Raw genomic sequence first — 230686 nt, 5'->3', positions numbered from 1 at the left:
GCATTACTGAAACCGTTGCCCGCTTCGACGGCTTTGTCGCGCGACATCATGGGGACGGCGCGATCGTATGCTTTGGCTATCCTCAGGCGCACGAAGACGACGCGGAGCGTGCCGTTCAAGCCAGCCTTGCACTGGTGCAGGCGATCGCCGCCTTGCCCGCGAAAGAGAAGTTGAGCGCGCGCGTCGGTGTTGCAACGGGCGTAGCGATTGTTGGCGATATGTCGGATAGCGCGATTTCCGAGGAGCATGGCATCCTCGGCGACACCCCGAACCTTGCCGCCCGACTGCAATCGCTCGCACAGCCCGGTGGCGTTGTTATCTCGGGGCGCACGAAGACGATCGCGGGACCGCAATTCGAGTATCTCGATCTCGGTAAGATCGAGATCAAGGGATTCGCAAAACCAGTCGCTGCCTGGCAAGTTGCCGGCAAGACAACCGTGACCAGCCGATCGCACGCTCTCCAGAGCTGCGATGTACTGCCGCTGATCGGTCGTGACAAAGAACTGGAGCACCTTCTGCGCCGATGGGAGCGGGCCAAGAGCGGCGAAGGTCAGGTGGTGCTGCTCTCTGGTGAAGCGGGGATCGGCAAATCACGACTCACCGTTGCGCTTCTGGAACAGCTTGCTCGCGAGCCGCACATTCGCCTGCAATACTTCTGCTCGCCGCAGCATACCGACAGCACGCTCTATCCAGTGATCGGCGAGATGTGGCGCGCCACCGGCTCCGCTCACGATGACAGCCAGCAAGCGAAAGCGGACAAGCTTGACGCGCTGCTGGCGCAAAGCTCGACGCCTTCAGAGGATGCAGCGCTATTTGCCGAAATGCTGTCACTACCCAACGATGGACGCTATCCTACGGTTGAAGTTGAACCACAGCTCCGCCGTCAGAAAACGCTGAAAGCTCTTGGTTCGAACGTCGAGGCGCTGGCGCGGATCAATCCCGTGCTGATGATTTTCGAAGATGCGCATTGGACCGATCCAACCAGCCTCGAATTCTTCGCCCGGGCGGTGGACCTGGCCGTGAGCCACCGGCTCTTGATACTTGTTACTTTCAGGCCGGAATTCAGTCCGCCCTGGATCGGACGGCCGCATGTGACTGGGCTTACGCTCAATCGGCTGGCGCCGTGCGACATCCATTCCCTCATCGAGGGCGTCGTCGGCAACCGATCGTTGCCGGCGGATATCCGCCAGGACATCATCGAGCGCACGGACGGCATTCCACTGTTCGCCGAGGAGATGACAAAGGCGGTGCTGGACGCAGAGGGTGAGAGTGATGTGCAGCGGGCCTGCGCAGCGGCACCGACGCCTGTCGTAGCGGTTCCGGCTAGCCTGCAGGCTTCGCTGATGTCGCGGCTCGACCGGCTCGGCCCAGCGAAACACGTCGCGCAGGTCGGCGCGGCGATCGGCCGGGAATTTCCTCACATGTTGCTGGCGGCGGTCGCGCGAAAGCCGGAAGCGGAATTGGATGACGACCTCCACCGGCTTATTGCGGCGGGTCTGTTGTTTCGAGAGGGTATCCCGCCGCATGCGAGCTACATGTTCAAGCATGCCCTTGTGCAGGACGCAGCCTACAGTACGCTGCTGCGAGAGCCGAGGCGCGCGCTGAACGCGCGTATCGCCGAAATCCTTGAAAGTCAGTTCCCGGAAATAGCCGAGAGCCAACCCGAGCTGCTGGCGCGTCACTACACAAAGGCCGACCTGATCGCGAAGTCAGCGCATCTGTGGGGCAAGGCGGGACTGCGGTCACAGGAGCGCTCGGCGCTGGTCGAAGCAGCAGAACAGCTTGGTCAGGCCTTAGCGCAACTAGCAACCTTGCCCAGCGCGCCCGACCTGCGGCGCGGACAGATCATCCTGCAAGTCGCGCTCGTGAACACGCTCATGCATGTCAAGGGATATGGCGCTCCCGAAACCAAGACGGCTGTGGCACAGGCGAGGGCGTTTATCGAACAAGCGGAACAGCTTGGAGAGTCTCCGGATGACCCTTCGTTGCTCCTCTCAGCCCTCTTTGGCCAGTGGATCGTCAATTTCATAAACTTCGATGGTGACGCTGCGCGCGAGCTCGCAAGCCGGTTTTTGCAGCTTGGCGAGAAGGAGGGAGCGGCGGTCCCGCTCCTGATCGGGCACCGTACCATGGCCAGTACGCTGGCGTTGAGGGGGGATCTCGTTGAAGCCAAGGCGCACTACGATGAAGCTCTCGCCCTCTATCGCCCCGCCGAGCACCGGCGATTGATGACGCGATTTGGCCAGGACCTCCGGGTAACGTGCCTGGCCTTTCGTTCAATGGCCTCGTGGTTGCTCGGTTATCCCCAAGCTGCGCTGAATGACGCAGAGTGCGCGCTAATGGAAGCGCGCCAGATTGAGCATGCTGCCACTTTGATGTTTACGCTGAATTTCCCGATTCTTGTGAACACCTACTGCGGGAATTACCACGCCGCAAATGAGCATCTCAAAGACCTTGTTGCGCTGGCGGAGGAGAAAGGCGCCCCGTTCCGGAAAGCGGAAGGCGTGTTACGGCGGGGCTATATCCTAACCCTCACGGGATCCGCGAAAGCCGTCGAGATCGTCACGACTGGCATTGATTTATGGCGGTCGGCCGGATCGACGATATTTACACCGGAGCAGGAGTTCATGTTGGCAATTGCGCACGCGGATTCGGGCCAGTTCGATGATGCCTGGCGCTGCATCGGCAACGCAATGGCAGCGATGCAAGCAACCAAGGAAAGATGGTGCTAGGCCGAGGTTCATCGCGTTGCCGGCGAAATCGCGCTCAAGTCGCCGCAGCGGGATGAGGCGAAGGCGCAAGCGTATTTCGAGCATTCCCTGGCCATTGCGCGAGCGCAGCATGCAAAGTCGTGGGAATTGCGTGCGGCCACCAGCTTGGCGCGGCTCTTGAACCGTCAGGGCAAGCGGAAAATGGCACGTGACCTTCTTGCGCCCGTCTACGACTGGTTCACCGAAGGACTTAACACAAGCGATCTGCGAAAGGCCAAGGCCTTGCTCAGTGAGCTTCGTTGACAGCGCCTGCCCGCCTAAGATGCGGCGGATGGGGCGCTGATCCAGCGCACCGCTAAACGCATTGCAGCGCCGCGTCCTCGCCGTCTGGACACGGTCCGTCCGCATCGTCCAAAATCGCTGGCAAAAAAGTGGAGGCGCACATGATCATTGTCGATTCCCAGGTTCATGCCTACGAGGCGAACAGTCCGAAGCGGCCCTGGCACAGTGTGCCGAACTGGCCCGATCACGTCACGGGTGACGAGATGGTAGCGGCGATGGATAGGGTTGGCGTCGACGGGGCGATCTTTATCTCGGCCTTTTCGCTGTACCGCTACGATGCCAGCTATGCGGTGGAAGTGCAGCGGGTTCATCCCGGCCGGTTCGCTATCGTCAAGCCGGTCGATCCCGATGATCCTGATGTGGCCGACGTCGTCGCGGAGTGGAAGAAGACACCGGGCGCGGTTGGAATCCGCATCATGCTGACGAAGGAGGCGAAGCGTGCGCCTGATGATCCCGGCCTCGACCGGATTGCGCGCGCGGCCGTGCGCCATGATTTTCCGGTCAACCTGCACTGCTGGGACAATCTGGACGCAGGGAGGGCGCTGATCGATCGCCATCCCGACACGCGGTTCATCATCGACCATCTCGGCATCCTGCAGCCACGCGTGCCGCCGGCGCCGCCCGAGCCTTTCGAGCCTTGGGCCGACCTTCCGAAGGTGCTGGATCTCGCCAAGCGAGCGAACGCCGTGATCAAGGTCAGCGGCGCCTGCACGCTGTCGCGCGAGCCGTATCCATTCCCTGATATCTGGGACCCGCTCGCCCGCGTGTTCGATGCCTGGGGTTTTGAGCGCTGCCTCTGGGGCACGGACTGGACGCGGGCGTTCGCGGTCGTCAATTACGAGCAGGCCATCGAGCCGTTCCTCAGGACCAGCCGCCTGAGCGAAACCGAGCGGGCCATGCTGATGGGCGGCGCCTGCATCAAGGCCTATGGCTGGTCGCCGAAGAAGGGTAGGGCGTAGGGCGGATTGGTTCTGCTGCGCCATAAGCCCCTCATGGTGAGGAGCGCCAACGGGTCCGCGCGTAGCGCGGCCCGATGACAGGCTCCGCGCGTCTCTAACCATGAGGCCCCGTCTGTGGCCTACATCCTTCGAGACGCCCGCTCAGCGGGCTCGTCAGGATGAGGGAGACCGACTGTGACGTAGTAGAAATAATTCGGCTACGATCTAATATCGACAAGCATCAACATTGAGCAACTGCCATTCGACATCGGATAATCTCGATCCACTCGGGAGGGAACGGCGATGGAATTTCGAACCTTTGGCCGCACGGGCATGCAGCTCTCGTTACTCGGCTTCGGCTGTGGCGCCGTCGGCGGTCTCATGGTGCGGGGCGATGCTGCCGATCAGGAGCGCGCCATCGCGCGGGCGATTGCCGCGGGCGTCAATTACTTCGACACGGCGGTGCAGTATGGCGATGGCGAGTCGGAAAAGAATCTTGGCCGCGTCCTGGAGAAGCTGAAACCGGCTGGCGTGGTCGTCGGGACCAAGGTGCGGTTGCCGCCTGACGATCGTGGCCGGATTGATGAGGCGGTGCGGCTGTCGCTGGAAGGCAGTCTGGCGCGGCTGCGGCTTGAGCGGGTGGACATCTTTCATCTGCACAATCCGATTACCGAGCAAGGCGGCGGGCCGGCGCTGAGCGCGCGGCAGGTGCTCGATGAGGTGGTGCCCGCGTTCGAGCGCCTGCGTGAGCAGGGCAAGATTCGTTTCCTCGGGATCACGGCGCTCGGCGACACGGCGGCGCTGCATCAGGTGATCGATGCGCGCGTGTTCGACAGCGCGCAGGTCGTCTACAACATGCTCAATCCATCTGCGGCCGGCGAATTGCCGCCGCGCTATCCGGCGCAGGATTATGGGCGGCTGTTCGACCACACGCAGGCCGCCGGCGTCGGCGTCGTCGGCATCCGCGTGCTGGCGGGCGGCGCGCTGTCGGGCTCGGCCGAGCGTCATCCGATTGCGGGTGCCGCACCGGAGCCGATCGGCTCTGCCATGAGCTACGATGCCGATGTCGCTCGCGCGCGCCGCCTGATGCCGCTGGTCGAGGAGGGGTTTGCCGCCAGCCTGACCGAGGCCGCCACGCGGTTTGCGATCTCGCATCCGGCGATGGGCACGATCCTGGTCGGCATGGCGACGCCGCAACAGTTTGAGGATGCACTCGCGGCGGTCGAGAAAGGCCCGCTGCCGCACGCAGCGCTCGAGCTGTTGTCGGTGTTGCGGCAGGCTTTTGCTGGCGAGGCGCGATGATTGCCGAGTTGCGGCACTTTCCCGGATGTCGCTTCGCTCACCGTTCTACTTCCCGTACGAAGTGTCAGGTGGCAGACGACTAAATCATCGCGATGGCCTGCATGGGGTGCCTTGGAACCTTGAGGGGCGCTCCAATGGCGCTACCCGAGGTATTGTGGACCCACGCCGGATCGCGGCACGTGACAACAGCCGCCTGCTCTTGTAAAAATATTTGGCCCAGATGCCGCGGGAAGGAGGTGCCCTGTGAAACGCAGGATGACAGCCGTCCTACTAGCGGATGTCGTTGGCTACAGTCGGCTCATGTCGACCGACGAGGAAGCCACACACGTAATGCTGGCCGAATATTTCGGCGCCTCGATCCAACCCAAAATTTCCGAACACAGCGGTCGTCTTATCCGATCCAGCGGCGATGGATTGCTTGTCGAATTCGACAGCGCGCTGGATGCCGTACGTTGCGGTATCGAAATTCAGCAGGAATTGGACAAGCGCAATGCCGGTGTTGCCCCGGAGCGTCGCTTTCAGATGCGTATCGGCGTAAATGCCGGTGACATCATTTTTGACGAGCGCGACATCTATGGAAACAGCATCAATATCGCAGCACGCCTGGAGACTCTCGCTGAGCCAGGCGAACTATTTGTTACTAATACTGTTCGGGATCACCTCCTAGGTCATCCGGACCTCGCATTTGAGGACAGGGGACGTCACCGGCTCAAGAACATTGACCCTCCGATTCAAGTCTTTCGGGTCAAATTGGCTCAGCAGCAAAAAGATTCTCTCTTGCGGCGACTGCGTCTTGCTGCGCGCCGATCCATCGCGCTTCCTGCAATACGTCGTCCGATCGTCACCGTATTGGCCGCTATATTGGCCATGGCGGCGGTTGTTGCTACGCTGCCGCTCTGGCGTGACCAAAACGCGCAGTCTGCTCAAGCTTCCATTATGGTCTTGCCGTTTCGCAGCATGAGCAATGATCCGCAGGAGGGCTATTTCGCGGACGCCGTCACCGATGATCTAACCACCCACCTTTCGCGCTTGGCTGATACTGTGGTCATTGCGCGTGCGACAGCTTTCACTTACAAAGGGAAAGCCGTCGATCCCAGACAGATCGGACAAGACTGCGATGTTCGATACCTCCTCGAAGGCAGCATCCTGAAAGTCGGTACCAGGGTGCAAGCTAACACGCATCTGGTAGATGCGCGTTCCGCCAGAGCTATTTGGGCGGATCAGTTTGATAGTGATGTTACAGACCTCTTCGAGTTGCAGGAAGCCGTAACGGGTCGAATCGCCTCGTCACTCGGTCTTCAACTGGTCAAGGCTGAGAGCCGTCGACGCGATCGATCGAAAGATTCGACAGCGATTGACATGAGGTTACGCGCCATGGCTATTCTCATTGACTCGGTTACGCCGCAGCACAACCTTATTGCACGCAAATATCTGCAGGAAGCGCTGCAGCTCAGCCCAGAATCAGCCATCGCCTGGAGCCAACTGGCTGACGTCTTGATGCGTGACTATTTGAATCGCTGGAACGAGGCTGCTAAAAACGACGACCTTGCACGCAACGACCTGCTGAAGCAGGCGGAGCAAGCGCTGCAGCAGGCGTTCAGTCTTGATCCGACTATTGCGCTGAACCACATGGACGATGGCTTTATTCGTCGCGCAAAGGGAGATCATCAAGGGGCCCTGGAGGCTTTTGAGCGAGCGCTCTCTCTCAATCCCAATCTTGCCCTCGGATATGCTCAGAAGGCCAATCAACTCGTCCTGACGGGACGTCCTCAAGAAGCGCCCCCGCTGGTGTTGAAGGCGATAAGACTCAGTCCTCGTGATCCTGCCAGGAGCGTATTTTCCTGGGTCCTGGGGCGCGCGAATTTCGCAATGGGAAACTACGACAACGCAATTATCTGGCTTCGAAGATCGGTTGAAGAGAGAGGCACGGTGTGGTTCAGCCGCGCGCATTTAATAGCCGCGTATGAGCTTGCCGGAAAGCACGATGAAGCAGTCGCTGCTTTGGATGATTTTAACAAGGCGCTGCCAGGTTACACTCTGGCGCGTATACAGTACATCTATCAACAGGAAATTCCAAACCAGAACCCGGCGTTTCAAAATACCTTGAATGAACTCTACAAGGGGTTGCAGCAGGCCGGAATGAAGTAATCAAGCCGGAGTTGATCGAGAAAGTCAGCCCGTGAATCTCATTCCGCTCGACGCGCTGCGAGCGCCGTCCTGCCGGACGTGATTGCCGATAGGCGGCAGTCTGATTGTGAGGATTTTGACCAGCTCATATCACGAGACATCCAATGCTTCAGTCGCGTCGGCAACTCTGCACTGTAGTGTCCGTTATCACCTTGTCGGGATTTTTCGCGGCTGCGCAACTAATGTCTTCGCCGATGCATGCGAAGACCCTTACTGCGGTGATGCACTCCGATTTGCGTATCCTCGATCCGGGTTTCACCGGCGCGTATATCACGCGCAATCACGGCTACATGATCTATGACACTTTGCTTGCCACCGACTCCAACTTCAAGATCCAGCCGCAGATGGCGAATTGGAAAGTCTCCGACGACAAGCTCATCTACACCTTTACGCTTCGCGACGGATTGAAGTGGCATGACGGTATCCCAGTCACGGCGGAGGATTGCGTCGCGTCGCTAAAGCGCTGGAGCAAGAACGAGACTATGGGCCAGACGCTCATGGACTTCACCAACAGCATCGAGGCCACTGACGACAGAACTATCACGCTGAGGCTGAAAGAGCCCTACGGGTTAGTGCTGGAATCGATTGGAAAGCCTTCATCGATTGTTCCGTTCATGATGCCCAAGCGCCTGGCCGAAACGCCGCCGGGCCAGCAAATAAAGGAGCAGGTCGGCTCCGGTCCCTTCAAGTTCGTTGAGTCTGAATTCCAGCCCGGCGTAAAGGCCGTTTATGAGAGGAACACGGATTACGTGCCGCGCAAGGAGCCGCCGAGCTGGACGTCGGGCGGCAAAGTGGTGAAGGTCGATCGCGTTGAATGGATTCGGATGCCAGATGCACAGACCGCCGTGAACGCGCTGCAATCCGGCGACATAGATTTCGTGGAAAGTATCCCCTTCGATCTCGTGACGATGTTGGCCCCCAACAAGGACTTGAAGCTTGAAACCCTGGATAAGCATGGTTTCCAGATCGTCGGACGCATGAATTTCCTTTATCCGCCCTTCGATAACGTCAAGGTGCGTCGCGCGGCGCTGCTTGCGCTGAACCAGAAAGATGTGCTGGACGCGCTCGTTGGAAATTCAGAATACTACCAACTATGCGGCGCGATTTTCGGTTGCGATACGCCGTTGGCCACCGACATTGGCTCGGAATCGCTGGTGAAAGGCAACGGTATCGCAGAAGCGAAGAAGCTGCTCGCCGAATCCGGTTACGACGGCACGCCCGTCGTGATCATGGCGCCTGGTGATGTCTTGGTATTCAAAGCGCAGCCGATCGTCGCGGCGCAGCTCCTGCGTAGGGCTGGTTTCAACGTAGACCTGCAGGCGACCGATTGGCAAACGGTGGTTTCGCGTCGCGCTAACCAGAAGCCGCCGAAAGAGGGCGGTTGGAACATGTTTTTCACCAACTTCATCATTGCCGATGTGGTGGACCCCGTCGTCAACATATTGGTCAACGGTAGAGGCAGGAAAGGCGGTTGGTTCGGCTGGCCGGAATCGAGCCAGCTCGAAGTGCTGAAAGACCATTTCGTGCGTGCATCCACGCCGGCCGAGCAGAAGAAGATCGCCTCAGATATCCAGACGGTCGTCTATGACCAAGTGATCTATGTTCCACTCGGGCAATGGCGCGGGGTCAGCGGGTGGCGGAAATCGCTTTCAGGCGTGCTCGACGGACCTGCTACGCCGATCTTCTGGAACATCGATAAGTCTGAGTGAGGCACGAATCTTGACGATGCTTCGCATCGCCGGGGAACGCTGCACCGCGTCCGGGAGACGCATCTACAGCACCACCACGATCTTGCCGAGGTGCCTGTTGGCTTCCATGTGCTCGAATGCTTTGCCGATCTCTGCGAAGGGGTAGACCTTGTCGATCGGCAGTTGCAGTTTTCGCGATTCCACGGCGCCCCAGATGTCCTTGCGGACCTCGTCAAAGATCTCGCGGATTTCCTCGATGCTGCGGGTGCGGAAGGTGACGCCGATATAGTGGATGCGGCGGGCGGCGTGGAGGTCGAAATTGAAATCGGCGTGGGTGCCGCCGAGCCGGCCGACATTGACGATGCGGCCCTTGACCTTGGTGGCGGCGAGATTCTGGTTAGCGACCTTGCCGGAGACCTGGTCGACGATCAGGTCGACGCCTTCGCCATCAGTTGCTTTCAGCACCTGATCGACCCAGCCGGGATCGCTGGAATCGATTGCGAGATCGGCGCCGAACTCCTTCAGGCGGCCGCGGCGCATCGCGTCCGTCGAGGAGCCGATCACGAGTTTGGCGCCCTTCAGTTTGGCGATCTGCATCGCCATCAGCCCGACGCCGGAGCTGGCGCCCTGGATCAAGACGCTCTGGCCCGGCTGCAGCGCGCCGTTGGTCACGACAGCATTGTGCATGGTGGTGATCGCCACGGGGAGGGTGGCGGCTTCCTCGAAATTCATGTTCGAGGGCGCGCGGAACAGCCGGCCGTGGTCGGCTAGCGTGTATTCGGCAAACGCGGCGCCGCCCGAGCCCATGATCTTGTCGCCGACCTTGACGCCCTTGGCATCAGGCCCGAGCTCGGCGACTTCGCCCGCCCATTCCATCCCGAGTACGGTGCCGACGCCGCCGGCCGCGCCATGCACATGGCCCTTGGTCATGCCGAGATCGGCGCGGTTGAGGCCGCAGGCATGGACCTTGACCAGCACCTGCGTGCCCTTCGGCGAGGGCTTTGCGACCTCGGTGATTTCGGCGCCGTTGGGGCCGTAGACATAGGCTTTCATGGGCTCTTCTCGTTGTTGGCGGAGACCGCGTTATTCTGCCGCCTGACGTTGCGCGCCCGACAACATGCCTTCGAACCGGCTGCGGATGATTGCTTCCGCCTTGCGCATGATGCGCGAGACCAGTTCGGCGCAGGTCGGAATGTCATGGATCAGGCCCTGGACCTGGCCGGCGGACCAGATGCCCTCGTCGGCGTCGCCTGACGCGTAGACCATCTTGCCGCGGGCGCCGGCGACGAGTTCGCGGACGTCCTCGAATTTCGCGCCTTCCTTCTCCATCTGCACCACCTTGGTCGAGATCGCGTTCTTCACGACGCGCGAAGTGTTGCGCATGGTGCGGAAGATCAATTCGGTCTCGCGCTCGTCATTGGCGACGATGCGCTCCTTCACGAGCTGATGGATCGGGCTTTCCTTGGTGCACATGAAGCGCGTGCCCATGTTGATGCCTTCGGCGCCGAGCGCCAGCGCCGCAACCAGGCCGCGGCCGTCGCCGAAACCGCCGGAGGCGATCAGCGGAATCTTGACCTTGTCGGCGGCGGCCGGGATCAGGATCAGGCCGGGCGTGTCGTCCTCGCCGGGATGGCCCGCGCATTCAAAACCGTCGATCGAGATGGCATCGACGCCCATCCGCTCTGCCGACAGTGCATGGCGGACGCTGGTGCATTTGTGGATGATCTTAATGCCGTGCTTCTTGAATTCGGTGACGTGTTCCTGCGGCTTATTGCCGGCGGTCTCGACGATCTTGATGCCGGCTTCGATGATGGCCTGGCGGTATTCGGCGTAAGGCGGCGGCTTGATCGCGGGGAGGATGGTGAGGTTGACGCCGAACGGCTTGTCGGTCATGCCGCGGCAGCGCGCGATTTCCTTTGTCAGGTCTTCCGGCGTCGGCTGCGTCAGCGCGGTGATCAGCCCGAGCGCACCGGCATTGGCGACGGCGGCGACCAGCTCGGCGCGGCCGACCCATTGCATGCCGCCCTGCACGATCGGGTGCTCGACGCCAACGAGCTCGGTGAATCGCGTCTTGATCATGTCTGCCCTCTGTGTTTCCCCGGTATGGCCACGAAGGCCGCACGTCATGTTGTGAGATTCGATGGGCAGGATGCCGTCACCCCCTGCAAAAGTCTACCGCGGCGGGCGATGCTCAGGGCAAAGCCATCATGCAAAAGTTGGTGGCTTGTTCCGCAGTGCGGATTATTCCGTAGGTATCAGGCATTTCCGGGGATCACCTGCTTACCGGACGTGCTGCGGACACGCCAAGATCGACGCTTTTGACCCGTACCGTCGTTGGGCTGAACGGAGATTGTGACGCAACACATTGCTGCTTTGGTTTTCATTCAAGGTGCTGTCCATGAATGATCCTCGCAACGTCGACATCTACTCAGCCGAACACAAGCGTGACCCGTTTCCGTTCTATGCATTTCTTCGCAGCGAAGCGCCGGTCTTCGAGGTTGGCGTACCGGTCCTAAAGCGGGCGTGGCTGATTACGCGCTACGATGACGTGGTCCTGTGTCTCCAGGACAGCGACAGGTTCGTCAAAAACGCGAGCAATGCCGGCTTGCGCTCGCCCAAGTCCATGCCGTGGTGGACACCAGCGAGCCTCCGGATACTTTCGGAGAACATGTTGGACCTGGACGATCCCGCACATCGAAGGCTGCGGGCCCTCATCAACAAGGCGTTTAGTCGTGCACGCATCGAGCAGTTACGAAATCGCACCGAAGTCCTGGCTGAGGATCTCGTCGACCGGATGCGCGCAAAGTCGAAGCCCGACCTTATCGAGGATTTCGCCCTTCCGCTTCCGTTGACCGTGATCTCAGAGCTGCTGGGCTTGCCCGAAGAGGCCCGGCCGCGCTTTCGGAAGTGGACCAATGTTTTTCTCGGAGCGCGGTCGGAATTTCGCATGGCGCTCTCGCTGCCCTCGATCTTTGCATTAATGCGATATTTGCGACGTCTCGTTGCCACGCGCCGGCGCACCCCGAAGGATGATCTCATCTCCGCGCTGATTGCCGTGGAAGAGGGGGGCGACCGGCTGAGCGAGAACGAGCTCATCGCCATGCTGGTACTCCTGATCATCGCCGGCCACGAGACGACCGTGAATCTCATTGGTTCGGGAATGCTGGCGCTGATGGAGAATCCGCGCGAGAAAGAGCGCCTGCTCGGAGATTTTTCGCTGCTTGGGCCTGCGGTCGAGGAGTTGTTGCGCTTCACGGCACCCGTTGAGACCGCAACGGAGCGATATGCGGCCCAGGACATCGACCTGCACGGCACTACGATCAGGCGCGGCGATGTCATTTTCCCCGTCATTGTCTCCGCCAACCGGGATGCGCAGAAATTCGCGGAGCCCGATCGGCTGGACGTAGCCCGCAAGCCCAATCCGCACCTTGCGTTTGGAGATGGCGTTCACTTTTGCGCCGGCTCGCATCTGGCTAAGATGGAGGCCGAGATTGCGTTCGGTTGCCTGCTGAGGCGCCTGCCCAAGTTGAGTCTCGCCTGTCCCGCTCACGAATTGCAATGGCGGGCCGCGCCGGTCGTTCGTGGCCTCAAGTCGTTGCCGGTCATCGCGTAGTCGTTGTTGCATCGGAAGACCCGCCGGGCTTTCACCGCTAAGAACCGGCACGGTTGCTCAACAGCGGGCAAAATTCGAACTGGCGATATAGGAATCAGCTGCGTTTGGGTGCTCGAAGTGCGTACAGCCTTTGGTAGATCATCGACTCCGGTATCCAATCAAGCAAGGTGTGTCCAAGGGGCAGCTTGATCAGGCCAGCGATAATTCTGGATGAGGGCGGATACCAATAAACCGACAGGTTATAAAATTTGAGGGGAGTGAACCCCAAAGTCGTAAACTCGTACATCAATCGCTTATGACTGAAGTGTCTTCTGTAGTCCACAATTGGACCCGAAAGCAAAAGTATCTTGCCAGGGTGTTCTTTGGCAACTTTCTCAAAAAATGCTCCCCGCTCTTCAAAGGACAGATAGTAGACGCATTCGAGGGCCGCGATCACGTCGTAACCTTCGAATGATGCTTGTAAGAAATCAGCGCTTTCGAATCTGGCATTTGGCAGGTTCAGCGATTTAGCGCGGGCAATGGCTACATCGCTTATGTCGATACCCACCACCGATCGTGCTTTGCTGAAAATTGCGCTGGTCAGGTGGCCTTCGCCACAACCGAGTTCAAGAACGGATTTGTTCCGGATGAATGGCTTCAGGCGTCGGCGCAAGACCCTGTCCCTGAATCGCGCGTGGGAAATGTGCCAGGGGTCAGGAGTCGTGTAGTAGAGATTGAAATCTGCGGCCGTTCGCATTGCAGGTTTCCGTATTGCGCCTGGTTAGAAAACAAGAGTTCTTCGCGATCTCCCAAAACTGATGGTCTGTACCGCACAGGAGCGATGCTGGCGCTTCGAGACTTTCCTTTGGGCGACGCCTATTGCATTTTCACCCTTTCGAGCCATCGCGCTTCGAAAGTATCAGAGTCTTTCAATGCCCGGGCTTGCGCGTCTAATGGATCGCCAGGCTTCCCTCTGACAACGCTTTGAACTTCTTCTCTGTTGGAAACGGGTTGCGCGAATGCCCCCTTGGGCCATTCCAACAACGATTTCGAAAGCATGGGCTTGCCTTCGTACCAGCACTTTCTTCCGTCGATAAGGCGATAGGACCACCAACGCCCGTGCGGATTTGATGGCGCTGCGGCGCTGCATTGTTGTTTGGCCTGCGCAACTGACGTCCCGACTGGTAAGAGCGCGGCAATCCACGCGGCCAAGACGATTGATGGCAGTTTCCTCATTTGCGCACGGAGAGATTGCTCTGTTGCTGCAAGCGGCTCACAGCAACTACCAGATCGGGGCGTTCGAGAACTTCCACCAGCTTGTCGAGGATATCTTCATTGTTCTGCGGCCGGGGCCGAAGGTATTCTTCCAGTATGAGTTGGGCTTCGTTAATTGCCTGAAGAGCCAATTGTTGATCAGTCATCTCTTCTTCCCCATCAAGAAATGCCGTCCAGCCGGGAAAAAGAAGCAAGAAATCAAGCCGCCTTTTAGGAGATATCCCCGCATTTTTGGGTTATCCGATCAATTTTTGTTTCAATACGGAGGCCCCCAGCGCCCGATCGCGACGCTTCCCGGTTCCACACCGCTTCCGAGCCCCCTTGGCACATTCGGCGGCTGCGCGCCTGAGCCGGCTTTGGGGGTCGGCTGCAAGAGGCAGCCCCCCGACTCACGCGCGGTTGAGAAAGATCGGCAGCCCTCGCTTATTGCCGTAGATGGGGCGGTAGCGCTCCGTGTTGTACGTGCTGGCGACGTCCAATTTGCGCGGCCCGAGCTTGGCGTCAGGGATGGGCACGAGGTCGTAGCGTCCCTCCACCAGCGCTGACATGAGGCCGGTCTTGCCTTCCAGGATGGCATCGTAGGCCATGTTACCGAAAGTCAGGGCCACGAGCTTGTCCATGAAGTCCGGATTGCCAGATCGCAGATCGTAGGTGAGGTCAGATGTGATCGTCTCCTCGCCGGCTCGCCGCTTGATCTCATCGGCGAACGATTCCGCCACGCTCGCCTTCTTGCGATGGCCGTAGGCATCGGGCTCGCCGTATTCCTGCACCTCGTAGCCTTCCCACGCGGCGCCCTCGCTGAGCACGACGAGGGCGTAGTTGCTCGGGTTGGCGCGCTTCTCCTCGACGAGCAACTGGATCAGCTTGTCGAGATCGAACTTGTACTCCGGTATGACGCACCGTATCGAGGTGGCGTATGCGGTGTAGAGCGCGGTAAATCCGGCATCGCGGCCAAAGACGCGGAAGATGCCGATTCGCTCGTGCGAACCGACAGTGGTGCGCTGCCGCTGGATGGCGTCGCTGGCACGGGTGATCGCGGTCGAGAAGCCGATGCAGTACTCGGTGTTGCGGACGTCGTTGTCCATGGTCTTCGGAATGGCGATGATCTTGACGCCGAGGTCATTGAGCTTGGCTGCGTAACTGAGGGTGTCGTCGCCGCCGATGGCGATCAGGTGCTCGATGCCGAGCCCCGAGAGATTAGCCAGCACCTGGCCGGTGACGTCCCACGTCCTGGTTGCGATGCCGCCCCTTGTGCTGAGCGAGACCGGAAAGTCGTTGCCGACGAGATGATCCGGCAGCTTCTTCATCTTGGACGGATTGGTGCGGCTTGAGTGCAGCACGGTGCCGCCGCTCCGGTCTATGGTGCGCGTGTTGTCACGGTTCAGCGGGATGATGTAGTGGGACCTGCTGGCCGGGTCGTCGAGGTTCACGTGCGTGAGCGCCTCCCAACCACGGCGGAGGCCGACGACCTCGATGTCGTTCTCGCTGCCGCGGTAGGTCACGCTCTTGATGACGGCGTTAAGGCCGGGAACGTCGCCGCCGCCCGTGAGAATGCCGATGCGCCTTTTTGCCATACCCACCTCGCAGGCGGTCCCTTACTCAGCCGCTTCCGGCTTGCGCTCCTTGCGCACCTGAAAGCGCTTCAGCAGTGAGGACACGGTGTCGCGGAAGCCACCATACTCCAGCTCGGAATAGGGGAGCATCGCGGCGCCGGACCAGCCCTGGCTGCGCATCTCGATGGCCTTGCGCTGGGCGCGTCGGCGGACCTCGTCCCACGCCGGGTTGTCGAAGAAATCGGTATAGGACTCCGAGAATCGGCCGTCCTTGTCGATCGAGAAGCCGGCGCAGGAAACGATCGGGAGGCAGTACATGCCTGTCACCGGTGTGTTAATTGGCACAGGCATGAGCGGCATCACGTGCGAGCCGCGCGCATCGCCGCCCACGAAATGCGCCTTCGCGAACGGCGAGACGATTTCTTCGGGCGCCGGGAAAATCCCCTGGTTCCTGACGATCGCGACCGGATCGTCCTTGCCGGTGTACTTGCCTGCGATCGCGTGAAGACGCTGCGCCGAAACGGCGACGGCGACCTCGCCATGGGTCCGCGAAACGATGCGATCAATGCCAAAGCGCTCGTTGTCGCGGAGCAGCGCGGCAATGTGGTAGCCATCCGCGGGCGCGTCGAGTTCGATCACGCTGTCGCCGGCCGTGTTGTCCATGTCGATGACATGGAAACGGAATCCCTTGATCATCGGGGGCAGCATCAGCCCGGCGCAATACATTGGATCGGCAAAGGCGAGGTAGAGCGGCAGGTTGTAGGCGCCGGGGCCGCATTTGTCGGCGGCGAACACCATGAAGGACTCCGCAGGTCTCGAGCCCGAGAGGCTGTGGTCGAAGCTGAGCTCGGCGACGCCCGGCCCGGCGCCACGAACGTTTCCGGACGGTGCGTCGACGAGAAGATCCTGGCCGGCGCCATAAAGCCCGGAGGTTTTCGCGACCGAGGTGGCCGCGAGGAACGCCTTCCAGGCAAGTTGATGCACCTCGGAGCTCCCTTCGCCCCGTGTGTGCGTCATGATGATCGCAATGTCGTCGCCGGTGTGGCAGACGAAAGCGTCGATCAGCAGGCCATCGCAGATCGCCTTCGCGACCTCGCCCTCGACAGCCGCCATCATGCGTGTAGATGGTTTCGTGTGACCGCCAACGGAGCCTATGTCGGCCTTGATAACCGAAAGTGTGAGTCTCATGAGCTTTCCCTCCGGCCAGCGCAGCGCAGCGCCTCGGCGTCTGCGCTTGCTGCGCCGGGGCGACGGCGCTGCTCATTTCCGCGAAACAGAACGTCTAATGTTCCGTTAGGTTCCACAAAGGCCGTTCTCGAAAAGCCCGGACTCATCCGGCAGCCGGATCATCGATCACCGTAAAGATCATGCCAGAAGTGATGGGATACCAGGTCATGCGACGACATTTGCTGCGGTGCACGAGTCCGACGTTGGGCCATAGCGGATATTGGGCTATCCACGGCGCATCCTTTCATATCCCGAGGCTGACATTACCCCTCCGGCAGGCCGGCCAAACGCATCCCCTCGTAGAAGCATTCGCGTTTGGCGAGATAGGCCGGGTTGTCGCCTTTGGCGTTGATGCGGTAGCGGCGGATCGTGAAGCTGGGATCGAGCGCGAGTCCGGCCGCGGCGACAGATCGCGCCTCTTTCAGGTCTCCCACCAGCGCCAACGCGGCTGCGAATTGAAAATGTGAGAGCGCGTGATTCCGGTTGGCCTGGAGGCTCCGGCGAAACCAGTCGATTGCCTCGTGCTCCGCGTTGCTGGTCAGCTTGCCCATCCCGACAAACATGAACCACAGGTAGGTGCGCGTATCACGCGGAGAAAGCCGAAGCGCCTCCTGGATATGTCCCTCGACTTCCTCGCCGTGACCCAATTGATATTTGCCAAGCCCGATGAATCCATGGGCATCGGCCAGATTCCTATCCAGCATCAGTGACTGCTGACATTCGGTGATACCTTGAGCCGTGCGGTTCGTCTGCAGCAGAACCGCACCAAGCAGCATGTGGGCCCTGGGATGATTGGGCGCAATGAATAGCGCGCTTTTCAACGCACTCTCTGCGGCATCAAAGTGTACGGATGCGTCATCGGTCAGGAAGGCTGAGCCCATGGACACGTCGATCTGGGCCGCGGCGACCGCGGCTTCGACATTGCCGGGATCAAGAGCAAGGGCACGCACGAAGAAGTCTCGCGCTTGCGCCATGAACGCCGGCGTAACGCCCTTGTTGATGAAAGCTCTGCCCTGAAAGTACAAATCCATCGCGTCCGGGCGTGGCGACCGTTCCGCGCGTCGCGCTTCGGCCTTGATGAGCTCCGCATTCAGGGTATTGGCGAGCCGGGATACGATCTCATCCTGCATGTCCAACAGGTCAGCGGCCGGTTTGTCGAAGCGCTCGGCCCAGACATGACTTCCGGTCTCGGTTTCGGTCAACTGAGCATTCAAGCGAAAACGATTGTCGCCGCGCTGCACCGACCCTTCCAGCACATAGCGTACATTAAGCTCGCGGCCGATCTGCCTGACGTCGATGGCTTTTCCCTTGAACGTGAACGCGGTGTTGCGCGCGATGACGAAGGAGCCGGCGATGCGCGAGAGGTCCGTAGTGAGGCTTTCGGTCACGCCATCGACGAAATAGTCCTGCGCGGGATCGCCGCCGAGACTCGTGAACGGCAGAACGACGATGGACAGATGCGGCACCGCGGATGAAGCTGATACGTCTCCAACGTCGGAGGGTGTCGAGGGCGCAACGGCCGATGGCAGCGTGCTGTCGACTGGCTCTCCATCCACGGCGAGCATGTAGCCGCGGCGGGGCAGGGTTCTCAGGGCTACTCGCCCCGCCATTCCCAGGGCGCGCCTGATGTCGCCAATGGCCTGGACGAGGGAGTCTTCCGTCACCTCACAGTCCGACCAGACCGCATCCAGGATCTCGTCCTTGCTGACCAGCCGTCCGGCCCGTGCGGCAAGCAGCTGGAGCACCAGCCAGGCGCGAGGGCGGAGCGGGACAACTTTGCCGTTTCTGTCGAGCAACAGTTCACGCGCCAAGTCCACCGTCCGGTCGCCGACAACAATCGAATGCTGTGATGACTTGAGCAAGGACACCTCGTGATGCTCGCGTTCGGAAAATTTCGGGGAAGTTTCGGGACGCAGCGCCGATTGTACAGCATCATCCTGCGATGCGGGATAGCGAAACGGTCGCAACGAGCGAACCGGCAAAAGCGAACCAAGAGGAGGCAGTCTCCATGATCCGTCCGGCGATCCTTGCTGCGCTAAGTCTCTCGGTCATCACCCTTTCACCGGTTGCCGGGGCTGACAAGAGATACGGCCCCGGCGTCACCGATACCGAGATCAGGATTGGCCAGACAGTTCCCTATAGCGGGCCGATCTCGTCGCTGAGCCGTTTCGGCCGGATTGAAGCCGCCTATCTCAGCATGATCAACGCGGCCGGCGGCATCAATGGCCGCCAAGTGAAGCTCATTTCGCTCGACGACGCCTTTGCGCCGCCGAAGACGGTGGAGCAGACGCGCAAGCTGGTGGAAGGCGAGGGCGTGCTTGCGATCGTTGGATCGGTCGGCACTCCGACCAATCTTGCCGTAGCGAGGTATCTCAACAGCAAGCAAGTTCCGCAGATCCTGCTGCTTGCCAGCACCCCGAAGCTCGACGACCCCGACAATCTGCCATGGACGACCACGTTCATGATGCCGCAGCCCGTCGAGACCCGGATCTATACGGAGTATCTGCTGCGAAGCAAGCCCGACGCGAAGATCGCGGTCATCTATCAGAATGACGACCTCGGAAAGGGCAATTTGGCGGGCTTCAAGGCGGCGCTCGGATCACACGCTGCGATGGTCGTAGGTGAGGCTGCCTACGACATCACGGACCCGACGATCGATTCACAAATTGTGGCGCTCAAGGCCTCCGGCGCCGACACGCTGTTTCATGCCTCCAACGCGCGGTTCGCCGCACAGGCCGTCCGCAAGGCGCACGAGCTCGGCTGGAAAGTCCAGCATGTCCTGCTGTCCGGCGTCAGCGGAATTTCGGCGGTCCTCGCGCCGGCGGGGCTTGCGGCCTCGACCGGCGCGGTCACGGCGGTCTGGCTGAAGTCGCCTGAAGATTCCATGTGGGACGCCGATGAAGGCATGAAGGCGTATCGCGCCTTCATGAAGGAGTGGGCGCCGAACGAACCGCTCGACGACGCCGTCTTCCCGTATGCGACCGCGCAGATCATCGTCGATATCTTGAAGAAATGCGGCGACGATCTTTCCCGCGAAAATCTGATCAGACAGGCCACCAACGTCCGCGACTTGCAGCTGTCGATGTTCCTGCCGGGCGTGACAATCAACATCACCCCCGCGCAGCGGATTGGATGGCGAAAGGCCAGGATGGCCCGCTTCGACGGGGCCAGATGGGTACTGCTCGATGAGGTCATCGGCGACTGACACCTCCCTGATTCAAACAGACGATGACGTTCGATGGTCGGACCATTGGCAATGAACGACAGGCTGGATGTTGCGATCGTTGGCGCGGGAATTGGTGGCCTGGCCGCTGCAATCGCATTGCGCGCGCGGGGCATGAACGTTTCGGTTTTCGAAGAGGCGGAGTCCCCGCGTGAGGCCGGCGCCGGCATATCCATTCCCCCGAATGCGGCGACCTTGCTGAAACGCACCGGGCTTTGCGACGCGCTCGGGAACATTACCACAACGAGCCAGGGACTGACGCTGCGAACGTCACGGGGAGAGCTCGTTCCGAGACCGCCCTCGGCGCCCGCGATGCAGAGCTATCAGTTTCACCGTGTCGAGCTTCTCGACATGCTGCTGGGTGTGGTGAAAGGGACGGTCAGATTTGGGTACCGGTGCATTGCCGTCGATGACACGGAAACCCGCGCCCGACTGACTTTTGCCAATGGTGCCGTTTGCGTAGCGGATCTGGTCATAGGGGCTGATGGCATTCATTCGATGGTCCAGCGCGAGATAGGCCTGACGGCGCGCCCGACCAGCGAAGGCATCGTGGCCTATAGAGGCCTCGTGCAGTCGCAGAAACTCTCATGGGCCGCAGAATTGCGTGGCCTGAACATGTGGATGGGGCACGGTCGCAGCTTCATCTGCTTCCCGGTGTCGCAGGGGCGCCTGATTAACGTCGTCGCGTTCGTTCCGAGCACGCGCGACATGGAGGAAACCTGGTTCGCGACGGGCGACATCAAAGCGCTCGCTGGCGCGTATGAGGGCTGGGATGCGCCCGTCCAAGATATGATCGCTGCGCTCGACCAGACGTTTCGCTGGGGCATCTATGATCGGCCGCCATTGCCATACTGGTCGCGCGGGTGCGTCACCCTTCTCGGTGATGCCGCTCATCCAATGGTGCCGCATTTCGGCCAAGGCGCCGGACAAGCCATCGAGGACGGCTTCGCGCTGGCTGTTTTGCTCGAGCACGCAAAACGAGACGAGATCCCGGCGCGATTGAAGGCTTACCAGGATCTGAGATTGGAGCGGACCAGCCGCGTGCAAGCCGCCTCGCGCCTGGCCGGCCGGTTCTATCGATCCGCAGACGACGATCCATCGAAGCAGGCCGAAAGGATGCGAGGCTGGATGTCGGCGGCGGCATGGATCTTTCCATACGATGCCGAGGAGGCAGCGGCGTCATTGCTGTAGTCCGACAGGGTCACGACGTCGCCTCCTTTGGGCCGTAGCGGAGCTAAGACAGCTTCGGTAGACGTCCGCTCGTGGCACTTTTCGGAAGCGGGGCGGTTTCCGGCTTGGGTCCGGCATGCGCGCCAAAGCGCACATCGGCCGATCAGTCCGAATTAATGGTTCACGCCCTAGGTTTCAGGTGACGTTCGATCACGGCGCCCGGTGCCAAGACACTGGTGGTGGCTCTAAGCAGATACGGTGGCGACGCTCTCATTCAGTTTCTGATTGACGATCTGGACCGTGCGGTCGATTTCGGCATTGGGTACGCCAAGCTGATGCGAAATCAGCTTCACCAGCAGGTCGACGCGCTCGATAGAAGGCGAGCCACCAGCGACCGCCCGGGCCGCCGACGAGGGCTTGAGAAGGCTTTCCGCAGCTTTGGCGTATTTCTCGAAAGGGACCTGATCCGTGGGATCGGCGCCCAGACGCTGGGCAATGGCATCGACATGGTCATAGATCGACTGCGAGAGATTGATATCGCCGTGCACCGCGTCGCGGATCGATTGCGGCTCCTGCGGCGTGATGCAGCGATAATTCCCCGTCAACAGCATCGACCATTTTGCCAGAGGGACGAACATCGAATTGAACACTTTGAGCTTCACCGGAACGTCCTGACCGTCCAGCTTCACTGCATCGATGTCGGCTTCGAGCTCCCGAAGCAGCAGGTTATGTTTCTCATCCGCAAATGACGCAGCCTTGAAGTTAGTGGGCAGGCCGACATGAAGCACGTTCGCCGCCTCTTCCGGCGGGCGGAAGGCCTGCGGATCGGGCGAGCAGAGCGTCACCAGCCCCGGCTGGAAGCGCTCCCACACCGCGGCGTTGGTATAGGCCTCCTCCAATTCCATTTTCGCGAGGGCCGGGATCCGTTTGAGGTAGGGCAAGGGCGGCATGTTCATGATCGAAAGACAAGGCAGCTTCGCCTCGGCGATTTTGATCATCAGAGCCTGGACCGCAGGGTTGGTATATTGCGGTTCCTGCATGGCAAGACCAACCAGATCGTAACGGGAAGGATCGACGTCGGCGGGCTCGACCGCGTCCAGGATCCCAGGCAGGTCGCGCGAGAAGATCGGCCGGTGGGCCGCCTCGTCGCGCAGCTTGATGCGAACTTCCGTGCCGTCGCGATTGATGAGTTCTGCCGTCTGCTTTCGGCAAACCAGGGTCACGTTGCGACCCGCCATCAAAAGCTTTGTCGCCAGCAATGAGCCGTACGAGGCTCCAAGGATCAGAATGTCACGCGCCATGCGCCCCCCACAGATGTTGCTTTCCGGCGCGCCACCACTCCGGCGCAGATTTGCGAGCGCCTGTTTTGCGACAGGAGTTAAGGCCGAGTTTTGCGGTGCGATACCGCCTTCCCTGGGAGTGCCCCAAGAATGCCGGCGAGGTTCGAAGCGACCTGTCAGGCCGACGCGGCCAACTTGAAGGGCGTTGCCTCGTCGTCAAACGCGGTCGTGATGTCGCGAATGCTGATCACGCCGATCAGGCTGTAATTGTCGATCACCGGGACGTGGCGGATGTGGTGCTTGCTCATGAGGTGACGGACATGCTCGAGCGTATCCGTCGAGGTGCAGGAGACAAGCTGCTGCACCGAAATGAATTGCGAAACGCGCATGTTCACGCCGGCTGCGCCGTATTCGGCTATCGCGCGAACCACGTCGCGTTCGGTGAACATGCCGACCGCCGTGTTGCCTTCGGTGCGGACGACATCCTTCACGACCAGCGCGCTGATATTGCCGGAGCGCATCAGTTGTGCGGCAATGGCGACGGTCTCGTTCATACGGACCGTTGCGACACGGGCGGCTTTCTTGCGCAGGATATCTTCGACTTGCATGGCAACCTCCTTGGGGTGAGTACTGCATCAAGTCTGGTATACATAATGCCAATTGTCAACACGCGGAACGTGGAATTCTCGCGCGTGAGATCGAGATAAATAGGCAATATTGTTGACGTTTCTGGAAGCGCCATGACATTCCAGAAGGAGGGGACCTCGGGTTTATCGGTCTCCGGTGGCGTCAGGTATGCCAGAACTCTCGGTCGCCAAAAGAAAACGCGCCCACCCGGAGGGTGAGCGCGCCTTGTTCCTGAGGTGTAGCAGTGAGGTCAGGCCGCAATCTGCGATTTGGCGACCACCGACTTGCGCCAAGGTTTTAGCACCGCGATCGCCAGCAGCGAGGCCAGGATATTCGCGCCGGCCGCGACGATGAACACGGTGTCCCAGGTGCCCGACGACTGCTGCATGTAGTTCGCCACCGGCACCAAAAGCGCCGCGGTGCCCTTTGCCGTGTAGAGCAGGCCGGCATTGGTCGCCGCGAACTTCGAGCCGAATGTGTCGGTGCAGGTCGATGGGAAGAGGGAATAGATCTCGCCCCAAGCAAAGAACACGAAGCCCGACAGCAGCACGAACCAGACCGGGTCGTGGCCCAGCATGTAGAGACCCCAGATGCCGATGCCCTCCATGCCGAAGGCGATGAACATGGTGTTCTCGCGGCCGATCATGTCGGAGATCCAGCCGAAGAACGGACGGGTCAGGCCGTTGAGGACGCGATCGATGGTGGCTGCGAACGTCACGGCTGTCATCGTCACCGCCATCAGCGTCACCGGTACGCTGTCGACTTTCCAGTCGACGGCGATCGGCTTGAGGTTGGCGGTCACCATCAATCCGCCGGCGCCGACGATCACGAACATGAAATACATCAGCCAGAAGATCGGCTGACGGATCACTTCCGTGGGTTGATAGTTGCGCCGGGTCTGGATCACGTTGCTGTTCTGAACCGTTGGCACCTGTCCCGCTTTCGGCGAGAACATCAGGAAGGCGAGAATGACGATGATGATGCCTTGGCCGAGACCGAAATAGAGGAAGGTGGTCTGGAAGCCGGAGTCCTTGATCATGGCCTGGATCGGCGCAACGGTCAGCGCCGAGCCTGCGCCGAATCCGGCGGCGGTGATGCCGGCAGCAAGGCCGCGCTTGTCGGGAAACCATTTCAGCGCGTTGCCGACGCAGGTGCCGTACACGCCACCCGCGCCGATGCCTGCGATGATCATGCCTAGATAGAAGCCGTTGAGCGTGGTCGCCTGGGCGTTGATCGCCCATCCGATGGCGCAGAGGATGCCGCCGATCAGGACGACGAGGCGCGGGCCGTATTTATCGACGAACCAGCCCTCGACCGGCACCAGCCAGGTCTCGAACAGCACGAACAGCGTAAATGCCCACTGGATTGAGGCGCGATCCCATCCGAATTTCTGCTGGATGTCGGGGACGAAGAACGTCCAACCATATTGGTAGTTCGCGATCATCACCATTGCGGCGACGCCTATGGCCAATTGAGTCCAGCGATAGGCATCGCTCACTCGAGCCTCCGCGACGGGGGCTGCTCCGTGCACTGTATCCGTCATTTTTCCTCCAAAGCGCTGCTGTTCTATCGTTGCCCGACAGCTCGGCGCGACTGTGGTATATGTTATGCCAGTAGACAAGAGAAAATTGCACGTGTTCTAAGAATTCCCCGCGTCGGTGAAAAGCTGCACAAACAAAAAGGGCCGCGCAGTTGCGCGGCCCTTTCGTCGAGAGTGATCTAAGGCTGTTGCTTCGTTTACAGCTTAATCATGCGGTCGCCGCAGATCGCAGGCGGCTATATCCTTCCTGAATGAGCGACCAGAACAGCGCGATCAATCCCAGGATCATGATCGTGCTGACCAGCGGATTGGAAAGGAATACCCCAAACGATCCCTGGGATCCCAGAAGCGATTGGCGGAAGGCCTCTTCGGCCTTGTCGCCGAGCACGATCGCCAGCACCAGCGGCGCGAGGGGATAGTTGCACTTCTTGAGCAGATAACCGATCACGCCGAACACCAGCATCAGCATGACGTCAAATGTGCTGCTATGGACTGAATAGGCGCCGATCGCGCAGAGCACCAGGATAAGCGGTGCAATGATGCTGAAGGGCACGCGCAGGATTGCCGCGAAGATCGGCACGCAGGTCAGCACGACAATCAGGCCGACAATGTTGCCGAGATACATCGAGGCGATCAGGCCCCAGACGAATTCCTTCTGTTCGACAAACAGCATCGGTCCGGGCTGCAGGCCCCAGATCAACAGGCCGCCGAGCAACACCGCAGCCGTCGGAGAGCCCGGCACGCCGAGCGAGAGCATCGGCAGCAGGGCGGAGGTGCCCGCGGCGTGGGCCGCGGTTTCCGGCGCGACCACGCCTTCGATCTCGCCCTTGCCGAAGTTCTTGCCGTTCTTCGCCATGCGCTTGGCGATGCCGTAGCTCATGAACGAGGCCGGAGTAGCGCCCGCCGGCGTAACGCCCATCCAGCAGCCGATGAAGCAGGAGCGCAACGAGGTCATCCAGTATTTGGGCAATTCCTTCCAGGTCTGCAGCACGACCCGCAGATTGATCTTGGCTTTTCCACCGCGGAAGGCGAGCCCTTCTTCCATCGTCAGCAGGATTTCGCCGATACCGAACAGTCCAATCACCGCGATGAGGAAGTCGAACCCGTTCAGCAATGGGGTGAAGCCGAATGTCAGCCGCAGCTGGCCGGTGATGGAATCGAGTCCAACAGCGGCAAGCGCAAAGCCGATCATCATGGCCGCGATGGTCTTGAACGGTGGCTCCTTACTGAGGCCGACGAAGCTGCAGAACGCCAGGAAATAGACCGCGAATTTCTCCGCAGGCCCGAATTGCAGTGCAAAACCTGCAACCAACGGCGCGACCAGCGTGATCATGACGACTGCGAACAGCGCGCCGACGAAGGAGGAGGTGAAGGCGGCCGTCAGTGCTTCGCCGGCCTTGCCCTGCTGCGCCATCGGATAGCCGTCGAACGTGGTGGCTACCGACCATGGTTCGCCGGGTATGTTGAAGAGAATCGAGGTGATCGCTCCGCCGAACAACGCGCCCCAGTAAATGCAGGACAGCATGATGATGGCCGAGGTCGGCGGCATCGAGAATGTCAGCGGCAACAGGATGGCAACGCCGTTGGCGCCGCCCAGTCCCGGGAGCACGCCGATGATGACGCCGAGCACGATGCCGAGGACCATCACCATGATATTGAACGGCTGCAGCGCGACTGCAAAGCCGTGAAAAAGATTGACGAGTTCTTCCATCCCGATAATCCAATCCTGACTGAGCGTCGAAGTTACAGATCGAGCCACTCTTCAACCGGCCCCTTGGGAAGCGGGACCATGAACCAGCGTTCGAAAATGAAGTAGGTGACAATGGGCATGCCGAACGCCACCGCCAGCACGGTAAGCCAGCGGTATTTGCCCAGCCATCGCATGAACCATGCGATGAAGATGATCGAAGCGACGTAGAGCCCAGTGAATGGCATAGCGCCGACATAGATGGCTGTCGGAATGACGACGCTCAGAACCTGACGAAGCTGTCCCCACTCCGCGAACAGTCCGTCATTGTCTTCGCGCAGCCCGTTCCACAGATTGATCCCGCTGGAAGCGACGATGAAAAGCCCGATATAGAATGGGAAGAACCCGGCGCGGGGGCCCTCAGCGCCCCAATTGATCCCCGCCTTGAGGCTGCCGGCGATCACGATCACTCCGAACAGGGCGATCAGTAGGGTGACGCCTGCTTCCACGAGCTTGTGGGTCGGGCCGGTGTTGCTCGAACTGCCTGTTGTCATCGAAACTCCATGCGCAATCAAGCCCGCGGAAACCGAGCCCGACGTCTGCGTTGCTACCCCAATCGATCAGTGCTTCTCGGTCAGTTGCTCGGAGCGAGGAAACCGGCCTCTTTCATCAGAACCTGATGACGCTTGTCCTCGGCCTCGACCCATTTGGCGTATTCTGCGCCGGTCAGGAAGGTCGTGTTGAAGGCGCCGCTCTTCATGAAGTCCTGCCACTCAGGAGTGGCGCGAATTTTCTTGAACAGATCGACATAATACTCGACTTGGTCCTTGGTGGCCCTGGGCGACATGAAGATGCCGCGCAGCATCAGATATTCCATGTCGAGACCTGCCGACTTGCAGGTCGGAATGTCCTTCCAGGCCTTGCCGTCCGCGATCGGCTCGTCGTAGGCCATCGGCTTTGAATCAAAAACGCAGAGGGGGCGCAGCTTGCCGCCGCGCCATTGCGCGACCGCCTCGATCGGATTGTTGACGGTCGAATCGACGTGGTTGCCGACGAGTTGAACGGCGACTTCGCCGCCGCCCTTGTAGGGAATGTAGGTGAACTTGGTGCCGACAGCTTTTTCCACGGCGACAGTGATGATCTGATCTTCCTGCTTCGAGCCGGTGCCGCCCATCTTGATCGAGCCGGCGGGTGCGGCCTTCACGGCGTCGATGTACTCCTTCGCCGTCTTGTACGGCTTGTCGGCGTTCACCCACAGCACGAATTCATCCAGTGCCAGCATCGCGACCGGCGTGAGATCTTTCCAGCTAAACGGTATTCCGGTGGCAAGCGGAGTGGTGAAGAGGTTGGAGAGCGTGATGATGATCTTGTGCGGATTTCCGCCCGATCCCTTGACGTCGAGGAAACCTTCGCCGCCGGCGCCGCCCGACTTGTTGATGACGACCAGCGGCTGCTTCATCAGATTGTGCTTGGTGACAATGCCCTGGATCGTGCGCGCCATCTGGTCGGCGCCGCCGCCTGTGCCGGCGGGAACGATAAATTCGACAGGCCGCACCGGTTCCCACGCCGCAATTGCAGGAGCCGTGGCGCTGCTTGCGCACAGCGCTGCAATCGTTCCTAACGCAAATTGTGTAGAACGCCTCATTTGCTTCACTCCCGTCGAACTGTGGTTACGCCGTTCTTTGCCGGCTTATTAAGTTCATTCCCGATCAAAAGATCAGGTCTTCATGCACCCATGATCGTCGCGCCGCAATGGTTGCCTCAACGCGACTCCCGCAGGTTCGAATTGTACGAGGGGCCTGATCGGGCGGCATCCGCTCTTTTCGGCCAATTGTGAATCTGAGAAGCGCAAGAAGAGGGGAAGGCACGCTCGCGCTGCCTGTTCCTTGCGATATCGCCTTCGCTGTCCCTTGCGGACTGCACGGCCTAGCTCCCCCTGGTATGCGCCCTTGTTCTGGTATGAGCGTTCTGAGCATTGTTGTATATGATATGCCACCATGCAAATGGTTTTTGGTTTCGATAGAAGACCCGGCCAATTTGTCGCAGGTGGCGCCCAAACAGGCAATCGGTGAGCGGAAAACGAAAACGGCCCCGGAAACCGGGGCCGTTGATGGAAATGCAACCTAAGATTGCCATGGGATTTCGCGGGGTCGCGCGAAAAAGCCCTTATTGGAGAAGCATCAGAGGCCGAAAGGGGGGAGGTCGCCGCTGCGAACCGCAACGCGGCTGCTCGCGATCAGAAGGCGGTCGATGGAAGCCATCAGGCGGCCGAACAGGGTACTGGAGGGCAGGAGGCCGATGGATGCAGTCTTGGACATGGATGTCCCCTTTCTGAAGTGGCGGAGGAGCCTCGCTTTCGCGGTACGAGGACAGCTTATGTATACCAGATACCAGCAGCAATGGCTTTGTTTGCATAGCAGCAATCAGATGGTTGCAATGCAGCAATGAGCTGAGCCGCTGGCACTCCAGAATGAAAAAGGCCGCCGGAAACCGGCGGCCTTTGTATTCCAGAATCCCAGACTGCTTATTCGGCCGCCTGCTTGCGCGGCGGGTCGAGTGCGCCGGAGTCGTGGATTTCGGCGACCTGGTGATCGCTGAAGCCGAGGACCTGGCGTAGGATTTCGTCGGTGTGCTCACCGAGCAGCGGCGAGCGGGTCACTTCGCTCGGTGAGTCCGACAGCTTGATCGGATTGCCGACCGAGATGTACTTGCCGCGGGTTGGGTGATCGACCTCGACCACGGTGCCGGTGGCACGCAGCGACTGGTCTTCCGCCAGTTCCTTCATCGACAGGATCGGGCCGCAGGGGATGTCGTCCTTGTTGAGGATCTCCATCGCCTCGAACTTGGTCTTGGTCATCGTCCACTGTTCGATGCGGGCGAAGATTTCGTTCAGCCGCGGCAGGCGAGCCGGGGGCTTGGCGTAGTTCGGATCGGTCTTCCAGCCGGGTTCGCCGATCACGTCGCAGATCTTCTCCCAGACCGGGGCCTGGGTGATGAAATAGATGTAGGCGTTCGGATCGGTCTCCCAGCCCTTGCACTTCAGGATACGGCCGGGCTGACCGCCGCCGGAATCGTTGCCGGCGCGCGGCACGGCATCGCCGAACGGAATGCCTTCGCCATACTGGCTGTATTCCTTCAGCGGCCCATGGGCGAGGCGCTGCTGGTCGCGCAGCTTTACGCGCGCAAGGTTCAACACGCCGTCCTGCATTGCCGCGGTAACGCGCTGGCCCTTGCCCGAGTGCGTGCGCTGATAGAGCGCGGTGACGATGCCGAGCGCCAGATGCAACCCGGTGCCGCTGTCGCCGATCTGCGCGCCGGTGACGAGCGGCAGTCCGTCGCGGAAGCCGGTGGTCGAGGCGGCGCCGCCGGTGCACTGCGCGACGTTTTCGTACACTTTGCAGTCTTCATACGGGCCGGGGCCAAAACCCTTGATCGAGGCCACGATCATCTTCGGGTTGATGCTGTGAATCTTCTCCCAGGGGAAGCCCATGCGGTCGAGCACGCCGGGGCCGAAGTTTTCCACCAGCACGTCGCAGCTCTTGATCAGCGCGGTGAGGACTTCCTTGCCCTTCGGGTTCTTGGTGTCGAGCGTGATCGAACGCTTGTTGTGGTTCAGCATGGTGAAATACAGGCTGTCCACGTTCGGGATATCCTGCAACTGACCGCGCGTGATGTCGCCGACGCCGGGGCGCTCGACCTTGATCACGTCGGCGCCGAACCACGCCAGCAATTGCGTGCAGGTCGGGCCCGACTGGACGTGGGTGAAATCGAGAATGCGAACGCCCGTGAGCGCCTTAGACATATGTTCTCTCCTCTTACTATCTTGTGCCGTCATGCCCGCGGAGGCGGGCATCCAGTAGTCACCGTCGGTTCAGTCGGACGCAGCCTTCGTCACACGATGGTTCGGCGGTTACTGGATCCCCGCCTGCGCGGGGAATGACGCCGATGGGTTGATCAATTCACTTCTTTTTCAGAACGCTCTGCGGATTGAGGTTGCCGATGCGGCCGCTCTCCGAGCCTGCCGCCGGATCGATCACGGCGTTGATCAGCGTCGGCTTGCCGGAATCCATCGCCGCGTTGACGGCGCGCTTCAATTCGTCGGGCGAGGTGGCGTTGATGCCGACGCCGCCGAAGGCTTCCATCATCTTGTCGTAGCGCGAGCCCTTGACGAACCCGTCGTCGCCGGATCCGAACCGCCGGTGTTGACGTCGGTGCCGCGATAGATGCCGTCATTGTTGAAGATGACGATGCAGACCGGAAGCTGGTAGCGGCAGATGGTCTCGATCTCCATGCCGGAGAAGCCGAACGCCGAGTCGCCTTCGACCGCGAGCACCGGCTTGCCGGTTTCGACTGCGGCTGCGATCGAATAGCCCATGCCGATGCCCATCACGCCCCAGGTGCCGACGTCGAGCCGCTTGCGCGGCTTGTACATGTCGATGACGCCGCGGGCGAGATCGAGCGTGTTGGCGCCTTCATTGACCAGGATGGCGTCCGGCCGTTCCTTGATGATGGTGCGCAGTGCGCCGAGCGCGCCGTGATAATCCATCGGGGAAGCGTTGCTCATCAGCTTCGGCGCCATCTTGGCGACGTTGTCGTCACGCTTCTTGTTGACGGTCGAGACCCAGTCGGCTGGCGCGGCCGGCCAGTTGCTGCCCATGCCCTCGAGCAGAGCGGACACGCAGGAGCCGATATCGCCGACCACGGGGGCCGCGATCTCGACGTTGGAATCCATCTCCTTCGGCTCGATGTCGACCTGGATGAATTTCTTCGGCGCATCGCCCCAGGTCTTGCCCTTGCCGTGCGACAACAGCCAGTTGAGGCGGGCGCCGATCAGCATGACGACGTCGGCGTCCTTCAGCACTGTCGAGCGCGCCGCACCGGCCGACTGCGCGTGCGTATCGGGCAGCAGGCCCTTGGCCATGCTCATCTGCAGGAACGGTGCGCCGGTCTTTTCGACGAAGGCGCGGATCTCGTCGTCGGCCTGCGCGTAAGCCGCGCCCTTACCGAGAATGATGAGGGGGCGCTTGGCGCCCTTGAACACGTCGAGCGCGCGCTTGACGGCTGAGGGGGCAGGGATCTGGGCGGGGGCTGCGTCGATCACCTTCACCAGCGACTTCGCGCCGGCGCCGGCATCCATCACCTGGCCGAAAAGCTTCGCCGGCAGGTCGAGATAGACGCCGCCCGGACGTCCCGACACCGCGGCGCGGATCGCGCGGGCAAGACCGATACCGATGTCGGCGGCATGCAGCACGCGGAACGCTGCCTTGCAGAGCGGCTTGGCGATCGCAAGCTGGTCCATCTCTTCATAGTCGCCCTGCTGCAGGTCAACGATCTCGCGCTCGGAGGAACCCGAGATCAGGATCATCGGGAAGCAATTGGTGGTGGCGTGGGCCAGCGCAGTGAGGCCGTTGAGGAAGCCGGGCGCCGAGACCGTGAGGCAGACGCCCGGTTTTTTGGTGAGAAAGCCGGCGATCGAAGCCGCGTAGCCGGCGTTCTGCTCGTGGCGGAACGACAATACGCGCATGCCCGCGGCCTGCATCATGCGTCCGAGGTCGGTGATCGGGATGCCCGGCACACCATAGATGGTACTGATGCCGTTGAGCTTGAGCGCGTCGATGACGAGATGAAAGCCATCCGTCAGTTCTTGCTCGGTGCCCGGTGCTTCGGACTTGGTCGCGGTATTCAGCATGGGCTTCATCTCCCTGATCGTTTTGGTTCGGACGATTTTTCGTCGTCTTCTGGTGCGAAGGTTCGTCTAGCTAAAAAGTTCCTGCCCGTGCGCTTCGACGTAGGCGGCTAGGCCCAGCGTGTGGTCGCGCGCGCGCTTCTCGGCGAGTTCGGTGTCGCGTGCTTCCAGCGCTTCGATGATGCCAAGATGTTCGGGCAGCGAGGTCGCGGTGCGGTCCTTCCGTCCGATGGTCAATTGCCGGTAGCCCCGCACATGCAGCAGGAGATCGTTGGTCAGATCGACCAGCACCGGCGATTCCGAAAGCGAGATCAGCGCCTGATGGAACGCGATATTGGCCTTGGAGTATTCCTCGACATGATCCTGCGGCAGCCGGTCCTTGCCAAAGTCCTTAAAGAAATCGCGCAGCGCGGTGATGTCCTTCTTGCGCGCGGTGGTCGTGATCAGGCGCGCCGCCATGCTCTCGAGTGCGGCCCAGGCGCGGATCATGTCGACGATCTCGGTCTTGGTGCGGCGAACCACGACGATGCCGCGACGCGGCACGGTTTTGACGAAGCCATCCTGTTCCAGCATCGCGATGGCTTCGCGAATAGGGGTGCGGCTTACGCCGAGGCGTTCGGACAGCGCGCGCTCGTCGAGCATCACTTGCTCGGGAGTCGCATAGATATCCATCTTGAGAATAGCTTCCTTCAAGGCCTCGTAGGCCTTGTTCTTGAAGCTCGTCTCAGGCGCAATCCGGACGATTGCGATATCTGCCTCAGCCATGACAGGCGGCGCCTTGGTTTGTTTACGTGCGGGCACGACTCGTCTCCTCCCTGTTTTGGAGACGTCTTCTTAGCAGAAGAAACACCCGAAGATTTTTGGCATACCAAATACCAGGATGTCAAGATGCCCGCGTTTTCGCTGTTTCTGCGCGATAGTTTACCTTGACAATCTAATCTCTGGCATACCAAATGCCATAAAACTAGCCCCAGGAGGAAGCCAATGTCAAATTCTGCAGATGCGGCCCGCAAGATCGTCGAGCCGAGCGCCCAACAGGCTGTCCGCCGGGTGCTCGATACGGTGAAAGCCGAGAAGCGCACGAGCCTCACTGCGCCGGAAGGCAAGGTGGTGTGCGATGCTTATGGCATTCCGGTTCCCAAAGAGGGCGTGGCCAAGTCTGCCGCTGATGCATCCAAGATCGCATCCAGCATGGGCTTCCCGGTGGTGATGAAGATCGTCTCGCCGGACATTCTCCACAAGACCGAAGCCGGCGGCGTCATGGTCGGGGTCAAGACCGCGTCCGATGCTGAGGAGGCCTATGACACCATTCTCGCTAATGCGAAGAAGTATAAGGCCGACGCGAAGATCGAGGGCATCCAGGTCCAGCAGATGCTGGCCGGTGGCACCGAGGTCATCGTCGGCTCCATTACCGACGGCTCGTTCGGCAAGCTGGTGGCGTTCGGCCTCGGCGGCGTGCTGGTCGAGGTCTTGAAGGACATCACCTTCCGCCTCGCGCCCGCGACCAAGGACGATGCGCTGTCGATGCTCGACGGCATCCAGGCCCATGACATGCTGAAGGGCGTGCGCGGTGGCGATCCGGTCAGCCGCGATGCGCTGGCTGATGTCATCGTCAAGGTCTCGCAGCTCGTCAGCGACTTCCCCGAAATCGTTGAACTCGATCTCAATCCGGTGTTCGCCACCAAGAAGGACGCGATTGCAGCCGACGTGCGCATCGTCGTCGATTTCGATTACAAACCGCGTCCGGCGCCGCGCCCGACCGAAGAAATCGTCGCGGCCATGAACCGCATCATGCAGCCGAAGGGCGTTGCCGTGATCGGCGCCTCCGCCGAGGACGGCAAGATCGGCAACTCCGTGATGAAGAACCTCATCAACGGCGGCTACAAGGGCGAGATCTATCCGATCCATCCGAAGGCGGCCGATATTCTCGGTTACAAGGCCTACAAGAGCGTCAAGGACGTGCCCGGCGTGATCGACACGGCGGTGTTTGCGATTCCCGCAAAATTCGTCGCCGGTGCGCTCGCCGAATGCGGCGAGAAGAAAATTCCCGGCGCCGTGCTGATCCCGTCGGGCTTTGCCGAAGCCGGCGCGCCTGAATTGCAGGCCGAAATCGTCGAGGTCGGCAAGAAGTACAACGTTCGCCTGATGGGGCCGAACATCTACGGCTTCTATTATACCTGGTCGAACCTCTGCGCCACGTTCTGCACCGCCTACGACGTCAAGGGCCATGCGGCTTTGTCGTCGCAATCCGGCGGCATCGGGATGGCGATCATCGGTTTTTCGCGCTCGGCGAAAATGGGCGTGTCGGCGATCGTCGGTCTCGGCAACAAGTCTGACATCGACGAGGACGATTTGCTGGCGTTCTTCGAGCAGGACCCCAATACCAACCTGATCGCCCAGCACTGCGAAGACTTGAAAGACGGCCGTGCTTTTGCGGAGGCGGCCAAGCGCGTCTCCAAGAAAAAGCCGGTGGTGGTGCTGAAGGCGGGCCGCACCTCGGCCGGCGCCAAGGCGGCCTCGTCGCATACCGGCGCGCTCGCCGGCAACGACAAGATATATGAGGACGTCTTCAAGCAGTCGGGCGTGATCCGCGCCCGCAGCTTGCGGCAATTGCTCGAATTCGCGCGCGGCATGCCGGTGCTGCCGACGCCGAAAGGCGAGAACGTGCTGATCATCACAGGTGCCGGTGGCTCGGGCGTGCTGCTGTCGGACTCCTGCGTCGACAACGGCCTTTCGCTGATGTCGATGCCGCCGGATCTCGACGCCGCGTTCAGAAAGTTCATCCCGCCGTTCGGCGCGGCTGGAAATCCTGTGGATATCACCGGCGGCGAGCCGCCGATCACCTACATCAACACCGTGAAGCTCGGCCTGTCGGATGAGCGCATCCATTCGCTGATCCTCGGCTACTGGCACACCATCGTCACCCCGCCGATGGTGTTTGCCCGCAACATGGTCGAGGTGAAGAAGGAGATGGAGGCCAAGGGTTTTGTGAAGCCGATCGTCGCCTCGCTTGCCGGCGACGTCGAGGTCGAGGAAGCCGCCGAATATCTCTACCAAAACGGCATCCCGGCCTATGCCTATTCGACCGAACTGCCGGTCGAGGTGCTCGGCGCCAAGTACAAATGGGCACGCGGCGCCGGCTTGCTCTGAGATTATCAACAGTAAATGCCGCTTCGGAAAACCATCCGAGGCGGCATTTTCATCTGATGACGTTCGGTAAACTCGCCCGCAGCGGGGAGGGCCCGTAGGATGGGTGGAGCGAAGCGATGCCCATCAATACCGGTAGCACTGGTCATGTGATGATGGGTTTCGCTTCGCTCTACCCATGCTACGGCGCAGTACGGATGGATGCAGGTCGCGATGAAGAGAGACGTGATCCGGCGCAAGGCCGTCGAGCCTAAATCCACCGCAGACCACGAAGCCGATGTCCGCGACAGCGGCGTCCAGTCCGTCGACCGCGCGCTCTCGATCATCGAGACGCTCGCCGAAGACGACGAAGGTTACCGCTTAAGCGATCTCGCCATCCGCACCGGGCTCTCGACCTCGACCGTGCATCGCCTGCTCGGCACGTTGGAAAGCCGCCGCTTCGTGCAGTTCGACCGCACCGAATCGAAATGGCATGTCGGAGCGCGCTGCTTTTCGGTAGGGGCGACGTTCGCACGCCGCCGCAATTTCACGGCGCAGGCGGTGCCTTACTTGCGCAAGCTGCGCGACTTGACGCGGGAAACTGCCAATCTCGCCGTGGTCGATGATGAATCGATCATCGTGCTGACGCGCATGGAAAGCCGCGAGATCATGCGTTCGCTGACCAAGGTTGGCGGCCGCGTCGCGATGGTGGCCTCCGGCGTCGGCAAGGCAGTGCTCGCGACCTATTCCAACGACGACGTCAGCGCGATCATCCATAATCACGGCATGCCCCGGCTGACGGAAAAGTCGATCGTGCGGCCGGGCGAGCTGTTCAGGGAGCTCGAGAAGATCCGCCGCCAAGGCTACGCCATCGACGATGAGGAGGCCTGCATGGGCCTGCGCTGCATCGCCGCCGTGGTCTATAACGACTGCGCCGAGCCCTTAGCCGCGATCTCCGTCTCCGGCATGACCAGTCGACTGACCGACGAGCGGCTGCCGATACTCGGGCAGACGGTGCGGGAGGTGGCGGCGGAATTAACGGCGGCGCTCGGTGGCGTGATGCCTGGGGCGAAGTCGGCCTGAGCCGGGTTGCGGTCCGTCATTGCCGCCGAGAGAAATTAGGTCTGGCGGCGAGAGCCCCGACATCAGTATATCCATGCATCGCTGTCCATGGCGCGGCTTCGAGGGACGGTGTCCTTCGATTCAGCGATTGGGAAAATTCATGCCTTCTGAAACCCGCTCGCCCCGTCTCGCGGTTCTGATCGATGCCGACAATGCGTCCGCAAAGATTGCGGATGGTCTGAGGAGATCGCCAAGATCGGCGAGGCCAGCGTTCGCCGCATCTACGGCGACTTCTCCAATGCCCGATCCAAGGCCTGGGCCGATATTCTGTCGAAGCACGCCATCATACCGCAGCAGCAGTTCGCCTATACGACTGGAAGGAATGCGTCCGACATAACCCTGGTCATCGACGCGATGGATCTGCTTCACAGCGGTCGGTTCGACGGATTCTGCCTGGTGTCTTCCGACAGCGATTTTACGCGACTTGCCGCCCGCATCCGGGAGCACGGCGTCGATGTGTTCGGGTTCGGCGCGCAGAAGACGCCGGAAAGCTTCAGGCAGGCCTGCCGAAGATTCTTCTATACCGAGAACCTGCTTGGCAGCACGGCCAACACTCAGGATGCCGCCTCGAGGTCGCAGCCGCTGCAATCCCCTGATGAAGCCACCTCTATCATCAAGAAGGTCATCGCCCAGATGGAAAGCGAAGACGGGTGGGTCGATCTTGGGGAAGTCGGAAAACAGATTACCAACCTGGCCCCGATTTCGATTCGAGGACCTTCGGCTCCCGCAAGCTGAGCGACCTCGTGCGAAAGACAAATTCTTTCGAGATCGACCAGCCCAAGGGTGGATCGATGCGAATTCGGATCAAGCCCACCGCCGGATCACCTCCGAAGACACGAACCGCTCGAAACCCGCGGGTGAGTAAACCGAAGGCTGTTTGAGCCCGACCGAAACGGGCGCAACCACAAGCCATCCATGATTAGCGGCATGGCACGGGTCCGCTTTTGGCACCAACAGCAGACCTCCTTCACACTGGCTCGTGGGTCAAAGCACGTCTCTTTCTTCATCAGACAACACACAACCACAGAGTTCCATTGGACAGCTGTGCACTTGGTTTTACCGTTCATTAAGGCGGCGCGCTTTAAAGTGGCGAATAGATAGAACTACAACTTTAGATTCTCTCGCTGTTAATCGCCGTCATCTCTCTAGCTCTACGGCAGGAGCGACGCTTTTCGCGATGATGATGGTTGCGGGCGCGGGGTCTCGGAGCTGCACATATGAACATACCCGCCGCAATCATCTCGGCCGCCATCGGCGCAGCATTATTCGCGGGGATGAACGCCTTTCAGTATCGGCCTTCTTTGATCACACCCGACTACTCGCTGGGCATGATTTTCGCAACGAAGCACTCCAAAGCTCGCACTGCAGTTACTCGTTTGCTGATCGATCCGGTATCGGCGGATTTTAGTGCGTTGCGATCGGTTGAAGACGACGGGGCGGAGTACGTTTGCGGCACCGTTAGGGCGAAAGATAAATCCGGCCATTATGCCGAGTACCGCGACTTCGTTTACACGGTGGCGGTCGACCTTGCCCGTATCGACGACGACGGTCGGATTGCACATCGGCATGCTGCATTCAGGAGATGCCCGGTTTCGGAGGAACAAGACGTAGCCTTGCGGAAGATGCCGATAACGCCCGGCACAGCCTCGATGGCGAAAACCATTCAAACGATCATGCCAACAGCGGGGCCCTCGATTCTGTCCACCATGACGCCGGATATGTCGGCGGGCGGCGCAAAGTCGTCCGGTGGAACCTTAGAACAACAAGTTGGTCAGATGGCAAGCCAGCTCGGTTCAACAGGCCAGCCCGGGCGAGTAGGACAAGGAGCGAATTCGACATTCAAGGCCGCGCTAGGGAACCAGAGCGAGTGGCGCAGCGAACAGCCACCCGCCACATGGCCGACGTTTCCGTTGGACCACCCGCTGGCGAGACCAACCCAAAGACGCGCAAGCCATGGCCTTGGCCAAAGATGTCGACGACCGTTGGGAGCAATCGAATTCCGGGGCCTCCATTTCGCGTCCTTCATCTGATGAAATCAAAGAAGCCTGCCGCGCGCTGCTCGCAATTGATCCGAAAGACGAGGCGTATCCAAAAGCGTGGGCCGCCTTCGTGCGGTTGCGAAGAATCGATCGCGACAGGGCCTCTTGATGATCGGCTTCGAAGTCGAATGTCCGTTGTGGGTTAAAAGCTCCCCTCTTCGGAATGACCGCTTCTGGCGGATTTCGTTGTAAAAGTCTTTTTGGGGTGACGAACGAAAATTTTCAGGGACGCTGACGCGTGTTGCACGTGGCGACGTGAGGGAACCACGTCGTTCCTCGGAAAAACGACCACGGACCTGCGTAGCGGCGTGATGTGGCTTCGCAACGTTACAGCTCTCTGAAAATCACCTTTCGCGAGATTTTCGGGGTCGTTCGATTTTCGACTTTTGCAACAAAATCGGCGCAAAGCGCACAGTTGGCAGGGCCTCTCGATCCGCTAGAGTGTCTCGCAACGGATGAGCGGACGCGGTTGCGTCGTCTGCTGCAAGAAGATGCAGGGGGAAGCATGGGTCGGAAGATCGCGATCGTCGGAGCGGGTGCCGTCGGCGGGTATGCCGGTGCCCATATGGTGCAGGCGGGCGAGGATGTCACGTTCATCGATCCCTGGCCCGAGCATGTCGAGCACATGAGGAAGCACGGGCTGCGCGTCACGCACGCCACGGACGTTGCGGAATTCTCGGTGCCCGTGCGCGCGCTCCATGTCACGGACGCGCAGCAGCTCGCCAAGGAGAAGCCGGTCGACATCGCCTTCGTCTGCATGAAATCCTACGACACCGCCTGGGCCACCATGCTGATCCAGCAATATCTGGCGCCGGACGGCTATGTCGTGTCGCTGCAGAACTGCATGAACGAGGAGACGATCGCCGGCATTGTCGGCTGGGGCAAGACGCTGGGCTGCATTGCCAGCAGCATCACGGTGAACCTGCCGGAGCCCGGCCATATCCACCGCGGCGCCGGCAAGGGCGGGGCGGCGCACACGGTATTTCGCGCCGGCGAAGTACACGGCCGTATCACGCCGCGGGCGGAAGAGGTCTGCCGTCTGGTCGGCTACTCCGATAGCGCCAAGGTGACGGGGAATCTCTGGGGCGAGCGTTGGTCGAAGCTGGTCGCCAACGTCATGGGCAACGGGCTCTCCGCCTGCACCGGACTGCCGGGCGCAGAAATCCTGCAAAGCGAGCCGCTGCGCCGTTTCTCCACGCGGCTCGGCAGCGAAGCGATCCGGGTCGGACAGGCGCACGGCTATCAACTGGAAGAGATTTTGCATCTGCCGCCGGACACGATCGCGCGTGCCGGCGAGGGCGACGAGGAAGCCATGCTCACCTGCGACGAGCAGCGTTTCAAGGACTCAAAGCGCACGTCTTCCCAGCAGCGCCCCTCGATGGGTCAGGACATGCAGAAAGGCCGGCGCACGGAGATCGAGTTCCTCAACGGTTTTGTCGTGCGCGAGGGCGAGAAGCTTGGCATCGCCTGCACTGCAAACGCCGCGCTGACGGATATCGTCAAGCGCGTCGAGCGTGGCGAGCTGAGCCCCGATCCGCGGCACATCACGGAATTGCGGATGAACTGATCCGCCTCGCGTTACTAACTGCGTTTGCGCAAGGCCACGCCGTGACAAAGCAATCGATCTCGCCAAGTGCGAGCTTCGCTCTGCCTGCGCCTCGTCTAGTTGACGGGTCCGCCGCGACCTAAATGTTCCATATCAGGCTCGAGTCTCGTTATCCCGGTCATCCGGTTGACCATGATCGTGATGAGCCAAAGAACGATGCCCACCCCGATCAGGACCCCGGCGACCCGGTACTGAACGGGGTCACGGCCGGCCCAGGGACTAGCGAGGAAAGCGCAAACCATGGCGCCCAGGATCGGCAGAATAGTCGGCGTGCGAAAATGCTGATGACTTACAGAATCGCGCCGAAGCGCCAGCACCGCAACGTTAACCACCGTGAAAACGCATAACAACAGGAGCGCGGTGGTGCCTCCGAGTGCCGGCACCTCACCGACGAACGTGATCAAGGCAAACGCCAGCAAGGTCGTGAAGCCGATAGCGACATAAGGCGTCCGCCGCGTCCTATGTACTCTCCCGAGAGCTGGCGGAAGCACATGCTCGCGGCTCATGCCATACACAAGGCGACTGGCCATGAGCATATTGATGAGGGCGGTATTGGCCACGGCAAACATGGTGATGAATCCAAAGATCCAAATCGGAAAATTTGGCGCGCCCTGTTGGACGACCTTCAGAAGGGGTGTTTCGCCTTCGCCCAATTGCTCCGGCGCCACCAGCGTGATTGCCGAGACCGAGACAAGAACATAGATGAGACAGGTAATCACAAGGCCTGCAAGCAGCACCTTTGGAAAGTCACGGCTTGGATCCTTGCATTCCTCGGCCATGTTGACCGAGTCCTCGAAGCCTACCATGGCAAAGAATGCGAGCGTGGTCGCGGCAATCACCGGCCAGAAAATGCCGCCGTCAGCGGTCGAACGAAACTGAATTACACGCGAGACATCGCCTTGGCCCAACCCGATCGCCCAAAGGCCGATAACAATGATAATCAGCAGCCCCGTCAGCTCCACACAGGTGAGAACGACGTTAGCTTTCAGACTTTCGCCAACACCGCGGAAATTGACTGCAGCAACGAGTGCCATGAAAACGAGACCGGTAATCGTGATGGCAAAGGCCGATAGGTTGAGGCCCATTGCGCCCGACATGTTCGCGGCGAAAGCCCGGGAAGCGGTCGATGCCGAGGTGATACCTGAGCACATCACCGCAAATGCAACGATGAACGTGACGAAATGGATACCAAAAGCCTTGTGGGTGTAGAGAGCCGCGCCGGCTGCTTTCGGATATTTCGTGACCAGTTCGAGATAGCTGAACGCGGTCACAAGGGCGACCACAAACGCAATCACAAAAGGCAGCCACACGACACCGCCGACTTGCTTCGCCACCTGGCCTGTGAGCGCATAGATTCCGGTGCCGAGAATATCGCCGACAATGAACAGCAGGAGCAGCCAGGGGCCCATGACCCTACGAAGGCTCGGTTCAGCGGCGATTGATTGAGCACCGGCGTTCATCGGGACATCGGTCATCGCACGTCCTTTTTATCGGTGGCGCAAGCGCAGTCTACCGGTAGTTGAAGGCCTTGTGCAATAATTCTGCCTGGGGTTCGGCAGTGCGAATTGGCTGAAAATCCGGAACCATTGCCAATCGCCGGCATTCAATTGGCTGGCTCGAAGCGGATCTCAGGAGGACTGGATATGCGATTGATCACATCAACTGCGATACTGGTCCTATCGGTGCTTCCTGCGCTCGCTGATCGCGCAGTCACTGAAGACGAGCGCGCAAAGCTTGTCGCTGCGGCTCAGGCCGAGGGATGCTCAGGCGGCAAGCTCGAGATGGATGAAGACGACCAGCAGTTTGAGGTCGATGACGCCGTCTGCGCGGACGGCAAGAAGTACGACCTCAAGTTTGATATGCAAATGCGCATCAAGCGAAAGAACCTGGATTGAGTTCCGGCGCAAATCCTCCTCGCAACGGCGTTCTTACAGGATTTCCATCACGTTCGTGAACCAAGCGCCTGATATGTCGCGCATTTTCTAACTTCCTCCCACTCCGCGGGAAATAAAATCACCCGCGTTGAGATCGCGCCTCACCGCCACGAAGATCGCCGCCAGAGCCAACACTGTTTGAGCGAGGCGCGACATGGCGAAGATGCGGGCGATCGATGCGGCTGTGCGGATCCTGGAGAAGGAAGGCGTGACCATCGCCTTTGGCGTTCCGGGCGCCGCGATCAATCCGTTTTACTCCGCACTGAAGAAGCGCGGCTCGATCGGGCACATTCTGGCGCGCCATGTCGAGGGCGCCTCGCACATGGCCGAGGGCTATACCCGCGCCAAGGCGGGCAATATCGGCGTCTGCATCGGCACCTCGGGGCCGGCCGGCACCGACATGATCACCGGGATTTATTCGGCGATCGCGGACTCGATCCCGATCCTGTGCATCACCGGGCAGGCGCCGCGCGCGCGGCTCTACAAGGAAGACTTTCAGGCCATCGATATTGAATCTGTTGCCAAGCCGGTGACGAAATGGGCGGTGACCGTGCGCGAGCCGGCGCTGGTGCCGCGCGTGTTCAGCCAGGCGTTTCATGTCATGCGTTCGGGCCGTCCCGGTCCCGTGTTGATCGACCTGCCGCTCGACGTGCAGCTTGCGGAGATCGAATTCGACGACGAGACCTATGAGCCGCTGCCGGTCTACAAGCCCGCGGCAACGCGCAAGCAGATTGAGAAGGCACTCGACATGCTCAATGCCGCGGAGCGGCCGCTGATCGTGGCGGGCGGCGGCGTCATCAATGCCGACGCGTCGGAACTGCTGGTGCAGTTCGCCGAGACGGTCAACGTTCCCGTGGTGCCGACGCTGATGGGGTGGGGCGCTATCCCCGACGATCACGTGCTGATGGCGGGCATGGTCGGCTTGCAGACCAGCCACCGCTACGGCAACGCGACGATGCTGCAATCCGACTTCGTGCTCGGCATCGGCAACCGCTGGGCCAACCGGCACACCGGCTCGATCGAGAACTACATCAAGGGCCGCAAGTTTGTGCATGTCGATATCGAGCCGACGCAGATCGGACGCGTGTTCAATCCCGATTTCGGCATCGTCTCCGACGCCAAGGCGGCGCTGGAATTGTTCGTCTCGGTCGCCAGGGAATGGCGCAGCGCCGGCAAGCTGAGGGAGAGGCAGGCATGGCCGGCGGCCTGCCAGGACCGCAAGCGCACGATGCTGCGCAAGAGCCATTTCGACGACATCCCGATCAAGCCGCAGCGCGTCTATGAGGAGATGAGCAGGGCCTTCGGACGCGAAACCTGCTATGTCAGCGTGATCGGGCTGTCGCAGATCGCCGGCGCGCAATTCCTCGGTGTTTACAGTCCGCGCAACTGGATCAATGCGGGGCAGGCCGGCCCGCTCGGCTGGACGCTTCCCGCCGCGCTTGGCGTTCGCGCCGCCGATCCTTCGCGCCAGATCGTCGCGCTGTCCGGCGACTATGATTTCCAGTTCCTGATCGAGGAGCTTGCGGTCGGGGCGCAGTTCAAGCTGCCCTACATCCACGTCGTCGTGAACAACTCCTATCTCGGACTGATCCGCCAGGCGCAGCGCGGCTTCGACATGGACTACCACGTCCAGCTTTCCTTCGAGAACATCAATGCGCCCGAGCTCGGTGTTTATGGCGTCGATCACGTTGCAGTGGCTGAAGGGCTCGGCTGCAAGGCGATCCGCGTCACCGATCCGAACCACGCGCAAGCGGCGTTCGCGACCGCGCGCGAATGGATGGCGGAATTCAAGGTGCCTGTCGTCGTCGAGTTCATCTTGGAGCGCGTTACCAACATTTCGATGGGCACCGAGATCGACAACATCATCGAATTCGAGGAGGTGCTGGACTTGCCGCTGGACGACACGCCGGCCAAATCGACCGCGCCGCAATCCGGCAAGCTGCTGCCGGCATAAGGGGAGAATCTGATCGTGCCGAAATTTGCCGCCAATCTCACCATGCTGTTCAGCGAGCAGCCGTTCCTCGATCGCTTTGCCGCCGCCAAGGCCGCGGGATTTCACGGGGTCGAATATCTATTCCCGTACGATTTCGACAAGGCCGATCTGCGCGAGCAGTTGCACCAGCACGGCCTGACCCAGGTGCTGCACAATCTCCCCGCCGGCAACTGGGCGGCCGGCGAGCGCGGCATCGCCATCTTGCCTGACCGGGTCGATGAATTCCGCGACGGCGTCGGACGCGCCATAGATTACGCCAAGGCGCTCGATTGCCGTCAGCTCAATTGCCTGGTCGGCATCGCGCCTGACGGTGCTGATGCGACCGATCTCAACGAGACATTGATCGGCAATCTCCGCTTCGCGGCGGATGCGCTCGCCAAGGAGCAGATCAAGCTCCTGATCGAGCCGATCAACACCATCGACATCCCCGGCTTTTTCCTGAACAAGACCGCACAGGCGCTTCAGCTCATTGCGGATGTGCGCTCCAGCAATCTGTTTGTGCAGTACGACATCTACCACATGCAGGTGATGGAGGGTGACATTGCCCGAAGCTTGCAAAAGCATCTGCCGCGCATCGCCCATGTGCAACTCGCCGACAATCCTGGCCGCAATGAGCCGGGTACCGGCGAGATCAACTATCCCTTCCTGTTCAGGCATCTCGACGCTATTGGTTATCGCGGCTGGATCGGCTGCGAATACAAGCCAAGGACGACGACGGTCGAGGGCCTCGGTTGGCACGCCGCGCTGACCGCCGATACCTAAACAAAAAACAAAGTAAGGGGAGTTGAAATGATCGATATCGGCTTTATCGGCCTCGGCACCATGGGGCGCCCGATGGCGGGCCATCTCCAGACGGCAGGCCACCGCCTGTTTCTGCACGACGTCGCGCCGATTGCACCGGAGCTCGTTGCGGCGGGAGGTGTTGTCTGCAAATCCGGCAAGGAGGTCGCCGAGCAGGCCGACGTCGTCATCATCATGGTGCCTGATACGCCGCACGTCGAGGCGGTCTTGTTCGGGCCGGGCGGCGTCGCCGAGGGGCTCTCGAAGGGGCAGATCGTTGTCGACATGAGCTCGATCTCGCCGCTCGCCACCAAGGAGTTTGCGAAGAAAGTCGAGGCGCTCGGCGCCGATTATCTCGACGCGCCAGTATCCGGCGGCGAGGTCGGCGCGAAGGCGGCGAGCCTCACCATCATGGTCGGCGGACCGGAGCGCGCGTTCAACGCGACGAAGCCCGTGTTCGACAAGATGGGCAAGAACGTCACCCTCGTCGGTGCCAACGGCGATGGGCAGACCACCAAGGTCGCCAACCAGATCATCGTGGCGCTGACGATCGAGGCAGTGGGCGAGGCGCTGTTGTTTGCATCAAAAGCCGGCGCGGATCCGGCGCTGGTGCGTAAGGCGCTGATGGGCGGCTTTGCATCGTCGCGGATTCTCGAAGTGCATGGCGAGCGCATGGTGAAGCGCAACTTCGAGCCGGGCTTTCGCATCGAGCTGCACCAGAAGGATCTCGATCTGGCGCTAGAGGGCGCACGTGCGCTTGGCCTTTCCTTGCCGAGCACGGCGCTTGCCCAGCAATTGTTCAGCGCCTGCACCGCGCATGGCGGCAAGGCATGGGACCATTCGGGAATGGTGCGCGCGCTCGAAATGATGGCGAGCCACGAAGTCGCTAAAGCCTGATCTCTTGTACTCCCTGTGACTGGAACCGCGCCGAACCATCGGCGCGGCCCTTTGTGCTGAAACCGGAACCTTCTCACGCCTCCCGTGGTTGAGACACATCATCAATTTACTGGAGAATGAGATGAATAATCGTTTGGCAGTTTCACTGATTGCTGCGTCGTTGCTGACCTCTGGCGCGGCATTCGCGCAATCGACAACTGCGCAGGGTGCCGCGGACGGAGCTGCCGCGGGCGCTGAAGTCGGTGGCCCGATCGGCGCGATCGTCGGCGGCACGGTGGGTGCCGCAGTCGGTGCTGCCGTAGAAATTCCGAACGCCGTGATCAATTCGGTCCCGCGAGACCGTTCTGTCGTGGTTCGTGAGCATGTGGTGGTGGGTGAGCCGCTGCCGCCGACCGTCGAACTGCGTCCAGTGCCGCGGCACACCGAGTACCGCTATGCGGTGGTCAACGATCGCCGGGTGATCGTCGAACCGCGCACGCGCAGGGTTGTGAGGATCCTCGACTAGAGCCTTTTCGGTTCTGATTGAATCAGAGCCGGGCTCTAGATTTTTGTTTTGACGCGTTTTCTTGACGCGAACCGGTGTCCACTTCGCTGGAAAACGCTCTAACGAACGCAGGTCTTATTGAGCCATCCTCGCGGGCGATCGTCCCGCGAGGATTTTTCTTCGATGCGCTGTGGCGAGATCGCCTGATCTTCCAGTCGAGAACCATAGCGGCCGCAAGCCCGACGGATGCCGCCAGCGCGTCGACGACAAAGTCCTCCAGGCGGGCATGCCGGCCCGGCGCCCAGAACTGCAGGATCTCGACCAAACCGGTGAAGCCGATAACGAAGGCCGCCGAGCGCGACCGATCTCGCGCATAGGCCAGTCCGAAGGCCACTCCCAGCAGCACAAAGGCAAGCGCATGCTCCCCGTTCTGCCCCAGGTTCGAGTGCGGCCGTTGCTCCGCCGGTCCGAGGGTCGCGAAGGCGATGGCGGCGGCAAGGCCCCAGGCGAAAAGTCGAAGAATGATCGTCATCGGGACGGCATAGCACGATTTACGCGCCTGCCAGCCCATGCACGCGAAATTGGCGACACCTGTGGTTAATTGGCCTCAGAGCGACTCCCGTATGCCCAGACCGTGCATGAAGCGCTCCCGGATTTGTACGGGGTCGCGGCGGGTGGTGCCCGTGCCCGGCTTGTCGTCGATGCGGACACCGATCAGCGTCGGGCCCGCGGTCGACATGGACTTCTCGACCAGGCGTTCGAAATCCTCCTCGTCCGCCGCCCAACTGCTGTTGGCGAGCCCGCTCGCGACAGCGATGGCGACGATGTCGGCGACGGCGGCACCCGGCGTCGGTTGCGCACCGGTGATCTGGTAGATGCCGTTGTCCATCACCACCATGGTGAGGTTTTTCGGCTTAAGTGTCGCGATCGTCGACAGCGAACCCAGTTGCATCAACAGCGAGCCGTCGCCCTCGAGCGCGAACACCCGGCGTTCTGGTTGCGCGAGCGCCACGCCAAGCGCGATCGGGAAGGCGAGGCCCATGCTGCCGAGCATGTAGAAATTCTGCGGCCGGTGGCCGGCGGCCCACAGGTCGAAATTGGTGTTGCCGATGCCGCCGATCACGGCTTCCTCGTTCTTCAGCTTCGCGACCAGCCGCGAGGTGAGATCGAAGCGGTTCATGACCCTGGTATTGCGGGCAGGGGTGTCGCTGTTCATTGCATCGCTCACTTGTCGAAGACTTTGCCGCCGGTCAGAAGCGGCGAGAGGATCAGCGCCACCGGCGCCTGCGTTGTGATGGCCTGCTTGATAGAGCGGTCGACGATGAATTCGAGTTCATCCAGTCGGGTGATGGTGTGATGCTCCATCGCGAGCGAGTCCAGCACCGGCCGCATGGTGCGGCAGACCAGCGACTGGCCGTAGTTGAATTCGCCGAGCGTGCCGCGCTCGGACACGAACATGATCAGCGGGATCTGATAGGGGATTGCCAGCGACGCCAGCACGTTGGCCAGCGTTGCGAATCCGGACGTCTGCATCAGCACCGCGCCGCGCATGCCACCCATCCAGGCGCCGGAAACGATACCGACCGCTTCCTCTTCGCGTGCCGCGGGGAATGTGGTGAAGAAGGGATCGGCGTGCAGGTTCCTGATCAGCGTCGTCAGGACGCGGTCGGGCACGTAGGGGACCAGGCGGATATCGTTGTGCTTGAGGGTTTGCAGCACGATGCCGTGCCAGCTCTTCTCGGAAGCTTCGGGCAAGCCTTTGTCCTCCGTAACCGCCATTTTGGTCTCCTTAACCCGCGACGTCTTCGTTCGCGCTCGTCCCTGGAGCGGCGAAACTTGACGCCATCGGCGGGATTGTCAACATGTCCCGACCGTATCCGGCTCTGCGCTTCGCGGCGCTACACTCGGCATGCGACGATGTGAGATAACAAGATCAATGTCGGGGAGGGGTAATGGCGAGACGGGTTCGGAATGGTGGCGCCGCTTGCTGCCGCCCCAGGCGCCACTTCCGCGCCGCCTGCATTTCCGTCGAGACCTGCCTCTTGACCGCGGTCGCAAGCTTCCATGTTTCCGTCCGGCCACGCCCTACGATATTCCGTAACTGAAAGTTGCCAAGGAAAATGACCGTCAACAACAAACGTGTGTTCTATGTCAAATATCTCGCCCACGAGATCTATGTCGATATCCTGAAAAGCCGCGCCGATGTGCGGCTCGACCGGCTGGAGAATGACAGTCCCGATACGATCGCAGCGCCGATCTTGTCGGCGGCGCATGCCTACCAGGTGGGCGCGGCGCGTGACGAGATCGCCAGGCATTTTCACGGCGATCAGGATTTGTTGCGGCGGGCGCCGAACCTCCTGATCGTGTCCTCGAACGGCGCTGGCTTCGATCCCGTGGATGTCGATGCCTGCACGGCGGCTGGCGTGCTCGTCGTCAACCAGTCCGGCGGCAACGCCAATTCGGTCGCCGAGCATGCGCTGGGGATGATGCTGACGCTGTCCAAGCGCATCCTTGAATCTGACCGCGCGCTGCGCCGCCAAGCCAACGTCAACCGCAACGCGCTGATCGGCAACGAAGTGCAGGGCAAGACGGTCGGCATCGTCGGCATCGGCAATGTCGGCCGCCGTATCGCCGAGCTCTGCAACGGCCTATTACATATGAAGGTGATCGCCTACGATCCCTATCTGACCGCGGAAGAAATCGCCGCCCGCGGCGGCGAAAAGGTCGAGCTTCATGATCTGATGCGCCGTTCGGATTTCGTCTCGATCTCCTGTCCCCTGACCAAGGACAATCGCCGCATGATCGGCGCCCGCGAGTTCGCGCTAATGCAGCCGCACGCCTTCTTCATCACTACGGCGCGCGGCTTCATTCACGATGAGGAAGCGCTGTACGAGGCATTGCGCGACAAAGGCATTGCTGGAGCCGGTCTCGACGTCTGGGACAAGGAGCCGCCGCCGCCGGAGCATCCGCTGCTGCAGTTCGACAATGTGCTGGCGAGCCCGCATACGGCCGGAGTGACGAAAGAAGCGCGCATCAATATGGGCAGGATCGCCGCCGAGCAGATTCTCGACGCGCTCGACGGCAAGCGACCGCCGCGCATCGTCAATCCCGAGGTGTGGCCCGATTACGCCAGGCGCTTCGAGCGCACGTTCGGATTTGCGCCGAAATAGGCCATCACCTCCGCGAGAAAGACGATCCACGATGGCCGAACCGGCAGATCGCTTCTATGAGTCGCAGGGGCTGCGGTTGCACTATGTCGACTGGGGCAATGAATCCGCGCCGCCGTTGATCCTGATTCACGGCGGGCTCGACCATTGCCGTAGCTGGGATGCGATCGCGCGAGAATTGCAGCCGCATTTCCATATCATGGCGCCGGACCTGCGCGGGCACGGGGATTCCGAATGGGCGAAGGGAAGCAGCTACAGCCTCACCGACAACGTCTATGATCTCACCCGGCTGATGCGCTTTGCGGCGCTGCAGGACGCCGCGATTGTCGGCCACTCGATGGGCGGCATGGTCGCCTTGGCCTATGCCGGCACCTATCCGGAGAGAGTGTCGCGCCTTGCCGTGCTGGATGGCGCGTTCTTGTCGGGCTCGCAGCCCGCACCGATCGCCGAGCAGATGTCGCGCTGGATCGACCAGCTCGACCGTATCTCCGAGCATCAAGAGAGCACGTTCCGGACGGTCGAGGAGGCGGCGAAGCGGTTGTCCGCGCGCAACAGGCGGCTGACGCCGGCGTTGGCGCTTCATCTTGCCAGCTACGGCGCTCGGAAAGGTGCCGACGGCCTCTATCGCTGGAAATTCGATCATTATCAGCGGGCGAGGGCGCCATACCGGCTATCGCCGGAAGATTATATCGCCCTGTGGTCGCGCATCACCTGTCCAACCCTGTTGATGTGGGGAGACGAAAGCTTTCTCCCTGATCCCGCCGGCCTGCTTGCGCACTTCAAGAGAGCCGAGCTGGAGAAGATCGCGGGCGCCGGACACTGGTTGCACCATGACCGGCTCGACGTGGTTCTGGCGTCGCTGCGACGGTTCCTCGGGGCGCCACAGGCTGCGCAAGCCGCGAAGTGAGGCAGGAAATGTCAGATAAAGTTCGCTATGTCCGCCAGCTAAGCCCGTGTTCATCTCGTCGACCGCAGCGCTCCGAACCGGAATCACCGGGGCTCTGAGGCCAGAATCCGCGGAGAAAATTTCATCCGCGACCGGGCTGATTGCGGCAATAATTCCACTGCCAGGCGGCATCGGGACGAAGCGGGCGTTGCTATTTTCCCTGACATCTCGACTAGGTAGCGGCTTGGGACCATTTTCCCTGTGCGCTTTGCCCCCCGGCGCACATGGAAGATCAAGAGATGCGACAGGTTCGTTCATTGCTGAGCAGCGCCTCCTCCCGGATCGGCCGCCGGCTGTCCCAGATCGTCGCCATCGCAGCCGCCAGCCTGCCGACAGCCGGCGCCTAAGGCGCACGCGTCCCTTGCTGCTCCAACATTATGTCCAACTCTGTCAGCGCCTGATCGAGGCTCCGGACGAGCAGGTCCGCGTGCTTCCAGATATCGTTCAATAGCCCCGTTCGCGATCGATGGAGTGCGGTGGGCGCCGGCCGGCCCGTAGCGCTTCCGCGGTCGCACGGAAAGTCGCGCCGATCGCTTCCACGCTCACCTCGCAGGCATCGTGCGGCGTGACGACGATGCGCGGATGCCGCCAGAACGGATGGTGCGGCGCCAGCGGCTCGGTTGCGAAGACATCGAGCGCGGCTCCCGCCAGTTGCCCATCCTCCAGCGCGGCAAGCAGATCCGCTTCGACCAGATGCTCGCCGCGGCCGACCTGGATCAGGTAGCCGCCGCGATACATTCGGGCGAATGTCTTGCGGTTGAGGATGCCCCGGGTTTCCGGCGTCAGCGGCAGCAGGTTCACGAGGATTTCCGTCTGGCCGAGCATCGCATCGAGGCCTGCCGCACCGTCGAAGCCGCTTATGCCTTGCGGCGTCGGCTTTGCGGTCCGGCTCCACGCCATGACGGGGAAACCAAGCAGAGCGAGATCGGCGGCGACCCGACGGCCAATCTCGCCAAAGCCCAAAATGCCGACCGGCACGTCCTGCGCCCGGCGCTGGCCGAGACGCTGCCAGCATTCCTCGCGCTGCTGCGCCTGATAGGACGCAAAGCGCCGCTGATGTCCGATGACGTGCCAGGCAACAAAGCCCGACATCATCTGCGCCTGCTCCGGATCGACGACACGGATCACATCGACATCGGGTCGCAGGCTGGGACACGCCAGAATATTGTCGACGCCGGCGCCGATCGAGCAGACCGCCTGCAGATTGGGATAGTAATCGAAGGCGTCATCCGGTGGGTGCCAGGCCACTGCCAGCCGCACGTCCGTTGCCGGACCTTCGTGGGGATGGTTGATGATTTCGATACGGTCGGCAGCGCGCATGAATTGCGGGCCGAGATAGAAGCGAAGATCGAGGCTCTTGCTAACCAGGACGCAGCGCATCGTTCACGGTCTCGTTCATGCCGCCTTGGACGACGCGGTTTGGCCGGGTACGGCGGAGAGCAGTTCGCGGGTGTAAGCGTGCTCGGAGGCCGCGAACAGGAGCGAGGCGGATTTGAGCTCGACGATCGCACCGTGTTGCATCACGGCGATGCGGTCGCAGATTTGCGCGGCCACGCGCAAATCGTGGGTGATGAACAGCATCGATAGGCCAAGGCGGGCCTTCAGATCTTCCAAGAGGTCCAAGACCTGTGCTTGCACGGAGACGTCGAGCGCGGAGACGGCTTCGTCGGCGACCAGGATTTCCGGATCGAGCGCCAGTGCGCGGGCGATTCCAATGCGCTGACGCTGGCCGCCGGAGAACTCATGCGGAAAGCGCTCCATCGCGCCGGCGTTGAGGCCGACGAGGCTGAGCAGCTCGCCGGCACGCTTTCGTGCCGCCGCCGGATCGACGCCATGCGCGATCGGTCCATCGGTGATGATGTTGCCGACCTTGCGGCGTGGATTGAGCGAAGCGAACGGATCCTGAAACACCATCTGGATGCGGCGGCGCTGTTCGCGCAGCGCCTTGCCGCCGATCCGGGTGAGATCGACATCGCCGATACGCACGGTGCCGGCATCGGGTTCGATCAGGCGCATGACGAGGCGGGCGACGGACGATTTTCCGGAACCGGATTCGCCGACCAGACCGAGCGTCTCGCCGCGAAAAATATCGAAGCTGACGTTCTTGGCCGCCTCCACGCGGCGCTCGCTGCGGAACCATCCGCCGCCGCTGACATAGGTCTTGCCGAGCCCGATCACTTCCACCGCCTTGCTGCGATCGGGCAGAGGCGACCGCTGCGGTGGCTGCAGCGTGGGAACAGCCGCCAGCAAGGCGCGGGTATAGGGATGTTGCGCGCGGAGCAGCACGTCGTCGGCGGTGCCTTGCTCGACCACCTTGCCGTGCTGAAGCACGACCACGCGATCGGCGATCTCGGCGACGACGCCGAAATCGTGGGTGATGAACATGACCGCCATGTTGCGGCGGCGCTGCAGGTCGCGGATCAGTTTGAGGATCTGCGCCTGCGTGGTGACGTCGAGTGCGGTGGTCGGTTCGTCGGCGACCAGCACGGCCGGTTCGAGCGCCAGCGCCATCGCGATCATGGCGCGCTGGCGCTGGCCACCGGACAGTTGATGGGGATAGGCGCGCACAGCGCGCTCGGGGTCGGGCAGGCCGACTTCGCGGATCAAGGCGAGGGCTTTCTGCTGCCGCTCCTTCGGCGTCAGCAAATCATGCGCCTCGAACATCTCGGCGATCTGGTCGCCGATCCGCATCAAGGGATTGAGTGCCGTCATCGGCTCCTGGAACACCATCGCGATGCCGCGGCCGCGCAGCGCCAGCCATTCCGCCGGGCTGAGCGTCAGCAGGTTCTTTCCTTCAAGCAGGATCTCGCCGGATTCAGCCGTCACCGTATCCGGCAGCAGCCCCATCAGCGCATGGGCGCACATCGATTTGCCGGAGCCGGATTCACCGACCACGCAGAGAATTTTTCCGGCTGCTAGTTCGAACGAAACGTCATCCACCGCATGGGCGCGGTCGCCACCGGGCGGCAGCGCCAGCTTCAGGTTCTTGATGACGACAGTCATGCTCAGCGCCCTCCTTTGGCGAGGCGAGGGTTGAGCGCGTCGTTGAGGCCTTCGCCGATCAGGTTCAGCGCCAGCACCGAAACGAGAATGGCGATGCCGGGAAAGACCGTGATCCACCAGGCCTGACGGATCACGGTGCGGCCGGCGCCCACCATGTAGCCCCACGACATCAGGTTGGGATCGCCGAGGCCGAGAAAGGACAGCGAGGATTCCAGCAGGATCGCGGTCGCGACCATCAGCGAGGCCAGCACGATGACGGGAGAAAGCGCGTTCGGCAGGATTTCGCGCCAGATGATCCACCAGTTGGTCTGGCCGGTCACTACCGCCGCCTGGACGTATTCGCGGGTGCGCAGCGACATAACTTCGCCGCGGACCAGCCGCGCCACCGGCGGCCAGCTCACGATAGCTATCGCCGCCACAATCGATACGATGGAGGGTTGCATGATCGCGACGAGCACGATTGCCAGTGCAAAACTCGGGACCGTCTGGAAAAACTCGGTGAACCGCATCAGGGCATCGTCGATCTTGCCGCCGAAATATCCGGCCGCGGCGCCGAGCGGAATGCCGACCGCCAGCGAGGCCAGCGTCGAAATGAGGCCGACCAGCAGCGAGACGCGCGCGCCATAGATGATGCCGGCCATCACATCGCGGCCCAGCGCATCGGTGCCGAGCGGAAAGCCGGCCAACGTGAACGGCGGCAGGAACGGCCGTTGCACCATGCGCCAGGGCGAGGTCGGAAACAGCAGCGGGCCAATCAGGGCGACGGTCACCGCGATGAAAAGGATCGCAATGCCGATCATGCCGCCGGGGTTGCGCAACAGCACTCGCGAAACCTGCCTCATGATGCGAACTCGATGCGGGGATCGACGGAGCGATAGACGAGGTCCGTGATCAGGTTGAACGCCAGCACCATGGCCGAGCAGACGACGAAAACGCCGAGCAGCAGATTGTAGTCCCGCTGCAGCAGCGCCTCGTACATCAGGCGGCCGATCCCCGGCCACGCGAACACGGTTTCGGTCAGTACCGCGCCGCCGACCAGTGTGCCGGCCTGCAAGCCGGCCAAGGTGACAACCGGCAACAAGGCATTGCGCAGCACGTGGCGGCGCTGAATCAAGGAGTCCGACAGGCCCTTGGCGCGCGCCGTCTTGACGAAGTCGAGCCTGCCGACCTCGAGCATCGAGGCGCGGGTCATGCGGGCATAGGTCGCCATGAAGAACAGCCCGATCGTCGTGGCCGGCAAGATCAGATGGGCGGCGACATCGAGCACATGCGCAAGGCCGGTGTAGCCTGCGCCGACCGTCTCGTACCCAAAACTCGGCAGCCAATCCAGCGCCACCGAAAACAGCAAGATCGCCATCAGCGCGACCCAGAATAGCGGAGTGGCGTAGAAGATCAGCGCCGCGACCGTAATCGCAGTGTCGGCCCAGGTGCCGGCAAAGCGCGCCGCCAACGCGCCGAACAGGATGCCGAACGCGAGCGAGATCGCAAACGCGGTACCCGTCAGCAACAGCGTCGCCGGCAGGCGATCGAGAATCAGCTTGGAGACTGGCATCTGCTGGCGAAACGAAAATCCGAGATCGAGGCCGACGATGCCTTTGACATAGAGGAACAGTTGCACCGGCAGTGGCTTGTCGAGGCCGAACTTCTCGCGTAGCTGGGCGATGAAGAGCTGGTCACCGGCGCCGGCTTCGCCCGCCATCACCACCGCCGGATCGCCCGGCGCCATCCGGATCAGGAAGAAGTTCATGACGACAAGCGCGAGAAGGACGACGATGGCCTTCGCGATCCGCTGGGCGATGAAAGAGATCATGGGCTGTCGCTAGGGTTGGAGGCGCGGGTAGCCGGGCGCCGGGCCGGAGCCCGACGCCGCACGAATAGGCGGTTACTTCTCGATCCAGGCGTCGCGGAAACCGTCGTTCACGCCGATGCCGGTCGTGATCAGGTTCTTGACGCTGCAGCGGGTGATGGTCGGGAACTGCAGTTCGAGCATCCACGCCACCGGCACGTCCTCGACCAGGATCTTCTGCGCCTTGGCGTAGATCTCTTCGCGCGCCGCATCGGGGAAGGCGACCGCGCCGTCGGCGAACAGCTTGTCGATCTCGGGATTCGAATAGCCTTCGACGTTATTGAACGGTGAGCCCTTTGCGATCTGGCTGGAGACATAGTTGCGGCCGACGCCGAGCGCGGGGTCGCCGTACTGATAGAGATAGGTAAAGGCGATGTCGTAGTCCCACTCACTGACCTTCTGATTCCAGCCGGGCACGTCGGTGGCGATCATCTCGACGTTGATTCCGACGTCCTGCAGGTTCTGGCGAACCATCTCGGCCCAGCGCTGCCATGTCTCGCCATAGGGCAGGGGCAGCATGCGGACTTTCTCGCCCTTGTAGCCGGCTTCCTTGAGCAGCGCCTTCGCCTTGGCGGGATCGTAGTCGTATTTCGGCACCGCGCTCGTGTAGTACTTGATTGCCGACCCCGACGGACCGGTCGCGATCTTGCCGAGACCATTCCAGACCACGTCCTTGGCCATGTTACGATCGATCGCAAACATCAGCGCCTGGCGGAATTTCTTGTTCGCCGTGGGACCCGAGCGGTTGTTGAGCCAGAGCCAGGAATGCGGGCTGAAGAATTCCCAGCCCGCGCCAGTGACGCAGGTGTTTTTCAGCTTGCTCAAGCGCGGTACGTCAAAATTTTCCACCGAGCCGCCGGGCAGCACGTCAACCTTGCCGGTCTCATAGGCGACCGAACGCGCGGCGGCGTCCGGGATTACGTGCCAATAGATCTCGTCGAGGTTCGGCTTGCCCTTGACGTGGTAGCTCGGATTCTTGACGAGGCGGATGAACGAGCCCTTCTGCCATTCCTTGAACATGAAGGGGCCGGTACCAACAGGCGTGTTGTTGGCGGGGTTGGTCTTGAAATCGGTGCCTTCATAAATGTGCTTGGGGATCATCGGCAGCGAGCCGACTTCGAAGATGCCCATGAAGGGGCCGAACGGCTGTTTCAGCGTGAAGACGACGGTGGATTCGTCCGGCGCTTCCACCTTTTCGAGTTGCACGAGATTGCCGCGGGCACGTGCGTGCGTTTGCTTGAGGAATTCGATCGAGAACAGGACGTCCGCTGAGGTGAACGGCTTGCCGTCATGCCAGGTCACGCCCTTCACCAGTTTGAAGGTGTAGACCTTGCCGTCCTCGCTGACAGACCAGCTTTCGGCGAGGCCGGGGAGGGGCTCGAGCTTGGGGCTGTAGCGTAGTAAGCCTTCATAGATGTTGCCGGCCACCATCTGCGTAGGGCCGTTCTGCACCAGACCCATCATCAGGCTTGGCGGCTCGGGCTGGATCACGGCATTGATGACGCCGCCTGCTTTCGGCCCCTGGGCCATTGCCGCGGTGCTCAGCATGCATATCGCAGCAAAGCTCATCAAAATCTTACGCTTGGACATCGCATACCTCGTTTGAAGAAATGGCTTGTCGACGCTCTCGATTGTCGGGGCGCGCGTGGTCAGTTGGCAAAATCGGGATCGGTACGCGCGAGCATCCGCTTGAAAGCGGCCCATTCGCTGTCGGGCACGCCGTTGGTTTCGATCGCGTCGTAGAAGCTGGAGTATTGGCCGGCCGTCTTGCGGGCCACGGCTGCGGATAGCTCGACGATCTCGGCGCCTGACGACTGCACCGCGAGCTGAGCACGACAGGAGCGTTCCAGATTGTGCATCAGCTTGAAGGCCTCGGCGACCGAGCGTCCGCAGGTCAGCATGCCGTGATTGCGCAACACCATCACGAACTTGTCGCCGAGATCGGCGACCAGGCGCGAACGCTCGTCGAGATCGAGCGCGATGCCCTCATAGTCATGATAGGCGAGGCAGCCGGTGAACTGCAGCGACCATTGATTGAGCGGCAGCAATCCTTGCTTCTGGCAGGCAACGGCGATGCCCGCGACCGTGTGCGTGTGCAGCACGCAGATCGCGTCATGCCGCGCGGCATGGATCGCACTGTGAATCGTAAAACCCGCCGGATTGATGCCGAGCCCCATAGGATCGTCGATGACGTTTCCGTCGAGGTCGACCGTCACCAGGTTGGATGCCGTGACTTCCTCGAAGCGCAGGCCGTAGGGGTTGATGAGAAAGCGGTCCTGTCGGCCCGGAAGGCGGACGGAGATGTGGGTGTAGATGCTGTCGTCGAGACCCAGCCGGTGAATCAGCCGGTAAGCCGCCGCGAGGTCGATCCGGATTTGCAGGGTCTGGTCGTCCACCGCCGGCCAGGCCTTCGCGGTGTGGTGGGCTGCGCTTGTCATTTCCGCCTTCGCTCATTTCACTTTTTCAGCTTGCGTGCGGCGCAGCATCTGGGCAAGATTAAAGTGTCGACAATCGACGATTAAAAAATAACCACGGACTGGCGTGGGTTTAACCGATGCGGCCTATGTCTCTTCCGGTGGGATTACCGGCACTTGCGAACAGCGATCTGGTCGGCCAGATCGCTCGAATCCTGATGCAGGCCATTGTTCAGGGGCGATTGCCCCCAGGCTCCAAGGTGGTGGAGGCAGGGGTTGCCAGGGAATTAGGCGTCAGCCGCGCGCCCGTGCGCGAGGCGGCACGCCTTCTGGAGAAGCAGGGGCTGCTGGTTGCGAGCCCGCGCCGGGGCTTTTTCGTCCGCAAGCTCGAAATCAGAAACATCGACGAGATCTACGATCTGCGTCTGTGCATCGAACGGCATGCCAGCGTGCTGGCGGCGCGGCGGCTTACTCCGGAGTCGCGCGATGTTTTGCGGCGGCAAATCGATGTTCTGCACCGAACCGCCGATCTCGACGACCCCGCCCGGCAGGTGGAAGAGGACTATCGCTTTCACCGGCTGATTTTTGAAATCGCAGATAACCGCCGCCTGCTGCGGCTGTTCGATGATCTCGCAGCAGAACTGCGTATGGTCATCGGCCTGATCGGCCGCCTCTACGATGACCCGCATGAGATCGCGAGGACGCACGAGCCGCTGCTGGCGGCGATCGAAGCCGGTCATCCCGAGCGCATCACCGCGCATGTCGACTACCATATCGGCCACGCCTGGCGCGAAGTCGGCAGGCTGGTGCGAGAGCTTACGCCGCCGCTCGGCAATGCCACCGAACCGAACGGTATCCTGTTCCCAGCCAACGGAGTATCCGTGTGAAGGCCGTCTACACCGAACTGCATCGAAGCCACGATCCGCAATTCTTCCTGGTGCGCGGCGTCATCAAGCGCACCACCGAGCAGCCCGAACGCGCCGATCGGCTGCTGGCCGGGTTGAAGGCCGGCAAGCACAGCCTCGTCGAGCCGACGTTGTTCGGGCAGGGCCCGCGGGCGCGCGTTCACAGCGCGGAGTATCTGCGTTTTATGGAGGAAGCCTGGGACGCCTGGGTCGCGCTCGGTGACTCCGGCTCGGAGATGATCGCCAACATCCACCCCGTTCGCTACGGCGCGACATACCCAACCCATATCGTCGGCCGCCTGGGCTGGCACGCGGCGGATACGGCGGCTCCGATCGGCAAGGGCACTTACGCCGCCGCCTGTGCCGCCACCGATGTCGCTGCGACTGCGGCGCAACTCGTCATGGACGGCGAAGACGCTGTGTATGCGCTGTGCCGACCGCCGGGCCATCACGCCTATGCCGACATGTCGGGCGGCTTCTGTTTCTTCAACAACAGCGCGGTGGCAGCGGCGCAGCTTCGGCTGCAGCATGAGCGCGTCGCAATCCTCGATGTCGACGTGCATCACGGCAACGGCACGCAGGGCATCTTCTATGAGCGCTCCGACGTGCTGACGGTGTCGATCCATGCCGACCCCGTCTTCTTCTATCCATTCGTGTGGGGATATGCGCATGAGCGCGGCGCCGGGCCCGGCCTCGGCGCCAATCTGAACATCCCGTTGCCCAAGGGCACCGGGGATGACGATTACATCAAGGCGCTCGGCGACGCCGAAAAAACCATCCGCGCCTTTGCGCCCGGCGCGCTGGTGGTGGCACTCGGCCTCGATGCCTCGGAGCACGATCCGCTCGCCGGCCTCGCGGTGACCACGGCCGGCTTCCGGCGTATCGGCGCTGCCATCGCGCGGCTCGGCCTGCCGACCGTTTTCGTTCAGGAGGGCGGTTATCTGTCGGATATTCTCGGCGCCAATCTCACGGCCGTGCTCGGCGGCTTCGAAGAGGCTCGTTAGCAGGTCCGCCCATATGCTGTGCCGCGGTTATTCGATGACGATACGCGGCGGCGGCCGGTGCGCCGCGCCGGTTACGATCGCGGTCCAGATTTCACGGGCAATGCTGATGTAATGCTTCGCGTGGACACCGTCGGGCTCGATCGCGACGATGGGGCGGCCCTCGTCCGAAGTTTTCCGGATCTGCATGTCGAGCGGGATCTCGCCGAGATAGGGAATGCCGCGGCGTTCGGCTTCCATCCGCGCGCCGCCGTGGCCGAAGATCGGCGTGACGTGGTTGCAGGTCGGGCAACAGAAGCTCGACATATTCTCGATCAGGCCCAGGATCGGAATGCTCACCTTCTGAAACATCGCGATGCCGCGTCGCGCGTCGATCAGGGCGATGTCCTGCGGCGTCGAGACGATGATCGCGCCGGCTAGCGGCGCCTGTTGCGCCATGGTGAGTTGCGCATCGCCGGTGCCGGGCGGCAGATCGACGACGAGAATATCGAGATCGTCCCAGGCGACTTCGCGGAGCATTTGTGTAATGGCCGAGATCACCATCGGTCCGCGCCAGATCATGGCGTTGTCTTCCTCAACCAGAAAGCCGATCGACATCACCTTGACGCCAAAGCGCTCCAATGGCTCCAGCATGCGCGGGCCGAGCTGGCGCGGCTTGCCGCGCAGTCCGAACAGTTTTTGTTGCGACGGACCGTAGATGTCGGCATCGAGAATGCCAGTTTTCAGTCCAAGCGCGGCGAAGCCGAGCGCGAGGTTGCAGGAGGTGGTGGACTTTCCGACGCCGCCCTTGCCGGAAGCGACCGCGATGGCGTGCTTGACGCCGGGAATGCCGGCGGCCTTCGACGTCGCGCGGGCCTTGAGATCTGGAGGGGTGGCGGGCACAGGCTGCTCACGATCCAAGCGGATCGTCCTTCTTCGCTTCGCGCGCGCGCAAATAATCTTCGGTCGACATGACCGGCGGGCGCTGCGGCACCGCATGTGGGTCGAAACTTTCGTTAACAACCGCTTCGACGCGGCAGTCCGCGCACATCTTGATGACGTCGAGGCGCCTGGCGTTGGCACCCTGGAACATCCAGTGCCTCTCGCCGCCGAGTTTGGCCAGCACGCGATCGATCGAGCTCTTGGTGCCGAACGGTTTGCCGCAGGCGATGCAGTTGAACGGCTCTTCTTCCTTCAGCACGCGCTGCGGCGTGTTCCAGGCCTGGAAGTCGAGACGCGGTTCGATGCTGATGACCTTCTCGGGGCAGGTGGATTGGCAAAGCCCGCACTGCACGCAGAGGCTTTCGGTGAACCGCAGCATCGCGCGGTCGGGGTTGTCGGACAGCGCGCCGGTTGGGCAGGCGGTGACGCAGGCATGGCAGAGCGTGCAACCTTCGACATTCAGATTCACGGTGCCGAAGGGAGCGCCCGGCGCGAGCGGCACGACGTCGACGGGCGTGGGGGCCGCGAGATGCAGCTCGCGAAACGTCGTTTCGAGTACGCCGCGCTTCGCGCCGCGCGGCACAAAGCTGGCGGGCTTTTGCGTGGCAACGCCGCGTGGGGCGGCATCCAGCATGGCGCGCAGTTGGTCCGGATCGTCGGTTTCGATGATCTGGATGATGCCGGCGCCGAAGCCCAGCGCGCTAACGATCCGATCCGACGTCTCGGCCGCGCGGCGAAGCGCCGCAATGTCGTGGCGGGGTTTCTCGCGCGTCAGCAGCGCGGCGCCGCTGCCGCCATAGGCGAAGACGGACGCGATGATCTCCGGTCCCACCTGGGTCACTTCGTTGACGCGCAGCGGCAGTAGATTGGCCGGCAAGCCCTCGCCGAACCGTGCCAACGCATCGATGATGTCTTCGCCATGCTCGCCGTCGTGAAACAACACCACGGCGTCGCTGCCGCCGGCCTTGCGGTAGGTCTGCAGCAGCGTGCGCAGCCGCCGCATCAGCGCGTCCGCACTCGGCAACGCATAGGACGCCGCCCCGGTCGGACATACCGACGCGCAAGAGCCGCAGCCGGCACAGACGTTGGCGTCGATCGCAACCGCGTTCCCGTTCGGCGTGATTGCACCGGTCGGACAGAGGTCAAGACAGCGCGTGCAGCCGGTAATGGACGAGCGGGAATGTGCGCAGAGCGACGGCTCGAAATTGACAAAGCGCGGCTTGTCGAAAGTGCCGACCAGGCCCCCGGCATCCGCGATCGCGCGCTCGACGGCCGCCTTGTCGCGCGGATCGGCGCGAAAATAGCCGGGACGCAGTTCATGCGCGGGGAACAGCGGCGTGCCGCCGGAGAGGTCGAGGATCAGATCGCAGGTCGATGTCGCGCCATCTCGCGAGGATCCGAACACGAGCTTGGCGCGCGAGGACGGGGACGGCAGCGCGTAGTCGTCGATCGAAAGCTCGAACTGGCCGAGATGGCCGCGGGCGTTGCGGATCGTGCCTTTGAGCACAGGAAATTCGTTGGTCCGGCGCGGCGCCACGTCGCCGGGCTTGGTCAGCAGCACGGTGATGTCCAAACGATCGGAGAGACGCTGCGCGGCCTCGATGGCGATCTCGTCGCGGCCGTAGACCAGGGCAACGCCGCTGCTCTCGAGCGTCACCAGCGAGAGCGGGGGCATGTCTTCGCCCGCCGCAGCAATCAGCGCAGCGGCTTTCGGACCGGCTGCCGCGGCGTCCTTCGACCAGCCACCGGTCTCGCGGATGTTGACGAAGGTGAGCTGGGCTTGCGGGGCGTTCTCCGCGACTTCCCGAAACAGCGGCGCTTCCTGGGTGCAGGCAACCGTAATCGGCGCGCCCTCGATGAGCGCTTCCTTGAAGCGGTCGAGTTCGAGCCCGCAAAGCTGGTTGGCCTGCGTGACCTTGCTCGTGCAGCCACGACCGATTGCTTCCGCATCGAGCGGCATGGTCTTCTCGCAACTGCAGATCAGGAGGCGAGACGTCGCCACACTCATTTTGAAATACCTTGAACCCGGAGCATCAACGGGTTGTTGCTTCATCCTACGGTTCTGCGGTAACCGCTCGGACGGATATCTGCAAGATACAAAGGCCGCTCGCGTGGCCAACTTGCGCGTAATAGCATACACAAGCGGCCCGTGGAGCAATTAGGGATTAACCGCTCGTGATCGTTCGTCCAACAGATATGGAGCAGACGCTCGATTTGCCACCCGGTTATACTTTGGTCGCGTTGCGCGAGCTCGGCGACGCCTTTGCCCATGCTCGCGAGATCGCGGCCGAGGCGGGGGCCGGAACGCTGGTGTGGGTACGCCGCTACGATCTGGTCGAGTTCGCGGTGGTCCTTGAACCCGACGAGCCGCTCAGGTCGGCGCGGCGGGCGTTCTTTGCCGGCATGAACGCGCTGGCGGATGCGATTGCCGCCCATTGTCCGCCGGAGCGGGAGGTTGAGTTCGACTGGCCTGACGGCATCAGGTTCGACGCCGGACTGCTCGGCGGCGGACGACTTGCCTGGCCGGTGGATTGCGCCGAGGACGAGGTGCCGGCATGGCTCGTTTTCGGCGTTATCCTGCGCGCTGCCGCCATGGCGCATGTTCCGGAGGTGCAGGCGGCGTCGGGCGTGTCCCTGCTGAGCGAAGGTTTCGAGATGGTTGATACTGATGCCATCATCGAAAGCTTCACCAGGCACCTGATGACGGCATTCGACCGGTGGAAGGAGCGCGGCTTCGAGGCGATCGCGCGGGACTATCTGGAACGGCTTCCCAAGAGCAAGGCTGGTGAGCGCCGGGGCATCGACGTTAACGGCGATCTCCTGGTCAGCATGCCGGTCGGCGGCCGAGAGCCGGAGCGGAACCGTCTTGTGGATGCGCTTGCAAGAGCCAGTTGGTATGATCCGCAGGCGCGCGGCCCGAAATTCGGATGAGGCGGACATGCTGAAATTTCCGCGAACCATCAGGCTGGACCCATCAGATACCTTTGTCTTCGAACGGGCGGCGGAACCCGGCGAATGGGCGGTTTCCGGCGCGTTCGTTTTTTGGAACCGGGATCCAGCCACGCTCGGCCAGAAGCAGCGCGTGGCGCTGCGTTCCGGCTTTCTCGGCATCGACAGCCTTGGATGGTCGACGCTTGCCATTGTCACCGAAGCGAGCGAAGCGGAGCGGCAGGCGATGATCGAGCGGCTTGCAAGCCAGTTGCTGGCGAAATTCGGGGCGCCCGATGCGGATGCCGCCCGTCTTGCCGCCGAGGAGGAGATCGCGTTCGCAGCTTCCTTGTGCGAACACCCGCCGCAGACGCTGCTCGCCGTGCAGCGCAGCGTCGAAAACGGCGAAATCCGCGAACGCTTTCGTACCCTCAAGCCGCGCGCGGTTGCCGCAGATGCCGACCGGTTGCACGCGCATGCCAGCGCCTTTACCTTTCATGAAGTCGAAGGCGATGTTGAACCTGCCGAAGAGGTCGATCTTCTCGGGCTGATCAGGACCGACGCCAGGACGACGGATCGTACATGAGAGAATTTTGGGTCGCCTCGGGCCATCACCTCACGCGCCGCGCCGATCACGGCGGGCTCGTCGCGACGCCCGAACTCATCATGGCCTATCTGGCGCGGCCCGAATTGATGCCGCCGGCCGATGCTTGCGAGGCCGAGCGCCATCTGCATGCGAGCCTGATGGCCGATCCGTTACGCCCGGTCTCGAGCGCTGATATCGCCCGGCTTGCCGATGCTGACGCGCGGGAAAACTGGTCCTTCATGATGAATTTCCGCGACCGGTTGATGGCGGCGCCGTCGCTGGAGGCGGTCTATGTCGCGCTCGCCCGCAAAGGTGCCGGCGATCTACCGCCGATCTTTCTGTCGCAATTGTGCCACCTGATCCTGCGCAACGTGCTCGAAGGCTGCGACGATCCTTATATTTTGCGGGCGGCCGAATTGTTCTATCGCAGCCAGCTCGCGGCCATTCACGAAGGCACGTTGCTGCTCGCCGATGCGGAAGTCATCGAGGCGGAGCAGCATGCCCAGCACGACCTGCATTCATCGCCGCTGACAGCCATGCTGCAGCAGCCAAAGTCATTCGGCGAGATGGATGTGATGGACGACGAAAACGCCTGGACCTACTGGTCGCGATCGGACGCCCATGCAATGGTGATGAATATCGGCGGCAACAAGAAAGCGCGCGCCGGGCTCTGCCGGGTCATCGAGCGCTGGATTGGCCACCTGCTTGGCGTTACCGTCAGCGTCGAAAATATTGCCACGATCGAGGATCGCGACTGGCGCTGGTTCATCGGCCTTGACAGCGAGGCGACGCGGATCGGCAATGCGCTGTGGCGCGGCGAGCGGCTGGAGAATGCCGTTGCTGAACGGATCGTAGCCTTGATGCGCCTGACCTTCGAAGATGTGCGGCTGGTGGATGAGCGGGTCGGCGACAAACCAGTCTACCTCATCCTCGCCATGGGCGCTGACAAGGTCGTGAGACTAAAGGCGCAAAATCTGATCGCGGGCTTGCCGCTGGCCGCCGCCGCGAATGTCACATGATCCACCGAACGGAGGTGCGACATGGCAATGACTGAGGTATCCCGCGAGGTCGGCGTGGTGGTGCGGCGCCGTTCGATCGACAATCCCTGGATCGACCAGCTGTGGTCGCCGGCGATGATTTTGGACGAAGTGCCCGCGACCGCGCCGTGGACTGCGCTGGCCACCGAAGCCGATGCGACGACTTATTACGCGGGCTCGGCCAGCATCGATCTGTTCAGCTCAGAGACGGCGAATTATCGCGACAACCTTGCCGATGGCGAGCCGCGGATCTGGGTCGCGTTGCGGCGTCAGGATGGTGGCCATGAACTGGAGCTGACGAAAGTGACCGCCGACCCGACCGAAGGGGAGGCAATGTTCGAAAGCGGCTGCGACGTGATCGGCACCGTGCCGATGCCGCCCGAGATCGCGTCATGGATTGCGGCCTTCGTCGATCGATTCCATGTCGAGCGCGTGTTCCACAAGCGCAAGCGGGATCGCGCCAGCGGTGACCGGCCGCGGGTGCCGGGCGGCGGGCCGGACGAAAGGATGGGTCGCAAATGAGTGGTCCGGACGAAGCCGATCGGGACAAGGGCTTTCTGGCGCGATGGTCGCAGCGCAAGCAGGAAGCTAAACAGACCGAGCCGAAGCGGGACACGCCGGCTGTCGAAAGCGGCGATTCGCCGGCTCCCTCCCCAGCGCAAGTCGAAGCGGTCGAGCCGGAGTTCGATCTCTCGACGCTACCCAAGCTCGAGGAGCTGACGGAGAGCACCGACATCACCGCATTTCTTCGTAAAGGCGTTCCCGATCATTTGCGGAATGCAGCTTTGCGTAAGTCCTGGGCTCTGGACCCCGCGATTCGCAACTACGTCAGTCCGGCACTTGAATATGCTTATGACTGGAACGCGCCGGGCGGGGTGCCCGGCGGCGGCGAACTCGGGGCCGGCGTCGACGTGGCGCGGCTGGTCGCGCAAATCATGGGCAAGCCCACGGCCGAAACAACAAATTCCGTCGCAAATTCCGAAACTGAGGTGTTAGGTCCTTCGCCACAGCCCGCTGAACGTCAACTCTCGGCAAAATCGCAGGAAGACCATTCTGAGGGGTCTTTGCGACAGCCTGATGAACCCTCGACGGAAACGGAACTCGTTTCAGAGGCGAAACGGGACACAGAGGAACCTGCGTCGCTGCGCGAATCCGAGGCAGCGAAATGTGTTGCACCGCAGCAACGAGTGCGACGCCATGGCACCGCAAAACCGATTGTTTAGACAAAAGTATTTGCGGACATAGGTGGGGCCTATGCTACAAATTTCTTCCTGGAATAATTCCAGTTCTAAAGTGTGTGCCTGAATAAGAGGCACGCGGGCGCGGGCGGGGAGATATCGGTAGCACCATGCGTGATGCCGGACTGGAACTAGCAATTAAGACAGCAGGTGGCGTCGGATCGCTGGCGCGGGGGTTAGGCATTGCGCAGCCCTCCGTTTCCGCATGGTCGCGTACTCCTGCGGAGCGGGTTCTCGCGGTCGAGGCGCTGACGCAGGTGGATCGTCTCGCCCTGCGTCCCGATCTTTACGGATCGTCCGAGGATCAGGTGACATCGAAATCCGAAATCGACGAGATCGATCAACTGCGTGCCGCGGAATACGGCCTGTTGTCGTTGCTGCTTGGCAAGGCGCCGGATGCGGAAACGCTGCAACGGGTTGCCACGCTGAAGGGCGACGGCTCCGATCTCGGCATGGCGCATGTCGAACTCGCGTCCGCCGCCGCGGCGACGGACGACCGCGCCGTCAGCAAGGAGTTCTTCGATCTCTTCATCGGGCTCGGCCGCGGCGAGCTGTTGCCCTATGCCTCCTATTATCTCACCGGCTTTCTTCACGAGCGCCCGCTGGCGCGGGTGCGCGAGGATCTGCGTGCGCTTGGAATCGAGCGCGCAGGCACCTCGCGTGAGCCGGAAGATCACATCGCGATTCTGCTCGAAGTCATGGCTGGGCTCGCACGCGGCGACTTCGAGGCCGAGTTCGCCGAGCAGGCGCGCTTTTTCGAGCGTCATCTCAAGCCGTGGGCGGCGCGGATGTTCGCCGATCTGGAAATATCGCAATCGGCGCGCTTCTACCGCGCCGTCGGCCGCACCGGCCGTGTCTTCATGGAATTGGAATCTGAGGCCTTCACGCTGTCCGAGTGACGGCGATGAGGCAACGTGACAAGGGGAGAATGCAATGAGCAAGCCATCTGACAATAAGTCACGGGCCACAGTGGTGGATCGGCGCAGCCTGTTTCTGATGGGCGGTTCGGCGGTCGCTGCAGCAGCCGTTGTGCCGCTTGCGGGCAGCGAGGCGGCTGCGGATGAGTCGCAGGCCGAGCGCGTCAAGGCGCGCTATAAGGAAAGCGATCACGTCAAGAATTTCTATCGCGTAAACCGCTATTGATGGGACGACGCACATGTTGATGAAGCGAAGAGACGGATCCGCGGGCAAGGCGCGTTTGCAAGGTATCGCCGCCGGCCTCGCGTCGGGAGTTCTCGACCGCCGTACGTTCTTGCGTCGGTCCGGTCTGGCGGCCGGTGCGGGCGCCGCGATCGGCCTGATGCCGCTCGGCTCTGTGCGCAAGGCGCAGGCGGGACCGGAGAAGGTCGGCGCACCGACGGAAATCAGGAAGAACATCTGCACGCATTGCTCGGTCGGTTGCACCGTGATCGCCGAAGTGCAGAACGGCGTCTGGGTCGGCCAGGAGCCGGCTTGGGACAGCCCGATCAACCGCGGCTCGCATTGCGCGAAGGGCGCGGCGGTGCGCGAACTCGTCCATGGCGACCGCCGGCTGAAATACCCGATGAAGCTGGTCAACGGCGAGTGGCAGAAGATCTCTTGGGATCAGGCCATCAACGAGATCGGCGACAAGATGCTCGAAATCCGCGCCAAGTCGGGCGCCGATTCCGTCTATCTGCTCGGCTCGGCAAAATTCTCCAACGAGGGCGGCTACCTGTTCCGCAAGTTCGCGGCGTTCTGGGGCACCAACTCGATCGACCACCAGGCCCGCATCTGCCATTCGACCACTGTTGCCGGCGTCGCCAATACCTGGGGCTACGGCGCAATGACGAATTCCTACAACGATATGCGCAACTCGAAGACGATCGTCTTCATGGGGTCGAATGCCGCCGAAGCCCACCCGGTTTCGTTGCAGCACATCCTCTCCGGCAAGGAGCTGAACCGCGCCAACGTGTTCGTGCTCGATCCGCGCTTCACCCGCACCGCGGCGCATGCCACCGAATATGTGAGGTTCCGCGGCGGCACCGATATTGCCGTGATCTGGGGCATGTTGCACCACATCTTTAACAATGGCTGGGAAGACAAGGAATTCATCAAGCAACGCGTCTACGGCATGGACCAGATCCGCGCCGAAGTCGCGAAGTGGACGCCGGAAGAGGTCGAGCGCGTCACCGGCATTCCCGGCGAGCAACTGAAGAAAGTTGCCGAGACCTTCGCAAAGCAAAAGCCATCGACCATTGTCTGGTGCATGGGCGGCACCCAGCACACCGTCGGCACCGCCAACGTCCGCGCTTATTGTAACCTGTTGCTCGCGACGGGCAACGTCGGGTCCTTCGGCTCGGGCGCCAACATCTTCCGCGGCCACTGCAACGTGCAGGGCGCGACCGATATCGGGCTCGATATCGTGACGCTGCCGCTCTATTACGGTCTGGTCGAAGGCGCCTGGAAGCACTGGGCCCGGGTCTGGGAAGTCGAGTACGATTACCTGCAGTCGCGCTTCGACGAAGTTCCGGCGAAGGCGGGCCGTCCGGCACGCACCCGCAAGCAGAATATGGAGCTGCCGGGCATCCCGTGGACCCGCTGGTTCGATGCGACGCTGTCCAATCCCGACGATGTCGATCAGCGCGATGCCGTGAAGGGCGTGGTCATCATGGGCCACGGCGGCAATACCGTGCCGCGCATGACGGAAATGGTGAAGGGCCTCGAAAAGCTCGAACTGCTCGTGGTCGCCGATCCGCATCCGACGACCTTTGCCGCGATCTCCGATCGGAAGAACGGTACCTATCTGCTGCCGGCCTGTACCCAGTTCGAGACCTCGGGCTCGCGTACGGCGTCCAACCGCTCGCTGCAGTGGGGCGAGCAGATCGTTAAGCCGATCTTCGAATCGAAGGACGACTACGAGATCATCTATCTGCTGTCAGAGAAGCTCGGATTCGCCGACAAGATGTTCAAGAACATCAAGGTCGAGAACAAGCGACCGGTGCCTGAGGACCTGCTCCGCGAAATCAACCGCGGCGGCTTCTCTACCGGTTATTCCGGCCAGTCGCCGGAGCGGTTGAAGGCGCACATGAAGAACCAGGGCAAGTTCGACCTGGTGACGCTGCGCGCCAAGGCGGACGAGCCCGAGATCGGCGGCGACTATTATGGCCTGCCGTGGCCGTGCTGGGGTACGCCGCAGATCCGGCATCCGGGCACGCATACGCTCTACAACACCAACCTGCACGCCAAGGATGGCGGCGGCACGTTCCGCGCGCGCTTCGGCGTGGTCTATGAGGAGAAGCAGCCGGACGGCTCGGTGAAGAACGTCAACCTGCTGTCTGAAGGCTCCTACAGCAAGGGTTCGGAGCTGACCGACGGCTATCCCGAGTTCACCTATGGTGTGCTCAAGAAGCTCGGCTGGGACAAGGATCTCACCGCGGAAGAGCTGGCCACCATCAACAAGATCGGCGGCAACAATCCGGACGGCGTCGGTTGGGCGGTCGATCTGTCGGGCGGCATCATCCGCGTCACGCTGGAGCATGGCGTAATGGCGTATGGCAACGGCAAGGCCCGCGCGGTGGCGTGGAATCTGCCCGATCCCGTGCCGGTGCATCGCGAGCCGATCTACACGGCGCGGCCTGATCTCGTCGCAAAATATCCGACGCGTCCGGATGGGCGTCAGTTCCGCATGGCCAATCTGGGCTTCTCGATCCAGAAGGCGGCGGTCGAGAAGGGGCTCGCCAAACAATTCCCGATCATCCTGACCTCGGGACGCCTCGTCGAATACGAAGGCGGCGGCGAAGAAACCCGATCCAATAAATGGCTCGCGGAATTGCAGCAGGACATGTTCGTCGAGGTCAACACCTCGGATGCCGCCGAGCGCGGCATCAAGGATGGCGGCTGGGTTTGGGTTTACGGCCCGGAAAACAGCTCGAAGGCCCGCGTCAAGGCGCTGGTCACCGACCGCGTCGGCAAGGGGGTGGCGTTCATGCCATTCCACTTCTCCGGCTGGTTCCAGGGCGTCGACCAACGCGGCAAATATCCGAAGGGCTCGGATCCGATCGTGCTCGGCGAAAGCGTCAACACGATCACGTCCTACGGCTACGACCCGGTCACCGGCATGCACGAGGGCAAGGTGACCCTGTGCCAGATTCAAGCGGCGTGAGAGGAGAATAGATCATGGCTCGCGTCAAATTTCTTTGTGATGCCGACCGTTGCATCGAGTGCAACGCCTGCGTGACCGCCTGCAAGAATGAACATGAAGTGCCGTGGGGCATCAATCGCCGCCGCGTCGTCACCATCAATGACGGCAAGCCCGGCGAACGCTCGGTCTCGATGGCCTGCATGCATTGCACGGACGCGCCGTGCGCCGCGGTCTGCCCGGTGTCGTGCTTCTACACCACCGCGGACGGCGTCGTGCTGCACTCCAAGGATCTGTGCATCGGCTGCGGCTACTGCTTCTACGCCTGTCCGTTCGGCGCGCCGCAATATCCGAAGGTCGGCAACTTCGGATCGCGCGGCAAGATGGACAAGTGCACCTACTGCGCGGGCGGGCCGGAAGCCGATTCCACCCCGGCCGAATACGCCAAATACGGCGCCAACCGCCTGGCCGAAGGCAAGCTGCCGATTTGCGCCGAGATGTGCTCGACCAAGTCGCTGCTCGCCGGGGACGGCGCGATCATCGCCGAGATCTACAAGGAGCGGGTGATGAAGCGCGGTTACGGCTCGGGCATGTGGGGCTGGAAGACCGCCTACAGCGATTCGCCGACCGGCTGATGCAACGGCCGCCGCGTTTCGGCGCGGCGGCATCAGGGTAATTCCGATAACCGAAAGGCGTTGGCAAATGCCAGGCTCACTTTCAAGTCTCAGATTCGCGGTGTTCAAACCGCTGTTCGCCGCATTCGCTTTGCTGTTCGTTCTCGCACAGCCCGCGGCTGCACAGATTTCGTTCAAGCCGACCGCCGAGGCCGTTCAGGAAGACAAGCTCCTGAACGCGCTGAAGGAGGGCGACAAGATCACCGGGCGCGTATCGATCCCCGACGGGATGGCTGCCAGCTTGATCCAGCCCGCCGGGCGCGACTGGCGCGACTTCCAGCGTAGCAAGCTGCCGTGGATCGGCGGCATTTCCATCCTCGGCATGCTGGCTGTGCTCGCGATCTTCCTGATGGTGCGCGGCCGGATTCGCGTGCATGAGGGGTTCTCAGGGAAGACGATGCTGCGCTTCGCCAGTTTCGAGCGGTTTACACACTGGCTCACGGCAAGCTGCTTCATCATCCTGGCGCTCTCGGGCCTGAACGTCAGCTTCGGACGCACCCTGATCTTGCCGCTGTTCGGCCCCGACGCTTTTGCGACTATGTCAGCCTGGGCCAAGCTTGCGCACAACTACCTGGCATTCCCGTTCATGCTGGGTCTTGCGATCATGTTCCTGATCTGGATCAAGGATAACATCCCCAGCAAGCTCGATTGGGAATGGCTCAAGCAGGGCGGGGGCCTTCTGTCTGACGACAAGCATCCGCCGGCCAAGCGTTTCAACGCGGGCCAGAAGGGCATCTTCTGGATCGTGATCATTGGTGGCGTGCTGATGTCGGTGTCCGGCTGGTTCCTGCTGTTCCCGTATCTTCCGGCCAACGTCACGGCGCTCCAGTTCTGGACCGTCATCCATGCCGTGATCGCGATGCTCTTCATCGCCGTCATGCTGGCGCACATCTATATCGGCTCGATCGGCATGGAGGGGGCGTTCGACGCGATGGGAACCGGTGAGGTCGATCTCAACTGGGCCAAGGAACACCACGCGCTCTGGGTCAAGGAACAGCAGGCAAAGGGCGAGGCTCCATCCGAGAGCCCGGCCCGAGCCGTGCCGGCCGAATGATCCGGCGCGGCTCAAGTCAAACATGAGGAAGTGACATGAAATCCTTTGTTGCGGCAGTAGCATTCGCAGTCGTTGCTGCTGTTGGCGTTGCGATCGTGCTCAACAACTTTCAGGAGTCGAGCTCCGTCGCCTTTACGACCACGGGTGCCAGGGTCGGCGATCCCGGCCATAATCTGATTGGCCCGAGCTGACGCCGGCGGTGGGCGCGCCTGACGTCACGCTGGCGTGGCCGGTCGAAATCCGCCTGCCGAAGGATCGCCGCAGCTTGCGCGTTACCTTCGACGATGGCCGCACATTCGATCTCTCCGCCGAATTGCTCAGGGTCACCAGCCCGTCGGCCGAAGTGCAGGGGCATTCCGAAGCCGAGCGCAAGACCGTCGGCGGCAAACGCAATGTCACCATTCTTTCGGTCGATCCTGTCGGCAATTATGCCGTCAGAATAGGGTTCGACGATATGCACGCGACCGGCATCTACTCCTGGACGTTCTTGCGCGATCTCGGTGAGAATGCCGAGCGGCGCTTTCAGGACTACCTCGACGACCTGCAAGCCAAGGGGCTCGACCGCGACAGGCCGGGCGTACGCTAAAGGGCCGGCGGGAATGGCATCCAGCGATTCGGCGAAAGCTTCACGTCGCAAGGCAGGCCGGTCGGCGCTTCTGGCGCTTGCGGCCGTGCTGATCGCGCTGCCGATAGGCGCAACGGCCGCCGTCGCGCAACTGCGTGGGCATGGCGGGCCGGTTCGGGCGCTGGCGATCTCGGCCGATGGTCAAAGCGCGATCTCCGGCAGTTTCGATTCAACTGCGATCCGCTGGTCGCTGACGCGCAATGCGGCCGAGCAGGTGCTTCGTTTCCATTCCGACGCAATCAACGCAGTCGTGCTGCTCGGGGAGGGACGCGCAGCGACCGCCGGCGCTGACGGTCGCATCGCCATCTGGACCTTTGGCAAGGCAGAGCCCGACGCGGTGTTCGAAGGCCACACGGCGCCGATCGTAGCGCTCGCCGTGTCGCCTGATGGCGCGACGCTCGCGTCGGCTTCGTGGGATCACACGGTGCGGCTCTGGCCGCTCGCAGGCGGTGCGCCGCGGGTATTTGATGAGCATACGCAGAACGTCAATGGCGTGGCGTTTACGGCCGACGGCCGCACGCTGGTCAGCGTCAGCTACGATCTCAGCGTTCGCATCTGGCCGCTGTCGGGCGCGCAGGCGCCGACCGTCGTTCCGATGCCGACACCGCTCAACGCCGTGGCGGCGGGCCGTGACGGTGAAATCGCGGTCGGCGGTGCCGACGGCAAGGTTTACTTCCTGACCGCCGGCGGCGCGCGCGCCGGCGAGCTCGCGGCAGGGCCAAGGCCGGTGATCTCGATTGCGATTTCACCTGATGGCGCGCATGTGGCCGCCGCGGGCATCGGCGGCACGGTCGCCGTGATCGACCGCAAGGCGCGTACGCTCGCGCGCACGCTGGTCGGCCCGGGCTTGCCGGTCTGGTCGGTCGTATTCGCACCCGACAGCCGTACGCTGCTCACGGGCGGCGCTGATAACATCATCCGGCGCTGGAACGCCGTGACAGGCGAGCCGGTCGATCCGCTCCTCGTGGAAACGGCGGGAGATCCGCTCGCCGCCTATGCCGGCGATCGCGGCGCGGAAATCTTCCGCGCCTGCGTCGCCTGCCATACGCTCGGCGCCGATCAGGCCAATCGCGCAGGGCCGACGCTCGCCGGAATCTTTGGCCGGCGCATCGCGACCGCGCCTGGATATCATTTTTCCGAAGCGCTCAAGAAGCTCGATATCGTCTGGACGCCGGAGACGATTTCCAAGCTGTTCGAAGTCGGGCCGCAAGCCTATACGCCCGGCACCAAGATGCCGGAGCAGCGCATCGGCTCGGAGCAGGACCGTGCCGCGCTGGTGCAATTCCTCGAGCGAGCGACAAAGCGATAGAGCGCTTGGCTGGGCGCTATCGCGATGTCGTCAATGTTTCGCGGGCGCCGAAAACACCAGCGACATATCCTCGAAATCCTCGGTGGGAAGCTTGTTGACGCCTGCGGCGGCCGCCGTCGTCTTCGACGGTGCCACGCCGGTGGTCAAGGCAGAACGGTCACTGGAAATTGAGTATGAACGCAATGTGGTTGCGACAGCGAGCAGGGCGACTGCCACGAATCCGGAAATCAACAAATGCTTCATGGAAAACTCCGTTGGCTCGATATGCAGTGTGGCTTGCCACCACCGCATTACGGCCAACGGTCACGCGCGCATGTGGTCTACGTCACCTATCACGATCTTGTTTTTGACGATCGGGCCGGTTCCCTTGCTCCGTAACGAAATGCGCGTCCGCATTTGCTGACTTTTCGGCCGGCGAACTACCCAGATAGAGTGGAATCTGCTTACGGAGCAGGACGACGACCGGTCCGTGGGTTGAGCGGACCCGTTGGCCGGCGCCTCAAGGCTTCCGGCAGGAACTTTTCGTCCGGAGCGGCAACGGCGCTGGCGCGAACGTCCGCCGCGGTTTGGGCGCGTTCGTGCTCGGTCTGATTGTCCTTGAACTTTCGCTTTACGTCGAGGCCACCAACGGGATCGTTGACGCCGTGTTGAATGTCCCTGAAGTCGTCCACAAAATCCTCCCGACTTCCATCGATCCGCACGTGCGGAAACGCGGACCGGAGAACCAGGTTCCTCCTGCGTCCGTCAGGAGGCGCCGTTAAATTGAAGCATTAAGTGGAACCGGCAGTGCCACGCCCAATTGACTCCAGGTGAAGCGAGATGGAGCGGCAGATGAGCGACAGCACCGTCAAAAAGGTATCCAGCAAAACCGCACCCAAGGGGACGATGGGTCAAACCTATCTCGTTTCCGGCAAACGGCTCTCGATGCGGTTATGGGAAAACGAACAGCCGCAAACCGACGTGTCCGAACCGAGAGATTACGAAACGGTCGGTTACGTCATGAAGGGACGTGCCGAACTTGTTATCGAGGGTCAGACGATAAGGCTGGAGCCAGGCGACTCTTGGCTGGTGCCCGCGCATGCTGAACACAGCTATCGCATTCTTGAGCCATTTACGGCCGTGGAGGCGACCGCGCCGCCCGCGCAAGTGCATGGCCGCGACGAAGTAAAAGCGTAGTCATACAACAAGTTTTTGGGAGAACGTGATGGGACTCGAAGCAGTCTATTTTATCGGAGCGTTCGTGCTTCTTACCGCGCTGATCTATGGGACGCTGAGTTATCATTATCGCAATAGGGCCGCGACGCGGGCCGGCGATGAAATCGTGAAGCAGCGGTATCGGGAAAACCAGGGCTGAAGCCGGAAAATTCGCTTCTCTAACATGACAGTAGTATCTTCGTTGCGCGGATGCCAACAGGGCGCGCGAGTACACGCCCGATGACAAGCTCCGCGACATCCGGGTTGTCTCGGGCTACCTGTCCCGGATGTCGCTTCGCCCATCCGCTACAACTCTATATCCGCCTGGGCTGGGCGGGGGACCGCATTCACTGCACGCCTTGCGAGTCCTCGGCGCCGAGTGGGGCTTTGTAGCCGCCGTCGCGACCGGGGACGCCGATATGAATCTCGTGCCCCTGGCGCATCGCCAGCGACGCCGCGGCGACGGCCGCTTCGAAGGCTGCTTCCTTCGTGTCGTATCTATGCGGCGCATTCCCGTCATGGAGGACCGTCCACCCGTCCGGCTCGGAGACGATCATGTATTCAGCCAATCCCATCGGAGCCTCCTTGCTGTTCGCAAGGCCAACGTGGAGACCGTTGCCCGGTTCCGATCGGGTGGACCGCTTAGCAGGGCGTCACGTGCGCTGTTTGCCGGGTCTCGGGGGATCCTGCTGTGAAGGATCGGTCAGTCTTTCGGAGGACGTCCACGCTTGGCAAATGTCAGTCCCTGCAGGTCGGCCGCGTTTTGCAAGAGACCTGCGCGCTTCAAAGCTTCGCTTCGTGCAGGACCATGAGGCATGGCCCGTGCTTGCTCGAGCGCTGTCAGCGCTTCGATATGCAGGTCCGGCTGGGCCCGATCCTCGATCTTTTTCCTATCCATTTGGAAAGATTAGGAGGCGGGAACCTTACCTGTCTGCACGGTTCTGGACGTTGGAACCCAGAGTTCACCGATTTATCGGAACTAAGTCCCGTGCTTTCCGCTTCCAATTCTGGAGGTGTCCCAATGAGCAAGGAAAAGCCCACCGATGATCCGCGCCAGCAGACCGACTGGGGATCGCACAAGCAGACCGACAAACCGTGGAAGGAGAAGCCGGAGAAGGAGCAACGGTCGTCATCGAAAGTAGACTTGGAAAAATGGCGTGAGACCAACACCCATTAGCCTTACTGCGTCTATGACGCCGTAGAATTGGCCACGCGCTACGGGATGGATGGAGATGCGGCAGATGCTTGAAGAGAAATTGAGGGAAGCGATCGTTGCTGAGCTGAAACGGCAAGCGGCGAATAATCCGCAGTCGCTGAGCATCGATGACTCCGAAGGCCTCGTCGTCAAGGGCAAGATCGATCTGGACGACCTGACGATGGTGATTGCGGGAGCTGTTGCCGGAGGACCGTGACGCATCCGCGACGGCCGCCTCCGCTGCTGCAGGAACGGAGATTGCAGCCGGGCGTTCTCCCAAAAATGCTTGGACGCGAAGATGACGGAACCGCTGCCCCTGTTGATAGAGAGTTCGATCGAAATCGCCTGGGACTATCTCGAGCGTACGGGAGAGCTGGGCGATGCGATGGTGGCGGGCCGCTTCCTCAGCGATACGATAGAATTGATGGTGCGGCGTGGCGAGCGGCGGCGGTTGATGCTGGCCAACAAGGCAATCGCGGCCTATCAGCAATTCAGGAGGCAGCAGTCCGAACATCCGGTGCTTGCCTCGGCCTGACGGTGCGTTCGTATCGGAACGCTTTGCGCAAGCGCTGGTTGAAGAATCGCTTCAACCAAAGGAGTTTCCCATGAAGAAAACGATCCTGGCTTGCACATGCGCCTTGTTGGTATCGACTGGCGGCGCGTTCGCGCAAATGCAGCCGGCCCCTGGCGCATCAAGCCAAGGCAACGTTGGCCCCGGCGCTACCAAGAGCACGACAAAACACACCCACATGAAAAAGGGAATGACGACGGGGACGGCTACCGGCAAAATGAAGGCCAGAAGCTCGTCCAGCAGCGCCCCGTCCAGCATGGGAAATGTTGGACCTGGCACCAGCAACGTTACCGGCCCGCAACCCGGCGGCCGTTAGTCCCTTGCGAATGCCGTTATCCGCGGATGGCGGCATTCGTCTGGTCCGTGCGTAACGTAGCCGGCAGGCTCGATCCTCATATCATGCCCGCTGCTCTGCGGCTTTCCGCCGAAGCTCCTCGATCATCTGCTGGGCACCCGACCGAGTCAGCAATTCACCGGACTTGTCGGGAATGTCAGCGGCGTCGCAGAGGCGCTTGGTTTCCTTCCTCTGCTCTTCCGTCATCGGATCAGTATGGGCATTCAGGACCATGGCGACCTCCTTTTCCTTGACTAACGTGAAGGATGGAGGCGCGTTCCGGTCCGTGCATGGGGATGGGGCGTGCGTTGGCAACAGCCGCCGCGGAGTAGCTGCTGTTCGCTTACCCGAATGGATCGGAGTCTGATCACCGGCGTTTAGAACCCATGAAAATGGACGGCGAGACCGTGCGCATATGTGAGGTCGAGACCATTGCTCAGGGCAAGGGAAAGCTGATCCGCGTGAGCTACGAACAGCGCAGGCGTGACGGCGAACGACAACAGCGCCAGCGCGAAGTTTACGATAACGGCAATTCAGCCGTCATTCTGCCCTACGATCCCGATCGCAAGACTGTGCTGCTCACCCGGCAATTTCGGCTGCCGATATTTTTGCAGGACGGCACGGAGCGAACCGTAGAAGGTGCGCCGGCAAGCTCGATGGCGAGGAGGCCGAACGGCGCATTGTGAAAGAGATGCGGGAGGAACTTGGTTACAAGGTATCGAAGTTGGAACGGCTGTTCGAGCTCTACGCGAGTCCCGCCGCGATCATGGAAAAGATCGTGTTCTTTACCTGCGCCTATTCGCCAGCAGACAAGGTGTCCGGCGGTGGCGGGCTCAAGGAAGAGGGGGAAGATATTGAGGTGGTCGAGATCACCCTGGAGCAGGCTGCTGCGATGGTCGCAAATGGGAAAATCGTTGACGCAAAGACGCTCGTTCTCGTTCAGTATCTGCGTGATCGCATGCAAGCTGCCAGTCGCAGCTAGCGCGGCCTCGGCTGCCGCAGTCAGCCGGTTCGTTCGTTACAGGAACGGCTTTCCACCGGTAACCGCAATCGTCGCGCCGGAGACGTAGCTGGACAGCGGATCGGCCAGCATGACGTAGGCGGTAGCCAGTTCGACGGGCTGCCCGGGCCGCTGCATCGGAACCTGTTTGCCGAAGTTCTCCACGGACTCTTCCGGCAGGGTAGAGGGAATGAGCGGCGTCCAGATCGGCCCGGGCGCGACCGCATTGGCGCGGATGCCCTTCTCGGCCAGCATCTGCGCCAGCCCTGCCGTGAAATTGTGGATCGCTCCCTTGGTCGTCGCATAGGCCAGCAGGCTAGGGTTGGGCACATCCGAATTGATCGATGCGGTGTTGATGATGCAGCTTCCCGGTTTCATAAGGGGTACGGCCGCCTTGGTGAGATAGAACATCGCATGGATGTTGACCTTGAAGGTCAACTCCCATTCCTCGTCGCTGATATCCTCGATGGACTTGAAGCTGGCCTGATGTGCGGCGTTGTTGACTAGAATGTCGATGCTGCCGAGCTCGGAGACGGCCTTGGCAATCACGGCGCGGCAGTGATCGGGGTGCTGGATGTCGCCCGAAACAAGAACGGCCTTGCGGCCTGCTTCCGTCACCAGCCGTTCGGTTTCGCGAGCATCCTCGTGCTCCTCGAGATAGGAGATCAAGATGTCGGCTCCCTCCCTGGCGAACGCAATAGCGACCGCGCGGCCGATGCCGCTATCACCCCCGGTGATGACCGCCTTTTTGCCGTTGAGCCGGCCGTTGCCCTTGTAGGAAGTTTCGCCATGATCAGGCAGCGGATTCATCGCGCCGGTCGTGCCCGGCATCGGCTGATGCTGGCTGGGAAAAGGTGGCCGCGGATAGTGCAGCATTGTATCTCTCTCCTAAAAGCGTCGCCGGCGCCGCAGCCCTGGTGCCGCGGTTAGGTGAGGCGGTGGAGGTTTCCCAACGGATTGAGCTCGCTGGGTTCCTTATCCTCATCCTCGCTCTTGCGCTGTTCCGCCTTAGCTTCCTCTTGCAACTTACCGTCGCCGACGACTTCGGCGATGACTTCCTTGGTCTTCCCCGCAACTCGGCGGGTCGTCCGTTTAATGGTACCCATAATCGTGACCTGCGCTGTGGTGGGGTCTGGTCCAAGTCAATGTCCGACCGCCGCCTTCGTTCCTGTGCGCTCAGCCATGCCGATGTCCCCCTCGCAACCGGCGCGTAGGAACGTTGCGATACTCATCGCGCTTGGTTCGCCAGGGAGAGCGGTGAAGGAATGCCAGAAGTTGAACCCGGAGATCTTGATGCGCTGATCGTCGGCGGTGGACCGGCGGGGTTGACCTGCGCGATCTATCTGGCGCGATATCGGCGCAAAGTCGTCGTCGTCGATAGCGGGAAAAGCCGGGCAGCGCTGATTCCGGAGACGCACAACTATCCGGGCTTCGCGGATGGAATTGCCGGCACAAGCCTGCTTGAGGCGCTCACCTCGCAGGCAAAGACCTACGGCGTCGAGATCATCGGTGACTGGATTGCGGAACTGCAACGCGTTGAGGGCGGGTTCGAGGCGAGATATTCCCGGGGAATCATCGGAGCAAGGCGGGCCGTGATGGCAAGCGGATTGGTCGATCGCGACCTCGGCGATCCCGATCTGCGAGAGGCCGTAGGCTATGGGCTGGTTCGATACTGTCCGATATGCGACGGGTTCGAGGCATCTGACCTGCGTATCGGTGTGTTGGGCAGCGCCGATGACGCGGGCACAAAAGCGCTGTTTCTGCGCACCTATTCCAGACAGGTCACGCTGCTGACGCTGGACGGCAAGGACTGCGGCGAGCCGCTCTCCCGCGAGTTGTCGGAAGCAGGCATTCGCTTGCCCAAGGCCCGCGCGGTAGGCTTCCGCAGGCAGGACAAGCAAATGATCGTGTCGCTGAGCGATGGAACGGTCGAAGGTTTCGACGTGATCTATCCGGTCTTGGGCTGTGAAGTGCGCTCCGAGTTGGGACGGAAACTCGGTGCCCGCCACAACGATACCGGCTGTCTCGAAGTCGATGCACATCAACGCACGAATGTGCCGGGATTGTACGCCGTCGGAGATGCCGTTTCAGACCTGCACCAGATCGCGGTCGCAACAGGTCACGCGGCCGTCGCCGCCACCGATATCCACAACAGCCTGCCGCGCAATTTCCGCTGATGGCAACCCGGGAGTTTATGGTTGATCCTCGATGTCAACCTCGGCCAGCGGGCCGACCGCGGGAGCGTTGAGTGGCGTCCCATCGATGGCGAAATGAGATCCGTGGCACGGGCAGTCCCAGCATGTCTCGAACGAATTCCAGTGCAGGTGGCAGCCGACATGCGTGCAAGCGGCCGAACGGGTATAGAGTTGGCCAGAAGAATCGCGATAGGCGGCGATCTTGCTGAGGCCGTGCCGTATGATGGCGCCGTGTCCGGCCCTCAAGTCGCTCACCGAATTTAATTCGCCCGGCGCGAGATATTCGGCGAAATTCTTCACCGGGGTCAGGTTCTCTTTCAGGAAATTACCGATGGCGGCAGGGGTCTTGCGCGACGGCTGGTAGACCTCGGCCCATTTGGCGTCGCGGCCCAGGATCAATGCTGCGTTGATCATGGCGCCCGCCACTCCGTGTGTCATGCCCTGGCCGGAATCGCCGGTGTGCACATAGATATTCTCGTTCCCCGGATTCCTGCCGATGAAACCCGCATAGTCGATGGTCTCGAGAACTTGCCCCGACCAGCGGTGGGTAGCCTCCTGGACGTCAGGGATAAGGTTGCGCGTCCAGGCTTCGAGGGCCTGAAAACGCATCTCGGCATCGTCGGCTTCACCACTCTTGTGATCTTCACCGCCGACAATGAGATAATCGGCCTGATCCTCGCCGGGCTGCAGCCGCACGTAATGATAGGGATCTAGCGTGTCCCAATACAGCGCGTCCGGGACCGTTCCCTTCCGGATCGAGAATGCCATTGCATAGGTGCGATAGGGCGCCATCTTGGTGTGCAGGGCAAATCGATCCACGATCGGTGAGTTCGTCGCCACGACCGCCGCGCCGGCAACGACTTTGGCCCCGCCGGTTGAGACGACCACCTTGCCATCGTCACGCTCCTCGATGGACTCGACCACCGTTCCGGCGTGGAACGTCCCGCCCTTCGCTTCGATGATCGCGGCAATCCCCTTGAGATATTTGAGAGGATGAAACGTACCCTGCCGCGGGTAGCGCAACACGTGTTGTTGCTCGCAGTGAGAGAAGGGGACGCCGACCAGCCGATGGGCGGGCACGCCAACCTTGCGGGCCGCTTCAAGTTCGTCCTCGATGATTTTCGAATCGGTATTGAGCGCCTGAAAGAGATAGCCGTCGAGCCGACGGAAATCGCAATCGATGGATTCCTTGTTCTGCACCTCCTCGATGCGATCGATCGCAGCCGCCTGGCTTTCATTGAACAGACGCGAAAGTTCTGCGCCGCGGATTCCGATCATCGCTGAGATCAGATCGTCGCACGGTGAGCCGAGATGCGCCGTGGTTCGCGCCGTCATGCCGCCGGCGATATCACCGCGATCGATCACCATGACGCGTGAGCCTTCGATCGCGAGTTCGTATGCGGTGGAGATTCCTGCGATGCCAGCGCCAATGACGACGACGTCGCATTCCCTGTCGCCCTGCAGCGGTGCTGCATTGGGGGCGACCACAACGTCCATCCACAGCGACCTGCTGCGGCGATCGGCGAAATGGCTCATCCGAAAACCCGATAACCAGAAAAATAGTTCAAAGGGCCAACGACAGATCGACGCCTTGGTTCCCGGGCTTTACCGCGATCAGGCGTGTCACATTAGCTCGATCAGGCGCCGGGCATCGGCCGGCGCGGCGCTCTTCTGGTCGTTGTCGAAATAGACGAAGACGTCGCAGCCCTGCCTTTTCCAGGACTTGATGCGACGGGCCCAATCAGCAAGGGCGGCCTCGCCATAGTGGTCCTTGTAGCGGCCGCCGGGCCCATGCCCGCGGACGTAGACGAAATCGGCGGTGCGCTTCCATGGTGCCGGCGCGTCATGATGGTCGGAAATGCAAAGCGAGATGTTTTGCTCGCGCAGCAGCCGGGTGATGCTGGGCTCGTACCAACTCGGATGCCTGAATTCGAAGCTGTACCGGCGCTTCCTCGAGAGCAGCTTGAAGAACGAGGCAAGCCGGTCGGCGTTGGCCTGGAAATTCGGTGGTAGCTGAAACAGCACCGGCCCCGCCTTCCTGCCGAGCAGGGAGAGCCGGCTTTCGAGTAGCTCGAGGCTGTTGACCGAATTCTCCGAGAGCCGCTTCCAATGCGTGATGAACTTGGATGCCTTCCAGGCGAATACGAAATCGCTTCCTGTCTGCGCACGCCAGCCCTTTACCGCCTCCGGCGTCGGCGTCCGGTAAAACACCCCGTTCAATTCGGTGGTCGGGAATTGACCGGCGTAAAATTTCAATTGCTCCTTGAGCGGCAGTCCCTTGGGAAAAAACGGTCCGCGCCAGGAATCGTAGTGCCAACCCGACGTGCCGATCAGGACGCGCGGCATGGCATCACGGCTTCAGGACGACCTTGGTGCAGCCGTCCTTCTCGTGCTCGCGGCAAACGTCGCCGTTGCGATGCCGCGCCAGCGTTTTCATTCCAAAGCCCTCCGCATCAGTTGATGATGAGAATGATCGGCGAGGCTGAGTTGTTCCGGCATCTGATCGGCGTGAGGAACAGGACGGCAGAGGTGACTGCAGAGGAGTGGTTGCGGCCATTCGAAAATGAGACCTGAGTGAATGTCAGGCGCGGTCCGGCGCCTCTTCTAGGTCGTCCAGTTCCACGAGAAAGGCCAGCAGCAACTCTTCCTGCGGCTGCGCGGCATCCCGTGCGGCTTCCCGGTACATGGCGATTTCGTTCTCGGTCGAGCGTCGGGCCCGGAGCCGCGCCTTGCCATCCCATAGAGGTGCACCGTTCGACATCAGGCCGGCTATGTCCTCACGCAGCCAATGCTCGTGACAGAGCTGCTGGGATTCCCGCAAGTTCTTGGCTTCGAAAGCGAGGGTGGGTCTTCCGCCGATATCCAGGGTAAAAATCGCGGGCAGCAACGTCATTCACTTCAAGCCATATGTCTGATCAAGAGGCCGACCGCACTGAAGGCCACAAGTGCGCAGGACACTCCGATCCGCATCACAGTCCGCGTCAGGTTCATGCCGGCGGCCTGATGTTGTCTGTCAGGCGGTTCAGTTCTTCTGAATCGAGCGGATCTGCAACGAACCTGATTTCGGTGGCGTTACATTTTGCGCATTCGAAGGTTCGCTTTTCGGAACGGTCGGCGCCGGAGACAACGTTGGCCAATCGCATTCGAGTCAGACATCTGACGCAACGCGGACATTCGATGGGTAGGAGGGCGGCGAGCATCTGGCTAACCTCGTTGCGGAGATTAACCTGCCGACGAGTTATCGTCTGTCGGATCCCTGACATATACCTTGCGGCAACGCGGCGCGAAACGCAGGAGAATTTCCTGCAGTGCGAGACGCGGCCGAACCTGCCGTGGGGATCGAAGCAACGTGCAAAGGAACCAGAGGGCGTATCGCTGATTGATACGGAGCTGTTGCGGTGAGCCGGCAACAGAAAGAAAGTGCTCGCTGCTCGAAAGGTCACGGGTCATCCGAAAATTGAAGGAGTGGGCGGACGGGATGCTTCCGACACTGCGCCATCATCTCGAAATGGCGCAGGATATGGCAGCAGGAACGACCGTCGGGAAGCATTAGTTAGAAGGTCGATTGCCGACATGAGTCGCACGGAGCGCCGGTAGCGCGGCGTCCCGTGCGTACTGTTGAATAGCGAGGACTAGCAAGATGGCGAAGAAAGCGAAGAAACGAAAATATTCAAAGGGCGCATCGAAGAAAGTCGGCCGCGCCATGAAGAAGCGCAAATCCGGTACGTTGAAGAGCGGCCGATCGGGCAAGAAGGTGAAGAGCAGAAAACAGGCGATCGCAATCGGCCTCTCCGAAGCCAGAAGGGAGGGCGCCAAGGTGCCCAAGAAGTCGAGCAAGAAGCGTTCGAGCAAGAGTTCTAAGAAGCGCGGGCGGAAGTCCTGAGGGCTCAGCCCGACCGGGCTAGATCGGCGGCCGGATAGGCCACCATCCAGTCGTCAAGCCATTCATCTCCGGAGTCGTCGAGCGCGCGAAATCGATAACGCTCAAGATTTCGAGGCAGCGAGATCTTGCGGTACCGCGGGAAGGTTGGTCTGGATGTCAGTGTCATCGCTCATCGCCGCTCCGCCGGCGTTTCCCGGCCCCGAATGATTTAGAACGGCGGGCGGCTGAGCGGGGTTCCTGCGATCTCATAAAAACGGACAGCGGCGCCATGCCAGCGGCAGCTGACCGTTGGAGGCGGGAACGCGACGGCTACATTCCGAGCGGAATTTGTTCCTGCGACTTGGTCAAGAGCTCCTCGCCTCCATGACGTCGATCGTTATCCCGATCCTGGTCAGGAGCGCGCGATGGCCTCGCCAATTCCGGAGCCGTACCGGTCACGAGGCGGCCTTCTTTTCAAGAGCCATTCATGTCCCCTCGTCTACGGAATGGCCCGCAGATCAAACCTGCGCATGCTGCCCGCCGGGACGTGAAATTCGGCTTAACGCCGCGCCCGTCCCGTTGCCGCCTTGCACCAGCGCAATATCGCCCAGCGCAATGATGCCGACGAGCCGCTTGTCGCGATTGAGCACGGGCAGGCGACGGACCTGGATGTCACCCATGTTGGCGCACACCTCGTCGAGATCCTGGTCTTCGTAGCAATACTTGACGTCGGCCGTCATCACGTCACCGACCCGCGCCTCCGGGCCTCGGCCCATGCCGATCCCGCGGATCGCGATATCGCGGTCGGAGATCATGCCGACCAGGCGTTCATTGTCCGTTACCGGGAGCAACCCGACACCGAGTGCCGCCATGGCCTGCGAGGCGTCTCTTAACGTGTCATCGGGAGTGCAGAGTTGAACCTCGGGTGTCATCACATCGGAAACTTTCATGTGAACCTCTCCGCTTGCCGGTTCTTCACCCGCTAACAGGTATGTCGGATCGCCGTTCCAGTGGGTGCATGAAATTCCAACAGCGGTGGAGAGACCTCAGACGAGCCCGAAGTCTCTCCTCGTTTGTCCTACCAGCGGTGGCTGTCCACGCCGACGCCCACGCTTACGCCAGGTGCCCGGAAACCAACGCCGGCCCGCGGCCCGTCGTCCCAATCGCGATCGCGATAGTAGTGTCGACGCTCGATATATCGCTCGCGCGGCGCATAAGCATATGAATCGCGAACGATCACGCGGCTGCGGCCGCGGGTGCGATAGCAACGCCCATCATCGTCACAGACCATGCGAACCTGCTGTATCAGGTCGGAGTTCGAATATTCGTTCTCAGTGTAGATGTCAGACGCATTTGCGCTGCTGGCCAGGAGCGCGCCCGCGCCGGCCAATAGGCCGATCGCAATCTTCCTCATAAGTTCCTCCTCGTTCGAATGCTGCCCGCGAGCTCAAAGCGTCGCATCCACTTTGGTTCCGGGAGCTAAATCAATGAGGAGCAAGTTCCGGTAGACCCGTCGGCCGGAACAGCGCGTATCCATGCAGAGTTATTCGTTAAAAACACACAATCTTCCAAGAACGGAACAAGGAGCGGAACATGAAACAAAGCCTGTTAGGCGGCGCCATCACCGCACTAATGCTGGGCACAAGCGCCTTCGCGCAATCGCCAAGTGATCAGCAGAGAACAAACCCGCCGGCGGCGCAAAGCCAGCCTCCCAAGGCGGCGCCATCACCTGCGACACCTCAGAACAACCAAAGCGACAGGTCGGACGCGCGGAAACCGCCGACCAATGCCACAACAGACTCGCCACGTCCGCAGGCCCAGTCAAACGAGCCTGGCGCGGCGTCTCAGAATCAGTCGGGCGCGGCGTCTCAGGCGAGATCCGATGGGCAGTTCAGCCAATCCGCCTGCGCAGCAGCAACAGCAGGCTCAGCAACCATCGCAGCAGCCAGCACAGGCGCAATCTGCCCAGCAACCGGGCTCGTCTTCACAGCAGCCCTCGCAGGCGCAGACCAACACAGCGGCGCCGGCCAACGACCAGTCGACAAGCACCCAACAATCGACCGGTCCGGCCAATACGTCTAACGATGCGACGAAGAGCGGGACTGCGCAGCCTTCGACCAATACGGCGGCTCAGCCTTCGAACGCGCAGACCAACACCGCGCAGTCGCAGACAAACGTCAACGTCTCGGCCAATCTATCGGAAAGTCAGCGTACCCGCGTGAGCACGTCAATCAGCCGGCTGAACGTCAAGCCGGTAACCAATGCGAACTTCTCATTGTCGGTGGGCACCGTCGTCCCCCGCGATGTGCATTTCGAGCCGCTGCCGGCTGAAGTTGTCGAAGTGATGCCGCAATACCGCGGCTATAACTTCATCCTGGTTCGCGAGGACATCGTGATCGTCGATCCCGCGACCTACAAGATTGTCGACGTGCTGCCGCGGGGCGGCCAATCGACCGCGGCGGCCCCGGCACCGCGCAAGCAGACCTTCTCGGACAGCGACAGGGCGGTTATCCGCAAACACGCGCGTTCGTCGAGGACGGAGCAGCGTTCGACCAGAACCGAGCAGCGCACCACGGGCAGCGCCGCTTCCACGCGCGTGCGCGTCGGCGACCGCTTGCCGGACTCGGTCGAGATAAGATCGTTCCCGGACGAGGTATATCGGGAATCTCCGCGGCTGCGTGAGTATCGCTACATTGAGCGAGATGATCGGATGTATATCATCGAGCCCGGCGAGCGCCGGATCATCGAGGAAATCGAAGACTGATATCTAAGGGAGAGAGGCGGTCCGAAGGCCGCCTCTCTCCGTCGCGTATCGCCGCGAACGATCATGGTGCTTTTCCTGACTTTCGATGTGAGTGTAACGTGGGACCCACCAGGCCGGCTGCGAGGTTTCATTGCTCCGCAGGCAACCTCGCGGCGGCTCGTGCGTTGGCCCACATGGAGCAACGATAAATGGCCACCGAAACCAAACCCCGCATTCCTCACAACACGCTCGTTCTCATCGGCGACGGCCAAAAGGCCCTCTTTCTACGCAACAAAGGCACCCCGCAGCAGCTCAGTCTGGAGGTGGAGCACGTGCTCGAGCAGGAAAATCCGGCGACGCGCGAGCAGGGAACCGATCGTCCCGGGCGGTCCATCCAGAGTGTCGGCACGGCGCGAAGCGCAATGGAGCAAGCCGACTGGCATTATATCGCCGAAGAGCGGTTCGCTGGCACCATTGCCGATGCGCTCTATCGTCTTGCCCACGGCAATCGCTTCGACAAATTGGTTGTAGTTGCGCCCGCGAAAGTTCTGGGCAATCTGCGACAGGCTTATCATGCTGAAGTGGCAGAGCGGATCGTAGGCGAGATTCCGAAGCAATTAACTTCCCATCCGATCCCCGATATCGAAAGGCTGATGGCGGCTTAGCCGCTCACAGCCGCCGCATCTCGCGGCGGCCGCAGTTCAGGCATCTTGCCTTCTGGTCAGGTCACGGGACCGGGATTGAACAGGGCGAGCGCGTTGGTCAGCTTCCAGTGCTCAGCCCAGGTCTCGCGGCCGCTCGCCACGTCGAGGATCAGGCGGAATATCTCCCAGCCGACGTCTTCGATCGTCGCATCGCCGGTTGCGATGCTGCCGGCGTCGACGTCGATCAAGTCGTGCCAGCGCTGCTTCAACTCGCTGCGCGTGGACACCTTGATGACCGGCACGGCGGCAAGTCCATAGGGCGTGCCGCGGCCGGTGGTGAAGATGTGCAGCGTCATGCCCGACGCCAATTGCAGCGTACCGCATACAAAATCGCTTGCCGGTGTCGCCGCAAAAATCAGTCCTTTTTGGCTGACACGTTCGCCCGGCGCCAGCACGCCCGCGATCGGGCTGGTGCCGGACTTGATTACCGAGCCCATCGCCTTCTCGACGATGTTGGAGAGGCCGCCCTTCTTGTTGCCCGGCGTGGTATTGGCGCTGCGGTCGGCTTCGCCGCCGGCGAGATAGCGGTCATACCAGGCCATCTCGCGCACCAGCGCGTCGGCTACATCCTGGTTCGCTGCGCGCGGCGTCAAGAGATGGATCGCATCGCGCACCTCCGTCACTTCGGAAAACATCACGGTGGCGCCGGCGCGCACCAGCAGGTCCGCAGCAAAACCCAGCGCAGGATTGGCAGTGACACCCGAGAACGCATCGCTGCCGCCGCATTGCATGCCGACCACCAGCGCTGAAGCGGGGCAGGTTTCACGGCGGCGCTGGTTCAAAATCTTGAGGCGCGCATCGGCCATCTGCACGATATCCCCGACGATCTCGCCGAAGCCGGTGAGGCCTTCGTCCTGCATGCGCATGATTTCGTCGTCGGCGCTCATGCCCTCGGGCAGCAGCAGTTCGGGCTGCAGCTTCTCGCAGCCGAGGCCAACGATCATCACCTCGCCGCCGAAATTGGGATTGCGCCCCAGGTTCTGCAGCGTGCGGATCGGCACCGCGGCGCCCGGCGCGTTGATCGCGACTCCGCAGCCATAGGCATGCGTGACCGCCACCACGTCATCGACGTTGGGATATTTCGGCAGCAGCTCCTTGCGAATCCGCTCCAGTGCGAACTCGACTGTGCCGGCCACGCATTGCACGCTGGTCGAGATGGCGAGGATGTTGCGGGTGCCGACCGAACCGTCGGCATTGCGATAGCCTTCGAACGTGTACCCTTCCAGCGGCGGCAGCCGGATCGCGCCGCCGTTCGGCTTCGGCAGGTTGTCGAACGAGGGCGCGTCGGGCATCTGCACCAGCGATTCCTTGACCCAACTGCCCCGGGCGATCGGCGCTGCGGCATGGCCGATGACCTCGCCGTAGCGGCGAACGGCTTCGCCTTCTCCGATATCGGCGAGGGCAACCTTGTGGCCTTGCGGGATCTGTTCGACCAGCCGCAAACCGCACGAGAACTCAGCGCCCGGATGCAGACCTCCGCGGTTCGCGATGATCGCGACATTATCGTCCGCGTGCATGCGGATGTAGAGCGGTTTCGCGGTGGCGGGCTGCATATCGAATCCTTGTTCTCGGGCGGCATCGACAACGCGTAGCTGCGCTGTGTGAGTGAGGCAATCAAGGTCAAAGCCGCCCATGCGAGCAAGCGGCCATCAGAAAAATAAGCCGGCGCTTGGGCATATGCAGAAGCCGGCACCGGTCGCAGTTTCGAAACCAATAGTAAAATAATATTACTAGTCAGGGAGGCCGATCCGTGGAATTATTACCAGCCTCGCAGGTCAACTGAAGGCGGAAAGGTGTCTTGATACCAATCTCCAAGGCAGGAGTCCTCAAATCATGACCTCCCGGCTTATCGTCATCCCGACGCGGCGCGCGCATTCCAACCACGCCGAGGTCGCCCGCAGCATCGGGGTCGACATCATCGCCGGCCGCTACGCCGAAGGCGGCCGCTTGCCGGGCGACGCCGAGCTGACGGCGATGTTCGGCGTTTCCCGGCCGGTGTTGCGCGAGAGCGTCAAGACCCTGGTCGCGAAGGGGCTGCTCACCACCAAGGCGCGGGTCGGCACGGTGGTGCGTGAGCGCGGCGCCTGGAACATGTTCGATGCCGACGTGCTGGCCTGGCATCTTGATGCCGGCATCGATCGGCGTTTTCTCAACGATCTCGCCGAAATCCGGCTTGCGGTTGAGCCGCGGGCGGCTGCGCTCGCCGCTAGTCGCCGCTCGGGGGCCGACATCGCCGAACTCAATCGGAGCATGGAGCGGATGGGGCGTGAAGCCTCCGACTCCGTCGGCTTTGCCGACGGCGATCTTGCCCTGCATCTCGCTGTCGCCAACGCTTCCGGCAATTTGTTCATGCGCTCGATCGGCAACGTCATCGAGGCGGCGTTGCGCGCTTCGTTCCTGCTCAGCGCCCCGGTCGAAACGCAGGACCGCGAGACGGTGCTGCTGTGGCATCAGCGCATCGTCGATGCGATCGCCAATGGCGATGCCGAGGCAGCCACCGCGGCCATGACCGAGGTGATCCACAACGGATTGCGCCGTCATGAGGGCGTTTCGCCATCGTCCGGCGCCGCGCCTACGATTCCCGCAGCGGTCGAGCCTGGGGAGCAATCATGAACCCGCTTCGCGTCGCCATCGTCGGCTTCGGCAAGATCGCGCGTGACCAGCACGTGCCGGCGATCGCTGCGACCGACGGCGTGGAGCTGGTTGCCGTCGCCAGCCGCAATGCCTCGCTGCCCGGCGTGCCGCATGCGGCGACGCTCGATGAGTTGTTGCGCGACGGTCCAGCAATCGACGCGGTGGCGCTGTGCACCCCGCCGCAGGTTCGTCACGCACAAGCGGCGACGGCGCTGGCGGCGGGCAAGCATGTGATGCTGGAAAAGCCACCGGGCGCCACGGTGGCTGAAATCAATCCGCTCGTGACCGCCGCGAGGACCGTGCAACGCACGCTGTTCGCCACGTGGCATTCGCGCTTCGCTCCGGCCGTCGAGCCAGCGCGGCAATTGCTGGCCGGCCGGAAGATCACTGCTGTCAAAATTACCTGGAAGGAAGACGTGCGGGTCTGGCATCCCGGACAGGCCTGGATCTTTGAGCCAGGTGGGCTCGGCGTGTTCGATCCCGGCATCAACGCGCTTTCGATCCTGACGCGTATTTTGCCGCAGCCATTGTTCGTGACCTCGGCCGATCTGGCGTTCCCCGCCAATCGCGACGCCCCGATCGCTGCGACCCTTGCGCTCAGTGACGCGCAGGGGCTGAAGATCACGGCCGAATTCGACTTCCGCCAGGCTGGCCCGCAAAGCTGGGACATTGATCTCGATACCGACGGCGGTCCCGTCACCTTGTCCATGGGCGGGGCAAGGTTAAGGGAAGGGGGCAAACAACTCGTCGATGCCGCGGACGCCGAATATGCCGGCCTCTATCATCGCTTTCGCGAACTCGCTGCAACCGGCGACTGCGACGTCGATCTTGCGCCGCTGCAACTCGTCGCCGACGCATTCTTGCTGGGGCGCCGCCGCACGGTTGAGCCATTCGAGGACGAGACATGAACACGCCGTCCGCCCCGCGCGTGGCGCGCTCCCGCTTCGGAGTCCTGCCTGACGGCAGCGAAGTCGAGCGCGTCGTCTTGCAGGCGGCGGATGGACTGGAAGCACGCATCATCACCTATGGTGCAAGCCTGCAGGCCTTGCTGGTGCCGGATGTCTCCGGAAGACGCGACGACATCGTGCTCGGTCATGACGCCTTCGAGGGATATCTCGCCCGGCGGCAGTTCTTCGGCGCCACTGTCGGGCGGTACGCCAACCGTATCGCCGGCGCGCGCTTTGTGCTCGATGGCACTGAGGTGCAGCTCGCGGCCAACAATGGCCCCAATGCGTTGCATGGCGGACTTGAGGGCTTCGATCGTCGCAACTGGCGGATTGTTGGGATCGAGGAGGGAGACTGTCCGGCCGTGACGCTCGCCTACACCAGCGCCGATGGTGAGGAGGGATATCCCGGCGCGCTCGACGTAGAGGTGACCTGGCGTCTCACCGGGCCGATGGAACTTTCTCTCGACATGACCGCGCGGACCGATCGTCCCACCGTGGTCAATCTTACCAATCACAGCTTTTTCAATCTGTCCGGTGCGTGCTCCGGCCGGAACATTCTTGATCATCACCTCACCGTGGCGGCGGATCATTTCCTCGCCATCGATGCGGAGGCGATCCCGCTGCCCGAGCCGCCTTGTGCGGTGGAGGGTACGCCGTTCGATTTCCGCGCCGGTATCGAGATCGGGGCGCGGATCCGCAACGACCATCCGCAACTGCGCGTGGGCCGCGGCTACGATCACAATTTCTGCCTCGCGCCGCCAAGCGGCGAGCCTCGCTTCGCCGCGCGGCTCGCAGCGCCAACGTCCGGCCGCGTGCTCGAACTGCTCACCAACCAGCCGGGCCTGCAGGTCTATTCCGGAAACTTTCTCGACGGCTCGACAGCTGGAAAGGGTGGCCGCCTCTATCGCCAGTCCGATGCCATCTGCCTCGAGCCGCACGTGTGGCCCAATACGCCCAATCGGCCGGACTTCCCGACGGCACGGCTTTCGCCGGGCGAGATCTATCGCCACTCCACGCTGTATCGCTTCACGCATGCGATCCCCGGCGCAATCGGGACACAATCCGCGGTAGAGTTGCCCGGGGAGAGCGGGCGATGATCGGTGGTCACAAGATGGAGGAGGTGCCGACCACCGTTCTCTGCAGCGAGCGGTGCCATCTTGGCGAGGGGTCGACCTACGACGCCGCCACCGATACCGCCTGGTGGTTCGATATCGTCGAACGGCGGCTGTTCGAGGCGCGGCTCGACACCAGGTGGACCACCATCCATTCCCTCCGTGTGATGGGCAGCGCGCTTGGACGGATCGATGCGCATCGGCAGTTGCTCGTCGCGGATGACGGTCTCTATGTCCGCGATACCGCGGAGGGGCGAATGACGCTGTACCGTTCGCTCGAAGCCGACAATGCCGCGACGCGTTCGAACGATGCCCGCGTTCATCCGTCTGGCACATTCTGGATCGGCACCATGGGCCGCCAGGCCGAGCGGGGGCTGGGTGCCATCTATGCGCTGCATCGCGGTGAGCTGTCGCGCCTCTACGATCAAATCACGATCCCAAATGCGATCTGCTTCTCGCCGGACGGGACTATCGGTTATTTCGCTGACACACAGGAGAATGTGCTGTTCCGCGTCGATCTCGATGCGGCGACCGGCCTGCCGTGCGGCGAGCCGAGCGCGCTGGTTACCCGCCGGGGGGGCGGCGGCATCGATGGCGCGGTGGTCGATGCCGACGGGCTGATCTGGAACGCGCGCTGGGGTGGCGGCTGCATTGACGTCTACAGCCCGCAAGGCGAGCATCTGCGCAGTCTCCGCGTTCCGGCACGGCAATCGAGTTGTCCCGCTTTTGTCGGCCAAGATTTTTCGCGGCTGCTCGTTACCTCGGCCTGGCAGAGGATGGGGGAGGACGCGAAACGCGCCGATCCCGATCACGGCCGCACCTTCGTACTCGATGTCGCAGCGCGTGGCCGCCCTGAACCAGACGTCAAACTAGCAACGGGTTGATGGAGGAAGACGAGCCGCGGCACAAACGCGCAGAACGGCCGAGTTTTAAGAACCGCATCCAGCGGTCCGACAATCCAGGAATCACAGATCCTCGATGATCAAGGGAGTGAAGCATGACTAGTCTGAAGACAACATTGTCGGCCGTGGCGCTGGCAGCAACTATGGCCGCAACAGCGGTGACTGGCGCGTTCGCGCAAAGCAAGGGCACCGTCGGCATCGCGATGCCGACCAAATCGTCGGCGCGCTGGATCGACGACGGCAACAACATCGTCAAGATCCTCAAAGAGCGCGGCTACGGCACCGACCTGCAATATGCCGAGGACGACATTCCGAACCAGCTCTCGCAGGTCGAGAACATGGTCACCAAGGGCGCCAAGGTGCTGGTGATCGCGGCGATCGACGGCACCACACTGTCCGACGTGTTGAAGCAGGCCAAGGCCAAGGGAATCATCGTGATCGCCTATGACCGCTTGATCCGCGACACGCCCAATGTCGACTACTATGCCACGTTCGACAACTTCCAGGTCGGCGTGCTGCAGGCCCAATCGATCGAGCAGGGGCTTGGCTTGAAGGAAGGCAAGGGGCCGTTCAACATCGAACTATTCGGCGGCTCGCCGGACGACAACAACGCCTACTTCTTCTACAATGGCTCGATGTCGGTGCTGCAGCCCTACAGCGACAGCGGCAAGCTGGTGATTGGCAGCGGCCAGAAGGGCATGGACAAGGTCTCGACGCTGCGCTGGGACGGCGCCACCGCCCAGGCACGAATGGACAATTTGCTGAGCGCTTTCTACGGCCGCAAGCGGGTCGATGCGGTGCTCTCGCCCTATGACGGCCTTTCCATCGGCATTCTCTCGTCGCTGAAGGGCGTCGGCTACGGCAGCGGCAACATGCCGATGCCGATCGTCACCGGCCAGGATGCCGAGGTGCCGTCGATCAAATCGATGCTGCGCGGCGAGCAGTATTCGACCATCTTCAAGGACACCCGCGATCTTGCCCGCGTCACCGCTGATATGGTGGACGCGGCCCTCAGCGGCAAGGAAGTGACCGTCAACGACACCAAGACCTACAACAACGGCGTCAAGGTGGTACCTTCCTATCTCCTGAAGCCTGTCGTTGTCGACAAGAGCAACTGGGAGAAGGTGCTGATCGCGAGCGGCTACTACAAGCGTTCGCAGATCGACTAAAGAGGATGGCGGCGCCGGCCATCGCCGGCGCCGCCACCTGCCTGTATCCGACCGCAGATAAGGACGCGATGGCGCGATGACCGCAATTCTCGAAATGCGCGGTGTAAGCAAGAGCTTTGCCGGTGTGCAGGCCCTGCGCGATGTCAACTTCACGGTGGAGGCGGGGCAGATCCATGCGCTGGTCGGCGAGAACGGCGCCGGCAAGTCGACCTTGATGAAGGTTCTCAGCGGCGTTTATCCCCATGGCGACTACGAAGGCAGCATCATCTTCGACGGCGAGGAGCGCCGATTTCGCGACGTCAACGATTCAGAGGCGCTTGGCATCATCATCATTCACCAGGAACTGGCGCTGATTCCTTTGATGTCGATCGCGGAGAACATCTTCCTGTCTCATCCGCCTCAGCGTCTCGGCGTGATCGACCGCGACACGGTCTATCGCCGCACCCAGGAACTGCTCGCCCAGGTCGGCCTTACCGAGATGCCCGATACGCTGGTGACGGACCTCGGCGTCGGCAAGCAGCAATTGGTGGAAATCGCCAAGGCGCTATCCAAGAGGGTGCGATTGCTGATCCTGGACGAGCCGACTGCCAGCCTGAACGAGAACGACAGCGCGGCACTATTGGATCGCCTCCTTGCGTTCCGCGCCCAGGGCATCGCCTCGATCCTGATCTCGCACAAATTATCCGAGGTCGCGCGCGTCGCCGACCAGATCACGGTGCTGCGCGACGGCCGTACGGTCGACAGCATCGATTGCCGGGCCGAGCCGGTGGAAGAGGACCGGATCATCCGCAGCATGGTCAATCGCGACCTGGCGCATCGCTTTCCGCAACGCACCGCCAAGATCGGCGAACCGGTCTTCGCCGTGCAGGACTGGACGGTGCATCACCCGCTTCACAGGGACCGCAGGGTGATCAAGGGCGTGGATTTCGAGGTCCGGCGCGGCGAGGTGGTCGGGATCGCCGGCCTAATGGGCGCCGGCCGTACCGAATTCGCCATGAGCCTGTTCGGTCGCGCTTGGGGTGAAAAGATCAGCGGCCGCGTCTGGCTCGATGGAAGGGAAGTCAACCTGTCGAGCGTGGCGGCGGCGATCGACGCAGGCCTCGCTTACGTCACCGAGGACCGCAAGCAGCTCGGCCTGATCCTGGATGCCGACGTCCGCAAGAACATCACGCTGGCGAGCCTTGGCCGCGTGGCGCGGCAGGGCAGGATCGATGACATGTCCGAGCTGCGTGTCGCGAGCGAGTACCGTAACCGCATGCGGATTCGCTGTTCCGACGTCTATCAGGAGACCGGCCAGCTCTCCGGCGGCAACCAGCAGAAGGTGGTGCTGTCGAAATGGCTGATGACCGATCCGAAAGTATTAATCCTCGACGAGCCTACGCGCGGCATCGATGTCGGGGCAAAATACGAAATCTATTGTATCATCAACGAGCTGGCCGAGACAGGCAAAGGGGTAGTGATGATCTCGTCGGAGATGCCGGAGCTGCTCGGCGTCTGTGACCGCATCTGTGTGATGAATGATGGCGCCTTCGTCGGTGAATTCACCGCCGCCGAGGCCACCCAGGAAAGGATCATGCGCGCCATCATGCGCAACAAGGAAATCGACAAGAAGGTACTTCAGGGAGACTTGCGGCCATGACCGACAAGACGGTTGCGCTGCCCGGGCACGCCGGCTTCATCAAGAATAATTTGCGCAACTACGGCATGCTGCTGTCGCTGTTTGCGATCATGTTGTTCTTCCAGGTCATGACCGACGGCACGCTGCTGCAGCCGCTGAACCTGACCAATCTGGTGCTGCAGAACAGCTATATCGTGATTATGGCGCTCGGCATGCTCTTGATCATCGTCACCGGCCACATCGACCTGTCGGTGGGCTCGGTCGCGGGCTTCGTCGGCGCCGTCGCGGCCGTGCTGATGGTGCGCTATCACATTGCCTATCCGCTGGCCTTCATTGCATGCCTGCTGGTGGGCGCCCTAATCGGCGCCGCGCAGGGTTATTGGGTTGCCTACTTCAAGATCCCCTCCTTTATCGTGACGCTGGCCGGCATGCTGGTGTTCAAGGGGCTTGCGCTTGCCATCCTGGCGGGACAGTCGGTCGGGCCGTTTCCGCCGACCTTCCAGAAACTGTCCTCGGGCTTCATCCCGGAACTGTTTCCCGGCGCCGGCACGCTTTATCCGACCTCACTGTTGATCGGCGCGGTGTTGGCGGTGGCTCTGGTCTATACCAGTGCGAAGAGCCGGGCGCGGCAGGCCTCGCACGGGATCGAGGTCGAGCCGTTTGGTTTCTTCGTCGCCAAGAGCGCGGTGCTTTTCGCTGTGATCGTGTTCTTCGCCGGCCTGATCGCCTCGCATCGCGGCCTGCCCAACGTGCTGGTGATCATGACGGCGCTGATCGCGCTCTATGGCTTCGTCACCACCCGCACCGTGATCGGCCGCCACATCTATGCCATCGGCGGCAACGCCAGGGCCGCCAGCCTGTCCGGCATCAAGACCGAGCGGCTGACGTTTCTGACCTTCGTCAACATGGGCGTGCTGGCGGCTCTCGCCGGCCTCGTGTTCGCGGCGCGGCTCAATACGGCGACGCCGAAGGCCGGCGCCGGCTTCGAGCTCGACGTCATCGCCGCCTGCTTCATCGGCGGCGCGTCCGCCTATGGCGGCGTGGGTAAGGTCGGCGGCGCCGTGATCGGCGCCATGATCATGGGCGTCATGAACAACGGCATGTCGATCCTCGGCATCGGCATCGACTACCAGCAGGTGATCAAAGGGCTGGTGCTGCTAGGTGCGGTCTGCCTCGACGTCTATAACCAGCGGCGGTAGCTCACGATAAAGCAATGTGATCCGTCACCCTGAGGTGGCCGTGCGTAGCGCGGCCCTCGATGGGCGACGGCCACCGGCCGATCATCCTTCGAGGCTCGCTCCGCTCGCACCTCAGGATGACGGGTATGCCGGTCAGGCGGCCGCGAGCTCCCGCTTTGCGAACTCGCTGCTCTCGAGCCGCGCGACGAGTGCCGCCAGTTCCTCGGTCTCGGCGGGTGTCAGGTCCGTCAGGGGCGAACGGACGTGGCCGCTGTCACGGCCGATTACCATCATCCCCGCCTTGATGATCGAGACGGCATAGCCGCGTTTGCGATTACGGATCGCGATCAGGGGCAGGATGAAGTCGCGCAATCCGGCCTGCACCGTCTCGCGGTCGCGGCGCCGCACGGCCGCGTAGAACTTGGTCGAGAACTCCGGAACGAAGTTGAATACCGCGGAGGAATAAGTGGTTACGCCCATTTCCAGATAAGGCAGTGCAAACGTCTCGGCCGTCGGCAATCCGCCGATATAGGTCAGCCGGTCGCCCATGCGCAGATGGATGCGGGTCATCAGCTCGATGTCGCCGATACCATCTTTATAGCCGACCAGGTTGGGGCAGCGCTGGCACAGTTTCTCCAGCGTATCCTCGTTCAGGATTGCATTATCGCGGTTGTAGACGATGACACCGAGCTTGGTCGCGTTGCATACCGCTTCAATATGGGCAGCCAGTCCTTCCTGTTCCGAAAAGACCAGATAGGGCGGCAGCAGCAGCACGCCGTCGGCGCCCGCCGCTTCGACTCCAATGGCAAGTTGCGTCGCCATGGCGGTGCCATGGCCGATCCCGGCGAGCACCGGCACGCGTCCCTTGGTCTCGTCCACAGCCGTTGCCACGACCTTCGTGACCTCGGCCGGGCTCAGCGAGAAGAACTCGCCGGTGCCGCCGGCGGCAAACAGACCGGCCACCTCATACCCGCACAGCCAATCGAGATTGGAGCGGTAGCGGGTCTCGTTGAACGTGTTGTCGGGCCTAAACGGCGTGACGGGGAACGAAAGCAGGCCATCGCCGATCCGGCTGGCCATCTCCTTGGGGGTCATCCTGCTCATGCTCTGATCCTTCAGCGGCTTACGCCGAAGGATTAATGCAAGATGGCCACGGATGGAGACCCAATCACTGTATCGATCGATCCATTGATTGGATCAAGCCGGTTGGCCGGCCAAGTCTCGGGCGATGCCGGCAATGACGGGGAGAAGCGGATTGTCATTGTCGCCGCGCCGGACAAAGAACAATTCGGCCGGCCGCTGCCACGGCATCAGGACGGACCGCAGCACTACGCCGCTGAAGCGTAGATTCGCCGCGGTCTCGGGGACCAACGCCACGCCGACACCCGAATGCACCATGGCGAGGATCGAATGGATCTGCGCAAGATGCTGCGCGTAATTCGGCACTAGATTTGCGCGCGAGAACAGCTCGACCAGGAGATCATGGAAATAGCGGGCTTCATAGGGTTCGTACATGATGAAGGGCTCGCTTGCGAGATACTCCAGACGTAGCTCGTCCGCCTGAGCCAGCGGATGGTCACTCGGCAGTGCCGCGACCAGCGGTTCCGCCGTCACACGGAAGGCGTCAAGACCACCGCGCGGTATCGGCGGGCGGAGCAGGCCGATATCGATCTCGCCGGAATCGAGCCGCTTGAGTTGGTCGCTGGAGACCATTTCCTTCAGCGATATCTCGATATCGGGAAGTTCACGCCGGCACGCCGCGACCAGCGCCGGCACGTAGCTGTAGGCGGATGTCGCCGTGAAGCCGATATTGATCGATCCGGCCTTGCCGGTTGCCATCCGCCGGGCCAGCACGGCCGCGCTTTCAGCGAGCTTGAGGAGATGCCGCGCATCGACCAGAAAACGCTGCCCCGCCGGCGTCAGCCGGACGGCCCGGTTGCTGCGCTCCAGCAGTGTCACGTCAAGGACGCGTTCGAGAATCTGGATCTGGCGGCTGAGCGGCGGCTGCGTCATGTTCAGCCGCAGCGCCGCGCGCCCGAAATGCAGTTCTTCCGCAACTGCAACGAAGCAGCGCAACTGGCTCAACTCAAACATGAAATTTGAATCTTCGACCTGAAACGAGGGATCGGCTACCTGCCGGATATCCTGCTTCTATCGGCTGATGCGTGGCTGATCCATCCAAAAAAGGTATCGACCTATCCGCAGACTAGTTCATAGGCCACCCTGCCCATGACCTATCATTCCTCCCAACGCTGCCTCGAAGGTCTGCAGCCTGCCGGTGAAACGGCGGGATCGCGCTGAATTGCGCTTTGAAACGGAGGAACGACCGATGTCCATGCTATCTCTCGCCCGGGCGATCGCCGCCACTGTCCTTACGGTGTGTGCATTGGCGCCAAGCGGAGCCGGCGCTCAGAATTTTGAGCGGCCCGTGCGGCTGATCGTGCCGTTCGCTCCCGGCGGCACGTCGGACATCCTGGCGCGCCTGATCAGCCCAAAACTATCTGCCGCCATCGGTCAGTCAGTCGTGGTCGAGAACAAGCCCGGCGCGGCCGGCAATCTCGGGGCCGACGCCGTCGCCAAGGCGCAGCCCGACGGCCACACGCTGTTGCTGATGGATGTCGGATCGCTGGCGACGGCACCGAGCCTGTTCTCCGATCTCACCTTCGACGTTCAGAAGGACCTCGCGCCCATTTCCATGGTGATGTTCGGCCCCTACGTCTTGGCGGTCCATGAATCGGTCCCGGCGAAAACGTCCAAGGAGCTGATCGAATACGCCAAGGCCAATCCGAACAAGCTCACCGTCGCCAATTCCGGCGTCGGCGGTGCCAATCATATCACCGCCGTGGTGATGGCGAAGGAACTCGGAATTCAGTGGAAGCACGTTCCCTACAAGGGCGGAGCGGCCGCCTCGCGCGCCGTCGTATCCGGGGAGAGCGGCGTGATCATCAACGGCGCTGCGGCGACGATGCCCTTCGTGGTGAACAAGCAGCTTGTCGGACTTGCTGTCACCGGCGAGCAGCGTGTTGCCTCGGCTCCCGATCTGCCGACGTTCAAGGAGGCGGGCCTGCCCGGCGGCGACGCCGGGACGTGGCAAGGTATCCTGACGACGGGCGGCACGCCGCCCGCCATGGTCGCGCGTTTGAACGCCGAAATCCGCAAGATCCTGGAGCTGCCCGAGATTCAGCAGAAGATCGCCGAGCAGGGGGGCGTGGTGCGCGCCCAATCGCCGGAGGAATTCCGCAACTGGCTCAAGGATGCGACGGGCCGTTGGGGCACAATCATTCGCGAGGCCGGCATCAAGGGCAGCTAAGGGTGGGTCGATGACGCGTTCCCGGATCGACCTGCAGGACCTGCTGTTTGGTCTGTTCCTCGTGGCGGTGGCGACGGGTACGCTCGTCGCCACGCGCAATCTGACGGTCGGTCACGCCGCCGATATGGGGCCGGGCTACATGCCCCGCGTCGTCGCGCTCGCGCTGATGGCGTTCGGCCTTTTCTTCAGCGGACGCGGGCTCTGGCGCGCGGGTCGCGGCATCGCGCCCGTTCAGTTGCGACCGCTGCTGGCTATCCTGGCTTCTGTCGGCGTTTTCGCGCTGACGGCGGAGCGGTTGGGCCTCGCGATCACCTCCGTCGCCGCCGTGATTCTCGCCAGCTTCGCCACGCGAGAAGGCCGGCTTGTCGAGACCGTAGCGTTTGCCATCGTGCTTTCGGGCGCCGCCGTTCTTCTGTTCGTCAAGTTGCTGGGCTTGCCGATCCCGATCTGGCCCCGCTAGGGCGGCACGCTTCGCAGGCAGACGCAAATGGAACTCTTTGACAATCTGCTGATGGGTCTTTCGACGGCCGTTCAACTCAACAACTTGTTGTTCTGCCTGATTGGCGTGGTCATCGGGACCGCGATCGGCGTGCTGCCCGGCATCGGTCCGATCCCCACGGTGGCGTTGCTGTTGCCCTTCACCTTCGGCCTATCGCCTGCCAGCGCCATGATCATGCTGGCCGGCATCTTCTATGGCGCGCAATATGGCGGCTCGACCACCGCCATCCTGGTCAATGTGCCGGGCGAGACGTCGTCGGTCGTCACCTGTATCGACGGTCACGAGATGGCCAAGCAGGGCAGGGCCGGAACTGCGCTCGCCATTGCCGCGATTGCCTCGTTCTTTGCCGGCACGATGGCGACGATCGTGATCGCGGTGCTCAGCGTGCCGTTGTCGGTGCTCGCGCTCAAATTTACCGCGGTCGAATATTTCAGTCTCCTCGTGCTCGGCCTGATCGCCGCGGTCGTCCTCGCGCATGGTTCGGTCGCCAAATCGCTGGCGATGGTGCTGCTGGGGCTGCTGCTCGGCCTCGTCGGGATCGATGTTTCCTCGGGTGTCGCGCGCATGACCTTCGGCATCCCTGCGCTGTCGGATGGTCTTGATTTCGTGCCGATCGCAATGGGCCTGTTCGGGCTGGGTGAAATCATCGCCAATCTGGAGAGACCCGCCGAGCGCCGCGTGGTCAGCCAGTCGATCCGCAGCCTGATCCCGAGCTGGGAAGACTTGCGGGGGGCTTTTCCGGCCGTGGTGCGCGGCACAGCGCTGGGCTCCGTGCTGGGGGTGTTGCCCGGCGGCGGTGCTGCGCTTCCGCCGTTCTCCTCCTACGCGCTGGAGAAGAAGCTCGCCCGCGATCCCTCGCGCTTCGGCAAGGGAGCGATCGAGGGCGTTGCCGGTCCGGAGGCCGCCAACAATGCCGGCGCCCAGACCAGCTTCATTCCGCTGCTGACGCTCGGCATTCCCGCCAACGCCCTGATGGCGCTGATGATCGGCGCGTTGATGATGCAGGGCATCCAGCCCGGTCCGCAGATCATGACCGAGCAGCCGAAGCTCGTCTGGGGCGTCATCGCCAGCATGTGGGTCGGCAATCTGATGCTGCTGATCATCAACCTGCCGCTCATCGGCCTGTGGGTCTCGATGCTGAAGATTCCCTATCGCCTGCTGTTCCCCGCCATCGTCCTGTTCTGCTGCATCGGCACTTACGGGATCGCCAACGGCCTGTTCAATGTCTGGCTGATGATGGGCTGCGCCATGATCGGTTATTTCTTCATCAAGATCGGTGTCGAGCCGGCACCGCTGCTGCTCGGCCTTGTGCTCGGTCCGCAATTGGAAGAAAATTTCCGGCGTGCGATGTTGATCGCTGACGGCGATTTCACCGTCTTTCTGTCGCGGCCGATCAGCGCGGTTATCCTCGCAGTCGTCGCCGCCTTGTTGCTGGCAATGCTTTCGCCGGCAATTCTGAGAACGCGTAAGGAAGCGCTGGCGGAATGAGCGGCGTCGACGTCAGCCGCGCAGTTGCCAGCGGCCGATGACCCGAAACCGCGAATTCGCATTGTCTTGACGGCACAAGGCGATGGCGTCGATCGCGAGCGGCCCGATGCCGGTTATCGAGAACCTGCTGCGCAGCATTGCCACGATCGGCTCGCGCCGTTCGGCGGGAAGCCGCCCCGTCAGTGTCATATGGAAACGAAACTCTTCGAAGACGTAAGGGTAGCCCCAGCGGTCGAGATAGTCGCGCTGGCGTGGCGTCAGCGCGTCCGGATTTCGCCGCTCGCGATCTTCGGCACCAAGTGGAGTGCGGAGTGAATCGAATGCCCTGGTCGCCTGGGCGGCAAGGAGGTCGAGATCTGCCGACGGTTCGGCGGGAATTACCGCAATGAAACCGCTGATCGAATCGACGACCGGTTGGATCACCGGCACTGGCCGGGCTAGATCGGCGAATAATTCGCAGGCCGCAGCAAGCTGCGCCTCGGCCTTGCCGTCGGCCAGCGCCATCGGCGCCTTCAGCGTAGCGTGAAATCCGTATTTACGCGGATCCTGCGTCAGTTCGCGCCAGTCCGAGGGGAGTCCATCCGGAAAGGGCAGGTCTTCGCCGCTGTAAGCGTCGTAGCCGAGCAGCGAGGCGCCGAACCGGTCGAGCGTGCTGTCGGGCGCGGCGGTGTAATAGATCGCGTAACGGGGGTGATTTGCCATTGCGCCAGAATAGGGCCGCCTCACGCGGCTGCAACCGCCTTGCGTGGTGTTGCTGACGAACGGACGAGGCGGTTTGCCTCCGTCAGATGAACGAGACGTCCCGCGACAATGACCGCGACGATGCGCGGGCGCAATGGCAGCGTGTCATCGACGAGAATGATGTCGGCACGCTGCCCCGCGGCGAGCATGCCGCGATCGGCGAGGCCGGCGGCGCGAGCCGGTGCCACCGAGATCAATTGCCATGCCGCGGCCAGCGACAGCACGCCATCGACTGCGAGCCGGAAGGCTGCCAATGGTGGCGCCGGATAATAATAGTCCGACGCCAGCACCGAACACAGGCCCTTGGCGATCATGTCGGATGCCCTGGTCCAGCCGGTATGGCTGCCGCCGCGCACCACATTGGGCGCGCCGAACACGATGAAGTCGCCGGCTGCGGCAGCGTCGCGGGCGGTTTCCTCGTTGACCGGAAATTCGGCGATGGCAACGCCCTGTGCTCGAAACGCTTGCCGCATCGCCGGGCTTTCATCGTCGTGCGAGAGCATCCGGATGTTTGCCGCGCGCGCCGCCTGCGCCAGCCGGGCGATCGAAGCCGGCACGTCGTGGCCGCGGGAGACCACGCTTTCCACCAGGCGATCGAACGCCTCATTGCTGAGACCCGTGCGCTCCACCATTCGGCTGCGCTTTTGCGGCTTGGCAAGGCTGGCGACCGTCGAGTCCATATGGTCGTTGAAGGCGAACAGGTCGACGCGTCCTTCCGATAGCCAGTCGATGATTTCGCTTTCCGCGTCGAGATTGTAGGTCTCGTGACGCAAGTGGAAGCGGGTGTCGGCGGCGAGCTGCGGCCGCATCTGCTCAATCGCCTCCAGCAAGCGCCTGGCATTGTCGGCGCTGCGCAGGCCGGGCTCCCACGACCAAGTCGTGGCATGATAGACGGTCGTGATCCCATTGCTGATCGCCTGCCGGTCGCTGTCAACAAGCGCCACATCGATTGGGAAATCGACGCCGGGGCGCGGCATCATCTGCCGCTCGAAGGCATCGCCATGCAGATCGACGATACCCGGCAGCACCAGCAAGCCGCCGGCATCGATACTGGACAAACCATGACTGCTATTCGTACCGACGGCGACGATCTCGCGGCCGGCGATCCGCAGCGTGGTTTCGGCAATCTCATCGCCGAGCAGGGCCCGGCCACCTTCGATGAACAGTTCAGTCACGATGCGGCACTCTGGTTGAATGGACGGCGAGTAGCTGCTGCGGCGGCTTCGTACTTTTCGAGAAAGCGCTCTACATCGAGTTTGCGGAAATCGGGCAGGGTGCGGCACAGCGTCTCATGGTCCCAATTCCACCACGCGAGCTCCGCAAGCCGCCCGGCAATGGATTCCGGAAAGCGCTGCTTGATCGGCCGTGCCGGGTTACCTGCAACGATCGTATAGGCGGGGACATCCTTGGTCACGATGGCGCCGGCCGCGATCACCGCGCCGGTGCCGATCGAGTGGCCGGGCAGAATAACCGCGCCGTGGCCGATCCAGACGTCATGGCCGATATGGACGTGATGTTCGCGTCGCCATGCAAAGAACTCGGCATCATCGCTCTCGCCCGGAAAATAGCTGCTGGCGCGATAGGTGAAATGGGCCTGCGAGGCCCGGTGCATCGGATGATTGCCCGGATTGATCCGTGTCATCGCCGCGATCGAACAGAATTTGCCGATTGTTGTGTAGGTGATCTGTGCATCGTTCACGATGTAGGAATAATCGGACATCGTGACCTCGAGCAGAATGGTCCGGGCGCCGACCTCGGTGTAGGCGCCAAGCTGGCAGTCGCGCACTGACGCGGTGGGGTCGACGGTCGGTTCAGTGGAAAGCGTCTTGCCAGCCATCGGTAGGTCCGTCGGCAGTTGCGGGAAGGGCCTGCTCGTCTTCGATGCGCTTGATGACAGTATCATGACGTATGCATGACGCCGCACGGCTGTGGACGAACGCCGCACCGCAGCACTCGTTGTCACACAACTGTAAGATCGAGCCGGTAGCGATGCTCCACGATAGGACTCTGGAGCGCTGCATGCTGGTTGTGGAAGGTCTGACGTGCCGTTTCGGCACCAAAGCTGCGGTGGATAATGCGTCATTCTCGATCGCACCGGGCAGTTTTGTCGGCGTGATCGGCCGCTCCGGCGCCGGCAAGTCCACGCTGCTTCGGATGATCAACCGCCTCGCCGAACCTTCCGAAGGGCGCATCCTCTTTGAAGGCGTCGACGTCACCGCGCTTCGCGGCAAGGATTTGCGGCAGTGGCGTGCGCGCTCGGCGATGATCTTTCAGCAGTTCAATCTGGTCGGCCGCCTCGATGTCCTGACCAACGTGTTGATGGGAAGACTTTCAACGGTGCCGACATGGCGGTCGCTGGCGCAGTTGTGGCCCGAACATGACAAGGCCATTGCGATGTCGGCGCTCGAGCAATTCGATATGGCGTCGATTGCGGCGCAGCGCGCGGATCAGCTCTCGGGCGGTCAGCAGCAGCGCGTCGCGATTGCGCGTGCACTGGTGCAGGAGCCCGACATCATCCTTGCCGACGAACCGATCGCTTCACTCGATCCCCGCAACACCCGGATCGTGATGGACGCGCTGCTGCGCATCAACAAGCACTTCGGGATAACGGTGGTGTGCAATCTGCATTCGCTGGATCTGGCGCGCAGCTACTGCGATCGCCTGATCGGAATGTCGGCAGGCCGCATTGTGTTCGACGGCGCACCGGCGATGTTGACAGATCATATCGCGCGCGAGCTCTACGATCTCGAGGCGGATGAGGTGATGGACGCGGCGCGAGAGCATGTGCCGGTCCGTGCTCCGATTCCCGCGCTCGGTACGGTTGCCGCAGCCTGAGCCTTTGCGTCTGAAAACCAGGAGCTGTGCGGCATCTAGATCCGCTGGCTCATCACTGCGAAACAGGAGACGTCATGATAAACCGTCGTATAATCTTCGCCGCTGCAGCGGCATTGGCGTTCTCGGCCTCGGCTGCCACGGCTCAGGACTGGAAGGCAAAATATCCTGAATTGGTGTTCGCAAAGGTTCCCGATGAGAATGCCTCGGGCACAACCAACCGATGGACGCCTCTGACGGAGTATCTGTCCCGCGAGCTCGGCACCAAAGTCACGCTGCGGATCGCCAACGATTACGCCGCTGTTATCGAAGGCCAGCGGGCAGGCAACATCCACATCGCGATGTACGGTCCCTCGGCCTACGCGCGCGCTTATATCATCGGTGCGAAGGTCGAGCCGTTCGCGATCGAAGTGAATGGCGACGGAACCAAGGGCTATTATTCGGTTCTCTATGTCAAAAGCGATTCCAGCTACAAGGACATCAAGGACCTGAAGGGCAAGAATCTCTGCCTTGTCGACCCCAATTCAACGTCAGGCAACAACGTGCCGCGTTTCGCGATGGACAAGATGGGTATCGACCCGGAAAAGTTCTTCTCCAAGGTGGTCTATTCGGGAAGCCACGAAAACGCGGTGATCGGACTTGCGCAAGGGACCTGCGACGCGGCGTTCAACTGGTGGAACGACGAGAACGAGTCGAACCTGCTCCGGATGGAACGGAAGGGCATGGCGAAGGCCGCCGATTTCAAGATCATCATGAAGTCCGAGCAGATTGTGAATTCGCCGATGGCATATCTCAGCAGCCTGCCCGCCGACCTCAAGGCGGCAATCAAGAAGGCCGTGCTGGAAATCGCGGTGAAAGACAAGGCCGCTTTCGACAAGATTTACGAAGGGAAGCAGTTGCCATTCGTCGAGGTTGACCACAAGGCCTATGACGCCGTGATCGATCTGACCAAGTTTGTCGACAGCATTCGCAAGCAGAAATCCTGAACGGAGCTGCGGCTCCAGATGGATCGGGCAGATCGCGAGATCTGCCCATTCTCTCGCCTGAACATCCCATGCGAACAGCAGTCCCCGAATTCCCGGAAGCCAGGCTGCGAGAACTCGCCGATCGCTATGCGGCTGCGGTTGCCGCCAAGCGGCGGCGCGTATGGCTGGGTTCGGCGGTCCTGATCGCCGCCACGATCGCTGCCGGCTGGATGGGTGACGTCAATCTTTGGAGTTTCGCCGAGAATTTCTGGCGCTTGCCAGCTTACTTCGCCAGCATCGCTCCAAAATTTTCGTTCTCGACTGCGTGGGTTGATCTCTCTGAGTGGCTTTGGGGGCTGCCTCGCTGGACGCGGCTTCTCGGAGACACGTTGCTGATCGCGTATATGGGAACGCTCACGGGGGCGATGTGCGGGTTCGTTCTCTGCTTCCTCGCCTCGGCCAACCTCGTCAGGTCGCGTACAACCGTTTTTGTCACGCGGCGCGTTCTCGAATTTTGCAGGACCGTGCCAGAGATCGTCTTTGCCTTGATTTTCGTGCTCGCATTCGGTCTGGGACCGCTGCCGGGCGTTCTCGCGATCGCAATCCATACCACCGGTGCGCTAGGCAAACAGTTCGCTGAGGTTGTTGAGAATATCGACAGTAAACCGATCGAGGGGATAGCGGCGAGCGGAGGAAGCTGGCTTCAGATTGTCCGATTTGGTGCGGTACCTCAGGTTCTTTCGAATTTCGTAAGCTATGCCCTGCTGAGATTCGAGATCAACGTCCGTGGCGCGGCGGTGATGGGTTTTGTCGGCGCCGGCGGGATCGGCCAGGATTTGATCGAGGCCGTTCGCAAGTTCTATTACACCGATGTCAGTGCCATCCTTTTGCTCATTGTCGTCACCGTCATGTTGATCGACTTTATCACGGAGCGCGCGCGCCACCGCCTCCTCGGGCTGGAGGGCTCCGCGGCATGAACTCCTTCAGTTTTGAAAACCAGGCCGGCATCGTCGAACGTCATCCGGATATTTTCCGCCCGGACTGGTGGCACCGGGGAAAAATCGCAATAGGCGTTGGCGGGGCGGTCGCGCTTTTTCTGTTCGGGATCGTCCAACTCGAAATTCCCTTTCACCGGCTCTCCGACGGAATGGTCAGGCTGGGTGGATTCGTTCAGCTCATGTTGCCTCCCCATCCTGGCTCTTGGGCGGAAGTATTGAAATATCTGCACGCGCTCGGAGAGACGGTTTCGATCGCATTTCTCGGCACGCTGGGCGGGGCTTTGCTCGCGTTACCCGTATCCCTGCTGGCGGCGCGCAATGTAGTTGCAAACCGGATCGTTCACTTTTTGACGCGCCGCAGTCTCGACACCATCCGTGGTGTCGATATCTTGATCTGGGCTCTCATCTGGGTCGGTATCGTGGGGCTGGGCCCGTTCGCAGGTATCCTCGCGGTTATCTGCAGCGATTTTGGGACGTTTGGAAAGTTATTCTCGGAAGCGATCGAGGCTGCCGACAAGAACCCCGCTGAGGGAGTCCAGTCATCGGGGGGCAACCATCTTCATAGCGTCCGGTTCGGGTTGTTGCCGCAGGTCTTTCCAATCCTGTTGAGCCAGGTGCTCTACTATTTTGAATCGAATACGCGGTCAGCGACGATTATCGGAATCGTTGGAGCAGGTGGAATTGGACTTCAGCTTGCCGAACAAATCCGGGTGCTGGAATGGCAAAAGGTTTCGTTTCTGATTTTGCTTATCCTGATGACGGTATCGGCAATTGATTGGATCTCGGGCAAGCTGCGTTTCGCGATCATCGGGCAGCGGCCAATCGCGTAACATCTCGTGGCTAGGCTAGCCGCTCTCGACCACGAATTCGACACGCTCAGCGGCAAAGCGCGAGCGCTTGGTCACGAGCGGCTTATCGTCGGTATCGACGTCCGTGCTGTCAACGACCAGCACGGGACGCCCGAGCGCGAGATCGAGCCTTGCGGCATCGGTGGCGTCCACGATCCCGGCGGTGACGCGGGTTGAGGCGCGGCGGTAATCGCGAACGCCGTAATGCGCCAGCAGTTTGGTCATTGAGCGTGCGTTGGCGAAGACGGTTCCGGCGCCCGGGAAGCGATCGGCGGAGAGCCAACTGGTGCTGACGCAGATCGGCGTGCGGTCAGCGAGCCGCACCGATTCGATCCGGATCAGGGGCGCACCGGTCCTCAGTCCGAGCTCACGGGCCAACTCGCGCGTCGCGGGCTCTTCGGAGGCATCGATCAATTGGCCGCGGGGCTCGCGGCCACCGGCGCCGACGATTTCGGAAAATCGCGTCCGCGAGCGCAAGGGATAGGCGATGCGCTGCGCCTCGACATAGGTGCCGCTGCCGCGTTCGGCGCGCACCAGGCCGCGTTCGGCAAGCGCAGCCAGTGCGCGCCGCACGGTGTGGCGGTTGACCCGATAGGTATCGGCGATCTCGATCTCGCCCGGCAGCTTTTCGCCCGCTGCGAAGCGGCCGTCGGCAATGCCGCGCTCGATACCGTCGGCGACCTGGCGCCACAAGGCGACGCCGGAACTCTCCTGCAGGCTCATGGCTTGGTGATACCAGAAATTATCCGTTTGTCACGAAACAGTCATGGCGCTTCGTTATCAAGTTGTCTACTATCATAGACAACTTGATTCAGGCAAGGTGGCTCATGAGCTTGACCAGGCGGAACAGCGGAGAGGCGCAGCGGAAGGCCGCGATGGCGGTGCTCGCGCATTCCGAGGCTGGCGATATTGCGGGCCATCTCGCGGCAATCGCGGTACCCGAACACGAAAACCTGCGCGAGCCGGAGAACGGCCTCGTCATGGTGCGCGGCCGCATCGGCGGCGACGGTGCGCCGTTCAATCTCGGCGAGGCCACCGTGTCGCGCGCGGCGGTGCGCCTTGCGACCGGTGAGATCGGATTTGGCTACGTGCTCGGCCGCGATAGGCAGAAGGCGCAGATGATCGCGCTGTGTGATGCCATGGTGCAGTCGACGGAGCTTTCGGGTGAGGTCGAGACCAAGGTGATCGGGCCATTACGTGCCGCCATGAGCGCCGATCGCAGCCGCAAGGCGGCCGAGACGGCGGCGACGCGGGTCGATTTCTACACCATGGTGCGCGGCGAGGGGTGATGCGATGACGACAGTTGCAGAATTGCCCGCGGGGTTTGCCGACAAGGTGCCGTCGGCGCAGTCGACCTTCCGCTCCGTGATGGACGCGATGGCGCGTCCCGGCAGCGTGCAACGGGTCACGGCGGCCGTCGGCGCGCCGGCCGGGATGATGCGCGGCGCGGCGGCGATCGCGCTGACGCTGTTCGATCACGACACGCCGATCTGGCTCGACGCCGCGATGTCGGCCACGCCTGACGTTGCGAAGTGGCTCAAGTTCCATACCAGTGCGCCGGTGATCGCGGATTCCTCGATCGCCAGCTTCGCGCTGGTCGGCGAGGCCAGGAACCTGCCGGCGCTCGATCGCTTCGCGTTCGGCAGTAACGAGTATCCTGATCGGTCGACGACACTGATCCTACAGGTCGAGAGCCTGACACAGGGACCGACCTTCGAGGTGAAGGGGCCGGGCATCGACGGTACAGCGCTGCTGCAGGCGATGCTCCAACCGCGCGACCTCTTTCAGCGGCTCACCATCAACGAAGGCCTGTTCCCGCGCGGCATCGATGTAGTGCTGGTCCATGACGACTTGATCGTCGCGATCCCCCGAACCACGCGGCTGGTCGCAAGCGGAGCGTAGCCCATGTATGTAGCCGTCAAAGGAGGCGAACGCGCCATTGAGAATGCCCACCGGCTGCTTGCGCATGAGCGGCGTGGCGACCGTGATGTGCCCGAACTCTCGCTGGCGCAAATTGCCGAGCAGCTCTCGCTCGGCGTCGATCGCGTCATGACGGAAGGCTCGCTCTACGATCGCGAGCTGGCGGCACTCGCGATCAAGCAGGCGCGCGGCGACCTGATCGAGGCGATCTTCCTGGTCCGCGCCTTTCGCGCCACATTGCCGCGCTTCGGCGCGACCGAGCCGGTCAACACCGGCGAGATGCAGGTGCGCCGGCGGATCTCCTCGACCTTCAAGGATATTCCAGGTGGCCAGATCCTGGGGCCGACCTTCGATTATACCCATCGTTTGCTGGACCCGCAGCTTGCGGACGGTTTTGTGCCGGAGCAGCCGGCGACGTCGGAGGCAACGCAGACGGCAATGCCGCGCGTCACCGACATTCTCGGTCGCGATGGCTTGATCGAATCGTCGCCGGCCGCGGATGCCGATGCGCCGGTCGGCGATCTCACGCGCGAGCCGCTGAGTTTTCCGGCCGACCGCGATCTGCGGCTGCAAAATCTTGCGCGGGCCGACGAGGGGTTCCTGCTCGCACTCGGCTATTCCTCACAGCGCGGCTACGGCCGCAACCATCCCTTTGCCGGCGAAATCCGCTTCGGCGAGGTGGAGGTTGAGTTCTTCGCCGAGGATGCGGGCTTTGCCGTCCCGCTTGGCGCGATCGAGCTGACCGAGTGCCAGATGGTCAACCAGTTCAAGGGATCGGCGACGGAAGCGCCATGCTTTACGCGCGGCTATGGTCTGGCCTTCGGACAAAGCGAGCGCAAGACCATGTCGATGGCGTTGGTCGACCGCAGCCTGCGTGCCCGCGAGCTGGGCGAGGAAGTGATCGCTCCAGCCCAGGACGAGGAATTCGTGATGTCGCACTCGGACAATGTTCAGGCGACCGGCTTCGTCGAGCATCTCAAGCTGCCGCATTACGTCGACTTTCAATCCGAGCTCGGTCTGCTGCGCAAATTGCGCAAGGAGTTCGCCGAGGCCAATGAGGCGCCGGACATGCAGGAGGCCGCGGAATGAACGCGCCGGCTTACAATTTCGCCTACCTCGACGAACAGACAAAGCGGATGATCCGCCGCGCAATCCTGAAGGCGATCGCGATTCCCGGCTATCAGGTGCCGTTCGCCAGCCGCGAAATGCCGATGCCCTACGGCTGGGGCACCGGCGGCGTGCAAGTGACGGCGGCGATCCTGGGGCCACAGGATGTGCTGAAGGTGATCGACCAGGGTTCGGACGACACCACCAACGCGATCTCGATCCGGAAATTCTTCGGCAAGACCGCTGGTGTCGCGACAACCACGTCCACGTCAGACGCCACCGTGATCCAGACCCGGCACCGGATTCCCGAAGTGCCGCTCCATGCGGGTCAGGTGCTGGTCTATCAGGTGCCGATCCCCGAGCCGCTGCGGTTCCTGGAGCCGCGCGAGACCGAGACGCGGCGCATGCATGCGCTGGGCGAATATGGCCTGATGCACGTCAAGCTGTACGAGGACATCGCGCGCTTCGGCCATATCGCGACCTCCTATGCCTATCCCGTGAAGGTGAATGCGCGCTATGTGATGGACCCGTCGCCGACACCGAAATTCGACAATCCGAAGATGGACAATTGCCCGGCGCTGCAATTGTTCGGCGCCGGGCGCGAGAAGCGCATTTACGCGATCCCGCCGCACACGGACGTGGTATCGCTCGATTTCGAAGACCACCCGTTCACGCGCTACCGGTTCGATGCGCCTTGCGCGCTGTGCGGCGCCGGCGATTCCTATCTCGACGAAATCGTCACAGACGACAAGGGCGGGCGGATGTTCGTCTGCTCGGATACCGATTATTGCGAGTCTCGCCAGTTGGCTGGTCATCGCGGCAGCGAGAGCGCAGCGCCGCACAAGGAGAGGGCGCATGGCTGAGCCGCAAGATCCCATGCAGGATGACCAGCCGCTGCTGGTTGCCGAACACCTCGGTAAGACCTATGGCCGGTTGACTGCCTGCCGCGACGTATCGTTTGCGCTTTATCTTGGTGAGGTGCTGGCTGTTGTCGGCGAGTCCGGCTCGGGCAAGTCCACGCTGCTGCAACTGTTGTCTGCGCAACTCGCGCCGAGCGCCGGGCGGGTGTCGTACCGGATGCGGGACGGCATGTTGCGCGATCTTGCCAGCCTCGGCGAGGCCGAGCGCCGCTTTCTGTTCCGCACAGATTGGGGCTATGTGCACCAGGACCCCGCGCAAGGCCTGCGGATGGCGGTCTCGGCCGGCGCCAATGTCGGCGAGCGGCTGATGGCGGTGGGCTGGAATCACTACGGCCGCATCCGCGGCACCGCCTCATCCTGGCTGGAGCGCGTCGAGATAGATACCGCGCGTATCGACGACGCACCGCGGACCTATTCCGGCGGCATGCGGCAACGGCTGCAGATCGCGCGCAATCTCGTCACCGAGCCGCGGCTGGTGTTCATGGACGAGCCGACCGGCGGGCTCGACGTGTCGGTGCAGGCGCGGCTACTCGATCTCATGCGCAATCTCGTCAGCGAGCTCGGCCTTGCCGCCATCGTCGTCACCCACGACCTCGCAGTGGCGCGGCTGTTGTCGCACCGTGTGATGGTGATGAAGGGTGGTCGCGTCATCGAAACCGGCCTGACCGACCAGGTGCTAGACGATCCCCGCGAGCCCTATACTCAATTGCTCGTCTCCTCGATCCTGCCGGCATGAGCGCGCCAATGACTGCGATGATCGACATCACCAACGCTGAAAAGACCTTTATCATGCACCTGCAGGGCGGCGTCGAACTGCCCGTGGTGCGCTGCGTCTCGTTTCAGGTCGAGCCGGGCGAATGCGTCGTGCTGTCGGGCTCCTCAGGCGCCGGCAAATCCTCAATCCTGAAAATGATTTTTGGCAATTACCGCTGCGATGGCGGCCGGATCGGCATCCGGCATCAGGGCACGGTGATCGATCTCGCCACGGCCGAACCCCGGCAGGTGCTCAGCGTGCGCCGCTCGACCATCGGCTATGTCAGCCAGTTCTTGCGGGCGGTGCCGCGGGTCGCCAGCATCGACGTGGTGGCGGAGCCGCTGATCGCGAACGGAATTGCACGCGCGGAAGCTCGCGAGAGGGCGGGCGCGCTGCTGCGCCGCCTCAACATTCCCGAGCGCCTGTGGGCGCTGCCGCCGTCGACGTTCTCCGGCGGCGAACAGCAGCGCGTCAACATCGCGCGTGGTTTCATTTCCGATCTGCCGATTCTGCTGCTGGACGAGCCCACAGCTTCGCTCGATGCCGCCAATCGAGCGGTTGTCGTCGAGTTGATTGAACAGAAGAAACGACAGCGCGTCGCGATGGTGGCGATCGTCCATGACGATGAAATTCGTCATCTGATCGCCGACCGCGTTGTCGACGTGACATCGTTTGCCGCCGCGGCCTGAAGGAAGAGATATGAGATGACTTCGAAGCACGAAACCATCCTCGGCAATGCCCGCCTCGTCCTGGCCGATCGCGTGATCGAGCATGGCTGGGTCGTTTTCGCAGATGGCCGCATCGCGGAATACGGCGAGGGCACTGCGCCGTCAGGCAGCGAGGACGCCGGCGGCGACCTGATCATGCCAGGCCTAATCGAGCTGCACACCGACCATCTCGAAATGCACTATGTGCCGCGCCCAAAGGTGTTTTGGGACCCGATCGCGGCGGTGGTCTCCTACGACGGACAGCTGGCGACATCGGGCATCACCACGGTTCTGGATTCGCTGCGGGTCTGGCGCGAGGACGGCGCCGAGGAGGTTGACGGCAGGGCAGGCCTCTTGGCGGAGGCGATTACATCCGCGCGCGAGGCAAACCTGCTGCGTGCCGACCACTTCCTGCACCTGCGTTGCGAAATCCCGATGCCCAGCGTGGTCGAGGAAGCCAAGGAGCTGATCGAGCGGCCGGACGTGCGGCTGATGTCACTGATGGACCACACGCCGGGCCAGCGCCAGTTCCGCGACGAGGTCAAGCTCCGCGATTATTACCGCGGCAAGGGCGGCGGCAAGACCGACGCCGAGCTCGATGCGCTGTTCGAGAAGCGCTTTCATTATCAAAAAACCTATGCCGCGGCCAACATGCGCGAAATCGTCGCGCTTGCGCATCAATATGAAATTCCGCTCGCCAGCCACGACGATACGACCGAGGAAAACGTCGCCGATGCGATCCAGGATCGCGTCGCCGTGGCGGAGTTTCCGACCACGATGGAAGCCGCGCGCGGCCTGCATCAGGCCGGCATCAGCATCCTGATGGGGGCACCGAACGTGGTTCGCGGCGGTTCGCATTCCGGCAACATCGCCGCGATCGATCTCGCCCGCGAAGGACTGCTGGATATCCTGTCGTCCGACTACATCCCTTCGAGCCTGTTGATGGCGGCCCTGCAATTGCCGCGGCATGTGCCGGCGATCGATCTGGCCGCCGCCGTTCGCACCGTGACCAAGACGCCGGCCGAGGCCGTGGGCCTTGCGGACCGTGGCGAGATTGCGCCCGGCAAGCGCGCCGATGTGATCCGGGTGCATGTCGCCCGTAACATTCCAGTGGTGCGCAGCGCCTGGCGGGAAGGGCGGCGCGTGGCATGACGGAATCGCTGACAACCACAGCGCCAGATCAGACGACCGTAATCGGGCCGGGCCGCTTGATCCTGGTGGTCGGTCCGAGCGGTGCCGGCAAGGACACGCTGCTCGGCCTCGCCAGGGCAGCCTGCGCCGATGACAGCAACATTGTGTTTCCCCGCCGCGTTATCACGCGCGAGGCGTCGGCGTCGGAAGAAAACGAACAGGTCAGCGCCGGCACGTTTCAGGAGGCTCTGACGCGTGGCGAATACGCCATCCATTGGGAAGCTCACGGCCATTGCTACGCACTGTCGCGCGCGATCGATGACGAAATCCGCGCCGGGCGAACCATCGTTGCCAATGTATCGCGCACCGTGATTGGCGCGATGCGTCGCGCCTATGCCGACGTGGCGGTGGTTTCGATCACGGCCCCGCCGAACGTTCTGTCCGAACGGCTTGCGATGCGGCGGCGGAGCAGCGACGGCAGGCTCGAGGCCCGCTTGAGCCGCACAGTGGAGGACGCCGAGGCCGCGCCCGACGTCACCATCGTCAATACCGGCAGCGCCGAGTACCATGCCCGTCAGCTCGTCCGCGTCATCAAGGGTGAGAAATGGGATCGCTGAGGGGAGACCGGAAATGAGCGTTGTCGCAACCATCGAGCAGCTCGAGGCCATCTACGGCTTTCCCAACGATGCCTCGACGGTCAAAGTCGCCGACCGCGTCACGCCAGCCTATCGGGCGTTGATGGACAAATCGCCGTTCGCGGCGCTCGCGACCTGCGGGCCGGAAGGGCTGGACTGCTCGCCGCGCGGCGACCTTGCGGGCTTCGTTCGCGTCGACGACGAGAAGACGCTGATGATGCCGGATCGCCGTGGCAACAACCGCTGCGACTCGCTGCGCAACATCGTGCGTGACCCCCGGGTGGCGCTTTTGTTTCTCATCCCCGGCTCCGGCAGCACGCTGCGCATCAACGGCCGCGCGCATGTCTCGGCCGATCCGGAGCTGCTCGCGTCATTCAAGATGGAAGGCAAGGCGCCGCGCACCGTTATCGTCGTGACGGTGGAGGAGGTTTACTTCCAGTGCGCGCGTGCCATCGTGCGGTCCGATCTTTGGAATCCCGACAAGCGGGTCGATCCCAGGAGCTTGCCGACGCCCGGCCAGATCCTGGCCGAGATGAGCGACAACACCGTTGGCGGCGAGAAATACGATCGGGAATGGCCGGAGCGCGCCCGGCAAACGATGTGGTGATGCCCTGATATCGCATCGCGATTCGGCAGCGGGCATACGGCAAGCCGTTCAGACGACCGCGCGAGCATGCCGATGGTATTCAGGCGTAGCGGATCACCTTCTCCGCGCATTTGAGAAAATTCCGGACCAGCGCCGCGGCACGCACGAGTTCGTCTGGTCGATGTCGACCGTTGCACCGTCGTCGCTGATCATCCTGCCGGAACATGCGGGCAGGTGATGGATCGCGGCCTGCTGCCGCGCCTGTCGATGGGCACGTTGCAATTGTCGATCCGTTGCTCGTCCATCCACTTTTTTCCCAAGCGCTCTTTTCCGGTCAGCGACGACCCGTCAGCGGGCAGGGCGTTTTCCGCATTCGGTGCGGTTTGGCCAAGCTGCCTTTCCTGCGCAAACACCGCCGATGCAAAGCACAGCGCCAAGAGAAAACTGATCAACCCGTGGTGAATCGGTTCCATTGGATTGTCCTCGCCAGAAATCACGCGTCAGATAAACATGTCGATATTCACGTAGTCACCCGGAACCTGCGGACAACGGGTCGGTTGCCTCTCATCGCGTTGTGCGCGCTGAAAGGAGAGGCAGATGAAAATGAAACGGCTCATTCTTGCTGGTTGCTCCGTCCTGGTCTTGAGCACCGGCACAGCACTGGCCGGTCCCTGCGATACGGGACGCGCCGCCAACCTCAAGGACGCAGGCTCCGGCCCGGCCCAGACAGGCGACAGTCAAACAACGGGTATGGCGAGCAGCACCAGCCAACATCCGCCGACCGGCACCATGAACCGGGCGGCTGGAGAAACTGCAGCCTCTTCACAAGATACGCAGCGGCAGATGCAAGGCGAACCGACGGCGGCACAGCAGGCTGAGGGTGCCAAGCCCGACAAGGTCACAGAGGCAGACAAGGACTGCTGAGATAACTATCACCCTAGCCGTCATGCCGCTTCGGCAGACGAGCGCGGATGCGTAACGGAAATCGTTCGAGCGGTGATTGGACGAACCCTCGCGGTGCATGCGTCGATTCGGCGCCCTGATCCGCAGCGTTTGTCCAAGAGGGAAGTCGGCTTGTCCAAGAGCGAACTTCTTGCTTCGGAGATAGTGCGCATAGTGCGACCTTCGACCTTGCGTACTTGCGCTCTGTCCACGGTGACCCTAGTTTTCGTCCAGGCACGAACGTCGTGCCAGCACTGCTTGGGAGGACCCTGATGAGTTGGAAGACTCCGAAGATCGTCGAAGTGCCGGTGGGCATGGAAATCAACATGTACGCCTGCGCGGCGCGTAAATAGACGCGTCGAAACGGTCTGCCCGGCTCCGGCAACGGCCTGTTGCCGCGGGCCGGGCAACTGCGCGCGCTCCAGCTGCAGGACTTTCCAAGGAAGTTTTCCACTGCTTGCTGCACGCGCGGATCCTGACCAACTGGACAGGAATCCCGTAGGCGGCCGCCGAAGGCCATCCGGTCTAGGCTCGCACGCTTATCCCATCTAGATTCCAATTTGTCCCTTGGCTCGCCGACGGTCCCTGCCTCATGCTAGGGTAAGTCTCGGCTGATACCACGGACTTACCCGTTCAACCTCATGACCCCCTGAATGCGAATGTTGACGCGTGCAGAGACCTTCCAGGCTGTGGTCGTGTCTCTTGTTGCGCTGCTACCGGCCTGCGCCCACGCGGAGGCCTTCGATACCGAGCATATATTCGGCTTCATGATCGGAACCGATGTCGGCAGCGTCGGCGAACGGGAGTTTCAAACGGACACGACCGGGCGCTTCGGCAGGAGCGGCGGTACTTATCGGGCTGTCGGCCAGGATTTTGAGCTGGAGTTTGTACCTGTCCGGAATTTTCGAATCGAGGTGGGTAGCACGTTTGCATCGCAAAAGATCAGCGGCGTGCCGGGTCTTGACGATCAGCGCCGGCTATCGTGGCAGGGCGCATCGGTCGATTTGCGCTACCGTTTTCTCGATAGGGAGGTGGCGCCGTTCGGGCTCACTTTCGCGACAGAAATCCACGCGCATCGTATCGATGAAACGACGGCTGAAGGGGTGCGGAGTTTCGGGACTGAATTCAGGTTGGCGTTCGATCGGGAGCTCGTCCCGAATCGCGTCATCGCGGCGTTCAACTTGATCTACGAACCGGAATGGACGCGCCTGGTCGGCAGTAGCGCCATGGAGCGTGACTCCGCCGCGGGCGTGGCGCTCGGGGTGCTGGCGCAGGTGCGGCCGGGTTTTCTGCTGGGCGGTGAGGCGCGGTACTCGCGGAAGTATGAGGGGATCGGCTTGGAGGAACTTGTTGGGCAGGCGATGTTCGTCGGTCCGACAGCGTATTTCCAATTGTCGAAGCACTCGCGGCTGACCGCGAGCTGGAGCGTTCAGGCGTGGGGACGTCCGGCCGGGTCAACTGCCAGCCTTGATCTGGTCAATTTCGACCGCCACCAGGCGCGGCTGGTATTTGGCGTTAACTTCTAGCGCGGGGACGCACGGCCGGGTTCCGGCCTTTTCACAGTGTAGTGAAACCTTGCTTCGCCTATTGCCGTAGCTCTTTGCGTTATCTATCCGGGAACTAATCAAGGGATATCAGCAATGACCCCGATAGACTTGGTCGTGACCGTCTGTGCGGTGCTCTCGCCCACCACGTGCGAGGAAACCCATCTGGTCTTCTCTTCAAATGTTTCGTTGCAACAATGCGCCATGGCTGCGCAGCCCTATATCGCGCAGTGGGTTGGCGAACACCCGAAATGGACCGCGGTCAAGTGGCGTTGCGAATATCCAGGCCTCAATCGAAAGGCTTCCGGCGACGCCGTGTGGTCGACAGGCTGAATGGTCGTCCGGCAGTGGCGGCTACTTGTTGCAGTCTTTCAAATCCTTGTCCGCAATCGAAAACACGGCGTCGGCCTTGATTTCGATGTCGCGTACGAAGCAGTGCTTTGAGCCGCGGTAGCCGACTTTGGCGTCGTAGCGCCCCGGCTGCACGCCGGTGATACGCAGGCGCTCGTCGTGGTCTACTTCCTTGTCCTTGTCGTTCAGGGTGAGGTTAGGACCCCAGTCGTTCTTTCCGGGCGGGGAAAGCTGAAATTCGGAAATCGTCGCCGTGGTAAGATTCCATAATCGGATGCCCTTTCCCTGCGCGGCCACCTCATTGGCGCTCGTTGACAACAGTGCAACCAAAGCCAGTATCCATCGCATCGGGCCATCCTTTCGTCGCGGGGCGCTGGGAGCCATTATTGCCTTACCAGTCGGTCTCGATTTCTGACTTTATCGAAGTTTCTCGCCCGATCGAGACCGATTGGGGCGATCAACCGGGCCGTATCGAGATCGGCACCCTCGAAATCGGTGTCGATGACGGTGACGCCGGTCAGGTCGGCCCCGCCGAGTTGGGCACCCTTGAGAGAAGCACCGGTGAGGTCGCTGCCCTTCAGCATCGCAAATTCGAGATCGACGCGAGACAGGTCGGCGCCGCGCGCGTTCAGCCGTTCCAGATTGGCGGATTTCAGCACCGCGCGCATCAGCCCCATAGACTGATTACGCATGTCGGCGCCAAGATTTGCTTCCGCGATCGAGGCTCCGACGAGGCTCGCGCCGGTTAGGTCGGCAGCAACGCGTGCGCGCGAAAGGTCGGCGCCGTCAAGGCGGGCGCGGGCCATCTGCGAGGCGAACAGATTTGCGCTCCTGAGGCTTGCGCCAGTGAAGTCCGCTTCCAGCAGCCATGCCTGGTCGAGAATGGCACGGTCGAGCTTGGCGCCGGCGAGCTTGGTCTTGTTGAGCCTGGCCGCGCGGAAAATTGCGCCGGACAGGTTGAGCCCGGACAGATCGAGGCCGGATAGTCTTTTCCCCGTGAAGTCAGCGGGTGCGGCGGTGGTCGCCGCAGCAAGCGCGGCCTCGACCTCGGCGCGAGTCATTTCGGCCGACGTCATATCGGGCGACGACAGGTCAACATGACGCATCATGTCTTGGGCCGCTGCCGTCATGGCCACAAGAGAAAGACCGAGCGCTGCGATTCCGATCGAGCGTTTCATCGTCAATCCCAACCTATCACGCATCCTAGCACCGGCCTCGGGCACTGCCTACAAGGCAGCCTGCTTGGTGGTATCGCCATTGATCCGCCGCATGATTTCCGACTTGATTGCGGCGATCTCGACTTCTCCGCGTACGCTTCGCGGCGTGCGGATGGGCAGGTCTGCGAGAATCCGGGCCGGGCGTGGCGACAGCAGGATCACGCGATCGCCGAGACGAACCGCATCGTTCACATCGTGGGTGACCAGCAGCGTTATCATGGACCGACCGTCCATCAACGTGGCGATCTCATCGCGCAGGCGGCTCGCAAGAGCGGCATCGAGCGAGGCAAGCGGTTCGTCGAGAATGAGCAGCTCCGGCTCGACGGCGAACGCGCGGGCAAGCGCAACGCGCCGCGCGAGGCCGAGCGATAACTCGCCGGGAAAATGGTTGCGATGTGCCTTCAGCTCCAGAATTTCGAAGAGTGCTGAAAGCTTCGCTTCATCGGCGGCAGGCGCGGCAAGTCGCACATTCTCCTCGACCGACCGCCACGGCAACAGCCGCGGCTCTTGGAACACGAAGCCGATCCGCGCGCCGGGAGGACGCGAGACGCGCCCTTGAAAATCGGGGTCGAGGCCGGCGAGAATCCGGAGCATCGTACTCTTGCCGCAGCCGGATGGGCCGACCAATACTCCGGCCTCGCCTGCATCAAGAGCGAAGGCGACCCCGGCGATCACGTCGTGCTGTTCGCCCGCCGCGCTCTTGAACGTCTTGCTGGCGATATCGACTTCAAGCCGCACGGGGACGCCACCGGGATACCCGGGCCTCAAACGGCTGCACCAGCAAGGTTTCAATGAGAAGCACGACCGCGGCGAAGCTCAGCGAGTAGGCCAGCAATAATGGAATGTCGAATAGCTGGAACGCCACGCCAATCTCGAAACCAACACCGTTTGGACGTCCAAGCAATTCCGCAACAAGTACGATCTTCCAGACCAGGGAAAGTCCTGATCGTGCGGCGGCTGCGATATAGGGCGACAGTTGCGGCAAAATGACGTGTCGAAACCTGCTCCAGCGCGGCAACGCGAATACCGTCGCCATTTCGTCGAGCGCCGCGTCGAGGGCACGTGCTCCCTCGCGCAACGTCACGACAGCGGTCGGGAGCTTGTTGATGGCGATTGCCGCAATTGCGGCCACTTCAGTCAATCCGGCCCAGATGTAGGCGAGCACGATAACCACGAGCGCCGGCAGATTGAGCAGCAGGATCAGCCAGGGGTCACCAAGCCGATCGGCAAGTCGCACCCGGCCCATCAGGTATCCGATGGCCGCGCCCAGCGCCATCGCCAGGGTGAAGGCGAGCGCAACGCGTGCCAATGTCGCGCCGAGATGGAAGAACAGGTTACCCGATCGGGCTTCCGCAATCATGGCCGTGAGCACGGTGGGGGGAGGTGGAAGCTTCGCGTCACCGGCAAGCAGCGAGGCGATCCACCAGATTGCGACGAACACCGCGAAAGACAGCAGGCGTGCCACCTCAATCTCCCGGGATCGCGTGATAGAACGTTCCGGCAGCCAGTTCAGGCACCGGCCCGACAAGTTCGTGGCCGCCGATTTCAGCCAGCACGCGGTAGAGAATACGCGCGTCGGCCTCTTCATCGGCGATCGGCCGACGCGGAATTCCCTCTCGATAGCGATCACGATAGGCGTGCAACGTTGCGGCGTCTGGAGCGCCGGTCAGCGGCGCAATTTTCTCCCACTCGGCATCCGAGGTCGACAGAATCTCTTTCGCCGCGCGGGTCATGGCGATGAAGCGGGCAATTTTGTCCTGGTTTGTGTTCGCCCATCTTTCGTCGAAAACGTAGCCGAGCATCGCGGTGCGGCCCTTGGCGCCAAGCTTCGGCAGCAGATCCTCGATGCCGGCGATGCGGCGGAAGCCCTTCGCCTCCAGTGCCGCGCAGAAATTCCAGTAGTTCACGGTCGCATCCATTTCGCCGCTGAGCGTCTTGGCTGCCAGCAGTGGCGGCGCGCCGTAAGCGATTGTTGCGTCCGACTTCAGGTCGATGCCGCCCTGTTTCAACCATGCCAAAAGCAGCAGCCAGTTCTTGTCGATCGGTCCGCCCGCGACGGCGAGCTTGCGGCCCTTGAGATCGGCCAAGGTCCGGATCGGTGATGAGGCAGGGACCACGACGGCCCCGAGCGCGCTAGAATAGGGATAGAATGTCAGTTTGGCGCCAAGCCCGCGTTCGCGCGACACCCAAAGCCAGTCGGTGACCACAATGTCGGCATTCCCGGCCCGAAGCGCAATCTTGCCCGCCTCGGGGCTCGCCAGTTCAAGAACCTGGACCGAAAGGTTGGCCTGCTTGTCGAGGCCGTGCGCGCGGATCACTGCCAGTTCCCAGGCGAATGTTCCGGTCTTCTGCACCGCAACGCGTAACGCCTCGGCGCTGCAGCACGTGCCGAGCGAGACCAGGACAATCGTAGCAAGCAGCGTGCGAGCAAAATGCGTCATGGTGCCTTGAGCCGTATCTTTGAACGTCTGCTTTTCAGCGGGCCAGTCATAGCATAGCTTCCACGGTTAGCACGGGAGGAAGACGATGACGCTTGTCGGATGGGTACGACGTATTGTCGCCACGTTGACAGCGCTGATGACGATTGCGGTGAGCGCGCACGCCGAGGAGCTCAACGATTACCCGACGTCGGCGCGCGTCGAATATGCGTTTGGCTGTTTGAAAGCGAATGGCGAGACGCGGCAAGCGATCGAGCAATGCTCCTGTTCGATCGATGTTATCGCTTCGCTCGTGCCCTATCAGCGCTATGTCACGGCCGAAACCGTGCTTAGCATGTCGCAGGTCCGGGGCGATCTGGGCGGCCCGTTCCGCACGTCGGAGCAGGCGGCAAGCGCCGTCAACGAGCTGAGGCGGGCCCAGGCCGAAGCGGAAGTGCGCTGCTTCTGAATGCGACGCGGCCCCCGCTTCGGGGACGACGACCAGGCGGCAACCGTTTTTCTCTCTTGCCCCGACGCAGCGCAGCACGCGAGTAATGCGCTGCAGAGCCGGGGCCCATGTCACCAGAGCGCACGATGTCCGCAATAGGTCCCGGCTCTGCCGAGCAGCGATGTCGCGCTGCACCGCGTCCGGGAGATGATGCTATTCTAACCGTAGACGCATCATATTCCGGAATCGTCGATCTTCCATTCGCGCTGGAAGACGTGCCCCTCGGTATCCTTTGCCTCGGCACGAAAGCGTTTCGCGCCATTGGAGACGTAGGTGAACCTGATATTGGGGTCTTCTGAAATGGAGATGCCGCCTTCCATCTTCAACAGCAGGCTGTCGTCCTGCCAGAGCCGCAGTTCATTGATGAAGAAAGCCGGGACATACAGGTGCGTGACCTGGTCCATCTGCAAGCCGGAATTGTTGGGATGCCCGATCATGATCTGGGCTTCGCGCGCGCCACTGGCCGGCCCTTCGCCGGCCTTCGCGAACTGCCGATAGCGCATCTGGCCGAGCCTGGCCTTGGCCTCGTCGGCGTTCTTGGCGGCAGGCGCTGAGCAGCCGCCGGAGGCCTTCACATAGGTTTTGGTCATGTAGAGTTTGCCGTCGCTGAGTTCGGCCACCGCATGGACATCGGTGTAATTGTTGACGCGGACGCGGGTGGAGATTTCCGAGACATTGGCGTCCGGTCCAAGCTGGAACTTCGCCGCCATCGGCGCGGGGTTCTGGTCGATGACCAGCGTAATGCTCAGCACCTGCCGGCTATCGTCGGCCGCAAGTTTCGTTCGCAAGGTCACCGGGACGATTGCGGCATCCTCGGCACGCGACGGCATTTCAATGCCGATCACGTCGCTGCCATCGTTCATCGGGCGATTGTTGAAGATGTCCTGCACCAGGCCGGGCCAGAGGCCGCTTGTCTCCGCCGCGAGCGGCAAGGGCGCGCCGAACAGCAGCAAGCCAACGACGCCGACGAGGCGGAACAGATATCCGGGCATGGTCACGACCTTCGCACGGTTGGAAGCAACGCGCGCAATATAGGACAATGCGCGGGCTATTCCCATTCAATTTCCGAAAATGCCGCGGTTGCGTTGCGGGCATTGAAGTCGTCGAACAATTCCCACCGGGATCGCTCGGAGCTCGCTGCGGTACCCGCCGCGGATTTTATCGGCTCGCCGCGGGCGACGAGCCCGCGTACGTCTGAGGCCAGCGTTTCGAGATAGCGGCGCTGATCGGCGAGGGCGACCGGCCATCCGCTCACGGGACCGTGACCGGGAACCACGCGCTCCGCAGGCAAGGCGCCGAGCTCACCGATGACGGCCAGCCAGCCGCGGATGCTACCGTCCAGCACGGGCGTGTGGGTCAGAAACACGAGGTCGCCCGCGAACAGGGTTCTGGTCTTTTCATCAAGCACCGTGAGATCGCAATCGCTATGCGCGGCAGGCCACGCCCGTACGGCGAGGGTTCGCCCGCCGAGATCGAGCTGGAGCGTGCCGCTGACGAGCAGCGTTGGCGGCACGATGCGTATTTCATCGATCAATTGATCGCCCATCGTGCGGCGAAATGCGTCGAGATAGAATTGACCGCGCGCGGCCAGCGCGCGCGGCAGGTTCGCGTGGCCGACAAACGTCGCTCCGTCCTGCACGAAAGCGCCGTTGCCGAAGATGTGATCGGGGTGGCCGTGCGTATTGATAACGTAGCGGATCGGCTTGTCGGTTCGGGCGCGAATGGCTGGCAGCAATTGCCTTCCCTCGCGGAGGCTGCCGCCGGTATCGATCACCGCGACGGCCTCCTGGCCAACGATGAATCCCACATTGGCGATCGCGCCGTTATTCTCGCGCGTCATCTGCGCGATTTGCCCGTTGTGCACGAACACGCCGTCCGCAATGGAGTTGACGGGCAGCTCCTGTTGCTGCGCGAGCGAGGCTGTCGCCGGAGCGAACGTTGCGAGCACGGCAACGATCAACGCGTGATAAGCCATGTTTCGGCCTCCGTCTTACCACGAAGCGCGATCGGCAATTCCCCGTGTTCCATCGAAACGATCGTTGCATCGCAGCACAAGCGGCCAATTCGCCGCGAGGATTATTCCTGTTGCAGCCTCCAACCGACAAGCATAGCATTTTGCGTGTCTGCGGCTTCAATAGAACTTCGGTTCGTCGAGGTTGCCGATACAAGTCGAAATTGGCAACAAGGCGGGCCGGAAGTGCAGAAGCTTTCGATGACAAGTGCCGGGCGAAAGTGCTGGCTGTCGATTTTCGTGGTGACGATCATCGCCACGCTCCTCGGTCATGCGCCCGCGCGCGCGCAGATCAAGGAAGGCGGCGATCTGTCGATTGAGCTCGTCGATCCCAAGGTGCTGCGCGTCTGCGCCGACCCGCATAATTTGCCGTTCTCCAACGACAAGGGCGAGGGATTCGAGAACAAAATCGCCGAACTTTTCGCCGAGAAGCTGCACAAGAAGCTGGACTACATGTACTTCCCGCAAGCGACGGGTTTCGTCCGCATGACGCTTGCCGCCCATCGCTGCGACGTCATCATGGGCTTCCCGCAGGGAGATGATCTCGTTCAGGGCACCAATCCCTATTACCGCACCGCCTACGCGCTGGTCGCTAAGAAGGGCAGCGGCCTCGACGAGGTAACCACGCTGGAAGACGAGCGTCTCAAGGGCAAGCATATCGGCATCGTGGCCGGGACACCGCCTGCCACGAATATGGCGGTCAACGGCCTGATGGTGAATGCCAAACCGTATCAGTTGATGGTGGATACCCGTTTGGAGTCGTCAGCGGAGGCCATGATGGCCGACCTGATGTCCGGTAAGATCGACGCCGGCATTCTCTGGGGACCGATGGCAGGCTTCTATGCGAAAAAGGCGGACCCGCCGCTCCACGTCACGCCCCTCGTGAAGGAAAAGACAGGTCCTCGATTGGCGTACCGTATCGGCATGGGAGTGCGGGCGGCCGACCAGAACTGGAAGCGGCAGCTCAATCGCCTGATCCAGGAAAACCAGCCGGCCGTCAACAAGATACTGCTGGACTTCGGCGTTCCCTTGCTCGACGAGAATGACCGACCGATCGGCGCGGAGACGGCAACTAAAACGCCATGAGAGAAGCGCTCGCAGGCCTGATCCTTGCGGCATTCCCATTCATCGTTTCGACCTTTGCGCGGGAGAGCCCTCCCGAGCCCGGCGGGTACCGCATGGAAGACTACCGTGCGCCGGTTCCTTCGACCCTTGCCGGTGTACGCGTGCTGACCACCGCAGAGGCCGAGGCGATCTGGCGAGCCAAGGCCGGCGCATTCATCGACGTAATGCCCCGCGCGCCGAAGCCGCAAAACCTTCCTGAGGGCACTATCTGGCGCGATCAGCCGCGGCTCAACATTCCCGGCAGCGTGTGGCTGCCGGACACCGGCTACGGAAAGCTCGCGGCCGTAACGGAAGATTATCTGCGGCGCGGGCTTGTCCGCGCGACGGCAGGCAACAATGCTGCGCTGGTGGTGATCTACTGTCTTGCCGATTGCTGGATGTCCTGGAACGCGGCCAAGCGCATCCTCACTTACGGCTATTCCAACGTGGCGTGGTACCCTGACGGGACCGACGGTTGGGAACGGGCTGGCCTGACGCTGGCGGAGTCGCAACCGGAGCCGAGGACAGGTGAGGAGACCGCATCGCCGCGTTAGCGACTATTCGATCTCCTGCTGAATCGTTCGCCCGAGGGCGAACAGCCGCTGGTCGATCGCCGTCGGCACCTCGCAGACGAATTTGATGACATTCCGCCGGTCTTCGAAGATGCGCGTCTGCCACACGAGCTGATTTGAGAGCTCGTCTATCTTCGCCTGGTTGGGCGGCGTTTCGCTCTGCAGCGCCTGCAAGGCAAGCGTGTCGTTGCGGATCTTATCCGCTGCCTCGCGCTGCTTGCGGGTGACGCGCTCCAGCCCGTTCATCACCTGGGAGCGTTGGGCATTGAGGGATTCAAACAGGCCGGCAAACAGGAGTTTCCCGCTTGCGGTCTTGTCGGCTGCACTGTTCAGATATTCCGTGATTGCCTTTTGCGCCTCCTCGAGCGGCGTTCGCCTTGCCGCGAGCTTCGCGACCAGCGCGCTGACCGTGGCATCGTCCTTCCACTTGCCGGCGCCGTCGTCGAGTGGCGGGCCTGCCCACACCGCGGCGACGGATATCTCGGGTACCTTGGCCTGCGTGCACGGCCAGTCCGGATAGCGCGGATCGGCGGCATGGCCGTACCCGCTCATGGCCGCAACGGCGAGAAATACGGCGATCGCAGTCCGGTACCTCATGTCTCGCCTCCGGCCGGTCCGCGGCGGATCAGGCCGCGCGATGGATCGTAGGCGAGGATGGCGCCGATCATGAAAGTAATCGTGCAGCCTCCCACCACCGCGAGCGCAATCCAGTTCATCTGTCCGTACAGCGCAAAACGTATCAGCTCCACGGCATGCGTGAACGGATTGAACAGGCAGACATAGTAGAGCATCGGGCTGCTCTCCAGGATGCGCCACAGCGGATAAAGCGCCGAGGAAGCAAAGAACATCGGAAAGATGACAAAGTTCATCACACCCGCAAAGTTCTCGAGCTGCTTGATGCCGGAAGAGATCAGCATGCCCAACGCGCCGAGCATCAGGCCCGACAGGACCAGCGCGGGCAGCACCGTGATGTAGCCGGTTGGAGGCGGCGCGATATCCCAGAACCAGGCGATCAACAGGAAGGCATAGACCTGGAGCAGCGAGACCGCGGTTCCCGCCAGAAGCTTGCAGGACAACAGGAACCATCGCGGCAGGGGGCTCACCAGCAAAGTCCGCATATTGCCCATCTCGCGGTCATAGACCATCGAGAGCGAGGACTGCATGCCGTTGAAGAGCTGGATCATCGCCATCAGGCCGGGCGCGATATACACCTCATACAGAATGTAGGTTTCGTAGGGCGGGATGATGGAAAGGCCGAGCACCTGACGGAAGCCGGCGGCGAAGATGAAGAGCCATACCAGGGGCCGCACCAGCGCCGAGACAAAACGTTCGCGCTGATGCAGAAAGCGAAGCGCCTCGCGCCATACGATTCCGTTCAGGCAGGTAAGATATTCGGCGAGCGAGAAGCCGCTCCGGATTTGCCTTATGGTTACCGATGTCATGACGTCGGGCTCCCGCTTTGCGCGGCGGAGCCGGTCAGCCGCATGAACGCCGTGTTGATATCGTTACCGCCGGCGTCGGCGATAACCTGCGCAACCTTGCCTCGGGCCAATACCCGGCCTTGATGCAGGACAACGAGATCATCAGTCGAGCCGATCTCGTCGAACAGATGCGTCGCCCACAACACGCTAATTCCCTGTTCGGCAACGAGCTGGCGCACGTGGCTCAGAATGTCGGCGCGCGCCTTGACGTCGAGGCCGACGGTTGCCTCGTCGAGTAGGAGGAGGCGCGGCCGGTGCAGCAGCGCCCGCGCGATTTCCAGTCGTCGCATCTGGCCGCCGGAGAGGTCGCGCACCTTGCTGCCGGCGCGGTCTGCAAGGCCGATACGGGCCAGCACCTCGCCACTGCGCGCGCGGGCGTCGCGCCTGGCAATGCCGTGGAGAGCGGCGTGATAAAGCAGGTTCTGCATCACCGAAAGGTCGAGATCGAGCGTGCGGGGCTGAAATACCACGCCGAGGAGCCGCAAGGCTTCGCCGGGCGCTTGCGCGATATCGTGACCGAAAATCCCGATATGACCGCGCTGAATTCCAAAAAGCCGCGTGATCAGCGAGAACAGCGTGCTCTTGCCGGCACCATTGAGGCCAAGCAACGCCGTGAAACTTGCCGGTGCGACGGTGAAGCCGACGTCGATCAGCGCTTGTCGGGCGCCATAGGAATGGCTGACGCCATCGATCGACAATGCAGGCATATCTGCGGCCTCGGGCCGGGAAGAGATGTCCCGCATGTTCTGACCGGTGGAAAATGCGTCAGTGGCCGTCATGGTTGCGCAATCGTGATACCCCAGGGCAGTTCGCCGACTTGAATTGTCTTGATGACCTTCTGCGCGGCAACGTCGATCACCGAGACATCGTTCGATACGCCATTGGTGACCATCAGATATTTTTCGTCCGGGGTGAATGCCACGTGCCAGACACGCTGACCCACGAGCAGATATTTGGTGACCTTGTGGCTGGTGGCATCGACGACCGCGATGCGATTAGCTGGGCCGAGCGCGACGAAAGCGGTCTTGCCATCCTTGGTCATGCCGATGCCGACCGGCTGGATGGCTTCGCTCCGCAAGCCGGGAATTTCGAATGTAATCTTCTTCATCACCTCCCGTTTGACCGGGTCGATCACCGAAATGGTGCCGCCGATCTCCGATGATACCCACACTTCCGAATTGTCACGCTTGAACTCGGCGAAGCGCGGGCGCGCATCGACCAGAACGTTGGCGACGATCTGGCGCGTCGTGGTGTCGATAAAATGCGCCATGTTGGTCGTTTCGGACGTATTGATCAGGATTTTGCCGTCCGGGCTGATCGCCATGCCCTCGGGCTCGACGCCGACCTGGATTTCGCCGAGACGGGCGCGCTTCTCCACATCGATGATGGTCGCCGTGTTGTCGTTTTCGTTGGCGACGTAGAGGATCTTGCCGTCAGCATCTAGGGCGAACAGTTCGGGGTCCGGGCCGGAGGGGAGGGTGTCGACTACTTCCTGCTTGGCAACGTCGATGACCTGAATGCTGTCGTCGTCGCCAACCGCCACGAACACAAATTTGCCGTCCCTGGTGAATTCGATGCCGCGTGGCCGCTGGCCAACCTTGATGGTCTTGGTAACCGTCCAACTGTTCGTATCGATCACCGATACGGTGTTGCTCTTCTCGTTGGATACATAGGCGATGAAGGCCGATGCTGGCGTCACCACCGCTAGCCATCCAGCCACCCCGAAAAGCAGGCAATGACGCCACATATGCAATCCATCCTCCTTCAATTCAACCTGCATTTGGTTTCCGGTCGATCAAAGCCAAGCGTGTCGAGCTCCGAGACCTGGTGGAGGAATCCGTCCTGCGGCGAAACCGAGACCACCATGCGTCCATCGACCAGCAGGATCGGCTGGCGAAGCTGCAAATTCCAGTCCCGCAGCGTCAACCGCCGGCCTTTGAACGCAGCAACGGAAAAGTCTTTCCCTCTAAGAAAATCCGACACCGCCTTTGGGTCGCCGGACTTCGTGCGCGACGCAGCTTCACCGACCATGCGTGCTGCCGTCCAGGCCTGCATGTCCAATGCGCTCATGTGTCGCGAGTTCAGTTTGGCAAATCGGTTCTGAATCTGGATCGCGCCCCACTGATCTTGCGCGGCGTGCCAACTTGTCGGAACAAGGCCCGCCGAACCGGCAACCGGGCGCGGATCCCAGGTGCGATAGGGCAGGTAGGACGCGAACACCTCGCTTTCGTCGGCTGCCACGAGGACGTCATAGGTCGGTGCTTGCTGGGTGAATACCGGCATTTGCCGCTGGATCAGAGTGACGCCACTGTCTGTGCGGCGCGCGCCGCCGGTATCTTCAAAGGTTCGCTCCTCAACGATCTTAGCGCCGAAGCGCTTGGCCGCGCGCCGCAGTGCGTCGGCGTAGAGCTTGTCCTGATCATGCGAGCCGACCACGAGCAACCAGCGCTTCCATTGCTTCCACACCAGATATTGCGCGAGCGCATCCGCAAGCATCGAGCGCGTCGGCGCGACATGGATCACGTTAGCGCGGCAATCCTGCTCGCGCAGGCGATCGTCGATTGCTCCGGCGTTCAATAGCAACGTCCCACCTTCGCGAAGCGCGTTGGCGGCCTTCAGCAGGTCGTCTGCCGGAAGGTCGGCAATGATGAAGCTGGTGCGCTCGGCAAGCGCCGCCGCCGCCTTCGCGACGTCCTCATCGTCTTTGAGCCGGACCTCTTCCAACGTGAAGCGCTGATTGAGGAACTTGCCCGTGGTGTTGTTGTCGTCGATGGCGAGGCGTGCGCCTGCAAGCCCGTCATTCTCCGCCGGCAGTTCGACGAGGGATAATTTCGCCTTGATGCCGGCGCGGCCAAGATAGCCGACGCCGATCTCGATGGGGGCGGCCGCGAGCACGGAGGTAGCTGCAATGCTCAAGCCGATTGCAGCGACCAAGCATCGGATCATAGTTCCTCCCTGACAGGCCTTTTTCACGCCGCCACGTGGAAAGCCTTTGGCTTGAACCATGACCGAATTGTATTGGCTTGCAACCCAATTCTCCGTTGGGGCGGCATCACGCCGCTTCAGCCCTTCAGGCGCTCGGCGTGCCAACGCAGATGATCGCCCATGAATGTGGAGATAAAGTAGTAGCTGTGGTCATAGCCAGGCTGTCGGCGCAAGGTGAGGGGGATCTTGGCTTTCTCGCACGCGCCCTGCAGCAGCTCCGGGCGGAGCTGTTCGGTCAGAAACTGATCGGCATCGCCATAGTCGACCAGCAGATCGGATAATCTGGCGCCGTCCTCGATCAGCGCTACCGCATCGTGCCTGCGCCATGCTTGCCGATCGGTGCCGAGATAACCGCCGAGCGCCTTGATGCCCCATGGCACCTGCGAGGGTGCGACAATCGGCGCAAAGGCACTGGCAGCGCGGTAACGGCCGGGATGGCGCAAAGCGATCGTCAGTGCGCCGTGGCCGCCCATGGAATGGCCAAGAATGGATTGCCGGCTTGTGTCGACTGGAAAGTTTTCGGCAACCAGTTTTGGCAGTTCCTCCGTGACATAGCTCCACATGCGGTAATTGCGGGCGAACGGCTCCTGCGTCGCATCGACATAGAAGCCGGCGCCAAGCCCGAAATCGTAGGCATTGGCGGGATCGCCCGGCACGCCTTCGCCGCGCGGGCTGGTGTCGGGCGCAACGAAGATCAGGCCAAGTTCGGCGCAGGCGCTGCGGAATTCGCCCTTTTCCGTCACGTTGGCGTGGGTGCAGGTCAGGCCCGAGAGATACCAGACGACCGGCGGCCTGGTGCCGGCGGCGTGCGGCGGGACATACACCGAGAAGGTCATGTCGGTTCGCGTTTCGCGGCTGGCGTGCCGGTAAACGCCTTGCGTTCCGCCATATGCCTTGTTCAGTGAAACCGTCTGCATGCTCATGGTCTTGCTACTCCGGCGCCGTGCGGCGCGCTTACGCCAATGCCACTTTCGATTGCCAGCCGCACCAGTTCGGCGGAAGTTCGCACGCCGAGCTTTTGGCGCATGATCGACGAGGTGTTGGCAACGGTTTTGTAGGAGGAATGAACCAGCCACGCGATCTCGGAAAGACTCTTGCCCGCGCTGAGCAGGCGCAGGATCTCCATTTCCCGCGAAGTGAGTTTTGCAAGTGGGCTGCGAGCGAAAGCGGGTCCGGCGAATGCAATGCTTCGCGCCATCGCGGAGGGCAAGTAGACGCCGCCTTTGCCGACCTCGCGGATGGCCTCGACGAGATCCTGCGGATCGCCCGTCTTCGCGACATAGCCCTTGGCGCCGATTTCAATGGCGCGCGCGGCGAAGACCGGATCGTCGTTCATGCTGAACATGATGATTCGTGCCGACGCAGTGCGCGCAAGAATGCGCCGCGCCAGTTCGAACCCCGAGACGGTCGGAAGGTTGATATCGATCACGCAGATGTCGGGGCGCTCAGTGACGAATACGCGTTCGCCGCTCTCCGCGTCGGCAGCCTCCAGCAGCACGACCTCCGGTTCGTCGGCAAATACGGTGCGGCAGCCCGAAGCAACGATGGGATGATCGTCGACGATCAGAACACGCATTGCATCGATCCTCGATAGCCGCTTTGATCCCTTGCTGCATCGCGTCAGGCTGGCCGGTCATGCATCGCCCGCGAGATTGCTGTACGCTTCAATCTGATCGTCGGTTTTTCCACTGTCAACGGTCCTCTCGGCGGAGGAACGGATTGCGACGCGATTGGGGCAAACCTCATGTGGCAGAAATTATCGTTGCGCGGGCGGATCAATTTGCTGCTTGCGCTGGGGCTCACGCTTGGCCTGGCCATCAACATCGCGCGGCTGGTGGTGGAGGCGGGGCCCCGTGTCCGGGCCGAAGATCAAAGCGTCATCCGGCTGGCCCGCGAATTCGTGGAGACGATCGTTCCCGGTCTGAATGAAGCGGCAGACCCGGAGGCGCGGCTGAATCAGATCGTCCACGACCTCAGCAAGCTCCGGCACGTCAGTATCACGCGGCAGGGCGATGCAACCGTGGCCGAGCACTCGGGCGATAGCGGCGACGAACGATCGCCGCCAGCATGGTTTATCGCGCTCGTGCATCCCGAAACGACCACCGTGAGCGTACCGATCACGATCCACGGAAAGCCGCAGTCGCTCCTGATCACCTCGCATCCGAACGACGAAATGGCCGAAATCTGGGATGGAATCGTTACCCAGCTGGCGGTTAGTTCTGCCCTCGCCATCGCGCTCTTTCTCGTTACGATCGTCGTGGTTGGCCGCGCGCTGGCGCCGCTGCAGGCGCTTTCGCAGACCATGGCAAGCATCGAGGCGGGCCACTATGGATCACGCGTCGAGCCCGGCGGCACGCCCGAACTGGCGGCGATCTGTGCCAAGCTGAACCACCTCGCAGGCGCTCTTGGCGAAGCTGTCGAAGACAAGCGGCGGCTCGCCGAGCGCACGGTCTCGCTGCAGGATATGGAACGCAAGGAGATTGCGCGCGAGTTGCATGACGAATTCGGGCCTTATCTCTTTACACTGCGTGCCCACGCCGGCGCCCTGATGCGACTTTCCGAAGACGGGCGCACTCCGACCGCGGACGCGTTGTGCAAGCATGGCACCGCGATCATGGAGCAGATCAACGCACTCCAGCAGTTCAATCGCAGGATACTGGAAAAGCTGCGGCCTGTTGGACTTGCGGAGCTTGGACTTCGCGAGGCGCTCGGCGTGCTCTTGCGTTTGTGGCGTGAGTCCCGTCCCGACGTAACCATCGACGCCAACATTGCGAGCGCGCCGGACGAGACCGGGGAGGTCACCGACTTGACGGTTTACCGCATCATCCAGGAGGCCCTGACGAACGCCTTCCGCCACGCCGACGCGACCGCCGTAAGCGTCACGGTCGAACAGGCCGCAGGAATGAATGGAAGCCGCGGCTGCGCCCTGGTGCGCGTCAGCGACAACGGTCGTGGTTTGGCGCCAGATCACAAGCTCGGCTTTGGCCTCACCGGCATGCGCGAGAGAATACTGGCATTGGGCGGTACGCTGAATGTGGTCTCCGGCAACGGGGGCGTCACGGTAGAAGCGGTCGTTCCCCACGGATCGCACCATTGATGGATGGCGAATCGGGAATTTTTCCCGATCTCTTCGGGAAGGAGGGCATTTAGGGAACCCGACCTTTTGCGGCTAGCGCGTGTCGATGTCTTCTCACTAGTATCGTCCGCATCGAACCGGCATCGCCAATGCGCCGGAATGCAGTGGGGTGGGGGTATGGGCGCACGCGTACTGGTGATCGGGACAATCTCGTTATGCCTGGTTCCCGGGATCGACCGTGCCGAGGCCCAAACCGCATCTGGCGAGAGTGAAGTCTTGCCCGCCATCGAGGTAGTCGCCCCGCCGACATCAGCCAGACCAGCGGCCAGACCGGCCCGCGGCAGTACCGCACCTCGAGCCACCCGAAATGTGCGCAGGGTTTATGTTTACCCGACCGCGCCGACGCCGACGGCGCGATCGGGAATGGATGTCGATAAGGTGCCGGCCGCGATCAATGCGGTTGGAGCCGGGCAGATTGCGCGCACGGGCTCACTGAACATCGCAGATACATTACAGCAACAGGTGCCGGGTATCGTCCTAAGTGACACGACCGGAAATCCTTTTATGCCTGACATACAATTTCGAGGGTTCGTTGCATCGCCAGTGGCCGGCACACCTCAGGGACTGGCAGTTTACCAGAACGGGGTGCGCATCAACGAGGCGTTCGGCGACACCGTCAACTGGGATCTGATTCCGACAGCCGCGATCAGGTCGGTCACCGTCGTGACCAATAACCCGGCATTCGGCCTCAACGCGCTCGGCGGAGCCGTCAATGTACTAATGAAAGACGGCTTCAGCTATCAAGGTGCCGAAATCAACACGATGGGCGGCTCGTTCGGGCGCATCCAGAGCTCGGCGCAGTATGGCAAGCAGATCGACAATTTTTCCGTCTATGCCGCGCTCGAAGGCGTGCGTGACAACGGCTATCGCAATTTTTCGGAGTCGGCGATTCGCCGTTTTTACGGGGACGTCGGCTACCGAACCGATAGCAGTGAATTTCACCTCAACGTGGGCGTTGCCAAGAACAATTTCGGCGCCGCGGCGGCGGTGCCGGTCGAACTGCTGCAGAGGTATTGGGGGGCGACCTATACGACACCGCAGACCACGGACAATCGCGTTGCCTACGCCAATTTTACCGGAAAGGTCGAGGTGACGCCGACCTGGACGATCGAAGGCTCGGCGCGCGTCCGCGCCTACCGGCAGAAGACGGTGGACGGAAACCCGACCGAGACGGAGCGATGTGCCGCCGACCCGGGGCTACTTTGCTTCAACGACGATGACGTGCCGGCAAGGGGCCTTAACGGCGTCCAGCTTGCAAATCCGTTCCCCGACACTGCAGTGCTGGGGCAGATCGATCGGACCACAACCCGTTCGACGACGACAGGGGCGACCCTGCAGGCAACCAACACCGACCAGCTGTTCGGCCACAACAACCAGTTCATGATTGGCACCAGTTTTGATTCTGGCGTCACCCGCTTCGGAGCCAGCGCGGAACTGGGCACGATCGGCTCGAACTACGTCGTCAGCGGCAGCGGCATATTCCTCGGCCCGTCCGGTGAGCCCGTATCCATCGGCCCGGTCTCGCTCCGCGCCACCAACCGGTACACCGGCGTCTATGCGCTCGACACGTTCGACGTCACGGACGCGTTCTCTATCTCGGGCGGCGGCCGGTTCAACTATGCAAACATCGTCCTTCAGGATCAGATCGGCACCGCGCTCAACGGCAATCATACCTTCAGCCGCTTCAATCCGATGATCGGCGGCACCTACAAGATTACGCCGGAACTGACGGCCTATGCCGGCTATTCCGAAGCCAATCGCGCACCGACCCCGTTGGAACTCGCATGCGCCGACCCCGCGCGCCCCTGTCTCATCGCGGCCTTCCTGATCGCGGACCCGCCTCTGAAGCAGGTTGTATCTCGCACTGTTGAGGCCGGTCTGCGCGGTACCAAGGAGCTGAATATCGGAACGCTCGGGTGGAAGGTCGGCGCGTTCCGCGCGACGAATGCCGATGACATTCTGGCGATTCCCAGTCCGGAGTTTCAGGGGTTTGGCTATTTCCAGAACGTGGGCAGGACGCGGCGCCAGGGCATTGAGGCTCAGGTCAATCTGACGTCGAAGACGCTGCAACTTTATGCCAGCTATGCCCTCGTAGATGCGCGCTTTCTCGACGCCCTGCAGATCGGCTCCAATAGCCCGTTCGCCGTTGACGGTGTAGTCCAGGTCCTGCCGGGCAATCGAATTCCGGCGATACCTCGCAACCGGGTCAAGGTTGGCATCGACTATTCGGTCACCGACGCCTTCAAGCTCGGTGCCGATGCGCTGTTCGTCGGCAGCCAGTATTTTGTGGGCGATGAATCCAACCAGGCGGCGAGGCTGCCGGGGTATTCGGTTTTCAACCTGCACGCCTCGTATCAGATCAACAAGACGTTTCAGATTTACGGCCGCGTCGACAATATCTTCGACAATCGCTATGCGACCTACGGGACGTTCTTCGAGACCGGAGACATACCGAATTTCGCCAACGGCGGCGCGGATTTCACCGACCCTCGCACGGTGAGCCCGGCGCGGCCGCGCGCCTTCTATGCGGGGCTGAAGGCAACTTTCTAGTTTATTTGTCGCGAGGCAACCATCGCGATCGAGACTGCGGGAGGACACGAAGTCAGCGCGGCTTCGACGTTCTCGTCAGGAAGCATCCGTCGCCGGATCGACGCAGTGCGCCTTGTGGATCGCGGACGGAACGAAGCCAAAATGCTTCCGGAACACGCGGCTGAAGTGCGACGAACTCGAGAAGCCCCACGAAAATGCGACATCCGTGATCGTCTTTCCGTTCTGGGTCTCCAGCTCCTGTCGGCAGTGCAGCAGTCTCGCCCGCCAGATGTAATCGCTGACGGTCATGCCCTTGTCGCTGAACAGCATGTGCAGATAGCGCTTGGTGCAGCCCAATGCTGCCGAGATCTGGTCGATGCAAAGATCCGGGTCGCGCAAATGTTCCCGGATGAAGGCCTGCGCGCGAATGTACATCGCTTCGGGACCGACGCGGTCGAACATCGTGTCGGCCTCGCGCAGCGGCAACAGCAAGAGATCGATGAGCGAATCGGCGACGCCGATGGCGTTGTGCGGCGACAGTCTCTTTGCTTCATCAAACGCGGTGTGCACGAAGTCGTAGGCGATGCGGCCAGTGCCGTTGCGCGCGGAGAGCTTGCAAGGCAACATCTTCGCCGTGCGGAAGCCGCGTTCGTGAAGCAGCTCCTTGGGGACGATCACGACCTCGTGCCGCGTCAGCGAGGGGCTGACGATCGTGTGCGGACAGGAGACGTCATAGGCAAGACAATCGCCAGGCATGATGTCGATGCGACGGCCGTTCTGTTCGAAATGCGAGATGCCGTAGGTTTGGAACAGTATCTTGACGTAGGGATGTTCGCTCAGCTTTGTGCCCGAGACCGTGTGCGCGATACGATGCTGGCTGGCCTCGATCTGACAGAGTTTGAGCTGCGAGACGGTCGTGTAATTTATCCGCCCCTCCAGCGAGGAACCTTCCAGCGGATCGACGTCAAACTGGCCACATAGATCGGTCAGTGCATCTGACCAAGTTTGGATCTGCTTCTTTGGTGCCAACCCGGAAGTGCTGAGTGAACGGACTGTGTCAGACATTGCCCAGCCACCGATTTGAGAACAGGCTGCAACCTTCGCCGAGGCGTCGGTCAAATGGTTGCGACATTTGGACCCAATTTAGGCAGTCGTGAGGGAAGTCGCGCAGATTCTTCCCAATATCCCTTTGACAATCCTCCAACTTAGTTTCGGCGGCGTCAAGGGAAACCTAGATCGAGAGTCGCGCAGGAAAGACCGGGGGAACACGCCCACGGCATGACGCTTCGCAGCATCACGGCAGAGCCGAAACCGCGCGCCAAGGCGAAATTTAAAAAATTCAATTGGGTTTCGCTATTGAGCAAACGCGCTTCGCTCTTGGGCAAGTTTCCCATTTCCGGACGGGATAGGAATAGGGACCATAATGGAAGAATGGGCCGTTTCGGCGGAAACCCATAACTCGTATCCTGGAGGAAACCACTATGCGCAAGGTGCTATCCGCAGCCTGTCTTGGCGCTATGGCGACATTCGTTGTCGGCGTCGCACACGCCAACGAAGAACTGATCAAGATGTCGCAGAACCCAAAGGACTGGGTGCAGCCGGCCGGCGACTACGCCAATACACGCTACTCGAAGCTTAACCAGATCAACGCATCCAATGTCGGCAAGCTGCAGGTCGCATGGACGTTCTCGACCGGCGTGCTGCGCGGCCACGAAGGCGGGCCGCTCATCATCGGCAACATGATGTACGTCCATACGCCGTTCCCCAACAAGGTCTATGCTCTTGACCTTTCGCAGGATAACAAGATCGTCTGGAAGTACGAGCCGAAGCAGGATCCGAACGTCATTCCGGTGATGTGCTGCGACACGGTGAATCGCGGCGTAGCCTATGGCGACGGCAAGATCTTCCTGCACCAGGCCGACACCACGCTGGTCGCCCTCGATGCCAAGACCGGCAAGGTGGAGTGGACCACAAAGAACGGCGACCCCGCCAAAGGCGAGACGGGCACTTCTTCGCCGCTGGTCGTCAAGGACAAGGTTCTAATCGGTATCTCGGGAGGCGAGTTCGGCGTGCATTGCCACGTTACGGCTTACGACCTCAAGAGTGGCAAGCAGGTCTGGCGCGCCTACTCGGAGGGGCCGGACGATATGATCAAGGTGGATCCCGTGAAGACCACCGAGCTCGGCAAGCCGGTCGGCAAGGACTCGAGCCTCAAAACCTGGCAGGGCGACCAGTGGAAGATTGGTGGCGGCTGCACATGGGGCTGGATGTCCTATGATCCCAGCCTGAACCTCGTCTACTACGGTTCGGGAAATCCCTCGACCTGGAATCCGAAACAGCGTCCCGGCGACAACAAGTGGTCGATGACCATCTTCGCGCGTAATGCCGACGACGGAACGGCCAAGTGGGTCTATCAGATGACGCCTCACGACGAATGGGACTATGACGGCGTCAACGAAATGATCCTTACCGATCAGCCGTTCAATGGCCAGCCTCGCAAGCTGCTGACCCATTTCGACCGCAACGGCCTCGCCTATACGATGGATCGCGAAAGCGGTGAACTGCTGGTGGCCGAGAAGTACGACCCGAAGGTTAACTGGACCACCGGCGTCGACATGAACAAGAACTCGCCCACCTACGGCCGACCGAAGGTGGTCGACCAGTACTCGACGGACAAGGCTGGTGAGGACGTAAACGTCAAGGGTATCTGCCCGGCGGCGCTCGGTACCAAGGATCAGCAACCGGCGGCTTACTCGCCAGATACGCAGATGTTCTACGTGCCGACCAACCACGTCTGCATGGACTATGAGCCGTTCAAGGTGAGCTACACGGCGGGTCAGCCCTATGTGGGCGCGACGCTCTCGATGTATCCGCCTCCCGGCGAAACCCACATGGGCAACTTCATCGCTTGGGACAACAAGACCGGCAAGATCCTGTGGTCGAACAAGGAGCCGTTCTCGGTATGGTCGGGAGCGCTCGCGACCGCTGGCGGCGTGGTGTTCTACGGAACGCTGGAGGGCTTCCTGAAGGCGGTCGACGCCAAGACCGGCAAGGAGCTCTACAAGTTCAAGACACCGTCGGGCATCATCGGCAACGTCAACACCTATGAGCAGGGCGGCAGGCAGTATGTGGCCGTGCTGTCCGGCGTCGGCGGCTGGGCGGGTATCGGCCTTGCCGCAGGTCTGACCGATCCGACTGCGGGTCTCGGTGCCGTCGGTGGCTATGCCGCGCTGAGCAACTATACCGCACTGGGCGGCACCCTCACGGTGTTCGCGCTGCCACAGTAAAGCAGGACCACCTCATTCGGCGCGTGGCTCGTTCCACGCGTCGGTTGGTCTGCAACGAATATCAAGGATGAACTCTTGCGTAAAATCTGGTTGATTGCGGCCACTCTCACGTTCGTGGCGCCGGGAACAGTTGCCTTCGCTGCGGATGATGCTGCCGCGGTCAAGACCGAGGACGGCAAGTATTTCGACAAGGAAGGAAACCCGACCTACAAAGTCGGGGCCGATGGCACGGTCGATTGGTACACCTACTCCGGATACCGTCGCTATCATTCCGAATGCCACGTCTGCCATGGCCCTGACGGGATGGGATCGACCTATGCGCCGGCGTTACAGGAGTCGCTGAAGACGATGAGCTACGGCGACTTCGTCTCGGTCGTCGCGAGCGGCCGCAAGAGCGGCAATTCCGTCATGCCAGCCCTCGGCGACAATCCCAATGTCGCCTGCTACATGGACGACCTTTATGTGTATCTGCGTGCCCGCGCCCATGACGCCGTCGGGCGCGTCCGCCCTGCGAAGAAGGAAGACAAACCCGACGCGTACACCGAGACAGAAAAGTCGTGCATGGGAAGCAAATGATCATGCCGAACATGCGAGGTGCAGTCTTGGTACGCCCGTGCAGCGATTTGAAAAGATAAGGTGGAGTTTACGATGAAGACCCGCGCTGCTGTCGCATTCGAAGCCAAGAAGCCGCTTGAAATTGTCGAGGTCGACCTGGAAGGCCCGAAGGCCGGCGAGGTCCTCGTCGAAATCAAGGCCACCGGAATCTGCCACACCGACGCCTACACACTCGACGGATTCGACAGCGAAGGAATCTTTCCTTCGATACTCGGTCATGAGGGTGCAGGCGTCGTCCGCGAAGTCGGGCCGGGCGTGACGTCGGTCAAGACCGGCGATCACGTGATTCCGCTCTACACGCCGGAATGCCGTCAGTGCAAAAGCTGTCTGAGCGGCAAGACCAACCTTTGCACAGCTATTCGCGCAACGCAGGGGAAGGGCGTGATGCCGGACGGCACCTCGCGCTTCAGCTATCAGGGCAAGCCGATCTTTCACTACATGGGCTGCTCGACGTTTTCGAACTTTACCGTGCTGCCGGAGATCGCGGTGGCAAAGATCCGCGAGGACGCGCCCTTCGACAAGAGCTGTTACATCGGTTGCGGGGTGACGACGGGCGTTGGCGCCGTGGTCAATACCGCCAAGGTGACCCCGGGCGCCAACGTCGTGGTGTTCGGTCTCGGCGGCATCGGGCTCAACGTCATCCAGGGTGCGAAGATGGTGGGCGCCGACAAGATCGTCGGCGTCGACATCAACGATTCCAAGGAGGATTGGGGCCGCCGTTTCGGCATGACCCATTTCGTCAACCCGACCAAGGTCAGCGATATCGTCCAGCATCTGGTTGGGCTTACCGACGGCGGCGCCGACTACACCTTCGACTGCACCGGAAATACCGGCGTGATGCGACAGGCGCTCGAAGCGTGCCACCGCGGCTGGGGCGTCTCGGTCATTATCGGGGTCGCGGAGGCCGGCAAGGAAATCGCCACCCGGCCGTTCCAGCTCGTGACCGGCCGCGTCTGGAAGGGCACGGCGTTTGGCGGCGCGCGCGGCCGCACGGATGTGCCGAAAATCGTCGACTGGTACATGAACGGAAAGATCGAGATCGATCCGATGATCACCCACGTCCTTAAGCTGGAGGAGATCAACAAGGGATTCGACCTCATGCACGAAGGCAAGTCGATCCGTTCGGTTGTCGTGTTCTGAATCGGGGAACTTCAAGCACAAGGAGGATAGGCCTATGACTGTTCATATCCACCCATTGATTGACAGCGGCGTAAAGCAGGGGACGGGCAACTTCGCCGGTGGCACCCTGGTCTGCAAATGCGCGGACAGGCCGGTCAAGGTTGCCATCAAGGGCGACGTGGCCCACAACCACGCCTGCGGCTGCACCAAATGCTGGAAGCCCGAAGGGGCGACCTTCTCCGTTGTCGCCGTGGTCCCGCGCGACAATGTGAAAGTCATCGAGAACGGCGACAAGCTGCAGATCGTCGACTCGGCGGCGGCGATTCAGCGTTACGCTTGCCAGGCTTGCGGGACGCATATGTACGGCCGGATCGAGAACACGGGGCATCCGTTCTACGGCCTCGACTTCATCCATCCCGAGCTGTTCCAGGAAGGCGGGTGGGCAGCTCCGGGGTTTGCGGCGTTCGTGTCGTCCGTGCTGGAGTCCGGCGTCCAACCGAGCGAGATGGACGGCATAAGGGCCCGGCTGAAGGAACTCGGACTGGAGCCGTATGATTGCCTGTCGCCGCCCTTGATGGATGCGATCTCAAGCCACGTGGCCAAGTCCAAGGCCAGGGCTGCTTGAACAAGGCTGCTTGAACAAGGCTGCTTGAGCAAACCGGCTTGCAGCGGGCACCTGCCTGAGCTCGCACGATAGGCAAAGTTGCGCTGATGGCAGTCAGCGCAACCGCGCTCTGAGAGTATGGCGAGGCGGTCCCATGCCTTTCCGTTGGGCCGACAGGTGAGCAGGCCTGCCGGCCGCTAGTCTTCAGCGATCGGGCCGGCGGTGCGTTCCGCGCCTAATCCCCAGACATCGGAGCCCTTCGAAGTCTTCGCGCAGTCGCCATGCCGCCATGGTTGTTTCAGGGCGTGCAATCGGCTGCACTTGACCGATCGTCTGATTTTGCATGCTGCGGTGCGGTGGCCTGTCATGGCGGCCGCGATGCTGGGGACGGACATTCCCGGGAGGTGTTGACCCATTGAGCGGTTCCCTTCTAAGGACGGTGCTGACCGCATAGATGCTTGCGAGGATTCCCACGATGCCGATCGTCACCGACGCCGCTTTCATTCTGCCCGACGATTTCGCCGGTGCCGCGCTGATGGGGCGCGTCTGGCGTCCCGATCTTGCCGGCCCGTCGGTGGTCGCGATCCGCCAGGACGGCGTGTTCGACATCACCGGGGACTTCCCTACTGCCAGCCAGCTTGCCGCCGCTGCCGATCCGGCCCAGGCGCTGCGCGCCGCGCGTGGCGAGCGGGTCGGCACACTGCAGGATCTCTTGAACAACACGCCGCCTGACACCCGCGATCCGACCAGGCCATGGCTGCTCGCCCCGATCGATCTGCAGGTGATCAAGGCCGCCGGCGTCACGTTCGCCGTGTCGATGCTGGAGCGGGTGATCGAGGAGCGGGCGCGCGGCAATCCGGATTCGGCCGAGGCGATCCGGGCCGAGGTGACGCGGATCGTCGGTACCGACCTGTCGCAACTGAAGCCGGGCTCGGCCGAAGCGCAGCATGTGAAGGACGTGCTGGTTTCCCAGAACGCCTGGAGCCAATATCTTGAGGTCGGCATCGGGCCGGACGCCGAGGTGTTTACCAAAGCGCCCGTGCTGTCGGCGGTCGGTACATGCATGGATGCGGGCCTGCATCCGAAATCGACCTGGAACAATCCGGAGCCGGAGGTCGTGCTGGTGGTGGCGAGCGATGGGCGCATCGTCGGCGCCACGCTCGGCAACGATGTCAATCTGCGCGACTTCGAGGGGCGTTCGGCGCTGCTTCTGTCCAAGGCAAAGGACAACAATGCCTCCTGCGCGATCGGTCCGTTCGTGCGGTTCTTCGACGCCGGATTCACGCTCGACGACGTCAGGAGAATGGAGATATCGCTGGAGGTGAAGGGGCCGGAGGGTTTTGTGCTGCACGGCGCATCCTCGCTGACCCAGATCAGCCGCGACCCGGCCGACATCGTCGGGCAGACGATCAACGAGAACCATCAATATCCCGACGGCTTTGTGCTGTTCCTCGGCACGATGTTCGCGCCGATTCAGGATCGCGCCGCGAAGGGGCAGGGGTTCACCCATGTCGAAGGCGATCTGGTGACGGTCGCCACGCCGAAGCTTGGCCGGCTGACCAACCGGATGCGTCACAGCGGCGATTGCGAGCCCTGGCAGTTCGGCTTGGCCGATCTCTTCGTCGCATTGATGCGCCGTAAGGGCGTCGGCCGCAGCAGCAACTAGCCGACGGAAGAAAGTTCGGAATCTATGCGCAAGTGGGCAGGAAGATAGCCGGCAGGATCGTCCACGCTATCCCAAGGAGCGAAAGCAGAATCAGAAGGTGTGATACGCCAAGCAGGAACCGAGAGCTGCCGGGGCTCTGGGCATGCCGGGTATTACCGCGATGGAGCGTCCATGCTGTCAGGAGGAGGGCGGTTAAAGCTGCGGCAGTGGCGAGAGCAATCGTGCAGGCCATCATGGTAGCCGCTGCGGCCGCTGGTCCAATGCAGATCAGCGCTTCGGCGGCGTAGACGATGGTCAGATGCACAAACCAGATAAGGAGCGGCGCAAGCACCAGCAGAAGATTGCCAAGAGATGGCTTGAAAGTGTGGCTCATCCCGCAAGCCTCGGAAATCCGTGCACGAGGAGAAGCCCCAGCAGGCCTTGGCCGACCGTGTAGTGATATAGCAGACCCAGATTGTCGAAGACCACGCGTCGTTTTCGATCAAGACGGCCAGCGAAGCTGCGCGCAATCGCAAATCCCGTCACGGCCAGAACCGCAAGGGTTAACTGCCCCTGCAGGAAGGCAGCCATATAGACCATCGCACCATGCGCATCGGATTCCGGGCGCAGCCCTGCCCGCCATTGCGCGAACACGTCGATCACCAGCGCGGCGGCAAGCGCGGCCGCGGCAAGACCGGCAAACCCTACGAAGGCGCCACTGCTGCGAGACCTTCCGGGTAAAACACGTCGGGCGATTTCCAGGATCGCACTGCCAAAAACAAGCAGCAAAGCCGATAAGACAGGGTATGCGATCGGTGCAAGCGCTGAAAGCCTCGGCCAAACCTGTGGTGAGACGGTCCACAAATAGAGGTAGGAAAACACATAAGAGAGATAGAGCGAACCGGCGACCAACAACAGGACGATCATGGCCCACCAGGCATGCGACAACGAACCGGTTGCATAGGTTGGGAGCTTGAGGTTCGCTCCGATATCGACGGGTGGCAGTGGCTTCAAGTCGCTACCCCACATCCACACGACCGTCATCGCAATTCCGAGCAGCCCGCAGATCAGCGCAAGCACCACCGCCTTGACGGTGAGCAACATGAAAAAGGCCGCCGTGAGCACCGCCGCCAAGAGCGGCGTCCAGCCTGGGCCGGGAAGGCGGAGCAAGTACTGCGGGGTTGCATCGAAGGGCGAGGTGACGATGGTTTCGCGCAGACCGGTGATCGAGCCGGGCAAGAAATGCCGTCCGTCTTCGACCTCCCTGGCTAGCTGCGGATGATGCCACAGCGGGTATGCACTGGTTAAGGCCGGAATGCTGCGGAGCCCATAGACATTATTGGGCAGCCACTCGAGGGTTGCTCCTCCCCAAATATTGCCCGCTGGTTTCGACATGGCGGGACGCAGGTTGCGAATTAGGTCGACCAGAAACATGGCAATGCCGGCGGCCAACAGAAAGGCGCCGATCGTGGAGATCATGTTCAGCACGTCCCATTGCATAACTGCCGGATAGGTATAGACGCGCCGCGGCATCCCCATCAGGCCGGTGAGGTGCATCGGAAAGAATGCGACGTTGAAGCCGGCGAACATCAGCCAGAAGATCCACTTTCCAAGTCGCTCGGACAGTGCCAGACGGCTAAATGCCGGCGCCCAGTAGTAAAATGCGCCGAACAGCGGAAACACCACTCCGCCGACCAGCACGTAATGGAAATGTGCGACAACGAAATAGGTGTCGTGCGCCTGCCAGTCGAACGGAACCATCGCGACCATTACGCCAGTGAGACCGCCGAGGCTGAAAATGAACAGGAAGCCCAGCACGAACAGGGACGGCGTTGTCCACCGCAAGCGGCCTGACGCGATTGTCGCGATCCACGCAAAAACCTGAATGCCACTTGGTAACGCCACCGCCATACTGGCGGCCGAAAAGAAACTAAGCGACAGCGCCGGAATTCCGGTGGTGAACATGTGGTGGACCCACAAGCCGAAGCTGAAGAAGCCGGTTGCGATCAGCGCCACGACGATAAGCCGATAGCCCACAAGTGGCGTACCGCACATGGTCGGCACGATCATCGACACCATGCCGGCAGCCGGCAGGAAAATGATGTATACTTCCGGATGTCCGAAGAACCAGAAAAGATGCTGCCAGAGCAACGCATCGCCGCCCCTCGCGGCGATGAAGAAAGGCCAATTGAACGCGCGTTCCAGTTCGAGCAGCAGCGTGGCAAGGATCACGGCTGGGAACGCGAAGACGATCATGCCGGCGAAGATCAGCATCGTCCACGCAAATATCGGCATCTGGTCAAGCCTCATGCCGGGTGCGCGGGTACGCAGCACGCCGACGATGATTTCTATTGCACCGGCGATCGCTGAGATCTCGATGAAACCGATACCCAGGAGCCAGAAGTCCGCCCCCGGTCCGGGCGAGAACTGCGAACTGGTCAGCGGCGGATACATGAACCAGCCGCCCGTTGGCGCGAGGTCGAAGAACAACGTGCTGAAGAAGATCAGACCGCCGACCAGATAGGCCCAGAACGCGTAAGCGCCGAGTCGCGGAAAAGGCAGGTCGCGCGCACCGAGCATCTGGGGAAGCAAAAGTATGCCCATTGCCTCGACAACGGGGACGGCGAACAGAAACATCATCACGGTGCCATGCATCGTGAAGATCTGATTGTAGGTGTTCTGGCTGAGGAAGGTATTGCTGGGCACCGCGAGCTGAAGGCGCATCAGCAGTGCGAGGATGCCCGCCAACAGGAAGAACAGCACAGCAGTACCGGCATAAAAAAGGCCGATCACGGTGTTGTTGACGTCAGTGACGATCCGCCAGCCTCTAGGCATAGCCCATATTGCTTCGAGCTGAGCCAATTCCTCGCTTGGCCGAGGTAGTGTGTTTGGGTAGGAGCTTGCGTCAGCCATCTAGTCTGCTGCCTTGATGCTCAGAAGGTAGGAAGCAAGCGCCTCCAGTTGCTGTGGCTGCAGGACACGAAACTCAGGCATCAAATTTCCGGGCTTGACGTGCTGGCCATCGACAATGAAGCGCATCAGGTTTTCGCGGGTCAGCGGCAGGGTATCGATGCCGACTGAGCGTCTCGCGCCGATATGCGTCAGATCCGGACCGACCGAGCCTGCGGCAGCGGTGCCGCGCACCGTGTGACATGCGCCGCAACCGGCCGCGAGGAAAATCGATCTTCCGTGCAAGCCGATGTCGGTCTCGGGCGTCGCGGGCACCGTCGCCGCACGCTCGAGCCAGGCCGCATAATCGGATGAAGACATGGCGATCACGTCCAGGGCCATGAGGGCATGAGGCCCGCCGCAATACTCGGCGCATTGTCCGCGATAGACCCCCGGCCGATCGACAGTGAGCTGCAACTGAGTTGTGCGCCCCGGGATCATGTCGACCTTTCCACCAAGGCTCGGCACCCAGAAACTGTGAATGACGTCAGCGGCCCTGAGTTTCAATGTGACCGGAGATCCAACCGGAATACGAATTTCATTGGCGCTGGCAATCTGTGGACCAGTAGGAGCGTGGTACATGACGCGCCACCACCATTGCTCTCCGACCACCTCGATGCTGATGGTGTTGCCGCCTTGAGGCAGGTTGAGGTGCGAACGCGTCACCCAAACGCCATAGACCAGAAGCACCGTCAGCGTCACGGCAGGAAAGGCAATGCCGAGCCAGATCACAGTGCTCTCTCGCGCCAGCGCTTGGCGTATTCGCAATGATCCGCGGACGGCGAGCAATAACGTCACGATCACGAGGACGAGCACGAATGTCCCGAACCCGAACAGAAACCAGGCTAATTCAGCAATCTGCACTGCCTGGTGACTGCTCGGATTCATCACCGATTGAACATCGCTGGTACATCCGCCGAGAAGCATAGAGGCGCCGAGCAGGTACCAGCATGGTCGGGCCGGTATCATTGATTCTCTTCTTTGGAAATTGACGCGCTTGTCGATGCAAAATAGGCCGCGACATCGTCGATCTGCTGCTCGTTTAGAGACCGGGCGATAGGCGCCATAATCGCATCGGTTGCTGAGGGGGATGTAATTCCCTTCTTCCAATTCCGCAGCCTATTGACGATGTAGGCGGCATGCTGTTCCGAAAGACGCGGATACGCGTTGAGCGCTGAGGCGCTGTGACAATTCATGCATGGGGGAATTCTTGCATTCGGATCCCCCCGCGTCGCGAGTTCGCGCCCACGCTCGACGGCCGTAACGTTCTCCAATCGGTTCGGCGCGCCCGGTCGCGCAAGCGTCGCATAGTAGCGTGCTACCCGCTCGCGTTCGGCGGGGGACAGTCCGCTTGCCACCGGCTGCATGATGCCGCTCGCGCGACGGCCCGCGGCAAAGTCTTCCAGCGCCGCAATCAGAAACTCGGCGGGCTGGCCGTGCAGCACCGGTACCAGGTGGCTTTTCGGTCCGCGGCGGTCCGCACCATGACAGCGCGCGCAGGCGCTCATCGCCCTCGAGGTATCCTCAGTGGTGGCGATCTCCCTCCCAATCTGCGGTCGAATTGACAACCCGCCAAGCGCCAGTTCGCGATAGCCGGCCGCATCAAGGGTGGGAAGTCGCTTGAGAAATGCGACCACCGCCCATACTTCGTCGTCGCGCTGCGGCGCGACCCAAGCCGGCATGCCGGTGTACTTGATGCCATGTTTGACAATCCAGAACAGCTCCCGATCGCGCCAATCCGGCACCGCCTTCGAAAGGTCAGGTGGAGGAGGCAACATGCTTTGTGCGATCGGGTCGATCGGAACGCCTGGTGCGCCGTGGCAATAGGCGCATCCATCGTGGAAATGAGCGGCGCCGAGTGTCGAGAGGTCGTTGCTGTAGGTTTGCGGAGCCTCGATGCCAAGCGCATGAGTCTTTACGGAATTACGCATTCCGAATGTAAGGATGGCGTTGGTCAGCGCGAAGTGGCCACGACTTGCTGCAACGCTGTAAAGACCGGACCATGCGAAGAGAAAGCCGCCGAGCGCGATTGCAACCAGACCATAGAGAATGAAACGGATGGTTCGTATCAGGCGTGGGCGTGAAACCAGGGACATCGCTAACGGCCGATGAGGAGCCTGCCGTCCGGCATGGGAGCCGCCGATGTTTCCGCGCGTGTTAATAACTGCACGGTGATGATCACGGCCGCGACCAGATAGCTCAGGGGACAGGCTGTGATCATGAGCAGGCCGGCTAGCTGTTGATCCTCCAGCGCGTGAAACAATGAGAAATGTTCAGGAGCGTCACCAAGATGGCTCGCGAACCCATAGAGCGTTCTCGGCGCGAAGATGAGCAGCGCCGCAAGCAGACATGTCAGTTTTCCAGTAAGCAGGAGCGCCGGAATTGTCTGCCACCGCGATGCGGCGGAAGTTGTCAGCAGGGACAGCCAGAAGAAGAGCGCAGCTAACAATAACGTTGCGTGGAACGTCAACCCAGCCCCCGGAGACCGGAGGAGAAGGTCATAGACCGCGGGGGAATGCCACGTCCAGAGCAGAACAATCTGAAGGAAAGTCGCGGTCCAAAGCCAAAACGGTCGGGTGCTGCCGATGTGCCGGCGAGTAACGATCAGCGCGGCGACTGAGGGCGCGATGATATTCATCGACGCGATGTGCAGCACCATATGGGTCGAGAAATGACCCAGATCGTAAACCAAAAGCACCGCCGCCCCAGTCAAGAGAACGGCAGTAGCGCTCGCGATGGCGGGACTGGTCATCCGGACGTTCAACGGTCTGGCTTATCGCCCTCAACGGGCACCAAACATCAAGTCTAAGTTCCCAAAGATGTTCCCCTTCGCGCGTCGCTTGGCGCAGCAGTGCACCTAAGGGAACTTACGGAACAAATCAGCATTGAAGGATGAGGCGTTCATGGCTCGCAGGCGCGAAGCAGGAGCATGATATGGCTCGGAGATCGATCTGGACGCGGTACGGGTTCGCCTGGGTTACTGGGGCTTTATTTCTGATCACGCTGACCGGTCACTGGATATTCGGCTGGTATGCCTACGCGAACGAGCAGCTTGCTCTCAAGCAGCCGGTTGAAATCAGCGACTACACCATGCAGATGATGCGTGACATGCTGGAGAACTGGCAATCTGAGTTTTTGCAACTGCTTTGGCAGGTGGCCGGTCTGGCCATTTTGTTGCACGTCGGCTCGCCGCAATCCAAGGAGGGCGAGGACCGGATAGAGGCCAAGATCGACGCTATACTGCTTGCTGTGGAGCCGAAGAAGGGCGACACCCTCCTGAAGGAAATCGATGACGAGTATGAAGGGCGTCATACGGACTCCGGCTTTGTACGGAAGCTGGAGCGTCGACATAGCTGAGCCCACCGTCGGCCGGCCGCACGTTTCTTGTGCATGTCGAGCTCGCATAGCGGTATTAATATCCGTGAGCGCATCAGATACGGGCCGGCTCATGTGACGCGCCACCCTACGAGAGTGACTCGCCCTAATTCCCTGTTGTACGATCCTGACCAACGACAACCCGGGATGTATCCGCAATGGCGAAAATCAGGATCGGTCTGGCCGGCTGCGGCTTCGTGTCCGAGCTGCACATGCACGCCTATCGGCGCGTTTATGGCCTGGATGTCGAGGTCAGGGCTGTTGCAGCGAGGGGCAGTTATGTCCTCGAGTTTGCCAATCGTCACCAGATCCCGGCGGTATACCGCAGCTTTGTCGATCTGATCGCCGACGGCGAGCTCGATGTGATCGACATCTGCACGCCACCCAATTTGCACACTTCGATGATTGTCGATGCGATGCAGGCCGGCAAACACGTTATCTGCGAAAAGCCATTCGCCGGCTATTTCGGCCGGGATGGCGACAGGGCGCCGATCGGTAAGCACGTGCCGAAGGCATTAATGTATGAGCGCGTGCTGGACGAAATGGCGCAGACCCGTGCGGCGATCAACAGGACCGGCAAGCTCTTCATGTATGCGGAGGACTGGATTTATGCGCCGGCAGTGACCAAGACCGCCGAGATCCTCAAGGCCACGAAAGACAAAATCCTGTTCATGAAGGGGGAGGAGAGCCACTCCGGCTCGCACGCGGCGCACGCCGCGCAATGGGCGATGACCGGCGGCGGCTCGCTGATCCGGATGGGATGCCATCCGCTTTCGGCGGTGCTTTATCTTAAGCAGGTTGAGGCGAAGGCTCGCGGTGAGACGATTGGCGTTGCGAGCGTGACGTGTGACGTCGGCAATGTGACGGCTATCCTCAAACCGGAGGAGCGTACCTACATCAAGGCCAATCCGGTCGACGTCGAGGATTGGGGCACGCTCACGGTGACCTTCTCCGATGGCACCAAGGCGACGGTGCTTTCCGGCGACATGATCATGGGTGGCGTCCGCAACCTGATCGAGACCTATACCAGCGGCGGCTCGCTATTCGCCAACATCACGCCGAACACGCACATGATGAGCTACCAGACCAGTGAGGAGAAGCTTGCCGGCGTCTATATCACCGAAAAGGTCGACCGCAAGACCGGCTGGCAATATGTCTGTCTTGAGGAGGAATGGACGCGCGGCTATACGCAGGAAATCCAGGACTTCATGGAGTGCGTCGCCAGCGGCCGGCAACCGCTCTCCGATCTGGCGCTGGCGTTTGAGACGATCAAAGTCAACTACGCCGGCTATTGGGCAGCTGAGGAGGGACGGCGCGTCACGCTGTGAGCCGTGACGAGATGAGGTCGAATACTAGCCGCGAAAGAACTGCGCTCCCTCTCCCGCTCTTCGCGGGGAGGGTTGGGGTGGGGGTGCCGCAGCGAGTCACACTGTTCGTGTGGAGAGAATTTCCCCACCCGTATCGCATCTTCGAAGCGATACGACCTCCCTCGCAAGGGCTCGCAAGCGGGATAGGTAAGACCGCGATCGCGAACAGACTGATTAGATCATTTCAGCCCTTACGCCGCATAGACCGATGACTTCGGCAGCGGGAACACTGGATCCCGCGTCCTGATGCTGGTGGGCCAGACCACCGAGATATGCTCGCCGGCATTTTGCATCACGACCGGGGTTGAGCGCTCGTTCTGGCCGGAGAGCGGCGTACCGGGCCGATAGAATTTCACGCCGTAGCCCTGGATAGTGCCGCCCGGCGGGATGTCCACGTCGAGTGCCGCCTTGCGAACCGCTTCGGGATCGAAGCCGCCGTATTTTTCCTTCGCCACCGGCAGCACGTTGTTGAGCAGGATCCAGGTCTGGTTGAAACCCATCGAACAATGCGGCGGAACGTCGGTCGCGCTGGTTTTCTCTTTGTAGCGCGCGACCATGATCTTGGTGAGATCGCCGATGCCGGGCGCGAGTTTTGCGGGATCGAGCAATTGCGCCGGCACCGGATCGATGTTGCAGAAATTGTCGATGTCCGCGCCGAAGGTCGCGCGCAACTTGTCGAGCTGGCTGTAGCCTGCGCCGGCGCCGAACAGCATCTTGAACTTGAGGCCGTTCTCCCGCGCTTGGCGCAGGAACAGAGTGATGTCCGGATTGTATCCGGCATGGGAAATCACGTCAGCCCTGGCGCGCTTGATCTTGGTCACCAACACCGACAGGTCGGGGGCCGACGCTGAATAGCCTTCCTTGAGCACGACTTGCAGGCCGGCCTCCTTCGCATAGGCTTCGTCGGCCACGGCAACGCCGACCCCGTAAGGGCCGTCCTCGTGAATCAGCGCCACCTTGACGTCCTTGGGCTCCATGCCGAGCTTGGCTTTGGCGTGCTCGCTGATGAAGCTCGCAAAAGCCTGGCCATACTGGTCGGAATGAATTTGTGCGCGGAAGACGTATTGCAGGTTCTTGTCCTTGAATACGGCGGTCGAAACCGCAGTCGTGATCCAGAGGATCTTTTTCTGCTGTTCGACCTTGGCCGCGAGCGGGACCGCGTGCGAACTCGCGTAGACACCGTTGATGATGTCGATCTTCTCCTGGTCGATCAGGCGATTGGCTTCATTGATCGCCACATCCGGCTTGCTCTGGGAATCGGCAGCGACAGGGGAGACCTTGTACTTGCCGCCGATGCCGCCCTTTTCGTTCACGAGGTCGATGGCAATCTGCGCGCCGATGGAGGAGGCGACCGACCCGCCGGCGGCAAAGGGGCCCGTCAAGTCGTAGATCAGACCGATGCGTACCGTCTCAGCTTGCGCCTGCGCGCGGCTCCAATCGAAACTGAATGCAGCGGCGGCCGCCGCAGAAGTCTTCAGCAGTGTTCTGCGTGAAGTCGGCATCGTGTCCTCCCCTGAATATCGTTATCGCCGGGACTGGTTTTTCCAGTTCTCGGCCAAGTATTTGGAGAATACAGCGAGAAGTCAACCGGCGCACATTCGTCGCTTCAACGTATAAGGCCGCGTACGTCGCGGTCCGTTGATGCCGCTCGCCAGTGGGATGGTGAAGCTACCTGCGCCGGAAAGTATTTGTGTCGGAAACTGCCCGCTTTGGGCGGCGAGGTTTGCCGATCTCGCGCAGCGTCTGGAACGCGGCATAGTGCAGTTTGCTGCAGTTGCGTCGGACAAACCGCGTGAATTTTTAAAGACGAAGGCCACGCCTAACAAAATTTGTACGCCGCCTCTTTTTGGCCGAGTTCAGCCTTTCAGTTTGTCAAACCATCGCGCATCCGCCATCACTCCATGGCATCAGTGCAGAAAGCGAGACGAAAATGTCATCGCCTTCAGACCAGACTCGGCGCACAATCCTCCTGACCGCCCTCGCAAGTGCGGTGCACGCATCGGCGCCTCGATCGGCCGCTGCCGAAGAGGACGCCCCTGGCAGCGACCTGCGACCTCAAAAGGCCGACGTCCTGGTCTTCGCCGAAGGAGATCATGCGGGTGAAGTGATCAAGCCGCAGGATCTAAAACCCGGCGGACCAGCCGTCCGCGCCTGGCCAAAGGATCCCAAAACCTCAGTGGTCCGCAAAGGCTCGCGGTTGAATGAGGTGGTAGTCGTAAAGCTTGATCCAGCCGAACTTGATGACAGCACGCGCCCGCGGTCGGCCGACGGCATCGTTGCGTATTCGGTAATTTGTTCCCATGCCGGGTGCCCCATCACGGCGTGGGGGAAGGCAGCGCAGGGCGACAAGGACGTCCTTAAGTGCGTTTGCCATAATTCCGAGTTCGACCCCCGGCAAAGCGCGCAAGTGGTGTTTGGACCAGCGCCGCGGCGCCTTGCGGCACTCCCGCTGGTAATAGCCGACGGCTCGCTCACCATAGCTGCGACATTCGTTGGAAAGGTAGGAGCACAGCAAGGAGGGTGACGGCCGCCCGCATCAGATGCCGCACGACTAAAAAAGATGAAGAAAACAAACAGGGAGCTAGCGTCCATGACCATGAAGCAATGGCTATTGTCGAGCTTTGTTGCGTCCACGTGCCTGTTTTCAATCGCTGCCATTGCCGGCCCGATTGAGAAATACACCCCGGTGACCGCCGACCGCCTGAAGAACCCGGAACCCGGCAACTGGATGCTCTATCGCCGAACCTATGACGGCCAGGGATACAGCCCGCTCGACCAGATCAATACTTCGAACGTAAAAGACCTGGTGCCGGTGTGGACCTTCTCGACCGGCGTGATTGAGGGGCACGAGGCGCCGCCGATCGTAAACAATGGCGTGATGTTCGTCGCCACCCCACAGGGCCAGGTGATCGCCCTCAACGCCAAGACAGGCGATGAGTACTGGCGTTACAAACGCCAGCTCCCCGACGATCTCTTCCAATTGCACCCGACCAACCGCGGGGTGGGATTGTGGCAGGACAAGCTGTACCTGGCTACAACGGATGACCATGTGGTCGCGCTCGATGCCAAAACCGGCAAGGTCCTGTGGGATACCAAAGTCCAGGACTACAAAAAGGGTCAGTACCTGACCCTGATGCCGCTGGTTGTCGATGGCAAGGTTATCGTCGGTGCCGCCGGCGGTGAATTCGGCGTGCGCGGCTATGTCGTCGCCTATGATGCCAATAACGGCAAAGAATTGTGGCGGACCTTCACCATTCCCGGCCCAGGCGAACCGGGCCACGAGACCTGGAGCGGCGACGACTGGAAAACGGGCGGCGGCTCTGCGTGGATGACGGGCAACTACGATCCCGACACCCGGACCATTTACTGGGGCACCGGCAACGCCGCCCCGTGGCCGGGAGATACTCACCCCGGCGACAATCTCTACACAACCTCGGTGCTAGCGCTCGACCCGGATAGCGGCAAGATCAAAACCTATTTCCAGTACCATCAGAACGATTCCTGGGATTGGGACGAGGTGGATGCGCCAATGCTGATCGACCTGCAGCGGGATGGTCGCATCTTCAAGAGCCTCATCCATCCGGGACGCAACGCGATCTTCTGGGTACTCGAGCGCAAGCCGGACAGCATCAAGTATGTGGCCGGCTGGCCTTATGTCTATACCGACGTCTGGAAGGGCATTGAGCCCGAGACGGGCAAGCCGATCGTCGATCCGGCTCACAAGCCGGTTATGGGCAAGCGGGTTGAGTTCTGTCCGTCGTTATGGGGCGGCAAGGACTGGCCGTCGGCGGCCTATAGTCCGAAGACCCGCTTGGTCTATATTCCCGCCAACGAGAATTTCTGCGGCGGCTTTACCGGCGAGAAGGTGCCGTTGGTGCCCGGTCAGCTTTGGCTCGGGACCAAGCCCGAAGATATCGGTCTGAAGGTTCGCGCCGGCGCCACGCATTTTGGTGAGCTGCAGGCGTGGGATCCGGCGACGGGAAAGAAGGTGTGGTCGCATCTTTTCCCCAGATCGCACCTGTTTGGGTCGGTGACGGCGACCGCGGGCGACCTGATCTTTGTCGGAGGTACCAACGACCGGATGTTCCGCGCCTTCCACGCCAAGACCGGCGAACTGCTTTGGGAGCAGAAGACCAATTCCGGCATCATGGGCATGCCGGTCGCCTACGAAGTGGACGGGACACAGTATATCGCGATCCAGTCCGGGTGGGGTGTAGACGCCCAGCGCATCCAGGACGCGCTGACGACCAACAACATCGGTATCGAGAACAACGTGCCGCAGGGCGGCGTCGTCTGGGTGTTTGCCCTCAAGAAGTAACCGCCAGAGGCAATTTGCCGAGACGGCAACGGAGCGGCGCGAAAAAAGCGGCGGACGAACGTCCGCCGCTTTCAGGTTGGCTTGTTTTTATTTGCCCTTGGTCTCGACCTTCCGCTTTTCGTCTTCGTTCATTTGCTTGATCATCGGATCCCGGCTGGCTTCGCCGGTGGTCTGCGTTGTCGTGGCCGGTGGGCTTTCGCTTGGCATCGAGGTTTGCCCCGGCGGTGTTGTTGCTGGCCGCGTTGCGGTCGCGGGCGGCGGCGACGTGGTTTGAGCGGTCGCCGCCTGGGCAGTCAACAGAAGCACGCTCGACAGCAGCGACACCGCGAGCGCCGTTGAGTTGGGTTTCATCGGTCTGGCTCCTCCTAGATCAACGAAAACGGCCCGTGCGGTCTAACGTTCCTCCTTACGCTTCCAATTGCTTGCCGATCGGCAGTGCGCGGATGCGCTTGCCGGTCGCGGCGAAGATCGCGTTGATCAGCGCCGGCGCAACGGGCGGCACGCCCGGCTCACCGACGCCGCTGGGCGGCGTGTCCGGTCCGGGAGGCACGATATAGACGTTGGTCACGGCAGGGGATTCGTCGATCCGGAGCACCGGGAAATCGTCGAAATTGCCCTGTTGTACCTTGCCGTCCTTGAAGGTGATCGCGCCAGTTTTGGCGAAGCTCAGGCCCATGATCACAGCGCCTTCCATCTGCGCCTGGATCCGCTCCGGATTGACGTAGGTTCCGCAATCGATCGCGGTATCCACGCGGGGCACGGTGAGCTTGCCCTTATCGTCGATTGCTACCTCGACAATGGTCGCGATATAGCTGACGAAGCTGCGGTGCACGGCAATGCCGAGCCCGTGGCCCTTGGGCACGGATCGTCCCCAGCCGCCCTTGTCCGCGACGAGCTCGACGACCTTGCGAAGACGCGCGGTGTCGATCGGATAGCTGTCATAGGGCTCGCCATAGTTCCAGAGGTCTTTCACGGAATCGAGCTTGACGATCCGCGGAGAGCCGATCAGCTCCAGCAGCATGTCCTTTTGATCGCGTTTGGTGGCGTGGGCGATTTCGGCGACCATGGACTGCACCGCAAACGCGCGGGGAATGTTCGATACCGAGCGGAACCAGCCGATGCGGGTATGCGCGGCCGCTTCCGGATTTTCGCACTGGACGTTGGCGATCTCGAAGGGCATGTCGACCAGCCCCATGCCGAGTTCAAACGGTGCCTGATGCAGCGCACCGGCGGCAAATGTCGAGGCGATGCTCGGCGCGACGCTGCGATGCCGCCAGGCCGTCACCTTGCCGTTCTTGTCGAGACCGGCCTCGATGCGTTCCACCGAGACGGTGTGCAGGAAGCCGTTGCGAACGTCGTCTTCCCGGGTCCATTGCACCTTGACAGGAGCGCCGAGCTCCTTTGAAAGCAGCGCCGCTTCGATGGCGAAATCGCACTTCGACTTGCGCCCGAAGCCGCCGCCGAGCAGCGTGACATTGACGGTGACGTTCTCCTGGGGAATGCCGAGCGTCTTGGCGACGTCTTCGCGCGTTCCGCCCGCGCTTTGCACCGGCGCCCAGATCTCGGCCCTGTCGCCCTTGACGTCCGCAACCGCGACCGGCGGCTCCATGGCGACGTGGGCATGATGCGGCAGGTAGTACTCACCCACGATCACCTTGTCGGCGCTCTTCAAGGCGGCGTCCACGTCGCCTTCCTTGCGCACGACCAGGCCGGGCTTGCGCGCTGCTCCCTCGAGCTGAGCCCGGTAGGCGACCGAGTCGTATTTGCCGTTTGGCCCGTCATCCCAAACGATCTTCAACGCGTCACGTCCCTTGATGGCCGCGCCGGTGTTGCGCGCGATTACGGCGACCCCGCCGAGCGGTTGGAATTTTGAGGGCCACGGCCAGCCCTTGACCTCCAGGACCTTCTCGACGCCGGAAACCTTCATCGCTTCCGACCCCTCGAACGACACGACCTTGCCGCCGGTCACCGGCGGCCGGGCAATGACGGCATATTTCATGCCGGGCAGGCGGACGTCGGCGCCGTAACGCGCGGTGCCCACCGTGATGTCGTGAAGGTCGACAATGCCGATCGCGCCCTTGCCGAGATAGCGGAAGTCCTTCGGATCTTTCAGCTTCAGGCCTTCGACACTCGGCACCGACCCCTTGGCAGCATCGGCCGCCAAGTCTCCGAAGCCAATGCGGCGTCCGCTTGCACTATGGACGACCTCGTGATTGACGGCCTTCACCTCGGTTGCCGGCACGCCCCAGCGTTTCGCCGCGGCTGTTTCGAGCATGGTGCGGGCCGAGGCGCCGATCTGGCGCATTGGCATCAGGTAATGCCGCGTGCTGCGCGATCCATCGGTATCCTGGTTGCCGAACTTGACCTCGTCGCCAGGCGCCTGCTGGACGCGAACGCGCGACCAGTCGGCTTCCATCTCTTCGGCGACTATCATCGGCAGGCTGGTGCGGACACCGGTTCCCATCTCGGCGCGATGCGCGACGATCGTCACCGTTCCGTCGGATGCAACAGAAACGAAGACGCGCGGGTCCACCACGACACCGTGCGGCATCTTGTCCGCGCCGGTCTGGTACGCGGCAAAGCCTGGGCGTGACATCACAGGCGCGGCCAAAACGAAGCCGCCGGCCAGGCCGAGGCCCTTCAGGATGCTGCGGCGTGAGACGTTGTCGATTTTGATGTACCGCTCAAAACCACGGAGCTTTCTGGGATTGGTGAGGACATTCATGATCACACCCCCGTCGATGCGAGACGCACGGCGTTTTCGATGCGCTGGTAAGTGCCGCAACGGCAGATATTGCCCGCCATCGCTTCGCGTATTTGGTCGTGATTGGGTTTTGGATTTTCAATCAAAAGGGCGGCGGCCTGCATGATCTGGCCGGCCTGGCAAAAGCCGCATTGGGGAACGTTCAGTTGCCGCCAGGCCTTCTGGACCGCGTGATCCCCGGTCGGATGAAGGCCTTCGATGGTGGTGACCTCCCGGCCGACCACGTCGGAAACCGAGGTGATGCAGGCGCGGACGGCCTGCTTGTCGACGATAACGGTGCAGGCGCCACAGAGAGCCTGGCCGCAGCCGTATTTCGTGCCCGTCAATCCGGCTTCATCGCGGAGAAACCAGAGTAATGGAAGATCCGGGTCGCCGTCCCAGCTATGCTCCTGGCTATTGATCTTCACCTTGATCATGATCGTTCCTCGCTCTTCATAAGCTGCTGATGTTTCTTCGGCGTGAGCGAGAACATATTTCCTAACCGCTCAACACCGTTGCTTTACGAGTTTGATCGCGTGGCCGGAGGGCCGGCCTTGCTTGGCAACCGCTGGCTGAATTGTACGATTTGCTTTGAATTTTGGTGGGCCATCCTCCTGCCTAGACATTCGTCGTGTTTACAGGACAGCGCGGCGAGACGGGCGCCCTGACGACGCTATCAGAAAGCACGCCGGACCGAATTCACAACGTGTTGTCTTTGCATTCTATTTTGGACGAAAGGAGGGCCGTCCCCGCGGAGCTGCCAGTTTTTCCTGGCGGCTGTTATGCAGAACCCGCTTTGCAAGGGTTCGCGGGCCGACCGGTGCGATCAGCACCGCGTCGCCCCGCTAGGCCCTCCCGCTAGCTTGCAAGCTGCGCCAGCCCTTTCCAGTCGAATGTTAGTCCATGGCCGGGCCGCGTCGGCGCCAATGCCATGCCTTCCTGGAGGGCAAGCGGGTGCGCGATGTAGCTATCGAGCCCAAATCCGTGCGCTTCGAGATAGGAGCGGTTCGGACAGGCCGCGAGCAAATGCACGGTAACGTCATGTGCGCCGTGGCTCGTAACCGGTAGATTGAACGCTTCCGCCAGCCGCGCGATCTTCATGAAAGCTGTAACCCCGCCGCAATTGGTGACGTCGGGCTCGGGATAGGACACCGCGCCGGCCGCGATATAGTTCTTGAACTCCCATAGCGTGCGCAGGTTTTCGCCGGCCGCGATCGGAACGCCGCCGGCAGCCATGATGCGGGCGTGGCCGGCAATATCGTCGGGAATGATGGGTTCTTCGAGCCAGGTGAGATCGTAGGGTTGCAGCGCGCGTGCCGCGCGGATGGCTTCCTCGACCGTCCATTTCATGTTGGCATCCGCCATCAGCGGAAAGCCGTCACCAAGATGTTGGCGCATCGCCCGCATCCGCGCGACGTCGGATGCGAGATCGGGGCGGCCTACCTTCATCTTGATCGCGCGAAAGCCCTTGGCGAGATTGTCGTCAGTTTGCTTCAAGAGCTGCTCGATGGACAGATCGAGGTCGATGCCGCCGGCGTAACAGGGCACGCGTGCGTCGAAGCCGCCTAACATGCGAAACAGCGGTAGATTGGCGCGGCGCGACTTCAGGTCCCACAGGGCAATATCGAGCGCCGAGAGCGCAAGCACCGGCGGTCCGCCGCGTCCGCCGTAATGCAAGCTCCACCAGACGTGATGCCAGATGGCTTCGGTGTCATCGGCTTCGCGGCCCTCGATCAGTTCGGGGATCTCCCGCCGGAGGATGTCGGCAATCGCGCCGCCATTGCGGCCGACGGTGTAGGTATAGCCGACACCTTCGGCCCCGTCGGAATCGCGAACACGACATGTCACCAGTTCGAAGGCTTTGAGTTCGCCGTGCGTGCTGTCGGAGAGGGTAACGGGCAGGGGGATCCGGTAGAGTCCGGCCTCGGTTGTCTTGATAAGCGCCATTGTGTTTCCACCCGGTCTTTTTCATTGACGTTAAGTCGATCTTGCCGGCTTAGCAATTGCTTGCAGCGCCCCGGATGGGAACCGCCTCGCAGTCGGTTCGTTCGTTGTCCTCGACGCGTTGCGTGCTGCTAAGCCGCGTTCAAGGCCTGTGCGATATCAGCGATCAGATCGGATGGGTGCTCGATACCGATCGACAGCCGGATCGTGCAGTCGAGAACGCCTATTTTCTGACGGATGTCAGCCGGAACGCCGGAGTGGGTCATGCTCGCGGGCAGGCTAGCAAGCGATTCCGTGCCGCCCAGGCTCACCGCCAGCTTGAGGATCTGCAGGGCGTTCAGGAATTTGAATGCGGCGGCTTGGCCGCCGACGATGTCGAAGGAGAATGTCGAGCCCGCACCAGTGCATTGCCGGGCAAACAGGCGGCCGGCGGGGGATTGCTCATCGTGATGACCGAGGTAATGGACCGTGGCCGCTTTTGGGTGGTCGCGCAGGTAGTCCGCGACGAGCCGCGCGTTTGCGTCAGCTTTCTCCATGCGGAGGCCCAGCGTTTCGAGCGACCGGCTGATCATCCAGCAGGAATGGGGGTCCAGTTGGGTGCCAATCGCGCCTCGCAACGCCTTGACGTCTTTCATGAGCGCCTTTGAGCCGAGCGCAGCGCCTGCGATCAGGTCGGAATGACCGCCGATATATTTGGTCAGCGAGTACAGCGAAAGATCCGCACCGTGTTCGATCGGTCTCTGAAACACCGGTCCGAGCAACGTATTATCGCATGCGATGATCGGCGTATTCCCCTGGGCCCGGCCGATCGTCTCGGCGACGCGGCGGACCATCGCTATGTCGACCAGGCCGTTGGTGGGATTGGCCGGCGTCTCAATGAAAATCATCGCGACCCGGCCTTTGCGCCTGGCGTCCTCCGCTGCCGCTCTCATTGCGGTTTCGTCGATGCCGTCGGAAAAGCCCACCGCGCCGATGGAGAGGTTCGCAAGCGTCTTCGCAAACAGAGTCTCCGTCCCGCCATACAGCGGCTGCGAGTGCAGAATGACGTCGCCAGGGCGGACGAAGGCCAGGATTGTGGTCGAAATCGCGGCCATGCCCGAAGAGAACAGCGCGCAATTCTCGGCGCGCTCGTAGACCGAGAGCCTGTCCTCTACGATCTCGCTGTTGGGATGATTGAAACGCGAGTAAACCAGCCCAGCGCCCATCCCCTCGGGCGGCTCGCGCCGGCCCGCAACGTAATCGAAGAAGTCCTGTCCGTCTTCGGCGGTCCTGAAGACGAAGGTCGAGGTCAGGAAGACCGGTGGTTTGACGGCTCCTTCCGACAATTGCGGATCGTACCCGTAGTTCAGCATCAGCGTTTCCGGATGCAGCATGTGGTTGCCGATGTGGGTCTTGGACGGAAACGGTTTCACCATGGGCTGTCTCCCTGTCGGGATGCGGAACGTCGCGCTGCGTTGGAGGTGCGCAATCGCGAGGCGATCAGGAGTGATGGATGCGATCGTATCCAGCGGCTCCAGTTAACGTTGTCAGGGATCAGCGTAGCAAAGTTCGGGACTGATTTCACCGCATCCGAGGGGGATTTCGTAGTGCGCGATCGTCAGGCATGAACCGCAACCTTCAACGCCTCGGCGCGGATCTCTTCGACGAGCCGTTCCTTCAGGCTGACGAATTCGGGCGTGGTCTTGATCTTGTAAGATCGCGGGTGGGGTAGATCGACCGCGATCTCGGCCTTGATACGGCCCGGACGAGCGCTCATGACGATCACGCGGCTGCCGAGAAAGATCGCTTCCTCGATATCGTGGGTAACGAACAGCACGGTTTTCTGGTCGCGCTCCCAGATGCCAAGCAGCATTTCCTGCATCAGCACGCGAGTTTGATTATCTAGTGCGCCGAACGGCTCGTCGAGCAACAGGATTTTTGGATCGTTGGCAAGTGCCCGCGCGATCGCCGTGCGTTGCTGCATGCCGCCGGAGAGTTGCTTCGGCCAATGATTCTCAAACCCCGATAGGCCGACCCGTTGGATGAAGCCGTCGGCGGTCTTGCCGCGATCCGCTTCGGAAACACCGCGTTCGCGCAGGCCGAACGCGATGTTTTCGCGCACGGTCAGCCATGGAAACAGCGTGTAGGACTGAAATACCATGCCGCGATCGGCGCCAGGGCCAGTGACCTCTTGCCCGTCAAGAATGACCCGGCCGCTGGTCGGCCGGTCAAGTCCGGCGACGATGCGCAGCAGCGTCGATTTTCCGCAGCCCGACGGGCCGAGAATGGTAACGAAGTCATTGTTGCCGACGTTGAGGTCGATCGGCTCCAGCGCCCGTGTCGGCGCATGGCCTTGCTGCGCGGGGAAGGTGCGGGCGACCTGATCGATTTTCAGCTCAGTCATGCCAGTTTCCACGGAAACAGCCAGGCGTTGAAGGCCTTGAACAGAAAGTCCGACACCAAGCCGATCAGCCCGATCACGATGATGCCGAAGATGATCTGGCCGGTGTTGAGCAGGGCTTGGCTGTCGGTGATCATGTGGCCGATGCCCGATGATGAACCGATCAGCTCGGCGACGATGACGTAGGTCCAGGCCCAGCCGAGTACGAGCCGAAGGATCTCCGCGACCTCGGGGGCAGAGGAGGGCAGCAGCACCCGGTTGATGATGCCGCGGTCGCTGGCGCCCAGCGTGTAGGCGGCTTCAACGAGGTCACGCCTCGTATTTCCGACTGTCACGGTCACCATCAGAATGCTCTGGAAGACCGAGCCAATGAAAATAACCAGGAGCTTCTGCAGTTCGCCGATGCCTGCCCACAGGATCAACAGCGGGATGAAGGCCGAGGCGGGCAGGTAGCGGGCAAACGAGACGAACGGCTCCAGGAAAGCTTCGATCGGCTTGTACGCCCCCATCACAACGCCGAGCGGCACGGCGATGATGGCCGCCAGCACAAAGCCGCCGACGACGCGCCAGATCGTCATGCCGATGTCGAACAGGAAGCCGTGCTTTGTCAGCAGCTCCCAACCTTCCTGCAGCATGGTCAACGGGTTGGCGAGAAATGTCTTGGAGACGTAGCCGCCAAAGGTCGCCCAAGCCCACACGGCAACGAAAAGGACGAAGAACGCCAGGCCATAGGCCGCGCGCTGCCTCGATGTCACGGGATCCAGGGGACGTATCACGGGGGCATATCCTAAAAAGCGGTGCGCTGACCGCGGTGGTCCCGCTCTCACGACTGATAGCGGGACCGATGCAAACCGAAGCTACTTGATGAAGCTGGCGTCGAAGAGATCGTCGATCTTCGGCACCGATTTGATGACGCCGATCTCGAGCAACAGGTCTGCAGCTTCCTTGTTGAAGGTCAGGAATTCGCCCGCGAAGAATTTCTGGTTCGCCGCCTTGTCCTGCCAGCGCAGAAATTTGGCCGAATTCCCGAACTGCTCAGCGGACTGTTTTACGTCGGCGCCCATGATCTCGTACGACTTGGCCTGGTCCTTTGCGATCATCTCCAGCGCTTCGAAATAACTGTCGGCCAGTGCCTGTGCGGCTTTCGGGTTTTCGGTCAGGAATTTCGGCGTGCAGCCGAACGTGTCCATGACCATCGGATAGTCGAGCGTCGTTGCAATGATCTTGCCCTTGTCGGGCGCCGCACGCACTGTCGAGAGGTATGGCTCATAGGTCATGGCCGCATCGTTCTGGCCGGAGACGAATGCCTGTGCCGCCGCCGCCGGCTCCAGGTTCACGATCGTGACATCCTTGACCGTGAGGCCGTTCTTCTTGAGCATCCAGGCCAAGGCAAAATAGGGCGAGGTGCCCGGCGCGGACGCGGCAACCGTCTTGCCCTTCAGGTCCTTGATCGAAGCGATGTCGTTTCGCGTCGCCATGCCATCGGCGCCGTAGCTCTTGTCGAGCTGGAAGATCTGCTTGGTAGCAACGCCACTGGCATTCCAGGATATCCATGTCTCGACAGTGGTCGCCGCGCACTGGATGTCGCCTGAGGCGATGGCCAGATGACGATCCTTCTGCGGGATCTTCTTGATCGTCACATCTAGCCCGTTCTTCTTGAAGATGCCCGCCTGATTTGCGAGCGTGAGCGGTGCAAAACCGGTCCATCCGGAAATACCGATGCCGACCTTCACGTCCTGGGCGGCGGCCGGTGCGGCCACCAGGAGAGCGGCGGTTGCCGCGAAAATTCCAAAACTACGCATGGCTGTACCCCTTTGCTGGTTCATTGACTGGTCTTCACACTCGTTGCGGCGAAGCTGTTGCAAAAACTGCTGCATAGCTTGTGCCAAATCCTGCGTGCATCGTTATCCCTCTCAGCCGCCTTTGAAGCGAGCAACCAGTTTATGGGACTCGCCCGGATAGAGCAGGCGCACGGCCGTCAGCGGCCGGGCGCTGCGCCAAGTATGCCGATCGATCACCAAGCAAGGGGCGCCGATCGCGATATCCAGCGCCGCCGCGGCCTGTTCGTCAGCCACGACGGCGCTGATCGAATGCTCGGCTTCCGTCCATGGCACATGGTGAAGCAGCCACGAGCCGGGCGGCTCGCTTGCAAAATCCGCCGCAGCGGCTTCGGGCACGGCGTCGAGATCGATCAACCGGTCCTCGATGGCGAAAGGTACGTCGTCGGCGCTGTGACGGCAGGCAATCGCGATCACCTTTCCGGTTTTCCCTGCGCCAAGGCGTGCGCGGTCGGCGGCGTTTGCGGTGCGCCGCGAGCAGTGGATCAACTCATAGCCATAACTGCGGCCGAGCGCGCTTATTTCCGCGCGGATATCGGCGATCTTGAGCACCGCCGACAGAAATGTGGGACGCCGTACAAAGCTGCCGGCCTTGCGCCGCCGCTCGATAAGCTCGGCTTGCGCAAGTTCCGACAGCGCCTTGCTCACTGTCATGCGCGAGCAGCCATAGCGCGACATCAGCTCGTGCTCGAACGGGATGCGGTGACCGGGCGGCCATTCTCCGGTCAGGATGCGGCGCTCGATGTCGATCCGGATCTGCTTGTACAGCGTCGGCTTGTCGGCCGGTTGGAGTTTGCCGCGATCGGTGGCGAGGCTCATGCCACGAGCCTCCGCACCGCTGCGTTGAACGTATCACGCGCGCTCTCGCGGAGCCTGTGACGTCCTTTCTCAACGACTTTGGTGCCGCCGGCCCAGACCGTCTCGACGGCACTTGCGCCCGCTGCAAAAATCCAGCCGTCGAGGACGGCATCCCCCCGGCGCCCGGCGAGCGAAGGATGAGTGGTGTCGAGGGTCACGATCTCGGCACGTGCATCTGCCTGGATTCCCACGGTTCGCTGCGCGAGCGCCTGGGCGCCGCCGGTGAGCGCGGCGTCAAACAGCGCGCGGCCGGTCGACAGGCCAGGACCGGTGGACAGCACGTTGCGCTCACGGTGTTTCAAGCGTTGGCCATATTCGAGCTGACGCAATTCGTCGGTGACGCCGACCAGCACGTTGGAATCCGTACCGATACCGAACCGCCCGCCGGCACCGAGGAATTCTCGGGCCGGAAAAATCCCGTCGCCAAGGCTGGCTTCGGTGACCGGGCAGAGTCCGGCGACCGCACCACTTCTTGCAAGCGCGGTGGTTTCCGTCGTGGTCATATGGGTCGCATGGATAAGGCACCAGCGTTGATCGACAGGCGCATGTTCGAGCAGCCACTCAACCGGCCGCCGGCCCGACCAGGCGATGCATTCCTCGACTTCCCTGATCTGTTCGGCGGCATGGATATGCACCGGCCCGGCTTCGGCCAGTGGCGCGATGGCCGCCAATTCGTCCGGCGCCACGGCGCGCAGGCTATGCGGGGCGATGCCGACATTTGCTCCGGGCAACGCGCGGACAGCTGTCCGCGTAGCGTCAGTCAGTTTGGCAAACTGGTCGATCGAGCAGATGAACCGGCGCTGACCGGGATGCGGTGCCGCCCCGCCGAACGAACTGTGTGCATAGAAACTCGGCAGCAGCGTCAGCCCGATGCCGGAGATTTCGGCGGCCCGCACAATTCGCGTCGCCATCTCCGCAGGATTGCCGTAGGGCGCGCCGTCGCGGTCGTGATGCAGATAGTGGAATTCGCCAACGCGCGTATAGCCTTGCTCGAGCATCTCGACATACAGCAGCGTGGCGACGGCTTCGACGTCTTCCGGTGTCATTTCGAGCGCGAAGCGATACATGGTCTCGCGCCATGTCCAGAACGTATCTTCGGAATCGCCGCGCGTTTCGGCGAGTCCCGCCATGCCACGCTGGAACGCGTGGCTATGCAGGCTCGCGATGCCGGGAATTGCCAGCTTATGGCGTTCGGCCTGCCCCGGCGCAACGCCGACGGTAACCTTCGTGATGGTCTGATCCGTCACCACCACCTGCACGTCATCGGCCCACCCCGAGGGGAGCAGCGCTGATGCGAAATGCAGTGTCGACATGTTTCGAAACCGGCTGGACAGAACACCCACACGATTTTATGTATAGACATATAGATACGTCAAGCTGCTGCCGCCGAGGAGAGCTGCATGGCCGAGCGCTTCGATCGAATCTGGCTCAACGCCCGGCTCGCCACGATCCGCGAGGATCTGCCCGATCTTGGAATGATCGAGGACGGCCTGATCGCCGCGCGCGACGGCCGCATCGCCTTCGCCGGCAGGTGTTCCGACTTTCCAGCGGACGCCGATGCGGCCGAGCGGATCGATTGCGCGGGGCGCTGGATCACGCCGGGATTGGTGGATTGTCACACCCATCTGGTTTTTGGCGGCAACCGCGCGCACGAGTTCGAGCTGCGGCTGCAGGGAGCGAGCTACGAAGAGATCGCGCGCGCAGGTGGCGGCATTGTCTCTACGGTCGCGGCGACGCGGGCGTCCAGCGAGGCCGAGCTTATTGCTGGCGCGCTGCCAAGACTCGATACCCTGATCGGCGAGGGCGTGACGACGCTGGAGATCAAATCCGGTTACGGGCTCGATACGGAAACCGAGATGCGTCAGCTCTCGGCGGCGCGCGTGTTGGGTAACACCCGGCCGGTCGCTGTCAAGACGACGTTTCTCGGCGCGCACGCGACGCCTCCGGAAGCTGACGGTGACAAGGATCGGTATATCGACCTTGTCTGCCGCGAGATGTTGCCGGCGGTGGCGCAGGCCGGATTGGCCGATGCTGTCGATGCGTTCATGGAAGGCATTGCGTTTTCGGGAGAGCAAACGACGCGGGTGTTCCGCGCGGCCAAGGCGCTTGGATTGCCGGTCAAGCTGCATGCGGATCAATTGTCGAACCTCGGCGGCGCCGCGCTTGCCGCGGAATTCTCGGCCTTATCGGCTGATCATCTGGAGCACACAGATGATGCCGGCGCCGCGGCAATGGCGCGAGCAGGGACAGTGGCGGTGCTGCTGCCGGGCGCTTTCTACTTTATTCGCGAGACGACAAAGCCGCCGATCGAACTATTCCGCGCCCACGGCGTCAACATGGCACTTGCGACCGACTGCAATCCCGGCAGTTCGCCGCTGACGTCGCTTCTATTGGCTATGAATATGGGCGCAACGCTGTTCCGGCTAACCGTTGCCGAATGCCTTGCTGGCGTGACACGGGAAGGTGCGCGCGCACTCGGCATTATCGGCGAGGCCGGCACGCTCCAGGCAGGCAAATGGTGCGATCTCGCGATCTGGGAGATCGAGCGGCCGGCCGAGCTCGTTTACCGGATCGGTTTTAATCCGTTGCACAGCCGGGTGTGGAGGGGACAGTGAGCCGTCCCGACGCCCCCATTGTGGTTTCGCCTGGAAGGGTCAGCCTCAACGATCTGGCGCAAGTGCTTGCCGGCGCGCCGGTCGTGCTCGATCCATCGTTCTGGCCTCGCGTGGAAGCGGCATCGGCGATCGTTGCGGCGGCCGCGCGCGCGGAAGCCCCAGCGTACGGCATCAATACCGGATTCGGAAAACTGGCGTCGAAGCGGATTGCTGCCGACCAGACGGTGCTGCTGCAGCACAATCTCATTGTGTCGCATTGCTGCGGGGTAGGGCCGCCGACACCGGAACCGATCGTTCGCATGATGATGGCGCTCAAGATCGTCTCGCTGGGACGAGGTGCATCGGGCGTACGTCGCGAAATCATCGAGCAACTCCAGGCCATGCTGGCGAAGGGCATTTGTCCGCTTGTGCCGCAGCAGGGATCGGTCGGAGCGTCCGGCGATCTCGCGCCGCTTGCGCATATGACGGCGGTCATGATCGGCGAGGGGCAGGCGCTGGTGGACGGAAGCGTTGTGCCGGCCCGCGATGCTCTGGCCGCCGCTGGTCTTGAGCCGGTGACGCTCGGTCCGAAGGAAGGGCTTGCGCTGATCAATGGCACGCAGTTTTCGACGGCCTATGCCGTTTCCGGTTTGTTGCGTGCCCATAGCCTCGTTAACGCCGCGTTGGTGACTGGCGCCTTGTCCGTCGATGCGGCGATGGCGTCGACGGCGCCGTTTCGCCCGGAGATCCAGCAACTGCGCGGGCATGCCGGGCAAATCGCCGCCGGCGCGACACTGACGGCGTTGCTCGATGGTAGCGATATCCGCATGTCGCATCTTGAAGGCGATGAGCGCGTGCAGGATCCCTATTGCCTGCGCTGCCAGCCCCAGGTCGCCGGCGCCGCGCTCGACCTTCTGACGGAAGCCGCCCGCACGCTGACGATCGAAGCCAATGCCGTCACGGATAACCCGCTGGTGCTGGTCGAGACCGGAGAGATCGTCTCGGGCGGCAATTTCCACGCCGAGCCGGTCGCTTTTGCCGCCGACCAGATTGCGCTGGCGCTCTCCGAGATTGGCGCGATCAGCGAGCGACGCATCGCGACTCTCGTCGATCCCGCGCTGAACTTTGGCCTGCCGCCGTTCCTGACTCCCGATCCAGGCCTCAACTCTGGCTTCATGATTGCCGAAGTGACGGCGGCCGCGCTCTATGCGGAGAACAAGCAGCGCGCGGCAGCCTGCTCGATCGATTCGACGCCGACCAGCGCCAATCAGGAAGACCATGTATCGATGGCCGCACACGCGGCGCGGCGGTTATCTGACATGGCGGACAATCTCGCCACCATTCTCGGCATCGAGTTGCTGGTTGCGGCGCAAGGCATCGGGTTGCGCGCACCGCATTCGACCAGTCCTGCGCTTGCGGCGGTCATTGCAGCGTTGCGTGAGCAAGTCCAGCCGCTCGGTAGTGATCGCTACATGGCCGACGATCTCGCGAAGGCAACGGCCCTGGTTGAAGCCGGCACGTTGCCGGCCGCCGCGATGTCGGTGCTTGAGAGTAACCCGTTTCCAATCCTTGCCGAGAGAGGCTCTTTGTCATGAACCGCCGACTGGACAACGACCGTATCATCCGGGCGCCCCATGGGCCTGAGATCAGCGCCAAGAGCTGGCTGACGGAAGCACCGCTGCGAATGCTGATGAACAACCTCGATCCCGACGTCGCCGAACGGCCGAGCGAGCTCGTCGTCTATGGCGGTATCGGCCGGGCCGCCCGCGACTGGGACAGCTTTGATCGGATTGTCGCCTCGCTCCGCAAGCTCGAAGGCGACCAGACGCTGGTCGTTCAATCCGGCAAGCCGGTCGGAATTTTCCGCACCCATGCCGATGCGCCGCGCGTACTGATCGCGAACTCGAACCTGGTGCCGCACTGGGCGACGCTCGATCACTTCAACGCTCTCGACAAGGCCGGGCTGATGATGTTCGGCCAGATGACGGCCGGCTCGTGGATCTACATCGGCAGCCAGGGCATCGTGCAGGGGACGTACGAAACGTTTGTCGAGGTCGGGCGACGTCATTACGGCGGCAATCTCGCGGGCAAGTGGATATTGACGGCGGGTCTCGGCGGGATGGGCGGAGCGCAGCCGCTTGCCGCGACCATGGCCGGGGCGTCGATGCTCGCGATCGAATGCCAGCCGAGCCGCATCGAGATGCGGCTGCGCACGGGTTACCTCGACCGGCAGGCAAGCTCGCTTGACGAGGCGCTCGCGATCATGACGGAGGCGGCACAAAGCAAGAAGCCGGTCTCCGTCGGCCTGCTCGGCAATGCCGCCGAAGTTTTTCCCGAATTGGTGCGCCGCGGCGTCAGGCCGGACATCGTCACCGACCAGACCAGCGCGCATGATCCGATCAACGGCTATCTGCCGAAGGGATGGACGCTTGCCGAATGGGAGTCCAAACGCGAGGCCGACCCGAAGGCAGTTGAAGTGGCTGCCAAGACCTCCATGGTCGGCCACGTCCAGGCGATGCTGGATTTCCACGCGCAAGGCATTCCGACGCTCGACTATGGCAACAACATCCGCCAGATGGCGAAGGACATGGGACTGAAGAACGCATTCGATTTCCCCGGCTTCGTTCCAGCCTATATTCGTCCTTTGTTTTGCCGCGGCGTCGGCCCGTTCCGGTGGGCAGCGCTTTCAGGAGACCCCGAAGATATTTTCCGGACCGACGCCAAGGTCAAGGAGCTGATGCCGGATGACAAGCATTTGCACAATTGGCTCGACATGGCGAAAGCGCGGATCAAATTCCAGGGGCTGCCGGCACGAATCTGCTGGGTCGGTCTTGGTGATCGCCACCGGCTCGGCCTGGCGTTCAATGAAATGGTGGCGCGCGGCGAGCTGAAGGCGCCGATCGTCATCGGTCGCGATCATCTCGACAGCGGCTCCGTTGCGAGCCCGAACCGCGAAACCGAAGCGATGCGCGACGGCTCGGATGCCGTCTCCGACTGGCCGCTGCTCAACGCGCTGCTCAATTGTGCCAGCGGCGCCACCTGGGTCTCGCTCCATCATGGCGGCGGCGTCGGGATCGGCTATTCGCAACACGCCGGCATGGTCATTGTCGCGGACGGCACCCCGGAGGCGGCCCGCCGCCTTGAACGCGTGTTGTGGAACGATCCGGCATCAGGCGTCATGCGTCATGCCGACGCTGGCTATGAAAGCGCGATTGCATGTGCCCGCGCCAACGGGCTCGATCTGCCCGGTCTGACATTGTAGCGCAAGATCGGTTTTCGGCGCTCTCAATACTGAGCGCAGCACCTGACGCGTTCTCGCAAGATCTCGAAGTGCATGACAATGCCGATTATGCCAGCGAGCACAGCCGATGATCGGTGTGCGTGAACTTGGCACTCGTTGCGCGCGGAATGCGAGGCGTCCAGGCGCAGATTCATTAGCGCGACTTATGCCGCGCATTGTTACTTCCAATTTTACAAGCTGAATTCTCTCCCGTTACCTGCACGCATCGACGCGGCTTGCGCAAGTGAAGCGGTCGGACGCAGACGCTGGTTCATCAACACGGGGCGGAGATTATCATGTCTGAAGCTGACAAGGCGGATTGCAAGCCATCTTCGGCGAAGCGCTCGACAGGAAAGAAAGGCTTGTCCAGGCGCTCTCTTCTCAAGGCGAGCGCCGCTGTAGCGGGGGCCGCGATCGGCTCCGATGCCGTCCGCGGCTTTCCAACGATCTGGGCGCAGGAAATCAAGGACATCGAACTGCGCCATGTCGGCGTGTCCTATTCGGTGGTCAAGGCGATCGGCGACCAGGCCGCCAAGGACCTCGGCTTCAAGGTGACGATGCAGAACCTGGATACGTCAGCCGCGATCAACCGCTTCATCAGCCAGCCTGACTCCGTCGACATCGCCGACCTCGAGGGATGGCAAGCCAAGCTGGCGGCGAAGCGTTCGGTGATCCAAGGCATCGAAGTCAAGAAGATCAAGGAATTCGATAATATTCTGCCGATCTTCACCAAGGGAGAGATCGACGGCCACAAGATCCCGCGGCAGGGCATTTCGCCCTATGAGGCGATGTATATCGCCAAGCCGAACGCGACCGAGCTGCATGACGGTGTCACGGAATGGGCGACCTTCCTGCCTCAGGTCTACAATGCCGATTCGATCGGTTACCGTCCGGATCTCGTCGGGCACGAGGTCACCGAGTGGAAGGATTTGATCGACCCGAAATTCAAGGGCAAAGCCGCGATCCTCGACGTTCCCGCCATCGGCATCATGGATGCGGCCCTGTGTTTCGAAAGCGCCGGTCTGATCAAATACGGCAACAAGGGAAACATGACCAAGCAGGAGATCGACTTCACCTGCGAAAAGCTGATCGAGTTGAAGAAGGCCGGACAGTTCCGCGCAACGTGGACCACCTTCGATCAGTCAGTCCAGCTCATGGCAGCGGGCGAGGTGGTGATCCAGTCGATGTGGTCGCCGGCGGTCGCCGCGGTGCGGGTCAAGGAAATTCCATGCGTCTATGCGCCGGTCAACGTCAAGAATGGCAAGGAAGGCTATCGCGGCTGGTGCAACGGCATGGGCTTGATGAAGCATCTGTCAGGCAAGAAGCTCGACGCCGCCTATGAGTATCTCAACTGGTACCTTTCGGGCTGGCAGGGTGGCTTTGTCGGACGCTACGGCTATTACAGCCCGGTCCCGTCGACAGCAAAGAAGTTCCTGACCGCGGCCGAGTGGGACTTCTGGTACGACGGCAAGCCGGCGCCATCCGTCATCAACGATCCCTACGGCGTGCCGATGGAAAAGGCCGGCACCAAGCGGGACGGCGGGTCGTTCCTGGATCGCGTCAAGAACATCTCCTGCTGGAATACCCTGATGGACGAAGCCGCTTACATGAACAAGCGGTGGAATGACTTCAAGGTGGCCTGATCCGAAAGCGGATGTGCCGATGCGCTAACCCGCGTTGGCACACTGAATGCATAACTCCGAAGCATCGGACAAGATCGGGGCAGGCTACACGCGATGTCGCGGCAAAATTGGGTTTCATGGCTATACGTTGCGCCGCTGATGCTGGTGATCGTGCCGTTCTTTCTGATCCCGATTCTCGTGGTGCTTGTCGCGAGCGTTCTTGAGACCGACGGCTTCGGTGGCCTGATCGCAACCTTTACGCTGGCAAACTACGTCGATGTGCTGACTTCGGCGCAGACCTTCCATCTCTATCTGGCGACGCTGAAGTTCACCGTGTTGACATGGTTCTTCGCGCTCATCATCGGCTTTCTCGTTGCCTATTTCCTGGTGTTTCACGTCAAGAACCAGTTGCTGGCGATCAGCCTGTTTCTGATCTGCACGGTGCCGTTCTGGACCTCCAACATCATTCGGATGATCTCCTGGATCCCGTTGCTCGGGAAGGAGGGACTGGTCAATTCGGCGTTGATCGGAACGGGCCTTATCCGCGAGCCACTTGAAGTGCTGCTGTATTCCGGCCTCGCCGTGGTCATCGCCTATGTCCACCAATTGACCATCTTCATGGTGGTCCCGATCTTCAATTCGATGGCCCGCATCGACAAGCGAGTGGTCGAGGCCGCGGTCGATTCCGGTGCAAGCCGCCTCGATGTCATGCGCCTGATCATCATCCCGATGTCGAAGAGCGGCATCGCGCTCGGATCGATCTTCGTCGTATCGATCGTGATGGGAGACTTTTTCGTCGTCAAGGTGATGTCGGGCGGCGGCTCCGCCTCGGTCGTCAGTGCGTTCTATGAAAATGTCGGCGTGCTGCAATACCCGATCGCCGCTGCAAGCGCGGTGCTGCTGACGGTCGTCCTCATCGTCGCCATTTCCCTCATTCTACGCACCGTCGATATCCGCCGCGAAATCACGCAATGACGACTGTCCTCGAAAGGCTGGACGTCCCGATGATGAAATCCCGCCGCCACGCCGCGGCTCCGCGAAGCGATCGCCGCCCCTGGACGTTCTATGTACTGGCAGTCGTCTTCACGCTGTACGTGGCCGCGCTCTACGGGCCGATGATCTGCATCTACATTCTTTCGTTCCAGGATGTTCGTGGCGGCCTTGTGTTCCCGATGAAGGGGCACTCGTTGCACTGGTTTGTCGATCTTTTCACCCAGGTCCGCACCGGCGACGTCAAGGGCTCGTTTGACCGGTCAATCAAGCTTGCCGGGCTCGTCACCATCATCACGCTGGTGGTTTCGTTCATGGCGGGACTGGCCTTCCGCCGCCGGTTCTTCGGAGACACATTTGTGTTCTACCTGATGATCGGCAGCCTGGTCGCGCCCGGCCTCGTGCTCGGCATCGGAATCGGCTTGCTGTTCCAATGGCTGGGGATCAACGCGAGCTGGTACACCTCGGCGCTCGGCGCGCAGCTATCCTGGACACTGCCGTTCGGCGTGCTCGTGATGTTCGCGGTCATGTCCCGCTTCAATGGGGCCTGGGAGGAAGCCGCGCGCGACCTCGGCGCCAGCCGCTGGCAGACCATCAGGCTCGTTGTAATTCCGATCCTCGCGCCGGGTCTCGTCGCCGTCGCCTTGTTCGGTTTCACGCTCTCTTACGACGAGTTCGCCCGCTCGCTGCAGACCGCCGGATCGCTCAATACGCTGCCGCTCGAGATCTGGAGCATGACGCTCAACGTGACGTCGCCCTCGCTGTATGCGCTGGGCACGGTTACCACCATCGTCTCCTTTGTGGCGATCGGTGTCAGTATCGGCGCCATCGTCCTGATCAACCGGCGCCGCGGCACCGGTCCAGCACGCCATTGAGGAGTTCACGCATGCGTCCCGGCCGCGGCAATATCGAACTGGCAGGTCTCTGCAAGAGCTACGATGGCGCTACGAATGTCGTCGATGGCGTCAATCTGAAGATACCGGATGGCGCCTATTGCTGTTTCCTGGGGCCATCTGGCTGCGGCAAGACCACGATTTTGCGGATGATCGCGGGGCATGAAGACCCGACCGCGGGCGAGATTGTGATCGGTGGCGAGAACGTGCTCGGCCTCGTGCCAGTCGAACGCCGCACAGCCATGATGTTTCAGTCTTACGCCCTGTTTCCCCACTTGACTGTCCGAGACAATATCGCGTTTGCGCTGCGCGTGCGCGGCCAGTCCAGGACAGAGCGCTACAAGGCCGTCGACCTGATGATGGAGAAGGTCCGACTGACCGAACTGGCCGACCGCTTGCCTGCAAATTTGTCCGGTGGCCAGCAGCAGCGCGTGGCGCTGGCGCGCGCGGCGATCACGGAGCCGCGGGTGCTGCTGCTGGATGAGCCGCTCTCGGCGCTGGACGAGCAGCTACGCGTGCAGATGCGCCAGGAGCTGCGGCGGATGCAGCGCGAGCTCGGCATCACCTTCGTCCACGTCACGCACACTCAGCTCGAGGCTATTGCACTCGCGGACGTCGTTGTCGTGATGGAGAAGGGCAAGATCAAGCAATCTGGCGCCGCCCGCGATGTCTACGCTTATCCGCACGACCGCTACGTGGCGGAGTTTCTCGGCGGCCAGAACGTGTTGTCCGGCAGGGTTGAGCAGGTCGGCTCGGATCATCTTGTGATATCGCACCCCCACCGCGCCGGCATTCATGTCGGCGTGCAGGCAGATCGGCAGATCGGCATCGGCGACCGGATCGATCTGGCGATACGGCGCGACGACATCGAGCTGATGCGGGCAACCTCGGGCGAACCCGGCGGCGGCGCGACGGCGCTGCCCAGCCGCGTGCTGGCGATCGAGTATCAGGGGTCATTCGTCAAGGTGATGCTGGATACGATCCCCGACGAAGAATTCATCGCCTACGTCCCGGAACGAACGTTCTTTCAGGACCCGTTCAATGTCGGCGATGTTCTGCTAGCCACCTGGTCGGCGGGACGCGCCCGCGTTCTTGTCTGAAATCTCCCACAGCCCTGGAGGTCACGATGGTCATCAATTTCATGCTCAACGGCCGGTCCCGCAAGGTGGACGTCGAGCCCGCGACGCTGGTCTCCGAGTTGCTTCGCGAGACGCTGAATCTGACCGGTACGCATGTCGGATGCGACACCAGCCAGTGCGGTGCCTGCACCGTGCTGCTCAATGGAGATGCGGTGAAGAGCTGCACCTTGCTCGCGCCGAGTCTCGACGGCGCTGCGTTGATGACGATCGAGGGATTGTCTGCAACATCGGGTTCGAACCGGCTGCATCCGATGCAGGAGGCTTTTCGCGAGAACCACGGCCTGCAATGCGGCTTCTGCACGCCCGGAATGGTGATGACGGCGGTCGCGTTGGCGACAAAGAATCCGGCTCCGACCGAAGCAGAAGTGCGTCACGGCTTGGAAGGAAACCTGTGCCGCTGCACTGGATATCAGAACATCGTCGCATCGGTCATAGCTGGTGCGGCCGCCATGAACGCGCCGACCATCGGAGAGTGATATGTCGAACATCATTGGAATTGGCAAGGCGCCCCGCCGCAAAGAAGACTTCCGCTTTCTGACCGGACGCGGCAGTTACGTCGCCGACATGAAGCGGCCGGACATGGCATTCGGCGTATTTGTTCGCTCGCCGCATGCGCATGCTGTTATTCGCGGCATCGACAAGACCACAGCGCTGGCGCTGCCGGGCATCCATGCTATCTTGACCGGCGAGGATGTCGCGGCTGACGGCCTGGGGTCGCTGCCGTGCGGCTGGGGCATTCACGGTACTGACGGGCTTCCGATGAAGGAGCCGCCGTTCCCGATGCTGGCGCAGGGCAAAGTGCGGTTCGTCGGCGACATGGTGGCCTTCGTCGTCGCGGATACGCTGAAGGAAGCGCGGGCTGCGGCCGAACTGCTGGCCATCGATTACGAGGTTCTGCCCGCTGTGGTCGGCGTACTCGAAGCCGTTCGCGCCGATGCGCCGCTGCTGTTCGACGACGTGCCGAATAACCTGTGCTGCGATTGGGAACTGGGCGACAAGGCCGCTGTCACCGCGGCTTTCCGGAAAGCGGCGCATATCGCCCGTCTCAGCCTCGTCAATAATCGGCTGATCGGCAATCCCATGGAGCCGCGGGCTGCGATCGCCGAATATGACAGGGGCAGGGATCACTACACGCTTTGGACGACGAGCCAGTTTCCTCACGTGGTGCGCTTCCTGATGGCGGCACTGGTGCTCAAGCTGCCGGAGCAGAAAGTGCGGGTCGTGGCGCCTGATGTCGGCGGTGGCTTTGGCGTCAAGCAGTTCCACTATGGCGAGGAAGCGGTCATCACCTGGGCTGCCAGGAAGGTGGAGCGGCCGATCAAATGGGTAGCCGACCGGTCGGAAGGTTTTATCTCAGATCGCCATGGCCGCGATCACGTGACGGAAGCCGAGCTGGCGCTCGACGAAAACGGAAAATTCTTGGCCTTCAAGGTGACAACGCTGGCCAATATGGGCGGTTATCTGTCGACCTTCGGACCCAACATTCCGACAAATCTATACGGGCCATTGCTCAGTGGCGTCTACACCACCCCGGCGATTTACTGCAACGTCAAGGTGGTCTTCACCAACACCGTCCCGGTTGACGCCTATCGTGGCGCCGGGCGGCCGGAAGCAACCTTTGTGCTTGAGCGGATCGTTGACGTCGCAGCAGCCGAAATGAAGATCGACCGAGTCGAACTGCGGCGGCGCAATATGATCGCAAGGGAGGCGTATCCCTACCAGACGCCAGTGCTGGTGGAATACGATTCGGGCGATCCGCTTGGTTGCCTCGAGGGCGCATTGACGGCAGGAGACGCCGCCGGCTTCGGCGCGCGCAAGGCTGCGTCCGAACGGGCCGGAAAGTTCCGAGGGCTCGGCTTTTCCACCTATGTCGAGGCCTGCGGTCTGGCGCCATCGCGCTTTGCCAGACGCCTCGGCGCCCGTGGCGGACTCTATGAGAGCGCCACGGTTCGCGTCCATCCGACCGGACAAGTCACCGTGCTGATCGGTACCCACAATCACGGCCAGGGCCACGAGACGACATTCGCCCAGATCGTGTCGGACAAGCTCGGTGTGCCCTTCGACAGCGTCGATATTGCCTTTGGCGATACCGACCGGGTGCAGTTCGGCATGGGCACCTATGGTTCGCGCTCGCTCGTGGTCGGCGGGGCCGCGCTCTCAAAGGCCAGCGACAAGGTGATCGTGAAGGGCAAGAAGATTGCCGCGCATCTACTCGAGGCGGGCGAGCACGACATCCAGTTTGAGGCTGGTGTCTTTTCCGTTGCCGGTACCGACCGCAGCAAGTCGTTCGCGGAAATCGCCGGCGCCGCCTACGTGCCGCATGATTATCCGTTGGAGGTTCTGGAGCCGGGCCTGGAGGAGCAGGCCTATTACGATCCGGTCAACTTCACCTATCCCGGCGGATGCCACATTGCCGAGGTCGAGATCGACCCGGAAACTGGCACCGTGACCCTGGAGAAGTACACCGCGGTCGACGATGTCGGCACTGTGATCAATCCGATGATCGTCGCGGGGCAGTTGCACGGCGGTATCGTTCAGGGGGTCGGCCAGGCGCTGTTCGAGAATGCCGTCTATGACGAGGTCTCGGGCCAGCTCCTGTCCGGCTCGTTCATGGACTATTGCATGCCGCGCGCCGATCATCTTCCCAACATGACGGTCGAGACCCATTCCACGCTCTGCACGCACACGCCCATGGGCGTGAAGGGTTGCGGGGAGGTCGGCACCATCGGGTCGCCGGCTGCTGTCATCAACGCCGTCGTCGATGCGCTCTCGCATCTCGGCGTTCATCACGTCGACATGCCTGCGACCCCGAATCGGATCTGGCGCATCATTCAAAATGCAGCAATGCCGCTGGCCGCAGAATAGGAGAGTGAAATGAAGTCATTCGAATTTCACAGTCCGGAAACCGTGCCGGATGCGTTCGCATTGCTGAACGACGTCTCCGAGAGCAAGCTGCTTGCCGGCGGCATGACACTGCTGCCGACCATCAAGCAAGGCCTCGCGGAGCCCGCGGCGCTGATCGATCTGGGGAAAATTCCGCAACTATCCACGATTGCCGTCGACGGAGACGCGTTGGTGATCGGCGCGATGGTCCGGCATGTCACCGTTGCCACATCCGAGATCGTCCGGAGCAAGGTCCCGATGCTGGCGCATCTTGCCGCCGGCATCGGCGATCCCGCTGTGCGCAATCGCGGCACGATCGGCGGTTCGGTCGCCAACAACGATCCATCCGCGGATTATCCGGCGGCGGTACTGGCGCTCGACGCGATCGTTGTGACCAACCGGCGTGAACTGCCGGCGGGTGCGTTCTTCACGGGGATGTTTGAAACTTCGCTTGAGACAAATGAGATCATCACTTCGATACGTTTTCCGATTCCGTCCGCGGCGGGGTACGCGAAATTCAAGTCGCCGGCATCCCGCTATGCCATGGTGGGGGTCTGCGTCGCGAAAGCCGGCGGCAAGGTATGCGTCGCCGTGACCGGGGCGGGGCCTTGCGTCTTTCGCGTGCCGGCCATGGAGAGCGCACTCGAAGCTCGATTTGAGCCTGGCGCGGCAGCCTCGATCAAGATCAATGCCGCAGGCTTGAACTCCGACATCCACGCCGACGCCGAGTACCGCGCGCATCTGGTTACCGTCATGGCGAAGAAGGCCGTTGCGGCCGCCACCCAGGGCTTGTGAGGACGCAGTGGAATCAAGCAGCGCTCGAACGGCGCCAGCCGCGGGAATTCGCGATCTGGCCAAACTCTCCGCTACCGATTTGCTGGAGGGCTACAGGTGCGGGCGTTTTACGCCGCGGGAGGTTGTCGAAGACGTCATCGCCGCGTTGGAGATAACGGATGCGGTGTTGCAATGTCGTGGTTACGCCCACCTATGAACAGGCGCGCGCCGCCGCGGATCGGGCGACGGAAGCCTGGCGGGCAGGGCAACCTCAGGGACGGCTTGCCGGTGTGCCGGTTACCATCAAGGATCTGGTGTTCGTCGCGGGTGTGCCGGCGTTTGGCGGCGCGCCCTGCAACAGGGGATTCATACCGGATGCCAATGCTGCGGTCGTGGCCGCGTTGGAGACTGAAGGGGCGATCGTCACCTGCAAGACCACGACATGTGAGTCCGGCTATAAGCTTACGGCGGATAGTCCGGTATCGGGCATCACCCGCAACCCCTGGAACAAGGCCCGGACAAGCGGAGGGTCGAGTGGCGGTGCCGCGGCTGCGGTTGCTGCCGGATGCGGCCCGTTAGCGATAGGTACCGACGGCGTGGGATCGATCCGCGTACCATCTTCCTTCTGCGGCGTGGTCGGGTTGAAACCAACCTTCGGACTGGTGCCGCGGTCACCCGGATTTTCGCCGCCATCATGGGCCTCGCTGGCCCACACCGGGCCAATCGCGCGGACAGTCGCCGATGCTGCGCTGTTGCTGGAGGTGATTGCGGCCCATGACCTTCGTGACGCGGCGAGCCTGCCAGTGGCCTCCCGCCGGTTCACGGTAGCGCCTGATCGTCTCGACGGTCTGAAAATCGGGACCAGCGTCGATTTCGGCTATGCCGCCGTGGATCCGCAAGTACGTGACGCATTCGAAGCTGCCAGCGCGACGCTGGCGACACTCGGCGCCGAAATTATGCCGGACTGCGCGAGATTTGCACCTGACATGCTGGAGCGAATTCTGAAGCCGATCGCCTATACGGAACAGGCGGCGGCTGTGGCCAATCGCGATTTCATTGCCCTGTCGGCATCCGACGAAGATTATCGCGAGGTCATCGCGAAAGGCCGCAGCTATAGCGGCACTGACTACGTCGAGGCAAGTTACCGGCGGGCGGGCTTGCGGGCGTCGTTTCTGGAGCTGTTTGGAAAGGTCGACGCTCTCGTCACGCCTACGGTTGCTGTTACGGCATTTCGCGCGGGCGCAGTAGGTGTCGATCAAATTGCGGGCTGCGCCGTCGACCGCCATTTAGGTTGGTCGCCGTTCTCGTGGCCGATAAACCTGACGGGACTGCCGGCTGCGACTATTCCCTGCGGATTTGACGACAGCGGGTTGCCGATCGGGCTTCAAATTGTCGCCACTTGGCTGGATGAGGATTTGATCTTGCGGATCGCCGCCGCGTTCGAGCGGGCGAGGCCCTGGGTCCAGTTTCGGCCTCCCTTGTCCTGAAACCGTGCGCGCGTCGACATCCGGCGTTAACGGCAATTCTGTTGCGAGCAGCAGTTCGTCTTCGAGATTGAGATAGTGCGCGAGGTATTCATGCAAGGCCCCGGCGGCTTTGGACGTTGTGCCCGGCGATTTGTAGAGCAGCAGATCGACCTTCGGAAGCGGAGGCAAGCCTTCCTTGGGTCCGAGCTCACGCATGTTGCGGACCAGCGCGCTGCGACCGAGCACCGTGACCGCGATTCCGGCGAAGGCTGCCGCCTGCAGTCCGCCAACGCTGTCGCTGATGCAGGCGATGCGCCATCGCAAGCGCGCGGCTTCCAGCCGCTCGATGGCATGGTCGCGATAGATATTGCCGGGGGGTAATAGCGCCAGCGGAATGGGCGCTTCGTTATGCGCGGTAGATTGCTCGCCCGTCATCCAAATCAACTGTTCCAGCCGAACGACCTGGCCGCCGGTGAAATCGTTCATTCGGGTCACGAGGGCTATATCCACTTCGCCCCGTTTGACGCATCCGACCAAGGGGGTCGAAAGCGAGCAGTTCAATTGGATCTGAACGCGTGGAAATGCCTTTCGAAAGATTTTCAGGATCGAAGGCAACATGAATGCCGCATACAAATCGGGCGTGCCGAGAACGACATGTCCCTCGATATCCGGAGATGCGAGTTGCGACAGAAGCTCGTCATGGAGGCTCAGAATCGACCGGGCAAATTTGAGAACCGTCTCACCCTCGGTGGTGAGAAAAAGGCGCCGGCCCTCGTGGATGAAAATGGCTTTTCCGGTCAGTTCCTCAAGGCGTTGGAGTTGCAGTGTGATCGCCGGTTGCGTTCGGCCCAATCGCCTTGCAGTCTCCGTGATGCTGCCAGTCTCGACTACCGAAATCAGCGAGCGAAGCATCCGTATGTCCAAGCTGATCAGGTTCATTGAGCCCTCATCGCGATGCTGAAGCCGGAAGTTCACAAGCAAGTTTCATGCTGGACGCCGGCCGCTGAAAAATCGGGCATTTTCAGCAAGTCGGAGCGGCGGTAGGGGTGATGAAGCGCTCGCAGAATAGGCGATGTTGATTGCTTCGCCGACGGCGTCTCGACCGTCGCTAAATCGAGTGGCCTTTGGATTGGCCGGGCAGGTAGCGTTATCCATGCGTCCCGATCAACCGATGACGCCCCGTCCCGAGGAAGGATTTTCTTCCTAGTTATTGTAAGTACACACGATTTACCTATATAGTACCGCAGGGGTCAGTGACCCGCATAATTCATTGGTTCTCCGGTCAGGCCCGTCATCCAGGCGGGCCGTTGCCGTTTTGGGACTACCGAACGATGAGTCATTCCAACCGTACCGATCATATTCGCCTGACGTCGCATCCGGTGCCCGGCGCGACACATGAATTTCCGATCCTGTGGGGTGCACCGACCGCGCGTGAACGTGGTCCGATCATCGGGACGGTATCGCGTCCACAGGATCGTAACGTGATTGGCACCCATGGCGGCTCCTATGCGGTCTACCGCGCACTTGCCGTATCGTCGGGCGCGCTGGATCCGATCCGTCGGCCCGATCTGACCAACACATATCCGGTGGCAACCGTCGGGCCGTTTGAGCAATGGTTCGACCCGGAACGCATTGTCGCGCTCGATCCGTGGGGACATCTCGTCGCTGAAAACTTCCGCGCTGAAATCGCGGAAGGCATCGATATCCGGCCGAGCATCGCGATCACGCGCGCCCGTCTCGATCTGCCCGAAATTCAGGCGGCTCTGGCCGCCAAGCGGTTGGTAGCGGATGGCCAATTCGTTCACGCCAGCGGCTCCGTCTCCGTCGTCAAGATCGCGATTGACCCGGTATGGCATCTGCCCGGGATTGCGCAACGCTTCGGCACGAGCGTGACCAGCCTGCGACGGGCGCTGTTCGAGCAGACCGCCGGCATGTTTCCCGAGCTTGTCACGCGTCCGGATCTGAAAGTGTTTCTTCCGCCGATCGGCGGAACGACCGTCTATCTGTTCGGCGATGTCACGAAGCTTCCGGACCATCGGACCAAAATCACCTGTCGCGTCCATGACGAGTGCAACGGCTCCGATGTGTTCGGTTCTGATATCTGCACCTGCCGTCCTTATCTCATCCAGGGCATCGAGGAATGCGCGCGCGCCGGACAATCGGGTGGTCTGGGCGTCATCGTCTACAACCGCAAGGAAGGCCGGGCGCTCGGCGAGGTCACGAAGTTTCTGGTCTACAATGCGCGCAAGCGTCAGGAGGATGGCGACGATGCATCCGCCTATTTCGAACGAACCGAATGCGTTGCCGGGGTGCAGGATGCGCGTTTCCAGCAACTGATGCCGGATGTCATTCACTGGCTGGGATTGAAGCGCATCGATCGCTTCATCTCGATGAGCGACATGAAATATGATGCGCTCACGGGGCAGGGCATCGACATTGTCGAGCGCGTTGCCATTCCCGATTATATGATTCCCGCCGACGCCCATGTGGAAATCGCCGCCAAGAAAGCCGCGGGATATTTTTCACCTGACGCGAAGGCTGACGGCCTGATCGCCTCCGGTCGGCCGCTCGAAAAATACTAGGGCGGGCCGGGGCCATTGATCGTGACAACTGACGCGACGGCAGACGGCTTATCTCTTTTAAGTGCGGAAGCGGTGCGCAGTCGCGCGCACCGGATGCTGGAAATCGGCTTGAACGATCAGCTTCAGCATTTCAAAGTCGATCTTGGCCGGCTCGACGAGGCGGTTGATCTCGTGCTTGCGACAACGCGCAAGGCCTATCCGACGTTCGATGTTCCCTTTCACTCACGTTGGCGCCATTTTGTCGTCGGCGGCGTCGATCGCTGGGCGGCGCTTGCCGACGCCAAGAGCTGGCGTGACGGCAACGCGCGCGCCCGCGCCGAGTTTGACCTCGCCATGATCAGCGTGCTGCTCGACGCCGGAGCAGGTCCGTCGTGGCGCTATCGCGATCCCCTGACGGGCGCAAGTATCGGCCGTTCGGAGGGGCTAGCGCTAGCCAGTCTGGATATGTTTGCGCGCGGTGCGTTCTCAGCGAAAGCTGACGAACCGTTGCGGGCCGATGCCGCCATGCTTGAGCGGCTGACCGTTGCCGATCTGCAGACCGGCTTTCAGGTTGCGGACGACAATCCGCTGGTTGGCCTCGAGGGCCGCATCAGCCTTCTTCGCCGGCTCGGCCAAGTAGCATCGACGTCGCCGCGGATTTTCGCCCGCCACGACACGCCTCGGCCGGGTGGGTTGTTTGATCACCTCACAGGGACGGCCGACGCGGGGGCGATCGCTGCCTCGACGATTTTGTCAGAACTTTTGCGCCAACTGGGGTCGATCTGGCCGTCGCGCATAACGCTAGGCGGAGTTTCCTTGGGGGATTGCTGGCGTTATCCGGCGCTCAAGACCGAGGATGCGACCAGCGGGCTGGTGCCGTTGCACAAATTGTCGCAATGGTTGTCGTATTCGCTGATCGAGCCGATACAGCAAGCGGGGCTGCAGGTCACTGATATAGACGGCCTGACGGGCCTCGCGGAATACCGCAACGGCGGATTGTTCGTCGACGCCGGGGTGCTGGTGCTGCGCGACCCCACGGACGTGCAACGCGAACATGACGTCGCGTCTCCGCTCGTGGTCGAGTGGAGGGCGCTGACCATTGCGCTGCTGGACCGGCTGGCGGATCTGCTACGGCAACGCGTTGGTCTTGACCCGGTCTCTCTTCCACTGGCGAAGATTCTGGAAGGCGGCACCTGGGCGGCCGGCAGGGCGCTGGCGTTCGCGCGCCGGCCTGACGGTTCGCCGCCTGTCAAGGTTAGTAGCGACGGTACGGTTTTTTAGTATGTGTTTGACGCGATTTCTTCATGCGAACAGGGTATTCGGTTCGCTCAAAAATGCTATGGAACGCGATTCGATTACTCGTAAGGAGCAAAAGCATGGAAGGCGTTACGATCGTGGATCACCCGTTGGTCCAGCACAAGCTTACGCTGATCCGTGACAAGACGATTTCGACCAAGTCGTTTCGCGAGCTCCTCAAGGAGATCGGAATGCTGCTTTGTTACGAGGTGACGCGCGACTTGCCGCTGACCGATGTAGAGGTCGAGACTCCGCTTGCACGCATGCACTCGGCCAAGATTGCGGGTAAGAAACTGGTTTTCGTGCCAGTGCTGCGGGCAGGAGTGACGTTTGTCGACGGAATGCTGGACCTCGTTCCGACCGCCCGCGTCGCGCATATCGGGCTCTACCGCGAACCGCAGACATTCGTGGCAGTGGAGTATTTTTTCAAATCGCCGTCCGATCTTCACGAGCGGCTTGCAATCGTGGTGTCGCCGGTTCTTGCGACGGCGAACACGGCGGTGGCGGCGGTGGACCGGCTGAAGGAACGCGGCGCCAAGGATATTCGGCTGGTATGCCTGCTTGCCGCGCCGGAAGGTATTGAGCGCTTCCGGGGTCTGCATCCCGACGTGCGGTTGTGGACGGCCGGCATCGATGAGGGGCTGGATGCGAACGCCTTTATCTTGCCTGGTCTCGGTGATGCCGGCGACCGCGCTTACGGCACGCGGTAAGGTTCCGAAAGGTCTCGGCGCGCCTACTGGAAGGCCGTTTCCGAGAAGGTTCTGAGCTTGCGCGAGTGCAGCCGCTCCAACGGCATATTCGCCAACTTCTCCATTGTGCGGATGCCGATGGTCAAGTGCTGGGCCACCTGCCGCTTGTAGAACTCGGTAGCCATGCCGGGCAACTTCAATTCTCCGTGCAGCGGCTTATCGGACACGCACAGCAAAGTGCCGTAGGGTACGCGGAAGCGGAATCCGTTGGCGGCGATTGTTGCCGATTCCATGTCGAGCGCAATGGCGCGAGACTGTGAGAGCCGCTGAATCGGACCACGCCGGTCGCGCAATTCCCAATTTCGATTGTCGATGGAGGCAACGGTGCCGGTGCGCATGACGCGCTTCAAGTCATATCCGGATAGCCCGGTCACTTCCGCGACGGCCTCCTCGAGTGCGACCTGGATCTCGGCCAGCGCAGGAAGCGGCACCCATAGCGGGAGGTCGTCGTCGAGAACATGATCCTCCCGCACATAAGCGTGGGCCAGCACGTAGTCCCCCAGCGCCTGGGTGTCGCGCAATCCGGCACAGTGCCCGAGCATCAGCCACGCATGCGGCCTGAGCACAGCGATATGATCGGTGATCGTCTTGGCGTTCGCGGGCCCGACACCGATATTGATCATGGTGATGCCTGCGTGATCCGGCTTCTTCAGATGATAGGCCGGCATTTGCGGCAGACGCGCCGTTATGATGCCGGCGTCCGGCCGCTGTTCACCGCGCCTGGTAACGATGTTGCCTGGCTCGACGAATTCGGCGTAACCGCTATCGCCCTGCGCCATCAGGTTCCTGGCGCGAGCACAGAATTCGTCGATGTAGAATTGGTAGTTGGTGAACAGCACGAAGTTCTGAAAGTGATTTGGGCTGGTGGCCGTGTAGTGCTGCAGGCGATGCAGGGAATAGTCGACGCGCTGCGCGGTGAACTGCGCCAGCGGCCTCGGCCGGCCGACCGCTGCTTCGTATGTGCCATTGGCGATCTGATCGTCGGTTCCATCAAGATCTGGAACGTCGAACAGGTCTCGGATCGGTCGTCTGATGTTCTTGGCGGCGGCGCCGTCAACGTAGGTGCCTTCCTGAAAAGCAAAATGCAGTGGGATCGGCGTTTCTGACTCCGATACGACGACCGGAACGCCATGGTTGCGCATGATCAAATCGAGTTGCTCGATGAGATAGGTTTCGAACAGGCCGGGTTGGGTGATCGTGGTCGAGTAGTGCCCAGGCGTCGGCATGTGGCCATAGGACTGACGGGAATCGACTTGGGTGTATGAACTCGTGGTGACGCTGATTTCCGGATAGAACGCCCGGTATCGCCGGTTACTGTCGCTGCCAGCCGCGAGCGCGGCGAAGGAATCGCGCAGGAACTGGGTATTTCGGGCATAAAGTGATCGCAAAGCCGCAACCGCCTTGCGTGCGTCGTCGAAGCTTTGCCGCACGAAGGGCTCTGGTGTGGCTGTTGGTCCAATGGCCTGGGGATGGTCGTGATTCTTCATGGTCGTAACGTAGTATCTTGAATCCGCCATGGGGAGGGCTTGGTAAGGGAACTTACCGGCCCAGAAGCAGGCTCGCTTGCCGGACTTCGTCCAGAAATGCCTTGGCCAGCCGTGATAGCGGGTCCGTCTCCGACTACAGCGTGTAGGCCACGGCAAGAGTTTTGGGCGCAAGGGGCGGACGACGGGGTCGCTTCTAGTGCGAAACTGGTGCAGTGTGTTCGCAACCGAAGCTTGGATTTGCACGGATCAAGCTCAACTCCGCCCGGTTCGCCCCACGCGTCAGTGGCAGCGAGCCAAAGACATTCATAAAAGCAAAGCCGGCGAATGATCGTGAGCTTCTTCGAGCGCCTAAAGACAGCAGCATCCGCCGAGTGGCGGGCCTACACCGAGCATTCCTTCACGAGCGGGTTGGCGGACGGTTCGCTCGCCGAAGCGGCGTTTCGTCACTACCTTGTTCAGGACTACCTTTTCCTTATCGAGTTTGCCCGCGCCTACGCGCTTGCCGTCTACAAGTCGCCCAAGCTTGCCGATATGCGTGAAGCGGCCGTCGGCCTCTCGGCCATCCTCGACGTCGAGATGAACCTGCATGTGAAGCTCTGCGCCGGCTGGGGCCTGTCGCCCGCCGATCTCGAACAAGCCCCGCCTGCCGTCGAGATGCTGGCCTATACGCGCTACGTACTCGACGCTGGAATGCGCGGCGACCTGTTGGCGCTCAAGGTGGCGCTTGCTCCCTGCGTGATCGGCTACGCGGAGATTGCGACACGGCTTGCGTCGCGGCCCAATGCGCTCGCTGCAACGAACCCATATCGCGTTTGGATCGCCGAGTATGCCGGCGCGCCATACCAGGACGTCGCGGCGAAAGCGCGGGCTCACCTGGAGAATCTCGCCGGCCTCTACGCCACGCCCGCCCGCGAGGCCGAGCTGATCGCCATCTTCAAGGAAGCTACGCGTCTCGAGTCGGACTTCTGGGAAATGGGCTGGCGCGCCGGCCAGCGTGCATAACACTGGAAGAGCTGCGCCGCCTTGCGGAGCGGGAGCTGCAGCCTTGAACGCGGTTTACAATGCAACGGGATACATGTTCGGGCGATCACGCCGACAAAATCGTGCCCGTGCTGCCTGTTCAAGCGGAGATGCTGCGCGGTGCCGGTTCGAGAGCGTTGATAACGTTCTCTCCTGCGACCGTGATCGGTCGGCCGATGGGAGGCGGCCCGCCCTCCTGCGCTGGCAGGCTAATAGCCGCGCATAGTCCCTTCGGCTTGTTGGTCAAGGCGATATCTCCGCCGTGGTGGCGGACAATGGTCCGGGCAATGGAAAGGCCGAGACCCACGCCGCCTGTTTCGCGGTTTCGCGAATTCTCCATCCGGAAAAACGGCGTAAAAACCTGCTCCTGGGCGCTGTCGGGAATACCGGGTCCATCATCCGAGATGATGATTTCGATACTATCTGCTCGTCTCTCCACGCTGACGCGCGCCCGCTCGCCATAACGAATGGCATTTTCGACGAGGTTGCGGCATGCGCGGCGGAGTGCGTCTGGTCGGCAGCTGTAGCTGACCTTCTGTCCCTCCGAGAAAGAGACGTCATGACCGAGTTCGGCGAGATCGTCGCAGAGACTTTCCACGAGAGCCGAGAGGTCCACGGTGCGCGTATTTTCTGCGGCTGCATCTTCGCGAGCGAATGCGAGAGTCGCCTCTGTCATCGTCTGGATCTCGGCAATAGTGGAGAGCATTTTCTCGCGGACGTCCTCGTCGGGCACGAATTCGGCACGCAAGCGGAGCGAAGTCAGGGGTGTGCGCAAATCATGACCGATGGCGGCCAGCATTTTGGTGCGATCGTCGACGAAACGGTGCAGTCGCGCTTGCATGCGATTGAATGCCTCGGCGGTGCGTCGGATATCGTCGGGGCCGGTTTCCGGCAGCGGTACGACCTCCTGACCACGACCGAGGGCTTCAGCCGCCACGGCGAGACGGCGCAATGGTTGTGCAATGCCGCGTGCGGCGAATACGGCAATGATCGACAACGACAACGCCGAAAGGCCGAGCGCCAGGGTGGATTTGGAGGTCCAGAAACCGTCTTGCGCGGGTTTGGCAAATGCAGTGTTCAGCCATGCGCCGTTCGCCAACTGAACGGCCAAGCCCATGCCGGTGGCGTCATCGAGATAAAGAAACTTCGCTGGTCGGGACAGCGGCCAGGCTTCCGGCTTCAGGTCGATCCATTGTGAGGAGGTGGCGCTGCTACTGCTGGCACTCTTTCGGGCGAAATCCGGTTTCACCTCGGCGGGCACGCTGTGGCCGGGAAAGGATACGCGCGGCAATGGCTGCGCCAAGCGCTCCCATGCATCCTCTCGCCACGCGGAGGCATCCTTCAGACCGTTGGTCGATATCCAATATCTCGCTGAACTGGTGTTACTGGCATTAAGGATATCGGTCTGCAGCGCCGGAGGCGTCGCTTCCAAGACCCGGGCGAGAGAGGCGCATCGACTGAATATCTCGCCCTTGGCGGCCTTCCGAATCGCCTGCCCATGCTCATCCCAGGAAATGAAGAACACGATTGCTTGGGACAGCACGAGGGACAGCAGCGTGAAACAGATGAAGCGGGCGGCAAGGCTGCGCTTCCACAAGCTCATCATGGCTGCTCGACCTCTGCGACAAGGCTGTATCCACCACCCCAGTGAGTCTTGATCAAGGCTGGTACTTTCGGATCGGCCTCGATCTTCTTCCGTAAGCGACTGACCTGATTGTCAATGCTCCGGTCGAACGGATCGGCATCTCGGCCGACGGTCAGGTCAAGAAGCTGATTGCGGCTGAGTACCAGGCCTGGATGATCGAGAAATGCGCACAACAGGCGGAACTCTGCCGTGCTGAGCGGCACAGCAACGCCGTCGTCTCCGAGCAACTCGCGCCGGTTGACGTCAAAGGTCCACCGATCAAAACGTACAACCTTGGTTGCGAGCCGGCCCTTCTGCGGCGGCAGGCTTTGGACTCGTCGAAGCACCGCCTTGATGCGGGCGAGGAGTTCGCGGGGATTGAACGGCTTGGTCACGTAGTCATCAGCGCCCACTTCCAGCCCGACGATACGATCGGTCTCCTCCGCCATGGCAGTCAACAGGATAACGGGGAGGTCAGTGGTGCTGCGCAGATGACGGCAGAGGGACAATCCGTCCTCGCCTGGCATCATGATGTCAAGAACCACCAGGTCCAGAGCATTTCGTTCGAGCAAACGGCGGAGTGCGACAGCATTCTCCGCAAGGCTGATGCGGTAGCCGTGCTGCATCAAATATTTGCCGACCAAGTCGCGGATATCACGGTGATCGTCCACGACGGCGATGTGCGGTGTCGATTCCATCCAGGTGCTCCGTTCCGCATCATACTGAAGTCCAGCACCCAACCCATCGGAAAAGTGTAACAGAATGTATCGGCCGCGTACGGTCGGCCGAGATCAAATCCTTGCTGCATAGTTTCCCTCACAGCATCGTGGGGTCAGATCGGGATCGCAAGATCCCCGCCCATTCCGAGTGGAACCGTCCTTATGTGCAGATCCGATCTAGTGCTGAAACATTTTAGGCACAAGCTGTCGAAGAACCTTGTCCCGGCGAGCCATCTTTGTCGCAAAGTGTCGCAAACCTATGTCCTGCCGACACCTGATGCAATTTGGGAAGCCGCAGCGAAGAGCAAGGCGATTGAAGAGCGCTGATAGGAGCGGTCATCAGCGAAGGCGCTCCAACCTGTCGCGAATTATGCAACGCAATATCCCTGCGACAGATCGCGACAATTCTCGGTAGCCGCCGGCAAAGTTCTGCGACAACCGGACTTCATTGTGGGCCTGTTCAACGAAGCAGGAGCGCTACATGTGCGCGATGGACGCCGTTTCTCACAGGGCAATTCCGGAAATCTCGAGAGGCTCATCAGCTGGGAACGATAATGACGACGCTACACAGAAGGGGCGGCTTCTTCGCAGAGCCGCACTTCGGATAAGTTGGCTGCTCGTTCTCGTGTTGCGGAATGCCTCGACCTCGGCCACGCCCGTTGATTTGACGTATGGTGCGGGTCGCATGGCCATTTCGCGTCTCGTGAGGGAGGGCGACTGTTTGATGCCTTTGCAACATCTCAGGTTCGTATGCGGAGCGCCCGTTCGAAGGCGGAAGCGATCTCGCGCGATCGATGATTTGCGACGGAGGCAAAAAACGCCAGTCCCCGGATCTGCGCCAAACACGCGATATTGCACGATGGGGAGTAAAAGGGCGCGCGTTCTCTATTGTTGATAGAGCAGCTTGGGTGCTTTCTCGCACGAAGGGATAACATCAGGTTAGAGCGACCGAAGCCGCTTCAAGGCGAATTATGGCTCGGTGAATCAGATCTCGCAGTCGTTTGAATTCAAAGCCTTCCGCAAGCCGCCAAACGCGCTTAGCCGACAGGGCCCGGTGTCGCTGGCGGCCTTTCGCCGCTCGGAAATGGCGGTTCGCTTGATATCGGCTTTCTTTGGCTTCGACTTAGGAGGGGCGATAGTAACCTTCTTTGATTTGGGATGGTGCCGATGGCGGTTGATCACGCTCGGCGGCTCCGAAGAACCGATACTGATGTCTTCCGACGGAGAAATGCGTTCGTCGACTAGAGCAGGCTGCGCTGGCGTCTCGCTGCTGGTAGCGGTAGTTTCAAGTCGATCAGCCTTCGCCAACGCACCATGTGAATCGGAAATGCCTACGGCTGTCTCGGCAAGGGGCTGGACGACCGCTACTGCACTACGCGGTGGAGTTCTGAGTTCCATCGCCGCGAGCACCCCTACACCCAATGGAATGAGGAGGCCCAACAACACCATTCTCAGCATGATGCTCCTCCGACTTAAATTTGTGCCGGTGAAAATTCTCCGATCTAATGAGGCAACTTGGCGGCGGTTGACCTAACAACCCGACCCACGTACCGGGCGTTTGCCGACAGGGTTAACGCCGGCTTAGATGTTCCTGACGCGCGACGATGAACCGCTGCCCTCGGTTTCCTCTCCATCTTGGCGCCCGTGCAGCCAAGGACTTCCAAGGCAGCCTTGATCTTCTCGGCCCCCGCCGGTGTCACTGGGGTGTCAGGAAGCGCAAGGTGCTGCCTACAAGTGCAGAAGCGAACGCCATCATGATCGGCGGCAGCGGGGCGAATTGGGCTGTCAGTGGCGGCACAGCTGTCTCAATCCGCAACCGGCTCTTCCATGTTGGGCAGGCGCTTCTCAACGGAGAGTCGTCGCAGATGGCCCTGTTTGCACATTGTTCAACGCTCAAGAGGCATCTCGGTCCAGCGAGCGGCTCGCCTGCCGGACTTCATTCAGAAACGCCTTGGCCAGACGCGATAAAGGCTCCGCCTCAGACCACAGCATATAGGCCACTGCCACGGTCTTGGGCGTGAAAGGCCGAACGATCAGGTCCTGGCCGCCGCTCTGGCGCGGTGAAAACGGATCGACGACCGCCGCGCCCACGCCGGCGGCCGCGAGCACGCAGGCCGTATTACAGTATCGCACCTCCACAGTTGGCTGGAACAGCGCGCCGGCCTGCGCAAAGCTTTCGCGTACGGCTTCGCCCAACCGCGTGCCGCGCTCCAGCCCGATGAAGGGCAAGCCGATAAGGTCGGAAGCGGAAATGACCGGCCGTTCGGCCAGCGGATGGTTCGGCGGCAGGACGCAGACCATTTCGCCGGTATGAACCACCTCATGCGCAATGCCGGGATGATGCGACAGCCCGAGCGCAAAGCCGAGCTCTGCGACCCTGCTCGAAACGCCGTCGATGATTCCTTCGTAACGCCGCACATCGAAGAAGACACGCGTCTGCTGACGGCGACGCAGGAAGTCCGATAGAGCGTGCGGAATGATGCTGTAGGCCAGCGGCGGCGTCGCCACGATCGATAGAAGTCCGGTGCGGCACTCCCGTAAGTCGCGCACGCGATTTTCGAGTTTGGCGTGGAGTGCAAAGATCGCTTCACTTTCCTTGTAGAGTGCCATCGCTTCTGATGTCGGGAACAGCCGGTTGTTGATACGCTCGAACAATGCGAAGCCCGCCTGCGCCTCCATCGCCTTGAGCGCGTTGCTGATCGCCGGTTGCGATAGCGCCAGTTCGTCCGCCGCCGCGACCGTGGTCCGATGGCGGATAACGGCACGCAGGATCTCCAATTGGCGCAGGTTCATATAACCGCCCGTTATTGTCTCACCGAAAATATCATAGCACGAGTGATTGCGTTTAGGGCTGCGCTTCCGCGTAATCACCTCTGCATCGGAGCGCTATCGGAGCGGGATCACCCGCCTCTTGGGTAAGCAATCCGCTCAGATTGGAGGCAATGTTGGTTCGAGTTCTCCGCGCCGCCGCTGCTCAGATGGGGCCGACGCAAAAAGCTGATACGCGAGAGCATACGCTTGGCCGCATGTTGGCGTTGCTGGAGGAGGCGGCTGCGCGCGGCGCAACGCTGGTGGTTTTTCCCGAACTGGCGTTCACGACCTTCTTCCCACGATGGCTTATCGAGGGCGAAGCGCTTGACCATTACTTCGAGCGCGGGATGCCGAATCCGGCCGTGCAGTCCTTGTTCGATCGCGCTCGGGCGCTCGGCATCGGCTTCTATATCGGTTACGCCGAACTGACATCGGGCGGTCGGCGCTTCAATTGTTCGATCCTGGTCGATAGCCACGGCGAAATTCTCGGGCGCTATCGCAAGGTGCATTTGCCGGGCTCGATCGAGCCGCGTGCCGATGCAGCCTATCAGCAGCTCGAAAAGCGCTATTTCGAATATGGCGACCTGGGATTTCCTGCCTTTCGGGCAGGACCGGACTGGCACTTCGCGATCATGGGCATGATGATCTGCAATGACCGCCGCTGGCCGGAAGCCTGGCGCGTGCTGGGCCTGCAGGGTGTCGAATTGGTTTGTGTCGGCTACAACTCCGCGGCGTACGATCCAAACGGCGGTGTCTCCGAAGATGCGGCGCTGCGCACCTTCCATTCCAGGCTCGTGACCCAGGCCAACGCCTACATGAACGCCACCTGGGCGATCGCGGTCGCCAAGGCGGGAAACGAGGATGGCTCCGGACTGATCGGCGGCTCCTGCATCGTGGATCCCAATGGCCGGATCGTCGCCGAAGCGCAAACGCTTGCGGACGAAATCATCGTTGCTGACCTCGACCTCGATCTCTGTCGCCAGGGCAAGGACAAGATGTTCAATTTCGCCGCGCACCGGCGGCCGGAGCAATACACGATCATCACGGAGCGTGCCGGTGTTGTCGAGCCGGCCACGCTCGAAGCGGTTAAACATCAAGCGGCCAGTGCAGTGCGGGCCCGAAGGAGCTGATATGACACGTATCTCGTTCTTCCTTGGGTTCGCCGCGCTCCTGACCACTGCAACGGCAGAGGCCGCCGAACTGCCGGAATCGATCAAGCAAGCGGGCACGTTGCGCCTGACGGTCAACTCGACCTACGCTCCCATGGAATACCGCGATCCGACGACAAACCAGCTTGTCGGGCTCGATATCGATCTCGCCAACGAAATCGCCAAGCGGCTGGGCGTGAAGATCGTCTGGAGCGAAACGCCGTTCGCCGAACTCATCCCCTCATTGCAGACAAAGCGCGCGGATTTCATCATTAGTGGCATTTCGGACCGCAGCTCGCGGCGTGAGACCGCCGATTTCATCGACTATCTGGCGACGGGGCCGCAGTTCTTCGTCCTGACGGAGAATGCCGCGAAATCCCCCATCGATCTCTGCGGCAAGAAGGTCGGGACGACGCGCAGCACCAGCTTCCCGGTCGAGATCGAGAAATGGAGCAAGCAGAATTGCGAGGCAAACGGCAAGCCCGCCGTGCAATATGTTCCGGGCGAGAACAGCGTCGATGTTCGCAACCAGCTCAAGCAGGGACGCATCGATGCCGCAGTGCAAGGCACCGAGACGCTGCCCTACGCCCAGCAGCAAGAGGCGGGGAAATACCGCGTCATCGGAGAGCCGTTCGCCACCGGCTATCAGGGCATCATGTTCCGGAAAGACGACGTGGCGCTGCGCGAGGTGGTGACGCAACATCTCGCCGCCATGATCGCTGACGGCTCCTATAAGGCCATTCTAGACAAATACGGATTGGGCGCGAACGCGGTGGCCCAGCCAATGATGAATGCGTCCACGCAATGAGAGCAGCGCCTCCGCTGGCGAAGGGTTTTCCCGATATTTCGGGGATGACGGTCGCACGTCAGGTTCATTGGCAGCGATGGCTCGCTGCGGCAGCGATTGTCATCGTGTTGGCTGCGACCGGTCGTGCCTTCGTCAACGGTCAGATCGAATGGACCTATGTCGGCCGTTTCTTGACCGCGAAAGTGATCCTTGAGGGCATCACCAACACCATGGTGATGGCGGTGCTCGCGATGTCACTTGGCATCGTGTTGGGCGTGGTCGTCGCGATCATGAGGCTCTCGTCCAATCCGGTTCTGACGTCCGTCGCCGCCGGCTACACCTGGCTGTTCCGCGGCACGCCGCTGATCCTGCAGCTACTGCTGTGGTTCAATCTCGCGCTGGTGTTTCCGACGATCGGCATTCCGGGCCTGTGGTCGGCCCGGGCGGTCGATGTCATGACGCCGTTTCTGTCGGCACTGCTCGGCCTCGGCATCAATCAGGGCGCCTACACGTCCGAGGTGATGCGGGCGGGCATGCTGTCGGTCGACGTCGGACAATATGAGGCCGCGAAGGCGATCGGCATGGGACGGCTGCGCGCGTTGCGCCGGATCATCCTGCCGCAGGCGATGCGGGTCGTAATCCCGCCGCTAGGCAACGAGTTCATCGGCATGGTGAAGGCGACGTCGCTCGCAAGCGTCATCCAGTATCCGGAGGTGCTGCACGCCGCCGAGAATATCTATTACGCGAATTCGCGCGTGATTGAACTCCTGATCGTCGCCGGCTCCTGGTATCTGCTCGTCGTATCAATTTTGACGCCTCTGCAGATGCTACTTGAGCGCCGCTTCGCGCGTGGAGCATTGCAGATCAACCGATGACCCAGCCCCTTGTCGCCATCCGTTCGGTTAGCAAGAGCTTCGGGGAGTTTCAGGCCCTGAAGCAGGTCTCGCTGGACGTCTGGGCAGGCGAGGTGCTTTGCCTGATCGGCGCGTCGGGATCGGGCAAGACGACGCTTCTGCGTTGTATCAACCAGCTTACGTCAGTCGACAGTGGCGGTGTCTGGCTGGATGGCGAGTTGCTGGGCGTACGAGAAGAGGGTGGGCGATTGCATCGCCTGACTGAGCGGCAGATCGCACGCCAGCGCCTGAAGACCGGGATGGTGTTTCAGCGCTTCAACCTGTTCCCGCACAAGACCGCGCTTGAAAATATCACCGAAGGTCCGGTGCAGGTGCAGGGCCGCAAGCAGGAAGAAGCGCGGGCGGCGGCGATGGAGCTGCTCGGGCGTGTCGGGTTGGCGGCCAAGGCTGATGCCTATCCCTCACAGCTTTCCGGCGGGCAGCAGCAGCGGGTGGCGATTGCCCGCGCGCTCGCCATGAAGCCGATGCTGATGCTGTTCGACGAGCCGACCAGTGCCCTCGATCCCGAACTGGTCGGCGAGGTGCTCAGCGTCATGAAGGAGCTTGCCCGCAGCGGCATGACGATGATGGTGGTAACGCACGAGCTCGGCTTCGCGCGGGAGGTAGCGGATACGGTCGTCTATATGGACCATGGCGCAATCGTGGAGTCCGGGCCTGCAGCGGAGGTTCTGGGCAAGCCCCGTGAAGTACGTACTCAATCCTTTCTTTCCGCGGTAATCTGATGGAGCGAATTTCATGATGAAACGTTTTCTTGCGGCCGCGTTCCTCAGTGCCGCCAATGCTCCGGCCATGGCGATCGAGCTGCCTCCGGAAATCGCCAGGCAGGGCAGTATCAAGGTCGCGATCGTACCGAATTATCCGCCGATGGAATTCCGCGATCCCGCTACCAACACGCTGACCGGTTTCGACGTCGAGCTTGGCGAGGCGCTCGGCAAGAAGCTCGGCGTCAAGATTGTCTGGAACGAAACCAGCTTCGACCAGATGATGCCTGCGATCGCGACGGGGAGGGTGGATGCGATCCTGTCCGGTATGACGGATATGGCGAGCCGGCAGGATACGGCGACCTTTGTCGATTACCTTCGCAACGGGCCTCGCTTTTTCGTGCAGCAATCGCGCGCCGCCGAGTTCAAGGACACGACGGCGTTCTGCGGGAAAAGAGTCGGCGCCAGCCGGCGCACGTCGTTTCCGAAGCTGATCGCTGCCTGGAGCGAGGCCCACTGCGGTGGCAACCCGATTCAATTTGTCGGCACGGAAGGATCGGCCGATGCCCGGACCCAGCTAAGGCAGGGACGGATCGACGCGGCCGTCCAAGGGGGCGAGACGCTTCCCTACATCATGGACCTCGAACCGGGCGTCTATCTCCCCGTCGGCGATGTGTTCGCAACCCAGTTCACCGGGCTTGCGTTGGGCGTGAAGGAGAAGGTGCTGCAGCAAGCGGTAGTGGAGGCCCTGGACTCCTTGATCGCTGACGGCACCTACCGTGCTTTGCTAGCGAAGTGGAAATTGACCGACTACGGCGTAGAGAAGGCGACCATCAATGCTGGACAGTAAAGCGCTTGCGAGCATTCCGCTCATTCCCGCGAACACCGCGCCGCCGGCGCCGGATTATCCGTGGCCAAAGCCCTATACATCAGCGATGTTCCTCTCCTTCGACGTGGACGCGGAGACCGCCTGGACCAGTAAAGATGCGTTACACGCCCAGCGCCTCATCACGATGAGCTATGGCGGTTACGAGGCGCGCGTCGGCACGCCAAAACTTTTGGAGCTGCTCGATCAGCTTGATCTGAAAGCGACGTTCTTCGTCACCGGCTGGTCGGTGGATGCGCATCCCGCGATGGCAGAGGCCATTCTCAAGGCCGGTCACGAGATCGGCCACCACGGGTATCACCATCTGTTGCCAGATCCGGGAGATCCTTGGATCGAGGAGGAACTGGAGCGGGGCTTCGAGGCGCTGAAGCGCCGGCTCGGCGTCAAGCCGACCGGCTACCGCGCGCCCTACGGCGAATTCACCGAAGAGCTGCGTGTGGCGCTGGTGCGCCACGGTATCATCTACACCTCGTCATTTCGCGACGACGTGCGGCCTTACCGCCATCGCCTTGCAGACGGCAGGCCGGGCACGATCGAGCTTCCGGTGACGGCAAGCTACGACGACTGGATGCACGGATTGTCCGCCCGATTCAGCCCGCGGCCGATCTTTCCGAAGGAGCATGTGCTCTCGATCTGGAAGGATGAGCTCGATGAGGTCAGGGATTGGGGCGCGATGGTCACGACCGTGCTGCATCCGCAATGCAGCGGTCGTCCGATGCGGCTTCGGCTGCTGCGCGAATTTCTCACCTATGCCAAATCCTGCCCCGACCTGTGGATCACGACCGGCGAGGCGATCGCGGCGAATTTCAGAAGTCACGAAGCGGCCGACCTCTGAGAACGGTCGATCAAATATTCCAGGAGTTCTTGATGCTCGTTTCCCGTCGTTCACTGCTAAAGGCCGCTGCCGCAGCGCCGGCGTTCTCGCTGCCGGGAATCCTGCGGGCGCAGTCACAGACCACGCTGCGCTTTATTCCGGTGATCGACCTGACCTTTATCGATCCGATCTACTCCACGGCGCAGGTTTCCCGAAACCATGGATTCATGGTCTACGACACGCTCTACGGCATGAATTCGGCGCTCGAGGTCTCGCCACAGATGGTGTCCGGGCATGTCGTTTCCAACGACGAGCGGCAGTGGGACCTAACGTTGCGCGACGGCCTGCTATGGCATGATGGCGAGCGCGTGCTGGCGCGTGATTGCGTCGCGAGCATTCGCCGCTGGGCGGCCCGCGATGGGTTCGGCGCCGAGCTGATGGCCGCAACCGACGAACTGTCGGCGCCTGATGACCGCACCATCCGCTTTCGGCTGAGCAGGCCTTTCCCTCTGTTGCCTGCGGCGCTCGGCAAAGTTGCGATCCAGGCGCCGTTCATGATGCCCGAGCGGCTGGCGAGCCATGATCCGTTCAAGCCGCTGGCCGAGGTGGTGGGCAGCGGGCCTTTCCGGTTCGTGGCGGATGAGCGCGTGCAGGGCGCGCGTAACGTGTACGCCCGTTTCGATCGCTATCTGCCCCGTCAGGACAGCAAGCCCGATTGGACTGCCGGTCCCAAGATCGTTCATTACGACCGCGTGGTCTGGACAACGATGCCGGATGCGGCGACTGGCGTCGCTGCGCTGCAAACGCGCGAGCAGGACTGGCAGGAAACAACGCCGCACGACCTGCTGCCGGTGCTGAAGCGTACCGGTGGCATCACCACGCGGATCCTCGATCCGCGAGGATACACCTGCATGCTGCGCGTCAACCATCTGCAGCCGCCGTTTGACAATCCCGCCATTCGTCGGGCGCTGTTGGGCGCGATCGACCAGTCCGCCTTCATGACAGCGGTTGCGGGCGATGATCCCGCCTATCAATCCGCGCCGATCGGCTTCTTTGCGCCGGGTACGCCGATGGCGAGCGATGTCGGCCTCAATGTCTTCCGCGGGCCGCGCGACATGGCGAGAGTCAAGACCGATCTGAAAGCCGCCGGTTACAATGGCGAGAAGGTGGTGCTGCTCGTCCCCACGAACTCGGTTGCACAAAAGCCGCTCGGCGACATCGCGGCCGACATGCTGCAGCAGGCCGGCATGAACGTCGACTATGCCGGACTGGATTTCGGCGTGGTGTTGCAGCGGCAGTTGAAAAAAGATTCCGTCGCCCAGGGCGGCTGGAGCGCCGGCGTTGGCAACTGGCAAGGCATCGATTGGCTGAACCCGGCCGGCAATTCGAACCTGCGCGGCGACAGCAAAACGGCCGGCTGGTACAAGAGCGAGAAGATGGGGGCGCTGCGCAGCCAGTGGCTCGCCGCCGCCAACCTTGCCGAGCAACAGCGGATCTGCCGCGATATCCAGGCGTTATCGTTCGAGGAAATCCCTTACTTCCCGATCGGTCAGTACAAGCAACCGACGGCGTACCGCTCGAACATTACCGGCATTCTCAACGGTACGGCCGTGTTCTGGAATGTGAAACCGTCATGAGCACGATCGCGATCTTCGGCAGTTATGTGTTGTCGCGCAAGGGCGGCGCGCAGGAAGTGCTCCGCGATCACTGGGTGTTGCTGGAGGGCAGGCGGATTACCGCCGTCACGCGCGACCGGCCATCCGCAACTGAGGTCTTCGACAGACCGGGCCTCTTCGTGCTGCCCGGTCTTCTGAACCTGCACAACCACTGCTTCAGCGAAGCCGTCGCCCGGACGCATACCGAGGACGGCAATGGTCGCCGGAACAACCAGAGCATCGTCTATACGGTATTGCTGCCGCTGACCAAGCGCGGCGCCGAGCTGTTGTCGCCGTCGGAGCGGCTTGCCATCGCGCGGCTCGGCATTCTGCAATTGCTGAAAGGTGGCGCCACCACGGTGATAGAGCCGTTTCGCAACACCATCCCGGAGATGTTCGACGCCGCCGAGGAAATGGGAATCCGCTTCTATGGCGCGCCGTATTTGTTTTCGACCTCGGATGCCAAGGCGGGACCGGACGGCGTGGTGCATTACGCGGGCGACGATGGCCAGGCCGATATGGACACCTGGAACGCGCTATACCAGCGATGGAATGGACGCGGCGACGGCCGGATCGGCCTCGCGATGAGTCCGCACGCGACCGACACCTGCGGCCCGGATCTGCTGCGGGCGTGCGCCGCTCGCGCGCGCGAACTCGACGTTCCCATCACCACCCATCTCGCGCAAAGCCAGGCCGAAGTCGCGACGATCGCAAGCCGTCACGGCGGTCGCACGCCGGCCGAATATCTCGATTGGCTGGGTCTTCTGGCGCCTGATCTTATGGCCGGCACTGCATCGCGAGCACCGATAATGATTTGAAGCTGATGGCGGCGAGGGGCGCCACGGTGCTGAACTGCCCGCGCGTGTTTGCGCGCTCAGGCGTTACCGCGGCGTTCGGTCGGTTCGCGGAGCACGGCGTCCGGACGGTGGTCGGAACCGATGGCTACAATATGGACCTGCTCGGCGAACTCAACGCGGCGTCGATGATCTCGAAGATTGCGTCCGCTCGCGCTGATGTAGCCAACGCACCGGAGCTGATCGAGTCGGTCACGGCAACGGCGGCGGCGGTCATCAAGCGGCCGGATCTCGGGACGATTGCACCGGGCGCTACCGCCGACCTCACCGTCGTCGACCTGACCCATCCCCATCTGCAGCCGCTGTTCGATCCGCGCCGCGGGCTCGTTGCGCTCGGAAACCGCGTCAACATCGATCTAGTCATCGTTGACGGCCGTGTGCTGATCGATGCGGGCCAGTACATTCACGGCGACGAGACCGCGATGATGTCGGCCGCGAACGCGGCAATCGGCAAAATTTGGGATTTGCCGGAAGCTCAGGCGGCCTTCAATGGATGACCGCTGGTCGGCACACGCACTGTCAGGAGATTGCAATGCCTTTCGATTTGATCTTGCGCGGCGGCCGAGTGATCGACCCCTCCCAGAAGCTCGACGCCGTGACGGATGTCGCCTTTGCAGGCGGCAAGGTGGCGATGGTCGGAAGCGAGCTCAAGGCCGATCCCGGAACCGATGTGCGCGACGTGTCGGGTTACATCGTCACTCCAGGCCTGATTGATCTGCACACCCACGTCTATTGGGGCGGCACCTCGCTCGGCATCGACGCCGAGGAGTTCTGCCGCACCTCCGGCGTCACCACGGCGGTTGACACCGGCAGCGCCGGCCCGGGTAATTTCGCCGGTTTCCGCAAGCACGTCATCGAGCCGAGCCAGGTCCGCATTCTGGCCTATCTGCATGTCTCCCACGCCGGCATTTACGGCTTCTCGCATCGGGTCATGGTCGGCGAGAGCGAGGAGATGCGCCTGATGAATCCGATCGACGCCGTGAAGGTCGCCGAGGCCAACCGCGACCTCATCGTCGGCATCAAGGTGCGGGTAGGGCTCCACGCCTCGGGCACTTCGGGAATCGTGCCGCTTGATATCGCGCTTGAGGTCGCCGAAGAGGTCGGCATGCCGCTGATGGCGCATATCGACCATCCGCCGCCGAGCTATGAGGAGGTGCTGGCCCGCCTGCGTCCAGGCGACGTTCTCACCCACGCATTCCGGCCGTTTCCCAATACGCCTGCCACCGCCCAGGGCACGGTGAAGAGGGTGGTGCTGGAGGCGCGTGAACGCGGCGTGTTGTTCGACATCGGCCACGGCAAAGGTTCATTCGCCTTCAAGACCGCCCGCGCAATGCTTGCCAACGGCTTCTATCCCGACACCATTTCCTCAGATGTCCATGCCCTGTGCATCGATGGGCCGGCCTTTGACCAAGTGACGACCATGTCCAAGTTCCTGTGCATGGACATGCCGCTCGCCGATGTGGTCGCGGCTTCGACGGTTAATGCAGCGATGGCGCTGCGGCGTCCCGAACTAGGCAGCCTCAAGCCGGGAAGCGCGGGAGACGCCACCCTGATTTCGGTCCAGCAAGGCCAGTTCGACTATGTCGACGTCGTCGGCGAGCACCTGATCGGCGACCGCAAGATCGTGTCCGAAGGCGTCGTCATTGCTGGCCGTTGGTGGCATCCGAAGCAATCGTCGAAGTTCGAACAGCTCGCAGGTTAGGCAGAATCGCAAGTGCATGTGACCGCGCGAAAATGTGATCGCTCGAAAGTGCTTCCCGTGTGAGCAGCCGGAAACTGGCAGGAGCGCGAGCAGGCCGTGCTGGCATACCGCTTGCAAGTAAAAGGAGACTGATTGGCATCGGTTTGACTGGCCCGTTTCACCTCATATGGCGTCGAACCTCCGGCCAATGAATTGGCCCGGACCGCCATGACAACTCAAGACTGGGAGAGCTCCATGGATCGCAGGACTGTGTTGAAAGGATTGGCCGGGATGGGCAGCCTGGCGGCAACGAGCGGCCTTTCGATGCCGGCTCTTTCCCAAGGCGCTGCCGCGGGCACCCTGCGCTTCGTGCCGCAGGCCAATCTCGCGAATTTCGATCCCATTTGGGGGACACAGTATGTCGTGCGTAACGCCGCCGCACTGGTGTGGGACACCCTTTACGGCCTCGACGCCACGCTGCAGCCACAGCGCCAGATGGTCGAGTCCGAGGAGGTGTCCGATGACGGTCTAGTCTGGACTTTTCGGCTACGGCCGGGGCTCAAGTTTCATGACGGCGAGCCGGTGCTCAGCAAGGATGTGGTGGCGAGTCTCGCGCGCTGGTCGGCGCGCGATCCGATGGGCCTGATGATCAAGGCGATCCAGAACGAGCTGACCGCCGTCGACGACAGGACCTTCAAATGGGCGCTGAAGGCGCCTTATCCGAAGATGCTGCTGGCGTTGGGCAAGAACAGCACGCCCTGTGCCTTCATCATGCCGGAGCGCATCGCCCAGACGGACCCGTTCAAGCAGATCCCCGAATATATCGGATCGGGCCCCATGAAATTCGCAAAGGGCGAATGGGTGCCCGGCGCCAAAGCGGTTTTCGAGAAGTTTGCCGATTACACGCCGCGGCAGGAAAAGGCATCCTGGCTCGCTGGCGGCAAGCAGATGCTGGTCGACCGCATCGAATGGGTGGTGATCCCGGATCCCGCTACGGCGGCAGCAGCACTTCAGAATGGCGAAGTCGATTGGTGGGAGAGTCCCATCACCGATCTCGTGCCGTCGCTCAAGAAGAACCGCATCAACGTCGACATCGCCGATCCCCTCGGCAACATCGGTTCATTCCGGATGAACCACCTGCATCCGCCCTTCAACGATGTGAAGGTGCGGCGTGCCGTGCTCGCGGCGCTGAGCCAGGAAGACTATATGCGCGCGCTGGTCGGCGACGATACCGCGCTCTGGAAGCCGCTGCCGGGCTTCTTCACGCCGGATACACCGCTGTACACAGAAGAGGGCGGCGAGATCCTGAAGGGCAAGCGCGATCTCGCAATGGCAAAGAAGTTGCTGGCCGAGAGCGGCTATTCAGGCCAACCGGTCACGTGTGTCGTGGCGCAGGATCAACCGATCACCAAGGCGCAGGGCGACGTCACCGCGGATCTGCTGAAGCAAATGGGCATGAACGTCGACTTCGTCGCGACCGATTGGGGCACGGTCGGTTCCCGCCGCGCCCAGAAGACGCCGCCTGGCCAGGGTGGCTGGGGGATGTTTCACACCTGGCACGCCGGCGCGGATTGCATCAGTCCCGCCGCCTACAACGCCATTCGCGCCAATGGCGACAAGGCGTGGTTTGGCTGGCCCACGAGCGCGCCCGTGGAGAAGGAAGTTTTGGCATGGTTCGACGCCAAGAATCTCGATGAGGAGAAGGCTGCGGTGAAGCGCCTCAACAAGGCGGCGCTCGAGGACGTGGTTTATGTGCCGACCGGCTTCTTCCTGAGCTACACGGCGTGGCGCAAGAACGTCTCCGGTATCGCCAAGGGGCCGCTACCCTTCTTCTGGGGCGTGTCGAAGACGGCATGACGCGTGATCCCACATGATCTCGTATATCTTCCGGCGCATTCTCTCGACCTTGCCCGTCATGGGCATCGTCGCGCTGTTCGTCTTCAGCCTGCTCTACATCGCGCCGGGCGATCCGGCGGCGGTGATCGCAGGCGACCAGGCGAGCCCCGCCGACGTTGAGCGCATACGCCAGGGCCTCGGTCTCGACCGGCCGTTTCTGGTCCAGTTCGGAACCTGGCTCTGGCATATCCTGCATGGCGATCTCGGCACCTCGATCTTCACCAACCTGCCGGTCGCCTCGATGATCGCGCAGCGCATCGAGCCGACGTTCTCGCTGATGGCGATCACGCTTGTCCTGACCATCCTGGTGGCGGTGCCGCTCGGCGTGGTGGCGGCGTGGAAGGCAGGAAGCTGGATGGACCGCACCATCATGGCGTTCGCCGTGTTCGCCTTCTCGCTTCCCGTCTTTGTTGTCGGGTACGTCCTTGCCTATGTGTTTGCGCTGCAGTTTGAATGGCTTCCCGTGCAGGGCTACACGCCGTTGGCGGCGGGCCTTTGGCCATGGCTGCAGAACCTCATTCTTCCCGCCCTGGCCCTCGGCTCCGTCTACATCGCGCTGATCGCGCGCATTACCCGGGCCTCCATGCTCGAGGTGCTGCAGCAGGATTATGTCCGCACCGCCCGCGCCAAAGGCCTCGGGCAGCGCAACATCCTGTTCGTTCACGCGCTGAAAAACGCGGCCGTTCCGATCGTGACGGTGATCGGTATCGGCATTGCGCTACTGATCGGTGGCGCCGTGGTGACCGAAAGCGTGTTCGCCATCCCTGGCCTTGGCCGGCTGACGATCGACGCGATCCTGCGCCGCGACTACCCGGTCATCCAGGGCATCGTCCTGCTATTCAGTTTCCTCTATGTGCTCGTCAACCTGCTGGTCGACGTCACCTACACTCTGGTCGATCCGAGGATCCGCTATTGAGCATCTCCACAACCAGAACTGTGCCGGTGCCGCCGGGCCTCGTCATTGCGCCCCAACTGCCGGACCTGCTGCTGCCGGTGGCCATCCGGCGCGGTGTGCTCGGCTTCCTGCGCAATCATCCGACGGTTGCGATCGGCGGTGCCTTGCTGCTCTGCCTCGTCTTGGTGGGGATCTTCGCGCCCTGGCTCGGGACCGTCGATCCGACCGCGCTCGCGCCTGCGAAGCGTACGCGCTTGCCTTCTGCGGACTTTTGGTTCGGCACCGACGTACTGGGTCGCGACATCTATTCACGCGTGCTTTACGGGGCACGGGTCTCGCTCACCGTAGGTCTGTCGGTAGCCGTACTGTCCTCGCTCGCCGGTCTCGCCATTGGCCTCGTTTCGGGTTTCGTGCGATGGGCGGACAGCATCCTGATGCGGTTCATGGACGGGTTGATGTCGATCCCGCCGATCCTGCTCGCCGTCGCCCTGATGGCACTGACGCGCGCGAGCGTCGGCAACGTCATCCTGGCCATCACGGTTGCCGAAATCCCGCGCGTCTCGCGGCTGGTGCGCAGTGTCGTGCTGTCACTGCGCGAGCAGCCCTATGTGGACGCTGCCACGGCCTCCGGCACCCGAACGCCGATGATCATCCTGCGCCACATCCTGCCCAACACGCTGGCGCCGATGCTGGTCCAGGCAACCTATATCTGCGCCAGCGCCATGATCGTGGAGTCGATCCTCTCTTTCATCGGCGCCGGCACGCCGCCCACCATTCCGTCCTGGGGCAACATCATGGCCGAGGGCAGGGCGTTGTGGCAGGTCAAGCCCTACATCGTATTCTTTCCCGCCGCGTTTCTGTCCGTCACCGTGCTCGCCGTCAACCTGCTTGGCGACGGCCTGCGTGATGCGCTCGATCCGCGAATGGCAAAAAGCCTCTAGAGCGTGATCCGGAAAAGTGTGTACCGGTTTTCCGATGGGGTTCTGATCTGATGGCGTTGCTCGAAGTCGAAAATCTGCAGACCCATTTCCGTACCCCCGAGGGTATCAATCGGGCGGTCGACGGCGTCTCCTTCCATGTCAACGAAGGCGAGACGCTGGCCATTGTCGGTGAATCCGGCTGCGGCAAGTCGGTCACCTCGATGTCGCTGATGCGGCTCATCGCTGAGCCGCCGGGCAAAATCGCGGGTTCTATCCGCTTCCAGGGCAAGGATCTGCTGCAACTCTCCGAACGCGAGATGCGCGCGATCCGCGGCAACGACATTTCGATGATCTTCCAGGAGCCGATGACGAGCCTCAATCCGGTGCTGACCGTCGGCCGTCAGATCGGCGAGACGCTGCGGATGCACCAGGGACTCGACAAGCAGGCCGCCGAGGCACGCGCCATCGAGATGCTGACATTGGTCGGCATCCCGGAGCCGGCGCGGCGCGTGCGCGAATATCCGCATCAGCTTTCCGGCGGCATGCGGCAGCGGGTGATGATCGCCATGGCGCTCGCCTGCAACCCAAAGCTCCTGATCGCCGACGAGCCGACCACAGCGCTTGACGTCACGATCCAGGCGCAGATCCTGCATCTGATGCTGGACCTCAAGCGCCGCGTCGGCGCGGCGATCGTTCTGATCACCCATGATCTCGGCGTGGTCGCTGAAATCGCCGAGCGCGTCATGGTCATGTATGCCGGCCGCAAGGTTGAGGAGGCGCCTGTGGCCGAGTTGTTTCGCTCGCCCCGTCATCCCTATACGCAGGGCCTGCTTGGCGCAGTACCCAAGCTCGGCTCCTCGCTATCAGGTGCGGCGCGGCGGCTCGCCGAGATCCCCGGCCAGGTGCCCAGCCTCAAGGGGCGGATTGAGGGCTGCGTCTTTGCCGGGCGCTGTGCGCTGGCGACTGATCTCTGCCGGCACATTGCCCCGGGTCTCGAAGAAAAGGGACCCCGCCACATCGCGGCCTGCCATTACGCGCGCAAGGAGGCGGCTGCGGCATGAACGCCCCGCTACTCCAGGTCAACGACCTCAAGAAGCATTTTCCCGTCCGCGGCGGCCTGTTCAGCCGCAAGTCCAACTGGGTCTATGCCGTGGACGGCGTGTCCTTTGAGGTCGAGCGCGGTGAGACCCTTTCTCTCGTCGGCGAGTCCGGCTGTGGCAAGTCGACGGTCGGCCGGGCCATCCTACGGCTGTTCGATATCACCGGCGGCCAGGTGGTGCTGGATGGCCAGCGTATCGATGATCTTTCACCCGGCGGGCTGCGCAGCATGCGCCGCCGCGTGCAGGTGGTGTTCCAGGATCCGTTCTCCAGCCTTAACCCGCGCATGCGCGTACGCGATATCCTGGCCGAGCCGATCCGTAATTTCCGCCTCGCCAAATCTTCCGCCGAACTCGAGGCGAAGATTGCGGCGCTGATGGACACTGTGCGCCTGCCACTCGATGCGCTGGGCCGCCGGCCTCACGAGTTCTCGGGCGGCCAGCGCCAGCGCATCGGCATCGCCCGGGCGCTTGCCGCGGAACCCGAACTGATCGTCTGCGACGAGGCGGTCTCGGCGCTCGACGTCTCCGTCAAGGCACAGATCGTCAACCTGCTGCAGGATCTGCAGCGCGAGTTCGGCCTCGCGCTGCTCTTCATCAGCCACGATCTGGCTGTTGTCGAGCACATGACGCACCGAGTTGCCGTCATGTATCTCGGCAAGATCGTCGAGATGGCGCCACGGCAGCAAATCTTCACCGCGCCGAGGCATCCCTACACCAAGGCTCTGCTGTCAGCGGTGCCAGTGCCCGAGCCCGGGGCTATTCGCAATCCGATCATCCTGAAGGGCGACGTGCCGAGCCCGATCAATCCGCCCAGCGGTTGCCGCTTCCACACCAGGTGTCCATACGTGTTCGATCGCTGCCGGACGGAAGAGCCGGAGCTTAGGTCGACCCATGGCGGTCAATGGGTAGCGTGTCATCTCAGTGCGCTTCCGGAGCAGAACTGATGCGCGTCGCGCGGACTGCCTCTGGAATTGACTTCGAGTGGACCAAAACTTTAACTGCTGGCTTCGATCGAACCAGGTAAGACTCCGATCTCCGCAGGCTGCGTTATTTTCGTGCAGCGCAGCCCTAAATGGAAGCATCCAGGAAGTTGTTCATGCGCGTCATCAATGTTGCCGCCGCCCAGTTGGGCCCAATCCAGAAAGCCGACAGTCGCGAAGCCGTCGTCAAGCGCATGATCGCGCTGATGGATGAAGCCAAGGCGAGGGGCGCCGATCTGATCGTCTATCCGGAGCTAGCGCTCACCACCTTTTTTCCGCGCTGGTACATGGAGGATCAGGCCGAGGTCGACACCTGGTTCGAACGAGAGATGCCGAATGCGGCGACAAGGCCTTTGTTTGAGCGAGCCGCCCACCACAACATTGCAATGAATTTTGGCTATGCCGAATTGACGCCGGATGGGCATCATTTCAACACCTGCATCCTCACCGACAAATCAGCAAAAATTGTCGGCAAGTACCGCAAGGTTCATCTGCCCGGTCATTCGGAGTTCGATACGAAACGCGCGTTCCAGCATCTGGAGAAGCGCTACTTCGAGCCGGGCGATCTCGGCTTCAACGTCTGGCGTGCGCTAGGCGGCATCTTCGGCATGGCCGTCTGCAACGACCGGCGCTGGCCGGAGACTTATCGCGTGATGGGCCTGCAAGGTGTCGAGATGGTGCTGATCGGCTACAACACGCCCTCGGTCAATGCCGAGAAGAGCGAGGAGGGGCCCGAGAAGCGGCTGTTTCACAACCGGCTTTCCGCACAAGCCGGCGCCTACCAGAACTCGACCTGGGTCGTATGCGTTGCAAAGGCCGGCGTCGAGGATGGTCACCCCTTGATCGGCGGCAGCCTGATCGTCAATCCGGACGGTGAGATCGTCGCCGAGGCCAAGACCGAGGAGGACGAACTGCTGGTTCACAATTGCGATCTCGACGCCACCTTCTTCGGCAAGAACACGATCTTCAATTTTGCGCTCCACCGTCGCATTGAGCATTACGGCCTGATCACCAGCCGCACCGGCGCGGTGCCGCCTCCGGAAAACTAGATGTCCGGTATCTCCTTGCTCGCCCGCAACGGAGCGGCCCAACCGATCAAAGTCAGTGATGTGAGAACTGCACCGTGCCCAACGCCATGGTAACGGCCGCCTGGGTCGGGTCAATCACGGGAATCCCGAGCGCCTGCTCCAGCGGCCGGCGGTGGCGCGCCATGCCGGCACAGCCCATCACGATGGCGCCGGATCCGTCTTCGTCCTTAAGCGCGCGTCCGACCTCGATCATCTTCGCGAGCGTTCCTTCGCCCGACGCTGTCTCCGCTACGCTCATGTTGAGCGGCCGCTCCCTGGTCAGGCGATCGATCAGGCCCATCTGCCTGAGGTAACGAACATGGCGGCTGATCGAACGCTGCGCGATTGCAATGACGCCGAAGGTTTCGGCACGCGCGAGCGCCGTCAGCACGCCGCATTCGGCGATGCCGAACACCGGCCGGTCGGTTGCTTCGCGGCAGACATGCAGACCTGGATCGCTGTAGCAGGCAATGACAAAGGCGGCCGAATGGTTGTCGCCTTCGACGAGGCGGCGCAGCGGCATCGCCACGCCATCGACGTCGGCCTGGCTCTCGATTCCGTACGGACCTTCGGCCAGCGTCTCGCAGACGATCTCCGGCCCGCCTTCAAAGGCGAGCGGCTTCAAGGCTTGCTCCAGCCCTTGCGTCACGAGCTCGTTGGAATTGGGATTGATGACGAGAATGCGTGGCCGGGACATGGTATTTTCCTGCAGTATGACGCGTCAATGGATACAGCGAGATCGGCACGCAACGAGACGACAATGGAAGCAAATGACCATGCCATCCAGCGATGCATCGTCCACCGTCTGCTGCGAAAGCGCAAGGGAGCGTAACGGCGCGATCCGTGCTTTTGTCTGGTCAATAAAGACATAAGATTCAGCACTCAAAGTTGGAGAGTTTGCCATGACCGATCCCGCCTACGACCTTCTCATCCGCGGCGGACGCGTCGCGACCGCGAGTGACGTGTTCGACGCCGACGTCGCCATTTCCGGTGAAACGATCGTCGCCGTCGGCCGCGGGCTGCCGGGCGCGCGGCGGGAGATCGACGCGCGGGGCAAGCTGGTGCTGCCCGGCGGCGTCGACAGCCACGCCCATATTGAGCAGCTCTCTGCCGCAGGCATCGTGAACGCCGACACGTTCGAGAGCGCGACCGTCTCGGCGGCCTTCGGCGGCACCACCACCGTGATCCCGTTCGCGGCCCAGCACGTCGGCATGAAACTGCCGCAGGTGCTGGAGGAGTATCACGCGCTCGCGAGAAAGGGCGCCGTGATCGACTATGCCTTTCACATGATCATCGCCGATCCCACCAGGGAAACGCTGGAAACGGATCTGCCAGCGCTGATCAAGCAGGGCCATGGCTCGATCAAGATCTTCATGACCTATGATCGCCTGAAAATCGACGACGAACCGCTGCTCGACATTCTGCTTGCGGCGCGCGACGGCGGTGCGATGCTCTGTGCGCATGCCGAGAACCACGGCATCATCTCCTGGATGGTGAAGCGGCTGCTGGCGCGGGGCTATACCGATCCAAAATATCACGCCATCAGCCATGCCCGCGTCTCGGAAGCGGAGGCCTTCAACCGGCTGATTGGTATGGCCGCGTTGATCGACCAGCCGATCATGATCTTTCACGTGTCGACGGCGGAAGGCGCCAAGGTGATCCGCGATGCGCGCGGGCAGGGATTGAAAGTCTTCGCGGAGACCTGTCCCCAGTATCTTTTTCTCACCGCCGATGATCTCGACAAACCCGGCGTGGAAGGCGCCAAATGGATGTGCAGCCCGCCGCCACGTCGCCCCGCTGATCAGGAGGCCCTGTGGCAGGCGCTTGCGCTCGGCGATCTCCAGACCGTTTCATCCGACCACGCGCCGTATCGTTTCGATGAAACCGGCAAACTGCGCGCCGGCCCCAATCCGAATTTCAAGCAGGTGGCGAACGGTCTGCCTGGCCTCGAAGTCCGTTTGCCGCTGCTGTTCGACGCAATGGTTTCAAAGGGCAGGTTGGGCCTTGAAAAATTCGTCGAACTGACGGCGACCGCACCGGCCAAGATCTACAATCTCCATCCGTGCAAGGGCTCGATCGCGGTTGGCGCCGATGCGGACATCGCGATCTGGGACCCCGCGCGCGAGGTCACGCTGAGCGACGCCATGATGCATGATTTAGCGGGCTATACGCCCTTCGTCGGCCGCAAGCTGCGCGGCTGGCCGGTCACAGTGCTGTCGCGCGGGCGGATCATCGTCGCGGACGGCAAACGTTCGGTCGAAGCAGGCTCGGGCCGCTTCCTTCCGCGCACGGGAGGCGAGGCGGCGAAACCGACCGGGCGCCTGATGCCGGACATCGATCCTGAGCAGAATTTTGGCGCGACCCTGCTATGATCCATCCGCCGCAATGTCGGATTGAGCGATGAAGATCCTTGTCTTCGGTGGCACCGGTTTTGTCGGGCTCAATATCGCCGCGGCACTGTTGGCGCGCGGTCATGCAGTGACCGTGTTCGATCGCGCGGACTTGCCGCCTGATGCAAGAAAAGACTTTGCCTCTCACGGCGAGCGGCTGAAGGCTATTCACGGCGATGTCACGGATAGGCGAGCCGTGGAAGCGGTGATCGCCGCGGGCTATGACGCCATTGTTCTGGGAGCCACGATCACCGCCGGACCGGGGCGCGAGGCAACCGATCCCGAAGCCATTCTGTGGGTAAACCTGCTGGCTCAGATACCGATCCTGATCGCGGCGCAGCGCTTTAGCGCTGGACGCATTATCAATCTGTCGTCTGCGGCAGCCTACGGCGCGAGCGCATTCCGGAACGTGCTGCTCGATGAAGGGACCCCCTGCGATCCGGCCTCGCTTTACGCCATCACCAAGTTCGCTTCTGAGAAAGTTGCGGCGCGTCTGGCCGGTCTCTGGCAACGCGAGATCATCAGCGTGCGGCTGAGCGCCGTGTTCGGACCCTGGGAGCGGAGCAACGAGGTGCGCGACACGCCAAGCCCGCAGGCGCAAATTCTGGCCGCGATGCAAGAGGGGCGCGAGGCGGTACTGGCGCGTCCGGGCTTCAGGGACTGGATCTACGCCGTGGATGTCGCAGAAGCCGTGATGTTGCTGATCGAGGCTTCGAAACCGAAGCATCAGCTCTACAACATTTCAACCGGATTGGAATGGTCCGCGTTGCAATGGGGCCAGGAACTCGCCGCGTTGCACTCTGGCTTCATTTGCCGGCTGACTGATGCGGGTCAAGTCGCGACGGTCGACCTCCACAGTCCAGCCGATCGCGCGCCGCTGTCGGTCGCGCGCATGGCGGAAGAGTTCGGCTGGCGCGCGCGGTTCGGCTGCGCGGATTCGGCGACCGACCTGAGCCGTTGGTGGACCGAGCATCGAGGGGGAAACCTGACATGAGACTGGCAGGGCGGACCGCGATCGTGACCGGCGCTGGCTCCGGCATCGGCCGGGCCAGCGCGGTGCTGTTTGCGAAAGAAGGAGCCTTTGTCGGGCTGGTTGATCGCGATAGTGCGGGCTTGCAGGAGACGCTGGCGGCGATCGACAGCATAAAGGGCGAAGCATCGGTGCATGTCGGCGACGTCAGTGAGGCCGGTTTCGCGAAAATTGCCGTGGGTGACGTCATGATGCGGCGCGGCCGGCTCGACGTGCTGATGGCTGCCGCGGGCTTTTCCTGCGGAGGCACGGTGCTGACCACCGATCCCGCCGATTGGGATGCGGTGTTCCGCACCAATGTCGGCGGCACCTGGCTCTGGTCGCGCGCGGCGGTTCCGGAGATGCAGCGGCAGGGCAGCGGCTCGATCATCACCTTGGCATCGCAGCTTGCGATCGCCGGCGGCAAGAGCAACAGCGCCTATATCGCCGCGAAGGGGGCGATCATCAGCCTGACCCGGACGATGGCCCTCGATTTCGCCACGGATGGAATCCGCGTCAACGCGATCGCGCCGGGCGCCATCGACACCCCGATGCTGCGGCGCAGTTTTGCCCGTCACGCCGACCCCGAGCCGGTGCGTGAAGCATCGCGCAACCGTCATGCCATGAAGCGATTTGGCAGGGCGGAAGAGGTGGCCGAGGCCGCGCTGCATCTTGCCAGTGATGCGTCGTCCTTTACGACCGGCACCGTGATGGTGGTCGATGGCGGTTGGCTCGTCGCATGAGCAGCGCCCTTATCGCCCTCGAAGCCCTGGTTCGTGCCGATCTTGCCAAGACCGCGCATCCGAATGCTGCATGGCTTACGCCAAAACTCGGACCGGACGGCAGACCGGCACTGGACGTGCTCGTGGTGGGCGCCGGGCAATCGGGGCTTGCGACGGCGTTTGGGTTGATGCGCTCGCAAGTGAGCAACATCCTCGTGCTCGACAAATCCGAGGAAGGAAGCGAAGGACCGTGGCTCACCTATGCCCGCATGCACACGCTGCGCAGTCCGAAGCATTTCACCGGGCCCGATCTTGATATTCCCAGCCTGACCTACCAGTCCTGGCACGAGGCGTGCTTCGGCGAGGAGGACTGGCGGAATCTCGACCTGATTTCGCGCGAGCTTTGGGCGGAATACCTGCTCTGGTTCAGGCGCGTCCTGGACCTGCCGGTGCGCAATGGTTGCGAAGTCATCGAGATCTCGCCTGCGGCAGGTGGGTTGCTCGCAGCCAAGGTGCAGACCGCCGATAGTGTCGACACCGTCTTTGCGCGGAAGATCGTGCTGGCGACGGGGCAGGAAGGCATGGGCGATTGGATCGTTCCGGAGTCGCTCCGTCACCTGCCGGCTTCAGTGTGCGTGCATGCGGCGCAGCCGATCGATTTTGCACGCCTGCGCGTCAAGCGGGTTGCGGTGATCGGTGCCGGCGCCTCGGCCTTCGACAATGCTGCGACCGCACTGGAAGCTGGTGCGGCAGAGGTGCATCTGTTTTGCCGCAGGGCGGAGATCCAGGTGATCCAGCCCTACCGCTGGCTCACCTTCCGCGGTTTCCTTCGACATTTTTGCGATCTGGATGATGCCTGGCGCTGGCGGTTTATGCGCGCCGTCCTGGAGATGCGCGAGGGTTTTCCGCAGGCGACCTACGATCGCTGCGCCCGCCATCCCAATTTTCATCTACAAGAGGGCGCGCCGATCGACGCCGTTAAGGAAACGGCTCATGGCGTCGAATTGCAGACGCCGTGGGGCGTGTTCGCCGCCGACTTCGTGATTTGCGGCACGGGTATCGACATGAATTTTGCGGGCCGGCCCGAGTTGCGAAACTGCGCCGGCAACATCGCGACCTGGGCCGACCGCTATCAGCCGCCTCCGGACGAGCGGAGCCCACGGCTTGGACGCTTTCCCTATCTCGCCGACGACTACGCGCTGATGGAGCGCGTCGCCGGCGAAACACCATGGATTGTGGACATTCATGCCTTCGCGATTGCCTCGACCATGAGCTTCGGTGCTTCGGGTTCATCGATTAACGCGATGACCACCGCTGTGCCGAAGCTCGTGCATGGATTGACACGCGGCCTGTTTCGCGCGGACATCGAGCGGCACTGGGCTTCATTCAAAGCGTATGACGTGCCGCAGGCCGTCGTCGAGCGGCGAATGCCGGTCGCGAGCGAGAAACAGTGAGCAATTTTCGACGGCGCTGGGGAGCGTTGGCTCATACCTACTATGCTTGTGCTTTCGGCGGGGCTGGTTGGCATATCCCTTGCTTTTAAGTTGATGTTCTCGTTCAGAAAACTTGGCAAAACAGGGAATAGGTCCGATGAGCGTTACAGGGTCCAGGCGTCTGCTTATGGTGGTTGCCTCTATCGCGTTGTCAGTGGCGGCTGGATCGGTGCAGGCGCAAACGCGCTCCGAAACGTTGCGCTACGTGACCGGAGCATCGGTCAACACGCTCGATCCGAATATTCCGGGTTCGACCCGCGAAGCCTTTGCGGTGAGTCTGAGCACCTACGACCGGCTGGTTTCCTTCGGCCGCAAGCAACTCAACGGCAAATGGGTGTTTGATCTCGGCAAGATCACGGGGGAGCTGGCGGAATCCTACGAGGTCAGCCCGGACGGGTTGAAGATGACATTTCGCCTGCGCAAGGACGCCAAGTTTCAGGACGGCACGCCGGTCACGGCGGAAGACGTCAAATGGTCGCTTGACCGGGTCGTCACGGCGCCGGTCCTCGGCAAGGCACAGCTCCTCACGGGATCAATGACATCAGCCGACCAGTTCAAGGTGATCGATCCCCTGACCATCGAAGTGACGCTGCCGAAACCGGACAAGCTTGCGCTGCCCAATCTCGCCACCGTCTATCCCATCATCTTCAACTCCAAGGTCGCCAAGGCCCATGCGACGGCAGACGATCCCTGGGCATTGGCATGGTTGAAGGAGAACACGGCGGGCAGCGGTGCCTACAAGATCGAGAGCTTCAAGCCGGGTGAACAGGTGATCATGGCGCGCAACGAGGCCTGGACTCGCGGTACACCTGACAAGTCGGCGTCCTTCAAACGCATCATCGTACAATCGGTGCCGGAGCCGGCGACACGCGCCAACCTGGTCGAGCGCGGCGATGCCGACCTCGTCATCGATTTGCAGGCGAGCGATGTGCAATCGCTCGAGGCAAAGGGCAAGCTGAAGGTGATCTCGACGCCCCAATACAATGCCGTCACTTTCATCTCGATGAACAACCAGATCCCGCCGTTCGACAACGTCAATGTGCGGCGCGCCGTCGCTTTTGCGTTGCCCTACGATGACATGTTCAAGGCGGCGCTGTTCGGTCGCGGGTCACCGCTGTTCGGCGCGACATGGGCAGATGGCAAACCATCGAGCGGCGCCTATCCGATCCCGCAGCCCGTGAAGCTCGACCTCGAAAAGGCCAAGGAATACCTGAAGGCGGCGGGCATGTCTGACGGCTTCTCGACCACGTTCAGCTTCAATGTCGGCCAGGCCTCGACCGCCGAACCGATGGCTGCCCTGGTGAAGGAATCGCTGGCCAAGATCGGCATCAAGGTTGATATCCAGAAGCTGCCGGACGCGCAGATGTCGACGCAGATCAATGAGAAGAAGCTTCCGTTCTTCACCGAGGGCATCGTCGCGTGGCTGCCGTCGACCGACTATTTCTACCGCAACTTCTACACCGGCAATCAGCGCTGGAACTACTCATCGATCAACAATCCGGAACTGGTGGAGATCGCGCAGAAGGCCCGCTTCGAACCCGATGCGGCCAAGTATGAGGAGGACGGCATCAAGCTCAACGCCATCCATTTCACCGAGATACCGCAGATACCGCTCTGGCAGCCGAGCCAGGACGCCGTGATGGCGTCCTCGGTCGAGGGCTACACCTACCAATTCCACCGCCAGGTCGACTATCGCGATCTCAATCGCAAGTAAGCGGTCGGCACGATGGCAGCCCTCGGAGCAACGGTGATACGGGCGGGCAGGCGCTTTCTGTCCTCGCTGCCGGCGCTCTTTGGCGTGCTCGTCTTCACCTTCCTGCTGATGCGCGTGCTGCCGGGCGATCCGGCGGTGTTCTTCGCTTCCGGGCCGAATGCCGGCAAGGAGGAGATCGAGGTCATCCGCAAGCAGATGGGCCTCAACAAGCCGGTGCCCGAGCAATTGATGTTGTATCTCTATGATGTCGGCAGCGGCAATCTCGGCAGATCGATGATGACCGGGCAGTTGGTCACGAAAGATCTCCGCGAGCGGCTGCCGGCCTCGCTGGAACTCACCTTCACGGCACTGCTGATCGCACTCGTGTCGGCGGTGCCGCTCGGTGTGCTGGCGGCCCTGAGACCCGGCTCCATCATCGATCACGGCGTGCGTTTTGTCTGCGCGCTCGGTGTCTGCGTACCGACGTTCGTTTCGGGCCTGTTGCTGATCTATGTCTTTTATTACCTGCTCGGGCTCGCGCCCGATCCGACCGGGCGCATTGATATCTTTGCGTCGCTGCCGCCAAGGCGAACCGGTTTCCTGTTGTTCGACTTCCTGCTCGCAGGCGATTTCGATGGATGGTGGGCCGCCTTCAGGCAGTTGATCTTGCCGGCGCTGAGCATGGCGCTGTTCGTGGTGGCGCCGTTGGCGCGCATCACGCGAGCCTCGATGCTGGTCTCGTTGGGCAGCGATTTCGTGCGCACTGCGCGCTCCGTTGGCCTTCCCTGGTGGCGGGTCGTCGTCACCTATGCGCTACGCAACGCCATCCTGCCGGTCATCACCATCGCAGGCATCGTGTTCTCGACCATGCTCGGCGCCAATGTCCTGGTGGAGAAAGTATTCTCCTGGCCGGGCGTTGCCTCCTACGCGCTCGATGCGTTGCTCTCTTCCGATTATGCGCCGGTGCAGGGCTTTGTACTGCTGATGGCCACCGTGTTTGTGATTGTCAATCTCTTGGTGGATATCCTTTACGGCATCGCCGATCCACGGGTGACAATCGGATGACCCCAGCGACGCTTCGCCATGCCGGCTGGATCCTGCGCGGCAACCCGCTCACGGCCGTTGCCGCTGCCGGCGTCTTCCTGCTCGCGCTGATCGCGATCATCGGGCCATGGATCGTGCCATATGATCCGATCGCCTCGAACGTGTCGCAAGCGCTGATGCCGCCGAGCGCGGCGCACATCGCCGGCACCGATCAGCTCGGGCGCGATGTGTTCAGCCGCCTTGTTGTCGCGGCACGGCTCGATCTCGCTATCGCCGTCTCGGCGGTCGGAATCTCCTTTGCCATCGGCGCCGTCATCGGCGCGATCTGCGGCTACACCGGCGGTCGGCTCGATCGCGGCGTTGGCCGCTTCGTAGACGTCGTGATGGCTTTTCCGCTTTTCGTGTTGGCCATGGCAATGGTTGCGGCGCTCGGCAACCGGGTGGAGAACATCGTCATCGCGACCGCCATTATCAATCTGCCGTTCTACATCCGCTTTGCGCGGGCGGAGGTGAATGTTCGTCGCAACGTCGGCTGGGTGGAGGCGGCGCGCGCCAGCGGCGACAGCCACCTTTCGGTCGTGCTGCGTTTCCTGCTGCCGAACGTGCTGCCGGCAATGGCGGTGCAGATATCGCTCAACCTCGGCTGGGCTATCCTCAATGCTGCCGGACTTTCCTTTATCGGCCTCGGCGTCAAACCGCCGACGCCGGAATGGGGCATCATGGTTGCGGAGGGGGCGCGTTTCATTTCCACCGGCAAATGGTGGCTGGTCGCCTTTCCGGGCCTGGCGCTGATGCTGACCGTGCTGTGCTTCAATCTGCTCGGCGACGGGGTGCGCGATATTCTTGACCCCCGCATGCGAACATGACGCGATCGTTGCTGGCATTAAGCGACCTGCACGTCACCTTCTCGACACGGCGCGGCCTTGTCGAGGCGGTGCGTGGCGTCACCCTGACGCTCGGCGAGGGCGAGATGCTCGGCCTCGTCGGCGAGAGCGGCTCGGGCAAGTCCGTCACCGGTTTTGCGATCACGCGGCTGCTCGACGCAGCCGGGCGGATCACGGCAGGCGACATCCGGTTTCGCGGGCAGGACATCACGCGGATATCGGCGGGCGATTTCCGCCATCTGCATGGCGCGGCCATGGCGATGATCTTCCAGAACCCGCGTGCAGCGCTCAATCCGATCCGTGCGGTCGGGGACCAGATCGCCGATGCGATTACAGCCCATAAGCGAATGCCGCGAGATCAAGCACGCGCGCAGGCGCTGGAGCTATTGCGCGCCGTGCAAATTCGCGATCCTGAAAAGCGGATGGCTGCTTATCCGCACGCGCTCTCCGGCGGCATGTGCCAGCGCGTGATGATCGCCATGGCGATTTCCTGCAACCCCGCGCTCCTGATCGCCGACGAGCCGACCACCGGCCTCGACGTCACGACGCAAAAGGTCGTGATGGACCTTCTGACCGGGATAGCGGCCGAGCGCGGCATGGCGACCATCCTGATCACCCATGATCTCGGTCTCGCCGCCCGTTACTGTCACCGCGTCGTGGTGATGGAGCAGGGCCGTCTGGTCGAGGAGGCCGAGCCGACGACTCTCTTCCGCGCCCCACAGCACCCCTACACCAGGCGTCTAGTGGCGGCCTCGCCCACGGCTAGTTCACGGATCGCAGATCTAGTGCCGGAAGAGGGGCGGGGGCGGTACGTTGCGATGCACGTCGCGTCCCGGCCGCAGCCCGCGCCGGGTACGCCGCCGCTGCTGGAGGTGCAGAAACTCGCAAAGCGATTCGATCAGGGCGCCGCGGCGGTAGCAGACTTTTCCATGACGATCAGCGCCGGCGAGAGCGTCGGTCTGGTCGGCGAATCCGGCTCCGGCAAGAGCACGACGTCGCGCATCATCTGCCGGCTGATCGATCCAAGCGAGGGCGAGATCGCGTTCGAGGGGCAGTCGATCGGCCACATCCCGGCCCGCGATTTTCACCGGTCACCGTTCCGCAAGGACATCCAGATCGTTTTTCAGGATCCGAACGATAGCCTCAATCCGCGGTTCACCGCCTTTGACTGCATCGCCCATCCGCTGCTGCGGCTTGGCGGTATGCGCGCAGGCGACGCCTTGCGGCGGCGGGTGGAAGAGTGCGCGCAGCGCGTGGGACTGGGGATCGAATTGCTGACGCGCTTTCCGCATCAGCTTTCGGGCGGTCAGAAGGCCCGTGTCGGCATCGCCCGCGCCATCGCCTGCCGGCCGCGCCTCTTGGTGCTGGATGAGCCGACGGCGGCGCTCGACGTCTCGGTGCAGGCGGTGGTACTGCAACTACTCGACCGGCTGCGGCGCGAGGATGACTTGGCCTTCCTTTTTGTCAGCCACGATCTCAACGTCGTGCGCATGATGTGCGATCGCACCATCGTTCTGCAGAACGGCCGGATTGTCGAACAGGGCGAAAGCCGCGCGATGTTCGACAATCCGAAAACCGCCTACACACGCGAGCTGGTCGAAGCCGTGCCGCATATCGAGCCGCAACTGGCTGCGTTCGCGACCTGATATCATTGGCGAGCGAGACAGCCGCAAGGGGCCGCTTTGGCTCGGTCAGTTGCAGTGCCGTCGAACTGCTTCAAATGGAATGCAGCGCCTGCGTGTCGGGTGATTACGAATTATGCAGCTCAAGTTAAAAAGGCGGCAGATGGCAACGTAGTGCTCAATCGAATAGGGCAGTAACGCTGTCGCGATTGGATTGCGCCGCGACGATGCGCTGCATCATCTCGACAAACGCGGCTTGCTCCCGTTCACTTAAATTATCGAGCGTGGCACGATGCGCGGCTCGCGCCGAGGCCTCGATTTTTGCCAGAAGCGCCGTTCCCGCCGGGGTCAATTTACAGAGCCGCGCGCGGCGGTCCTCATCATCTACGGCTCTCTCGACGAAATTGCGGGCGGCCAGTCGCTTGAGCGCTCCGGTCGTCGTCGTCCTGTCCAGTGCGATATCGGCCGCCAATGTGGTCTGATCGGCGGTTTTTCGCACCGCAAGCGCCGAAAGCAGGCTGTACTGCAGCGGCGTCACCTCGAATTCTCCGCAAGCTTCCTGAAATAACGCGACGTGAATCTGATGCAGCCGCCGGATCAGAAAGCCCGGTCGTTCTGACAGCGGCCACGGGCGATGTCTGGTCTCGCCATGGCGCCTTTTTGCCTTCCTCAACCCACTCTCCCAGTCTCGGAACATCGATGCGAGTAACTCGATTCGATGGGTTTCGCCACGCGAAGATCATGGCATGAACTTTGCTTTTGTAAAATACGAAGTATGCTTCGTATTTCGGCAAGACGGAAATAACGCCGCCGGCGAGGGCAGAGGAGATTGTTCATGTCGATCAGCGCCAGCTTCGACCAGCTTCTGCGCGGCGGCCGCGTGATCTGCCCGGCTTCGGGCATCGACGGGATCAGGGACGTTGCTATTCGCAACGGCAAAATCGCAGCGGTGCAGAGCGACGTTTTGCCGACCAGCGCCAGAGAGGTGATCGACGTGACCGGCAAGCTGGTATTGCCCGGCCTCATCGATACCCACGCGCATGTCTATCAATATGTCACCGGCCGCTTCGGCATGAATGCCGACATGGTGGGCGTGCAGTCCGGCGTTACGACGTTGGTCGATCAGGGCGGTCCGTCCTGCATGACGCTGCCCGGATTCCGGCACTTCGTTGCGGAGCCTGCGAAGTCGCGCGTTTATGCGTTCCTGTCGGCTTACCTGGTCGGTGGGCTAGAGGGCCATTACTATCCGCAACTGTATAGTCCTGAAGGTGTCGATATCGACGCCACGGTGAAGGCGGCGACGGCCAATCTCGACATTGTTCGCGGCATCAAGGCGCATGCTGAGATCGGCGGTTTCGCGCGCTGGGGCATTCGCGTCATCGAAATGGCGGCCGAGATCGGACGCCGCGCCGATCTGCCGGTCTATGTGCATTTCGGTCAGCTCTGGAGCCTGCCCGAGAGTGGTACCAACGGCGAAGACGTCGATACGATTTTGGCGCGCGTGATTCCCTTGCTGCGAGAAGGCGACGTGCTGGCGCATCCGTTCACACGCCACCCCGGCGGTTTCGTCAATCGTGATGGTGAAGTGCATCCCGTGATCCAAGCGGCGCTCGATCGCGGCTTGAAGGTCGACGTCGGGCACGGCAGCCATTTCTCCTATCGTCTCGCGAAGAAGGCGCTCGCCGCCGGCATTATTCCCACCACGCTCGGGGCAGACATTCACGGTTACAACACCCACGTGCCTGCGCCGGCCGGCACCCCGGACCAGCACGAGGACGACGAAAATCATCCCTTCGCCGGGCAGGCCAAGTTCAGTCTCGTTCAGGCGATGAGTTCGATGATGGCGCTCGGTCTCGCGCTTGAGCAGGTCGTGCCGATGGTCACGTCCAACCCGGCCAGGATGCTCGGCCGTGCTGACGAAATCGGCGCCCTCAAGATTGGCAGGGAGGCCGACGTCTCGGTCCTCGCGCAGCAGAGTGGACGGTTTGTCCTTCGTGACAACGAGAACAAGGAAGTTATCGCCGAGCGTCTGCTGCAGCCTGCGTTCTGCCTGCGCGCCGGTGCGCGATACGACGCAGTAGCGCCAATTCTGCCGCAGGCCGTTGCGGCGTAGCGAGGTCAGCGTCAGTTCGATCGGGGAGAACGTCACCGTGCGCAATGAGCGCGAGTTTCCTTCCGCAGACGGAGCGGGCGCCGGACAAGGCGTCGGCGCTCGGCTGCCGCGAAAGGAAGACGATCGGCTGATGCGCGGCCGCGGCCAGTTCGTGGCCGACATCCGCCTCGCCGGGCTGCAGGACGTCGCTTTTGTGCGCAGCCCTTTGGCGCATGCACTGATCCGCGGCATCCATGTGCCGGAGCGTTATCGCGGCAGCGTCTTCACTGCGGCGGATTTCACCGGCGTCAATCCGATCCGCGCAGTTTCAGGGTTGCCGGGGTTCAAGATTTCCGAGCAGCCGGTGCTTGCCACCGGCAAGGTGCGTCAGGTCGGCGAACTCATCGCCATGTGCGTGGCGCCCACGCGTGCCGAAGCCGAGGACATTGCGGCGGCGGTGGCGCTCGATCTCGAAGAGCTTCCTGCGGTCCATGACATGCTGAGGGCGCGCGAGCCGGGTTCGGCCCTGGTACACGAGCATTGGGGCGACAACGTCTTTCTCGAAACCAATTTCGAAATCGACATCTCCGGGGCATTCGATGCGCCGATCAAGCTGTCGCGTGAGATATCGACCGCACGGCAGTGCATGTCGCCGCTCGAGGGGCGCGGTGTCGTTGCGACCTTCGATCACCGTCTCGACCAGCTCACGCTGTACTCCTCGGCCCAGATGCCGCACATCACGCGCAGCGGGCTTGCCGAATGCCTCGGCATGGAGCAGGGCCGAATCCGTATCATTTCGCCCGACGTCGGCGGCGGCTTTGGACACAAGGGCATCCTGCTGCCGGAAGAAGTCTGTCTTTCGTGGCTGACGATGCGTCGCGGCCATCCCGTGCGCTGGACCGAGGACCGCCGCGAGCATCTCACGGCCAGTTCCAATTGCCGCGAGCACTACTATAAGATCACCGTCTATGCCAATCGCGACGGGCGACTGCGGGGTATCGATTGCGAAGCGACCGTCGATTCCGGTGCTTACTCGTCCTATCCGTTCTCGGCGTGCCTTGAGGCGGCGCAGGTCGCCAGCATCCTGCCGGGACCTTATTTGATTCCGGCCTATCGCTGCCGGACGTTTTCGGTCGCGACCAACAAGTGTCCGATCCTGCCTTATCGCGGCGTGGCGCGTACCGGCGTCTGCTTCGCGCTGGAGCTGATGCTCGATCTGGTCGCGGCGGAAGCCGGACTGGAGCCGGGTGACGTGCGCCTGCGCAATCTCGTGCGGCCGGAGCAGATGCCGTTCGACAACATTACCAATAAGCATTTCGACAGCGGCGATTATCCCGAAGCGATGCGACGCGCCCTGGCGTCCATCGACGTCGAGGGCGTGCGCGTGCGCCAGCGCAAGGGCGAAGCCGATGGACGAAAGATCGGCGTCGGCGTTTCCATCTACTGCGAGCAGGCCGCGCATGGGACCTCGGTTTATTCCGGCTGGGGCATTCCTATGGTGCCCGGCCATGAACAGGCGTCTGCGCGATTGACACCGGACGGCGGTCTCGAAGTCAGGGTCGGCGTGCATTCGCATGGGCAGGGTATGGAGACGACGCTGGCCCAGGTCGCGCATGAGATGTTGGGCGTCGACGTCGCCAAGGTGCGCTTGATCCATGGCGATACGGCGATGACGCCGTACTCCACGGGCACGTGGGGCTCGCGTTCGATGGTGATGGCGGGCGGCGCGGTCGCAACCGCTTGCCGCGAGTTGGGCGAGCGCGCCAGACATATCGGCGCCAAGCTGTTGCAGCACGATCCGGCCGCAGTGGTGCTGCAGAACGGCGAGGTTCGCGGCGTCAACGGCAGCGTCACCTTGAAGGAAATCGCCCATATCTGGTATCGCCGGCCGCAGGATCTGCCTGCTGACGTCGATCCCGGCGGACTGGAGGTCACGGCAGGCTACAAGCCGCAGCGCGATACCGGAACTTTTAGCTATGCCGCGCATGCCGTGGTCGTCGCCGTCGATCCGGATCTCGGAGAGGTCGAGATTCTTGATTATGTCATCGTCGAAGACGGCGGCGTTCTCGTCAATCCGATGGTCGTGGACGGCCAGATCTATGGCGGTCTGGCGCAGGGCATCGGCACCGCGCTGTACGAGGAGATGCCGTTCGACGCAGCCGGTCAGCCGCTGGCGACGACGCTTGCCGACTATCTGTTACCTGGTCCCACCGAAGTGCCGGCGCCGCGTCTCGATCACATGGAGACGCCATCGCCCTATACGCAGTTCGGCGTGAAGGGAATCGGCGAGGGCGGCGCCATCGCTCCGCCGGCCGCGATCGCCAACGCCATCAACGACGCGTTGCGGCCGCTCGGCGTGGAGTTGATGCAGTCGCCGATTACGCCATATCGCGTCGTCGAGGCGGTTCTGGCCGCGCGCGACGCAGAAAGGCCGGCGGCATGAAACCGGCGCCTTTCGGCTACGAACGTCCACGCGACTTGCAGGCGGTATTTGCCCTGCTCGGCGAGGCCAAGGCTTCCGCCAAGATCATTGCCGGCGGTCAGTCGCTTGGTCCCATGCTCAATCTGCGGCTGGTCGAGCCGCAGTTGATCGTGGACATCACCGGTCTTGCAGAGCTCAAGCAGGTCGAGCGTCGTGGCGACGAACTCGTGCTCGGGGCCTGTATCACCCACGCCGACGTCGAGGATGGACGCATTCCGGACGTCACGCGCGGCGCCATGCAGCGCGTCGCCGGCAACATCGCTTACCGCGCCGTACGCAATCGCGGCACGGTCGGCGGATCTGTCAGCCATGCCGATCCCGCGGCAGACTGGGTATCCGCGCTGTCGGCACTAGGTGCGAAATTGACGCTGCGAAGCCGCGCGGGCGCGCGCATGGTCGCGATGGATGATTTCATCGTCGGTGCGCTGGAATCTGCGTTGCACGATGGTGAGATCGTCGAAACCATTCATGTCCCAGCGATGCCGGCATCGGCGCATTGGGGCTACGCCAAGAGTTGCCGCAAGACAGGCGAATTCGCGCATGCGATCGGCGCAATCCTGATCGATCCGAGCGCCGCAACCGCCCGCGTCGTGATTGGTGCGATCGATTCGGCGCCCGTCGTCATCACGAATGCGGCGGAATTGTTCGGCGGACGCATTGCCGGCGACTACAAGGACCGCTTCGATGCGCGTGTAGCGGATGTCCTGCTGGCAAAGGCGGGCGTTTCGAATGCGGCGCATCGCCACATTCATGTGAACGTGCTCAAGCGTGCGGTCGGCGAGGCCGCCGCATGAGCATGATCGCACTTACCGTGAACCGGCGCGCGGTGCAGGTATCAGCGGAACCACGCACAAACGTTGCGGATTTTGTTCGCGAGAAACTCGACCTGACTGGTACCCATCTCGGCTGCGAACACGGCGTCTGCGGCGCATGCACGGTGCTACTCGACGGCGTCCCCGCGCGCTCGTGCATCACCTATGCGGTGGCCTGCGAAGGGGCTGAGGTCACTACGATCGAAGGACTCGACGACGACAGCGTTACGACGGAACTTCGCGCGGCCTTCACGCGCGAGCATGCGTTGCAATGCGGCTATTGCACGCCGGGGATGCTGGTCTCGGCGCGCGACCTGGTGCTGCGCCTGCCGCAAGCCGACGAGCGCCTGATCCGCGTCGGATTGAGCGGAAATCTGTGCCGGTGCACCGGCTATGTCGGCATCGTGCGGGCAGTCCAGTCCGTCATTGAAGTGCGGCGCGCCCGCAATATCGCGCCCGAACCGGACGGAGGACGGAAGATCCTAGGCCCCGTCGGCTCAGGCCGAAGTGCGCACGACGGTACCTATCGCGCCGAGCGCATCCGTCGCGCAGCAAGCGAACAAACGCTGCCTGAAACGGCCAGTTCGGTTCCTGCGATTCCGGACTTTATTCCGGCCACCGTTCTGAAGCAGCAGTTCAGCGTCGCGCACCCGCCTGGGCAAGTCTTTGCAACGTTCGACGACATCGGTGCTGTCGCGGCCTGCCTTCCCGGCGCGTCGCTGACGGCGCCGCCAAAGCCGGAGCGCGTCGAAGGCGCCATCCGGGTCAGGATTGGCCCGATCGTCGCGACATTCCAGGGGGCCGCACGCGTCGAGCGAAACCCCGCCGATATGTCCGGCCGCATCGTCGGCATCGGCAACGACCGGCGCAGCCGGTCGTTGACGCAGGGCGAAATTCGCTATCGGCTGGTGCCGATCGAGCAGGGGACGCGCGTAGACCTTTCCATCGGATATACGCTCACGGGCATGCTGGCGCAGGTCGGAAGGCCGGGGCTGGTCCGCGATCTCGCGGCGCGGCTGATCGCTGAGTTTGCCTGCAATCTCGATCACCGCCTCTCGGGTGCGTCAGCGAGTGACGCCACGGCGGCCGAGCTGAACGGAATGACGCTGGTTCTCAGTCTTTTGCGCGCGCGGGTAACGCGTTGGGTTGGTCGTTTCGCGCCCAGCAAGGACGGAACGACGTGATGGACCGAATTTCCGCCGGATTGCGGAAACGACGGGGTTTGGACTGCGGATAGATGAACAGCGTGAGATTGGAGAACCAAATGACACGGACTTTCAGAATTTTTCCGACGATTGCGCTGGCGGTCGCCTTGCTGGGTGGTGCCGCCGAGGCTCAGACCATCAAGATCGGCGTGAACGAGCCGCTTACGGGTGCGTTCGCCGCGTCCGGTACCTACGTCGTCAACGGTGCCAAGATCGCCGCCGATGAGATCAACGCAAAGGGCGGCATTCTCGGCAAGAAGCTCGAGCTCGTCATCGAGGACAACAAGAGCAATCCCACGGAAGCAGCTGCCGTCGCCGAAAAGCTGATCACGAGCGACAAGGTGCCGGTGCTGATGGGGGCGTGGGGTTCGAGCCTGACGCTTGCCGTGATGCCCAAGCTGATGGAATACGAAACCCCGATGGTGGTCGAGACCTCCTCGTCGGGCAAGATCACCACGACCGGAAATCCCTACATCTTCCGTATCTCGCCACCGTCGGCGATTGAGGCCGCTGCATTCAAAGGGATCGTCGACAAGCTCGAACTGAAGAAGGTCGATTTCCTTGTCATCAACAACGACTGGGGTCGCGGCACCGCGGAAGACTTCAGCAAGATGATGAAGGAGAAGGGCATCGCGGTCGGTACCGTCGAGACCATGGATCAGGGCGCCCAGGATATGAGCGCGCAGCTTTCCAAGCTGAAGGGCACCGATTCCGAGACCATCATCGTGACGACGGCGGTGGACCAGCTCACGCTGATCTTCAAGCAGGCCGCCGCACTCGGCCTCAAGAAGCGCATCATCACCACCGGGGGCTCACAGAATCCGGATCAGATCATCGCGCAGGCGGGTGCTGCGGCCAACGGCACCATGCATCTGACGACCTTCCTGCCCTGGTTCCCCGAGAAGACGCCGAATCCGGAAGCGACCAGCTACTTCATCGCCGAATGGAAGAAGCGCGGTTACGACTTCGCGGGCTGCACCGAAAGCTTCCGCGGCTATGACGGCATCCGCACCGCGGCGGCGGCAATCGAGAAGGCGGGCAAGGCGGAGCCTGCGGCGATCAAGGCGGCATTGTGGGACATCAAGGTGAAGGGTCTGAACGGCGATATCGTGTTCCGCAAGTCCGGTCCCGAAGGCAAGGAAAGCGGCCAGAGCCAGCCCAACGTCTATCTGATCGAAATCACCGACGGCAAGATCGGCATGAAGACGCTCTGACGTCACGTTGCTGACCGGCGAGGGCGGCAGCGAATCCGCGACCCTCGCCGGCATCTGGATATCTGGGAGCCACCTTGAGCGAGTTTCTGCAACATCTGATCAACATGCTGGTGCTCGGCGGCACCTATGCCCTGCTGGGCATCGGTCTCACCTTGATCTTCGGCATCATGAACGTCGTGAACTTCACGCATGGGGTGCTGTATACGTTCGGCGCCTACATCATGTTCATCGTGGTGCATCAGCTCGGAGTCAACTTCTTCCTTGCGCTGCCGCTTGCCGTTGCAGCCGGCTGGCTTCTTGGAGCGGCGATCGAGCTGACCTTGCTGCGGCCGCTGCGCGGCTCCGACATCGACACGACAATGCTGGTCATGATCGGCGCCTGGATCGCGATGCAGTCCGGCGCCTTGTGGATATGGGGCGGCGTGGCGAAATCGGTGACCACGCCTTTCCCCGAGGCGCCACTGGTGCTGGGACCAGTCTCGGTGTCCTGGCTGCGGCTGTTCGTCCTTGCCGCAGCGGCCATGCTGATCGTCGTCACCTATCTCCTGATCAACAAGACAAGACTCGGCTGTGCGATGCGGGCGACCTTTCAGGATCAGGACACCGCCTCGCTGATGGGCGTCAACGTCGACCTGGTCTACACCTCGACTTTCGCAATCGGTTCCAGCCTTGCCGCCGCGGCAGGCGCACTGCTCGGTCCGGTCTACGTGATCTTCCCGCAAATGGGTGATCTCGCGGCCGTCAAGGCATTCGCGATCGTGATCCTCGGCGGGCTCGGCAACATCACCGGCGCGGTGATTGGCGGTTTCATCCTGGCGCTCGCCGAAGAACTCGGCGCCGGCTATGTTTCCTCGGGATACCGTGACGCGATGGGCTTTTTGATCATTATTGCGGTTCTGATCTTCAAGCCGACCGGACTTTTCGCGCGCTCGGAGCGCGTCGGATGAAGTCAGGGGTCGCCATTCTCACGATCCTCGCGTTCGCATCGGTGCCGCTTTGGCTGCGCGATCCGTATCTCATGAACGCGCTGATCACGACCGGCATCTTCATCATCGGAGCGATGAGTCTCAATCTGCTGCTCGGATTCACCGGCCAACTCAGCCTCGGTCATATCGCGTTCTTCGGCATTGGCGCTTACGTCAGTGCATTGACGTCGCTTGGTTTCGATGCAGGCCTGCCCTTCGGCTTCCGCATTGTTCACGCTCCCTGGCCGCCGATCGCCGGATTCGTGTTGGCGATCGTTATAGCGGGATTATGCGGATATCTCGTGGGGCTGCTATCGTTTCGCGTGCGCGGCGCCTATTTCGTGATCGTGACGATTTCCTTTGCCGAAGTGGTCCGGCTGGTGGCGCTGAATTGGGTCGAGCTGACGCAAGGCCCGCTGGCGCTGACCAACATTCCCTCGATTACAATCGGAT

216 protein-coding genes and 5 pseudogenes (2 of these 221 cut by a window edge) are annotated in these 230686 nt (G+C 61.9%); 133 read left to right on the top strand and 88 right to left on the bottom strand.

The window, feature by feature from the left end; all coding sequences use genetic code 11:
• From RX328_RS31825 to RX328_RS31805, 5 genes are all read left to right on the top strand, one after another.
• Positions 1-2732: the 3' portion of an adenylate/guanylate cyclase domain-containing protein gene (locus RX328_RS31825; protein ID WP_213251803.1), read on the top strand. 340 nt of this gene lie to the left of the window's left edge; 2732 of the gene's 3072 nt are visible here — the last part of the coding sequence; the start codon falls outside the window, past its left edge; its stop codon occupies positions 2730-2732.
• A 422-nt stretch (positions 2733-3154) separates the two neighbouring features.
• A complete protein-coding gene (locus RX328_RS31820; protein ID WP_213251804.1) occupies positions 3155-4012 on the top strand; it encodes an amidohydrolase family protein in 858 nt (285 codons plus the stop codon).
• A 282-nt stretch (positions 4013-4294) separates the two neighbouring features.
• Positions 4295-5293: an aldo/keto reductase gene (locus tag RX328_RS31815; RefSeq protein WP_213251805.1), complete on the top strand. Its 999-nt coding sequence runs from the start codon at positions 4295-4297 to the stop codon at positions 5291-5293.
• A 243-nt stretch (positions 5294-5536) separates the two neighbouring features.
• Positions 5537-7441 carry an adenylate/guanylate cyclase domain-containing protein gene (locus tag RX328_RS31810; RefSeq protein ID WP_213251806.1) on the top strand — a complete coding sequence of 635 codons (1905 nt, stop codon included), beginning with the start codon at positions 5537-5539 and terminating at the stop codon, positions 7439-7441.
• 143 nt (positions 7442-7584) lie between these two features.
• Complete coding sequence (locus RX328_RS31805) at positions 7585-9189, top strand: ABC transporter substrate-binding protein (protein WP_213251807.1); 1605 nt, start codon at positions 7585-7587, stop codon at positions 9187-9189.
• A gap of 63 nt (positions 9190-9252) precedes the next feature.
• Here RX328_RS31805 and RX328_RS31800 read toward each other — a convergent pair whose 3' ends face one another.
• Both RX328_RS31800 and RX328_RS31795 read right to left on the bottom strand, forming a co-directional pair.
• Positions 9253-10221 (bottom strand): zinc-binding dehydrogenase, encoded by a 969-nt coding sequence (locus RX328_RS31800; RefSeq protein WP_213251808.1) that lies wholly within the window; start codon positions 10219-10221, stop codon positions 9253-9255.
• A 30-nt stretch (positions 10222-10251) separates the two neighbouring features.
• Positions 10252-11247, bottom strand: a complete 996-nt coding sequence (locus RX328_RS31795; RefSeq protein ID WP_213251809.1) for an NAD(P)H-dependent flavin oxidoreductase — start codon at positions 11245-11247, stop codon at positions 10252-10254.
• 319 nt (positions 11248-11566) lie between these two features.
• On the opposite strand from RX328_RS31795, the gene RX328_RS31790 reads away from it, so the two are divergent.
• Entirely contained in the window at positions 11567-12781 is a 1215-nt protein-coding gene (locus tag RX328_RS31790; protein ID WP_213251810.1) for a cytochrome P450 family protein, read from the top strand.
• A 94-nt stretch (positions 12782-12875) separates the two neighbouring features.
• Here the strand turns inward: RX328_RS31790 and RX328_RS31785 are convergent, their stop codons facing one another.
• From RX328_RS31785 to RX328_RS31765, 5 genes are all read right to left on the bottom strand, one after another.
• Positions 12876-13433 carry a class I SAM-dependent methyltransferase gene (locus tag RX328_RS31785; RefSeq protein ID WP_249726411.1) on the bottom strand — a complete coding sequence of 186 codons (558 nt, stop codon included), beginning with the start codon at positions 13431-13433 and terminating at the stop codon, positions 12876-12878.
• Positions 13434-13992: 559 nt separating this feature from the next.
• A complete protein-coding gene (locus RX328_RS31780) occupies positions 13993-14229 on the bottom strand; it encodes a hypothetical protein (protein ID WP_249726412.1) in 237 nt (78 codons plus the stop codon).
• A gap of 195 nt (positions 14230-14424) precedes the next feature.
• Positions 14425-15609, bottom strand: a complete 1185-nt coding sequence (locus RX328_RS31775; protein WP_213251812.1) for a 6-phosphofructokinase — start codon at positions 15607-15609, stop codon at positions 14425-14427.
• A gap of 21 nt (positions 15610-15630) precedes the next feature.
• A complete protein-coding gene (locus tag RX328_RS31770; protein WP_213251813.1) occupies positions 15631-16776 on the bottom strand; it encodes a fructose-1,6-bisphosphatase in 1146 nt (381 codons plus the stop codon).
• A 302-nt stretch (positions 16777-17078) separates the two neighbouring features.
• Complete coding sequence (locus RX328_RS31765) at positions 17079-18632, bottom strand: winged helix-turn-helix domain-containing tetratricopeptide repeat protein (RefSeq protein WP_410734078.1); 1554 nt, start codon at positions 18630-18632, stop codon at positions 17079-17081.
• A gap of 191 nt (positions 18633-18823) precedes the next feature.
• Here RX328_RS31765 and RX328_RS31760 point away from each other — a divergent pair, with 191 nt between their 5' ends.
• Together RX328_RS31760 and RX328_RS31755 are read left to right on the top strand one after the other, a co-directional pair.
• Positions 18824-20020: an ABC transporter substrate-binding protein gene (locus RX328_RS31760; protein WP_213251815.1), complete on the top strand. Its 1197-nt coding sequence runs from the start codon at positions 18824-18826 to the stop codon at positions 20018-20020.
• Between the two features lie 51 nt (positions 20021-20071).
• Positions 20072-21229 carry an FAD-dependent monooxygenase gene (locus RX328_RS31755; RefSeq protein WP_213251816.1) on the top strand — a complete coding sequence of 386 codons (1158 nt, stop codon included), beginning with the start codon at positions 20072-20074 and terminating at the stop codon, positions 21227-21229.
• Positions 21230-21453: 224 nt separating this feature from the next.
• Here RX328_RS31755 and RX328_RS31750 read toward each other — a convergent pair whose 3' ends face one another.
• From RX328_RS31750 to RX328_RS31705, 10 genes and pseudogenes are all read right to left on the bottom strand, one after another.
• Entirely contained in the window at positions 21454-22509 is a 1056-nt protein-coding gene (locus RX328_RS31750) for a ketopantoate reductase family protein (protein ID WP_213251817.1), read from the bottom strand.
• 155 nt (positions 22510-22664) lie between these two features.
• Positions 22665-23096: a CBS domain-containing protein gene (locus RX328_RS31745; RefSeq protein ID WP_213251818.1), complete on the bottom strand. Its 432-nt coding sequence runs from the start codon at positions 23094-23096 to the stop codon at positions 22665-22667.
• Positions 23097-23365: 269 nt separating this feature from the next.
• Positions 23366-24658 (bottom strand): oxalate/formate MFS antiporter, encoded by a 1293-nt coding sequence (gene oxlT / locus RX328_RS31740; protein WP_213251819.1) that lies wholly within the window; start codon positions 24656-24658, stop codon positions 23366-23368.
• Positions 24659-24863: 205 nt separating this feature from the next.
• Positions 24864-26366: a tripartite tricarboxylate transporter permease gene (locus RX328_RS31735; protein ID WP_213251820.1), complete on the bottom strand. Its 1503-nt coding sequence runs from the start codon at positions 26364-26366 to the stop codon at positions 24864-24866.
• A gap of 32 nt (positions 26367-26398) precedes the next feature.
• Positions 26399-26896, bottom strand: coding sequence for a tripartite tricarboxylate transporter TctB family protein (locus tag RX328_RS31730; RefSeq protein ID WP_213251821.1), 498 nt, complete (start codon positions 26894-26896; stop codon positions 26399-26401).
• Between the two features lie 80 nt (positions 26897-26976).
• Positions 26977-27987 (bottom strand): Bug family tripartite tricarboxylate transporter substrate binding protein, encoded by a 1011-nt coding sequence (locus RX328_RS31725; protein WP_213251822.1) that lies wholly within the window; start codon positions 27985-27987, stop codon positions 26977-26979.
• 535 nt (positions 27988-28522) lie between these two features.
• Positions 28523-28660, bottom strand: a complete 138-nt coding sequence (locus RX328_RS31720) for a hypothetical protein (RefSeq protein WP_213251823.1) — start codon at positions 28658-28660, stop codon at positions 28523-28525.
• Between the two features lie 206 nt (positions 28661-28866).
• On the bottom strand, positions 28867-30144 hold the full coding sequence (gene frc, locus RX328_RS31715) for a formyl-CoA transferase (protein ID WP_213251824.1): 1278 nt from the start codon (positions 30142-30144) through the stop codon (positions 28867-28869).
• Positions 30145-30301: 157 nt separating this feature from the next.
• A pseudogene (oxc, locus tag RX328_RS31710) lies at positions 30302-32031 on the bottom strand (oxalyl-CoA decarboxylase).
• 66 nt (positions 32032-32097) lie between these two features.
• The gene (locus tag RX328_RS31705) at positions 32098-32793 is read right to left on the bottom strand and encodes a GntR family transcriptional regulator (RefSeq protein WP_051379524.1); all 696 of its coding nucleotides are present in this window, start codon (positions 32791-32793) and stop codon (positions 32098-32100) included.
• Between the two features lie 219 nt (positions 32794-33012).
• Between RX328_RS31705 and RX328_RS31700 the strand changes: the two genes are divergently transcribed.
• The 5 genes and pseudogenes from RX328_RS31700 to RX328_RS31680 all read left to right on the top strand — a co-directional run bounded on the left by RX328_RS31700 (position 33013) and on the right by RX328_RS31680 (position 39882).
• Positions 33013-35178 (top strand): acetate--CoA ligase family protein, encoded by a 2166-nt coding sequence (locus RX328_RS31700; protein WP_213251825.1) that lies wholly within the window; start codon positions 33013-33015, stop codon positions 35176-35178.
• 210 nt (positions 35179-35388) lie between these two features.
• Positions 35389-36237 carry an IclR family transcriptional regulator gene (locus RX328_RS31695; protein WP_213251826.1) on the top strand — a complete coding sequence of 283 codons (849 nt, stop codon included), beginning with the start codon at positions 35389-35391 and terminating at the stop codon, positions 36235-36237.
• A 139-nt stretch (positions 36238-36376) separates the two neighbouring features.
• Positions 36377-37157: pseudogene (locus tag RX328_RS31690) on the top strand (NYN domain-containing protein).
• A gap of 336 nt (positions 37158-37493) precedes the next feature.
• The gene (locus RX328_RS31685; protein ID WP_249726413.1) at positions 37494-38306 is read left to right on the top strand and encodes a hypothetical protein; all 813 of its coding nucleotides are present in this window, start codon (positions 37494-37496) and stop codon (positions 38304-38306) included.
• A gap of 514 nt (positions 38307-38820) precedes the next feature.
• Positions 38821-39882 (top strand): ketopantoate reductase family protein, encoded by a 1062-nt coding sequence (locus RX328_RS31680; RefSeq protein ID WP_213252397.1) that lies wholly within the window; start codon positions 38821-38823, stop codon positions 39880-39882.
• A 95-nt stretch (positions 39883-39977) separates the two neighbouring features.
• On the opposite strand, the gene RX328_RS31675 is transcribed toward RX328_RS31680, so the two are convergent.
• On the bottom strand, positions 39978-41396 hold the full coding sequence (locus RX328_RS31675; protein ID WP_249726516.1) for an APC family permease: 1419 nt from the start codon (positions 41394-41396) through the stop codon (positions 39978-39980).
• A gap of 90 nt (positions 41397-41486) precedes the next feature.
• Between RX328_RS31675 and RX328_RS31670 the strand changes: the two genes are divergently transcribed.
• The 5 genes from RX328_RS31670 (at position 41487) to RX328_RS31650 (ending at position 46030) form a co-directional block, all read left to right on the top strand.
• Entirely contained in the window at positions 41487-41816 is a 330-nt protein-coding gene (locus RX328_RS31670) for a PepSY domain-containing protein (protein WP_249726514.1), read from the top strand.
• Between the two features lie 193 nt (positions 41817-42009).
• Positions 42010-43809: a glyoxylate carboligase gene (gene gcl, locus RX328_RS31665; RefSeq protein WP_213252396.1), complete on the top strand. Its 1800-nt coding sequence runs from the start codon at positions 42010-42012 to the stop codon at positions 43807-43809.
• Between the two features lie 15 nt (positions 43810-43824).
• Positions 43825-44610: a hydroxypyruvate isomerase gene (gene hyi / locus RX328_RS31660; RefSeq protein WP_213252395.1), complete on the top strand. Its 786-nt coding sequence runs from the start codon at positions 43825-43827 to the stop codon at positions 44608-44610.
• A 27-nt stretch (positions 44611-44637) separates the two neighbouring features.
• Positions 44638-45525: a 2-hydroxy-3-oxopropionate reductase gene (locus RX328_RS31655; RefSeq protein ID WP_213252394.1), complete on the top strand. Its 888-nt coding sequence runs from the start codon at positions 44638-44640 to the stop codon at positions 45523-45525.
• A gap of 121 nt (positions 45526-45646) precedes the next feature.
• Complete coding sequence (locus RX328_RS31650) at positions 45647-46030, top strand: DUF1236 domain-containing protein (protein WP_213252407.1); 384 nt, start codon at positions 45647-45649, stop codon at positions 46028-46030.
• 22 nt (positions 46031-46052) lie between these two features.
• Here the strand turns inward: RX328_RS31650 and RX328_RS31645 are convergent, their stop codons facing one another.
• The 3 genes from RX328_RS31645 to RX328_RS31635 are packed head-to-tail and all read right to left on the bottom strand — an operon-like array spanning position 46053 to position 47788.
• Entirely contained in the window at positions 46053-46580 is a 528-nt protein-coding gene (locus RX328_RS31645) for a VanZ family protein (protein WP_409410820.1), read from the bottom strand.
• Between the two features lie 36 nt (positions 46581-46616).
• Positions 46617-47225 carry a thiamine pyrophosphate-dependent enzyme gene (locus tag RX328_RS31640; protein WP_213252393.1) on the bottom strand — a complete coding sequence of 203 codons (609 nt, stop codon included), beginning with the start codon at positions 47223-47225 and terminating at the stop codon, positions 46617-46619.
• Between the two features lie 8 nt (positions 47226-47233).
• Positions 47234-47788 (bottom strand): thiamine pyrophosphate-binding protein, encoded by a 555-nt coding sequence (locus RX328_RS31635; RefSeq protein ID WP_213252392.1) that lies wholly within the window; start codon positions 47786-47788, stop codon positions 47234-47236.
• 341 nt (positions 47789-48129) lie between these two features.
• Here RX328_RS31635 and RX328_RS31630 point away from each other — a divergent pair, with 341 nt between their 5' ends.
• Entirely contained in the window at positions 48130-49179 is a 1050-nt protein-coding gene (locus RX328_RS31630) for a hydroxyacid dehydrogenase (RefSeq protein WP_213252391.1), read from the top strand.
• A 31-nt stretch (positions 49180-49210) separates the two neighbouring features.
• Positions 49211-50083, top strand: coding sequence for an alpha/beta fold hydrolase (locus tag RX328_RS31625; RefSeq protein WP_213252390.1), 873 nt, complete (start codon positions 49211-49213; stop codon positions 50081-50083).
• Between the two features lie 483 nt (positions 50084-50566).
• On the opposite strand, the gene RX328_RS31620 is transcribed toward RX328_RS31625, so the two are convergent.
• The 6 genes from RX328_RS31620 to RX328_RS31595 form a co-directional block, all read right to left on the bottom strand.
• Positions 50567-51502, bottom strand: coding sequence for a 2-hydroxyacid dehydrogenase (locus tag RX328_RS31620; protein WP_213252389.1), 936 nt, complete (start codon positions 51500-51502; stop codon positions 50567-50569).
• Between the two features lie 15 nt (positions 51503-51517).
• Positions 51518-53125 carry an ABC transporter ATP-binding protein gene (locus tag RX328_RS31615; protein ID WP_213252388.1) on the bottom strand — a complete coding sequence of 536 codons (1608 nt, stop codon included), beginning with the start codon at positions 53123-53125 and terminating at the stop codon, positions 51518-51520.
• Between the two features lie 2 nt (positions 53126-53127).
• Complete coding sequence (locus RX328_RS31610) at positions 53128-53967, bottom strand: ABC transporter permease (RefSeq protein ID WP_213252387.1); 840 nt, start codon at positions 53965-53967, stop codon at positions 53128-53130.
• Positions 53964-54935 (bottom strand): ABC transporter permease, encoded by a 972-nt coding sequence (locus tag RX328_RS31605; RefSeq protein WP_213252386.1) that lies wholly within the window; start codon positions 54933-54935, stop codon positions 53964-53966. Before RX328_RS31605 ends, RX328_RS31610 begins: the two co-directional genes overlap by 4 nt.
• 72 nt (positions 54936-55007) lie before the next feature.
• A complete protein-coding gene (locus RX328_RS31600; protein WP_213252385.1) occupies positions 55008-56561 on the bottom strand; it encodes an ABC transporter substrate-binding protein in 1554 nt (517 codons plus the stop codon).
• 59 nt (positions 56562-56620) lie between these two features.
• A complete protein-coding gene (locus RX328_RS31595; protein WP_213252384.1) occupies positions 56621-57409 on the bottom strand; it encodes a class II aldolase/adducin family protein in 789 nt (262 codons plus the stop codon).
• Between the two features lie 125 nt (positions 57410-57534).
• Between RX328_RS31595 and RX328_RS31590 the strand changes: the two genes are divergently transcribed.
• The gene (locus tag RX328_RS31590; protein WP_249726513.1) at positions 57535-58272 is read left to right on the top strand and encodes a GntR family transcriptional regulator; all 738 of its coding nucleotides are present in this window, start codon (positions 57535-57537) and stop codon (positions 58270-58272) included.
• Complete coding sequence (locus RX328_RS31585; RefSeq protein WP_213252382.1) at positions 58269-59294, top strand: histone deacetylase family protein; 1026 nt, start codon at positions 58269-58271, stop codon at positions 59292-59294. Before RX328_RS31590 ends, RX328_RS31585 begins: the two co-directional genes overlap by 4 nt.
• A gap of 27 nt (positions 59295-59321) precedes the next feature.
• On the opposite strand, the gene RX328_RS31580 is transcribed toward RX328_RS31585, so the two are convergent.
• Together RX328_RS31580 and RX328_RS31575 are read right to left on the bottom strand one after the other, a co-directional pair.
• On the bottom strand, positions 59322-60191 hold the full coding sequence (locus RX328_RS31580) for an Mrp/NBP35 family ATP-binding protein (RefSeq protein WP_409410818.1): 870 nt from the start codon (positions 60189-60191) through the stop codon (positions 59322-59324).
• Complete coding sequence (locus RX328_RS31575) at positions 60181-62220, bottom strand: 4Fe-4S binding protein (protein ID WP_213252380.1); 2040 nt, start codon at positions 62218-62220, stop codon at positions 60181-60183. Before RX328_RS31575 ends, RX328_RS31580 begins: the two co-directional genes overlap by 11 nt.
• A gap of 188 nt (positions 62221-62408) precedes the next feature.
• Between RX328_RS31575 and RX328_RS31570 the strand changes: the two genes are divergently transcribed.
• The 13 genes from RX328_RS31570 (at position 62409) to RX328_RS31510 (ending at position 73762) form a co-directional block, all read left to right on the top strand.
• Entirely contained in the window at positions 62409-63143 is a 735-nt protein-coding gene (locus RX328_RS31570; protein WP_213252405.1) for a biotin/lipoate--protein ligase family protein, read from the top strand.
• Between the two features lie 7 nt (positions 63144-63150).
• Positions 63151-63726 carry a DUF6505 family protein gene (locus RX328_RS31565; protein ID WP_213252379.1) on the top strand — a complete coding sequence of 192 codons (576 nt, stop codon included), beginning with the start codon at positions 63151-63153 and terminating at the stop codon, positions 63724-63726.
• Entirely contained in the window at positions 63723-64745 is a 1023-nt protein-coding gene (locus RX328_RS31560; protein ID WP_213252378.1) for a DUF6352 family protein, read from the top strand. Before RX328_RS31565 ends, RX328_RS31560 begins: the two co-directional genes overlap by 4 nt.
• 21 nt (positions 64746-64766) lie before the next feature.
• Positions 64767-65285, top strand: coding sequence for a DUF3305 domain-containing protein (locus RX328_RS31555; RefSeq protein ID WP_249726511.1), 519 nt, complete (start codon positions 64767-64769; stop codon positions 65283-65285).
• A complete protein-coding gene (locus tag RX328_RS31550) occupies positions 65282-65986 on the top strand; it encodes a DUF3306 domain-containing protein (RefSeq protein ID WP_213252377.1) in 705 nt (234 codons plus the stop codon). The genes RX328_RS31555 and RX328_RS31550 overlap by 4 nt, the downstream gene beginning before the upstream one ends.
• 125 nt (positions 65987-66111) lie before the next feature.
• Positions 66112-66900, top strand: coding sequence for a molecular chaperone TorD family protein (locus RX328_RS31545; RefSeq protein WP_213252376.1), 789 nt, complete (start codon positions 66112-66114; stop codon positions 66898-66900).
• Between the two features lie 34 nt (positions 66901-66934).
• Positions 66935-67144 (top strand): hypothetical protein, encoded by a 210-nt coding sequence (locus tag RX328_RS31540; protein ID WP_213252375.1) that lies wholly within the window; start codon positions 66935-66937, stop codon positions 67142-67144.
• Positions 67145-67157: 13 nt separating this feature from the next.
• Positions 67158-70124 (top strand): formate dehydrogenase subunit alpha, encoded by a 2967-nt coding sequence (locus tag RX328_RS31535; RefSeq protein ID WP_213252374.1) that lies wholly within the window; start codon positions 67158-67160, stop codon positions 70122-70124.
• A 14-nt stretch (positions 70125-70138) separates the two neighbouring features.
• Positions 70139-70735: a formate dehydrogenase FDH3 subunit beta gene (gene fdh3B, locus RX328_RS31530; protein ID WP_028348819.1), complete on the top strand. Its 597-nt coding sequence runs from the start codon at positions 70139-70141 to the stop codon at positions 70733-70735.
• 67 nt (positions 70736-70802) lie between these two features.
• Positions 70803-71828 (top strand): formate dehydrogenase subunit gamma, encoded by a 1026-nt coding sequence (locus tag RX328_RS31525; protein WP_213252373.1) that lies wholly within the window; start codon positions 70803-70805, stop codon positions 71826-71828.
• A 35-nt stretch (positions 71829-71863) separates the two neighbouring features.
• A complete protein-coding gene (locus tag RX328_RS31520; protein ID WP_198028055.1) occupies positions 71864-72019 on the top strand; it encodes a hypothetical protein in 156 nt (51 codons plus the stop codon).
• 8 nt (positions 72020-72027) lie between these two features.
• Positions 72028-72414: a gamma-butyrobetaine hydroxylase-like domain-containing protein gene (locus RX328_RS31515; protein WP_213252372.1), complete on the top strand. Its 387-nt coding sequence runs from the start codon at positions 72028-72030 to the stop codon at positions 72412-72414.
• A gap of 13 nt (positions 72415-72427) precedes the next feature.
• The gene (locus RX328_RS31510; RefSeq protein WP_213252371.1) at positions 72428-73762 is read left to right on the top strand and encodes a c-type cytochrome; all 1335 of its coding nucleotides are present in this window, start codon (positions 72428-72430) and stop codon (positions 73760-73762) included.
• A 30-nt stretch (positions 73763-73792) separates the two neighbouring features.
• Here the strand turns inward: RX328_RS31510 and RX328_RS31505 are convergent, their stop codons facing one another.
• Together RX328_RS31505 and RX328_RS31500 are read right to left on the bottom strand one after the other, a co-directional pair.
• The gene (locus tag RX328_RS31505) at positions 73793-74005 is read right to left on the bottom strand and encodes a hypothetical protein (RefSeq protein ID WP_213252370.1); all 213 of its coding nucleotides are present in this window, start codon (positions 74003-74005) and stop codon (positions 73793-73795) included.
• Between the two features lie 200 nt (positions 74006-74205).
• Positions 74206-74433: a hypothetical protein gene (locus tag RX328_RS31500; protein ID WP_213252369.1), complete on the bottom strand. Its 228-nt coding sequence runs from the start codon at positions 74431-74433 to the stop codon at positions 74206-74208.
• Positions 74434-74593: 160 nt separating this feature from the next.
• Between RX328_RS31500 and RX328_RS31495 the strand changes: the two genes are divergently transcribed.
• Positions 74594-74938: a cupin domain-containing protein gene (locus RX328_RS31495; protein ID WP_213252368.1), complete on the top strand. Its 345-nt coding sequence runs from the start codon at positions 74594-74596 to the stop codon at positions 74936-74938.
• A gap of 28 nt (positions 74939-74966) precedes the next feature.
• On the top strand, positions 74967-75116 hold the full coding sequence (locus RX328_RS31490) for a hypothetical protein (protein ID WP_213252367.1): 150 nt from the start codon (positions 74967-74969) through the stop codon (positions 75114-75116).
• A 187-nt stretch (positions 75117-75303) separates the two neighbouring features.
• On the opposite strand, the gene RX328_RS31485 is transcribed toward RX328_RS31490, so the two are convergent.
• On the bottom strand, positions 75304-75531 hold the full coding sequence (locus tag RX328_RS31485) for a DUF2188 domain-containing protein (protein ID WP_213252366.1): 228 nt from the start codon (positions 75529-75531) through the stop codon (positions 75304-75306).
• Positions 75532-75977: 446 nt separating this feature from the next.
• Between RX328_RS31485 and RX328_RS31480 the strand changes: the two genes are divergently transcribed.
• From RX328_RS31480 to RX328_RS31470, 3 genes are all read left to right on the top strand, one after another.
• Positions 75978-76133, top strand: a complete 156-nt coding sequence (locus RX328_RS31480; protein WP_213252365.1) for a hypothetical protein — start codon at positions 75978-75980, stop codon at positions 76131-76133.
• Positions 76134-76182: 49 nt separating this feature from the next.
• Complete coding sequence (locus RX328_RS31475) at positions 76183-76368, top strand: hypothetical protein (RefSeq protein ID WP_213252411.1); 186 nt, start codon at positions 76183-76185, stop codon at positions 76366-76368.
• An 81-nt stretch (positions 76369-76449) separates the two neighbouring features.
• Positions 76450-76686 carry a hypothetical protein gene (locus tag RX328_RS31470; protein ID WP_057847844.1) on the top strand — a complete coding sequence of 79 codons (237 nt, stop codon included), beginning with the start codon at positions 76450-76452 and terminating at the stop codon, positions 76684-76686.
• Between the two features lie 51 nt (positions 76687-76737).
• On the opposite strand, the gene RX328_RS31465 is transcribed toward RX328_RS31470, so the two are convergent.
• Positions 76738-76980, bottom strand: a complete 243-nt coding sequence (locus RX328_RS31465; protein WP_213252364.1) for a hypothetical protein — start codon at positions 76978-76980, stop codon at positions 76738-76740.
• A gap of 139 nt (positions 76981-77119) precedes the next feature.
• Complete coding sequence (locus tag RX328_RS31460; protein ID WP_213252363.1) at positions 77120-77290, bottom strand: hypothetical protein; 171 nt, start codon at positions 77288-77290, stop codon at positions 77120-77122.
• Between the two features lie 158 nt (positions 77291-77448).
• Between RX328_RS31460 and RX328_RS31455 the strand changes: the two genes are divergently transcribed.
• Positions 77449-77742: a hypothetical protein gene (locus RX328_RS31455; protein ID WP_249726509.1), complete on the top strand. Its 294-nt coding sequence runs from the start codon at positions 77449-77451 to the stop codon at positions 77740-77742.
• On the top strand, positions 77739-78038 hold the full coding sequence (locus tag RX328_RS31450) for a hypothetical protein (protein ID WP_317258545.1): 300 nt from the start codon (positions 77739-77741) through the stop codon (positions 78036-78038). The genes RX328_RS31455 and RX328_RS31450 overlap by 4 nt, the downstream gene beginning before the upstream one ends.
• Before the next feature lie 36 nt (positions 78039-78074).
• Here the strand turns inward: RX328_RS31450 and RX328_RS31445 are convergent, their stop codons facing one another.
• A complete protein-coding gene (locus RX328_RS31445) occupies positions 78075-78932 on the bottom strand; it encodes an SDR family oxidoreductase (protein WP_213252362.1) in 858 nt (285 codons plus the stop codon).
• A 50-nt stretch (positions 78933-78982) separates the two neighbouring features.
• Positions 78983-79162, bottom strand: a complete 180-nt coding sequence (locus tag RX328_RS31440; protein WP_213252361.1) for a CsbD family protein — start codon at positions 79160-79162, stop codon at positions 78983-78985.
• A gap of 159 nt (positions 79163-79321) precedes the next feature.
• Between RX328_RS31440 and RX328_RS31435 the strand changes: the two genes are divergently transcribed.
• Positions 79322-80233 (top strand): NAD(P)/FAD-dependent oxidoreductase, encoded by a 912-nt coding sequence (locus RX328_RS31435; RefSeq protein ID WP_213252360.1) that lies wholly within the window; start codon positions 79322-79324, stop codon positions 80231-80233.
• Positions 80234-80248: 15 nt separating this feature from the next.
• Here the strand turns inward: RX328_RS31435 and RX328_RS31430 are convergent, their stop codons facing one another.
• The 3 genes from RX328_RS31430 to RX328_RS31420 form a co-directional block, all read right to left on the bottom strand.
• A complete protein-coding gene (locus RX328_RS31430) occupies positions 80249-81787 on the bottom strand; it encodes an FAD-dependent oxidoreductase (protein WP_213252359.1) in 1539 nt (512 codons plus the stop codon).
• A gap of 87 nt (positions 81788-81874) precedes the next feature.
• Positions 81875-82597 carry a DUF72 domain-containing protein gene (locus RX328_RS31425; RefSeq protein WP_213252358.1) on the bottom strand — a complete coding sequence of 241 codons (723 nt, stop codon included), beginning with the start codon at positions 82595-82597 and terminating at the stop codon, positions 81875-81877.
• 235 nt (positions 82598-82832) lie between these two features.
• Entirely contained in the window at positions 82833-83144 is a 312-nt protein-coding gene (locus RX328_RS31420) for a hypothetical protein (protein ID WP_213252357.1), read from the bottom strand.
• Positions 83145-83891: 747 nt separating this feature from the next.
• Between RX328_RS31420 and RX328_RS31415 the strand changes: the two genes are divergently transcribed.
• Complete coding sequence (locus tag RX328_RS31415; protein ID WP_213252356.1) at positions 83892-84134, top strand: DUF6496 domain-containing protein; 243 nt, start codon at positions 83892-83894, stop codon at positions 84132-84134.
• A 497-nt stretch (positions 84135-84631) separates the two neighbouring features.
• Here RX328_RS31415 and RX328_RS31410 read toward each other — a convergent pair whose 3' ends face one another.
• Positions 84632-85063: a CBS domain-containing protein gene (locus tag RX328_RS31410; protein ID WP_213252355.1), complete on the bottom strand. Its 432-nt coding sequence runs from the start codon at positions 85061-85063 to the stop codon at positions 84632-84634.
• Positions 85064-85191: 128 nt separating this feature from the next.
• The gene (locus RX328_RS31405; RefSeq protein ID WP_213252354.1) at positions 85192-85527 is read right to left on the bottom strand and encodes a hypothetical protein; all 336 of its coding nucleotides are present in this window, start codon (positions 85525-85527) and stop codon (positions 85192-85194) included.
• A 468-nt stretch (positions 85528-85995) separates the two neighbouring features.
• Between RX328_RS31405 and RX328_RS31400 the strand changes: the two genes are divergently transcribed.
• Entirely contained in the window at positions 85996-86877 is an 882-nt protein-coding gene (locus tag RX328_RS31400; RefSeq protein WP_213252353.1) for a DUF1236 domain-containing protein, read from the top strand.
• A 188-nt stretch (positions 86878-87065) separates the two neighbouring features.
• The gene (locus RX328_RS31395) at positions 87066-87521 is read left to right on the top strand and encodes a host attachment family protein (RefSeq protein ID WP_213252352.1); all 456 of its coding nucleotides are present in this window, start codon (positions 87066-87068) and stop codon (positions 87519-87521) included.
• 56 nt (positions 87522-87577) lie between these two features.
• On the opposite strand, the gene garD is transcribed toward RX328_RS31395, so the two are convergent.
• Positions 87578-89113, bottom strand: a complete 1536-nt coding sequence (gene garD / locus RX328_RS31390) for a galactarate dehydratase (RefSeq protein ID WP_213252351.1) — start codon at positions 89111-89113, stop codon at positions 87578-87580.
• 280 nt (positions 89114-89393) lie between these two features.
• On the opposite strand from garD, the gene RX328_RS31385 reads away from it, so the two are divergent.
• The 7 genes from RX328_RS31385 to mmsB all read left to right on the top strand — a co-directional run bounded on the left by RX328_RS31385 (position 89394) and on the right by mmsB (position 97141).
• A complete protein-coding gene (locus RX328_RS31385) occupies positions 89394-90173 on the top strand; it encodes a FadR/GntR family transcriptional regulator (RefSeq protein WP_213252350.1) in 780 nt (259 codons plus the stop codon).
• Complete coding sequence (locus tag RX328_RS31380; RefSeq protein WP_213252349.1) at positions 90170-91102, top strand: Gfo/Idh/MocA family protein; 933 nt, start codon at positions 90170-90172, stop codon at positions 91100-91102. Before RX328_RS31385 ends, RX328_RS31380 begins: the two co-directional genes overlap by 4 nt.
• Positions 91099-92238: an aldose epimerase family protein gene (locus RX328_RS31375; RefSeq protein ID WP_213252348.1), complete on the top strand. Its 1140-nt coding sequence runs from the start codon at positions 91099-91101 to the stop codon at positions 92236-92238. The genes RX328_RS31380 and RX328_RS31375 overlap by 4 nt, the downstream gene beginning before the upstream one ends.
• Positions 92239-92252: 14 nt before the next feature.
• A complete protein-coding gene (locus RX328_RS31370) occupies positions 92253-93137 on the top strand; it encodes an SMP-30/gluconolactonase/LRE family protein (RefSeq protein WP_213252403.1) in 885 nt (294 codons plus the stop codon).
• A gap of 113 nt (positions 93138-93250) precedes the next feature.
• Entirely contained in the window at positions 93251-94324 is a 1074-nt protein-coding gene (chvE, locus tag RX328_RS31365; protein WP_283772378.1) for a multiple monosaccharide ABC transporter substrate-binding protein, read from the top strand.
• 76 nt (positions 94325-94400) lie between these two features.
• Complete coding sequence (gene mmsA / locus RX328_RS31360) at positions 94401-95963, top strand: multiple monosaccharide ABC transporter ATP-binding protein (RefSeq protein WP_213252347.1); 1563 nt, start codon at positions 94401-94403, stop codon at positions 95961-95963.
• Positions 95960-97141 (top strand): multiple monosaccharide ABC transporter permease, encoded by a 1182-nt coding sequence (mmsB, locus tag RX328_RS31355; protein ID WP_213252346.1) that lies wholly within the window; start codon positions 95960-95962, stop codon positions 97139-97141. The genes mmsA and mmsB overlap by 4 nt, the downstream gene beginning before the upstream one ends.
• Positions 97142-97273: 132 nt before the next feature.
• On the opposite strand, the gene kdgD is transcribed toward mmsB, so the two are convergent.
• Positions 97274-98224 (bottom strand): 5-dehydro-4-deoxyglucarate dehydratase, encoded by a 951-nt coding sequence (gene kdgD / locus RX328_RS31350; protein WP_213252345.1) that lies wholly within the window; start codon positions 98222-98224, stop codon positions 97274-97276.
• 93 nt (positions 98225-98317) lie between these two features.
• Positions 98318-99214 carry a LysR family transcriptional regulator gene (locus tag RX328_RS31345; protein ID WP_213252344.1) on the bottom strand — a complete coding sequence of 299 codons (897 nt, stop codon included), beginning with the start codon at positions 99212-99214 and terminating at the stop codon, positions 98318-98320.
• A gap of 235 nt (positions 99215-99449) precedes the next feature.
• Between RX328_RS31345 and RX328_RS31340 the strand changes: the two genes are divergently transcribed.
• Genes RX328_RS31340 through RX328_RS31330 form a run of 3 tightly spaced genes read left to right on the top strand, consistent with a single transcriptional unit; the run spans position 99450 to position 102417 of the window.
• Positions 99450-100430: a Bug family tripartite tricarboxylate transporter substrate binding protein gene (locus RX328_RS31340; RefSeq protein ID WP_213252343.1), complete on the top strand. Its 981-nt coding sequence runs from the start codon at positions 99450-99452 to the stop codon at positions 100428-100430.
• Positions 100431-100440: 10 nt separating this feature from the next.
• The gene (locus tag RX328_RS31335; protein ID WP_213252342.1) at positions 100441-100890 is read left to right on the top strand and encodes a tripartite tricarboxylate transporter TctB family protein; all 450 of its coding nucleotides are present in this window, start codon (positions 100441-100443) and stop codon (positions 100888-100890) included.
• Positions 100891-100917: 27 nt separating this feature from the next.
• Complete coding sequence (locus RX328_RS31330; protein WP_213252341.1) at positions 100918-102417, top strand: tripartite tricarboxylate transporter permease; 1500 nt, start codon at positions 100918-100920, stop codon at positions 102415-102417.
• Positions 102418-102429: 12 nt separating this feature from the next.
• Here RX328_RS31330 and RX328_RS31325 read toward each other — a convergent pair whose 3' ends face one another.
• The 3 genes from RX328_RS31325 to RX328_RS31315 are packed head-to-tail and all read right to left on the bottom strand — an operon-like array spanning position 102430 to position 104995.
• Positions 102430-103119 (bottom strand): DUF1045 domain-containing protein, encoded by a 690-nt coding sequence (locus RX328_RS31325; RefSeq protein ID WP_213252340.1) that lies wholly within the window; start codon positions 103117-103119, stop codon positions 102430-102432.
• Positions 103120-103139: 20 nt separating this feature from the next.
• The gene (locus RX328_RS31320) at positions 103140-104333 is read right to left on the bottom strand and encodes an alpha-D-ribose 1-methylphosphonate 5-triphosphate diphosphatase (RefSeq protein ID WP_213252339.1); all 1194 of its coding nucleotides are present in this window, start codon (positions 104331-104333) and stop codon (positions 103140-103142) included.
• Entirely contained in the window at positions 104330-104995 is a 666-nt protein-coding gene (locus tag RX328_RS31315; protein ID WP_213252338.1) for a DapH/DapD/GlmU-related protein, read from the bottom strand. Before RX328_RS31315 ends, RX328_RS31320 begins: the two co-directional genes overlap by 4 nt.
• Positions 104996-105177: 182 nt before the next feature.
• On the opposite strand from RX328_RS31315, the gene phnC reads away from it, so the two are divergent.
• From phnC to phnE (RX328_RS31295), 4 genes are all read left to right on the top strand, one after another.
• Positions 105178-105993: a phosphonate ABC transporter ATP-binding protein gene (gene phnC / locus RX328_RS31310; protein WP_213252337.1), complete on the top strand. Its 816-nt coding sequence runs from the start codon at positions 105178-105180 to the stop codon at positions 105991-105993.
• 74 nt (positions 105994-106067) lie between these two features.
• Positions 106068-106976, top strand: a complete 909-nt coding sequence (gene phnD, locus RX328_RS31305; RefSeq protein WP_213252336.1) for a phosphonate ABC transporter substrate-binding protein — start codon at positions 106068-106070, stop codon at positions 106974-106976.
• A gap of 68 nt (positions 106977-107044) precedes the next feature.
• A complete protein-coding gene (gene phnE, locus RX328_RS31300; protein ID WP_213252335.1) occupies positions 107045-107932 on the top strand; it encodes a phosphonate ABC transporter, permease protein PhnE in 888 nt (295 codons plus the stop codon).
• Positions 107929-108783, top strand: coding sequence for a phosphonate ABC transporter, permease protein PhnE (gene phnE / locus RX328_RS31295; protein ID WP_213252334.1), 855 nt, complete (start codon positions 107929-107931; stop codon positions 108781-108783). Before phnE (RX328_RS31300) ends, phnE (RX328_RS31295) begins: the two co-directional genes overlap by 4 nt.
• A gap of 15 nt (positions 108784-108798) precedes the next feature.
• Here phnE (RX328_RS31295) and phnF read toward each other — a convergent pair whose 3' ends face one another.
• Complete coding sequence (gene phnF / locus RX328_RS31290; protein WP_213252333.1) at positions 108799-109524, bottom strand: phosphonate metabolism transcriptional regulator PhnF; 726 nt, start codon at positions 109522-109524, stop codon at positions 108799-108801.
• 104 nt (positions 109525-109628) lie between these two features.
• On the opposite strand from phnF, the gene phnG reads away from it, so the two are divergent.
• From phnG to RX328_RS31220, 14 genes are all read left to right on the top strand, one after another.
• Complete coding sequence (gene phnG / locus RX328_RS31285) at positions 109629-110090, top strand: phosphonate C-P lyase system protein PhnG (protein WP_213252332.1); 462 nt, start codon at positions 109629-109631, stop codon at positions 110088-110090.
• 4 nt (positions 110091-110094) lie between these two features.
• Entirely contained in the window at positions 110095-110703 is a 609-nt protein-coding gene (phnH, locus tag RX328_RS31280) for a phosphonate C-P lyase system protein PhnH (RefSeq protein WP_213252331.1), read from the top strand.
• 3 nt (positions 110704-110706) lie between these two features.
• Entirely contained in the window at positions 110707-111810 is a 1104-nt protein-coding gene (locus tag RX328_RS31275) for a carbon-phosphorus lyase complex subunit PhnI (protein ID WP_213252330.1), read from the top strand.
• On the top strand, positions 111807-112691 hold the full coding sequence (locus RX328_RS31270) for an alpha-D-ribose 1-methylphosphonate 5-phosphate C-P-lyase PhnJ (protein WP_213252329.1): 885 nt from the start codon (positions 111807-111809) through the stop codon (positions 112689-112691). Before RX328_RS31275 ends, RX328_RS31270 begins: the two co-directional genes overlap by 4 nt.
• Positions 112684-113484 carry a phosphonate C-P lyase system protein PhnK gene (phnK, locus tag RX328_RS31265; protein ID WP_213252328.1) on the top strand — a complete coding sequence of 267 codons (801 nt, stop codon included), beginning with the start codon at positions 112684-112686 and terminating at the stop codon, positions 113482-113484. The genes RX328_RS31270 and phnK overlap by 8 nt, the downstream gene beginning before the upstream one ends.
• Before the next feature lie 8 nt (positions 113485-113492).
• Positions 113493-114191 (top strand): phosphonate C-P lyase system protein PhnL, encoded by a 699-nt coding sequence (gene phnL, locus RX328_RS31260; RefSeq protein WP_213252327.1) that lies wholly within the window; start codon positions 113493-113495, stop codon positions 114189-114191.
• A gap of 15 nt (positions 114192-114206) precedes the next feature.
• Positions 114207-115361 carry an alpha-D-ribose 1-methylphosphonate 5-triphosphate diphosphatase gene (locus RX328_RS31255; RefSeq protein ID WP_213252326.1) on the top strand — a complete coding sequence of 385 codons (1155 nt, stop codon included), beginning with the start codon at positions 114207-114209 and terminating at the stop codon, positions 115359-115361.
• The gene (gene phnN / locus RX328_RS31250) at positions 115358-115957 is read left to right on the top strand and encodes a phosphonate metabolism protein/1,5-bisphosphokinase (PRPP-forming) PhnN (protein WP_213252325.1); all 600 of its coding nucleotides are present in this window, start codon (positions 115358-115360) and stop codon (positions 115955-115957) included. Before RX328_RS31255 ends, phnN begins: the two co-directional genes overlap by 4 nt.
• Positions 115958-115970: 13 nt before the next feature.
• The gene (locus RX328_RS31245) at positions 115971-116582 is read left to right on the top strand and encodes a pyridoxamine 5'-phosphate oxidase family protein (protein ID WP_213252324.1); all 612 of its coding nucleotides are present in this window, start codon (positions 115971-115973) and stop codon (positions 116580-116582) included.
• A gap of 216 nt (positions 116583-116798) precedes the next feature.
• The gene (locus RX328_RS31240) at positions 116799-117023 is read left to right on the top strand and encodes a hypothetical protein (protein ID WP_317258544.1); all 225 of its coding nucleotides are present in this window, start codon (positions 116799-116801) and stop codon (positions 117021-117023) included.
• Between the two features lie 135 nt (positions 117024-117158).
• The gene (locus tag RX328_RS31235; RefSeq protein ID WP_249726505.1) at positions 117159-117485 is read left to right on the top strand and encodes a hypothetical protein; all 327 of its coding nucleotides are present in this window, start codon (positions 117159-117161) and stop codon (positions 117483-117485) included.
• A gap of 290 nt (positions 117486-117775) precedes the next feature.
• Positions 117776-117856, top strand: a complete 81-nt coding sequence (gene pqqA, locus RX328_RS31230; protein ID WP_072824652.1) for a pyrroloquinoline quinone precursor peptide PqqA — start codon at positions 117776-117778, stop codon at positions 117854-117856.
• A 306-nt stretch (positions 117857-118162) separates the two neighbouring features.
• Positions 118163-119029, top strand: coding sequence for a hypothetical protein (locus tag RX328_RS31225; protein ID WP_213252323.1), 867 nt, complete (start codon positions 118163-118165; stop codon positions 119027-119029).
• A gap of 114 nt (positions 119030-119143) precedes the next feature.
• Positions 119144-119380 (top strand): hypothetical protein, encoded by a 237-nt coding sequence (locus RX328_RS31220; protein WP_213252322.1) that lies wholly within the window; start codon positions 119144-119146, stop codon positions 119378-119380.
• A gap of 21 nt (positions 119381-119401) precedes the next feature.
• On the opposite strand, the gene RX328_RS31215 is transcribed toward RX328_RS31220, so the two are convergent.
• Genes RX328_RS31215 through RX328_RS31195 form a run of 5 tightly spaced genes read right to left on the bottom strand, consistent with a single transcriptional unit; the run spans position 119402 to position 123056 of the window.
• Positions 119402-119746 (bottom strand): hypothetical protein, encoded by a 345-nt coding sequence (locus tag RX328_RS31215; RefSeq protein ID WP_213252321.1) that lies wholly within the window; start codon positions 119744-119746, stop codon positions 119402-119404.
• A gap of 35 nt (positions 119747-119781) precedes the next feature.
• Positions 119782-120576: a pentapeptide repeat-containing protein gene (locus RX328_RS31210; protein ID WP_213252320.1), complete on the bottom strand. Its 795-nt coding sequence runs from the start codon at positions 120574-120576 to the stop codon at positions 119782-119784.
• Positions 120577-120624: 48 nt separating this feature from the next.
• Entirely contained in the window at positions 120625-121353 is a 729-nt protein-coding gene (locus RX328_RS31205) for an ABC transporter ATP-binding protein (RefSeq protein ID WP_213252319.1), read from the bottom strand.
• Positions 121343-122080 carry an ABC transporter permease gene (locus RX328_RS31200; RefSeq protein ID WP_213252318.1) on the bottom strand — a complete coding sequence of 246 codons (738 nt, stop codon included), beginning with the start codon at positions 122078-122080 and terminating at the stop codon, positions 121343-121345. Before RX328_RS31200 ends, RX328_RS31205 begins: the two co-directional genes overlap by 11 nt.
• A gap of 1 nt (position 122081) precedes the next feature.
• Positions 122082-123056 (bottom strand): ABC transporter substrate-binding protein, encoded by a 975-nt coding sequence (locus RX328_RS31195; RefSeq protein WP_213252317.1) that lies wholly within the window; start codon positions 123054-123056, stop codon positions 122082-122084.
• An 85-nt stretch (positions 123057-123141) separates the two neighbouring features.
• On the opposite strand from RX328_RS31195, the gene RX328_RS31190 reads away from it, so the two are divergent.
• Entirely contained in the window at positions 123142-123501 is a 360-nt protein-coding gene (locus RX328_RS31190; protein WP_213252316.1) for a hypothetical protein, read from the top strand.
• Between the two features lie 212 nt (positions 123502-123713).
• Here RX328_RS31190 and RX328_RS31185 read toward each other — a convergent pair whose 3' ends face one another.
• Together RX328_RS31185 and RX328_RS31180 are read right to left on the bottom strand one after the other, a co-directional pair.
• Positions 123714-124532: a quinoprotein dehydrogenase-associated SoxYZ-like carrier gene (locus tag RX328_RS31185; protein ID WP_213252400.1), complete on the bottom strand. Its 819-nt coding sequence runs from the start codon at positions 124530-124532 to the stop codon at positions 123714-123716.
• A 56-nt stretch (positions 124533-124588) separates the two neighbouring features.
• Positions 124589-125515 carry a quinoprotein relay system zinc metallohydrolase 2 gene (locus tag RX328_RS31180; RefSeq protein ID WP_213252315.1) on the bottom strand — a complete coding sequence of 309 codons (927 nt, stop codon included), beginning with the start codon at positions 125513-125515 and terminating at the stop codon, positions 124589-124591.
• A 237-nt stretch (positions 125516-125752) separates the two neighbouring features.
• On the opposite strand from RX328_RS31180, the gene RX328_RS31175 reads away from it, so the two are divergent.
• Both RX328_RS31175 and RX328_RS31170 read left to right on the top strand, forming a co-directional pair.
• Positions 125753-126637: a substrate-binding domain-containing protein gene (locus tag RX328_RS31175; protein ID WP_213252314.1), complete on the top strand. Its 885-nt coding sequence runs from the start codon at positions 125753-125755 to the stop codon at positions 126635-126637.
• A complete protein-coding gene (locus RX328_RS31170) occupies positions 126634-127209 on the top strand; it encodes a PQQ-dependent catabolism-associated CXXCW motif protein (protein WP_213252313.1) in 576 nt (191 codons plus the stop codon). Before RX328_RS31175 ends, RX328_RS31170 begins: the two co-directional genes overlap by 4 nt.
• A 3-nt stretch (positions 127210-127212) precedes the next feature.
• Here RX328_RS31170 and RX328_RS31165 read toward each other — a convergent pair whose 3' ends face one another.
• The 7 genes from RX328_RS31165 to RX328_RS31135 form a co-directional block, all read right to left on the bottom strand.
• Positions 127213-127824 carry a hypothetical protein gene (locus RX328_RS31165; RefSeq protein WP_213252312.1) on the bottom strand — a complete coding sequence of 204 codons (612 nt, stop codon included), beginning with the start codon at positions 127822-127824 and terminating at the stop codon, positions 127213-127215.
• On the bottom strand, positions 127821-128669 hold the full coding sequence (locus tag RX328_RS31160; protein ID WP_213252311.1) for an ABC transporter permease: 849 nt from the start codon (positions 128667-128669) through the stop codon (positions 127821-127823). The genes RX328_RS31165 and RX328_RS31160 overlap by 4 nt, the downstream gene beginning before the upstream one ends.
• A complete protein-coding gene (locus RX328_RS31155) occupies positions 128666-129415 on the bottom strand; it encodes an ABC transporter ATP-binding protein (protein WP_213252399.1) in 750 nt (249 codons plus the stop codon). Before RX328_RS31155 ends, RX328_RS31160 begins: the two co-directional genes overlap by 4 nt.
• Positions 129416-129483: 68 nt before the next feature.
• Positions 129484-130455 (bottom strand): YVTN family beta-propeller repeat protein, encoded by a 972-nt coding sequence (locus tag RX328_RS31150; protein WP_249726520.1) that lies wholly within the window; start codon positions 130453-130455, stop codon positions 129484-129486.
• Positions 130456-130472: 17 nt separating this feature from the next.
• A complete protein-coding gene (locus tag RX328_RS31145) occupies positions 130473-131654 on the bottom strand; it encodes an ABC transporter substrate-binding protein (protein ID WP_213252309.1) in 1182 nt (393 codons plus the stop codon).
• A 116-nt stretch (positions 131655-131770) separates the two neighbouring features.
• Positions 131771-132616 (bottom strand): S-formylglutathione hydrolase, encoded by an 846-nt coding sequence (gene fghA / locus RX328_RS31140; protein ID WP_213252308.1) that lies wholly within the window; start codon positions 132614-132616, stop codon positions 131771-131773.
• Positions 132613-133269: a response regulator transcription factor gene (locus RX328_RS31135; protein ID WP_213252307.1), complete on the bottom strand. Its 657-nt coding sequence runs from the start codon at positions 133267-133269 to the stop codon at positions 132613-132615. The genes fghA and RX328_RS31135 overlap by 4 nt, the downstream gene beginning before the upstream one ends.
• 168 nt (positions 133270-133437) lie before the next feature.
• On the opposite strand from RX328_RS31135, the gene RX328_RS31130 reads away from it, so the two are divergent.
• Together RX328_RS31130 and RX328_RS31125 are read left to right on the top strand one after the other, a co-directional pair.
• On the top strand, positions 133438-134790 hold the full coding sequence (locus RX328_RS31130; protein WP_213252306.1) for an ATP-binding protein: 1353 nt from the start codon (positions 133438-133440) through the stop codon (positions 134788-134790).
• A 156-nt stretch (positions 134791-134946) separates the two neighbouring features.
• The gene (locus RX328_RS31125) at positions 134947-137379 is read left to right on the top strand and encodes a TonB-dependent receptor (protein WP_409410815.1); all 2433 of its coding nucleotides are present in this window, start codon (positions 134947-134949) and stop codon (positions 137377-137379) included.
• Between the two features lie 75 nt (positions 137380-137454).
• Here the strand turns inward: RX328_RS31125 and RX328_RS31120 are convergent, their stop codons facing one another.
• Positions 137455-138423 carry a helix-turn-helix domain-containing protein gene (locus RX328_RS31120; protein ID WP_213252304.1) on the bottom strand — a complete coding sequence of 323 codons (969 nt, stop codon included), beginning with the start codon at positions 138421-138423 and terminating at the stop codon, positions 137455-137457.
• Positions 138424-138839: 416 nt separating this feature from the next.
• On the opposite strand from RX328_RS31120, the gene xoxF5 reads away from it, so the two are divergent.
• The 5 genes from xoxF5 (at position 138840) to RX328_RS31095 (ending at position 144649) form a co-directional block, all read left to right on the top strand.
• A complete protein-coding gene (gene xoxF5, locus RX328_RS31115; protein WP_213252303.1) occupies positions 138840-140645 on the top strand; it encodes a lanthanide-dependent methanol dehydrogenase XoxF5 in 1806 nt (601 codons plus the stop codon).
• Positions 140646-140759: 114 nt separating this feature from the next.
• Complete coding sequence (locus tag RX328_RS31110) at positions 140760-141221, top strand: c-type cytochrome, methanol metabolism-related (RefSeq protein ID WP_312018029.1); 462 nt, start codon at positions 140760-140762, stop codon at positions 141219-141221.
• A 72-nt stretch (positions 141222-141293) separates the two neighbouring features.
• Positions 141294-142400 carry an S-(hydroxymethyl)glutathione dehydrogenase/class III alcohol dehydrogenase gene (locus RX328_RS31105; protein ID WP_213252301.1) on the top strand — a complete coding sequence of 369 codons (1107 nt, stop codon included), beginning with the start codon at positions 141294-141296 and terminating at the stop codon, positions 142398-142400.
• Between the two features lie 34 nt (positions 142401-142434).
• The gene (gene gfa / locus RX328_RS31100; protein ID WP_213252300.1) at positions 142435-143004 is read left to right on the top strand and encodes an S-(hydroxymethyl)glutathione synthase; all 570 of its coding nucleotides are present in this window, start codon (positions 142435-142437) and stop codon (positions 143002-143004) included.
• A gap of 454 nt (positions 143005-143458) precedes the next feature.
• Positions 143459-144649 (top strand): fumarylacetoacetate hydrolase family protein, encoded by a 1191-nt coding sequence (locus RX328_RS31095; protein WP_213252299.1) that lies wholly within the window; start codon positions 143459-143461, stop codon positions 144647-144649.
• Between the two features lie 22 nt (positions 144650-144671).
• Here the strand turns inward: RX328_RS31095 and RX328_RS31090 are convergent, their stop codons facing one another.
• The 5 genes from RX328_RS31090 to RX328_RS31070 all read right to left on the bottom strand — a co-directional run bounded on the left by RX328_RS31090 (position 144672) and on the right by RX328_RS31070 (position 150329).
• A complete protein-coding gene (locus RX328_RS31090; RefSeq protein ID WP_213252298.1) occupies positions 144672-145022 on the bottom strand; it encodes a hypothetical protein in 351 nt (116 codons plus the stop codon).
• A complete protein-coding gene (ctaD, locus tag RX328_RS31085) occupies positions 145019-147541 on the bottom strand; it encodes a cytochrome c oxidase subunit I (protein ID WP_213252297.1) in 2523 nt (840 codons plus the stop codon). The genes RX328_RS31090 and ctaD overlap by 4 nt, the downstream gene beginning before the upstream one ends.
• Entirely contained in the window at positions 147542-148465 is a 924-nt protein-coding gene (gene coxB / locus RX328_RS31080) for a cytochrome c oxidase subunit II (protein WP_249726518.1), read from the bottom strand.
• A 77-nt stretch (positions 148466-148542) separates the two neighbouring features.
• Positions 148543-149673 carry a c-type cytochrome gene (locus RX328_RS31075; RefSeq protein ID WP_213252296.1) on the bottom strand — a complete coding sequence of 377 codons (1131 nt, stop codon included), beginning with the start codon at positions 149671-149673 and terminating at the stop codon, positions 148543-148545.
• A 2-nt stretch (positions 149674-149675) separates the two neighbouring features.
• Positions 149676-150329 (bottom strand): cytochrome c oxidase assembly protein, encoded by a 654-nt coding sequence (locus tag RX328_RS31070; RefSeq protein WP_213252295.1) that lies wholly within the window; start codon positions 150327-150329, stop codon positions 149676-149678.
• 182 nt (positions 150330-150511) lie between these two features.
• Between RX328_RS31070 and RX328_RS31065 the strand changes: the two genes are divergently transcribed.
• On the top strand, positions 150512-150934 hold the full coding sequence (locus tag RX328_RS31065; RefSeq protein ID WP_213252294.1) for a DUF6766 family protein: 423 nt from the start codon (positions 150512-150514) through the stop codon (positions 150932-150934).
• Positions 150935-151110: 176 nt separating this feature from the next.
• Positions 151111-152280: a Gfo/Idh/MocA family protein gene (locus RX328_RS31060; RefSeq protein WP_213252293.1), complete on the top strand. Its 1170-nt coding sequence runs from the start codon at positions 151111-151113 to the stop codon at positions 152278-152280.
• A 230-nt stretch (positions 152281-152510) separates the two neighbouring features.
• On the opposite strand, the gene RX328_RS31055 is transcribed toward RX328_RS31060, so the two are convergent.
• Positions 152511-153821: an ABC transporter substrate-binding protein gene (locus RX328_RS31055; protein WP_213252292.1), complete on the bottom strand. Its 1311-nt coding sequence runs from the start codon at positions 153819-153821 to the stop codon at positions 152511-152513.
• A 428-nt stretch (positions 153822-154249) separates the two neighbouring features.
• Between RX328_RS31055 and RX328_RS31050 the strand changes: the two genes are divergently transcribed.
• A complete protein-coding gene (locus RX328_RS31050) occupies positions 154250-154843 on the top strand; it encodes a ubiquinol-cytochrome c reductase iron-sulfur subunit (RefSeq protein ID WP_213252398.1) in 594 nt (197 codons plus the stop codon).
• A gap of 66 nt (positions 154844-154909) precedes the next feature.
• On the top strand, positions 154910-156637 hold the full coding sequence (locus RX328_RS31045; RefSeq protein ID WP_317258542.1) for a methanol/ethanol family PQQ-dependent dehydrogenase: 1728 nt from the start codon (positions 154910-154912) through the stop codon (positions 156635-156637).
• An 87-nt stretch (positions 156638-156724) separates the two neighbouring features.
• On the opposite strand, the gene RX328_RS31040 is transcribed toward RX328_RS31045, so the two are convergent.
• From RX328_RS31040 to RX328_RS30995, 10 genes are all read right to left on the bottom strand, one after another.
• Positions 156725-156988, bottom strand: a complete 264-nt coding sequence (locus tag RX328_RS31040) for a hypothetical protein (RefSeq protein WP_213257595.1) — start codon at positions 156986-156988, stop codon at positions 156725-156727.
• Between the two features lie 55 nt (positions 156989-157043).
• Positions 157044-159362, bottom strand: a complete 2319-nt coding sequence (locus RX328_RS31035; protein WP_317258543.1) for a xanthine dehydrogenase family protein molybdopterin-binding subunit — start codon at positions 159360-159362, stop codon at positions 157044-157046.
• A 2-nt stretch (positions 159363-159364) separates the two neighbouring features.
• Entirely contained in the window at positions 159365-159817 is a 453-nt protein-coding gene (locus tag RX328_RS31030) for a (2Fe-2S)-binding protein (RefSeq protein WP_213253235.1), read from the bottom strand.
• A gap of 421 nt (positions 159818-160238) precedes the next feature.
• Positions 160239-161327, bottom strand: a complete 1089-nt coding sequence (locus tag RX328_RS31025; RefSeq protein WP_213253234.1) for a mandelate racemase/muconate lactonizing enzyme family protein — start codon at positions 161325-161327, stop codon at positions 160239-160241.
• A gap of 128 nt (positions 161328-161455) precedes the next feature.
• The gene (locus tag RX328_RS31020; protein WP_213253233.1) at positions 161456-162739 is read right to left on the bottom strand and encodes a cystathionine gamma-synthase family protein; all 1284 of its coding nucleotides are present in this window, start codon (positions 162737-162739) and stop codon (positions 161456-161458) included.
• Between the two features lie 182 nt (positions 162740-162921).
• Complete coding sequence (locus tag RX328_RS31015; protein ID WP_213253232.1) at positions 162922-163707, bottom strand: ABC transporter ATP-binding protein; 786 nt, start codon at positions 163705-163707, stop codon at positions 162922-162924.
• On the bottom strand, positions 163704-164477 hold the full coding sequence (locus RX328_RS31010; protein ID WP_213253243.1) for an ABC transporter permease: 774 nt from the start codon (positions 164475-164477) through the stop codon (positions 163704-163706). Before RX328_RS31010 ends, RX328_RS31015 begins: the two co-directional genes overlap by 4 nt.
• Before the next feature lie 84 nt (positions 164478-164561).
• Complete coding sequence (locus tag RX328_RS31005) at positions 164562-165506, bottom strand: ABC transporter substrate-binding protein (RefSeq protein WP_213253231.1); 945 nt, start codon at positions 165504-165506, stop codon at positions 164562-164564.
• Between the two features lie 111 nt (positions 165507-165617).
• On the bottom strand, positions 165618-166361 hold the full coding sequence (hutC, locus tag RX328_RS31000; protein WP_213253230.1) for a histidine utilization repressor: 744 nt from the start codon (positions 166359-166361) through the stop codon (positions 165618-165620).
• Entirely contained in the window at positions 166358-167713 is a 1356-nt protein-coding gene (locus tag RX328_RS30995; RefSeq protein WP_213253229.1) for a formimidoylglutamate deiminase, read from the bottom strand. Before RX328_RS30995 ends, hutC begins: the two co-directional genes overlap by 4 nt.
• 87 nt (positions 167714-167800) lie before the next feature.
• Here RX328_RS30995 and hutI point away from each other — a divergent pair, with 87 nt between their 5' ends.
• From hutI to RX328_RS30940, 11 genes are all read left to right on the top strand, one after another.
• A complete protein-coding gene (gene hutI / locus RX328_RS30990; RefSeq protein ID WP_213253228.1) occupies positions 167801-169015 on the top strand; it encodes an imidazolonepropionase in 1215 nt (404 codons plus the stop codon).
• Positions 169012-170589: a histidine ammonia-lyase gene (hutH, locus tag RX328_RS30985; RefSeq protein ID WP_213253227.1), complete on the top strand. Its 1578-nt coding sequence runs from the start codon at positions 169012-169014 to the stop codon at positions 170587-170589. The genes hutI and hutH overlap by 4 nt, the downstream gene beginning before the upstream one ends.
• Complete coding sequence (gene hutU, locus RX328_RS30980) at positions 170586-172256, top strand: urocanate hydratase (RefSeq protein WP_213253226.1); 1671 nt, start codon at positions 170586-170588, stop codon at positions 172254-172256. Before hutH ends, hutU begins: the two co-directional genes overlap by 4 nt.
• 314 nt (positions 172257-172570) lie before the next feature.
• On the top strand, positions 172571-173917 hold the full coding sequence (locus RX328_RS30975; RefSeq protein ID WP_213253225.1) for a PotD/PotF family extracellular solute-binding protein: 1347 nt from the start codon (positions 172571-172573) through the stop codon (positions 173915-173917).
• A gap of 93 nt (positions 173918-174010) precedes the next feature.
• Entirely contained in the window at positions 174011-174871 is an 861-nt protein-coding gene (locus RX328_RS30970) for an ABC transporter permease (RefSeq protein ID WP_213253224.1), read from the top strand.
• 29 nt (positions 174872-174900) lie between these two features.
• Positions 174901-175761 (top strand): ABC transporter permease, encoded by an 861-nt coding sequence (locus RX328_RS30965; protein WP_249726687.1) that lies wholly within the window; start codon positions 174901-174903, stop codon positions 175759-175761.
• An 11-nt stretch (positions 175762-175772) separates the two neighbouring features.
• On the top strand, positions 175773-176879 hold the full coding sequence (locus RX328_RS30960; RefSeq protein WP_213253222.1) for an ABC transporter ATP-binding protein: 1107 nt from the start codon (positions 175773-175775) through the stop codon (positions 176877-176879).
• A 26-nt stretch (positions 176880-176905) separates the two neighbouring features.
• Positions 176906-177394 carry a (2Fe-2S)-binding protein gene (locus RX328_RS30955; RefSeq protein ID WP_213253221.1) on the top strand — a complete coding sequence of 163 codons (489 nt, stop codon included), beginning with the start codon at positions 176906-176908 and terminating at the stop codon, positions 177392-177394.
• Between the two features lies 1 nt (position 177395).
• Complete coding sequence (locus RX328_RS30950) at positions 177396-179783, top strand: xanthine dehydrogenase family protein molybdopterin-binding subunit (protein ID WP_213253220.1); 2388 nt, start codon at positions 177396-177398, stop codon at positions 179781-179783.
• Positions 179784-179792: 9 nt separating this feature from the next.
• Positions 179793-180596 (top strand): FAD binding domain-containing protein, encoded by an 804-nt coding sequence (locus RX328_RS30945; RefSeq protein WP_213253219.1) that lies wholly within the window; start codon positions 179793-179795, stop codon positions 180594-180596.
• 158 nt (positions 180597-180754) lie between these two features.
• Positions 180755-182062, top strand: coding sequence for an amidase (locus tag RX328_RS30940; protein ID WP_249726680.1), 1308 nt, complete (start codon positions 180755-180757; stop codon positions 182060-182062).
• Between the two features lie 135 nt (positions 182063-182197).
• Here RX328_RS30940 and RX328_RS30935 read toward each other — a convergent pair.
• Positions 182198-182953, bottom strand: a pseudogene (locus RX328_RS30935) (LysR substrate-binding domain-containing protein); the annotation flags it as partial.
• A 419-nt stretch (positions 182954-183372) separates the two neighbouring features.
• Here RX328_RS30935 and RX328_RS30930 point away from each other — a divergent pair.
• The 3 genes from RX328_RS30930 to upp all read left to right on the top strand — a co-directional run bounded on the left by RX328_RS30930 (position 183373) and on the right by upp (position 186608).
• Positions 183373-184623: a GTP cyclohydrolase II gene (locus RX328_RS30930; protein WP_213253218.1), complete on the top strand. Its 1251-nt coding sequence runs from the start codon at positions 183373-183375 to the stop codon at positions 184621-184623.
• Between the two features lie 93 nt (positions 184624-184716).
• Positions 184717-185883, top strand: coding sequence for a DUF1688 family protein (locus RX328_RS30925; protein ID WP_213253217.1), 1167 nt, complete (start codon positions 184717-184719; stop codon positions 185881-185883).
• Between the two features lie 95 nt (positions 185884-185978).
• Positions 185979-186608, top strand: a complete 630-nt coding sequence (gene upp / locus RX328_RS30920; protein ID WP_213253216.1) for a uracil phosphoribosyltransferase — start codon at positions 185979-185981, stop codon at positions 186606-186608.
• A 23-nt stretch (positions 186609-186631) separates the two neighbouring features.
• Here the strand turns inward: upp and RX328_RS30915 are convergent, their stop codons facing one another.
• Both RX328_RS30915 and RX328_RS30910 read right to left on the bottom strand, forming a co-directional pair.
• Positions 186632-188134: an AMP nucleosidase gene (locus tag RX328_RS30915; protein WP_213253242.1), complete on the bottom strand. Its 1503-nt coding sequence runs from the start codon at positions 188132-188134 to the stop codon at positions 186632-186634.
• Between the two features lie 52 nt (positions 188135-188186).
• Positions 188187-188309, bottom strand: a pseudogene (locus RX328_RS30910) (LysR family transcriptional regulator); the annotation flags it as partial.
• A 155-nt stretch (positions 188310-188464) separates the two neighbouring features.
• Between RX328_RS30910 and tenA the strand changes: the two are divergent.
• A complete protein-coding gene (gene tenA / locus RX328_RS30905; RefSeq protein ID WP_213253241.1) occupies positions 188465-189136 on the top strand; it encodes a thiaminase II in 672 nt (223 codons plus the stop codon).
• Between the two features lie 118 nt (positions 189137-189254).
• On the opposite strand, the gene RX328_RS30900 is transcribed toward tenA, so the two are convergent.
• The 4 genes from RX328_RS30900 to RX328_RS30885 all read right to left on the bottom strand — a co-directional run bounded on the left by RX328_RS30900 (position 189255) and on the right by RX328_RS30885 (position 194290).
• Positions 189255-190760 (bottom strand): sensor histidine kinase, encoded by a 1506-nt coding sequence (locus RX328_RS30900; RefSeq protein WP_213253215.1) that lies wholly within the window; start codon positions 190758-190760, stop codon positions 189255-189257.
• A complete protein-coding gene (locus RX328_RS30895) occupies positions 190757-191476 on the bottom strand; it encodes a response regulator (RefSeq protein WP_213253214.1) in 720 nt (239 codons plus the stop codon). Before RX328_RS30895 ends, RX328_RS30900 begins: the two co-directional genes overlap by 4 nt.
• 1005 nt (positions 191477-192481) lie before the next feature.
• Positions 192482-192955: a hypothetical protein gene (locus tag RX328_RS30890; protein WP_213253213.1), complete on the bottom strand. Its 474-nt coding sequence runs from the start codon at positions 192953-192955 to the stop codon at positions 192482-192484.
• Positions 192956-193390: 435 nt separating this feature from the next.
• Complete coding sequence (locus RX328_RS30885) at positions 193391-194290, bottom strand: LysR family transcriptional regulator (RefSeq protein WP_213253212.1); 900 nt, start codon at positions 194288-194290, stop codon at positions 193391-193393.
• Between the two features lie 185 nt (positions 194291-194475).
• Here RX328_RS30885 and RX328_RS30880 point away from each other — a divergent pair, with 185 nt between their 5' ends.
• The 15 genes and pseudogenes from RX328_RS30880 to RX328_RS30810 all read left to right on the top strand — a co-directional run bounded on the left by RX328_RS30880 (position 194476) and on the right by RX328_RS30810 (position 210588).
• Positions 194476-195438 (top strand): N-carbamoyl-D-amino-acid hydrolase, encoded by a 963-nt coding sequence (locus RX328_RS30880; protein ID WP_249726686.1) that lies wholly within the window; start codon positions 194476-194478, stop codon positions 195436-195438.
• 1 nt (position 195439) lies between these two features.
• Positions 195440-196264, top strand: a complete 825-nt coding sequence (locus RX328_RS30875) for an ABC transporter substrate-binding protein (RefSeq protein ID WP_213253210.1) — start codon at positions 195440-195442, stop codon at positions 196262-196264.
• On the top strand, positions 196261-197118 hold the full coding sequence (locus tag RX328_RS30870) for an amino acid ABC transporter permease (protein ID WP_213253209.1): 858 nt from the start codon (positions 196261-196263) through the stop codon (positions 197116-197118). Before RX328_RS30875 ends, RX328_RS30870 begins: the two co-directional genes overlap by 4 nt.
• The gene (locus tag RX328_RS30865) at positions 197115-197879 is read left to right on the top strand and encodes an amino acid ABC transporter ATP-binding protein (RefSeq protein WP_213253208.1); all 765 of its coding nucleotides are present in this window, start codon (positions 197115-197117) and stop codon (positions 197877-197879) included. The genes RX328_RS30870 and RX328_RS30865 overlap by 4 nt, the downstream gene beginning before the upstream one ends.
• Positions 197880-197895: 16 nt before the next feature.
• Positions 197896-198708: an ABC transporter substrate-binding protein gene (locus RX328_RS30860; RefSeq protein WP_409410857.1), complete on the top strand. Its 813-nt coding sequence runs from the start codon at positions 197896-197898 to the stop codon at positions 198706-198708.
• Positions 198695-199579 (top strand): polysaccharide deacetylase family protein, encoded by an 885-nt coding sequence (locus RX328_RS30855; RefSeq protein ID WP_213253206.1) that lies wholly within the window; start codon positions 198695-198697, stop codon positions 199577-199579. Before RX328_RS30860 ends, RX328_RS30855 begins: the two co-directional genes overlap by 14 nt.
• 32 nt (positions 199580-199611) lie before the next feature.
• Positions 199612-201195, top strand: coding sequence for an ABC transporter substrate-binding protein (locus RX328_RS30850; protein WP_213253205.1), 1584 nt, complete (start codon positions 199612-199614; stop codon positions 201193-201195).
• Positions 201192-202564, top strand: a pseudogene (locus RX328_RS30845) (amidohydrolase family protein). The gene RX328_RS30850 and the pseudogene RX328_RS30845 overlap by 4 nt, the downstream one beginning before the upstream one ends.
• Positions 202565-202599: 35 nt before the next feature.
• Entirely contained in the window at positions 202600-203769 is a 1170-nt protein-coding gene (locus RX328_RS30840) for an amidohydrolase/deacetylase family metallohydrolase (RefSeq protein WP_213253204.1), read from the top strand.
• Between the two features lie 234 nt (positions 203770-204003).
• Positions 204004-205605, top strand: a complete 1602-nt coding sequence (locus tag RX328_RS30835) for an ABC transporter substrate-binding protein (RefSeq protein ID WP_213253203.1) — start codon at positions 204004-204006, stop codon at positions 205603-205605.
• Between the two features lie 13 nt (positions 205606-205618).
• A complete protein-coding gene (locus RX328_RS30830) occupies positions 205619-206560 on the top strand; it encodes an ABC transporter permease (RefSeq protein WP_213253202.1) in 942 nt (313 codons plus the stop codon).
• A complete protein-coding gene (locus RX328_RS30825; protein WP_213253201.1) occupies positions 206557-207480 on the top strand; it encodes an ABC transporter permease in 924 nt (307 codons plus the stop codon). Before RX328_RS30830 ends, RX328_RS30825 begins: the two co-directional genes overlap by 4 nt.
• 50 nt (positions 207481-207530) lie before the next feature.
• Positions 207531-208520 carry an ABC transporter ATP-binding protein gene (locus RX328_RS30820; RefSeq protein ID WP_213253200.1) on the top strand — a complete coding sequence of 330 codons (990 nt, stop codon included), beginning with the start codon at positions 207531-207533 and terminating at the stop codon, positions 208518-208520.
• A complete protein-coding gene (locus tag RX328_RS30815; protein ID WP_213253199.1) occupies positions 208517-209503 on the top strand; it encodes an ABC transporter ATP-binding protein in 987 nt (328 codons plus the stop codon). Before RX328_RS30820 ends, RX328_RS30815 begins: the two co-directional genes overlap by 4 nt.
• A gap of 152 nt (positions 209504-209655) precedes the next feature.
• A complete protein-coding gene (locus tag RX328_RS30810) occupies positions 209656-210588 on the top strand; it encodes an N-carbamoyl-D-amino-acid hydrolase (protein ID WP_213253198.1) in 933 nt (310 codons plus the stop codon).
• 52 nt (positions 210589-210640) lie between these two features.
• Here the strand turns inward: RX328_RS30810 and RX328_RS30805 are convergent, their stop codons facing one another.
• Positions 210641-211303 carry an aspartate/glutamate racemase family protein gene (locus RX328_RS30805; RefSeq protein ID WP_213253197.1) on the bottom strand — a complete coding sequence of 221 codons (663 nt, stop codon included), beginning with the start codon at positions 211301-211303 and terminating at the stop codon, positions 210641-210643.
• 205 nt (positions 211304-211508) lie between these two features.
• Here RX328_RS30805 and hydA point away from each other — a divergent pair, with 205 nt between their 5' ends.
• The 8 genes from hydA to nikE all read left to right on the top strand — a co-directional run bounded on the left by hydA (position 211509) and on the right by nikE (position 221487).
• Complete coding sequence (gene hydA / locus RX328_RS30800; protein ID WP_213253196.1) at positions 211509-212978, top strand: dihydropyrimidinase; 1470 nt, start codon at positions 211509-211511, stop codon at positions 212976-212978.
• A gap of 28 nt (positions 212979-213006) precedes the next feature.
• Positions 213007-213990, top strand: a complete 984-nt coding sequence (locus RX328_RS30795) for an NAD-dependent epimerase/dehydratase family protein (protein WP_213253195.1) — start codon at positions 213007-213009, stop codon at positions 213988-213990.
• Positions 213987-214748, top strand: a complete 762-nt coding sequence (locus RX328_RS30790; RefSeq protein WP_213253194.1) for an SDR family oxidoreductase — start codon at positions 213987-213989, stop codon at positions 214746-214748. The genes RX328_RS30795 and RX328_RS30790 overlap by 4 nt, the downstream gene beginning before the upstream one ends.
• Positions 214745-216181, top strand: coding sequence for an NAD(P)-binding domain-containing protein (locus RX328_RS30785; protein WP_213253193.1), 1437 nt, complete (start codon positions 214745-214747; stop codon positions 216179-216181). The genes RX328_RS30790 and RX328_RS30785 overlap by 4 nt, the downstream gene beginning before the upstream one ends.
• A gap of 166 nt (positions 216182-216347) precedes the next feature.
• On the top strand, positions 216348-217934 hold the full coding sequence (locus tag RX328_RS30780) for an ABC transporter substrate-binding protein (protein ID WP_249726685.1): 1587 nt from the start codon (positions 216348-216350) through the stop codon (positions 217932-217934).
• 12 nt (positions 217935-217946) lie between these two features.
• Entirely contained in the window at positions 217947-218978 is a 1032-nt protein-coding gene (locus tag RX328_RS30775) for an ABC transporter permease (protein ID WP_213253191.1), read from the top strand.
• Positions 218975-219823 (top strand): ABC transporter permease, encoded by an 849-nt coding sequence (locus tag RX328_RS30770; protein ID WP_213253190.1) that lies wholly within the window; start codon positions 218975-218977, stop codon positions 219821-219823. The genes RX328_RS30775 and RX328_RS30770 overlap by 4 nt, the downstream gene beginning before the upstream one ends.
• The gene (gene nikE, locus RX328_RS30765; protein ID WP_213253189.1) at positions 219820-221487 is read left to right on the top strand and encodes a nickel ABC transporter ATP-binding protein NikE; all 1668 of its coding nucleotides are present in this window, start codon (positions 219820-219822) and stop codon (positions 221485-221487) included. The genes RX328_RS30770 and nikE overlap by 4 nt, the downstream gene beginning before the upstream one ends.
• Positions 221488-221641: 154 nt before the next feature.
• Here the strand turns inward: nikE and RX328_RS30760 are convergent, their stop codons facing one another.
• Positions 221642-222001, bottom strand: a complete 360-nt coding sequence (locus tag RX328_RS30760; protein WP_312018055.1) for a MarR family winged helix-turn-helix transcriptional regulator — start codon at positions 221999-222001, stop codon at positions 221642-221644.
• 297 nt (positions 222002-222298) lie between these two features.
• Between RX328_RS30760 and RX328_RS30755 the strand changes: the two genes are divergently transcribed.
• The 7 genes from RX328_RS30755 to RX328_RS30725 form a co-directional block, all read left to right on the top strand.
• Entirely contained in the window at positions 222299-223576 is a 1278-nt protein-coding gene (locus RX328_RS30755) for an amidohydrolase/deacetylase family metallohydrolase (protein ID WP_213253187.1), read from the top strand.
• 130 nt (positions 223577-223706) lie between these two features.
• The gene (locus RX328_RS30750) at positions 223707-225998 is read left to right on the top strand and encodes a xanthine dehydrogenase family protein molybdopterin-binding subunit (RefSeq protein WP_249726684.1); all 2292 of its coding nucleotides are present in this window, start codon (positions 223707-223709) and stop codon (positions 225996-225998) included.
• The gene (locus RX328_RS30745; RefSeq protein WP_213253185.1) at positions 225995-226831 is read left to right on the top strand and encodes an FAD binding domain-containing protein; all 837 of its coding nucleotides are present in this window, start codon (positions 225995-225997) and stop codon (positions 226829-226831) included. The genes RX328_RS30750 and RX328_RS30745 overlap by 4 nt, the downstream gene beginning before the upstream one ends.
• Positions 226828-228033, top strand: a complete 1206-nt coding sequence (locus RX328_RS30740) for a xanthine dehydrogenase family Fe-S subunit (RefSeq protein ID WP_213253184.1) — start codon at positions 226828-226830, stop codon at positions 228031-228033. The genes RX328_RS30745 and RX328_RS30740 overlap by 4 nt, the downstream gene beginning before the upstream one ends.
• 80 nt (positions 228034-228113) lie before the next feature.
• Complete coding sequence (locus RX328_RS30735) at positions 228114-229268, top strand: ABC transporter substrate-binding protein (RefSeq protein ID WP_213253183.1); 1155 nt, start codon at positions 228114-228116, stop codon at positions 229266-229268.
• 74 nt (positions 229269-229342) lie between these two features.
• Positions 229343-230215: a branched-chain amino acid ABC transporter permease gene (locus RX328_RS30730; protein WP_213253182.1), complete on the top strand. Its 873-nt coding sequence runs from the start codon at positions 229343-229345 to the stop codon at positions 230213-230215.
• Positions 230212-230686, top strand: partial view of a branched-chain amino acid ABC transporter permease gene (locus RX328_RS30725; RefSeq protein WP_213253181.1) — the start only. Its footprint extends 572 nt past the window's final position; only the first 475 of its 1047 coding nucleotides appear in the window; its start codon is at positions 230212-230214; its stop codon lies off the right edge, out of view. The genes RX328_RS30730 and RX328_RS30725 overlap by 4 nt, the downstream gene beginning before the upstream one ends.

Source organism: Bradyrhizobium sp. sBnM-33 (assembly GCF_032917945.1).
Classification (GTDB): Bacteria; Pseudomonadota; Alphaproteobacteria; order Rhizobiales; family Xanthobacteraceae; genus Bradyrhizobium.
This window is presented reverse-complemented; position numbering and strand designations above follow the sequence as displayed.

Bases quoted from the DNA above. Each gene is read 5' to 3' on its own strand.
- RX328_RS31495 (WP_213252368.1), top strand. From the start codon at position 74,594: ATGAGCGACAGCACCGTCAAAAAGGTATCCAGCAAAACCGCACCCAAG.
- RX328_RS31645 (WP_409410820.1), bottom strand. From the start codon at position 46,580: ATGGGCTGGCAGGCGCGTAAATCGTGCTATGCCGTCCCGATGACGATC.
- ctaD (WP_213252297.1), bottom strand. From the start codon at position 147,541: ATGGCTGACGCAAGCTCCTACCCAAACACACTACCTCGGCCAAGCGAG.
- RX328_RS31120 (WP_213252304.1), bottom strand. From the start codon at position 138,423: ATGTCTGACACAGTCCGTTCACTCAGCACTTCCGGGTTGGCACCAAAG.
- RX328_RS31570 (WP_213252405.1), top strand. From the start codon at position 62,409: ATGGAGCAGACGCTCGATTTGCCACCCGGTTATACTTTGGTCGCGTTG.
- RX328_RS31335 (WP_213252342.1), top strand. From the start codon at position 100,441: ATGACGCGTTCCCGGATCGACCTGCAGGACCTGCTGTTTGGTCTGTTC.
- RX328_RS31675 (WP_249726516.1), bottom strand. From the start codon at position 41,396: ATGACCGATGTCCCGATGAACGCCGGTGCTCAATCAATCGCCGCTGAA.
- RX328_RS31155 (WP_213252399.1), bottom strand. From the start codon at position 129,415: ATGCCTGCATTGTCGATCGATGGCGTCAGCCATTCCTATGGCGCCCGA.
- RX328_RS31620 (WP_213252389.1), bottom strand. From the start codon at position 51,502: ATGCGCTGCGTCCTGGTTAGCAAGAGCCTCGATCTTCGCTTCTATCTC.
- kdgD (WP_213252345.1), bottom strand. From the start codon at position 98,224: ATGAGCAGGATGACCCCCAAGGAGATGGCCAGCCGGATCGGCGATGGC.
- RX328_RS31145 (WP_213252309.1), bottom strand. From the start codon at position 131,654: ATGATCCGATGCTTGGTCGCTGCAATCGGCTTGAGCATTGCAGCTACC.
- phnE (WP_213252334.1), top strand. From the start codon at position 107,929: ATGAACTCCTTCAGTTTTGAAAACCAGGCCGGCATCGTCGAACGTCAT.
- RX328_RS31820 (WP_213251804.1), top strand. From the start codon at position 3,155: ATGATCATTGTCGATTCCCAGGTTCATGCCTACGAGGCGAACAGTCCG.
- RX328_RS30780 (WP_249726685.1), top strand. From the start codon at position 216,348: ATGGTGGTTGCCTCTATCGCGTTGTCAGTGGCGGCTGGATCGGTGCAG.
- RX328_RS30895 (WP_213253214.1), bottom strand. From the start codon at position 191,476: ATGGAATCGACACCGCACATCGCCGTCGTGGACGATCACCGTGATATC.
- pqqA (WP_072824652.1), top strand. From the start codon at position 117,776: ATGAGTTGGAAGACTCCGAAGATCGTCGAAGTGCCGGTGGGCATGGAA.
- RX328_RS30850 (WP_213253205.1), top strand. From the start codon at position 199,612: ATGCTCGTTTCCCGTCGTTCACTGCTAAAGGCCGCTGCCGCAGCGCCG.
- RX328_RS31165 (WP_213252312.1), bottom strand. From the start codon at position 127,824: ATGAGGTACCGGACTGCGATCGCCGTATTTCTCGCCGTTGCGGCCATG.
- RX328_RS31255 (WP_213252326.1), top strand. From the start codon at position 114,207: ATGACTTCGAAGCACGAAACCATCCTCGGCAATGCCCGCCTCGTCCTG.
- RX328_RS31655 (WP_213252394.1), top strand. From the start codon at position 44,638: ATGATCGATATCGGCTTTATCGGCCTCGGCACCATGGGGCGCCCGATG.
- RX328_RS31725 (WP_213251822.1), bottom strand. From the start codon at position 27,987: ATGAGGCGTTCTACACAATTTGCGTTAGGAACGATTGCAGCGCTGTGC.
- RX328_RS31270 (WP_213252329.1), top strand. From the start codon at position 111,807: ATGAACGCGCCGGCTTACAATTTCGCCTACCTCGACGAACAGACAAAG.
- RX328_RS31455 (WP_249726509.1), top strand. From the start codon at position 77,449: ATGGACGGCGAGACCGTGCGCATATGTGAGGTCGAGACCATTGCTCAG.
- RX328_RS31475 (WP_213252411.1), top strand. From the start codon at position 76,183: ATGGAGATGCGGCAGATGCTTGAAGAGAAATTGAGGGAAGCGATCGTT.
- chvE (WP_283772378.1), top strand. From the start codon at position 93,251: ATGACTAGTCTGAAGACAACATTGTCGGCCGTGGCGCTGGCAGCAACT.
- RX328_RS30815 (WP_213253199.1), top strand. From the start codon at position 208,517: ATGAACGCCCCGCTACTCCAGGTCAACGACCTCAAGAAGCATTTTCCC.
- RX328_RS31370 (WP_213252403.1), top strand. From the start codon at position 92,253: ATGGAGGAGGTGCCGACCACCGTTCTCTGCAGCGAGCGGTGCCATCTT.
- fdh3B (WP_028348819.1), top strand. From the start codon at position 70,139: ATGGCTCGCGTCAAATTTCTTTGTGATGCCGACCGTTGCATCGAGTGC.
- RX328_RS30870 (WP_213253209.1), top strand. From the start codon at position 196,261: ATGAGAGCAGCGCCTCCGCTGGCGAAGGGTTTTCCCGATATTTCGGGG.
- RX328_RS31605 (WP_213252386.1), bottom strand. From the start codon at position 54,935: ATGATCTCTTTCATCGCCCAGCGGATCGCGAAGGCCATCGTCGTCCTT.
- phnF (WP_213252333.1), bottom strand. From the start codon at position 109,524: ATGAGCCTGCAGGAGAGTTCCGGCGTCGCCTTGTGGCGCCAGGTCGCC.
- RX328_RS31190 (WP_213252316.1), top strand. From the start codon at position 123,142: ATGACGCTTGTCGGATGGGTACGACGTATTGTCGCCACGTTGACAGCG.
- RX328_RS31215 (WP_213252321.1), bottom strand. From the start codon at position 119,746: ATGCGATGGATACTGGCTTTGGTTGCACTGTTGTCAACGAGCGCCAAT.
- RX328_RS31470 (WP_057847844.1), top strand. From the start codon at position 76,450: ATGACGGAACCGCTGCCCCTGTTGATAGAGAGTTCGATCGAAATCGCC.
- RX328_RS31225 (WP_213252323.1), top strand. From the start codon at position 118,163: ATGTTGACGCGTGCAGAGACCTTCCAGGCTGTGGTCGTGTCTCTTGTT.
- RX328_RS30750 (WP_249726684.1), top strand. From the start codon at position 223,707: ATGCGCGGCCGCGGCCAGTTCGTGGCCGACATCCGCCTCGCCGGGCTG.
- RX328_RS31750 (WP_213251817.1), bottom strand. From the start codon at position 22,509: ATGGCGCGTGACATTCTGATCCTTGGAGCCTCGTACGGCTCATTGCTG.
- RX328_RS31550 (WP_213252377.1), top strand. From the start codon at position 65,282: ATGAGTGGTCCGGACGAAGCCGATCGGGACAAGGGCTTTCTGGCGCGA.
- gcl (WP_213252396.1), top strand. From the start codon at position 42,010: ATGGCGAAGATGCGGGCGATCGATGCGGCTGTGCGGATCCTGGAGAAG.
- RX328_RS31695 (WP_213251826.1), top strand. From the start codon at position 35,389: ATGAAGAGAGACGTGATCCGGCGCAAGGCCGTCGAGCCTAAATCCACC.
- RX328_RS31795 (WP_213251809.1), bottom strand. From the start codon at position 11,247: ATGATCAAGACGCGATTCACCGAGCTCGTTGGCGTCGAGCACCCGATC.
- RX328_RS31410 (WP_213252355.1), bottom strand. From the start codon at position 85,063: ATGAAAGTTTCCGATGTGATGACACCCGAGGTTCAACTCTGCACTCCC.
- RX328_RS31800 (WP_213251808.1), bottom strand. From the start codon at position 10,221: ATGAAAGCCTATGTCTACGGCCCCAACGGCGCCGAAATCACCGAGGTC.
- RX328_RS31535 (WP_213252374.1), top strand. From the start codon at position 67,158: ATGTTGATGAAGCGAAGAGACGGATCCGCGGGCAAGGCGCGTTTGCAA.
- phnE (WP_213252335.1), top strand. From the start codon at position 107,045: ATGCGAACAGCAGTCCCCGAATTCCCGGAAGCCAGGCTGCGAGAACTC.
- fghA (WP_213252308.1), bottom strand. From the start codon at position 132,616: ATGAGCATGCAGACGGTTTCACTGAACAAGGCATATGGCGGAACGCAA.
- RX328_RS30960 (WP_213253222.1), top strand. From the start codon at position 175,773: ATGCGTCCCGGCCGCGGCAATATCGAACTGGCAGGTCTCTGCAAGAGC.
- RX328_RS30865 (WP_213253208.1), top strand. From the start codon at position 197,115: ATGACCCAGCCCCTTGTCGCCATCCGTTCGGTTAGCAAGAGCTTCGGG.
- RX328_RS31615 (WP_213252388.1), bottom strand. From the start codon at position 53,125: ATGACTGTCGTCATCAAGAACCTGAAGCTGGCGCTGCCGCCCGGTGGC.
- phnL (WP_213252327.1), top strand. From the start codon at position 113,493: ATGACTGCGATGATCGACATCACCAACGCTGAAAAGACCTTTATCATG.
- RX328_RS31575 (WP_213252380.1), bottom strand. From the start codon at position 62,220: ATGAGTGTGGCGACGTCTCGCCTCCTGATCTGCAGTTGCGAGAAGACC.
- hydA (WP_213253196.1), top strand. From the start codon at position 211,509: ATGACCGATCCCGCCTACGACCTTCTCATCCGCGGCGGACGCGTCGCG.
- RX328_RS31425 (WP_213252358.1), bottom strand. From the start codon at position 82,597: ATGCCGCGCGTCCTGATCGGCACGTCGGGTTGGCACTACGATTCCTGG.
- RX328_RS30755 (WP_213253187.1), top strand. From the start codon at position 222,299: ATGTCGATCAGCGCCAGCTTCGACCAGCTTCTGCGCGGCGGCCGCGTG.
- RX328_RS30955 (WP_213253221.1), top strand. From the start codon at position 176,906: ATGGTCATCAATTTCATGCTCAACGGCCGGTCCCGCAAGGTGGACGTC.
- RX328_RS31680 (WP_213252397.1), top strand. From the start codon at position 38,821: ATGGGTCGGAAGATCGCGATCGTCGGAGCGGGTGCCGTCGGCGGGTAT.
- RX328_RS31510 (WP_213252371.1), top strand. From the start codon at position 72,428: ATGGCATCCAGCGATTCGGCGAAAGCTTCACGTCGCAAGGCAGGCCGG.
- RX328_RS31005 (WP_213253231.1), bottom strand. From the start codon at position 165,506: ATGCGTAGTTTTGGAATTTTCGCGGCAACCGCCGCTCTCCTGGTGGCC.
- RX328_RS30795 (WP_213253195.1), top strand. From the start codon at position 213,007: ATGAAGATCCTTGTCTTCGGTGGCACCGGTTTTGTCGGGCTCAATATC.
- RX328_RS30775 (WP_213253191.1), top strand. From the start codon at position 217,947: ATGGCAGCCCTCGGAGCAACGGTGATACGGGCGGGCAGGCGCTTTCTG.
- RX328_RS31160 (WP_213252311.1), bottom strand. From the start codon at position 128,669: ATGACATCGGTAACCATAAGGCAAATCCGGAGCGGCTTCTCGCTCGCC.
- RX328_RS31700 (WP_213251825.1), top strand. From the start codon at position 33,013: ATGTCAAATTCTGCAGATGCGGCCCGCAAGATCGTCGAGCCGAGCGCC.
- RX328_RS31345 (WP_213252344.1), bottom strand. From the start codon at position 99,214: ATGTTTGAGTTGAGCCAGTTGCGCTGCTTCGTTGCAGTTGCGGAAGAA.
- RX328_RS31625 (WP_213252390.1), top strand. From the start codon at position 49,211: ATGGCCGAACCGGCAGATCGCTTCTATGAGTCGCAGGGGCTGCGGTTG.
- hutU (WP_213253226.1), top strand. From the start codon at position 170,586: ATGAACCGCCGACTGGACAACGACCGTATCATCCGGGCGCCCCATGGG.
- mmsA (WP_213252347.1), top strand. From the start codon at position 94,401: ATGACCGCAATTCTCGAAATGCGCGGTGTAAGCAAGAGCTTTGCCGGT.
- RX328_RS31640 (WP_213252393.1), bottom strand. From the start codon at position 47,225: ATGAACAGCGACACCCCTGCCCGCAATACCAGGGTCATGAACCGCTTC.
- RX328_RS31460 (WP_213252363.1), bottom strand. From the start codon at position 77,290: ATGGTCCTGAATGCCCATACTGATCCGATGACGGAAGAGCAGAGGAAG.
- RX328_RS31525 (WP_213252373.1), top strand. From the start codon at position 70,803: ATGCCAGGCTCACTTTCAAGTCTCAGATTCGCGGTGTTCAAACCGCTG.
- RX328_RS31735 (WP_213251820.1), bottom strand. From the start codon at position 26,366: ATGGAAGAACTCGTCAATCTTTTTCACGGCTTTGCAGTCGCGCTGCAG.
- RX328_RS30975 (WP_213253225.1), top strand. From the start codon at position 172,571: ATGTCTGAAGCTGACAAGGCGGATTGCAAGCCATCTTCGGCGAAGCGC.
- RX328_RS31775 (WP_213251812.1), bottom strand. From the start codon at position 15,609: ATGGCAAAAAGGCGCATCGGCATTCTCACGGGCGGCGGCGACGTTCCC.
- RX328_RS31540 (WP_213252375.1), top strand. From the start codon at position 66,935: ATGAGCAAGCCATCTGACAATAAGTCACGGGCCACAGTGGTGGATCGG.
- RX328_RS31745 (WP_213251818.1), bottom strand. From the start codon at position 23,096: ATGCAAGTCGAAGATATCCTGCGCAAGAAAGCCGCCCGTGTCGCAACG.
- RX328_RS30940 (WP_249726680.1), top strand. From the start codon at position 180,755: ATGCGGTGTTGCAATGTCGTGGTTACGCCCACCTATGAACAGGCGCGC.
- RX328_RS31380 (WP_213252349.1), top strand. From the start codon at position 90,170: ATGAACCCGCTTCGCGTCGCCATCGTCGGCTTCGGCAAGATCGCGCGT.
- RX328_RS31790 (WP_213251810.1), top strand. From the start codon at position 11,567: ATGAATGATCCTCGCAACGTCGACATCTACTCAGCCGAACACAAGCGT.
- RX328_RS30915 (WP_213253242.1), bottom strand. From the start codon at position 188,134: ATGAAGAATCACGACCATCCCCAGGCCATTGGACCAACAGCCACACCA.
- RX328_RS31755 (WP_213251816.1), top strand. From the start codon at position 20,072: ATGAACGACAGGCTGGATGTTGCGATCGTTGGCGCGGGAATTGGTGGC.
- RX328_RS30875 (WP_213253210.1), top strand. From the start codon at position 195,440: ATGACACGTATCTCGTTCTTCCTTGGGTTCGCCGCGCTCCTGACCACT.
- RX328_RS31635 (WP_213252392.1), bottom strand. From the start codon at position 47,788: ATGGCGGTTACGGAGGACAAAGGCTTGCCCGAAGCTTCCGAGAAGAGC.
- RX328_RS31025 (WP_213253234.1), bottom strand. From the start codon at position 161,327: ATGGCGCTTATCAAGACAACCGAGGCCGGACTCTACCGGATCCCCCTG.
- RX328_RS30950 (WP_213253220.1), top strand. From the start codon at position 177,396: ATGTCGAACATCATTGGAATTGGCAAGGCGCCCCGCCGCAAAGAAGAC.
- RX328_RS30840 (WP_213253204.1), top strand. From the start codon at position 202,600: ATGCCTTTCGATTTGATCTTGCGCGGCGGCCGAGTGATCGACCCCTCC.
- RX328_RS31035 (WP_317258543.1), bottom strand. From the start codon at position 159,362: ATGAATGTCCTCACCAATCCCAGAAAGCTCCGTGGTTTTGAGCGGTAC.
- RX328_RS31485 (WP_213252366.1), bottom strand. From the start codon at position 75,531: ATGGGATTGGCTGAATACATGATCGTCTCCGAGCCGGACGGGTGGACG.
- RX328_RS30735 (WP_213253183.1), top strand. From the start codon at position 228,114: ATGACACGGACTTTCAGAATTTTTCCGACGATTGCGCTGGCGGTCGCC.
- RX328_RS30885 (WP_213253212.1), bottom strand. From the start codon at position 194,290: ATGAACCTGCGCCAATTGGAGATCCTGCGTGCCGTTATCCGCCATCGG.
- RX328_RS31330 (WP_213252341.1), top strand. From the start codon at position 100,918: ATGGAACTCTTTGACAATCTGCTGATGGGTCTTTCGACGGCCGTTCAA.
- RX328_RS31490 (WP_213252367.1), top strand. From the start codon at position 74,967: ATGGGACTCGAAGCAGTCTATTTTATCGGAGCGTTCGTGCTTCTTACC.
- RX328_RS31395 (WP_213252352.1), top strand. From the start codon at position 87,066: ATGGCCACCGAAACCAAACCCCGCATTCCTCACAACACGCTCGTTCTC.
- RX328_RS31445 (WP_213252362.1), bottom strand. From the start codon at position 78,932: ATGCTGCACTATCCGCGGCCACCTTTTCCCAGCCAGCATCAGCCGATG.
- RX328_RS30745 (WP_213253185.1), top strand. From the start codon at position 225,995: ATGAAACCGGCGCCTTTCGGCTACGAACGTCCACGCGACTTGCAGGCG.
- RX328_RS31170 (WP_213252313.1), top strand. From the start codon at position 126,634: ATGAGAGAAGCGCTCGCAGGCCTGATCCTTGCGGCATTCCCATTCATC.
- RX328_RS31090 (WP_213252298.1), bottom strand. From the start codon at position 145,022: ATGAGCCACACTTTCAAGCCATCTCTTGGCAATCTTCTGCTGGTGCTT.
- xoxF5 (WP_213252303.1), top strand. From the start codon at position 138,840: ATGCGCAAGGTGCTATCCGCAGCCTGTCTTGGCGCTATGGCGACATTC.
- RX328_RS30740 (WP_213253184.1), top strand. From the start codon at position 226,828: ATGAGCATGATCGCACTTACCGTGAACCGGCGCGCGGTGCAGGTATCA.
- RX328_RS30890 (WP_213253213.1), bottom strand. From the start codon at position 192,955: ATGCTGAGAATGGTGTTGTTGGGCCTCCTCATTCCATTGGGTGTAGGG.
- RX328_RS31315 (WP_213252338.1), bottom strand. From the start codon at position 104,995: ATGGCTGGCAAGACGCTTTCCACTGAACCGACCGTCGACCCCACCGCG.
- RX328_RS31050 (WP_213252398.1), top strand. From the start codon at position 154,250: ATGTCATCGCCTTCAGACCAGACTCGGCGCACAATCCTCCTGACCGCC.
- RX328_RS30900 (WP_213253215.1), bottom strand. From the start codon at position 190,760: ATGATGAGCTTGTGGAAGCGCAGCCTTGCCGCCCGCTTCATCTGTTTC.
- RX328_RS31040 (WP_213257595.1), bottom strand. From the start codon at position 156,988: ATGAAACCCAACTCAACGGCGCTCGCGGTGTCGCTGCTGTCGAGCGTG.
- RX328_RS31805 (WP_213251807.1), top strand. From the start codon at position 7,585: ATGCTTCAGTCGCGTCGGCAACTCTGCACTGTAGTGTCCGTTATCACC.
- coxB (WP_249726518.1), bottom strand. From the start codon at position 148,465: ATGAATCCGAGCAGTCACCAGGCAGTGCAGATTGCTGAATTAGCCTGG.
- phnG (WP_213252332.1), top strand. From the start codon at position 109,629: ATGAGCTTGACCAGGCGGAACAGCGGAGAGGCGCAGCGGAAGGCCGCG.
- RX328_RS31440 (WP_213252361.1), bottom strand. From the start codon at position 79,162: ATGGGTACCATTAAACGGACGACCCGCCGAGTTGCGGGGAAGACCAAG.
- upp (WP_213253216.1), top strand. From the start codon at position 185,979: ATGGAAGGCGTTACGATCGTGGATCACCCGTTGGTCCAGCACAAGCTT.
- mmsB (WP_213252346.1), top strand. From the start codon at position 95,960: ATGACCGACAAGACGGTTGCGCTGCCCGGGCACGCCGGCTTCATCAAG.
- hutC (WP_213253230.1), bottom strand. From the start codon at position 166,361: ATGAGCCTCGCCACCGATCGCGGCAAACTCCAACCGGCCGACAAGCCG.
- RX328_RS31430 (WP_213252359.1), bottom strand. From the start codon at position 81,787: ATGAGCCATTTCGCCGATCGCCGCAGCAGGTCGCTGTGGATGGACGTT.
- RX328_RS31070 (WP_213252295.1), bottom strand. From the start codon at position 150,329: ATGACCAGTCCCGCCATCGCGAGCGCTACTGCCGTTCTCTTGACTGGG.
- RX328_RS31020 (WP_213253233.1), bottom strand. From the start codon at position 162,739: ATGGTGAAACCGTTTCCGTCCAAGACCCACATCGGCAACCACATGCTG.
- gfa (WP_213252300.1), top strand. From the start codon at position 142,435: ATGACTGTTCATATCCACCCATTGATTGACAGCGGCGTAAAGCAGGGG.
- RX328_RS30835 (WP_213253203.1), top strand. From the start codon at position 204,004: ATGGATCGCAGGACTGTGTTGAAAGGATTGGCCGGGATGGGCAGCCTG.
- RX328_RS31770 (WP_213251813.1), bottom strand. From the start codon at position 16,776: ATGAGACTCACACTTTCGGTTATCAAGGCCGACATAGGCTCCGTTGGC.
- phnD (WP_213252336.1), top strand. From the start codon at position 106,068: ATGATAAACCGTCGTATAATCTTCGCCGCTGCAGCGGCATTGGCGTTC.
- RX328_RS31650 (WP_213252407.1), top strand. From the start codon at position 45,647: ATGAATAATCGTTTGGCAGTTTCACTGATTGCTGCGTCGTTGCTGACC.
- RX328_RS31560 (WP_213252378.1), top strand. From the start codon at position 63,723: ATGAGAGAATTTTGGGTCGCCTCGGGCCATCACCTCACGCGCCGCGCC.
- RX328_RS31815 (WP_213251805.1), top strand. From the start codon at position 4,295: ATGGAATTTCGAACCTTTGGCCGCACGGGCATGCAGCTCTCGTTACTC.
- RX328_RS31465 (WP_213252364.1), bottom strand. From the start codon at position 76,980: ATGCTGGACGGGGCGCTGCTGGACGAGCTTCTGGCCTTCATTTTGCCG.
- RX328_RS31175 (WP_213252314.1), top strand. From the start codon at position 125,753: ATGACAAGTGCCGGGCGAAAGTGCTGGCTGTCGATTTTCGTGGTGACG.
- RX328_RS31720 (WP_213251823.1), bottom strand. From the start codon at position 28,660: ATGTCCAAGACTGCATCCATCGGCCTCCTGCCCTCCAGTACCCTGTTC.
- RX328_RS31705 (WP_051379524.1), bottom strand. From the start codon at position 32,793: ATGGCTGAGGCAGATATCGCAATCGTCCGGATTGCGCCTGAGACGAGC.
- RX328_RS31240 (WP_317258544.1), top strand. From the start codon at position 116,799: ATGGATCGCGGCCTGCTGCCGCGCCTGTCGATGGGCACGTTGCAATTG.
- RX328_RS31245 (WP_213252324.1), top strand. From the start codon at position 115,971: ATGAGCGTTGTCGCAACCATCGAGCAGCTCGAGGCCATCTACGGCTTT.
- RX328_RS31095 (WP_213252299.1), top strand. From the start codon at position 143,459: ATGCCGATCGTCACCGACGCCGCTTTCATTCTGCCCGACGATTTCGCC.
- phnN (WP_213252325.1), top strand. From the start codon at position 115,358: ATGACGGAATCGCTGACAACCACAGCGCCAGATCAGACGACCGTAATC.
- RX328_RS31130 (WP_213252306.1), top strand. From the start codon at position 133,438: ATGTGGCAGAAATTATCGTTGCGCGGGCGGATCAATTTGCTGCTTGCG.
- RX328_RS30810 (WP_213253198.1), top strand. From the start codon at position 209,656: ATGCGCGTCATCAATGTTGCCGCCGCCCAGTTGGGCCCAATCCAGAAA.
- oxlT (WP_213251819.1), bottom strand. From the start codon at position 24,658: ATGACGGATACAGTGCACGGAGCAGCCCCCGTCGCGGAGGCTCGAGTG.
- RX328_RS30880 (WP_249726686.1), top strand. From the start codon at position 194,476: ATGGGGCCGACGCAAAAAGCTGATACGCGAGAGCATACGCTTGGCCGC.
- RX328_RS30970 (WP_213253224.1), top strand. From the start codon at position 174,011: ATGTCGCGGCAAAATTGGGTTTCATGGCTATACGTTGCGCCGCTGATG.
- RX328_RS30770 (WP_213253190.1), top strand. From the start codon at position 218,975: ATGACCCCAGCGACGCTTCGCCATGCCGGCTGGATCCTGCGCGGCAAC.
- phnH (WP_213252331.1), top strand. From the start codon at position 110,095: ATGACGACAGTTGCAGAATTGCCCGCGGGGTTTGCCGACAAGGTGCCG.
- RX328_RS31180 (WP_213252315.1), bottom strand. From the start codon at position 125,515: ATGGCTTATCACGCGTTGATCGTTGCCGTGCTCGCAACGTTCGCTCCG.
- RX328_RS31400 (WP_213252353.1), top strand. From the start codon at position 85,996: ATGGGCAGTTCAGCCAATCCGCCTGCGCAGCAGCAACAGCAGGCTCAG.
- RX328_RS31565 (WP_213252379.1), top strand. From the start codon at position 63,151: ATGCTGAAATTTCCGCGAACCATCAGGCTGGACCCATCAGATACCTTT.
- RX328_RS31210 (WP_213252320.1), bottom strand. From the start codon at position 120,576: ATGAAACGCTCGATCGGAATCGCAGCGCTCGGTCTTTCTCTTGTGGCC.
- RX328_RS31760 (WP_213251815.1), top strand. From the start codon at position 18,824: ATGATCCGTCCGGCGATCCTTGCTGCGCTAAGTCTCTCGGTCATCACC.
- RX328_RS31185 (WP_213252400.1), bottom strand. From the start codon at position 124,532: ATGCCCGGATATCTGTTCCGCCTCGTCGGCGTCGTTGGCTTGCTGCTG.
- RX328_RS30995 (WP_213253229.1), bottom strand. From the start codon at position 167,713: ATGTCGACACTGCATTTCGCATCAGCGCTGCTCCCCTCGGGGTGGGCC.
- RX328_RS31590 (WP_249726513.1), top strand. From the start codon at position 57,535: ATGTCTCTTCCGGTGGGATTACCGGCACTTGCGAACAGCGATCTGGTC.
- RX328_RS31220 (WP_213252322.1), top strand. From the start codon at position 119,144: ATGACCCCGATAGACTTGGTCGTGACCGTCTGTGCGGTGCTCTCGCCC.
- RX328_RS30820 (WP_213253200.1), top strand. From the start codon at position 207,531: ATGGCGTTGCTCGAAGTCGAAAATCTGCAGACCCATTTCCGTACCCCC.
- RX328_RS31075 (WP_213252296.1), bottom strand. From the start codon at position 149,673: ATGTCCCTGGTTTCACGCCCACGCCTGATACGAACCATCCGTTTCATT.
- RX328_RS31730 (WP_213251821.1), bottom strand. From the start codon at position 26,896: ATGACAACAGGCAGTTCGAGCAACACCGGCCCGACCCACAAGCTCGTG.
- RX328_RS30860 (WP_409410857.1), top strand. From the start codon at position 197,896: ATGAAACGTTTTCTTGCGGCCGCGTTCCTCAGTGCCGCCAATGCTCCG.
- RX328_RS31630 (WP_213252391.1), top strand. From the start codon at position 48,130: ATGACCGTCAACAACAAACGTGTGTTCTATGTCAAATATCTCGCCCAC.
- hutI (WP_213253228.1), top strand. From the start codon at position 167,801: ATGGCCGAGCGCTTCGATCGAATCTGGCTCAACGCCCGGCTCGCCACG.
- RX328_RS31195 (WP_213252317.1), bottom strand. From the start codon at position 123,056: ATGACGCATTTTGCTCGCACGCTGCTTGCTACGATTGTCCTGGTCTCG.
- RX328_RS31105 (WP_213252301.1), top strand. From the start codon at position 141,294: ATGAAGACCCGCGCTGCTGTCGCATTCGAAGCCAAGAAGCCGCTTGAA.
- RX328_RS30805 (WP_213253197.1), bottom strand. From the start codon at position 211,303: ATGTCCCGGCCACGCATTCTCGTCATCAATCCCAATTCCAACGAGCTC.
- frc (WP_213251824.1), bottom strand. From the start codon at position 30,144: ATGTCTAAGGCGCTCACGGGCGTTCGCATTCTCGATTTCACCCACGTC.
- nikE (WP_213253189.1), top strand. From the start codon at position 219,820: ATGACGCGATCGTTGCTGGCATTAAGCGACCTGCACGTCACCTTCTCG.
- RX328_RS31235 (WP_249726505.1), top strand. From the start codon at position 117,159: ATGAAAATGAAACGGCTCATTCTTGCTGGTTGCTCCGTCCTGGTCTTG.
- RX328_RS31595 (WP_213252384.1), bottom strand. From the start codon at position 57,409: ATGACAAGCGCAGCCCACCACACCGCGAAGGCCTGGCCGGCGGTGGAC.
- RX328_RS30965 (WP_249726687.1), top strand. From the start codon at position 174,901: ATGATGAAATCCCGCCGCCACGCCGCGGCTCCGCGAAGCGATCGCCGC.
- RX328_RS30855 (WP_213253206.1), top strand. From the start codon at position 198,695: ATGCTGGACAGTAAAGCGCTTGCGAGCATTCCGCTCATTCCCGCGAAC.
- RX328_RS30790 (WP_213253194.1), top strand. From the start codon at position 213,987: ATGAGACTGGCAGGGCGGACCGCGATCGTGACCGGCGCTGGCTCCGGC.
- RX328_RS31415 (WP_213252356.1), top strand. From the start codon at position 83,892: ATGGCGAAGAAAGCGAAGAAACGAAAATATTCAAAGGGCGCATCGAAG.
- RX328_RS30830 (WP_213253202.1), top strand. From the start codon at position 205,619: ATGATCTCGTATATCTTCCGGCGCATTCTCTCGACCTTGCCCGTCATG.
- RX328_RS30785 (WP_213253193.1), top strand. From the start codon at position 214,745: ATGAGCAGCGCCCTTATCGCCCTCGAAGCCCTGGTTCGTGCCGATCTT.
- RX328_RS31420 (WP_213252357.1), bottom strand. From the start codon at position 83,144: ATGACGTTGCTGCCCGCGATTTTTACCCTGGATATCGGCGGAAGACCC.
- RX328_RS31065 (WP_213252294.1), top strand. From the start codon at position 150,512: ATGGCTCGGAGATCGATCTGGACGCGGTACGGGTTCGCCTGGGTTACT.
- RX328_RS31385 (WP_213252350.1), top strand. From the start codon at position 89,394: ATGACCTCCCGGCTTATCGTCATCCCGACGCGGCGCGCGCATTCCAAC.
- RX328_RS31325 (WP_213252340.1), bottom strand. From the start codon at position 103,119: ATGGCAAATCACCCCCGTTACGCGATCTATTACACCGCCGCGCCCGAC.
- RX328_RS31435 (WP_213252360.1), top strand. From the start codon at position 79,322: ATGCCAGAAGTTGAACCCGGAGATCTTGATGCGCTGATCGTCGGCGGT.
- RX328_RS31405 (WP_213252354.1), bottom strand. From the start codon at position 85,527: ATGAGGAAGATTGCGATCGGCCTATTGGCCGGCGCGGGCGCGCTCCTG.
- RX328_RS31375 (WP_213252348.1), top strand. From the start codon at position 91,099: ATGAACACGCCGTCCGCCCCGCGCGTGGCGCGCTCCCGCTTCGGAGTC.
- RX328_RS31555 (WP_249726511.1), top strand. From the start codon at position 64,767: ATGGCAATGACTGAGGTATCCCGCGAGGTCGGCGTGGTGGTGCGGCGC.
- RX328_RS31610 (WP_213252387.1), bottom strand. From the start codon at position 53,967: ATGAGGCAGGTTTCGCGAGTGCTGTTGCGCAACCCCGGCGGCATGATC.
- RX328_RS31055 (WP_213252292.1), bottom strand. From the start codon at position 153,821: ATGCCGACTTCACGCAGAACACTGCTGAAGACTTCTGCGGCGGCCGCC.
- RX328_RS30945 (WP_213253219.1), top strand. From the start codon at position 179,793: ATGAAGTCATTCGAATTTCACAGTCCGGAAACCGTGCCGGATGCGTTC.
- RX328_RS31545 (WP_213252376.1), top strand. From the start codon at position 66,112: ATGCGTGATGCCGGACTGGAACTAGCAATTAAGACAGCAGGTGGCGTC.
- RX328_RS31340 (WP_213252343.1), top strand. From the start codon at position 99,450: ATGTCCATGCTATCTCTCGCCCGGGCGATCGCCGCCACTGTCCTTACG.
- RX328_RS31600 (WP_213252385.1), bottom strand. From the start codon at position 56,561: ATGTCCAAGCGTAAGATTTTGATGAGCTTTGCTGCGATATGCATGCTG.
- RX328_RS31125 (WP_409410815.1), top strand. From the start codon at position 134,947: ATGGGCGCACGCGTACTGGTGATCGGGACAATCTCGTTATGCCTGGTT.
- phnC (WP_213252337.1), top strand. From the start codon at position 105,178: ATGCTGGTTGTGGAAGGTCTGACGTGCCGTTTCGGCACCAAAGCTGCG.
- phnK (WP_213252328.1), top strand. From the start codon at position 112,684: ATGGCTGAGCCGCAAGATCCCATGCAGGATGACCAGCCGCTGCTGGTT.
- RX328_RS31060 (WP_213252293.1), top strand. From the start codon at position 151,111: ATGGCGAAAATCAGGATCGGTCTGGCCGGCTGCGGCTTCGTGTCCGAG.
- garD (WP_213252351.1), bottom strand. From the start codon at position 89,113: ATGCAGCCCGCCACCGCGAAACCGCTCTACATCCGCATGCACGCGGAC.
- RX328_RS31015 (WP_213253232.1), bottom strand. From the start codon at position 163,707: ATGACTGAGCTGAAAATCGATCAGGTCGCCCGCACCTTCCCCGCGCAG.
- RX328_RS31480 (WP_213252365.1), top strand. From the start codon at position 75,978: ATGAGCAAGGAAAAGCCCACCGATGATCCGCGCCAGCAGACCGACTGG.
- RX328_RS31505 (WP_213252370.1), bottom strand. From the start codon at position 74,005: ATGAAGCATTTGTTGATTTCCGGATTCGTGGCAGTCGCCCTGCTCGCT.
- RX328_RS30930 (WP_213253218.1), top strand. From the start codon at position 183,373: ATGAGTCATTCCAACCGTACCGATCATATTCGCCTGACGTCGCATCCG.
- RX328_RS31045 (WP_317258542.1), top strand. From the start codon at position 154,910: ATGACCATGAAGCAATGGCTATTGTCGAGCTTTGTTGCGTCCACGTGC.
- RX328_RS31030 (WP_213253235.1), bottom strand. From the start codon at position 159,817: ATGATCAAGGTGAAGATCAATAGCCAGGAGCATAGCTGGGACGGCGAC.
- RX328_RS30925 (WP_213253217.1), top strand. From the start codon at position 184,717: ATGCTGGAAATCGGCTTGAACGATCAGCTTCAGCATTTCAAAGTCGAT.
- RX328_RS31685 (WP_249726413.1), top strand. From the start codon at position 37,494: ATGAACATACCCGCCGCAATCATCTCGGCCGCCATCGGCGCAGCATTA.
- RX328_RS31150 (WP_249726520.1), bottom strand. From the start codon at position 130,455: ATGTGGCGTCATTGCCTGCTTTTCGGGGTGGCTGGATGGCTAGCGGTG.
- RX328_RS31135 (WP_213252307.1), bottom strand. From the start codon at position 133,269: ATGCGTGTTCTGATCGTCGACGATCATCCCATCGTTGCTTCGGGCTGC.
- RX328_RS31520 (WP_198028055.1), top strand. From the start codon at position 71,864: ATGAAATCCTTTGTTGCGGCAGTAGCATTCGCAGTCGTTGCTGCTGTT.
- RX328_RS31275 (WP_213252330.1), top strand. From the start codon at position 110,707: ATGTATGTAGCCGTCAAAGGAGGCGAACGCGCCATTGAGAATGCCCAC.